Below are 230,686 nucleotides of genomic sequence, written 5' to 3'. Positions count from 1 at the left end.
TATCTAGCGTTTCATCTTTTCGGTCTAGATTCTCTTCTTTTTGCAATAAACGATTTTCTTGTTTTTGCAGTTCATTCCTACGTTCACGAATTTCACGTTCCGCCTCTGTGCGAAGCTTATGATTCTCATCCTTCGCTTCAAGTAATGCCTCTTTCTTTAGAGCTTCTGCTTCACGTTTTGCATCTTCTAATATTTGATCAGCAGCTCCTCGGGCACCAGCGATTTTTGCTTCCGTAACGGATTTTCGAAAGAAATAGCCAACAAAAGCAGCAACGATTAGGCCAAGCAAAATGGAGATGATATAACCTAGTTCCATCATTTCACCTCCTCTTGCTATAAACTTTTTTGTTACGTTTTTAAAGTGTTGGCATGTATACCGTTTTAACAATATACTGCACTTAAGCTTTTCAACGCTTTCATTCTTCTTATTGTTTGCAAATAATACAGTTATTTGGAAGCATTCTCCATTTGCAACAGAGATATCTTCTGAAAAGGTAATTTCTACCTTCCCTTAACAAATATGCAAATTAACATATAAAAAATGTAAATTATACAGTTTTAATTGTAAAGCCGCAGAATTTCATTGTCAAGTACTTGAAGGTAGAGTATAAGTCCACAATGCCTGTTATTATGTATAATCACGAGCCCAAGAAGATGACGATTTTCACTGCATGATTTTTCTATACAAAAAGAGATATTCAACTATATATATAAGTTGTGAATATCTCTTTTCGAAGTAACAAGAGCAACAGTAGTCTGTACTCTGCTTTCTCTCTATTAATCGATGAGTTCGAATTCCTCTTGTTCATCATCGCTGTTAGAAGATTTATCTACGTCTAAACCATAGTACTCGCGGATTTTCTCTTGAATTTGCAAACGAATTTCCGTATTCTCTTTAAGGAATTGCTTTGCATTTTCTCTTCCTTGACCTAAACGTTCATCATTATAGGAGTACCAAGAACCACTTTTTTGTACAATATCAATCTCTGATCCGAGATCAATAATTTCCCCTTCTTTTGATACACCTTCACCATACATGATATCAACTTCCGCTACTCTAAAAGGCGGAGCTACTTTATTTTTTACAATTTTAATTTTGGTTTTATTACCGACAATCTCATTGCCTTGCTTTAAAGCTTCTGCTCTACGCACTTCTAAACGTACCGTTGAGTAGAATTTTAATGCACGACCGCCTGGTGTTGTTTCAGGGTTACCGAACATAACGCCTACTTTTTCACGAATTTGGTTAATGAAGATCGCAATCGTTTTGGATTTATTAATCGCACCAGATAGTTTCCTTAGTGCCTGCGACATTAATCTTGCTTGAAGACCGACGTGAGAATCTCCCATTTCCCCTTCAATTTCTGCCTTTGGTACTAAAGCAGCTACAGAGTCAATAACTAAAATATCAACGGCACCACTTCGAACTAAAGCTTCAGCTATTTCAAGGGCTTGTTCCCCTGTATCTGGTTGTGATAAAAGAAGCTCATCAATATTTACCCCTAGGTTCTGAGCATATACAGGGTCAAGTGCATGCTCTGCATCGATAAATGCTGCTTGTCCACCTGCTGCTTGTACTTCAGCAATAGCGTGCAGAGCAACAGTTGTTTTACCCGAACTTTCAGGCCCGTAAATTTCGATGATACGTCCTCTCGGATATCCACCTACTCCTAAAGCGGTATCTAAAGCTAATGAACCACTTGGAATAGTGGATATTTTACGCTCTGCTTGTTCTCCTAACTTCATAATCGAGCCTTTACCAAACTGCTTTTCTATTTGTTTCAACGCCATATCTAAGGCTGCTTGACGATCACTCATGCTATTTCCTCCTTTAAATTTCGATTATCTATGATAAATTTATCATTAGGTCTTGCGATTTCATATTTATACTATAGCTTTTTTTTATGACTTTGTCGAGGAAAAAATCGAACATCCATTCGTTTTTTTTATCGGTTGGTTTTTTTGGAAAAATGATCGTTTTGCCAGATAGAAATCCAATAATCAAACCTCTTCCTCAGTATAACCTTCAAATTTCTTTTAATCTCCGACTATTCCTTTAGCTAAATTTGCCCCCTGGCCGATCATAACAAGCATCTATTGCTTCTTTAGAAGTGAGAAATCCGAACAACGTTAATCATTGTCCGGATTTCTTCGACTACTTACTTACTTTCTTCAGTATCTAAAACACCTCATTACGCCAAGGATTTCAATAGAAAATAGGCGCCATAAAGAGATGACCTCTTTCTGATTGATGTGCGAGACCCACCAAGGTTGAGCTTCTCAGCCCTTGCTTCACCATCGTGATAAATCCCTATATAAACGGTACCGACTGGGTTGCCTTCTAATTCATCAGGTCCGGCAACACCCGTAAAGCTTACACCAATGTCACTTTCCATTAATTTGGCGACATTTTCCGCAAGTTCCTTTGCACATGTAGCACTGACAACACCTTCATTTTTAATTGTCTCTTGCTTTACATTTAGTACTTTAGCTTTTACTTCATTTGTATAACAAACGACGCCACCATTTATGAGCCCACCAGCTCCAGGAATCGATGTAAATGTTTCTTGAAACATGCCCCCAGTTAAACTTTCCGCAGCAGACAGGGTTAATTTCTTTTCCTGCATTCTTTTTGAGAGCTCTTTAAATAGCGACGTATCATCATAACCGTAAAAATACTCTCCTACTACTGCCATAATTTCTTTCTCTTTCTCTTCCAAAAGTGTTATAGCCGTATCAAGATTATGATGTTTGGCTGTCAACCTCAATGTAACTTCATGATCTCCCGCTAACGGTGCAATCGTCGGGTTTGTTTGGTTATCAAGTATATCTTCTATTTCCGCCTCTAGCATTGCTTCACCAATGCCAAAGAATCTAAGGACACGCGACGAGATAACTGCTTCTTCTACTGCTTGTGATTTAATTGCGGAAAATCCGTATTTCAAAAACATCGGTTCCATTTCTTTTGGTGGCCCAGGTAAAAGCATATATTGCTTATTTTCCTTCTGATAAAACATACCAGGTGCCATACCGTAATCATTAGGAAGTACTTTCGCACCAGAAAGCACTAAGGCTTGCTTACGATTATTTTCAGTCATCGGTCGATTCGTCCGTTTAAAATATTCTTCAATAGACGCCAGTGCTATATCATCCATTACGAGATTTGTTTGCAAATGCTTAGCAATGGTTTCTTTTGTTAAATCGTCTTTTGTCGGACCAAGCCCACCAGTGAAAATAATGAGTTCCGCTCTATTTTCAGCAATTTTTATAGCAGACTCTAACCGCCCCGCATTGTCTCCGACGACCGTATGATAAAAAACATTCACACCAAGGTCAGCTAACTGCTGTGATAAAAATTTGGCGTTCGTATTGTTAATTTGTCCTAATAACAACTCAGAGCCAACGGCAATAATTTCAGCATTCATGATGACCACTCTCCTATTATTTTGAATTGGTAAAGGCATGTTTGTTTTTAATAAAATAATCAACGCCAGACCAAACAGTAAACACCATGCTCACCCATAGAGCAAATGTTGCAAAGTCAAATGAAATCAATGCGAAGATTGTATTATGCAACAACAACGCAGAAACAGCTATAATTTGCGTCCAAGTTTTAATCTTACCTAACATATTCGCTGCAACTACCTCACCACCACCTGCTAAAATCAGGCGAAGACCGGTTATTGCAAACTCCCTACTAATAATAATAATCACAATCCAAGCGGGAGCCATCCCTAATTCTACAAGGATGATTAATGCACTGGAAACTAATAACTTATCTGCTAAAGGGTCTAAAAATTTCCCTAAATTGGTTACTAATTGATATTTTCTCGCTACATATCCATCAATCCAATCTGTAACGGAAGCGAATATAAAAATAAGCGCGCCAACAAAATGGGCAATTGGGAGCGTCACACCGATAAAATTCATGTCTCCCCATGAGAAAGGGTTGTACATAATAATAATGAAAATCGGTATTAACAATATCCTTGAAATCGTTATCTTATTTGGTAAATTCATAAGTTCCCTCCGGTAATTATGTAATTCTTCCCTAGGTGGGATGATCATATTTTATCAAAAAAAAGTCATAAAGCCTAAATTTGCGATACAATGTTAGGATTTAACTATATTTCCCACCTCAGGGGGCTAAACACGAAAATAGTCATCAATGGTTGATGACTATTCGCCAAGCGATGTAAAACGGATTGTAATATTTTGGTTTACATACTCTGATGGTGAAACTTCATATTCGAGTTTCTCATCATTGATTTTAATTTCAGTAGCAGTTGTATTTCCAATGATTACTTGTACTTCTTTTTGATCTGTTAAATCTAACTCTTTTTCAACGCCTTCTTCCATTGTTTCTTCATAGAAGGTTTCATTGTCAGCACTAGCCACTCTTACCCAGCTTTTACCTTCTGCTAATAAAGATAGTGTAAACGTATCCGTATTTTTCAATTCATATACAGTGTTTTTACCAGCGGATTCTTGTACACTTAACTCTTGTACAGGTTTCTCCTCTTCTTCTGTATTTTCATCTGCTGCATCGTCTTTTTCTTCCTCAGAAGCAGTATCTTCATTTTGTTTCTCATCTTTAGGCATATTATTTTCAACAATGGCACCTGGGTTATTATTGTCTTCATTTGATTGCTTATCACTACTAGACACGTTATTTTCAACAAAATAATAAATGACGGCAAGAACACCAATGATAAAGACAATAATTAAAACTTTTGGTAAAAGATCTAAAAACTTCGAAGTTGAAGGAGAGATATTCTTACTTGTTTGCACACGTGAAAGTTTCTCTGGAATATCTTCATTGGTTGTTGCTGGAATTTCACTTTTATACTCATCTAACAACTCTTCATGATTTAAGCCTACTGCCTCTGCATATTGCTTAATGAAAGCACGCACATAAAATTTACCCGGCATTATACGGTAATTACCTTCTTCTATGCCGATTAAATATCTTTTCTGTATTTTTGTAACTGTCTGTAACTCATCAAGAGACATCCCTTTTTGTAAACGTGCTTCTTTCAAACGACTACCTAATTCTGTCAAAACTAACACCTTCCAACATTACTAAAAATCAAAACCTCCGAAGCCTGTATCGGAGAACATATTATGATTGTTACGTTCGACTACATCATAGACGATATCTTCATCATGGTCGTGACGAAGCTCGATAATATAATCAAAATCATCCAAAGTATATTCTGAATTTTGCACAAAAACATCAGGATGTTCAATTACTTTAATAGCTGGGAGTCTCATTATCTCTCTCACAAGTTGCCAATGACGTTCATTTGCTCTTTTTGTCGAGACGATCCCATCAATGATAAATAAATTATCATCGCTATACTCATCTTCAATTAATTGATTGCGAATCGTTTGTTTAAGCAACGTTGACGAAACAAACAGCCATCGTTTATTCGCACAAACACTTGATGCAACAATAGATTCTGTTTTCCCGACCCTAGGCATGCCACGAATACCAATTAATTTATGGCCTTCCTTCTTAAATAATTCTGCCATAAAGTCTACTAAAAGACCGAGCTCATCTCTGACAAATCGAAAAGTCTTCTTATCATCTGCGTCTCTCTGTATGTATCTCCCATGTCTCACAGCCAGCCGATCGCGAAGCTTTGGCTCTCTTAGTTTAATGAGCTTAATCGTATCCATCGTCTTTAATATTGATTCCAATCGAACGATTTGGTCATCATCTTTAGCAAGAATCAGCATTCCACGTCTACCTTGATCAACTCCATTAATGGTAATAATGTTGATGGAAAGCATCCCTAACAATGATGAAATATCTCCGAGTAATCCAGGTCTGTTTTTTTGGATTTCATATTCGAAATACCATTCTTTTTTCTCCACCTAAAACACTCCTTATTCGCCTACAGTTCCAGATATTCTTATTACACAATATTAATTTATTTTTAATTAAATCTAGGTTCTATAATATATGATTTTCCACTAATATGAAAGGAAAATCCTTTTCGTTTGTAAAAATATATGTAAAATAAGAAAAAAGCAATTAAAGGCATATACACCTTCATTGCTTTTCCCATACCTGCTAATTATTTTTGTACTAATTTCACAACTAAATTAGCAATCGCATGTTGTTCTTCCTCACTTGCGACAGACCAAAGATCAGCAAGAATTTTCTCTTGGTCGTTTTTTGGCTCTACTGATCCAGCAAGATAATCTCCAATTTGATAAGCAATTTCACTTACCGTAGATTGATTCATCCCTTGATCTTGACCTTGTTCTAAACGCTCACCTAAAAAATCTTTCCATTGTTGCCAATTATCTAGTACAGACATGGTATTTCCTCCTCGTTATAGACATTTGCCTCAACAGGTAGATGGTGCAAATGCAAAATATTAGAACGTACAATATTATCATGCAACGAGGAGAAATAAATTATTCATTCTTTATGTATACCAGCCACCATTGACACTTATGGTTTGGCCAGTTATATAAGAAGAGGCGTCAGATAATAAAAATGCACAAGCATGAGCTACTTCACTTGGATGACCGAACCGACCGATGGGAATATCATTCTTAATATCTTCCATTTCCATGTCGTTAAAGGAGGACATCATCTTTGACTCAATGGCACCTGGAGCAATTGCATTTACCCGTATACCGCTATAAGCGACTTCTTTACTCAATGCCTTCACAAAGCTAATCTGTGCTCCTTTTACAGCTGAATAGACCGTTTCACAGGCAGAGCCTGTTTGTCCCCATATCGAAGAAATAAACTGTATATTTCCTCGTTGTTTTGTTACAAGTTTTGGCATTAATGCTCTCGTTAATAAAATCGGGTTTAAGACGTGTACGTTCATTAAATGTTGGACATCAACATCTGTCATGTCAGTTAGTAGACCATAATAAGCATGACCGCTGCAATGAATGATCGCATCAAGTGAAAAAATGTTTCTAACAATTTTTTGATATCCTTCAGGTGAGGTTAAATCAGCAGAAATAGCGATATATTCACCGCCATAAGTATTCAAAGTAGCCATTAACTGATCAATACGAGATTGATTTTTGTTGTAATGCAAATAAAGGGAATAACCTTCTTTCGCTAATACCTGTGCAATTGCTTCGCCAATATCTCCACTAGCTCCCGTTATTAATACAAATTTCTTCATTTTTTTCCTCCAAAAAACAAATACATAAATCAAGCTAGCCCACCTAAAACGGGGCTAGCACATTTATTTTGGTAAAACTTGGCACACAGACATTCTTTCCTCAGAAATTAATTCTTTTGCCGCTTCATTAATATCATCCAACGTTAACTTTTCAAGAAAAGGAACAATTTGAAAGAGGTCCATATCATTGAATGAGTAACGAGTAAATTGATTGGCTATATATTCAGGAGAGTTAAGTGCCCTTAAAAACCCACCAATCTTCTTCTTGATTGAGCGTTGAAGTGCTGCTTCATCCCAATTTGCACCATTCGTAGACTGCAATAAAATCTCTTTTACTTTTTCAGCAAGTTTATTTGGGTCACTTGTATCTCCGCCAATCATAGCAAAGCCAAACCCAGATTCTTGGGAGTAATCGTAAGAGAAAGTATCATCGATTAAACCTTCACGATAGAGATCATTGTAATGTTGCCCACTTTTTCCAAATAACAAATCTAACATAACATTTAGGCTTAGTTCTTTTTTAAGCATCTCCGCCCCTTGCTGGCTGGCATCGTTTGTTTTAATGCCCACCATACATTTCGGGGTTTGCACATTCATTCTTAATGTACTTATCGTTTCAGCAACCGTTTGCGGCTCTTGATCAAAGATTCTATCAATTGCAGGCTGCTCGCTATAACTTTTACTAGCCTGATTTTCCCTTACTTGAGCAATTATAGCTTCTGGGTCAACTGGACCCACTACAAAAAGCAACATATTACTTGGGTGATAAAAAGTATGATAACATTCATACAGCATATCCTTTGTAATGTGAGAGATACTTTCAATCGTTCCCGCAATATCGATTTTCACAGGGTGATGATGATATAGGTTTGCTATTAGACCATAATATAGACGCCAGTCAGGATTATCATCATACATTGTAATCTCTTGTCCGATAATGCCTTTTTCTTTTTCTACCGTTTCCTTAGTAAAATAAGGGTCTTGGACAAAGTCAATCAATGTAGTTAAATTCTCTTGAACGTTTGAAGTACTTGAAAAAAGATAGGCCGTGCGAGTAAATGAAGTAAATGCATTGGCAGATGCACCTTGGCGACTAAATTGTTGAAACACATCTCCATCTTCTTTTTCAAACATTTTATGCTCTAAGAAATGGGCGATGCCGTCTGGTACTTTAACTGGTTCATTTTTATCAAGCGGGACAAAGTGATTATCGATCGATCCGTATTTTGTCGTAAATGTTGCAAAAGTCTTATTAAAACCATTTTTCGGTAGGACATAGACATCTAAACCATTGGCCATTTTTTCATAATAAAGTTTTTCTTGAAGCTGATCAAATGCGATTTGTTCCATTATTTTTGCACCTCTTTTCCATGAAGAAAGTAAATTGTATCAAGCTGAACTTTCTTAGCTACAGTTATAATGTCTTCCTTTGTCACTGCTTCCATTCCATTCATCCATTCAGTTAAGTCCATTTTTTGTTGAGAAACGATATTATGATAGAGCACTTCTGCGACACCTCTTGCTGTATCCATCGTTTCCAACATTTGGTTCTGAATGACCGCTTTTGTCTGCGTAATCTCCTCTTCTGTAAAGGCACCCTTCTGCATTTCCTCTAATTGTTCTTCAATAATAGAAGTTGCTTGCCCATAGCTGTTGTTGTCAATTCCAGACATCACCATCAATAAACCTTTGTGACTTTCTAAACGACTGGCGACATAATAGGCTAGAGAAGCTTTTTCTCTTACATTAATAAATAATTTTGAGTGTGAGAATCCGCCAAAAATTCCGTTAAATATTTGTAACGCACTATATTCAGGATCACCATAAGTGATACCCGTACGATAACCAATATTTAATTTAGCTTGTTTCACATCCTGCTCTTCCTTAATCGTTTCTGGCTCAATCAAATCGTTTGCTCTTGCCATTGAGGCTTCTTTAATAGGTCGAGTTTTTAAAGGTAATAATTCACGAACATATTGTTCAACTTCATTTGTATCAATATCACCAATCATATATAAATCAAGCTCATCTTCAGCTAGAGCCTTTTCGTAATAATGATAAAGAGACGATTCTGTAATTAATGGTAAATCATCTAATTCACCGTGTACATGGAGCGCATAGGCTTCATCTTTACACATTTCTTGTACAAGACGTAAATTGGCATATCTCATTTTATCATCATTAACTGCTTGTATCCGTTGCTTTAATGTTCTTTTCTCACTTTCAACCACCTCTCGGTCAAAAGCTCCATTATTAGATAATGGATGGAGTAAAAGCTCTGAAAGTAATTCAAAAGCTTTTCTAAGTAGTGGAGTCTGATCAGATAGAAATTTTTCATTTGCCATTTCAATAGTCATGGAAATAATGTGGTACTCCCCTTTTTTTGAGAGGTCCACATATAAGGAAGCGCCATAAAGCTCATCTAAGTATGCCCTCAGCTTAGCCGTGGTAGGATAAGCAGCGCTACTACTTTCTAACACATGCGGTAATAAAGCCCTTAGTGTAACAGTATCTTTACTTAAAGGCGCTTTCATTTTCCAAACAATCGTATTGGTTTTATATTTATCTGTTTTAATTTGATGGAGCTTAACACCATCAATTTCTTTAACTGTTTCTGTTGTAATATTCATTAATAAACCTCCTTATTCCTTTTTACCTTAAAACATCCTATTTGCATCTCTCTACTTCCTATTTTGTCATCTTTTTAGTATATGTATGAAAAGAAAACAATATTTTCTATTATATACGTTAATAACCATCCTATGCTAATCTTGCAGTCATCTATAGGAGAAAATAAGTAAAATAAAAGTCTCAGGGCTAATCTCCCGAGACTTTACTTATTATCTATTCCCTTTTACATACGGTACCCCAGATGCTTTTGGCGCATCTGCTCTACCTATAAATCCAGTGAGTGCTATAATCGTTAATACATATGGTGCAACAAGTAGATAGACATTTGGGATATTCTCTAATAGCGGTAAGCTAGAACCAATAATACTCAAACTTTGGGCAAAGCCAAAGAATATCGCTGCACCCATTGCTCCTAACGGATGCCATTTCCCAAATATCATTGCAGCTAATGCCATAAATCCTTGTCCACTAATTGTCGCATGACCAAAATCAGAAGAGATCGCTTGGGCATATACACCGCCACCTATACCACCTAGCGCTCCCGAAAGTAATACGCCATAATAGCGCATTTTTGTCACATTAATCCCCATTGTATCTGCGGCCATCGGATGTTCGCCAACGGACCGTAATCTGAGACCAAATTTTGTCTTATAAATGACATACCAAGCAACCACAGCGAAAATGATTGCTACAAACGAAGTGTAATACGTATTAGAAAAGAATATCGGGCCAATAAACGGGATATCACTTAAAAGCGGAATATCTATTTTACTGAAGCTCTCTTGAATGATATCTGTTTGCCCTTTATCATAAATAAATTTTACTAGAAATAAGGTAACCCCTACTGCTAACAGATTGATTGCGACACCAGAAACGGTTTGATCCGCTCTAAAAGTGATGGATGCGACCGCATGAATAGCTGAAAAAATAACTCCAGCAAGCATGGCTACTAATAGTGAAACCCAAGGGGTCCATGCCCCTAATACATCGGCAAACGATAAATTGAAGACAATTGCTGTAAAAGCACCAATTACCATTAATCCTTCTAATCCAATATTAATTACACCTGAACGTTCTGAGAAAGTTCCACCTAACGCGGTGAAAATAAGGGGTGCTGCCCAAAGTAAAGTAGTTGGCACAATAATCATTAATATTTCCATGATACCCACTTACTTCACCCCCTTCTTATTAATCTTTCTTATGAGTAAACGAATCATATAACTTGAAGCCACAAAGAAAACAATTAAAGCAATAATAATATCAACCAATTCGTTCGGAACGCCTGCTTCTAGTGGCATATTAAGGGCACCAACCTTCAAGCTCCCGAAAAGAATCGCCGCCAAAACAATACCTATCGGTGAATTAGCACCTAATAAAGCTACAGCGATACCATCAAATCCGACCCCAGTAAATCCACTTTTCACAGCGGCATATCCGAAAGTCCCAAGCCCTTCCATAGCACCAGCTAAACCAGCAAAAACTCCGGATATCACCATGGAAAGAATAATATTCTTTTTAACATTCATGCCTGCATAATTTGAAGCATGTTGATTTAAGCCAACAGCCTTCAACTCAAATCCTCTCGTTGTTTTCTCCAAAATAAACCACATAATAATAACAGCAATAATGGCAATAACAATTCCCCAGTGCATACGAGAGTAATCTGTTAAAGATTCTAATAAAGGTGAACGAAGACTTGCTGTTTCAGCAATTGGATCCGAACTATCACTACCTTCTGACAATTTTGTTCGAATAATATAGTTCGTAATATGAAGTGCTGTATAATTCAACATAATTGTGACAATAACTTCATGAACACGATATTGCGCCTTTAAGAACCCAGGTATAAATGCCCAAATCGCTCCCGCTAAAGCAGCAGCTAGCACAGCTAAAGGTAAATGAATGATCTTCGGTAGTTCAAAAGCTACACCTACCCAAACAGCAGCTAACCAACCTACAATTAATTGTCCTTCAACTCCGATGTTAAAAAGTCCTGTTTTAAAAGCAAATGCAACTGCAAGGCCAGCTAATATATAGGGGATGATTTGTCTAACGGTTTCACCGAAAAAATAAACATCACCAAATGCACCATTCCAAAGAGCTATAAATCCTGCAATAGCATCATAACCTGTTACAATCATTAAAATAGTCCCGACAATGATACCAAGTAGCACGGCAATGATCGGTATTAATATATTCTGCATACGGTTAGACATTTCCATCACCTACCTTTTTCTTCGTTGAACCGGCCATTAATAAGCCCAACTCTTGCTCTGTCGTTTCCTTGGGATCAACCATTGCAATGATTTTCCCTTCAAAAATAACAGCAATACGGTCACTCACATTCATGATTTCGTCCATTTCAAAAGAAACTAACAGCACGGCCTTACCTTGATCTCTTTGGTCAATTAACTTGCGATGGATGAATTCAATTGCACCCACGTCAAGCCCCCTTGTCGGTTGTGAGGCAATTAATAAATCTGGATTACGATCTACCTCTCTGCCGATAATCGCTTTTTGCTGATTACCTCCAGAAAGAGCGCGAGCTGGTGTATATTCACTTGGTGTTCGTACATCATATTCTTCTATTAATCTATTTGCTTGGTCATAAATCGCTTTCTTATTCATCAAACCTGTTTTCGAATAAGGCTGTTGGTAATAGGTTTGTAGTACCATATTTTCACCAATTGTAAAATCTAATACTAAGCCATGTTTATGGCGATCTTGCGGTATATGTCCAATACCTGATTCAGTTACTTTTCTTGTATTTAATTTAGTAATTTCTTTATTGTTTAACAGAATTGACCCTTCATCTACTTTTCTTAATCCTGCAATTGCTTCTACCAATTCTGTTTGTCCATTACCATCTACACCTGCAATACCGACAATTTCCCCTTTTCTGACTGTTAAGTTTAAATTGTCTACCACTGCGATATTGCGGGAATCTTTTACTGTAAGTGATTGTATTTCTAATGACGCTTCTTTCGGCTTAGCTTCTGTTTTTTCAGTTTTAAACGTGACTTCCCTACCAACCATTAAACTAGCTAATTCATCGGGATTTGTTTCAGATACATTTAACGTTCCGATTCCCTCACCTTTACGAATAACCGTTACTCGGTCACATACTTCCATAATTTCTTTTAGTTTATGAGTAATTAGAATGATAGATTTACCCTCTTTAATCAGCTTACCCATTATTTGAATAAGCTCTGCAATCTCCTGTGGTGTTAGCACTGCTGTAGGTTCATCGAATATTAGGATATCTGCTCCTCGATAAAGTGTTTTTAAAATTTCAACTCGCTGTTGCATTCCTACGGAAATATCTGCAATCTTTGCTTTTGGATCTACCGATAAACCATATTTTTTTGAAATTTCGCTAACTACTTTTTCCGCTTCTTTTAAATCAATTTTACCTTTTGAAGTGATCTCTTTGCCTAAAATAATATTTTCCGTTACTGTGAATTTATCAACTAACATGAAATGTTGATGAACCATCCCAATACCTAACTCATTGGCGACATTTGGATTCGTGATTTTTTCAATGTTTCCCCTGACTTTAATCTCCCCTTTTTCAGGTTGATAAAGACCAAATAAAACATTCATTAACGTTGATTTTCCTGCACCATTTTCTCCGAGGAGCGCATGAATTTCTCCTGGTTTAACTTGAAGTGTGATATTATTATTCGCTACAATACCCGGAAACTCTTTACGAATATTGAGCATTTCAATAACATATTCCACCCTCTCCACTCCTTACCCTTATGTAGTTAGAGGTCAGACCTCGCTTTTTATTTATGATTGATTGAACATCCATGAATGAAATTTTAGGCTTATTTTTAAAAACCTAATTGAAAAGGATAATTTGTGTACTTATTATTCTTTTCAATTAACCTTTTAAGTTAAAAAGGAATAAGAGATTTCAAGTCCCTTATTCCTTTCCTCATTACTCTGCTGTAAATGCCTTCGCTTCTTCTACTGATTGAGGAGGAGTAACTTCTCCACTCTTAATTTTTTCAATCCATTCGTTTACTTGTGTTTCAACTTCCGCTTTGCCAGCGAACTCTTCGTTAATTGGTGCCAAAGTCACACCATCTTCATTTAAACCGTAAACAGTAGTTTCGCCACCAGGGAAGTTCCCATCTTTTGCTTTAGTAGCGATATCTTGTACAGCAACGTCTACACGTTTCATAGCAGATGTAAGGATAATATTATGATCTCCGACTACCCCTTCTGCTGATTGGTCTGCGTCAACACCAATTGCCCAAAGTTCTCTCTCTGGATCTTTTCCTTTTAAGTCACGTGCTTCTTTGAATAATCCATTACCTGTTCCACCAGCCGCATGGAAGATGACATCAATGCCAGAAGCATACATCTTAGAGGCAATCGATTGACCAAGCTCTGCTTTGTCAAATGCACCTGAGTAATTGCTTTCTACTTTAATATCTGGATTTACAGCTCTAACACCTGCAATAAACCCTGCTTCAAAGCGTTCAATAACAGGGAGCTCCATCCCGCCGATAAAACCAACTGTATCCCCTTTTGTTGCATTTGCAGCAACGACACCAGCTAAGAAACCTGATTCTTGTTCTTTAAACATAATGCTAGCTACATTATCTGCCTCTACTTCTGAATCAATAATTGAAAATTGGCTATCTTTTTGTTGTTCGGCAATTTCAGCAATCGCATCATGCATCATCGCTCCAACACCAAACACTAAATTGAATTTTTGACGAGTTAAGTTATTTAAATTTGTTGCATAATCAGCATCAGATTGGGATTGAAGGTAAGTGTATCCACCTTTACCTTCTTCTAAGCCATTGTCTTCACCAAAAGCTTTAATCCCTTCCCATGCAGATTGGTTAAATGATTTATCATCTACGCCACCAACATCTGTTACCATTGCAACCGTGAATGACTCTTCTTTGTTGCCTTCTGAACTTGATCCTTTTTCGTTTTCTTCTGAAGAACCACATGCTCCTAAAATGGTACCTGCTGCTAGTGCAAAAGAAAGTACTAATCCAAGTTTACGTTTTTTCATTTTGCTCCCCCTTAAGGAATTGGTTTACATTAGTAGATGAGTATGATTGATTAGTTAATCCGTTTTCTAAGAACATGGAAGCTAAATTTGTCTGCTCTAAAATAGTTAACCGAGAGGAGTAATGGCTCGTCTTGTTCAGTGTAATGCATTTGCTTAAGAACAAGTAGAGCTGTCTCAGGACTACAGTCTAAAATAGGTGAGACCTTCTCGTGATAACCAATCGGTTCAATTTCAGAGACCGCATATGTAATTCTTCTGCCTGTTTTTTCTTCCAAATTTTCAAAAATAGATTCTTTTTCCCAAGAGATAGAGTCTGGAATATGCTTCGCCAACATTTTATCCAAGCAATGAACAACAGGTTCACCATTTGCCGTTCTTACCCGTTCTACTACTAAGATTTCTTCATCTGCTGAACAGGAAAAAAGTCTGATATCTTCCTCACTTGGACATTGCGTCTCTGAGCTAAGGAATATAGTCCCAGGTTGCATACCTGCTTGGGTAATCATATTAGTGATACTATTTAACTGTTCAATTCCTGATGTAAATAATGGCTTTGTATTTACAAACGTGCCGACACCGTGTCTACGAATAATGACATTTTCTTCTTCTAATATCCTTAATGCCTCTCTTAATGTCGCACGACTGACACCTAATTGTTTGGCAAGATCAAATTCTGAAGGTAATTTTTCTCTCTCTTTATAAATTCCTTTATCAATATCTTGCTTCAAACGATCAATTACTTGTAAATATAAATGGCGGCTATCTGACTTAATAGACATGCTGTGCTCCTCCAAATCCAAATCTCAAGACATCAGACCTCTGATGTTCAATCATCTCTACTAATCGAAAATACTATACCATTTTTCTAAATATAAAGAAACATATTTTTCAAAAAATGTCGAAAAAGATAGTGAAAAAAGTGAATATTTTTCACATTTGTTGACTCATAGTTGATGTCTTAAAGAGTTTTGTTTAATTATTTTCCCTTTCGTTATAGGCTTCTTATGATAAAAATCAAATGCTACTAAAATATTTTAGAAACCCTAAAAAAAGAATAGGTCATATTTATAATAAATATTAACCTATTCTTTGTACATACTTTCTTTCAATTGTTGATTAAAGCTGTGTTGCTAAAAAGCGTTAAATATATTTTTAAGAAGATGCCTCATCAACACTTTGGCTGACGAGTACTGTTCTTGGTTTACTTCCCTCATAAGGTCCAACGATTCCTCGCAGCTCCATTTCATCAATTAACCTCGCTGCTCGCGTATAACCGATACGGAACCTCCTTTGCAACATGGAAACAGAGGCTGTTTGCATTTCAATGACAAGCTCAACTGCTTCATCATATAATTTGTCATCAACTTCACTTGCTTGTGAATCTGGTAAATCATCGGGAATCATTTCTTCTTGATATTGCGCTTTTTGCTGACCGATGACAAAATCAACAATTTCTTCAACTTCATCATCCGATAAAAATGCGCCTTGCACCCGTATAGGTTTTGATGCGCCGACTGGCATAAATAACATATCGCCTCTTCCTAATAACTTCTCTGCTCCGCCCATGTCTAAAATCGTCCTTGAATCCGTCATAGAAGAAACAGCAAACGCAATTCTTGATGGAATATTTGCTTTAATCACACCGGTGATGACATCCACTGATGGACGTTGAGTGGCAATGATAAGATGAATACCAGCTGCCCTAGCCATTTGTGCTAATCTAGTGATCGCATCCTCAACATCCGATGAAGCAACCATCATTAAGTCCGCTAACTCATCAACAATAACAACGATGTAAGGAAGTAGTGGTTGCTTAGCTTCCTCTGTTTTATTTTGCCTTTTTATAAATTCATTATAACCTTCTATGTTTCTTGTGCCTGTATGGGAGAATAATTCATATCTTCTCTCCATTTCGCTTACAACCTTTTTCAGTGCTTGAGAAGCTTTTTTGGCATTTGTCACAACAGGGGCTAATAAATGTGGGACCCCATTATATACATTAAGCTCTACCATTTTTGGATCAATCATCATCAATTTCACTTCATGAGGTTTCGCCCTCATTAAAATACTAGTAATAATGCCATTAATACAAACACTCTTCCCACTTCCTGTCGCTCCAGCGACGAGCAAATGCGGCATTTTATTCAACTCTGCTGTGACAGCTTCGCCAGTAATATCTCTTCCTAAACCGATTAATAACTTTGAATCATTGCGATCTTTACCTTTAGGTTCAATGACCTCTCTTAAGGAAACCATCGCAACTTCTGAATTCGGTACCTCTATCCCGATAGCTGATTTTCCTGGAATTGGTGCCTCAATTCGGATATCTTTTGCTGCTAACGCAAGGGCTAAGTCATCACTTAAACTAACAATTTTACTTACTTTCACACCTACATCAGGATGTACTTCATATTTGGTTACTGCCGGTCCAAGATGAACTTGGGTTACTTTAGCTTTGACACCAAAGCTTTGGAAGGTTCTCTCAAGCTTTGCTGCATTATCATGAATAAGTTTATATTCACCGCTCTGGTCGGTGTGATTAGGTGCCTTTAATAATTTCATTGGTGGTAGTTTATAATCCTTATTTTCCACTTCTGTAAATGTAATCGGTGGTACAGTCTCATCTTGCTGCTCTTCGTCCTCCGGTTGACTCTCGCTTACCCCTTGTACCGGTAATGTACCATCTTGTTCTTGGTCATAAGCATTTTGAGAAAAACTAGAAATAATTGGTTCTTCTGGTGTACTGTCTTTATCCATTTCTTCTGAGCTGTTATGAATCGTTATTGCCGCCTCTTCTTGATTTTCTTTACTTCTTCTCGTACGAGGTTTAGCATTGCGCTTATTCTTTTTACTTACCCAACCTTTTACATCTTCAAGAAATGCTAGCCATTGTTTTTTTAGAAATTGAGCAAATGAAATGGTCATATCACCCATCGCAGGGCCAAAAGTTTTTCCTGTAATTAATATAATTCCTACGATAATCAAAAGAAATGCAATAATTTTTGAGCCTGCTTCATCAAATAAATAATAGAAAACAGCAAACATTAATGCTCCAATCATGCCCCCACCCAAATCTGAAGTGCTGGCTTGATTTGTCACCTCACCCCAGTAGAGACGCCATGTATTCATTATTACACTTGGGTCGGTAAATGCTCCCCCATTTGAAAGTAATTCAAATAACGTTACATGACTTAATAACAGAAGTGCACTAATGATGAAGTACATGCCCACTAATTTCATATGAAAGAGATCAGGTCTCTCCCTTTTCCACATTAGAAACCCTGCATAAATCACTAATCCAATTAAACAAAGCATGTACCATTCGCCGGTAAAAAACCTGAAAAAAAGTACGATTGCTCCACCTACTGCCCCTAATTTCGCTATCGCAATCACTGCTAATGCGAGCATCACTAGAGCAGTTAATTCATATTTTAAAGTTTGTCTCACTTGTTGCTTTTTTCGCGTTTTACGCTTCTTTTTTTTCGCCATTTTATCACCTGATTTATAAGTACTTGAATGATGCATGAAAGAAGAGAGCAGCCTTTTAGTGGCTGCTCTACGTTTGTTCATTTATTATAGCATAATTTCATCCATCTTTTGCTTAACTGAGGGTGATTTTTACTCCAGGTCCAATATTTTCATTCATGAAATCATTTGGGTCCGTACTCATTACTTGGATTACACGATATTCAGAACCACTAGTGAATTCCACTAGTAACGGGATACCTTCAAAGTTAACCACTTTTTGTTTCGCATATTCAGATGGTTCAGCTTGGTATATCCATTCACTTGGCATGGCTGTATATAATATCATTGTACAAGCCCCTCCTGCTGTTCATTGTTTTCAATTAACTCCTCAAGTTTTTTTAATGCTGGGCCAATACCACCTACTTCATTAATCAAACCAAACTCAACAGCATCAGCACCAATCACATTCGTTCCAATATCTCTTGTCAAATTTCCTTTAGCAAACATTAAGTCTTTAAACTTCTCTTCAGTAATCTGTGAGTGTTTTGTTACAAAGTTAATGACACGTTCTTGCATTTTATCTAAATACTCAAAAGTTTGTGGCACCCCAATCACTAAGCCAGTTAACCGAATGGGGTGAATGGTCATCGTTGCTGATTCAGCAATATAAGCATAATCACAAGATACGGCTATAGGTACACCTATTGAGTGTCCACCACCTAACACGATTGAAACTGTAGGCTTTGACAATGATGCCAACATTTCAGCAAGCGCTAACCCTGCTTCTACATCTCCCCCTACAGTATTTAATATTACTAACAAACCTTCTATTTTTGGATTTTGCTCAATGGCTACAATCTGAGGGATAAGATGTTCATATTTTGTTGTCTTATTTTGTGGCGGTAATTGTAAATGCCCTTCTATTTGTCCAACGATTGTCAAACAGTGAATTTTGGAATCTTGAGATAGTTGCGGTACATTTGTTTGACCTAATTGCTGTATCTTTTCCATTAAAGGCGATTGTTTATCTTCTTTAGGTTGTTGCTCTTGATCATTCCCATTCATTTCAAAATCCATAAGACTTCTCCCTTCAAACTTTTATATATTTAGTATGAACAGGGATGGGATTTTCATTCTATTAATGCTTTTGGAAACGAAGATATCTATTATCGAAATAAAAATATAAGCAGGCAATCACGAATACGTAATTGCCTGCTTTCTTAGGACTCCATAATTATCGGTAAGATCATCGGACGACGTTTTGTTTTATCAAATAAGAACTGATTGAGACCTTCTCTCATATCTTGTTTGATACCTGACCAGTCAAAAGCTTCTTTCGATAGTTTTGCTTCAACAATTTCTTTTACCAATTTGCTTGCTTCAGCTAGTAATTCTTCAGATTCTCTCACATAAACAAAGCCTCTTGTAATTAATTCTGGTCCTGCTGAAATGATTTTTTGTTTTTTGTTTAACGTAACAACCACAAGTAATATCCCATCTTGAGATAATAATTTACGATCTCTAAGGACAATATTACCAACATCACCAACACCACTGCCATCAATTAATACATGTCCGGTTGGGATTTTCCCCACATTCTTCATGGTTCCTTTTGCTATTTCATATAATTCTCCCTTTTCAGGAATAAAAATAGCATCACTTTCCATACCAGTCGACTCAGCTACTTTTGCATGTGCCTTTAACATCCTGTATTCTCCATGAACAGGAAAGAAATATCTCGGATTCATTAAATTAATCATGAATTTAAGCTCTTCTTTGCTACCATGACTAGATGTATTAAAACTCCCTTTGCCTGAAACCACATGTGCTCCGCCCCTGAACAATACATCAACTGTTTTTGATAAATAAACTTCCGAACCTCTCAAAGGAGAAGCAAAGAATATCACATAATCTCCAGCTTGAATATGCACTTGACGGTGAGAGTTTTTCGCCATCTTATGCAACGCATCAATGGGCTCTCCTTGCGTACCTGTCACTAAATAAATGATTTCTTCATCTGCCAAGTTTTTCACATCGTTCATAGACACCATTACGTCTTCATAAATATCCAAAAACCCTAATCTGATGGCAATATCATATATTTTTTGCAAACTTCTTCCTACTATTGCTACTTTTCGGTTAGTCTGTTTCGCAGCGTCAAATACTTGTTGAATCCTGATTAACTCAGACGCAAATGTAGCCACTACGACTCTCCCTTTTGCTTGATAAAAATGCTTCACTAAATCATCTAATACTTCAGCTTCAGATTTTGTGTACCCTGGCTTTTCTGCTTCTGTACTATCAGATAATAAGCACAAAACGCCATTTTCTCCGATTTTGGCCATTTTTCCAATTTCGGCTTTATAAAGTGGTCCAGCCGCTTGGTCAAATTTAAAATCCCCAGTGTAGACGATACTGCCTTGTGAGGTATGAATACATACCCCAACACTGTCTGGGATGCTATGATTTGTTTTAAAAAATGAAATTTCACAATGATCAAAGTGAAGTTCAGTATCACTATGTATTTCCACTAGTTTAGCTTTCCCTTTAAATCCTTGCTCTTTCATTTTTGCTTTTGCTAACGCAATTGTAAGCTTAGTTCCGTATACCGGTGCCTCAATTTGCCGAAGCAAATAAGATAAAGCTCCAATATGGTCTTCATGTCCGTGGGTTAAAAATACTCCTTGCACACGATCTTTTTGTTGAATAAGATAGGTGAAATCTGGAATAACCGTATCAATTCCAAGCATTTCGTTCTCTGGAAGCATTAAACCTGCATCGATTACGAATAAATCCTCATCAACTTCAATTATGTACATATTCTTTCCTAATTCACCAACTCCACCTAGTGCTGCTAACTTGATGCTTTCGTTCTGTCTTTTCACTTATGTATCCTCCTATAGTTCATTCACCCGATCAAAATCAGTTATTCCCATTATACTTTAACTAAGAAAATAATAACAACCAAATTTATGCATTTTTGCGGTTATTAAGCAATTTATCCAGTTAAATTAAGTATTTAAACACTTTAGTGATTAAAGAAGACGGCACAAAAAGGATCGTTTTACTTTAACAAATACTCTCTTTTAAAAGTGATACCTAAATATCAAGTTTATAATAATTCAGTTAGTCTTGCTTTTAAAAAAAGAGAACCTAAAAGACTCAAGAAATGTGTAAATTTCCTTCATCCAGATTGATGTATTGGGTTTGGATTTAACAAGGACTAAATAGTAGTAATCAAAGATTTAAGTATCTCTAGTTCAGCTAGTGAGCGAAAACTTCTTCAACCTGAGCTACTTATGTTTGCTCAATATGTTTTAGATTTGTGAGATATACGAAGAGCCCCCTTTTACTCCCCTATCCAGAGTATATATGTTATGGCATCACAAAAAAAAACCTGAACAATTCATACCCAAGGTGGGAATGATCGCTCAGATTTTTTGCTTACTTTTTAATAATGTCAATCAGTGAAGCTCTTTCTTGTTCAGAAAGTGGTACCATTGGTAAACGCACTGAACCGACATCAAGGCCTTTGACCTGCAAAGCGGTTTTAACTGGTACAGGACTTGGCGCTGCAAACATCGCTTCCATTATTGGTAATAAGGATTGGTGCAATTTTGCAGCCTCTTGATAGCGGCCATCTAAAAATGCTTGCACCATTTCTTGAATTTCAGAGCCGATTATATGTGAGGCCACTGATACAACACCTGCTCCACCAATGGATAAGACTGGTAAAGCGATACCATCGTCGCCACTATATAACAAGAAATCGTCATCTGTTTCAGCGATAATCTTCGTCATTGCATTAAGATCACCACTCGCTTCTTTCACAGAGACAATATTTTTAATCTTGGATAGTTCAATAATTGTTTCAGGTGCAATATTAACAGATGATCGACCTGGAATATTATATAACATAACAGGTAAATCTGTACTTGCTGCGATCGCTTTAAAATGCTCATATAAGCCTGCTTGGTTTGGCTTATTATAATAAGGAGCGACTAACATGATGGCATCTACACCAATTTCTGCTGCTTTTTTCGTTAATTCAATGGATGAGTAAGTATTATTGCTACCTGTACCGGCAATAACTGGCACGCGTCCATCCGTTACCTTCACTACATGTTTAAACAATGCGAGTTTTTCTTCTTTCGTTAACGTTGGTGATTCGCCTGTTGTTCCAGCAACAACAAGGGAATCTGTCCCATTCTCAATCAAATGATTAATCAACTGAGTTGTCTTTGCAAAATCAATATGCCCATTGATATCGAATGGCGTAACCATTGCTGTTGAAACTCTTCCGAATAAAACCATTTTTACACCTCTTTTTAATAATCACTTATATCATTTCTACTTGATCTTTTTCTAAATGAAAGGCATCATGGAGTGCATTGACTGCTTTCGGCAAATCTTCTTGTTCAACTAAAACCCAAATAGTCGTATGGCTATCTGCTGATTGCATAATTCTAATGCCTTGTTCCGAAAGTGCTGTTACAATTTTAGAGGCAACACCAGGTACACCTTGCATACCTGCACCGACAACTGAAACTTTCGCACAGCCTCTTTCCACTTTTGGTTCATGACCTAATCCATTTAAAATTTGTATCGCTTTATCGGTCATTTCCTCGGTCACTGTATAGGTTACTCCATGTGGATAAATATTAATGAAATCAACGCTAATGCCTTCTTTGGCCATTGCCTTAAAAACCTCTGATTGTAGGTCATACTGATTTTCTTTAGCAACCACTTTAATTTGCGTAATATTCGCTACATGTGCAATCCCGGTAACCGGTCTTTCTTTTATATCTGTTCCTCTACTTTGTTTCGTAACAGCCGTAACTAGCGTACCTAAACCGTCTGTATAAGTGGAACGGATACGAATGGGAATTTTTGATTGCATCGCGATTTCAACTGCTCGTGGATGAATAACCTTTGCACCTTGATAAGCCATATTGCAAACTTCCGTATAAGTTACAACATCCAAAGAACGTGCATTCTGTGCAATCCGCGGATCAGCTGTCATAATCCCTTCAACATCTGTGAATATATCAATCCACTCTGCATTAAGGGCAGAACCTAGCGCAGCTGCTGAAGTATCACTGCCGCCACGTCCAATCGTCGTTGTATCACCGTTTCTAGCTGATCCTTGAAAACCTGCAACGACAACAACATCATGTAATTCTAACTCGTTTTTTAAACGTTCACATTTCATATCAATAATTTTCGCATTCATATGATCATGATTTGTACGGAAACCAGCTTGCGCACCTGTTAATGCGGTCGCCGTTAGCTCATTTTCTATAAGCATATTCGTAAATACAACACTTGAAATCACTTCTCCACAAGATAGTAATAAGTCTGTTTCACGTTTATTGATTTTGGCAAGGGGCGCACCAACAAGTGATAATAACGTGTCTGTTGCATAAGGGTCTCCCTTTCTTCCCATTGCAGAAACAACAACTACCACTTTGAACCCTTCATGAACGGCATTTTTAATATGCCTTAATGCATGACTCCTGCCTTCTTCATTTTTTACCGATGTACCGCCAAATTTTTGAACGACGATTTTCATCTTAACACCTCGAGTAATTGCAATTTATTTCACTAACTTTAATTTAACAAGACTTTCTGCGATTTGTACAGAATTCCAGGCTGCACCTTTTAGTAGATTATCAGAAACGACCCACATATGGAACCCTTTTGGCTCATCTAAGTCATTGCGAATACGACCGACGAACACTTCTGATTTACCAACACAATCTGCTGGCATTGGATAAATTTGCTGTTCAGGGTCATCTTGTAGTTCTATACCTGGTGCGGTACTTAACAAAGCTTTTATATCCTTTGCGTTAATGCCTTCCTGATCAATCTCAAAATACACAGATTCAGAATGACCAGTTCCCACGGGTAGACGAACACAAGTCGCAGCTACTGGTAAAGAAGGCAGATGCATAATTTTTTTCGTTTCATTAATCATTTTCATTTCCTCAAATGTATAACCGTTATCAACAAATTTATCTATTTGAGGAATGGCGTTAAAAGCGATTTGATAATGCTTTTTATCACCCTTTACTGGCAATACTTCAGGCGTGTATGTTTGATTATCTAAAATCGCTCTTGTTTGCTCTTGCAATTCATCAATAGCTGCTTGCCCTGAGCCAGAGACTGCTTGATAAGTGGAGACAATCACTTTATTTAAACCAAATGCTTTTCTAATCGGTTCAAGCGCTACAACCATTTGAATGGTTGAACAATTGGGGTTGGCAATGATGCCGTTATGGTTATGCAAGTCTTCTTCATTTACTTCAGGTACGATAAGTGGAGTATTTTCATCCATACGGAATGCACTCGTATTATCAACCACAATTGCTCCTCTCTTTACCGCTTCTGGAGCTAATTGTTTGGATACACTTCCCCCTGCACTAAACAAAGCAATATCTACACCTTCAAAACTATCAGGTGTAGCTTCTTCTACAGTATATTCCTTGCCGTTATATTGAATCTTCTTCCCAGCTGAGCGAGACGAAGATAATACTTTCAATGTTGATATCGGAAAAGCACGCTCTTCCAATGTTTTTAACATTTGTTCACCTACTGCTCCTGTTGCTCCTACTACAGCTACATGGAAGTCTTTTTTCTCTGTCATAACCATTTCTCCTTCCGGCCAACATAATGATTGATATTTTTTAGTTTACCTTTCAGCTAACAAACAAGTGAGCGACTATCTTTCAGTCGTATTTCAGCTATGAGAGCGAGCTATAGATAGTATACTAAGATTATTTTATATTTTATCATATTCCCGCATTAAAAAATAAAATTTTATGAGAAAACATGGCTTATCGCCAAGTCTACTGGCGAAAGCCGTCGTCTGCAAACATTCATCACTTAACGAAGGGAACTATGATAAATCTCGAACTTAGTTACCATCTTTGTATCTTTCTACAATGACTGGCTGAATCTGTTCACCATTTATTGCTTTCACTATTGTATCAGATAATGCTGTCATACGGGCGACCATTGAGTTCGGTTTCTTCACTGGGTCATCTTGCCCAAATGGGATAAAATAAATATTTTTTGTAGACATTAAACGCATGAGATTTGTGCCGTTTAAGCCTAGTGCATCATTAGTCGATATACCTAGTACGACTGGTTTTTCGTTCCTTAATGTCGCTTTGGCAGCCATAAGCACTGGAGAATCTGTCATAGCATTTGCAAATTTACTCATGGAGTTTCCTGTTAATGGGGCAACAACCATGCAATCTAATGGGATTTTCGGGCCTAATGGTTCTGCTTTTACAATAGAATCAATAACTTTATTCCCAGTCACTTCTTCTATTCTTTTAATCCAATCTTCTCCATCGCCAAATCTTGTTACCGTATTTTGAACTGTAAAAGTCACGACTGGTATTACTTCAGCTCCTGCCCCGACTAACTTCTCTATTTCCGGAAAAACGGCATCATATGTGCAATGCGACCCCGTTAAACCGAATCCTATTTTTTTCCCTTTTAAATTCATGATTGTTTATCCTTCCTTTCATCAAAATTAGCCAAAATCAATTGTGAAAGAACATTAGCTAAAATACGTCCCGCTGTTTTTGGTGCAACGATTCCTGGTAGGCCAGGTGCTAATAGAGCTTTTACCCCGCGTTTCTCTGCGTATCTAAAGTCCGTACCACCTGGTTTAGAAGCTAAATCAATAATGAGGGTATGAACTGGCATTTTCGCTATTACTGATGCCACCACGACTTGTACGGGAATTGTATTAATGCATATATCTGCATCCACAACGGCTTCTTCAATATCACTCAAATGAAAAGGCGTAAGACCCATTTCAGTTATTCTTGCTATATGCTCGCTTTTTCTAGCTCCTACTTTCACTTTAGCTCCTAAAGCATGAAATGCACGGGCTATACTCATTCCTGTTCTTCCAAGTCCTAATACAGTCACATTTGATCCGTGAATTGTAAAATCAGTATGTTGAATGGCCATCATTAATGCACCTTCAACAGTGGGGATTGAATTGTATATTGCGACATCATCACGATTAAATAATTGAACAACTTCACGATCTGCTTTGGTTGAAATTTCTTGAAGATAAGGAGGATTAATACCAGAATAAATTTTACAATGTTGCGGTGTTTTCTTTAAGATTTCTTCATTTATCGTAATTTTTTCATTAGAGAAAATTGTATCAATCTGTCCATCTACCCCAGCCCCAGGCACTGGCAATATAATGGCGTCAATGCATGTAAAGTCAACTTCATCTAACTTCTCCTTCACTGCACCAGAAAAAGCGTGGTCAAGCTGTTCAAAACCAATTAAATATAATTTTGCATCCAATTCTGTCAGCTTACGAATGACCTCAAGCTGCCTTGCATCTCCACCGATCACTGCAATTTGTAATCCTGTCAGCATGCAACACTCACCTTCTTTTAAAGAACTTTTTATGTTCTTTTACTCAATTACTTCAACATCTTATGTAGAAATGACCTATTCGGTGAGTTCTCTAACAAAGAATAGACGCTAAGTTTGAACCTTTGTTTTGAAGAGAAGATTGATAAGGAGTGAAGGACGAAACTCCTACCATTAAAAAAACATTTTAAATAGGAAAAGTGATTAAATAGTGAGGTAGCGACTCATCTTTATTCACATACAATAAAATGCTAAGTGAGGAGGAAATGAAATGAAAAACATAACTGATTCAAGGTTTATTACAACTGACGATCCGAAATCTCAGCAGTTCGTCTTCCAGTTACCTAAGGAATGGGAAACAAGACCCTATGAGTATGAATGGGCAAAAAATTTTGCAGACAAAAATGAAATTGTTCTCGATGCAGCCTGTGGATTGGGGCATCCTTTAAAGTTTTATTTAAGTGAGATATGCAAACACACTTTTGCCTGTGATATCGATGAGAGATTATTAGACAGTAAAGCCATTTTTTTAGATATGAAGGAAACATATACACATGACGACATACAAGAAGAAAATGTACAACGTTTAATAAACAACGTATCTATGAATTGCTGTTCCTTAACTGATTTACCATACAGTGGGCAATTATTTGATAAAATCTTCTGTATTTCCGTTATTGAACATTTAAGTAGTGAGGATATATATAAAAGCCTTGTAGAGTTTAAACGTGTATTAAAAGAGGATGGACTCATTATTTTAACTTGTGACTATCCTACCATCGATTTAGACATGTTCAATCGTATGATTCACGAAGCTGGATTAACCTTTTTTGATCAAGTGACCTTCACCCGACCTTCTAATGTCCTCACATCAACCATATGGGGAGAATTAAATTGTTTTCGTGCGGTGTTAAAAAAGAAAAAAGGCTAAAGAAAATATATGTTTATAATAAAAAAGAACAATTTCCTATCTTTACAAATGGGAAATTGTTCTCTTTTATTTATAGCCCTTGAGGTAACTCACCATCTGGACTAATTAAGGCTAATGAATAGTCATCTGTAAAGATCTTTTTCGCCATTTCATTGACTTCATCCATTGATACTTCATCAATTTCTTCAATAATTTTATCTAATGTACGATGAGATCCAAGCAATAGCTCATTTTTGCCGTTACGGCTCATGCGACTATTTGTACTTTCTAAACTTAGCATTAAGCCACCTTTTAATTGCTCTTTACTATTGACTAATTCTTTTTCTGTTATTCCGTTTCTTTTTAAAACGTCTAATGTGTTCTGAATCGTTTCGAAAAGAACATTCATTTGTTTCGCACCGGTACCGCCATATATTGTAACCAAACCACTATCTTTAAAAGAAGAGTGATAAGAAAACACAGAGTATGCGAGACCTTTATCTTCCCTCACATCTTGGAATAAGCGACTACTCATGCTACCACCAAGAATATTATTTAGAACGATCAACTGATACATATCATCGTGACCAACGGGAAGTCCGTTAAACCCTAAACAAAGATGCGCTTGTTCTGTTTCTTTCTTTCTGGCGATCTTATTATTGTGAAAAGTAGGTACTGTTTCGTTTACTGCCGGACTACCACCTGTATATGTACCAAAATGGGACTCTACTTCTTGAATAAATGATTCAGGCACATTACCTGCAATGGAGATGACGACATTCTCAGGTATATAGTGATTATGCATATAGTCTCTTAATGTGTCCCCGTTAAACGTTTCTAGGGTTTCTTCCGTTCCGAGTATCGGGTACCCCAATGAATGACTTTCATATACACCCTTACTTAAAACATCATGGACAATATCATCCGGTGTATCTTCATACATTTTAATTTCTTCATAGACAACATTTTTCTCTTTTTTCAACTCTTCGTTATCGAAGGAAGAGTTGAAAAACATATCTGCTAGTACATCTAACGCAAATGAGGCGTGAGTATCCAGTACTTTTGCGTAATAGCATGTATATTCTTTTGATGTGAAAGCGTTCACTTGTCCACCAATACTATCAAAGGACTCCGCTATTTCTCTAGCTGTTTTTGACTCTGTACCTTTAAAAATCATATGTTCAAGAAAGTGGGAAATCCCATTATTCTCTTTATCTTCATTTCTTGATCCTGTTCCAATCCAAACGCCAATGGCAACAGAGCGGACAGTCGGAATATTTTCTAATACGATTCTTGTTCCATTTTTGCAAGTATATCTTTTAATCAAGCATGCTCCTCCTGTTCTGTTTGCAAGCTGTCTTTTTTCGAATGATACGAAATGCTTTTCAAAACAACTGTTTATCATTCATAAGAAAAAAAGACTCATGATGGTAGAATAACATAAGTGTATCTATAGTTGCTATTTTTTGCAAAATCTCGCTTGCTATTTTTTCTGCTTTTCGTGTGATCCGATTCTTTCCTCTGATAATAAGGATGTCACTGTCCCAATTTGTAAGTCTTTGTCTTTAATCCCTACAATCATTCTATCCAGTGCATTTGCTGTTGATTCTGTTGGATGCATTAAGACCATTGAACCATTTTCTACTTTATTGACTACACGATTAATAATCGTTTCAGGTGATGGTTTTTGCCAATCTATCGTATCGACAGTCCACATCACAGTAAGTAGTCCTTGCCCACTAGCAATGTCGACGGTTTTATTACGATAACTACCACTTGGGGGGGCAAACCATTTCACTTTTTGTTCAGTCGTCGCCTCTATGACTTCGTTAGTTTTCACAATTTCTTCTTTCGTTTTTTGATCAGAAGCAACTTTTAAATCAGGATGCGTATAAGAATGATTGCCAATTTCGTGCCCTGCGGCAACAATCATTTTTGCTAAATCAGGATTATTTTGCGTCCATCTTCCTTCTAAAAAAAACGTTGCTTTTACATTATGTTTCTTTAATGTTTCCAACATTTTAGGAAGATACTCATTTCCCCATGCTACATTAATTAATAAACTAACCATCGGCTTGTCTGGATGGCCCTTATAAATCGGTGAAGGTTCTAAATCTTCTAGATGGATTTTTGGTTTAACTTCGGTAAATACGAGTTTCTCTTTATCAAAGGATCCGTCCTTTTTCATCTTTTTATAAGATGCATTCACATCAACCTTTAGTCCATTTAATCCTGGAATCGCCTTCCATACTTTATCTATAACAGCATCCTTGGCAGGGACTTCAAACGTCTTCGCTTGCTCCTTTATTTCTATTAAAAGCGGATCATCTACTTTACTTACCGATATGCTTTCATTTAGTGCTAAAGACATATATTGATCTGTTAACGGGTTCGCAACGATTAAAAATCCACTAATGACTATTACCAGCGTGTATCCAATTTTTCTCATAACACCAGCCTCCCTCTTCATTAAAATATGTTAAAGGAGGACAAGGTAGAACAGTTTAACTATTCGATAAAGCGCTTACATAATAACAATCCCCTTCGACAAGTAAAAGAAACAAGCCGAGGGCTCACTTAAAATATACATCATCATTTTATATTCTAACAAAAAAAGAAAGAAAAAAATCAGGGGACAACCCTGACTTTCTTACAAATTTATTTATTCTCAGCTTTTTCTTTTTGTTCACGCTGCTCTTTTAATACAGCTTTACGAGAAAGGTTCACTCTACCTTGTTTATCGATTTCCGTCACTTTTACAAGGACTTCATCACCTATTGAAAGCACATCTTCGACTTTTCCTACGCGCTCTTCAGCTAGTTCAGAAATATGAACAAGTCCATCTTTCCCATTAAAGATCTCTACGAAAGCACCAAATTTCTCAATGCGCTTCACTTTACCCAAATACATTTGTCCAACTTCTACTTCACGAACGATATCTTCAATGATTTTCTTCGCTTTTTGGTTCATCGCTTCATCGATCGAAGAAATAAATACTGTACCATCTTGTTCGATATCAATTTTTACGCCCGTTTCTTCAATGATTTTATTGATTTGTTTTCCACTTGGCCCAATAACATCACGGATTTTATCTGGGTTAATTGACATCATTAAGATTTTCGGTGCATATTGTGAAAGCTCTTTATTAGGTTGAGCAATCGTTGCTAGCATGGAATCAAGAATCTGCATTCTACCGATTTTTGCTTGTTGTAATGCTTCTTCTAAAATTTCTCTAGAAAGACCATCGATTTTAATATCCATTTGTAGTGCTGTGACGCCTTTACTTGTACCTGCTACTTTAAAGTCCATATCACCTAAGTGATCTTCCATTCCTTGAATATCGGTTAGAATAGAGTAATAATCACCTGATTTGATAAGACCCATCGCAATACCAGCAACTGGCGCTTTAATTGGTACCCCAGCATCCATCATTGCTAAAGTACTTGCACAGATACTTGCTTGTGAAGTGGAACCATTAGATTCCAACACTTCAGAAACAAGTCGAATCGTATAAGGGAAATCCTTTTCTGATGGAATAATTGGCTCTAAAGCTCTTTCTCCTAAAGCACCGTGTCCGATTTCACGACGACCAGGTCCTCTCATCGGACCAGTTTCACCAACACTGAAATTCGGAAAATTATAATGGTGCATAAAACGTTTTTCTTCTTCAATGCCAAGACCATCTAGAATTTGTACATCACCAAGCGCACCTAATGTACAAATGCTCAACGCTTGTGTTTGACCACGTGTAAACAGTCCTGATCCATGTGTACGTGGAAGTAAGTCAATCTCAGATGATAGCGGACGAATTTCCTCTAGTCCACGCCCATCAGGTCTTACTTTATCTTCAGTAATTAAGCGGCGTACTTCTTGTTTAACAATTTTATCAAGTACTTGCTTTACTTGTTTAAGATAGTCATCATCGACTTCTTGCTCTTCAAAATGGGTAATCACTTTATCTTTGACAACTTTAATGGCCGCTTCTCTAGCATGTTTTTCTTGAACTTGAATAGCAGGAATCATATCCGCTTCACACATAGAGCGCACAGTTGCATTAATCTCTTCATCGACTTGATAAAGCGTAACTTCCATCTTGTCTTTACCAATTTCTTCAGCAATCTTCTCTTGGAAGGCAATTAATCGTTTAATCTCATCATGACCAAACATAATTGCTTCAAGCATCGTTTCTTCAGGAACTTCTTCTGCCCCTGCTTCTACCATGTTAATCGCATCTTTCGTACCAGCAACGACTAAATGAATATCACTTTTTTCTGTTTGTTCTACAGAAGGGTTAATGATAAATTCATTGTTTACTCTGCCAACAGTTACACCTGCAATTGGACCGGCAAACGGAATATCAGAAACACTTAATGCAAGAGATGACCCAAACATTGCCGCCATTTCCGAAGAACAATCTTGGTCGACACTCATAACCATACTGACAACTTGAACATCGTTACGGAAACCGTCCGGGAAAAGTGGTCGAATTGGTCTATCAATTAATCGGCTAGCTAGAATGGCTCTTTCACTTGGACGACCTTCACGTTTAATAAAGCCGCCAGGTATTTTACCGACTGCGTATAATCTTTCCTCATAGTTCACAGTAAGTGGAAAGAAATCTAAGTTCTTCGGTTCTTTTGATGCTGTTGCTGTACTTAGTACAGCTGTATCACCATAGCGAACCAAAACAGCACCGTTTGCTTGCTTTGCTAATTGTCCGATTTCAACAGACAACTTGCGTCCAGCCCAATCTATGCTGTAGGTATGCTTATCTTGTCCCATATTTGTACCCCTCTCTACCATTTCACTTACAAAATCATATATACTAAAGCAAAATGCCATGACATATTTTCATCATTAATACTATTATGCACACTTTTTCAAATATATAAAATAACAAAATTTTATGTAGAATAGCGTTTTTAGGCTAATAAAAAAGCGGGAAAAAATCCCGCTTCTTCAAATAAGAAGACAAGCTTCTTATTATCGACGTAAACCAAGCTTATTGATTAACTCACGGTAACGTTGTACATCTTTGTTACGAAGGTAAGTTAATAGGTTACGACGTTTACCTACCATTTTTAATAGACCACGACGAGAGTGGTGATCTTTCTTATGAGTACGTAAATGTTCGTTCAAATTGTTGATTTCTTCTGTAAGGACAGCGATTTGAACTTCTGGAGAACCAGTATCATTTTCATGAGTTTTGTACTCACTGATAAGTTCATTTTTACGATCTTTAGTGATAGCCATCCGATTCACCTCCTAAAATTTCAATCCCCTGTTACTGAGCAAGCGTCGGTGACTCGACTTGCCAAGCAAAGGTTCATCAATCAATACGTTTATAAGAATACAACTTTTTTAAACAAAATGCAAGAATTAACCGTTGTTTTTTGCAAAATAATCGAGTGTTGCTTGCTTATCCTTAGCAATTTGCTCAATTAATGCTTCAATTCCATTAAACTTCCGTTCATCTCTAATATGTTGATGCCACTCTACTTCAACCTCTTCACCATATATATCTTGATCGAAATCAAAAATATGGACTTCAATAGAAGGGGTCTTTAAGTCATCATGGAAAGTTGGCTTATAGCCTAAATTACAGACCCCTTTACGCCATTTTCCTTGAACAAAAATTCTTACAGCGTATACACCTGTAGGTGGGGTGATGAAATCTTCGCTAACAGCAACGTTTGCTGTTGGAAAACCTAATTGTCTCCCCCTTTGATCACCTTGCACGACCGGACCACTAACTGTATAGTATCTTCCCAAAAGCGGAGGGATTTTTTCAACGCTTCCCTCTTTTAAGTAAGTCCTAATGAGGGAGGAACTAATCTTGGCATTGTCTCTTTTTAACTGTGGAATCGTGGTTGTAGAGAAATACCCTTTAGCATGTGTCTTTATCGTATCCATAGTGCCTTTACCGAATTTACCATACGTATAATCGAATCCAGCAGATACATGAGAAACATTTAAATCAATAATATACTGATCGATAAAAGCTTCTGGATCTAGATTAGCAAATGCTTTAGAAAAGTGCACAATAAATAAATAATCAATGCCTAACTGTGCAACAATCTTGATTTTTTCATTTATCGGTGTGATGTATCTAATTTGTTCTTGTGGATCACCTAATACAGCTGATGGATGAGGATCAAATGTCATTACGGCACTTTTCAACCCTAGTTCAGCTGCCTTCTCCTTTGCATTTTGCATCACTTTCTGGTGACCAAGATGAACACCGTCAAAAAAGCCCAATGCCATTGAAAGAGGTGGCCAGCTATCTTTACTGTGGTTATGTGGATGTACTATTTTTATAACTTCCATGATCATTCACCTTTTTATATTGTTTAAACATGAAGATAGGCATAGAACGTCTACTTTATGTAAAAGAACGTTTACCTTTACCCTATTCACCTATGTATAGAACTTTAGTTGGCTTTATTATACCTGGTTTATCAGGATGATGGATATACAAGGCCAACGCTTGATTGTTCACAGTCTCCATTACAATAGGACCAGATACACTCTCAAGTTCTTCAGGAGTAGGAAGAACTGCGCCATTCTTCACTTTCATTGCTACTTTATCATTTATTTGATATTTCGGCAAATAGCTAATCCCCCATTCTAACGGTTTGAGCACATCAGCTATTCTTCCCTCGTTCATCACTTCCTCCACTTGTGGTAATGTCAAACAATCCTCAATGGTAAAGTCTGCAGACCGGATGCGAGTTAAATCAGACATATGGGCAGGATAACCAAGAAGTTCACCCATCATAACTGCTAAGGTTCTAATATATGTCCCTTTTCCACAAGCAACACGAAAACGAAAAGTAATCTGTTCCCCATTATATACTTCCTGCTCATTTAGCAATGTGATACGATCAATGCGCACTTTTCTACTTGGCCGCTCCACTTCTTGCCCTAGTCGTGCATATTCATAAAGTCTTTTACCATTCACTTTAACAGCAGAATACATTGGTGGTGTTTGGACAATCTCTCCAGTTAATTGCTGGAACACCGCGATAATCTCTTCTCGAGTAATCGGTTTATCTACCTTCTTCTCTTCAACCACTTCGCCTGAGGCATCTTCTGTCGTTGTCGAGAAACCTATTGTGACCTCTCCTTCATACTCTTTACCTGCATCCGTAATATATTCGGCAACCTTCGTAGCCCGTCCAATACAAATAGGTAATACGCCAGTGACTTCAGGGTCCAATGTTCCTGTGTGACCCACCTTTTTCGTTTTTAGAATCTTGCGTAACTTAAATACACAGTCATGAGAAGTCATTCCTTTTGGCTTTAATAAAGGTAATATTCCTTCCATTTTGTACGCCCCCTTTCACTAAAATTCAAATTAAGGTGAAATAAATACGGATAGACAAACGTCTATCCGCCAATCATTATTTATTCCTTATCTTTGGATTGACCGTCATCTTGAATTTGATGAAGGAGTGTTTCAATACGATTACCGTAATCGATTGATTCGTCAAACTCAAAAGTGATTTCAGGGGTTTTTCTCAAACGTATTCTCTGACCGATTTCTGAACGGATAAACCCTTTAGCTTTAGCCAATCCTCTCAATGTATCTTCTCTTTGTTCTTCATTACCGAGAACAGAAATATAGACAGTAGCTTGTTGTAAATCACCTGTCACATGAACATCTGTTACTGTTACAAATCCCACTCGTGGGTCTTTAATTTTTCGACCGATAATTTCTCCGAGCTCTTTTTTCATTTGCTCGCCAACTCTATTTGATCTTAGGCTCAATTGTTACACCTCTTTTTCAAAGCCATTCAATGTCTGTAATTGTCCGCTCAATCTCAGGAAAAGAATCAATTAATTTAAGCGCATTTGAAAGCTCCCACTCAACGGCCTGCTTACTTGAAGCTACAGCAGTTATGGCAATTTGTGTATGTTGCCATGTATCTTGAAACCCAACTTCTGCAACAGAAATGTTAAACTTCTGTTGCAGACGAGTGAGGATTCGCTGTAATACACTTCTCTTTTCCTTTAATGAACGAGCATCATATATCATACACTCACACGAAACCAAACCTACAATCATTTACGCTCAATTTCTTGCATAATATAAGCTTCAATGATGTCGCCTTCTTTGACATCATTGTAGTTCTTAATTGTAATACCACATTCGTAATTTGTTGCTACCTCTTTCGCGTCATCTTTGAAGCGTTTTAACGCATCAATTTCACCTTCGAAAATAACAACGCCGTCTCTAATTAGGCGGATACCAGAATCTCTTGTGATTTTACCTTCCGTAACATAAGAACCGGCAATTGTACCAATTTTTGATACTTTAAATGTTTGACGGACTTCTGCTTGACCAATAATTTTTTCTTCAAACTCTGGGTCTAGCATCCCTTTCATTGCTAATTCAATTTCTTCAATTACGTTATAAATGATACGGTGTAGACGAATATCAACATCTTCTGCTTCAGCCGCACGTTTTGCATTCGTATCAGGTCTTACGTTAAAGCCGATGACAATTGCGTTAAATGCAGCAGCAAGCGTAATATCTGATTCATTAATGGCACCCGCACCTGTATGAAGAATACGTACTTTTACGCCTTCTACATCGATCTTATTTAATGCGGAAGTTAGGGCTTCAGCTGAACCTTGAACATCAGCTTTTACAACGATGTTTATGTCCTTCATTTCCCCTTCTTTCATATGCTCAAATAAGTTATCAAGGCTAACACGAGATTTCTCAGATCTTTGTGCTTGTAGAGCTAATTGTGCACGTGCTTCCCCTACTTGGCGCGCAGATTTCTCGTCTTCTAGAACAGCAAACCTGTCACCTGCTTGAGGGACATCATTCAATCCTGTAATTTCTACAGGAGTAGATGGTCCTGCAGTCTTTACTCGACGCCCAAGGTCATTAACCATCGCACGTACGCGACCAAATGTATTACCGACAACAATCGGATCACCAACCTTCAATGTTCCGTTTTGTACAAGTAAAGTGGCTACTGATCCTCTACCTTTATCAAGCTGTGCTTCAATAACTGTTCCGACAGCATTGCGATTAGGGTTCGCCTTATATTCTTCTACTTCACCAACAAGGAGAATCATTTCTAACAACTCATCGATACCGTCACCTTTAATGGCTGAAATCGGTACAAAGATTGTATCTCCGCCCCATGCTTCAGGAACTAATCCATGTTCTGTTAGCTCTTGCATTACACGGTCAGGATTTGCCGCTTCTTTATCCATTTTATTAACAGCAACAATAATAGGTACCTCAGCAGCTTTAGCGTGGTTAATTGCTTCAATTGTCTGCGGCATCACACCATCATCCGCTGCAACAACTAAAATTGTAATATCAGTTATTTTCGCTCCACGGGCACGCATTGTTGTAAATGCCGCGTGACCAGGTGTATCTAGAAAAGTAATCTTCTTACCTTTATCTTCTACTTGATAGGCACCAATATGCTGTGTAATTCCACCAGCTTCGCCAGCAGTTACCTTTGTGTGACGAATGGAATCAAGTAATGTCGTTTTACCATGGTCAACGTGACCCATAATCGTTACAACAGATGGACGTTCCTTAAGATTAGTCTCTTCATCTTCAGTGAAATATGCTTCTAAATCTGTCACATCTACTAATACTTCTTCTTCTACATCAACACCATATTCGCCTGCAATTAACTCAATGGAATCTTTATCTAGTTCTTGGTTAATTGTTGCCATCACACCAAGCATAAATAGCTTTTTAATGATTTCTGAAGGCTCTCTATGGAGCTTCTTAGCAAGCTCACCAACTGTTAGTGATTCAGTAAAAGTGATTTTCTCTGGTAATTCTTTTACTTTTTTAGGTGCTGGTGGTTGAGGTGGCTTCTGCCCTTTATTCTTTGGTTTATTTTTTTGATTATTATTGCGATTAGGTTTTTGATTCTTATTATTATTATTATTATTATTATTATTTGGCTTATTTCTATTGCCTTTTGGTGCACCTGCTGGTTTATTTTTCTGATTGTTTGCAGGTTGTGCTTGCGCTGATTGTTGTTTTTGTGGTTGTTTCTCTTCTTGCTTATTGTAAATACCGTCTAATTTTGTTACTTCACCTGGTTCTAATGTTGTCATATGATTCGAAACCTCTATATTCATTTCCTTTAATTTCGTAATTACATCTTTACTAGATAGATTATGTTTTTTAGCATATTCGTAAACGCGAATTTTACTCATGCTTTCACCCCCGCTAGAATTAATCGAGCAACGTTAATAGCTTTTTGGCGAATCCAGCGTCTAAAACAGCCACCACTACTCTTGCTTCCTTGCCAATTGCTTGCCCTAACAATTCTCTGTCTGGGACAATCTTATAAGGAACAGCATAAGATTTACATTTGTCTGTTACTTTTTTTGTCGTATTAGCAGAAGCATCTGCAGACAACAAAACCAGCTTCGCTTTCCCTTTTCTAATATCGCTTATAGAAAGCTCTTCACCTGAAGTGATTTTACGCGCTCGATTGGCCAAGCCAAGTAATGACATCCATTTTCTCTCATTCATTTTGGACGGTCATTTCTCCTTTTCAATAAGATCTAAAAGTTCGTTATATATGTCCTCATCCACTTGTACATCTAGATGACTAGCTAAAATATCTTTCTTTTTTGCAAGTAAGATGGCTTCCTTACTTTTTGTAAGATACGCTCCGCGACCGGATTTCTTACCTGTAACATCAACCGAAACTTCGCCTTCTTTTGAGCGAACAATGCGTACGAGTGATTTCTTCGGCATCATTTCCCCCGTCGCTATACATTTTCTCATCGGAATTTTTCTGCTTTTGTTCACCAGCCATTCACCTCTTATTCCTTGTCTTCAGGGAATGTAAAATCTTCATCTTCATCATCTTGATGATAGCTTAAAAGAGCTTCATCTCTTGGATATGTGCCGGCTTCTCTTGCTTCTGTCTCTGATTTAATATCAATTTTCCAACCAGTAAGCTTCGCCGCAAGTCTTGCATTTTGTCCACGTTTCCCAATAGCTAGCGATAGTTGATAATCTGGAACAACAACCGTTGTCGCTTTGTCCTCTTCATTTACTACAACATCTAACACTTTAGAAGGACTTAATGCATTGGCTACAAAGACAACTGGATCACTAGACCACTTCACAATGTCAATTTTTTCACCTTTTAACTCATTAACAACGGCTTGCACACGTGTACCTTTAGGTCCAACACATGAACCAACTGGATCTACCTCTGGATTATCAGAATGTACAGAGATTTTTGAGCGATCTCCCGCTTCACGCGCAACAGATTTTAATTCAACAGTACCGTCATAAATTTCTGGTACTTCAATTTCAAAAAGACGTTTTAAAAGTCCTGGATGTGTTCTAGAAACATAAATTTGTGGACCTTTTGTTGTTTTTTCGACTTTTGTAATAAACACTTTAATACGATCATGTGGGCGATACTGTTCACTAGGCATCTGTTCACTTACAGGTAAAATCGCTTCAATCTTACCAAGACTAACGTAAATAAATTTTGCGTCTTGTCTTTGGACAATGCCTGTCATGATATCTTCTTCTCGATCAATGAATTCAGAATAAATAATGCCTCTTTCTGCTTCACGAACACGTTGAGTAACGACTTGTTTGGCTGTTTGTGCAGCAATTCTACCAAAATCTTTTGGCGTTACTTCCATTTCTACAATATCTTCAACCGTATAGTTAGGATTAATCTTGCGTGCATCTTCGATAGAAATCTCTAATCTTGGATCAAACACTTCATCAACGACTTCTTTGCGGGCAAATACTTTCATAGTGCCACTACCCAAATTTAAATCAATACGGACATTTTGTGCTTGATTAAAGTTTCTACGATAAGCAGACACTAACGCGGCTTCCATTGCATCAATAATGACATCTCGTGAAATTCCTTTTTCCTTTTCAAGCAAAATAAGAGCATCTAATAATTCACTGCTCATGTGATTCATATCCCCCTTTAAATAAGTTGCGTTACGCCAATTGCTTTATGAGAAGACAATAGCTAAGCGAGCTTTTGCGATTTTTTCATACGGTAATTCTACCGTTTTCTTTCTTGTTTTAACTTTCATTTCAACTTTTACGATATGGCCATCGAAGTCTGTTAGTACACCTTCAAATGTTTTCTCTCCATCTATTGGTTCATACGTTTTTATAAATACGTTTTTACCAATTGCTTTCATGAAATCTTGTTCTTTTTTTAGAGGGCGTTCCGCTCCTGGTGAAGAGACCTCAAGGAAATAGTTATAAGGAATTGGGTCAATTTCATCTAATTTCTCACTTAAGCGTTCACTAACTACTCCACACTCTTCTATATCAACGCCTGTCTCTTTATCAATAAAGACACGAAGAAACCAGTCTTTTCCTTCCTTCACATATTCGATCTCAACTAATTCCAACTGAAGATCGCTCAAAATAGGAGTGACTAATTGTTCAACTTCTTCAGTCACTTTACTCATCTTTATCCCTCCTTCTAGCAAGATGCCTATTCATTATAAATGTAGCAGCAAACACTAGAGTTGCTGCTAATCGAGATATACCGGATCATCTTAGTAACCGATGAAAATTTTGGTTAATAACAAGACGAAAGAGTGGGTTGCCCCACTCTTGTTTGCGAAGATATCCGTTAGTATTTCCAATAAAACTATACCATAACCATAATTTTTATGCAAATGGAATAGCTGTAAAAGCGACTTAGAACAAACTTAACTGATTTTGGTCTGGTAATTCTTCTAAACAACCATGATTATTTAAGTACTCGATAATTGTTTTAGATACCTTACCTCTTTGCTGAAGATCTTCCTTCGATAGGAAGTCCCCTTCTCCTCTTGCTTTTACAATATTCAGTGCTGCATTCGTACCTAATCCTGGTATAGAGTTGAACGGCGGAATCAGTGTATTACCTTCAATAATAAAGTCACTTGCACTGGATTTATACAAATCAACTTTTTGGAAACTATATCCTCTTTCATTCATTTCAAGCGCTAACTCCATTACAGTCAGCAAGTTTTTTTCTTTTGTAGAAGCATCTAAGCCTTTCGCATTGATTTCTTCAATTTTTGCTCGGATCGCCTGTGAGCCTTTTACCATCGCATCTATATCAAAATCTTCTGCACGAACGGTAAAATAAGCTGCATAATATAAAAGCGCATGATGAACTTTAAAGTAGGCAATACGTACCGCCATTAAGACATAGGCAGCGGCATGGGCTTTAGGGAACATATATTTTATCTTTAAGCAAGAGTCAATATACCACTCAGGTACTTCATTCTTCCTCATTTCCGCTTCCATCTCTTCTGTCAGCCCTTTTCCTTTTCGGACTGATTCCATGATTTTAAAAGCGAAAGCCGGTTCTAAGCCTTGATAAATTAAATACACCATAATATCATCACGACATCCAATAACTTCACTTAATGTGCATGTATTGTTATGAATTAACTCTTGGGCATTGCCGAGCCATACGTCAGTTCCATGTGAAAGACCTGAAATTTGAACAAGCTCAGAAAATGTCGTTGGTTTCGTATCTTCTAGCATTTGCCGAACAAACCTTGTTCCAAACTCTGGAATACCAAATGTCCCCGTTTTACACATAATTTGCTCTTCTGAAACGCCTAACGATTCCGTTCCACTGAAAATCTTCATTACTTCTGGATCATCGGTTGGAATGGTCTTCGGATCAATCCCACTTAAATCTTGCAACATCCTAATAACAGTGGGATCATCATGACCAAGTATATCTAGCTTCAACACATTATCATGAATGGAATGGAAGTCAAAATGAGTTGTTTTCCATTCTGAATTACGATCATCAGCCGGAAACTGGATAGGTGAAAAATCATAAATATCCATATAATCAGGAACAACAATAATGCCGCCTGGATGTTGCCCAGTTGTTCGCTTAACACCGGTACAACCAGAAGCTAAGCGATCAATTTCTGCGCCTCTAATTTGAAGATTATTATCATTTTGATACGCTTTAACATAGCCGAATGCCGTTTTATCTGCTACAGTACCGATCGTACCTGCCCGATACACATATTCTTCACCAAAAAGAACTTTTGTATAGTTATGGGCTCTAGGCTGATATTCTCCGGAGAAGTTCAAGTCAATATCTGGTACTTTATCCCCTTTAAAGCCTAAGAAAGTTTCAAATGGAATATCATGGCCATCTTTACGATAATGCTGAGAACAGTTTGGACAATCCTTATCTGGTAAATCAAACCCTGAACCTACTGAACCATCATCAAAAAACTCAGAGTGTTTACAATTAGGGCAGACGTAATGAGGAGGCAGTGGATTAACTTCTGTTATTTCCGTCATTGTCGCAACAAATGAGGAACCTACCGAACCCCTTGATCCTACTAAGTAGCCATCATTTAATGACTTTTTAACAAGTTTATGGGAGATCAAGTAAATAACGGCAAAGCCATGTCCGATAATACTTTTTAATTCTTTCTCCAAACGAGCTTCTACGATTTCAGGTAGTTCTTCTCCGTAAATACTTCTCGCCATGCTATAGCTCATTTCACGCATTTCTTCGTCTGCGCCTTCTATTTTTGGCGTATAGAGATCATCTTTTATTGGTTTAATTTCATCAATCATATCAGCAACTTTATTCGTATTATCTACTACGATTTTTTTTGCTATATCTTTTCCTAAAAATGCAAAGCATTCAAGCATTTCATTGGTCGTGCGAAAATGCACATCAGGCAGTTCATGACGGTTGAGCGGATTTGCCCCACCTTGAGAATTCACTAAAATCTTACGATAAATCTTATCATTCGGATTTAAGTAATGAACATTCCCTGTGGCCACAACTGGGATATTTAATTTTTCACCAAGTTGTACAACGTTCGTAATGATTTCTTCGAGCGCCTTTTCATCACGAACTAACTCTAATTCTAATAAATGAGCATAGACCTCTTTAGGGTGAACCTCTAGATAATCATAAAACTCAGCTATCTCTTCCACTTCATCAGGCGATTTTTGCATCATCCCTTCAAAAACTTCACCTTTGTCACATCCAGAACCAACAATAATACCTTCTCTATATTTCTGTAATACCGAACGAGGAATACGTGGCACACGATAAAAATAATTAATATGAGCAATCGAGACTAATTTAAAAAGATTCTTCAATCCTTCACTCGTTTGCGCTATCAAAGTACAATGGGACGGTCTAGCCCTTTGATAAGCATTTCCTTTACCCATATTGTCATTAAATTGATCATGGTATTCAATGCCTTTAGCCATCGCATCCTTCAGCATTTTTATTAATATATAGCCTGTCGCTTCCGCATCGTATATTGCCCGGTGATGTTGGGTTAGTTCAACATCAAACTTCTTTGCCAATGTGTTGAGGCGGTGATTTTTCATTTCAGGGTGTAAAAATCGCGCTAATTCAAGTGTATCTACTACGGGATTTGTTGCTTTTCCAAGACCTATTTTCTTATACCCTACATTTAAAAAACCCATATCAAATGAAGCGTTATGTGCCACAAGCACACTATCGCCAGTCCATTCGTAAAAATCTTTTAAAACGTCAGCTACTTCCGGGGCATTCTCTACTAAATCATCCGTTATGCCCGTTAAATTAATAGTCGTAGCAGATAAAGGATGATGTGGATTAGCAAAAGATTCAAAACGATCAATAATCTCGCCGTCGTGAATTTTCACGGCTGCAAGTTCTATAATGGTGTCATAAACAGCAGATAATCCAGTCGTTTCAACGTCAAACACAACATAAGTATCTTCAGCTACTCGTCTATGAGCATCATTATAAGCAATTGGTACACCGTCATCGATTAAGTTCGCTTCAACACCATACAGTATTTTGATACCATTTTTCTTACCAGCATTAAATGCTTCTGGAAAGGATTGAGCACCAGCATGGTCTGTAATCGCAATCGCTTTATGTCCCCACTTCTTCGCTTGTGAAACAAGCGCACTAACCGAACTAACGGCATCCATTTGGCTCATTGGTGTATGAAGATGAAGTTCAACCCGCTTTTCCTCTTCCTTAGCTGTATCTTTTCTTTCAATTGGTTTTATTTCATTTAAATCATTACCAATCATGACTAGGTCACGTACGAAGGTATCATTTTGAATACTACCGCGAACTTTCAGCCACATACCTTTTTGTACCATTTGAAAAAGTGCAGCATCTTCTTTATCTCGGGAAAACATTTTTACAAGTATCGAGCTTGTATAATCTGTAATTTTGAAAGTTAATAATGTCCGACCACTTCTGAGTTCTTTTGTTTCTGCATGAAAGACGTAACCTTCCACAGCAATTCTTCTTTCTTCATCAACTATATCAATTAGTTTGCGGAAGTCAGCATCATCTTTAATTGTCAAGCCAACTGTCAATGGCCCTTGTGGTATCGGTGTATCTGATTCTTGCTCTAATGCTTTCTTCTCCATTTCAATTGCTGCTTGCATGCCGCGTTCTTGATCTTCTTTTCTCTTTGCTTCTAAGAAACGCTCATATGCTTCATTGCTCTCTTCGGTTGACAATTCTGTTTCAATTTGAAATGGTGGAAATCCAAATGATTGAAAGCTATCAAGAATAAGTGGCGCATACTTATTTTTAATGGACTGACTTTCCATATCATTACTAACGGTAACGATTACCTTATTTCCCTTTATTTTCGGCACTTGCTCATGAAGAAGCTTGAGCATCGGTGGTGAGATGCCTTCAATTTCTTTCATACAAAATGTCCAATAATCTTGAATTAAACTCTCATCATATTGTTGATTCGTAACAGTAATAGAAAAAGAGGTACGTGCAATATGAGAAAACTTGTGGTGCAATTGAGCTGCAAATCTTTGAAGAACAGTTGCCGGTAAGATTTGTTCTAGGCTAAAGGAAAAATGCCATCTTTTTTCCTTTTTTTGAATATATACTTTCATGATTTCGGCTTGTTCAAAATAATGAACAAAAGCATCTTCTGTTAATTCTAATTGTTGTAACAGGAGCTGAAAACGTTCTTTGTTTCCTTTTACATCGCTCATTTCAGCCCTCCCCCTTCATTAACGTTCTATTTTTTTCAATCGGTCACTATTATATCATAATTAAATACTAGATTTGATAAAGTAAAAATCACGCTAATTGTCAACTATTTTGTGGTAATGGATATTATTTCCCCGAGGAATGATCGGGTTATTTAAAACTTCAAAAATGAATGAAGCGCAGGCATTCAACATAAATATCGAGCTATAATTCGGACAGTGACGCAATTTTTTAATAGGACTACAAACTTCTTCTATCGATGATAAAATAAAAAACCGATCCCATTCTCATCTTAGCATTTGACGACTAATGGGGTCGGATCATTTTTATATAGGAATGTTTAGGTTGTTTATGCTAACTGATGATGAATGAATTGTGGTAATTCATCCACTGATACTTCAAATTGCTCGCCTGTACTTCTTAATTTCACTTCTACGATGCCTTCATTTGCCTTTTTACCAACAGTAATTCGTAAAGGTAAACCGATTAAATCACTATCAGCAAATTTTACGCCAGCTCGTTCAGCGCGATCATCCCATAAAATACGATACCCTAAATCTTTCAAAGAATCGTATACTCTTTCACTTAATTGCACTTGGTCTTCTTTTTTCATATTTAATGAAACAAGGTGAAGTTGATAAGGTGCGATATTCTCCGGCCAAACAAGTCCATTTTCATCACTATGTTGTTCCGCAATAGCTGCCATTACACGAGAAACCCCGATGCCATAACAACCCATAATCATTGGTTGTGAACGGCCATTTTCATCGAGAATAGTCGCATCCATTGCTTCACTATATCTCGTACCAAGCTTGAATATATGACCAACTTCAATTCCTTTTGCAAAAAGAATACTACCTTCTCCATCAGGTGATGGGTCTCCTTCTTGAATAAAGCGAACATCTGCATATTGTTCTACGGTAAAGTCGCGATCCACATTTACATTGACATAGTGGTATCCAGCTTCATTTGCACCGCAGACACCATTAACAATTGCACTGACAGCATGGTCGGCAATGATCCGCACATTTGCATGAACGGGACCGATGGAACCAATTTCACAGCCAATAACTGATTTTGTCTCCTCAGCATCAGCTAATTCCACATCATTGGCAGCAAGCAGATTCTTTACTTTAATATCATTCACTTCATGATCACCACGAACAAGTAGCAATACATAATCTTCATCTACTTTAAATAGTAATGATTTTATGCATTTATCTGCTGAGACATTTAAATAATCCACAATTTCAGCAATGCTTTTTTGATTCGTAGTACTAACTTTTTCAAGTTCTCTTAACTCTTCATTAGATTTTTCATATGTTGAAACTACCTCTGCCATTTCAATATTTGCTGCATATTGAGAGGTATCAGAATAAGCAATCGTATCTTCTCCAATTTCGGACAGAACCATAAATTCATGAGTATCTTTACCACCCATTGCTCCAGAATCCGCAATAACAGCTCTAAAATTCAAACCTGCGCGAGAAAAAATATTGGAATAAGCTTGATAAAAAAGATCGTACATCTCATCTAAACTTTCTTGGCTTGAATGGAAGGAATAACCATCTTTCATAATAAATTCTCGACCTCTTAGCACACCAAAACGCGGACGCTTTTCATCGCGAAATTTCGTTTGAATCTGATACAGAGCAAGAGGTAGCCTTTTATATGATTTCACTTCATCACGGACAAGACTCGTCACAACCTCTTCATGTGTTGGTCCAAGAGCAAATTCACGCTCATGACGGTCTTTCATTCTCATTAATTCTGAACCATATGTATACCAGCGACCAGACTCTTGCCACAGCTCTGCTTGCTGAAGTGCAGGCATAAGCATCTCTACGGCATTAATGGCTTCAAGCTCTTCTCTAATAATCGTTTCAATATTTTGTAACACTTTTCTTGCCATTGGTAAATAACTATAAATACCACTAGCATTTTGACGAATAAATCCTGCTCTTAATAAAAGTTGATGACTTTTAATTTCTGCATCAGCAGGGTTTTCCCTTAAAGTTGGAATTAATACCTGACTTTGTTTCATCTTAATTTATACACCTCTATTATTTATTTTCATTATCAAGGCTCAGAAACCATTTAGTTAAAACGGATCTCTGAGCCTCAGGTTTCATCTTCTTATAAAAAGAATCGCTGAATGTCATTCCATGTTACAACTAACATAAGCAGCATTAATAGCGCAAAGCCTACAAAGTGAACCATACCTTCTTTTTGTTTGTCTATCGGTTTTCCTCTAACTCCCTCAATAGCAAAGAACATTAATCTTCCACCATCGAGAGCAGGGATAGGCAATAGGTTCATGATACCTAAATTGATGCTTAAGACACCTGCCCACTTCATTAAATAAAATATACCTGATTGAGCAACTGTGTCAACTGAAACATAGATACCAACAGGACCTGAAAGGGCATCAATTGTAAATTCCCCAGAGATTAACTTCCCTAAAATAACAAAAATTTCTTTTGTCCATAATAAGGTCTCCTCAGCACCGTATACGACTGATTTTAATGGATTTTTTTCCATCGGACTATATACACCGATCACACCGATTGTCGGACCATCTTCTATTTCTTGCGACTTAGGTGTAACCGGGATCGTCATTTCTTCCCCACCGCGATCAATTTGAAATTCAAGCTCATTATTAGGGTTTTTCTGAATGATTTCTACAACATCTTGCCAGCTCGAAATTTCTGCACCATCGACTGAATGAACAATGTCACCTTGTTTGAATCCTGCATCAATCGCTGCACCATCTTCTGTTAATTCCCCAAGCATCGGCGCATTTGATGGCATCCCCTGTAATAAAGCGATGATGACAAAAATAACAAAAGCTAAAACAAAGTTCATCATCGGTCCAGCGAAAATAGCCATTGTTCTTTGTCCTAAAGTTTTAGAAGAAAATTGGCGATCATAAGGAGCAATCAGTGTTTCTGTTCCATCTTCCACCAATACTGCTCGTCGATTTACCTTAAACGTTTCTAATTTCTCTTCTTCCTCGCCTTCGACATACCCTTTTAATATCAATTCATGTTCAATATCTGCATGTTCGATTTCGAGAATCCTTGCATCCGGATATTTATCTTTGTTATTTAAAATAATCTTCTGAACTTCATTTTGGTCGTTGAAGACTAATCCTACTCGGTAACCTGCTTTCAATTCGACCATTTCAACATCTTCACCAGCCATCCGCACATAGCCACCTATCGGTAACAACCGGATCGTATAAAGTGTATCATTTTTTGTAAATGAAAAAACCTTTGGTCCCATACCAATCGCGAACTCACGACATAGGATACCTGCTCGCTTCGCAAAGATTAAATGTCCAAGTTCATGGAAAAATACTAGTGCCCCAAAAATGATAATAAAGGCTATGACTGTACTCAATTTTTAACCACCTTTTTTTCTGAATCAAAAACGAATCAGCTTGATAAAAGCGAATAGATATAGGCTCTTGTTTCCTCATCTACTTCTTGTATTTCTGATAATGTCGGTGCTTTTATACAGGAATGTCTTGTTAAAGCTTGTTCAATTAATTCTTCAATCTTTAAAAAGCTTATTTTTCCTTCTAAAAATGCTGCAACCGCTGCTTCATTTGCTGCATTTAAAACCGCAGGCATCGATCCACCTTCTTTACCTGCTTGGTAGGCAAGCGCTAAACAACGAAAGCGATCATAATCCATTTCTTTAAAATGGAGCTGGCCAATTTTGGCTAGATCTAATCGTTTATTCTTTAATGGTAAACGATCCGGGTAAGAAAGAGCGTACTGGATAGGAACCCTCATATCCGGTGTACCTAATTGTGCGATGACACTACTATCATGGAATTCAACCATAGAATGAATGATACTTTCATTATGAAGAAGACAGTCAATCTTATCGTATGGTAATGAGAATAACCAATGAGCTTCGATTACCTCTAAGCCCTTATTCATCATTGTTGCCGAGTCAATTGTGATTTTAGCTCCCATTGACCAGTTAGGATGATTTAACGCTTGTTCTACTGTTACTGCTTCTAAATCCGCTCTGCTATAATCACGAAAAGATCCTCCAGAAGCGGTTAAAATCAATCGATCGATATTCTTCGCATTCTCTCCTTGTAATGCTTGAAAAATCGCTGAATGCTCACTATCAACAGGTAAAAGGTCAACACCATAGTTTTTTGCTGATTCCATGACTAAATGCCCCGCTGTTACCAATGTTTCCTTATTTGCAATAGCAATCGTTTTTCTTTCTTCAATTGCTTGTAATGTTGGTTCTAGTCCTACACGACCTAAAACAGCATTTACCAATATATTTGCTTTATTATATACAGCCACTTCTGTTAAACCGAGTTGTCCATATGTAAATGATATGCTTGGAAACTCAGCTTTAAGCATCTCCATCGAACTTTTTTCTAAGACGGAAACAAGCTCTGGATGGAATTCGTTGATTACTTGACGGGCAAAATGAATATTTTTACCTACTGAAAAAGCGACTAATTGGAATTCATCAGGATGCTGTCTAATGATATCTAACGTTTGTGTACCGATAGAACCTGAAGCACCCATTAAACTAATTTTTTTCATTTCTAAAACATCTCCTATTAAGAAAAGCGTCTACTGAGCCACATATCATAAGGTATGATTACACTTTTCTCCGCTAAAAACAGCGTCTCTATATAATCGTTTCTCTACTCTGTCTTTTATTACATGATAGATAAAATAATATACATAAATGGCCAAACAAATAACAAGCTGTCGAAACGGTCAAGTATCCCACCATGACCAGGTAATATTCTACCCGAATCTTTTACTCCGTAATGTCTTTTAAATGCTGATTCTGCCAAGTCACCAACTTGTCCAAAGACAGCTAATAGACAGGTCATAAGAATAATGAGAATTGCGGGTTCACTAATATCTGTAAAAATCAAAAACAAACAAGCAACGACAACAGATGAAATAACGCCGCCAATACTACCCTCTATTGTTTTATTAGGACTAATATCTGGCCATAGCTTTCTTTTTCCAAATGCCTTTCCAAAGAAATACGCACCTGAATCAGAAGCCCATATAATAAATAGGCTAAAAAAGATCCAAATAAGTCCATTCTCCATCGCTCTCGTTTCTAGAAAGTAATGAAAACCAAAACCTATATAGATAGTAGAAATGAGCATAAAGGCAATATCATCATATGTAACACGATTCTTTGTTAATACTGTATATGTAAGCAAAAGAAGTACACCAAGTACTAAAATATCTGTCTTTCCAACTCCTGCTCGTATCAACCAAGCAAAATAAAATTCTGTAGGAATCATGATCATCCATAATATAAACGTAGATATGAGTCCTGGAAGGGAAAATAGATTAAACCCTTTCATTCTTAATAGCTCGTATAAGCCTACTGTTGCAAAAAAATAGGCAAGGAGCATCAATGGCCACCCACCAATAAATACTAGTGGCAAGAGAACTGCTCCAAAAATGATTGCTGTGATTACTCTTTCTTTCATTCATTTCAACACCTTTATTAAACTCCTCCAAAACGCCTTTGACGCTTTTGGAATACTTCAACTGCTTCAACAAAATGTTCTTCCCCAAAGTCTGGCCATAAAACATCTGTAAACCAAAACTCAGCATAAGCTAGTTGCCATAGCATAAAATTACTTAAACGAATTTCCCCACTCGTTCGTATCAGTAGGTCTGGATCGGCCAACTCATTTGTCATTAAATATGATGAAAAAACTTCTTCTGTTAACTTTTCTTCATCTATTATACCACTTTGCGCATCAATTAAGACGTTTTTAACTGCCTCAATAATTTCCGCTCGACTCCCGTAGTTCATAGCGAAATTTAACACTAACCCATCATTATGAGCAGTAGATTGGATCGCTTCGTCAATTGCTTTTAATGTCGCTGCCGGTAAAATAGATTTATTTCCGATCATTTTCACTTGAACATTCTCTTCAATTAATTCGGGTAAAAACGTTTGCAGAAATTCAGATGGCAACTTCATAAGGAAATCGACTTCCATTTTTGGCCTTTTCCAATTCTCAGTAGAGAAGGCGTATAATGTTAACGTTTTAACACCCAGTTGATTGGCGAATCGTGTGATTTTTCTAACGACTTTTGCCCCTTCATGATGACCTGCAACACGCGGCAACGTTCTTTTTTTAGCCCAGCGACCATTACCATCCATGATGATTGCTACATGCTCTGGAATTGGCTGTGCTTTAATATTATCTATTCTTTCTTGAAGATCTATTGAGTCATTATTATTTTTCCAAAGTTTCATTTTATCGAACATTTGAATACTCCTTTTAATCGGCTGATTTACCATTAAATAAGTAATGCCATGTATTTAATGGATAAGCACCCTTTTCCGTTCATACTACTTCGATGATTAAACGAGTGACGCTTTTGCCATTTCAGATATATTCATTATAGGCAGAATAAGTAAGCACATCAATAACTTTCCTCCAATTGTGCTCCTCATTTTAAAGATTACCACAAAACGATGCAATAAGATATTTTTTTAAGATATTAATTATAAATTAAGAGTTCGATTTCAAAGATTGTCGTTTTGGTTTATCTGCCAACAAATTCTATCAGTAAAGAAAATAGTTCAATTTTCTTCTACGCTACTGCCTTTTTCACTTCATTCATAAAACACGAAGTTTTAGAATCGGTCCATTATAGAAAAAGCCCCCTATTTATCATAGAGGGCTTCGCCTACAATCGAAAAAGTATGTCCTATATAATGTAAATAAGATTATACTTCTAAAATTTCTTTTTCTTTATCTTTTGTAAGCTCATCAATTTTCTTAATGAACTCATCTGTTGCTTTTTGGATATCATCTGAGTAACCACGTTGATCATCCTCAGTGATTTCTCCATTTTTTTCTAGTTTTTTCAGATCATCATTACCGTCTCTTCTAATATTACGGATGCCTACTTTTGCTTCTTCCGCCTCTTTTTTCACAACTTTTACAAGTTCCTTACGGCGCTCTTCAGTTAGTTGCGGAATGGATAAACGAATAAGGTTTCCATCGCTTGTTGGAGTAAGTCCTAAATCTGATTTCAAGATTGCCTTTTCAATGTCACCTAATATAGATTTATCATAGGGTTGAATGACTAATAAACGTGCTTCTGGTACAGAAACACCAGCTAATTGGTTAATAGGTGTTGGTGCACCATAGTAATCTACTGTTATTCTATCTAATATAGAAGAGTTAGCTTTCCCAGCTCGAATACCGGCTAATTCGCGTGAGTAAGATTGTGTTGCTTTTGTCATACGATCTTTTACATTAGCTATGATATTTTTTGGCATTTAGTTTTTCCCCCTTACGATTGTACCGATTGGCTCGCCTAATACAGCGCGATTGATATTTCCTTTTTCCATAATAGAAAAGACAATCAGTGGAATATTATTATCCATGCAAAGTGATGATGCCGTTGAATCCATGACTGCTAATCCTTCTTTAATGACATCTAAATAGGATAATTCATCGTATTTTTTTGCATTTTTATCGATTCTTGGATCAGCAGAGTATACACCGTCAACATTATTTTTTGCCATTAAGATAACTTCAGCATCAATTTCTGCCGCTCTTAGTGCAGCTGTTGTATCTGTTGAGAAATAAGGGTTTCCTGTGCCTGCAGCGAAAATAACGACCCTTTTCTTTTCCAAGTGACGAATGGCTTTTCTACGGATATATGGCTCAGCAACTTGTCTCATTTCAATTGAAGTTTGTACTCTTGTTTCAATCCCAAGTTGTTCTAAACTATCTTGAAGTGCTAAGGAGTTCATTACCGTTGCAAGCATTCCCATATAATCTGCATTAGCACGTTCCATACCCATCTCTTCACCAATCTTACCACGCCAAATATTTCCGCCACCAACAACGACAGCTACTTCAACATCTAGCTCAGCTAAGTCTTTCACTTGCTGTGCGACTGACTTAATTACTGATGGATTAATGCCGAAACCTTGTTCTCCAGCCAATGCTTCACCACTTAATTTTAAAACAACTCTTTTATATTTAGGGTCGCTCATAAGAACCTCCATAATGAATAGTAAGCAAAAAAAGCTTTTGCTTAAAATTTCAAACTACATTTATTCTAACAAACAGGGAACACACAGTGTTCCCCACAAATTCATCTACTATGGTAGATTTATTATTTTTTCACTTGGCTCATTACTTCTTCTGCAAAGTTATCTTCGCGTTTTTCGATACCTTCTCCTACTTCATAACGTACGAATTCGCTAATTTTCCCGCCTTTAGAAGCAACAAATTTCCCAACTTTTTCATCTGGGTTTTTAACAAATGATTGGTCGTTTACACAAACTTCTTCGAAATATTTACCTAAGCGACCTTCAACCATTTTCTCAACGATTTTTTCTGGTTTACCTTCGTTAAGCGCTTGTTGAGTAAGAACTTGACGCTCATGTTCAACTTCTTCTTGTGAAACTTCATCACGAGAGATATATTTAGGGTTTAATGCTGCAATATGCATAGATACATCTTTTGCTGCTTCTTCATCAGTCGTACCTTCAAGAACTGTAAGTACACCAATACGTCCACCCATGTGTAGGTATGCGCCAAAAGCATCGTTATCTGTTTTTGTTTTAACTTCAAAACGGCGTAATGATAGTTTTTCTCCAATTTTAGAAATAGCTGTATTGATATGAGACTCAACTGTGTTACCATTTGTCATAGATCCTTGAAGTGCTTCTTCAACTGACGCAGGCTTTACACTTAACAAGTGCCCTCCTAATTCTTTTACAAGTGTTTGGAAACCTTCGTTTTTAGCAACGAAGTCTGTTTCAGCATTTACTTCAAGAATAACAGCTTCATTTCCTTCTACTTTAATAGAAGTTAAGCCTTCAGCAGCGATACGATCGCCTTTCTTCGCAGCTTTTGCAATACCTTTCTCACGAAGAAAGTCAATTGCTTTTTCCATATCTCCGTCTACTTCTTGAAGTGCTTTTTTACAATCCATCATTCCAGCACCTGTTTTTTCACGTAATTCTTTTACCATTTGTGCAGTGATTGCCATTATGGAATCCTCCTTATTAAATATGTAAATGTCGTATATGAACATTCAGCATGATTTTTTTATTATTACATTATCTTTTCCAAATATTGCGTGTGCCAATCGTTCTTTTGATTTGCAGGCAACAAATACGTCATTCTTTTTAAAAAAAGGTGATAAAGGGTGCTCCCTATTATCACCTTTTCAAAAATAACGCATTTCATAGCAATTATGCAGTCGTTACTTCTTCACCTTGTTTAGCTTCTAAAATTGCATCCGCCATTTTACCAGTTAAAAGTTTAACGGCACGAATTGCATCGTCGTTTGCAGGGATTACTACATCGATTTCATCTGGATCACAGTTTGTATCAACAATACCAACGATCGGAATGTTTAATTTATGCGCTTCTGCAACTGCAATGCGCTCTTTACGAGGATCAATGATGAATAAAGCATCAGGAAGAGCTTTCATATCTTTGATTCCGCCTAAGAATTTTTCTAAACGTTCTTGCTCTTTTCTTAATTGAACAACTTCTTTTTTAGGAAGTACTTCAAAAGTGCCATCTTCAGACATTCTTTCGATATCTTTAAGACGTGCAATACGCTTTTGGATTGTTTCAAAGTTTGTTAATGTACCACCTAACCAACGTTGGTTTACATAGTACATACCAGAACGAATTGCTTCTTCTTTAACAGAATCTTGCGCTTGTTTTTTAGTACCAACGAAAAGAACTGTTCCGCCTTCACCAGCTAGTTCTTTAACGAAATTATAAGCTTCTTCTACCTTCTTAACTGTTTTTTGAAGGTCGATAATGTAGATGCCGTTACGCTCAGTGAAAATGTATTTTTTCATTTTTGGGTTCCAACGGCGAGTTTGGTGTCCGAAATGTACACCAGCTTCAAGCAATTGCTTCATAGAAATTACTGACATGGATGTTTCCTCCTAATGGTTTTTATTTTCCTCCGCTCATTTCATCTTTAACTAGAAACTGTATTGACAGCACCAACTAGTTAAATCAATAAGCGTGTGTATTAACACCGTTTTATAATATAGCATAACTCCAGTAAGTAAGCAAGACTTATCATCATTCCTTAGAAAATTTCAATAAAAGTTCTACCTCTTTTTTTCCTTTATTCATGCGTTTTGCAATTTCATCAACGGAGTGCCCTTGATGATAAAGGTCCTGAATAGAAGAATGGGTAGTGGCTTCATTCTTTTCTTTTTGACGGTCAATATGAGTATCCTTATTGGCTTGATTAGCTTGATAAATAGATGCAGCCTTCTTTTTAGCTGTTGTTGCTGGATAGCGCTTATTCAACTCTTGTGGATTTGGCTCATTTTGTACGTTAGATTCGTCATTTACTGGAGATAATATATTTCTTTGCTGGACTTGCTTCAAAAAGGCTTCGTTCTCTTCACGTATTTCCGTTATGTATATCGCTAATAATTGATCCATTTGTTCTATATTATTTTTTTGTTCTTTTTCTAAAGAAACAAAACGATTTTGCCGTAAATAAAGGAGAAGAATCGCAGTGATTGCGAGTATATTCAATATGAGACTAATGATAAGGAAGAAAACAATCATTATTTATCCCTTCTTTTTTGTCAACTATTAGTGACTCTCTACTTTTTAGTTTTCAATAGGTAATACAATAAATTCTGATTTATCAAAATGAATGGTAATATGCGCATTCGGCTTTTTAAATAGCTTGGCGTACTTACCTTTTTTAATCTTTGTTTGAGGGTATAGCTCTCCAAGAATTTTGATAGCTAGCTTATCCTTTTGAAAAGCGTGGTGACTTTCTATCTCTTGTTTCTTTTTCGTTAGATTTAAAATTTCTTGCTCGATATGTTTCTTAGTCTTTTTATGTTTTAATGCCAACGGATGTCCCTGTTGATCCTCCTGCAATTTAGACTCAATAGAAACTAGCTTTTGTTTTACAATATTTAAATCAGCAAGTTTGTTCGAGATTTCTCCTAACTTATCTTGAAGTGAATAATCCTCATCTTTTAATTCAATTTCAGTATATGTAAAATGGTGATTGCCAATATCTTTGACAATCATTCCACCATATGTTGATAAATGTCCCCCGATGACAGATGCTTTATTTGCATAAATATGTTCCTTGGCAAATACTACACTATGAAGGATTGAACGCTCTATATATATATTACTTTCAGATTCTACTACTGCTTGATTTAAAAAATGGGCTCTTATACTACCTTGAGCCTGAATTTTACCATATTGGCTTCCAAGGACTCCACCTTCAATATAAATATAGCCTTGTGCCTCTAATTTTGCGTTTTCAACTGTTCCTTCTACCCTTATATTACCTGTTGCCACTATATGGCTTCCTGTTAAAACATTCCCTTTCACAACCACATTGCCATCAAATTTCATTATACCTTTTCCTGGAAGATAATCACCATCTATCAGTTGTATCGGTAACACAGACAAGGTGTTTTTTGAGAGTAAGACTTCACCATTAATTAAAGAATAATATTGCTCATGATGTAAGATCACATTTTCCCCTGGAGTGATGTGTAATTCTTTCCCATTCATGCTGTTAACCCTTTGTCCATGAACATCGATTCCGTCCGAACCAGGTGTAGCTGGAAAAATGGTTGCGATCACCTCTCCATTTGCTACTGTCACCATATGCTCATGTATGTCATTAAGCTTCTCTCGCTTCTCACTATGCATATTTAATTTTTCCTTTACTAAATAAGCATCTCTTCCAGCGACTGGTTTCTCGCCTTTTGCAATTTCGATTGGGTAAGTGTAGGCTAGAGGGTCTTCAACGATTTTCGCGATTAGCGCATGGTCAAGTCCGTATGTAATATTCGCTTTACGAATACTTTTTTCTATTACTTGTTTAATATTATCATCTTGTATCTCATTTGCTTGTAGATGTAACATAGCAGTTAACCTATCAGGTGATACAGAAATGATATGCCCTCCTACCATAGAAAAACCCTCCTTCAAAGAACATTAGACGATTTTTTCTAATGTTTTCTTTAACTTTTGAATTGCCTTTGAATGAATTTGTGAAATCCTAGATGTAGAAAGTTGTAAAACTTCACCAATTTCGGTTAATGTCAGTTCTTCTTTATAAAATAAACTAACCACTAATTGTTCCTTTTCGTTTAATTGCTTAATTTGGGACGTTAATTCTTCAATTAATTCATTTTTAACAAGCTGTTTTTCTGGTAAAATCGCTCTCTCATCTTGTAGAACAAATGAATAATCATCATAATCATAGTCACTCGGTTTTTCATCAATAGATAATAAGTTGGCCATGTATTGTTCATTTAGAGTAGCATATACTTCCTTAGTTGATAATTGTACCTCAAGAGCAATTTCTTCAACTGTGGCATTACGCATATAGGCCTGCTCTAATCTTTCAATCGCCGCTTCCACTTTTTTTGTTCTTTCTCGCGTGCTTCTAGATAGCCAGTCTTCTTTTCTTAAACCATCTAAGATGGCGCCCCTTACTCTAAAGGATGCATACGTATCAAATTTAAGGTCACGATTGGGGTCGTATTTTTCTAGTGCATCAAATAAACCCATCATGCCTAAACTTTTTAATTCATCCCTTGACACGCTTTTAGGGAGACCTGCTGCAATCCTTTGAACATGATAACTTACAAGTGGCATATATCTTTTAACGAGAAAATTACCGGCATCTTGATTCCGTGAACATACCCACTCATCCCAAGCTTTCTCTTCTGAAACTTGTAGCATTCATTAAATCTGGTTAAATACATGATTTAAACCAGATACTCACCTCCTCTAACAAATATTTATATATATGTCACTCCTTGATTAACCGTCTTAACCATCATCTTTCCATTCTCTGGATTGAACTCTATCGTTCGTCCACAATGACCGCCTACATCCTTACCTGTCACTTCAACTTGCAAGTTTTTTAGTATTCGTTCTGTAGTCGCTATATTTCTTTCACCAATACGGATCACATCTTGACCGGATGAAAATTTAAACATATGTGCCCCACCTGCATACTTAGCCATGATGGAAATACGATGCGCACCACTTTTAATTAACTCATCATACAAATGCTTAATTCCTGAATCAGCAAACTTAGCGGGGTTAAATACCTTTGATTTTGCTAAGGACGAGTCAGGGAGCATTATATGAACCAATCCTGCTATTTTCTTTTTTTGATCATAAAGGACGACACCTACGCAAGAACCTAAACCTGACGTCCTAATTAACTGAGGTGCCTGAACAATATGACAGTCAGCTATCCCAACTTTCACGACTTCACTTGTATTCATTATATTTATCCGTCACATCTCTTTAAGATTTCAGATAACGAGTGATTATCGAGGAAGATCAATAAGTGACAAAGCTCTTCTTTCGATTCTTCAACAATCTCCATACTCGTTTGAATAACTAATAACTCATCATAGTCGTATGATTGTGTAATACAAGCATCACTGATTAGTGCAGCTGACATATCGATACTTATAGCAGGAAGTGAGCAAAAGAGTGGTTCTTCAAAAAAATCCCCAAGTGCTGAAGCGTAGGCGCCTGTTAACATATTCATTAATTCCGCTAATGCTGATTGTTCCATGTGATCGTATAGACTACTAAACATTTCATTTTGGCTTTGTAGCAAGTCTGCTATCCACCGTTCTACATTTTGATAAGACAGTAATAATAATAGTTGGCTTGAAAGAGAGCCTGAGACTTGCGATAGACCCCCAACCGTTACATTCTCGTCATTACCGTTCGCCTCGACTACCTCTTGATAGGTATATATGTGAACCGAGGGAACATGCATATTTACTTTTTTATCCAATAAAGAAGAAAGTGCTGTTGCTGCATTACCTGCACCAATATTTGCTACCTCTTTTAACATATCAATAAATTTTGGGAGATGGTGTCGATCATTAATAGAATAAGAATCAGCCATTAAACTTCTACATTCTCCTCTATATTTAATACTTTAGCTAAGTCAATCAAAATAAGAATTTGTTGATTCATTTTGGCGACAGCTTTTATATAATCAAATGACTCTGTTCCCACCACTTCAGGCGGGGGCTCTAATTGTGATGTTGCCACATCTATCACATCATTAGCTGCATCGACAATTAACCCCACTTCCTTTTCACCTTTTTTCGTAATAATAATTCTAGTATGTTCGGAATACGGGTGTTCGGGTAAATTAAATCTTGTGCGTAAATCGACAATTGGCAGTATAACACCACGAAGATTAATGACGCCTTTAATATACTTCTCTGTTCCTGGCACTCTCGTAATATGTTCTATTTTTTCTATTGAGAGTACATCTGCAACAGGTACCCCATATTCTTTATCACCAAGCTGAAATACAATTAATTGAACAGTATGTTGTTTATTTTCCACAGTCCAATCACCATCTTCCTATTATTTTATCAACTCATTACAATCAATAATTAGCGCTACTTGTCCATCGCCTAATATTGTCGCACCCGATATGGCAAAAACATTCGTTAAATAATCACCTAATGATTTCAGTACAATCTCTTGTTGCCCGATAAAAGAACTCACGATTAATGCAGCCAGCTTTTCTCCTTTTCGAACAATAACAACTGAAAGCGTCTCTGGTATTTCTTCACTTTCATCATTCACTTCAAAAATAGATTGTAAAGAAACGAGCGGAACGACTTTACCTCTAAAATCGATTACTTGCTGATTATGTGTTTTCATAATGTCAGCTTTTTTTATAATTGCTGTTTCAATAATTGACGATAAAGGAATAGCATACTTTTCATTTTCTACTTCTACTAACATAGCGGAAATAATTGAAAGGGTTAAAGGTAATTGAATAGAAAAGGTTGAGCCGTTTCCTTCATTAGACTGAATCGTAACATATCCACCTAATGATTCAATTGTACTTTTCACAACATCTAAACCGACGCCTCTGCCCGAAACATCGGAAATTTCCTTAGCTGTAGAAAAACCTGATGAAAAAATAAGCTGATAAATATCTTGATCTTCCATAGAAGCGATCTCTTCTTCTTTAATAATCCCTTTAGAAATGGCTTTTCGACACACATTGTCTTTATTTATTCCTGCCCCATCATCCGTTATTTCTATGAAAATATGATTTCCACTATGGTAAGCCTTCAAGATAATTGTTCCTTGTTGTGACTTACCTTTTGCTATACGCTCTTCGGGCTTTTCAATTCCATGATCCATTGCATTTCTAATCAAATGAACGAGTGGATCACCAATTTCATCAATGACTGTTCGATCTAATTCCGTTTGGGCACCAATAATCTCTAGGTTGACAGACTTATGCAAATCTTTCGCCAGTTGTCTAACCATTTTAGGAAAACGATTGAAGACTGTATCAATTGGAACCATCCTCATATTGAGAATTATATTTTGCAAATCTCCGGAAATACGAGACATATGTTCAACTGTTTCTTGTAACCCTTGATGGTCTAAATCTTGTGAAATTTGTAGTAGACGTCCTCTATCTATCACCAATTCCTCAAATAAATTCATTAAGATATCTAGTCGTTCAATGTTTACCCTAATCGTTTTCGTTGCATGTTTGCTCTGCTGTTTGAATGATGAAGTCTGTTGCTGTGTTACTTCAACCTCTTTTTCTGTAGGCAATACCACTTGTTCTACAGCTACCGCCGCTTCTTCACTTGCCTGAGACAAATCTATCGCTATGATTTCGACAGCGTCGATTTCAGATATTTTCAACAGTTCCATTTCAATCTCTTCTTTTGTATTAGAAGAGAGAATAGTTACTGTAAACTCAAAGTCAAATTGTTCCTCTTCAAGAGCAGTTGCCTGAGGGTGCGATTTAATGATTTCTCCATTTTTCTCTAGTGTTTCAAAAACCATAAACACTCGAACTGCTTTTAATAAACAATCTTTATGTAATTGCACCGTCACTTCAAAGGGGTGATAATCGGTATCTTTTGATTGACTTAATACAGTCCATTCATAATCATCGTAGGTCAGCTTCCCAAATTGCACAGTTTCCGGTGCATTTACATTCTCAAGCTGTTCTTTGCCATCCAAGCTTTGCAATTGTTTCACTACAGTCTCTACATTCAATTGTCCATTGCCTCCACTGGCAATAGATTCTACCATTTCTTCTAAGTAATCAGCTGCTAAAAATAATATATCAAGTACTTGTGAAGATACAGCTAATTTCTCATTACGAATAAGATCTAACACGTTCTCCATTTGATGAGTTAATTGGGCTAGATCATTAAACTCCATCGTAGCTGACATGCCTTTTAAAGTATGAGCAGAGCGAAAAATTTCATTAACAATGAATAAATCCTCTGGACTTTGCTCTAATTTAAGCAGCAAATCATTACAATTTTGTAGATGTTCTTTACTTTCTTCAATAAAAAGATCTAAATATTGGTTCATTTCCATCTAAGGACACCTCCATTAAACATACTTCAAGATTGTAGATGAGACATTTTGTAACTCTACCACTTCATCAGCTAATCCATTATCAACTATCGCTTTTGGCATCCCGTAAACGATGGCTGTTTCTTTCGATTCGGCAATAATTGTTGTTTTCGTTTTCTCTTTTAACTTTTGTGCTCCCTTTTTTCCATCTACGCCCATTCCGGTCAATACGACAGCTACCTGTCTATAGCCCTGCAATTCACTAAATGAAGCAAATAGCATATCGGCAGATGGACAATGCCCCACTTTTTTCTCCGGTGGTAATAAATGAGCGAAAAGAAAACTGCCTTTTTGATTTATAGTAAAATGTAAGCCGCCTTTAGCAATATAAGCCACACCTTTCTCCAACTTTTCTCCATCTTCTACTTCTTTCACCGTAATATGAGTCATTTGATTCAATCGGTTTGCTAATGAATGGGTGAAATACGGTGGCATATGTTGAACAATCAGTATTGTTGCATTTATATCTTGCGGAAAACTTTGTAAAATAGATTGAATGGCTCTTGGCCCTCCTGTTGATGCAGCAATTGTAACGAGTAAAGGTTTTTTCTCTCTTAATACTAAATGCTCACCCTTTAGTTCTATATTACTATAAACAGCAGATGTTTTTATGTTTTTATGGGGTTGATTTATAGGACTAATTAACGATTTCATGTTTGTTTGTCGGGCTATTTTCACTTTTTCTATTAAATCATGCTTGATTTTATATAAATCTAAGGAAATTGGACCCGATGGCTTTTCTATAAAATCAAATGCGCCATATTTAAATGCTAGTATCGTATGATCTGTACTTACTTTCGCGGCACTAGATAACATGATAACTGGTAGAGGTTTATTTGCCATTATTTTTTGCAGCGCCTCAAGTCCATTCATAATAGGCATTTCAATATCTAGTGTAACGACATCAGGCTGTTTTTGAATCACTTCACGGACGCCCTCTTCCCCATTCCTCGCTACACCTATTACTTCTATTAGTGGATCTCCAGATAAAAAATCGGTAATTAGCTTTCTCATAAATGCTGAGTCATCAATTACAACTACCTTTATCTTACTCACACCCATCACCTCCTACTTAAAAGCAAATGTTTTAAACGCTGGATAAAAGAAGTACTGCTTCCTTGTTCCACTCCTTCTATTTCATTTAATAATTGAGAAGTAATGAGTGCTAATTGTTTAGCAGCTTGTCCTTGTCGATCCAATTGGACAAAAGGGACTTGGTGTTGAACGGCTTTTTTCACTTTTTTATCTTCAAACACACATCCTAAATATACAATTTCCAATTGTAAGAACTTCTTGACTACTGCCGAAATACGTTCGTATGCTTCACCAGCTTGCTGTATTTCATCAACGCGATTCATAATCATTGAAAATTGAACATCCGACTGATTTCGGGCAATTTGTTTTATCGCACCGTAAGCATCCATTATAGCTGGAGGCTCTGGTGTTGTAACAACGATCACTTCTTTAGAAGATGAAATAAATGAAACAGCTTCCAAACTCATCCCTGCTCCCATATCTAAAATGATGAAATCATATGTCCTTAAAACGACACTTAAATCATCAAGGAAGTTTTCCACCTTTTGTTTATCCAGTTGCAATATATTTGAGAGTCCTGAACCACCGGCAATCATATCAATACCTAATGGCCCCTTTTCTATTAACTCATAGAATGAGCGCTTTTCATGAAAATAATCAGCTAAAGTAAACGGAAAAGAACGACCGATTAGAATATCTTGATTCCCCATACCTATATCCATGTCAATTAACAAGACTTTCTTCTGTTGCTCTTTCAATAAAATGGATAGATTCAAGGATATATTTGACTTCCCCACGCCCCCTTTACCACTAATCACAGAGATGACACGACCTTCTTGATTGATAAAGGGTTGATTATTCCTTAAATGATCACGTAGTTTAGCTGCTTGATCATACATAAGCCGAATCCTTTTTGAGAACGATATTCAAAAATTTCTCCTTTGTCATCTCTTGCAAGTCTTCGGGTACTTCTTGTCCATTTGTCATATAAGCAATCCCTTTTTGAAAACGAAATACCATTTCTCCTAGTGCATTTAGGTTGCTTGTTTCATCTATTTTAGTAAATAGGAAACGGTCAATGTCCATTTTGGTAAATTGCTCATAGATCTCTTTCATATCTTCTACTTTTGCAGTAAGTGACAGCACTAGGAACGTCTCAGTCGGAGAATCAGTGGCTTTTGTTACAGAGGAAAGCTCCTTTATATTTTCCTCGAGACGATAATTCCTTCCTGCTGTATCTATAAATATCACATCGTAATGAGCAAACTTCTCTACTGCATGTTGATAATCTTCAGCAGAATAGCAAACCTCTAGAGGTGCATGGAAAATATCGGCATATGTTCTTAATTGCTCAATAGCAGCAATACGATACGTATCAGTTGTAATAAATGCTACCTGTTTCTTATGCTTTAATACCGCTTCAGCAGCCAGTTTAGCAATGGTAGTTGTTTTCCCAACCCCTGTTGGACCTACCAGTTTAATTAATTTATTATTAAAAGTAATACCGCCAAATGAAATACCTTCTAGTTTACTAGTCAGATATTCTTCTATCCATTCTGTCACCTTGCTATCACGTAATTGCTCTGATTCTTTATACCATCTCGATAATAGATGGTCTGTCATCTCACTTATAAGAAATGCTGGCAATTCCAAATGGTGTAATCGTTCAATCATTGTTTTAACATCTGTTGGCACGATTTCAGTTTGCCTATGTAAATTGTCTGACTTTTCTTTCATTAGCCCTTTTACTTCATTCAACTGCGTAATTATTTGTTGCATATTCTCTAACTCACTTGAAGAAGTCTGCGTATGAAAGGCTGGTGGTTGATCAGATTTATGCTGCTTTGCCTCAGGGTCGACACCTGCCATAATCTCTAGTTGCTCCTTTTTAAAGAGACCGAGAAATCCCGTTGCTTTTTTAGTTTTTTTCGTCTGTAAGATCATGGCATCTGGTCCTAAATCTTTACGTATTCTCTCTAATCCTTCTGCCATTGTATTAACAGTAAATTTTTTCACTTTCATTATAGATTCACCACTCCAACGCTTTGTACTTCTGCATTAGCTTCAATCTCATTGTAAGAGAGAATAGGCACTTGAGGAAAATACCTTTCCGTCAATTGTCTTACATATAAACGAACAGCAGGTGAACATAAGACCACTGGTGTATGATTCAACATAGAGCTTTGTTCGATTTGGTTTGCGAGAGACTCTAAAATCGTTTGTGTTTGTGTCGGATCTACCGATAAAAAACGCCCCTGTTCTGTTTGCTGAATCCCATCAGCAATAATCTTTTCTACTTTTCCAGATAAAGTAATCACTTTTAACGATTCACCTTCATCATGAAATTGATCGGTGATTTGCCTAGCAAGTGCTTGGCGAACATACTCCGTTAATAAATCTGTATCAGTTGTCGATCTAACAGTATCTGCTAAACTTTCAAATATCACTGGTAGATTCTTAATAGAGATGTTTTCTCTAAGTAATTTCGCCAGCACTTTTTGAATATCTCCCGTTGTTAAAGGCGTCGGTGTGACTTCTTCCACCAATATAGGATAACTTGATTGTAAATGATCGATTAATTGCTTCGTTTCTTGACGACCTATTAACTCATGAGCATTATTTTTAATCACTTCAGTTAAATGAGTGGACACAACTGAGGGGGGATCAACAACGGTATAACCGTAAATTTCAGCTTGCTCTTTCGTGTCTTCATTAATCCATTTAGCTGGTAAGCCAAATGAGGGTTCGATTGTGTCAATTCCTTCAATAGAATCTTCCTCTACACCTGGACTCATGGCTAGATAATGATCTAACAAAAGCTCCCCTTTGGCCATGACATTCCCTTTTATTTTGAGTCGATACTCATTAGGTTGTAATTGAATATTATCTCTAATGCGAACGACAGGGATGATAATTCCTAACTCTATGGCTAATTGCCTTCTAATCATAACGATTCGATCAAGTAAATCGCCACCTTGATTCCCATCTGCTAGTGGGATAAGCCCATAGCCAAATTCAAATTCTATCGGATCAACATTTAATAGATTAATCACACTCTCAGGGCTTTTCATTTCATCTGTTTGCACTTCTTCTTCAATTTCTTGTAATTGTTCTTTGTCAGGTGCTGGTGTTTTAGAAATAAAATACCCACCTGCTATTAACAAGCCTGCGATAGGAAGTGTTAATAACAATCCAATCGGTGTAAACACACCTAAGAAAAGAATAGTCGCGCCGGCAATATAGAGCATTTTAGGATATGAAAATAATTGCCCAGTTATATCTGATCCAATATTCCCCTCTGAAGCTGACCTAGTGACAACTAAACCAGTAGCAGTAGACATTAGAAGAGCTGGTATTTGGCTCACTAATCCATCACCAATTGTTAACATAGAAAAATGAGTGGCAGCCTCTCCTATTGGTAAACCTAATTGCGTGACACCAATGATAATTCCAACGATTAAATTTATTAATGTTATAATAATTGACGCAATGGCATCGCCTTTTACAAATTTACTTGCACCATCCATCGCTCCATAGAAATCTGCTTCCCGCCCGATTTTTTCACGACGATTTCTAGCATCTTGTTCAGAGATCATCCCAGCATTTAAATCTGCATCAATACTCATTTGCTTTCCAGGCATTGCATCCAAAGTAAATCTTGCTGCAACCTCAGAAACCCGCTCAGTCCCTTTTGTAATAACAATAAACTGAACGATAACGAGAATGATGAACACAACTAAACCGACGATTACGTTACCTCCAGTAACAAAGGAACCAAATGTTTCAACCACTTTTCCCGCATCACCTTCGGAAAGGATGGCACGCATCGTAGAGACATTCAACCCGATGCGAAATAAAGTCATTAAAAGAACAAGCGATGGAAATATAGAAAATTCCAGTGCTTCCTTCATACTCATGGCCATGAGTAAAACCATAAGTGCGAGCGCCATATTAATGATAATTAAAATACTTAATAGCCAATGGGGAAAAGGAATGATGAGCATAGCAACAATTAGAATAACGCTCAACAACACCGATAAATCTTTTACAGCCATCTGATTCTCTCCTAACGATATATAAAACAATCTATCTCTCCATCTTTTGATAGATGGTTATTTTTAATAGTTATCATTTCTCCAATTGGTTTTTCACTTTATATACATAAGCTAAAACTTCAGCAACCGCTTTAAAAAACTCTTCAGGTATACTCTCGCCAATATCAACTTGATCATAAAGGCCTCTAGCAAGCGGTCTATTCTCTACCATGATTACTTTATGTTCATTAGCGATTAATTTTATTTTCTGTGCGACATGGTCGACCCCTTTAGCTGTAAGAATAGGTGCGTCTGCTTTCGACTCATCATATTTCAAACAGATAGCATAGTGAGTGGGATTGGTAATGATGACATCTGCTTTTGGCACTTCTTGCATCATTCTTCTTGTCGCCATCTCCCTCTGCCTTTGCTTAATTTTAGATTTAATTAAAGGGTCTCCCTCCGAACTTTTATGTTCATCTTTTATATCTTGCTTTGACATTCGTAAATTCTTTTCATAATCATATTTTTGGTATAAATAATCTAATATTGCTAGAACCAATAACGCTAAGGAAGCAAATATCCCCATTTGGATGGTTAAATCAATGACTGTTTTCATTGCAGCCCCTATTGTTTTTTGTGAAAGAATGAGAATCTCGTCAATTCTTAACCACAAAATCGAAAAAACAACGACGCCAATGATACTAATTTTAAGAATCGATTTTAACAATTCAACGATGGCTCGGAGAGAAAAAATCCTCTTAAAGCCTTTAATCGGATCTAACTTCTCAAGCTTCGGTTCAACTGGTTTTGTCGTAAATAACACGCCAACTTGTATATAATTTGCAATGATTCCTGCGATAAGGGCCACTATCATAATTGGGCCGACAATCATAATTAGTTCTTTTAAGATGTCCAATAAAATCTTAAAAACAGATGCTTCCGTTACATCAAGTAATAAATATTCATTAAAAGAATGCTCAAGCATTGTGATGATGGAAGTTTGCAGAAAATCTGCGGCAAAGAAAAAGAACATAAAAACAGCTAGTAACATAATAGCGGTATTTACATCTTGGCTTTTTGCAACTTGCCCCTTCTTACGATTATCTTGTTTCTTTTTCGGTGTTGCTTTCTCTGTCTTTTCTCCAGCAAAAAGCTGTAAATCGAGTGTGAGAAACATTTTTTATGCCCCTCCCATCAAGTTCATCAAGCCTCGTAAGAAATACAACATTTCTTCAAACAGTTTTGATACAACTAACATCATCACACCCATCACAATAAATAAGATGATGAAGCTTACACCAATTTTCAACGGTAACCCGACAACAAAAACGTTTAGCTGAGGGAAAGTTCGAGCGAGAATCCCTAATGCCACATCAACAAGAAATAAACAGCTGACAACGGGAATAGCCATTTGAAAGGCAATAACAAACATTCTACTAAAAGCTTTCACCATATATTCAGCCATATTAGCATTTCCAAACGCAATCCACGGTTGATCTAGTGGCACATATTGATAACTATAGAAGATTCCGTCTAATAATAAATGATGACCATTGACCGATAATAGAAATAGAAGTGAGATAATGTATAAAAATTGACCCGTTAGCGGACTTTGTGCACCAGTTTGTGGATCAATGACATTCGCTAGCGCAAAACCCATTTGAAAGTCGATAAAGCCACCTGCTGTTTGAATCGCCGATAATAATAAATAAGCAAGAAAGCCGATAAACAAACCAACCAATGCTTCTTTAAGAATGAGAAAAATATACATATTGTCTATTTCAAGTAATGGTAAATCGAGTGTAAATACCATAATCCATGCAATAAAAAAGCCAAGCCCTATTTTCATTGTATTAGGAACATTCCTATATGAAAAAATCGGCATCATCACAAAAAATGAAGTAATTCTTACAAATACTAATAGGAAACTTGGAAAATAGTTGAATAATTCTTGCATAATAACTTTAACCTATATACCTTGTTAAATTAGAAAGAATATCACTCGTATAGCTAACCATATAATTTAACATCCATGGTCCAAAGACGACTATACCAACTAACACAGCGACAATCTTTGGCACAAATGCTAGCGTCTGTTCTTGAATTTGTGTTGTTGCTTGAAAGATACTCACAATTAAGCCGACCACTAAGGCTAGTAATAATAATGGTCCGCATACAATTAGTACTGCCATTATCCCCTGCTCGGCGATTGAAATTACGGTTTCCGAAGTCATTTCTCTAACATTCCCTTACTTAAAAACTTTGTAGTAGTGATTTCACTACTAAATACCAACCGTCAACTAACACGAACAATAAAATCTTAAAAGGTAATGAGATCATTACAGGTGGAAGCATCATCATTCCCATCGACATTAATACACTGGCTACGACCATATCAATGACTAGAAAAGGAATAAAAATCATAAAACCAATCTGGAAGGCTGTTTTAATTTCACTAATAGCAAATGCTGGCACTAGTGCTGTTAATGGAATCTCCTCGATAGAAGAAGGCTTTTCAGCTCCTGAATAATCTAGAAATAGCTGTAGATCCTTTTCTCTCGTATGAGCACTCATAAACTCTTTTAAGGGAAGGGAAGCTCTATCATATGCTTCCTCTAGATCAATTTCTTCATTGAATAGGGGTGATAATGCTTGTTCGTTAACCTCATGAAAAGTAGGCGCCATCACAAAAAAAGTTAAAAATAAGGCAAGTCCAATTATCACTTGATTGGGAGGCATAGATTGAGTAGCTAATGCCGTCCTAACGAAAGAGAGAACAATCACGATACGCGTAAAGCATGTCATTAATATTAAAATACTTGGCGCTAAAGAAAGTACCGTTAACATTAGTAACAGTTTAATAGATGTTGAAATATTATCGGGTGAACTGTTATTAAATATCTCCATTACTTCATTCATGTTCGTGATTACCTTTCTTCAAGTTTTCAAGTTGGTCGGAACGTTTTTTTTTCATATCTGCCAGTTGTTTACTAAGAATATCTTGAAACGATTGGTTCTTAACTTGTTCACTTTTCGACTTCTTCATTATCTTGAAAGGTTGAGTAAGAAACTGTTTTGCTGGCAATGACTGGTCGCCTTGTTCTTCATAATTTTTTAATAAAGTATCCCGCTCTTCTTTATCAGCGACCTCACTGATGAGTTGTACATTTTCACCAACGCCTAGTATATACACTTTTTCACCTATTTTGACGACTTGCACCGAGCGATTTTGACCTAAGGCAGTCCCACCAAGGTGATTAACGACATTGGTTGATTTATAAGAGCGGCTCTTTTTATTAACAAACTTTAACAATCCATATAACAATCCAACAACAAACACTGTAGCAAAAATCATCTGAATAAAATCCCAAGCGTTTAACCCGACTTCCGCAGTGTCTGCTGTTATTTCTTCTGAGTGTATATTTGGTTCAACCTCATTTTTCTCTGCGGATTTTTCCTCATCCTTCACCATTTCCTCAACACTTCTAGATTCAGCTGACGCAGTCACATGAAGTAACTGCGTCAAAAATAAGCAGGAAATGGTTAGTAGACATATTCTTCCTATTACTTGTTTATACATGTTCATTACATCTCACTTCTTACGGCTTATTGATTCAATGTTTTTGAAATCGCCTCGATAACCCTATCTGCTTGAAATGGTTTAACAATAAAATCTTTTGCACCTGCTTGAATGGCATCGATCACCATCGCCTGCTGTCCCATAGCAGAACACATAATAATCTTAGCTTGACTATTAATCTTTTTGATTTCCTTTAATGCTGTGATTCCGTCCATTTCCGGCATGGTAATATCCATTGTAACTAAATCAGGCATTGTTTCTTTGTACTTTTCAACGGCTTGTAAACCATCTGCTGCCTCACCTACAACCTCAAAACCATTTTTCACCAATATATCTTTAATCATCATTCTCATAAAAGCTGCGTCATCGACAATTAATATTTTTTGAGACATTTTCTATTCCTCCTTGGTTACCTTAACTTTTTAAGACGATCTTGTTGACTGATTATTGAAGTGACCCTTACACCGAAGTTTTCATCTATTACAACCACTTCACCTTTTGCTATTAATCTACTATTTATTAAAATATCTACTGGTTCGCCTGCCAATTTATCTAATTCAATAATTGACCCTTGCGTCATATCTAAAATTTCTCTTACAGATCTTTTGGTACGTCCTAATTCGACTGTTAGCTGCAAAGGTATGTCTAAGAGCATATCCAAATTATTCGTTTGCTTTTCAGCTGGTTGTTGCGAACCAAACTCTAAAAAGTTGGCCGGCTGAATCTGCGCCTGTGCCACTTGTTTTTGCATTGGCTCAGTTGGTTGTTGATAATCATTAGGCTGACTATATGTATCACCATTCTCAGTAGAGCTATGAGACATATCACTCATTGTTAAAGATGAGCTTGTCTCTTTCATCTGTGCAATCTCTTGCGGTTGAACAACATTTGCTTTTTGTTGTTCCATTTCCTTGTCACTTTGTTCTTCAGCTGTTGTTTGTAATAACTCCTTCACTAAGCTTTTGGCAAAGTGATAAGGTAATACTTGCATAATATGAGAATCAATTAATTGACCAATGATGATGCGAAAAGAGATTTTCACTAGAGGATCTTCCCTAGGAATCGTTTCTGCCCCTTCACCTGTCGTTAAATTAAGTATATCAATTGTCGGAGGTGATATATCCACCCTTTTCCCAAAAATAGTGGACATTGAAGTAGCAGCTGAGCCCATCATTTGATTCATTGCTTCTTGCACCGCACTTAAATGAATATCTCCCATATCTGGCGATGGTTGACTTCCATCACCACCAAGCATCAAATCGGCAATGATTGATGCATCATGTTGATTAATAACAAGAATATTCGTTCCCTTGAACCCTTCTGTATAATTCACCTTAATGGCAACATAAGGATGGGGGAATTCTTCGATTAATTTATCATATTCAATAACAGAAACAGAAGGAGTCGTTATTTCTACCTTCTGATTTAATAACGTAGACAAAGCTGTCGTCGAACTACCAAATGAAATATTACCTATTTCTCCAAGAGCATCTTGTTCAATAAGCGTTAGTTCTTGCCCTTTGTCTTGCTCTTCTGGAGCAGAACGAAAAAATGTTTCGTTCTCGTCTCCCGTTCCTTTTAACAATGCATCAATTTCATCTTGTGAAAGCATATCATTACTCATTTTCTTCTTCTCCTTTCACAAAATCCAAAATTTGTACAGCCATTTTTTTATGGACTTTCCCAGGTTGTCCTGTGAATTTTTGAATTTCGCCAACTTTAATCTGCATCGGTTCGTTAATGCCCTGATCCAACTCAATCACATCACCAATTGTTAAATCTAAGAAATCTTCAATATTAATATCCGTCGATCCTAATTCACAGACAACGGGAATACTGGCCATCTCAATATTCTTTGTTAATCGTTCTATCTCTTCAGGCTCTCTGTTCTTTACATCTGATTCAATCCAATATCTTACTGATAACTTTGGCATAATGGCTTCTAATGCCACATGCGGGATACAAATGTTAATCATTCCACTCGCCTCGCCTATTGTGGCAGTGAGAGATATTACGACAACTGTTTCATTAGGTGAGACCATCTGCAAGAATTGAGGATTGACTTCAAAATCTGCATAACTTGGCTCGATGTCTATTACATTACTCCAAGCCTCTTTCAAGAGAAGAAAAGCTTTCGAAAACGTATTAGACATAATTTTTGTTTCTATCTCTGTTAGGTTTTCTACTTTATTTAAGCTAGATCCTTTGCCACCCATCATGCGATCCATTAATGCGTATGCGATATTGGGATTTACTTCGATCAATATTTTCCCATCAAGTGGTGGCACATCGAAAACATTAAGGATTGTCATTTTTGGAACAGAACTAATAAACTCTTCATATGGAATTTGATCAGTAGACGTCACTGAAATTTGCGCATAAGTTCTTAATTGTGCAGAAAAGTACGTTGTTAATAACCGAGCAAAATTTTCATGAATCCTTGTTATGCTTCTAATTTGATCTTTAGAGAACCTAAGAGCACGTTTAAAATCATATGTTTTAATTTTGCGCTCACTCTGTTCCTTTTTCAGTTGATCAGCGTCCATCTCTCCAGTTGAAAGGGCTGATAGAAGCGCATCTATTTCACTTTGCGATAAAACTTCTCCTGGCAAAAAAGTCACCTCCATATCTTTGAATTAAACTCTTATTTTTAAAAGATGAGTAATCTGTCAGCAATTATGTTATTGGAGGATTGATTCAGTTATATAGATTTTTTCAATTTTGCCCGATTCCATCAGGTCATTTATTTTTTTTGTTAAATTTTTCTGTAATAATAGTTGACCATCTTTACCTCTTAAATCATCTGCTTGCATTTCTGATAACTCTTGGATCATTAAGTTCTTCACTTGGAAATCTCTTTTCTCTAACTCTTCTTTCGCCTTTTTACTCTCCACTTGGATAGTAAAAGATATCCGTATATAATCGTCACTTGCTAGATTTGTCGTAATCTGGTCAATAGAGACAGTGCGTTCAAGAATATCATCAATAGAAGACTCATTTGCATCCTTTGCAAATACATCCGTAAAGTAAAATAACGAACCACTAATAACTAGTAACAATGACAGAATTCCAACGATGAGCCATTTTTTATTCATCTTCACCGTTCTCCTCCCACATAGAATGAGCTTTAATCATACCAACAGCCTGGTAGAACTGCTGAATCCTTTCCACTACTTCTAATTCATTTTCCTTCACAACATACTTTTTACCATTGGTAAGTGTGATTGTTGTATCAGGAAATGATTCGACTGTTTCGATATAAAACGCATTTAACCTAAACGATTGACCATTTAATCTCGATAATTTTATCAATTTATTGTAATAGGCAAACCTAAGCTTGCCTAAACCTCCCTTTTTAACGTTTCAAGTTAACTAGTTCTTGAAGGATCTCATCAGACGTCGTAATAATTCTTGTATTTGCTTGGAAGCCTCTTTGGGCAGTAATCATTTCAGTAAATTCTTCTGATAAATCAACATTAGACATTTCAAGTGATCCTGCTGCTAAGCTCCCTCTTCCGTCACCTGCCATACCAATATTAGCCACACCTGAGTTGGCAGAAGCTTGATAAAGGTTATTACCAGCTTTTGTTAACCCTGAGCTATTGCTAAATTTGGCTAAAGCGATCGTTCCAAGAATATCGATAAGACCATTTGAATAGACACCATTAATTTCACCAGATGCACCAATGTTAAAGCTTTCCAGTTTCCCTTCCGTATAACCATCAGGGAATACATTGGCATTCGATGCTCCTTCTACTTGTGTAAGTGCAGAAAAATCAAGATTAACTAATAATTGACTTTCATCTTCAGCCGTTGCCATATTATCTGTTACACCTGAAGGAACTGGTATTCTAATGCCTTCTTTTAACGCATCAGCACCTACGATTTGTCCATTGGCATCAAAGCTTAATGTAAGATTATCCTCAGGTTGGGTGGGTGCCGTAACATTAAACGTCCAAGTACCATTTTCTTTCACATTTGATACATCAATTTGTAAGCCATGGGCAGATAAGACGCCATTCTCCACTGCAGAAGCATCTACAGTTACCTCACCATCAGGTGTTGAAATCGTATATACATCATTATTTAACTCAACTTCCCATTCTCCTGTTTGTGTCCCCTTGTAACCTTCTGGATTTTTCACACTAATATTTCCAGCGTCTTCATTTGAACTTGTGATTGTACCAACAGAAGATGGTTTTGGCTCTTCATCAAAAAAGACACCCCAGCTATTTTCGCCCACCTTTTTAAAGTACACAGTTGACGCATGGGCATTGCCATTACTGTCAATTGTTTTTATTTGTTGATTGAATACCGTTCCAACATTCGCATCTTTTGCTAGATTTCCTTGGATAGTGATTGATTCTGTTGTTACTGAAGGAAGGGTGGCATTCACATTTACAACCACATCACCTAATACACCGTTGCTATTATATGCCTGTACTTTTAAACCCTCACTATTCACTAGACTGCCATCATCATCCAAATAAAAATTACCTGCGCGCGTATAATACTGGGCGCCGCCTTGCTGAACGATAAAGTAACCATCTCCTTCAATGCCTAAATCCAATGCTCTACCGGTCGTTTGCATACTCGATCCAGAGTGAATAACATCGATAGTAGCCAAAGTAGACCCTAGGCCAACTTGTGTTGCATTTCGCCCCCCACGTAATTCTGTCGGCGAGGATGGACCAGCCACCATTTGATTCATTGCATCTTTAAATGTCACTCTACTCTTCTTAAAACCGGCAGTATTAACATTGGCGATATTATTACCAATTACATCTAATTTTGTTTGAAAATTCTTCATTCCACTGATCCCTGAATACATTGAGCGTAACATTGCATTTCCTCCTTTAAATCATCAAATATATCATTTCGCTTTTATTCAATTTTCATAATTTGCTGAGGGGTAATTAATTTTTCAGAACCTGAAATATGAAAATATGTTTGTCCATCTTTAAAGGACACTGACTCCACTTTAGCTATTTGATTTTCCCCTTGATCATCCTGATAAGTAATTTCTTTTCCGATTAATAAACTAGATTGAACTAATGTATTCTCATCAATCGTTGGCTGATTTAGTTCAGAAATATTACTTGGTGATAACTCGGTTCCATCTTCAAGAATAAATGTGACAGTAGAATCTTTGAACTGTATGGAAGCAACTTTTCCAGTTCCTTGATCAACTTCCACATTAGCCTCATTAGTATTTAATTTATGCCAAGTAATCTCTTTACCTACAAAATGAGAATAAGATAGTAATTGGTTCTGCTCTTGAATGTTGATCATTTCTTCCATACTTGTTGTCAGATTAGTCATTTGTTCTAAAGAAGAAAACTGAGCCATTTGTGAAATGAATTCTTTATCATCCATCGGGCTTGTTGGGTCTTGATTTTGAAGTTGAACCATTAATAGTTTTAAAAAGTCATCTTTACCTAATGTATTGCTATTACTGGTATTGGCTGCTTGTGATTGTGATAGCAATAAAGAAGAATCAATACTGTTTGTCATATAACGTACCACCTAAACCTTTAGATTTAATAATTCTGCTTCTAATTCATCGAAGAAAGAGGTTGCTTTAGTCTCTTGTTCATCTCTGCCGTTATGACCATCACCATCTTGATTTGGTTGATTCTTCTCTCTTTGATTGAACGATTCCTCTGCATGCTTTTGTTCTAATGAGGTTTGATAAATTTCGATCTTATCGACATTGATATTTTGTGTATGAAATGCTTGTCTGAGAGTTTGTGCGCTAGATTCAAATGCATCTTTGGCTGCCTGTGTACTTGCAATAATTCTAGCAATCATCACTTGATCTTTTTGGACAATTTCTATCTTCAATGTGCCTAAATGTTCTGGTGTGAGTTGTATGCTCAGTTTTTGTATTCCATTAACCGTCGTAAATTTGGCACGAGATAAGGTATTCTCAAACTGTTTTACTAATTGTTCTGCCGGAATTGGTTTTCCATTTTGTGGAATATGCAACTGTAAAGTATCGTTCTTAGAGATTGCAACCGGATTTGTAGGAACTTGCACAGTCTTAATGTCCAGATTTTGATCCTCTATTCCTTTACTAATTGTTGCTCGTATTTCCACTTCTGTTTCCATTTGCTTCTGCTCACTATTTATTAACGTCATGCTTAGTGGTGAATGATTGACCAACTGTTGTGTTCGAAGTTGTGCCTCTTGGGCTTTTAAAGAAATGGATTGAGGTATCGGTACTACTGCTTCGTTTTCTAGTATTTTCACGATGTCTTTTACGAGACCAGCTAATTGTTGTTGATTAAATGGTGATGGTTCTGTTTGTTGATTCATCATTTGTACAAGCTTTATTGTTTGGAAGACGGCTTTGTTCTGAGTGATAAGGTCAGTTGTTTGCGTTTGCGCACGTCCACCTTCCACTGCTGAAACTAACTTTGAAAGAAAATTCTCTCGAGCTTCTGTCGTTTGAAGATCTGTAGAAATATTAGCTTGATTTGTCAACAATGACTGGATATGAGTAAAAATCAATTCCATCTCTTCTTCTTCAATGTTTAATAACTGACTAGCCTGTTCTACAACAAGCGGTTCATCACGTAAGTCGATATACATAAACGGTTGCCATTCTTCCGGCAAATCTTCCCACTCTAATACCCCGAGAAGAGATAGCAAATCATCTTGCTCTGTAACTGTATCTTTCGTGACGTCGCTATTCGGACTGACCGTTTCCACATTTGACAGAACACTCCCTAAAAATTGAGCGAAATCGCCTTTACCCATCTTCTCATTAGCTGATATTTCTTTAGTAGATTGATGGTTATTACTTATAGGTAACAGTGACATGAGTTCCATGAAACATCTCCCTCTTTATTCAGCGGCTTTCTCATCGTCATCTGTGGTAGAAGTATTTTCTACAGACGCTGTTACCAGGCTTGTAAATGAAGCAGCTTTTGTTGGTTCCATTTTTGCCAGTATATCAGCAAGTACTTCAGGTTTTACCTCTGCCAGGATTCGCACCGCTTCTTCTTCATTCATATTAGATAAAATAGGCGCAGCTTTTTTAGCAGCCATTTCTTCATAAGTTTTAATAATGTCACTAAATGCCCGCTTATTCTCTTCTTTCATTAAAACTAATTCGTCTACTCTATTCTCTAATCGTGTTTTTTCTTGGTTTGCTTTATTTAATTCATTATCTTTACTTTCTACTTGATTTTGCAGTTGCTCAATTCTTGCCTCACGGTCATTTACCTCTGCCTCTAGTTCGATCAGTCTATTTTCCATTGTTTGCATCATTTCTGTTTGATCTTCTTCAAAAAGGGTAGATAGAACAGGAACATTTTGACCATACTTTTTCGCCACATCAAAAATGTTATATCCACTTACAGTTAGGATTAATAATCCAATTGCGATAAGTCCAATTAAAGTGGTGGCAATGATCATAAATATCTTAATGACCGGTCTAGACTTTTTCTCTTTGTGACTTTCCATCTTATCACCTAAAGTTCTTTATGGATAAATTGCTGGATTGAAATATCATCCATTTCAATATTTTCTAATCTCTTCATTTCTGATACGTATTGCATCTTCTTCTTATCTTTAATGACTTCATATTTCTTGTACTCTGTCATTTTTTCTGCAAGCTTTTCTTGATAATAGTACATTTGAGTACGGGCATTCATTACTCTTTTTTGATAATGACTAATTGTCTTTTCTAAATTCGAAATAAACTGTTGCTGATAACGCATTTCCACTACTTGTAAACCACTAACTAGTCTTTCTGATTGCAATCTATCTAAATCTTCTTTTTTCTTTAGCAAATCATATAGTTTGGTCGCAGCTTCTTCAAAACGTCTCGTCGCTTGATTATAAATATCCAAAGCTTCATCTTTTTCACGTTCTTTTACATGCATAATTTTCTCGAACTTATATTTAAAAGACATTTGTTACTGTGCTCCTTCTCCAACTAGCGCAAATAGTTGTTCAATTCCATCATCAATCGTCACTTTTTCATCCGTTTGTTGTTTAAGAAAATTTAAAATTTGTGGATATAAAGCAATCGCTCGATCTATTTCTTGTGATGATCCTTTCTTATATGCACCGATATTAATTAAATCCTCTGATTGCCTATAAGTACTAAGTGATTCTCTTAAACTCTCAGCTGCTTTTATATGCCTCTTACTACTAATTTGATTCATTACACGACTGATACTTTTGAGTACATCTACAGCAGGATATTGTCCCTTATTAGCGAGCTCTCTATCTAACACATAATGACCATCCAATATACCTCTCACAGTATCAGCAATTGGTTCATTCATATCATCACCATCAACAAGCACTGTATAAAAGGCAGTGATGGACCCCTCTATGGAGGTGCCAGTTCTCTCTAACAGCTTAGGTAAAACAGAAAAAACTGATGGCGTATAGCCTTTTGTTGTCGGGGGTTCGCCAATTGCTAAACCTATTTCCCGTTGCGCCATTGCTACCCGAGTAACAGAATCCATTAGCATCATAACCTTCATACCTTTGCCACGAAAGTATTCTGCAATGGCTGTCGCAGTATAGGCCCCTTTTATTCTCATTAATGGCGGTTGATCAGAGGTAGCTACAATGACAATTGAACGTTTTAATCCTTCAGGACCAAGATCTCTCTCGATAAACTCACGGACTTCTCTTCCTCTTTCACCAATTAAAGCAATAACATTAATGTCTGCTTTTGTATTTCTGGCAATCATGCCGAGTAGGGTGCTTTTACCAACACCACTACCTGCAAAAATCCCCACTCTTTGGCCATTACCAACTGTTAGTAAACTATCAATCAACCTAACGCCTACTTCAATTGGTTCACTAATGGGTGGTCGCAATAGGGGATTTGGTGGCTCTTGTTCTGTTGGCACCTCTCTTAAACCTTTTGGAAGTAGAGACCCGTCTAATGGTTGTCCCAAGGAATCAAGGACATTCCCTACAAGAGAAGTCCCAACTTTAATTTCTAACGGTTTTCCTGTTGTTTCTACTAAACTCCCAGGCGATATATCAGTAACCGTTGTATACGGCATAAGAATAATATTCTCATCTTTAAATCCGACCACTTCTGCACGTATCTTCCTGCTCTTCTTACCTTGTACATGAATATAGCAAACATCACCAATGGAACTAACCGGCCCTTGAGATTCGATCATTAGGCCAACAACTCTCTTGACTCTCCCGTATTTTTTGAAACTATCTGTGACATGGATTTCCTCTAATAACTTATCCAAGTTCATGATGGGTCTCCAACCATTCTGATAGTCTTTCTTTGATCTCGTCTATTTGGCTTTTACACGTGGCATCAATTCGACCATTATCTGAATCAATCACACAATCTACTACAGAAAGTTCTTCATCGGGAAGGATATATAGGCCAGCTTCAACTGGTAACATTGCCTTTAGTTCATCCTTATAGCTTAATAACTCTAGATATTTATCAGGATGAACAATAAGTTTAATGTTTTTGTAATGCTTGGCTTCTTTTAATGCGTTTTTTACATAAGATTGATAGTGCTCCGTATGATGAGTTAATTCCGTTGCAATGATTTTCTCTGCTACATTCATACTAATTTTTAATATCGTTCGGTCCGCTGACTGAATAGTTTCTTCATAATCAGTTTTTGCTGCATTAATTATCTCTTTTACTTCTGCTAATCTAGATGAATATGAGTTAAATCCATCTTCTTTACCCTTACTCATCCCGGTGAGATAACCTTCTTCATATGCCTCTTTACGTACCAATTCTTGTTCTTCTTTTGCCTTTTCCTTTTCTTCTTGAACTGTTTGATATATGCGATCAGCATGCTGATTTGCTGATTGAATAATTTCCTCCGCTCTCTTCTCTGCTTCATTAATCACCTGGTCATAATAGGCAGACATCTGCTGTGATGGATGATCCTCTGATTGTTTAAACATCGGCCGAATAGAGATTGTTATTTGCTCCTCTTCACTTAAGTAATCGTGAGAAGAATGTTTAAATAACCTAGACAATAATATCATCCCCTCCGCCTCTGGCGACGATGATCTCCCCAGCTTCTTCCAGTCTGCGTACAATTGCGACAATTCTTGATTGTGCTTCTTCGACTTCTCGAAGTCGAACTGGTCCTAAAAATTCCATTTCCTCTTTAAATGTATCCACAGTACGCTGTGACATATTTTTATAAATAATCTCTTTTACTTCTTCACTAGACACTTTCAAAGAAAGCATAAGATCTTCACTTGCACAATCTCTTATCACTCGTTGAATCGCTTTATTATCAAGCGTAACAATATCCTCAAACACAAACATTCTTTTCTTTATTTCTTCAGCTAAATCTGGATCTTGAATTTCTAATGCATCAAGAATCGTACGTTCAGTTGAGCGATCCACTCCATTGAGCACTTCTACTACAGACTCAACTCCACCAGTTTGCGTATAATCTTGTGTAACAGTAGCGGACAGCTTTCTTTCTAAAATCTGTTCGACCTCATTAATAATTTCAGGAGAAGTGCCGTCCATTACTGCGATTCTTCTAGCAATATCTGCTTGCGTATTTTGAGGTAATTCCGACAGTATTTGACCAGCCTGCTGTGGTTCTAAATAAGAAAGAATTAACGCAATGGTTTGCGGATGTTCATTCTGAATAAAATTCAATATTTGTGTTGGGTCAGCTTTTCTGGCAAAATCGAATGGTCTCACTTGAAGCGACGAAGTTAAACGATTTATTATCGCTGTTGCTTGTTCGTTTCCTAATGCCTTTTCGAGCACAGTCTTCGCGTATCCGATCCCCCCTTGCGCAATGTAATCTTGAGCAAGAGCGATTTGATGAAATTCATCTAGCACATCTTCTTTTGCCTCAGTGTCTACTTTTCTTACACCGGATATTTCTAAAGTCAACTTTTCAATCTCTTCTTCACTTAAATGCTTATACACATTAGAAGCAATATCTGGACCTAAAGATATTAATAAAATGGCTGCTTTTTGCCGTCCTGAAAGATTTTTCTTCTCCCTTTTCACGCTTGACTGGCCTCCTAATCTTCCGTAATCCATGTTCTTAGGAGCTTGGCAAAGTCTTCCGGTTTCTCTTTAGCTAGCTTCTCTAATTGCTTGATTCGGATGCTTGCCTCTGTTTCCTTTTCCTGATGTACATCAGGTATAGAATCATTTAATTGCTCTTCCACTTCATACTCTACAATCTCTTCTTCTTTCTCTTTTTTATTACGTAAAAATAACCATAGTAATAATATAATTACTAATAATAGTAATCCGACAACCAAATATATCCACCAAGGAATCGTTGCTGCTTCTTCATTTGGAAACTCAACTTTTCCATTGAACTCTTGAACGGAGACAGCTATTTTATTTTGTAGCTCTTCATCAGTTAACGTTTCATCCAATGTATCTTTATCGATAGATGTACGGATAATGGTTGATAAGATTTGCGTAATATCATTAATTCGATCTTGTGGCAATGAATTTGGATTATTAGCATCAGGTGGTTCCACCATTACTTGAATGCCCAAATCCCTAACTTTATACGGGCTTTCAACAATTTCTTTTCTTATTCTGTTTACTTCATTATTAATTGTTTCTTCTATTTTTTCATAATCGCCGTTGCTATTTGAACCTTCAACATAAGAAGAGCCGAGTGCATCCGCACCATCTTCACTTTGCGGGATACCCCCTTCTGTATCTCCATTCCCTGTAAAGGTTTCTGTTAGCTTTTGTGCACTAATGGCTATTCCTTCCATATTCTCTTCATCTACTGGTTCGACAAGATTTTCTTCTCTATTCTCTTGTGTAAAATCGACATCTGCTGTAACAGACACCACTACTTTTTCTTGACCCATTAAGGTAGCTAGCATCGTTTGCACTTGACGTTGGATATCCTTTTCGATTTCTTTTTTTATTTCATGTTGTACGGCAAATTGATTGCCTGTCGAAAATTCTTCACTGTTTTTCAAGTCAAAGTACTCAAAGTTTTGATTAGTTATGACGATATTATCAGTAGGTAAATTAGGTACACTTTTAGACACTAAATGATAGAGTGCTTGGATTTGTTGATTTTCGAATTTATAACCTGGATCCGTGTTTAAAACGATAGACGCCGATGCTTGTTCCTCTGTTTCATTTAAAAACACACCAGATTCAGGCATGTTTATCATGACTTTAGCGTTGTTAATACCATCAATACCTTTCATTAACTCTGCTAATTCAGACTGCATCGCATCTAGTTTCATCACGTCAAATTCATTTTCCGTCATCCCGATCCCAGCATTTTGACTAAAAAATGAGTAATCAATATTACCGCTATCTGGGATACCTTCTGCAGCTAGCTCTACCATGAGGCTATCTACTTGTTCTTCTGGTACTTTAATAGCTGTACCACCTTCAACGATTTCTGACTTAATCCCCTTAGCATCTAAATTTTCTTTTATACTGCCTGTTTCTGAGGGTGTCAGGTTACTATATAGTGGGACTAAGGTGGTTCTGGTCGAAAGAAAAACAATGATACTAATACCAATGATTAATAATAACGGAGCACCGATTATTAGAGCCTTTTGCCCCTTTGTTTTCGCATCCCAGAACGTTCTCACCTTTGTACCATATGCTTGCAAAGAATCTTTCATCTAAAAATCCCCCGATGGTCCTTGGTTAGTCATCAGACGAGAATACATGTTTTACACTTGCATTCTCATCATCTCTTGATATGCTTCGACTGCCTTGTTACGTACTTCTAGTGTTAAAGACATGGATACACTCGCTTTTTGAGCGGTGATCATTACGTCGTGAAGATCAACATCCTGCCCCGTAGCAAGTTTTGTCGTCATTTCATCCGATGATATTTGCCTTTCATTTACACTATCAATTGCACTTTTCAAAGCCGAAGCAAAGCTATTATGTGCATCACTCGGTGTAATCTCTTTTACATTTTGAGCATTATCCGGACTATTTGTATGTACGACGGGAGAGAAGCTATTAATATTCATCTCTTAGTCTCCTTCTTATTTGCCTATTTCCAATGCCTTCAAGAGCATATTCTTATTCGCATTAAATACAGTGACGTTTGCTTCATATGAACGTGTTGCACTCATCAAATCTACCATTTCTCTTAATGGGTCCACATTTGGCATTTCTACATACCCTTCTGCGTTAGCATCAGCATGAGATGGATTATAGACGAGTTCAAAAGGCGTTTCATCCTCAACAATTCTCGTTACCTTTACACCATTACCCGTTTGGCCTTTTTCATTTATTGCTGTTTGTAAAAATGATGAAAAGCCGTTATCTTTCGCTTGAAGCACGACAGATTTTCTTCTATAAGGGTCTTCCCCAGTCACGCTGCGAGTAGAATCAGCATTGGCCATATTTGAAGAGATGACATCCATCCTTAACCTTTGCGCTGTCAGTGCGGAAGCTGTTGTATCTAAACTATGAAAGATAGTCATCGATTATCTACCTCCCTTAATTACGTTTTCGAGTCCATTAAATTTACTGCTCATGCGGTCAACCAATGCGTTATATTGAATTTGGTTTGCTGCAAGCTCTGACATTTCCTGATCCATATCTACACTGTTACCACTTTCGTTATAGGTTACATTTTTCTTCGTCAAGACGGTGGTATTTAAATTAGATGGCGTGAAATCAAAATGCCTTTCATCCGTTTTATATGTATTCATGTTAGATAATGCGGAATCAAAAGCAGATTTGAAGCTTACATCTTTCGCTTTATATCCTGGCGTGTCAACATTTGCGATATTTTGCGAGATCACCTTTTGTTTTGTCGATGTTTGTTGAATTGCGTTTTCGATAATCGACATGGATTGTGAGAAGACTTTCACAAACTTCACCTCATTTTTCCAAAATTCTCCCCAATTAGCACTTACTAATAATTTCATCTATCATCATTGTAAAGAATATGAAATAATAAGTCTATGACCTAGAAGGGTTTTTTGGTAATTCTTTTGTCCTATTTTCGACATTTTTCTTACTAGGTAAAAATACGCTTCATTTTTCCGTATTTTTTAAAAACACCAATCACTATCAGTTGAATCAACCGTTCGAACATATTTTTGAATAGGCATAAAGAACTATAAGAATTTTGTTTTTTAAAAATAGGTTCAAAGTTCTACTTTATTCGTTATTACTTTATTATTTCGTTCGTAATAAAGTTGTAATACAGAAAAATTTGACACCATAAAAATAACACGGTAACGCATCACTGCGTCTCCGTGTTATTTTAAAAGTTTTTTTATTTTACTTCTTAGTTAGATTTTAATTTTTCTAACTCGAAAAGGAATTTATCGTTTAATACTTTAATATAAGTACCTTTCATCCCTAATGATCTTGATTCAATTACGCCAGCACTTTCTAATTTTCTTAGTGCATTAACGATAACCGAACGTGTGATTCCAACTCTATCGGCAATCTTTGAAGCAACTAATAGACCTTCTTTTCCGTCTAACTCTTCAAAGATATGTTCAATTGCTTCTAACTCACTGTATGATAAAGAGCTAATCGCCATTTGTACAACTGCTTTACTTCTAGCTTCTTCTTCAATTTCTTCTGCTTTTTCACGAAGAATTTCCATACCTACTACTGTAGCACCATATTCAGCTAAAACTAAATCATCATCTTCAAAAGCATCTTCCACTCTTGCCAGAATGAGGGTACCTAAACGTTCTCCTCCACCGATAATAGGAACAATTGTCGTTAATCCAGCGCCAAATAACTCCTTATTTTCGATAGGGAATGCAGTATATTCACTATTCACATCTAAGTTAGATGATGTCTCTTGAATGTTAAATAAGTTTTTAGTGTACTCTTCTGGGAACTGACGATCTTCAAGCATTTTCTTCATTCGCTCATTTTCGATTTGTTGGTTCGCAGCATATCCTAATAGTTTACCTCTACGGCTTACTACATAGATATTTGCTTCGATAACAGCACTTAAAGTTTCTGCCATTTCTTTGAAGTTAACTGGCTTACCTGCAGCCTTTTGTAGCATTGCATTAATTGTTCTTGATTTTTTTAATAAATTCATTGATTTTTCCTCCTATAACTTTGGAACATTATTTCAATCCCTTGAATGTTTCGTTACTTATTTTTTTGCTAAGATTTGCTTGATTAGGAGTACAATGAAATTTCATCAAATAAGGATTATAATATAAATTGACTTAAATCTTTATTCTTAGAAATTTCCCCGAGCTTCTCTTCTACATATTGTGGCGTAATCACAATCTTCTCTAATGTTACCTCAGGCGCTTCAAACGAAAGGTCTTCAAGCATTTTTTCCATAATCGTTTGCAATCGTCTTGCTCCAATATTATCGGTATTTTGATTTACATCATAAGCAAATTCTGCAATCCTACGTATAGCATCGTCAGAAAATTCAATTTGTATACCTTCTGTTTCCAATAATGCTTGATATTGTTTGATTAAGGCATTATCAGGCTCAACTAATATTTTCACAAAATCATCCACAGTTAATTTTGTCAATTCGACTCTAATCGGGAAACGTCCTTGCAATTCAGGTATTAAATCAGACGGTTTAGCGGTATGGAATGCTCCAGCTGCAACGAATAAGACATGATCGGTTTTTACTGTACCATATTTCGTTACAACCGTTGATCCTTCAACGACAGGAAGAATATCTCTTTGCACACCCTCGCGAGAAACATCTGCTGAGGAGCCACCTGAGTTTTTACTTGCGATTTTATCAATTTCATCGATAAAGATCATACCAGATTGTTCTGCTCTATAGATGGCTTCAGAACCTACTTCATCCATATCAATAAGCTTTTGTGCTTCTTCGTTCGTTAAAACTTTTCTAGCTTCGCTTACTGTAAGTTTTCGCTTCTTCTTTTTCTTTGGCATTAATCCACCAAGTGCATCTTGCATATTCATCCCCATTTGTTCCATACCCGAACCTTGGAGCATATCAAACATAGACGGCTGCTGTTCTTCTATTTCAACAGTGATTATTTCATCTTCTAGCTCTAAATTTTCAAGCTTTGTTTTCACTACTTTACGCTTTTGCTGAATTGACTGATCATCTTGTTGCTCATGATCGCTCTCTTGTTGATCATTCCCACCACCAAAAAACATTTCTAAAGGGTTCTTATAATTGGCGGACTTTTTATTACTAGGTACGAGCAATTCGACAATTCGGCGATTAGCATTTTTCTCTGCTATTTCTTGCACACTTGCTACCTTTTCTTCTTTCACAAGTCGCACAGATGTCTCAACTAGATCTCTAACCATAGATTCTACATCTCTACCTACATAACCCACTTCAGTGAATTTCGTTGCCTCTACCTTAACAAATGGAGCACCAACTAATTTCGCAATCCTTCTTGCAATCTCAGTTTTACCAACTCCTGTTGGTCCAATCATCAAAATATTCTTAGGACTTACTTCATCACGAAGCTCTTCATGCAGTAGGCTTCTACGATATCTATTTCTTAATGCAACTGCTACAGCTTTCTTGGCATTTTTTTGACCGATTATGAACTGGTCTAGTCTTTCGACAATTTGACGGGGTGTTAAACTTGTCATTTTAACCATTTTAGCACTCCTTTGTTTTACAGTTCTTCCACAATAATATTGTGGTTAGTATATACACAAATTTCTGCAGCCATTTCAAGCGAAGCTTTTGCAATTTCCCGAGCTGTTAAATGTTCACCTGCAAATCTCTTTAAAGATCGACCTGCTGCTAATGCATAGTTACCACCTGAACCGATTGCTAGTACACCATCGTCAGGTTCAATGACTTCACCTGTTCCTGATACGAGCAATAAACCGTCTTTATTCATAACAATTAAAAGCGCTTCAAGTTTCCGAAGAACCTTATCGCTTCTCCACTCTTTAGCAAGCTCTACAGCCGCTCTCTGCAAGTTACCATTATATTCTTCAAGCTTTCCTTCGAACTTCTCGAATAAAGTAAATGCGTCGGCAACAGACCCTGCAAATCCGGCAATCACTTTGCCATTTGCAAGCTTTCTTACCTTTCTTGCAGTATGCTTCATGACAACCGATTCACCAAATGTAACCTGTCCATCTCCAGCCATTGCATATTCGCCATTGTGTTGTACTGCAAAAATTGTTGTTGCATGAAATTGTGACATGTTTATTCCTCCTTTTGGAGTATGTTAATAATCCACTATAGACTATATATGAGTATGACTATTCGTTTATCCATCATATAGTTAAACTTCTTTAAAATCTATGCTCTAGGATGATACTGATTATATGTCTTTTTCAAGTAATCAGGTGTAACATGTGTGTAAATTTGCGTTGATGAAAGAAAAGCATGACCTAAAAGCTCTTGAACTGTTCTCATATCAGCCCCATTTGACATTAAATGTGTAGCAAATGAATGCCTAATCTTATGGGGATGGATGCCACCTTCTAGAGACGACTTTTCAATCAATTTATTTAATATACCTCTTATACCGCGGTCAGTTAATGCGCCACCACGGTGGTTTAAAAATAAATGGTTGCTCTTCTCTTTTTGGAGTTTTAGACGTCCATCATGACAATATTTTAAAAGAGCATCGTGAGCAAAGCTTCCGAATGGTATGTATCGATCTTTTTTCCCTTTTCCATGAATAAGAATTACGGAAATATCCAAATCAATATCACTTAGCTGTATAGAAGCACATTCAGCTACCCTTATGCCTGTTGCATACATCACTTCTAAAATCGCCATATTCCTTTGGCCAAGTGCTGTATCTACCTCTACACTATTAAAGAGTTGTTCCATCTCTTCTTCATAAAAAAACTGCGGCAGTCTTTTATCACCTTTTGGGATGGATGTTAATTGGAAAGGATTATCATTAACCATACCTTCTCGTACCAATAACTTAAAAAAGCTTCTTAAGCAGGAAATTTTACGAGCAATTGTCTTTCGAGCTAAACCTTCTTGATAAAGCTTTGTTAGAAATAATCGAACATCCATATATTCGACATCATTTAACTTTTTCAAACCTTGTTCAGCCATGAACATAAAAAATCCTTTTATATCCGTCTGATAATGCTCAATTGTATATTGTGAATAATTCTTTTCGATTTGTAAATATTCGATAAATAACTTTAAAGAAATGTTCACATTTTCGCTCATTTTTTGTACTCACCTCACAAGGGCTTCATCATACTATCATATTTAAGGAACCCACGCAAGAAAATTTACATATTTTTCACAAAGTTCTGAATTGTCTCTAATGCTCGATTAGCATGTTGTTCATTTCTCTCCTGCTTACCTTTAATTCTTTTTTCTAACTCTGGGAATAAACCAAAATTGGCATTCATAGGCTGGAAATTCTTTGGATTGGCGTTAGCAATATATCTTGCCATACTCCCAATAGCAGTCTCAATCGGAAACTCTACTGTTTCTTGGCCCTTCACAAGACGGGCAGCATTAATCCCTGCAATTAACCCACTAGCAGCTGATTCAACATACCCTTCTACGCCAGTCATTTGCCCAGCAAAGAATAAAGATTCTCTATTCTTAAATTGATAAGTTGATTTAAGCACTTTAGGAGAATTAATAAAAGTATTTCTATGCATAACACCGTATCTTACAATTTCAGCATTTTCTAAGCCTGGTATTAAACGAAGTACCTCTTTTTGTGGCCCCCATTTTAGATGCGTTTGGAATCCAACAATATTGTATAGTGTACCTGCTGCATCATCTTGACGTAATTGGACAACAGCATATGGCCTCTTCCCTGTTTTAGGATCCTCTAAACCAACAGGTTTCATCGGTCCAAAGAGCATTGTTTTCTTCCCACGAGATGCCATAACTTCGATAGGCATACAACCTTCAAAAAAGATTTCTTTCTCAAATTCTTTTAGCGGCACAGTTTCAGCATTAATTAACGCTTCGTAAAAAACATTGAACTCTTCCTCGTTCATCGGACAATTTAAATAAGCTGCTTCCCCTTTATCATATCGAGATTTCAAATAGACTTTATCCATATTAATGGAATCTTTTTCGATAATTGGTGCCGCTGCATCATAAAAATAAAGATAATCTTCCCCAGACAGTTCACGTAGTTTCTCAGAAAGTAATTCACTTGTTAATGGGCCTGTCGCAATAACAGTAATCCCTTCAGGAATATCCGTTACTTCCTCATTTATTACTGTCACATTCGGATGATTCTTCACTGCTTCAGTTACCCTTGCAGCGAAGTCATGGCGGTCAACAGCTAAAGCACCACCTGCAGGAACCGCACTATCATCTGCTGAAGAAATAATTACAGAATCTAGTTGTCTCATTTCTTCTTTTAATACACCTACAGCATTCGTTAAATTGTTGGCTCTTAAAGAATTACTACAAACTAATTCAGCAAATTTATCTGTATGGTGAGCTGCTGTTTGTCTAACTGGTCTCATTTCATATAAGCGTACTTGAATGCCTCGTTTAGCAATTTGCCAAGCGGCTTCACTTCCAGCTAACCCAGCCCCAACTACGTTTACTACCTGTTCAGTCATTATTTAATTCTCCTTACTTATTGTAAAATAATTTATATCATTCATTTAATTGTTCGTTTTAACTAAATCATAAACGAGTGTAATCTTTTAATCCCAAATTGCATTGTACAATATTACAAAAAAATTTGAAAGCATAAAGTATTTTTTTAACCGTTGTCCATCTTAGAACATCATTTGTCCATCCACTGTGTGATTTTAATGTTTTTTCAAATAATACATGATGTTATTGCTTTCAGCCTCTTAACCATTTTTACCACTTCAATCGCATTTTTATCATCTCATTTGATAACATTTCATCTTTTACTATTCACAAAAACTTCAAATTGTTTTTTGATTCCATCATTCATCATTGCTGATATAGAACAGTTAAACGAGATTTAATAGTTAGTAATTTTATAAAATAGCAATGACGATTTTTTCTTTACTTTCACATTCACATCACTCCATTCAGTTAACTCCTATCCCCCCTAGAAAATACTCCTTCTAATCTTTTTTTGACAAAAAACGCCTTTAAATATAAAACAAAACGAACAATTAATGTAAATAATTAATAATTGTTCGTTTCTGTGTCTCTCTATACTTTTTTATTAGAAATGGGCAAACCGTTACTCACTTCAATTTATCCTTGTTTCTCTTCTTTATAGTCACATTCAACACACTGTACTTGTACACCCTTTTTCAGTTTTTTCTCAACAAGTAGTGATTCACATTTTGGACAGCTTCTTGCTATCGGCTTATCCCATGAAATAAACTCACACTCAGGGTAGCGGTCACAACCATAAAAGATACGGCGTTTTTTACTTTTTCTCTCAATGATATTACCTTCTTTACAAGTAGGGCATTTCACACCGATTTCCTTCACAATTGCCTTTGTATTGCGGCACTCTGGAAAGTTACTGCAAGCCATAAACTTGCCATACCGTCCCATTTTGTATACCATCGGGCTTCCACATTGTTCACAATCTTCACCCGCAGGTTCGTCTTTAATTTCTATTTCCTGCATTTCTTTCTCTGCTACTTCTAAACGTTTTTCAAAACCTTGATAAAACTCATCAATAATTTTAACCCAATTTTCTTTTCCCTCTTCAATATAATCCAGATCTTGTTCCATTTTTGCAGTAAATTCCACATCTAATATCTCAGGGAAAAACTCCATTAATAGTACGGAAACGACTTCTCCTAATTCAGTTGGCACAAAACGTTTATTATCTAATGTGACATAGCCGCGCTTCTGAATGGTATCTAGCGTCGGTGCAAAAGTTGAAGGTCTACCTATACCTAGTTCTTCAAGCGTTTTGACTAACCTTGCTTCTGTATATCTTGGAGGGGGTTGCGTAAAGTGTTGTTTCGGTTCGATATCCTTCTTAACGACTTTATCTCCCACTTTTAAATTAGGAAGCATATTAGATTTTTCTTCCGTCTGATCATCTGTTCCTTCGACATATACTTTCATAAACCCAGGGAATTTAATCTTTGAACCGTTTGCTCTAAAGGTCACTTGACCGTTGATTAAATCAACACTCATTGTATCCATTATGGCAGGAGCCATTTGACTAGCAGTAAAACGTTCCCAGATTAAACGATATAAACGAAGCTGATCTCTTGAAAGATGCTCTTTCAGCGAATTCGGTTCCCTTAATATACTGGTAGGTCGGATGGCTTCATGTGCATCTTGAGCATTAGCGTTTTTCTTTTCTTTTCTTTTTGATGCTGGCAAATACTCTTTGCCATAATGGTTTGTAATATAATCCACTGCTTCACTTTGAGCAACTTCAGATACTCTCGTAGAATCCGTTCTCATATAAGTAATTAATCCAATTGTACCTTCTTTTCCCAAATCAATACCTTCGTAAAGCTGCTGAGCAAGCATCATTGTTTTCTTTGCACGGAAATTTAATTTTCTTGCTGCTTCCTGTTGAAGAGAAGATGTAGTAAAAGGAACTGCAGGATTTCTCTTTCTCTCCTTTTTCGTTACATCTGTTACTTCAAACTCATTATTCTTTAACTCTTTTAAAACGGATTGCACATCTTCTTCAGATTTCAACTCAAACTTTTTACCATTTAGAGCAAAAAAGCTTGCATCAAACGTAGATTTACCTTTGACAAATTCTCCATCTATGCTCCAATATTCTTCTGGCTCGAATTTGTTAATTTCCTTTTCTCTATCAAGGATTAAACGAACGGCAATTGATTGTACACGACCGGCGCTAAGCCCCTTTTTAACCTTTTTCCATAGTAGTGGACTAATATTATAGCCCACTAACCTATCTAGCATTCTTCTTGCTTGCTGGGCATCAACTAAATCCATATTAATCGCTCTTGGATGTTTAAAAGATTCTTTAATGGCATCTTTTGTGATTTCATTAAATACAACACGGCATTTTGAATCAATATCCATATCTAAGCTATGCGCCAAATGCCATGCAATTGCTTCCCCTTCGCGATCGGGGTCAGCTGCGAGATAAATTTTCTTCGCTTTTTTTGCAGCTGTTTTTAACTCTTTTAGTACTGGTCCCTTACCTCGAATCGTTATATATTTTGGTTCATAATTATTTTCAACATCTACACCCGTCTGGCTCTTAGGTAAATCCCTTACATGCCCCATGGATGCTTTCACTTTATATTTTTTCCCCAAGTATCTTTCTATTGTTTTTGCTTTAGCTGGGGATTCTACGATTACTAGAAAATCTGACATCCAGTTGTCCTCCTCAAGAGGGAATAAATTTGCTAAACCCGCTGTTTCTTTCATTTTAGATAAATGTTTATTGTTATTTATTGACCATTTTCTACCTATTTAAATGCTCAATCATATTTGTTCTTCGAAATATCCACTATTATTAATCAATTTATTTAGCTTTGTCAAATCTAAACCGCTACTATCGCCTCTCCATTTGTTGTCATACAAACAAACTTCTGAAGCAAAATGTATAACAGTTTTTCAATAATTTCAACCTTTTTCATAAAAATTCCTGTAAAATTTATGATTTTTGCCCCTAATATACCAGCTCTTCTATAATATCTTCCGCTGAAAGTATTAATTTCGCACCATTTTGAATCAGTTCATTCGTTCCGGAGAAAAAAGGGGAAAGAATGCCTCCTGGTACCGCAAACACATCTCTACCTTCTTGAACAGCAAAGTTAGCAGTAATAAGAGAACCGCTTTTCCTTTTTGCCTCAATGACTAAAGTCGCACGGCTAATACCACTAATTATGCGATTTCTCATTGGAAAATGCCATCTTTCCGCTTTTGTATGCGGTGGGTACTCTGATAACACAAGATGATTACGAGACATTTGCTGAAATAAATGGCGGTTACTTGTTGGATACATATTAAAAAATCCACTTCCCAATACACCAATCGTATGCCCACTCAAGTGCATAGCTACCTTATGAGCATGGGCATCTACTCCTTTTGCTAAACCACTTGCGATAATAAATCCTCTTTTTATGAGTGTGGGAAAAATTTCTTCGATTACTCTCGCCCCGTATTCAGTCATATTTCGACTTCCGACAACAGAAAGAATTGGTTTCATATTTAGTAACGACAAGTCTCCTTTTGCATAGAGAAACCAAGGTGGCTGATACGTTTCCCTCAAAAGCTTAGGATAATTTTCATCCATAATAGAAATGATTTGTATGTCATTGTTCACATATTGTGAAAGTAGCTCTTCCATGTTTAAGGTAAGCATCTCATCATTAATTTTATTTCTCGTATTTGCAGTTAGGAAGTGAAAATAAGGGAGAGGTTTTGGTCGCTGAAAAGAGATGGAGGAAAGGGTGGGATCTGCTTTTACAATTTGATATAACGTTTTCCACGATACAGATTGACAATGATGGAGAGCGAGTAGTTTAGTTGTCATCAAATCATTCATAAGAACACACTCCTTTTTCTAAATTTTAAGAAAATTATTTTATTTAATAAAGTCCCCTTCTTTATAAAGGGGACTTCATCTATTAATTAATGCGTTTTACATTTATCATAAAGATCAGTTTCTTTTAACACTTTAATAAGTGTTTCACCCATTACTGAAGGTGTATCAGCTACTTGTATTCCGCATTCATTCATTACACGGATTTTTTCATCAGCTGTTCCTTTACCACCAGAAATAATCGCACCAGCATGGCCCATACGTTTTCCTGGAGGCGCTGTACGACCACCAATAAAGCCAACAACAGGCTTAGTCATGTTCGCTTTTACCCACTCAGCAGCTTCTTCTTCTGCAGTACCACCGATTTCACCAATCATGATAACTGCATAAGTTTCAGGGTCATTATTAAACTCTTTTAGTACATCGATGAAGTTTGTACCATTAACAGGATCTCCACCAATACCTACTGCAGTTGTTTGTCCAATTCCAGCTTCTGATAATTGGTGCACTGCTTCATAAGTTAATGTACCAGAACGTGAAACTACGCCCACATGACCTTTTTTATGAATGTATCCTGGCATAATACCAATTTTACATTCATCTGCTGTAATAACACCAGGACAGTTAGGTCCAACTAGACGCGTTTTCTTACCTTCCATGTAACGTTTCACTTTCACCATATCAAGTACTGGAATGTGTTCTGTGATACAGATAGCAAGATCTAATTCAGCATCAGTTGCTTCCATGATTGAATCTGCAGCAAAAGGTGCTGGAACATAGATAACAGATGCAGTCGCACCAGTTGCTTCAACAGCTTCTTTCACAGTATTAAAAACAGGTACACCTTCAACTTCCATGCCACCCTTACCAGGAGTCACACCGCCGACAATTTTAGTACCATATTCAAGCATTTGTTTTGTATGGAATAGCGCAGTTGAACCGGTAATTCCTTGTACAATCACTTTTGTATCTTTATTAATAAATACGCTCATGTTTTTTTCTCCTTCCTGATTTCCGTATCTCAAAAATAATAACTAAGGCACGATGCCCATTATCACTTTTTTTCGTCATCTACCTATAGGTCTTATCCTACAAGTGATACGATTTTTTGCGCTCCGTCAGCCATAGAGTCTGCTGCAACGATTTCAACATCAGATTCAGCAAGAATTTTCTTACCTAAGTCCACATTTGTACCTTCTAAACGTACAACTAGAGGAACTTCTAATCCAACTTGTTTAGCCGCTTCAACAACACCTGTAGCAATAACATCACATTTCATAATTCCGCCAAAGATATTAACGAAAATACCTTTAACATTTTCATCAGAAAGGATAATTTTGAATGCTTCAGTTACTTTCTCAGCAGTCGCACCGCCCCCAACATCAAGGAAGTTTGCCGGATCGCCGCCATAATGCTTGATAATGTCCATTGTAGACATAGCAAGGCCCGCACCGTTAACCATACAACCAATGTTACCATCAAGTGCGATATAGCTTAAGTCATATTTAGAAGCTTCAATTTCTTTTGTATCTTCTTCCTCTAAATCACGCATTTCTAAAATGTCTTTACGACGATATAATGCGTTGCTATCGAAGTTTAATTTTGCATCAAGGGCCATTACTTTACCGTCCCCTGTTACAACTAATGGGTTTATTTCAGCAATTGAACAATCTTTTTCTACATATGCTTGATAAAGACCCATCATAAATTTAACAGCTTGGTTTACAAGCTTTGTAGGGATATTAATATTAAAAGCAATACGACGTGCTTGGAACGCTGTTAATCCAACAACTGGATCAATTTCTTCTTTAAAGATTTTCTCTGGAGTAGCTTCTGCTACTTCTTCAATTTCTGTTCCGCCTTCTTCAGAAGCCATTAGCGTTACACGAGAAGTTGCACGGTCTAAAACTAGTCCAACATAATATTCTTTTTGAATGTCGCAACCTTCTTCAATAAGCAAACGTTTTACTTCTTTTCCTTCTGGTCCTGTTTGGTGAGTAACAAGCGTTTTACCTAGAATTTCTTCAGCATATGTACGCACTTCTTCCAAGTTTTTAGCTACTTTTACTCCGCCAGCTTTTCCACGTCCACCTGCATGGATTTGCGCCTTTACAACACAAACGTCAGTACCTAATTCTTTTGCGGCTTCTACTGCTTCTTCAACAGTGAATGCTACTTTACCATTTGGTACTGCAACCCCGTATTGTCTGAGGACTTCTTTTCCTTGATACTCATGTATATTCATTTCCCATCCTCCTAACTAACTCTTCAAAAAATTAGACTGCGTTTACATTTTATATAATGTGACAAAAGTTGTCTACTGTATTAGCTGAAATATTCAATCAGCTGATTCAATACTTATTCAAAAAAAGTGCTTTAAGCCTTTATCTCATCGCATTTTTTCTATTTCAAAAAAATATTATTGTTTCAACTACTTCGCCTTTTCAAAAAGATGATTAATTACAATTCTCTTTACTTGAATGGGTCAAAAAGTATTATTGTTGATTCAGTGAACGGACGCCATTATTTCGCACTTCTCCGTCTTTCGCCTTTTTGTCTACTTGATAAATAAACGCGAAAACTTCCGCGACTACTTGATACAGCTCTTCAGGTATCTTTTCATTCATATTTAATTTTCCTAGTAACTCCACTAAAGAAGGGTCTTCTTGGATCGGTAATTCATGCTGTTGTGCAACAGTTATTATATTTTCTGCAATAAGCCCTTTTCCCTTTGCAGAAACGACCGGTGCATCCATCTTTTCTGAGTAAGTTAAGGCAACTGCTTGTTTAGCGTTTTGTCCATTCATATTCGCATATCCACACCTGTAATTTGTAATATATTCGCCTTATCCTTCTTATCCTCTTCCACTTTACTTGTTATTTCGGAAAAATTAATTTGTGTTAATTGATAATTCGTTTCGTTTAATTTACGTTTAATCAGCTCCTCATAAGGCTGCGTATCTGGGAGCAGTTCTTTGTTTTCAGTTGAAATATTCATCGTAATTACTCTGTTTTGAATCTGCAACTTTATATAAGTCTCACCCAATGTTTCCATATTTAAATGAAATAGCACCCGACAGAAACTTGGATCAATTTCTCCATTCTTTTTCCTTTTACTTGACCACTGCATTGAAAGGAGTTTACTGAATGGGCTTAGTGGAAATGGCAACTGCAGGGCAAAGTGTGAGAGTCCATTTGTATCATGTGAAAGTAACTGCATCCCAGTGATTTTATTTAATAACTCTTTAGCAGCTTCGGTGAGTGCAGGTTGCTGAATTTCTTTGATCAACTGTAAAATGAGTGGTTTAATCGCCTGAATGTTAATTGGCTGTCTTTCATTAAGTTGCTGTTCATAAGTTAAACCGAATATAGCTAATATGTGCTTAAGTTCACTCTTTATCATCACTGGGTTATGTAATTGTTGCCTGTTTTCTTCTGCAATATTATACAAAAGTTGTTGCGCTTTTGAAAAAGCGTTTTTATTTGTGTTTTCTAGCACTTGAAGTTGTTCTTGCATACGTGAATAAACATCTACAAGTGCTAATGAGGTTTGCTTCATGGGGGTGGACGGATGGTCATATAATTTCGCCAGACCATCCTTTATTAAACTTGTTAGCTGGTTAGCATTTAAAGGCAATGTAATTTCTCCACTTTTTATGCTAGCCTGTAAATTAGTCCCACTCTCCCATGTATATGAAAAAGCATGATTTAATTTTGTTAATGTGAGCAAAAAAGGGGCCGTTTGTTTTTGTAATCCCCCGCTTTGTATATTTTGTAAAAGAGTTAATATTGCTTTATTTTTTTCACCTGAACTGGTATATAACAGTTGCTGAATGATTTGTGCTTCACTGCTTTTCGACGAAAATACACCTAACTTTTGTAGCAAGGAGAAACTTTCTTTTGCTTGAACGCTATTTTTCAGCCAGCCATCCATTAAACTTGTTAACATTTTATCATTGAAAAGATGGTTAAATTTATTTAAAAGGTTATCAAGTGTTTGAGCTGTTTCGTTATTGAGATAGGGCGTAAGCTTATGTTGAAGATTGTTTATTGCGAACGTGATTGTTGGCTCATTTTTCATGCTATGTACGGCGTTGAAAACTTCTTTAGTTAATGGTAATCGTCTATCTAGAAGTGTTTTAAACACAGCGATATCTTGTTTTGTATCCCCTGTCATCCAATGAATAAATGATTTTACAAGTGATTGAGTAAGTGGGATCTCTCGACTTTGAAACCATTTAAGGAGCTCAACCTTTTCTTGTGTAGCATTTATACCCATCGTTTGTAGAATCGCTTGGGGCGATATGCCTTTTAAAAGTTGATTTTCATCGATAATTTGTAAGTTAACTCCCTCACCATTCTTTTGCACCACAAACCAAATATCACTATTGTTAATAAGATTGATTGAGGTTTTCGCATAAATCTTCTGAGCCCCTATTTGAATTTCAGCCATGTTTTCCTCGTTCACCTTTACAACTTTGCCCTTTAACAATTGTCCCGGCCGTAACATGAGTGGCTGGTTTTTTATTTGATCTTTGGAAACCTGCGTTAATTCATTCACTTTCACCAACCTTATCACCTTCTATTGTCAATTAGAAAATCTTTAACTGGAGCAAAGCTACGGCGATGAATGGGCGATATTCCTTTTTCTTCAATTGCACGTAAATGTTCCTTTGTACCGTAGCCCATATTTTTCGCAAATCCATAGTCAGGATATTGTTGATCATAATCTTTCATCAACCTGTCACGTTCTACTTTTGCTACAACCGATGCAGCAGCAATACTAATACTTTTGCTATCACCCTTTATAATTGATTCACTCGGGTAGGGTGTGGGTAGTTTAACGGCATCAATAAGCAAAAAATCAGGTTGAGTATGCAAACTATTTACCGCATGTATCATCGCTTTTTTCGATGCCTCTAAAATATTCATTGTATCAATCTCATGATGATCAATCATACATGTTGAAACAGCAGTTGCTTCCTCCATAATTCTTTCATAATAATACAAACGTCTCTCTTCAGAGAGTTTTTTTGAATCATCAATACCTAGAAGCTGAATGTTCTCAGGTAAAATAACGGCGGCGGCTACAACTGGTCCAGCTAACGGTCCTCGCCCTACCTCATCTATACCGGCGATCAACCGATAACCTTCCCTATTAAATAGCTTTTCATATTTTTGCATAAGCTCGTACTTCTCTAGTAAGGCTTCTCGTTTTTCTATTTGCTTTTCCCATCGTCCTAATGCTTTTTGCACACCTTTTCTTTCATCTAATCTTAATGTTTTTATGTAGTCATCTTCTCTATCACTATTTTTTAATAATTGCTCTATTTCTTTAATCGATTTCATATCTGCACTCTCCTATTTCATCGACAGATTGGTCAAATTCTTAAACATTTGCGTTTATGGACGAAAAAATAAAGGCCTATGATTAAGACCTTTATAATCGGATAATGTACTTACTATATTCTTCTTTCCGTTCATGAACACATTACTCTTCTTCTATTATATCTTTCGGACTTTCTAATGTTAAGCGACCAAATTTTTCTGAGCGGAACTCTCTAATGATTAACTCTGTCACCTTATCATAATCAACTGTACCACCGCTCACTAAGCAGCCTCTTTTTTGGCCAATTTCATCAAATAGTTCTACGATTTCTTCAGGAAGCTCATTTAATTGATACCTTTCAACTAACTTCTCTGGGTAGTGTTCTGTCATAAATCTCAGAGCATAAACAGCAATATCTTGTAGATTTAAGATCGTATCTTTAATCGCACCAGTTAATGCAAGCTTTAAACCAATTTCTTGATCTTCGAATTTCGGCCATAAAATCCCTGGCGTGTCAAGTAGCTCCATCTCTTTTCCAACTTTAATCCAACTTTGTGCCTTCGTGACACCAGGCTTATTACCTGTTTTAGCGATATTCTTCTTCGCCAGGCGGTTAATTAAGGTTGACTTACCTGCATTAGGTATGCCAACTATCATTGCTCGAATGGCTCGCGGCCTTATTCCCTTTGCTTTTTGCTTGTCGAATTTCTCTTGAAGTAATTGTTTGGCTGCTAGAGTAATATCCTTCATACCCTGACCATCTTGTGAATTAATACTAATTGCGGTTAATCCTTTGCTTTTAAAATATTCAATCCACTGTTTCGTTAGGATAGGATCGGCCATATCTGCTTTATTAAGCAATACTAATCTAGGCTTTTGTTGAATTATCTGTTCAATCATTGGATTGCGTGAAGATAGAGGAATCCTTGCATCAACCAATTCAAAAATAATATCGACTAATTTTAACTTCTCTGTTACTTCTCGTCTAGCTTTCGCCATATGTCCTGGAAACCATTGTATTGTCATTACGTATCATCACCTTTAAATTCACATTTCAAACTTACGCTTTATTAAACATTTAAATTACCTACTACGTACTAAAAAAACACAATCATGGCGCTTGTTTAAGGAAAAGGATAAACTCATCCTTTAAGTTAAGAGAAATCATGCAATCACCTTAAGCGCCATATTGTGTTTTAGATGTTATCATTCATTCAAATCTACTTAATTAATCTAATATCCTCAATCGGCCAATAAATAATTCCAGCAGTTCCTAATACATCTTCCATAGGAACTGGGCCAATATGACGGCTATCTTTACTAAAGCGGCGATTATCACCCATCACAAACAAATGGCCCTCAGGCACTGTTTCTTGGCCGATTTTCTCCTCTAGCGTAAATGGCTCTGTTAATGGACCATCAGCTACTTGTTGCTTATACTCGTCAAGATATGGCTCCTCATAAGGTTCCCCATTTACGTATAATGTATCATCCTTATATTCAATTTTGTCTCCAGGTAAACCAATGACCCTTTTAATATAATCTTTATTTTCTGGTGCATGAAAAACAATGATATCGAACCGATCAGGCTCTCCAATTTTATAACTGAATTTATTAACAATCATTCGGTCTTGATCATGCAGTGTCGGCATCATCGATAATCCGTCTACCACTATCGGTGCAAAAAGAAAATATCTAATAATTGCTGCTAGCAAGACGGCGACAACTAATGCCTTTGTCCATTCCCATAATTCACTTTTCTTCTTAGCCATCGTTTCCCCACCATTCTTTCTCTTTTAAAAGCATAGCCACTTATACAGTTGCGTTTTATTCTCTCGATTATTGACATACTCTTATTTTATACATAAAAGAAGTAGACGATGCAACTATACAATGAACTATTGTTTGATTTAGTAGAATCAAACTGCTTCTTCACCCTACCAATGCTGAAAAAACAGCCTATAAGTATGTTATTATCATATCAGAAATGAGAAATATGTATAGAAAAAGAGCTTGTAAAAATACAAGCTCTCCTTTCTTCATTTTAACTAAGGTAACATAAGTTGAACTTACATCCCTTTTGTTAAACCGATTATCGAATTTCTTTAATACGAGCTTTTTTACCACGTAGGTTACGTAGGTAGTAAAGTTTCGCACGACGGACTTTACCGCGACGAATTACTTCAAGCTTCGCAATTTTAGGTGTGTGTACAGGGAATGTACGCTCTACGCCTACACCGTAAGAAATCTTACGAACTGTGAAAGTTTCGCTAATTCCACCACCACGACGCTTAATCACAACTCCTTCGTATACTTGGATACGCTCACGAGTTCCCTCTACGATACTAACGTGTACACGTACAGTATCCCCAGGACGGAATTCAGGTAGATCCGAACGAAGTTGTTCTTGAGTGATTTCTTGAATTAATTTATGCATCGTTTTCAACTCCTCCCAAGACGCTCATGCAAACCATTTGTGTTACAGCGGAACATCGTTATCAGACAAAAGACTTTTAACAAGCCCAAGTCACAAAGATTATAATACCATATCAGCCGCAGAACATCAATGTTAAATCTGTTCTTTTTTTATTTCTTCTAACCAATTTCTTTCTTCATCAGTCAAATCTATTTGTTCAAGTAAATCAGGACGTCGTTGATACGTTCTCTTTAACGTTTCCCTCTGTCGCCATTGTTCAATATGAAGATGGTTTCCTGAGGTTAATACGTCCGGGACTTTCAATCCTCGAAAATCAGCTGGTCTCGTATAATGAGGGTGTTCAAGCATCCCAGTACTAAAAGAATCTTTCATATGTGACTCTTGATTTCCTAAAACATTAGGCAATAATCTCACAACACTGTCAATGACAACCATTGCTCCTAATTCTCCACCTGTTAATACATAATCACCAATGGAAATTTCATCAGTTACAATATGTTCACGGATCCGTTCATCATAACCTTCATAATGTCCACATATAAAAATTAGATGCTCACTTTCGGCAAGCTCTTCAGCCTTTTTCTGTGTAAACCTTTCCCCTTGAGGACATAGAAGAATAACACGAGGATTTGCATCACTTTTACTCTTTATATCACTGACAGCATCAAAAATCGGCTGTGGTTTTAACACCATACCCGCTCCGCCACCATAGGGATAGTCATCGACTGTTTGATGTTTATTATCCGCATATTCCCTAAAGTTCACTACATTATAGGATGCAGCTCCTGCTTCACTTGCTTTTTTTAAGATAGAGTGACCGAATACACCTGCAAACATTTCTGGAAATAGAGATAGTACATCTATTTTCATTATAATAGCCCTTCTAACAAATCGACCATAATCTTCTTATCAGCGATATTTACTTCCTTTACGACATCAGCGATATAAGGAATGAGGATTTCTTTTTTCTGCTTACCTTTAATCACCCAAACATCATTCGCACCTGGTGAAAGAATTTCTTTAATTTCACCAAGCTCTTCACCATCCATCGTATAGACTTTACACCCAATGATTTCGTGATAATAAAACTCATCTTCTTCTAATGCACTCAATTGCGATTCATTTACTTTTAAAATGCCACCTTTAAGCTTTTCAGCTTCCTGCATACCGACAACCTCTTCAAAAGTAAGTAAATCAAAAGACTTATGTGTGCGGTGGGATAAAACTGTTAATTCTCTCCCTTGTTTATTATCAGGCATAAATAAGGTCAATTTATTTCCTGGTGAATAGCGTTCTTCTGTAAAATCTGTTCGAGAAATAACGCGAACTTCACCACGAACACCATGGGTATTTACAATTTTACCAACATTAAACCATGTTTCCATTTCATACTCACCTCTAGCGGATATCGTCAACCAATCCATCTTTAATGATAATCGTTTTTCCTTTTTCGATCTCTTCCCAATTATCTCCCTTTTCGATGGTTATTAACGATTGAACTTCTTTTTCTTTTAATTCACTTCCAAGTGGAAGCATATGTAACTGCTCTATTTGAAAATCAAGTAATTTCATTTTTTCATTTCTTGATTCTATTTCTTTATCAAAAAAGGAGCGAAGATGGCCATTTTGGGCCTTTTGATTCTTCTCCCACTTTCTCATTTCAAACTTAAATTGATCACATTCTTTTTGTAGTTGCTGTTTTTTCCATTCATAGTTATTTAATAATTCCTGTTTACTCGTTTCAGTTAAAACTTGTTTCACAGTAACCGTTTGAATAATTTGCAAGATCAACCAGCCTCCATTCAATAATAGAATGTGAAAATTTTGTTTAATGGTGAAAAAAGGAGGGTCTCCCCTCCTTTCTCATGTTTGTTTATTCAGCTATATCGATAGAATCGATTATTTAATTTCTAAGAAAATCTTTTTTTCTTGAGAAGTACCTGCTGCATAAACAACAGTTCTTATCGCTTTTGCAATGCGCCCTTGCTTACCAATTACCTTCCCCATGTCATTCTTGTTGACAGAAAGCAAATAGGTCACCGCTCGGTTTTCTTCACGAATACTCACTTGAATATCTTCAGGAAAATCAACCAGGGGCTTCACAATTGTCTCGATAAGGTCCTTGATCATAAGTTAATCACTTATTTTGCATGCTTTGCATTATGGAATTTTTCCATAATACCAGCATTTGAGAATAAGTTACGAACCGTATCAGAAGGTTTAGCACCATCTTGTAACCATTTAAGCGCTAGTTCTTCATTGATATCAACACTTGCTGGTTGAGCAACTGGGTTATAAGTTCCTACAGTTTCAATGAAACGTCCATCACGTGGTGAACGAGAATCAGCTACTACAATACGATAGAAAGGAGATTTTTTAGCTCCCATACGTTTTAAACGAATTTTTACTGCCATTTTTAAAGCACCTCCGAATAGTTTCACACAAGATAGTATATTATCAGATACTACCCTGGTTTGTAAAGGTTTTTTTCTTTACATAGTATTTTTTTATTAAAAAGGGTTAAAAGGAAGCTTTAAACCGCCCTTTTTCTTCCCTTTTTGTTGCATTCCTGACATCTGTTTCATCATTTTTTTCATTTCTTCAAACTGCTTCAGTAAGCGATTGACCTCAGGGACCGTTCGTCCACTACCTCTTGCAATTCGTTTTCTTCTACCTGCATTAATAATCTCAGGCTGATTTTTTTCTTCATGTGTCATTGATTGAATAATGGCTTCAACATGGGCAATTTGTTTATCATCAATTTTTAAGTTATTCAGCCCTTTTACCTTGTTTGCACCAGGCATCATTTTTAATAATTCATCGAGCGGTCCCATGGTCTTCACTTGACCAAGTTGCTCTAGAAAATCATCAAGTGTGAACGAAGCCGTACGCATTTTCTTTTCTAGCTCTTTCGCTTTTTCCTCATCTACATTGGCTTGCGCCTTTTCAATAAGTGAAAGCACGTCACCCATACCTAAAATTCTTTGAGCCATTCTCTCTGGATGAAAAGCTTCAATTGCATCTAACTTCTCACCAAGTCCAATAAATTTAATCGGTGTTTCGGTGACTGAGCGAATAGATAGCGCTGCTCCACCACGGGTATCACCATCTAATTTAGTTAATACCACACCAGTGAGCCCGAGCTGTTCGTTAAAACTAGACGCTACATTAACAGCATCTTGTCCCGTCATTGCATCGACTACAAGGAAGATTTCGTCTGGATTTGTCAAGTCCTTTACATCTTTAAGCTCAGTCATCAGGGTTTCATCCACATGTAAACGACCAGCTGTATCGATTAGCACATAATCATGATGGTCTTCCTTCGCTTTAGCAATGGCTTGTTTGGCAATTTCAACAGGACTTACTTGATCTCCTAAGGAAAACACAGGCATATTAATTTGCTTGCCCAATGTCTCCAATTGCTTAATAGCCGCTGGTCGATAAATATCAGCTGCCACTAACATCGGATTACGGTTATATTTCTTCCTTAATAAGTTTGCAAGCTTTCCTGTTGTTGTCGTCTTACCTGCCCCTTGTAACCCAACCATCATAATAACAGTTGGTGGACGATTGCTAACAGCGATTTTACTTTGTTCGCCGCCCATAAGCTCTGTTAATTCTTCTTTAACAATTTTGATGACTTGTTGTCCTGGAGTCAGACTTTTCATTACATCTTGTCCGACAGCACGTTCGCTTACCTTTTTGACGAATTGTTTAACTACTTTAAAGTTAACATCAGCTTCAAGTAATGCTAAGCGAACTTCACGCATCATTTCCTTTACATCCGCTTCACTTACTTTTCCTTTTCCACGGATTTTTTGAATTGTATTCTGCAGTCGGTCGGCTAAACCTTCAAATGCCATGCACGCCGCCTCCTAATCTAATTTCTCAAGCTCTTCCAGCAAGGCTTCATATTGTTCTTTTAAGCTTTCTGGTTGAAAATTACTCTTTAATTTTGCAATAATTTTAGCGCGCTCTTGAAATTTATGAAACAATAATAACTTCTCTTCGTATTCCTCAAGCATCGCTTCCGTACGCTTTATGTTATCATAAACTGCCTGACGGCTCACGTGATACTCTTCTGCAATTTCACCTAAGGAGTAGTCATCAAGATAATAAAGGGACATATAGCTGCTTTGTTTTGGTGTTAACAACGATTGATAGAAATCATACAAATAATTCATTCTCGTTGTTTTTTCAAGCATCTCTAAACCCCCTTGTTAAGTGAAAAGCCTTTACAATGTAAAGTTTACCTATCACACACTGAATTGTCAAGCATAGACTGACTTTTATAGTGTATCAACTTATATATAAGCTATATTTGTCAGCCAAGCTTCTGTCATTTTAAAATAACCGATTACATTAAGTAAAGCTCATTGCATTCTTCAGCAATGAGCTTTGTTCTTATTCTTATTCTTCTGCTTCAACCATTTCAGCAAATAATCCATACACATATTGTTCTGCATTGAATGTTTGTAAATCATCCATTTTCTCACCTAAACCAACTAATTTCACTGGGATTTCCAACTCATTTCGAATGGCCAAGACGATGCCACCTTTAGCTGTTCCGTCTAATTTCGTTAAAACAATACCTGTTACATTTGTCGCTTCTTTAAACGTTTTCGCTTGAACCATTGCGTTTTGCCCAGTTGTCGCATCTAAAGCTAACAGAACTTCATGAGGTGCACCTGGTACTTCCCGTTCAATGACACGTTTTACTTTTTCAAGTTCTTTCATTAAATTCACTTTGTTTTGCAGCCGACCGGCTGTATCACAAATAAGAACATCTGCTTTTCTTGACTTTGCTGCCTGTACAGCATCAAACATCACTGCAGCAGGGTCAGAACCTGCCCCTTGTTTAATTACTTCAACCCCGACTCTTTCGCCCCATACTTCAAGCTGTTCAATCGCCCCAGCACGGAACGTATCTCCTGCGGCTAACATGACCTTTTTCCCTTCCCCTTTTAGCTTATGAGCAAGTTTTCCTATTGTCGTTGTTTTCCCCACACCATTGACGCCGACGAACAACATAACCGTTAGACCCTCGTCTTGAATATTTAAATCTGCAGAAGATTCGCCTGCTCTTTCATAAATATCAATTAATTTTTCAGAAATAACTGCATGGACCTCTTTCGGATCTTGAATATTTTTTCTTTTCACTTCCATCTTTAATTCTTCTACTAATGTCATGACAGTATCAAAACCAACATCTGCTTGGATAAGAATTTCTTCTAATTCTTCAAAGAAATCTTCATCCACTTTGCGATATCTTGCAACTAAATCATTAACTTTACCAGAGAAATTATCTCTTGTCTTTGATAACCCGTCTTTAAATTTCTCTGTAACAGTATCCGTTTGTGAAGTGATTTTTTCTTTCAACTTCTTAAAAAAACTCATTTTCATAACTCCAATCTGCTAATAATTACTTTTATTATGTATGAGGATAAGCCCCACTAACTAATTACTAATGGGACTTATCATTAGGTTAGCTCATCGCCATCTCTTTTGTTTCTTCAAGCCTTACAGATACCATTTTTGAAACGCCGGATTCTTGCATCGTAACACCATACAATACATCCGCTTCCTCCATTGTTCCTTTTCTGTGAGTAATCACAATGAACTGTGTTTCATGGCTATAATTTCTTAAATACTTCGCATAGCGGTGCACATTTGCTTCATCTAAGGCTGCCTCTACTTCATCTAATATACAAAATGGGACAGGGCGGACTTTTAATATAGAAAATAATAACGCAATCGCAGTTAAAGCTCTTTCTCCACCAGATAGTAGCCCTAAATTTTGCAGCTTTTTACCAGGTGGTTGCGCGACAATATCAATACCGGTATTTAATAAGTCCTCAGGATTTGTAAACTTAAGATCTGCACGTCCCCCACCAAATAATGATTGAAAAACAGATTCAAAGTGGAAACGGATTCCTTCAAATGTTTCTTGAAATCTCCTTTTCATTTCCACATCCATCTCATCTATGACTTGGAAAAGCGTGTCTTTGGCAGCTAGTAAATCGTTCTGTTGTTCTAATAAAAACTCGTAACGTTCTGAAACACGTTCATATTCATCAATGGCACCTAAATTAACCGTGCCAAGTTCATCTATTGCTAATTTGATTAACTTTACCTTTTTGCGTGCATCTTCCACATCAATACTTAGTGGGAATGCCTCTTTCGCTGCTTCATAAGAGAGCATATATTCTTCACGCAAATGCGTTAAACGGGTCTCTAACTCTACGTCTAATCGATTAATTTTCACTTCGAGATCTTTTAATCCTTCTACTCTTCCTTTATGAAGACGTTTTAACTCTTTTAACTCCACTTCGATATCTTCAAGTATTGTTTGCAATGAAAATCTTTCTTCTCTTCGTTTAGCGATTAGTTCAATTGTTTGATTCTTATCTTCACGCTTTCTCATTGCTTCTTCTTCGAGATGCTGTTCTCCTGAGGAATTATTGGTCATTTCTGATGATAATAAATGCAAGTCATCTATAACGAGTTGTAATTTCTCTTCTGTGTCTGCTTTTTCTGAGACGATTGAACGCAAACGATCTTGTGCAGATTTTAGTTGCTCACTTTTAGAAGCAAATTGCACCTTTAATTCGTTTATCTCTACTTGTAAACTTTCTTTTGACGTTTGTTGTACATTCTTTAATTGCGTTAATTCTTTAATTTGGTTATCTAATGAGATAATTTCTTCAGCATAATTTCGTAGGATTTCTGTTAATTCGTTTTCTCGATTCACGAAGCGGTTTTTCTCTTCAACAAATTGTGCCTTATCCAGGTCATACAAAGAAAGGCGATCATTTACTCTCTTCTCTTCATACTCCATATCTTTAAGGAGACCAAGACGGCTTTGCTCTTCTTCGCGTAATTGTTCTCCCTTTTGCTTAAGCGTTTCTAATATATGCTCAGCATCTTGGAACTGGTGCTTCATTTTCTTCACACGTGCCTCAAGTTCTTTTGTTTGCTGATCCATATGTGTGATCTTATCTTTCAAATCATCCAGCTCATTTTTTCTACTTAATATCGATGATTTATTTTGTTTAACCGCTCCGCCTGTCATTGAGCCACCAGGATTAACGATATCACCATCGAGTGTGACTATTCGCACGCGATACCCTAATAGCTTTGCTAGCGTATTAGCTCCTTTTAAATCACTGGCTATTATTACGTTGCCTAGTAAGCTTTCAATAGCAGGAGCATATTTAGCATCATATTGTAGTAAGGAAGCAGCCGACCCTATGTACGCTTCGTGTTCTTTCACAATTTTTAATTGCGCTTCATTTAATGTTTTCTTTTTTAACACATCAAGTGGCAAGAAAGTCGCTCTACCATAGGATTGGCTCTTTAAATATTGAATTGCCTTTCGCCCCTCAGATTCCGTCTGCACAACAATATGCTGCATTGCCGCGCCTAACGCAACTTCCATTGCAGTTTGATATTCTTTAGGAACCTCAATTAACTCCGCCACTGCTCCTTCAATACCACTAAGGCGATTGTTTCTTTCTTTCAGTACTTCCTTCACACCTTGGAAAAAACCGGAATAATCTTCTTTCAACTCTTCCAACATTTCTTTTCTAGACTGTGCTTGTTGTAGAAATTGGATGGCTTGATAGTATTTCTTTTCATCCTTTTCATAGGTTTGTTGCAACATTTCATATTCTTTTTGCTTTTGTCTATATTGGTGTATATGGTTGTCTAATTGTTCTTTAACTGCCTCATGATCATGCCATAACGCCGCTTTACGCTCGAGCAATACTTCTCTTTCCTCAATATATCGACTATTATCCCCAATCAACTTTTCTTCACGCGTTGCTTGTTGCGTAAGTTGTTTTTGCAACATCTGCTGTTCATTCTTTGCTGCTGCTTCAGTATTTAAAAGGTCAATATACTCACTTTTTAAGTTCTCAATTTGTTCATCAATATCAACGCTATATAACTTCAACTGTTCTAACTTCTCGGAAAGTTGTTTTTCATAAGTAGAGGCCTCAGACTTTAAAGCATGCGTTTTTTGATCTTGTTCTTGTCTTAACTTTTTAAGTTCCTCTACACGTATGGTCAATACTTCTTTGCTTTTTTGTAACTGTTCTTTGTTTTGTGAAGCATTTTTCTTTCTTTCCTTGAGCACTTCTTTACGACCTTCAAGTTTTTCTAATGCTTCACTCGCATGTAGGAGTACTTCTTGTAATTCATTAACTGATTCATCCAATGCGACTGTGCGGTCTCGTACTTCAGCAATTTTCGCTTCTTTCGTTTGTACCTCTGCTGAAAGGGCTATTTCTTGCTGTTGCTGTTGATCAAAATCATTCGAGTGCTGTTCCCATTTTTTATGCAAATCCTCTATTTCATAAACTGTTAAACCGACTTCAAACTGTTCAAGCTCCTCTTTTTGCTGTAAATAATCTTTGGCAATAGAAGCTTGCATCTTCAACGGTTCAACTTGGGTTTCTAATTCGTGAAGAATATCATTTACCCTGTTTAGATTATCTTTTGTTTCACTTAGTTTGACTTCCGCCTTCTTTTTACGCGTTTTATATTTTAAAACACCTGCAGCCTCTTCAAAAATCGTTCTTCTTTCTTCCGGCTTACTATTAAGAATTTCCTCTACTCTTCCTTGGCTTATAATCGAAAATGCTTCTCTCCCTAGCCCCGAATCCATAAATAAATCAACAATATCCTTTAATCTACAAGGTTGTTTATTAATTAAATATTCACTATCTCCCGAACGAAAAACCCTTCTTGTTACACTAACTTCACTGTAGTCAAGTGGTAAAAATTGATCATGATTATCTAGCGTTAATGTAACTTCTGCATAGTTTAATGGTTTGCGTGAATCACTACCTGCAAAAATAACATCACCCATTTTCACGCCACGTAACGATTTAGCTGATTGTTCACCTAATACCCAACGGATGGCATCCGTAATATTACTTTTACCACTTCCATTAGGGCCAACAACTGCAGTTACACCAGTAACGAAATCAACTGTTACTCGTTCAGCAAAAGATTTAAAACCGACGATATCGAGTTGCTTTAAAAACAAAATCCTGCTCCTCCCTTACTAAATCTTTTTCACCTTTATAAAGAGTTAGTTCACATGGTTTTTAAGTACTTCTAATGCCATTTGCGCTGCATGTTGTTCTGCTTGTTTTTTTGAACGACCTGTACCCGTTCCAAGTTCTTCACCGTTTAGATAAACAGTCGACTCAAACTCACGATTATGAGCCGGTCCCTTTTCCTGTAGAATCTTATATTCAATCATTCCCGCTGAATCTCTCTGCACTAATTCTTGTAATTGGCTTTTAAAATCCATTACATGAGAAAATGCGCCAGAGTCTATCTTAGGGAAAACATATTTTTCTAAGAAGCAAACAACAACATCAATCCCTTGGTCTAAATATAGTGCTCCTATAAAGGCTTCAAATACATCAGCTAATAGTGCCGGACGCATTCTCCCCCCAGTCATTTCTTCTCCTTTTCCTAGTAAAACGTATTTGCCAAAATCTCTTTCATTAGCAAATTCAACTAAGGAAGGTTCACACACGACCGCTGCTCTTAATTTTGTTAATTCACCTTCACTCATCATCGGATATTTAATATAGAGAAATTTGGAAACTGTTAATTCCAATACCGCATCTCCTAAAAATTCGAGTCTTTCATTATCTTCATGAGGCTTTCTTCGATGCTCATTCACATATGAAGAATGAGTAAAAGCTTGTCTTAATAATTTTTCGTTTTTAAATTCAATAGATAATACCTGCTGTAATTCTTTAAACTTCTTTTCATCCGCACGTTTTCTTTTCTCTTTTTCTTTGTAATTACGCATTTTAACAGCCACCTTGTACCTTAAATGAAATTTATCCTAAATGGTGAAAACCACACATATTGACTACGTTATTAGAATTGGTTTATTACTGATGACAAATCTTATCTTTTTATATACATCATTCTCTCTTAGTTTAAGCAATTTTACATAAAAACACAAAGAAACTTGGCAGAAAGAATTCTTAACCAAGTTTAAAGCGCTAATGAGGATAAATCTGGATGTACTTACTGTCCGTCACTACCTGATTAACTCAAGTCACGGCGGACAATAAGCACAAAAGTGACATCTGGCTCATTAACTGCTATTTATATAGAAAGATTGAGTGAGGGATACCCCTCACTCATACTTATCTAACGATTAGTTTTTTGCTTTTATGTAATTTACAGCGTCAGCCACTGTTACAATTTTTTCAGCATCATCGTCAGAGATTTCCATATCAAACTCATCTTCTAATTCCATTACTAGTTCAACTACATCTAGGGAATCAGCACCAAGATCATCTTTGAAAGACGCTTCTTCTTTTACTTCTGCTTCATCAACACCAAGACGATCAACAACGATTTTTGTTACGCGTTCTAATACTTCTGCCATGCTTGTTCACCTCCCCTCAAGATATTATAGATGAAAGTTAATAAATACGAAAGATGTTTTTAGTAAATGCAACAATCACGTAATCTTAAATCTTTCATTTATATGTAAACCCTTTAAAAAAGGACTTACTGTTTACATATACATACCACCATCAACATGCAAAGTTTGACCAGTCATATACTTACTGTCCTCTGAAGCAAGGAAGTTAACTACTTTTGCAATATCTTTTGGCTCTCCGAATGTTGCCAGTGGAATATTAGCAAGCATTTGCTCTTTAATTTCTGCATTTAATTCATCGGTCATTTCTGTCGTAATAAACCCAGGTGCAATCGCATTAACCGTAATGCCTCTCGATGCTAATTCTTTGGCTGTTGTTTTAGTTAAGCCGATGACACCAGATTTAGCAGCAACGTAATTTGCTTGGCCTGGATTTCCTGTTGTTCCAACAATAGAGGAAATATTAATAATGCGTCCGCTCCGCTGTTTCATCATTTGTCTAGTTACAGCCTTCGTGCACAGAAATACTCCTTTAAGATTGGTATTGATGACAGCGTCCCATTCATCTTCCTTCATTCTCATCAATAGGTTATCCTTTGTAATACCTGCATTATTCACTAGAATATCAATACGGCCAAAATGTTCGATGACCGTTTTAATCATATTTGTAACTGATTCACTATTAGAAACATCACATTGAATAGCAAATGCTTCTGACCCTAATGATTTAATTTCATCAACTACTTCATTGGCTTTCGCCTCACTACCTGCATAATTAACAGCTACTTTTGCCCCTTCTCTGGCAAGCTCTAAAGCTATTTCCCTACCAATCCCTCTAGAAGCACCGGTTACAATTGCAATTTTACTTGATAACTTCATTTTGCAGCCTCCTTTATGGCTTCGATAGTTGACTCAATGGACTTACTATCAGAGATAGCAAAAAGTTGAACATTACGGTCTACCTTTTTGATAAGGCCTGATAAAACCTTTCCAGGTCCAATTTCAATAAAGGTATCAACACCTAAATCAAGTAGCTTCCTTACAGTATCCTCCCAAAGAACAGGTGAATATAATTGTTGCAATAGCTTTTCTTTAATTTCTCCAGACGCGGTGATTGGCGTTGCTGAAACATTCGCAATCACTGGCACACTTGCATCCTGTAATTGGATTTCATCTAATACGCTTAATAGACGATCAGCTGCTGGTCTCATTAGTTGCGAATGGAATGGACCACTTACTTCTAATGGTAATACTCTTTTCGCACCTGCCGTTTTCGCTTCTACGCCAGCTAGTTCTACACCTTGTTTTGTACCGGAAATGACAATTTGTCCAGGTGAATTCAAATTGGCTAATTGTACAGAATGACCTGATTCAGTAACCTTATCGGTAATAGCTTGCAGTGCTTCTCTTTCCATACCAAGAACTGCAGCCATTGTCCCTTCGCCATTAGGAACAGCCTCTTCCATAAATTCACCACGTTTATGAACAGCATAAGCACCGTCAGTAAAAGAAATAGCTCCTGCTGCAACAAGTGCTGAATATTCTCCTAAACTATGACCAGCAACATAATCTGCTGTGATGCCAGATTGTTTGAATGCTTCCAAAACCGCCATACTTGTTGTTAACAATGCCGGTTGAGCATTCATCGTTTGCGTCAACTGTTCTTGTGGGCCTTCGAAAATAAGTTGTGAAAGAGAGTATCCTAACCGTTCATCAGCTTGTTTAAATAATTTTAAAACGTTCTCATTCTCATCAGCTAGTGATTTCCCCATTCCAACAGTTTGTGAACCTTGTCCTGGAAAAACAAATGCAATTTTCCCCATATTATCTGCCTCCCATTATGATTGAATTTCAAGCGCCGCTTTCACTTTTTCAGCTACTTCATGCTCTACCATAATTCTTGTCTGCTTTACAGCACTGTACAAAGCATTGCGATCAGACGATCCATGTGCTTTAATAACTGGTGCCTTTAGTCCAAATAATGCTGCTCCACCATATTCAGAGTAGTCCATTTTCCCTTTCAACTCTTTCAGATCAGGCTTTAATACTGCTGCAGCTAGTTTTGATTTCAGATTACTTGTCATTGCCGTTTTCAACATCTTAAACAGACTCATCGCTGTCCCTTCAATGGTCTTTAATACCATATTGCCAGTAAAACCATCGGTCACTACCACATCTGCTACACCATTTAGTAAATCACGCGCTTCAACATTTCCAATAAAATTGATATCTGCTTGTTGCAAATTAGTAAAAGTACCCTTTGTTAGTTCGCTACCTTTTTTCTCTTCTGTACCAATATTCAACAAACCAACTCTAGGGTTCTTAACTCCTCTTACCTTCTCTGCATAAATCGCCCCCATCAAGGCATACTGAGTTAAATGCTCAGGTTTAGCATCGACATTTGCTCCTACATCTAAAAGTAAGAAACCTTCTCCTCCTATGGTTGGCAAGGTAGGGGCGAGCGCTGGTCTTTCAATCCCTTCAATTCTTCCAACTACAAATAATCCAGCAGCCATTAAGGCTCCAGTATTACCTGCAGATATACAAGCATCAGCCTTACCATCTGCAACAAGTTGTGCAGCTAACACCATTGATGCTTGTTTTTTTCTTCTTACAGCGCGAACAGGTTCATCAGTGCCCAAAATCATTTCGTTCGTATGAAGCACTTGAATTCTGTCATCATTTGATGTCAAATATTTTCTAATCTCATCTTCATTACCTACTAAAGTAATTTCAATATTATTGAAGTCTAACGCAGCCTTCATAGCACCATGAACAATTTCCTCTGGTGCATTGTCACCACCCATTGCATCTATGGCAATTTTCACATCTATTCATCCTTTAGTTTCATTTAATATTTTTATTGATGCGAGCGATACATATCAAACTCACCTTTAAAAACACATTCATTATGTACGGTACTTATAACCTCTATCTTTGTCCGATCGTTATCGATACTTATCACTTTCGCTTTACATACTACTCGTTCCCCTTGCTTTACCGAGCGAGTAAAGTGAATATTTGCTTTCGCTGTTAAGGCAAGGTCATCATTAATAACCGCGACCGCTAAAGAGTTTGCTTGAGCAAATAAGTGATGTCCGCGTGCAATTTGATTTCGTTTAAAAACGTGCTCCTCTTTGACATCGAATATAGAAATGGCTACATTATCTAACTCAATATCAATGATTTCCCCTATTACTTCCTCAATAGGCAGCGCGACAACCTCGTCCTCAAATTTTTTTTCAGCGACTGTTTTTATTCTTTCTCTCAATTCAGGTATTGAGAGCTCTAACCGATCAAGCCTAATCGTCTGCACACTGACAGAAAACTTATCGGCTAAATCTTCATCCGTGATGAATGGGTTCTCTTTTATCGTTTCTACTAACAATGATTGTCGTTGCTTTTTATTTCTTTTCATTTTTTATACACCGTCCAAGAAAATTAAGACTAGGTACTAATAGTAGTATATAATTATAGCTATTATATTGCAAGAAGTAATTATTGCTACTATTGACCTTTTAAAGTCTTAAGCATACTAGCGAGTATCTAGGCAATGTTTACCTCAAACTATTTATTCAAATAGCTAGCTGCATCTAGTCCGCATATCTCCTTTCATTCCCTTTTTATTAATCTAACTTCTCACCTTCAAGCACACCATTATCCCTTAAGTAATCCCTCAACATTTGATATTTTTTTTCATACCAAAAGCTATCTGTCTGAATTAATTGAGTAGCATCATTTCTTGCCACTTCAAGTGCACGGTAATCATGCACCATGTCAGCTACCTTGAATTCAGGAAGCCCACTTTGCTTACGACCAAAAAAATCACCTGGACCACGTAGCTCTAAATCCTTCTCACTTAAAACAAACCCATCATTCGTTTCTGTCATAATTCGCATTCTTTCTTTGCCAACTTCTGACTTAGGATCAGCTAGTAATATACAATAGGACTGTTTATCTCCTCTACCAACTCTTCCTCTTAATTGATGAAGTGTAGCTAACCCAAAACGATCAGCATCGTAGATGAGCATCATTGTGGCATTCGGTACATTGACACCTACCTCAACCACAGTTGTAGATACTAGTACTTGCGTCTGATTGTCACTAAACTTCTTCATCACATCTTCTTTCTCATCAGGATGTAGACGCCCGTGCATTAAACCAACTTTATATCTATCCTGAAAATATTGCATAAGAATAGTGTGGACATCAATTGCATTTTGGACATCAAGTTTCTCTGATTCTTCAATGAGTGGGCAAATCACATAAGCTTGCTGTCCTCCACGCAATTCTTTCTCCATAAAGCCTAATACCCTTTCTAACATATCTAGTTTTGCCCAATACGTTTCTATTACTTTCCTACCTGCAGGCATTTCATCAATTATGGATACATCCATTTCACCAAATGCAGTTATGGCCAAAGTTCTCGGTATTGGCGTCGCGGTCATAAATAACACGTTAGGGTTTTCACCCTTTTGCCTTAATACACGACGCTGTTCAACACCAAAGCGATGTTGTTCATCTGTAATAACAAGTCCTAATTTTTTAAAAACAACTTCCGTTTGAATAAGCGCATGTGTACCAATAACAATATCAATGTTACCTGCCTCTAATTCTGCAAGTAGTTCTCTTCTCTTTTTCCCCTTCACTGAACTTGTTAATCTTTCAATCCGTATTGGATCATTCGCAAACATCATAGCCAGTGATTCTGCATGTTGTTCAGCTAAAATCTCTGTTGGTACCATTAATGCACCTTGATAACCCGCACTATTAGCAGCGAATAGCATAATAGCAGCAACTGCTGTTTTACCTGATCCAACATCACCTTGAAGCAATCGATTCATACGATAGTTAGATTTCATATCATAGAGAATTTCATTAACAACTCTTTTTTGTGCACCCGTCAGTTCAAATGGAAGTGTATCTATAAATGACTTTAAGCGTTGCAAATCATAATCAATGTTCACACCTGCACTACTTTCTCTTTCTATTTTTCGTAATGCTTGGATTTTCAATTGGAAATAAAAGAACTCTTCATATACTAACCTTCTTCTTGCTTGCTTTAGCATTTCGGGGGTATCAGGATAATGTAATGTACGGATCGCTTTTTCACGCGCCATCAATCGATAAGCCTCAATATATTCAGAAGGGAGTGTTTCTACTATATCGTGTCCGAATTGATCAAGTGCGTGCTTAATATAGCGACGTAAAGACTTCACTGTGACTTTGCCTTTAACAGCATAAACAGGTTCAAATGCATTCGTTTGCGTAACCTCACCTTTGCTGAGTTTACCTAGTGTAATCGTTTGGCGATGTTGGTCCCACTTTCCCGTAATAGTAACTGTATCATTTAATTCTATTTGCTTTTTTAAATATGGTTGATTAAACGCAATGACTTGTATGAGGTAGCGATCGACTAATACTCTAATTGTTAAGCGCGAACGTTTACGGCCATAAAAGCTAAGTGCGGGCTGTGAATGGACTTTCCCCTCAACTGTAATTCTTTCTTCATGTTTGATTTCACTTAAATCTTTTAGACGATAGTCTTCATAACGAAAAGGCAAGTATTCAATCAAGTCGCCTACAGTGGTAATTCCCATATCTTTCAGATTATCTGCAGCAGATTGACCCAACCCTTTTATATGATCTACTTTGTCACTTAACATACTTGACCCTCCTTTTCAAAACAGCCCTTCTTTACGGGAAATAAAGAAAACTCGCCCTTTTGGCGAGCACTAAGGCGAAGACAGAGGCATAGTTTCATAAACTAAATGATTAAATAACTAACCTCTAATTACCCTCCTACCATCGATATCAAATTCCAATTGCAGTAAGCAGGAGAAGGCAGTGAGTCATTTGATGAAAAAAGACCACGGGAGCAGTGTAAAAGAAGCTACCCATGGCCATTCTCTTCTATTTATTCTACCGAGAAGATAAATGCATATAATGGTTGTTTGCCGTCGTGCACTTCTACTTCGACATCATCATACTTCTCTTCTATATAGTTAAGAATTACTTCTACATCTTCTTTCGAGGCATCTTCACCTTGAATAATTGTGACAATTTCCGAATCTTCATCTATCATCTGGTCAATTAAACTTTTAGCAGATTGAAGTTTATCCTTATCTTTAACGATAATTTTGCCTTCTTCAATCCCCATAAAGTCGCCTTTTTCAATTTCAAGACCATCGATACTCGTATCGCGGACTGCGAAAGTGATCTGACCTGTTTTCACATGCGATAACGCTTCAGACATATAATCCTTATTCTCTGATAGCTCCGCGGATGGATTAAAGGCAAGGAGCGCACTCATTCCTTGAGGAACAGTTTTGGAAGGAACAACGATGGCATCGGTTTCTGATACTTCACACGCCTGTTCAGCAGCCATAATAATATTTTTATTATTTGGTAAGATAATTACTTTCTCTGCGTTCACTTCTTCAATCGCCTTTACAATATCCTCTGTGCTTGGATTCATTGTTTGGCCGCCTTCAATTACTACATGCGCCCCAATACTACGGAAAACCTCAGCAATTCCGCTTCCCATTGAAACAGTGATTACTCCGTATTCACGTTTTTCTTGGGGAACTTTAGTATCATTTTGTGATGCGGAAGCCTTTTCATCTTCGTCAAGAATGTTTGTGTGTTGCAAACGCATATTCTCGATCTTCATATTAATAAGATTTCCGTACTTTTGTCCATAGGATAAGCAATCACCTGGTTGTTCAGAATGAATATGAACCTTCACGAGGTTTTCATCAGCAATCACAAGTAGGGAATCACCATATTGACTTAAGTCTTGACGGAATTTTTCTTCAGAGAATGGATTCGTAGCTAACTTCTCAGATTCAAATCTAACCATAAATTCTGTACAGTATCCGAATACAATATCTTCTGTATTCATATGGCTCTGTACACTTTTATGATGTTCTGCACTTACAAGCTCCTCCATTTTCGGAAGAGATGCACTGGAGTCAGGTAATGCTTCTCCTTTTAATTCTGCTAGAAAGCCTTCATATACAAAAAGTAAACCTTGTCCACCACTATCAACTACCCCTACTTCTTTTAACACTGGTAGTAGCTCTGGTGTACGCTCAAGAGAAGCCTTAGCTTCATTAACGATTGCTTGCATAATTTGAACAATATCATCTTCTGTTTTCGCTACTTGTACTGCCTTGTTTCCAGCATCTTTCGCAACAGTTAATATTGTTCCTTCAACAGGTTTCATCACCGCTTTATAAGCCGTTTCTACACCCGCTTCAAATGCAGATGCAAATTCAAGTCCATTTACACTTTCTTTCTGCTCAATATGCTTTGCGAACCCACGAAAAAGCTGAGAGAGAATTACACCAGAGTTACCACGAGCGCCCATTAATAGACCCTTTGAAAGAGCAACCCCAACTTTACCAATATGATTGGTTGTTATATTTTTAACTTCCTTTGCACCAGAAGTCATTGACAAGTTCATATTTGTCCCAGTATCACCATCTGGAACAGGGAAAACATTCAATGCATCTACATAATTCGCATTTGTAGATAAATGATTAGCTCCTTGGACAATCATTTTCGCAAATTGTTTTCCTTCTAAAACTTTAATTGACACGAAATTTTCCTCCTCATTACGGGTTCGTTACACGAACACCTTGAACAAAAATATTAACAGACTCAGTACTTAGACCGACTGTTTGATCTAAAGTGTATTTAACTTTGGATTGCACATTATGAGCAACTTCAGAAATCTTCGTTCCGTAGCTAACAATAATATACATGTCGATATGTACTTCATCTTCTTCCTGACGCACGATGACACCTTTAGTAAAGTTTTCTTTACGCAGGATTTCAGATAAGCCGTCTTTTATTTGATGTTTAGAGGCCATGCCAACAATACCATAGCAGTCGACTGCTGCTCCTCCTGCAATTGTCGCAATTACGTCATTTGAGATATCAATTTGCCCGTAGTTATTCTTTAGTTCGATGGACATTTTATTGTTCCCCCTTCTGGTAAATTACTGCTTCTTCTAAGCTAGTCTTCGTTTTCATTGTGAATATCTAATGAATGACAATCATTGTATGATGAAGCCATGGAACGAATAGACGCATGTACTACACTTTTCATAAAGAATATTTTACTATACATGTAAGCATTTTAAAAGTCATACTTACCTCTTTCATATTATAACGTATTTCCACAGCATATATGTCAAGGTTTTTTTCTTGATAGAATAGAGGCAAACTATTGCATTGTAGGTGTTTGTATGATAAATTATTAAAGTATCTTTTTAGTATGAAATTGGTGCGAGCTACTTTCATATTAAGTTAGATGTAACTGACAATTGTGATCGAAACATGAAAATAATGATGTCATGTTTTAGTAAGGAGGGAATATAGATGCCACGCCAATGTGTAATTACTGGAAAGAAAACAAAAACAGGTAATGCTCGTTCTCATGCTATGAATGCTAACAAACGTACTTGGGGTGCTAACCTACAAAAAGTACGCATTCTTGTAGACGGTAAACCTAAACGTGTATGGGTTTCTGCAAGAGCTTTGAAATCAGGTAAAGTTGAACGCGTATAATGAATGAGAGGGTACCAGTATTGGTACCCTCTTTTTTTATACAATATTCGCACTAAAGACGTTAGAGTATTACTCCTTTTTAAATGTCCCTAGCATCGCCCTCACAATGCCTCCCAAAAATTTAGGCAGCTTGATTGTATAAAATCTCATTTAAGTCCCTCCTCAAAGTCTCACACCTTAAGTAATAAACGTACGCACTACTTCTTTTTATTCATATTAGAACAAAGGAATCAATATTAGTTATTTTTCATCCTTACTTCTTATCACCATTAATATGCCTTTATCAAAAGAAAAAGTACCATTATCATCAATAAGTTCATTACTAATACAAAGAGTTGACCCTAAAGGTACGAAGTGATTAGTTAATGGGTACTTGAATCCCGTTAATGTCAAGTTCCTCACGTTTTCTGTTACCGGAATAAAAGATATATATGGGTAAGATGATTCCTTAGCAATTTGATAATGGCCGCTCTTTTTAACCATAATTTGATTTTGTTTATCAACTAAACAAATAGGTACTAGAATGTCATTTAGAAGTGGTTGAATTAACAGTTGAGTATTAGCAAAAAAATGATCTAATCTCCCACCTGTGGCTCCAAATACCGTAATTTCTTCTGGCTTTTGCTCGATCGCCCATAAAAGTGCTAGTTCCATATCCGTTTCATCCTTTTCAGGTTTTACCCTTTGAAGATGAGGAACATGCTGCTTAATCATACTGTACTGACTTTCATCAACTGAATCAAAATCTCCAAATGCATAATCAATTGCGATTCCCTTTTTTATTAATGTATAAGCGCCACGATCAACACCTATCCATAATACTTCATCAAAACAATAGTCATTGAGATTGGGTAGATACTGTTGTGGTCCCCCTGCTAATATATTGATTTTCATCTCTACGCCCTCCACTTTTCCTATCCTTTTAGGTTATGAACTATTTATTCTTTTAAATTGCTAACTACTGTAAAATACAAGAAACATAAGAAAAGCTGACTCTAAGTATAATCTTAAAATCAGCTTTTTCAGGTCAATTCCGCAGTCTAGCGATTGCTTCTTTGCGGTCTTGTTTATTATAAACGGCAGAGCCTGCTACTAAAACATTCGCTCCTGCAGCAATGCATTTTTTTGCAGTCTCCTCATTTACCCCACCATCCACTTCGATTTCGAGAGAGGGATTAGATGTTTTACTCCATTCTTTTACTTCAGCAATTTTAGGTAAAACATTTTCAATAAATGATTGTCCACCAAAGCCAGGGTTCACCGTCATCAATAACACCATATCAACATCAGTTATTACATGCTTAATCGCTTCGACAGGTGTTGCTGGGTTAATCACAACGCCTGCTTTCACACCCAAGGACTTAATGAGATGTATTGTACGATGAAGGTGTTTACATGCCTCAGCATGAACAGTAATAATATCTGCTCCTGCTGAGGCGAAGCTTGGAATATATTGATCAGGATTTTCTATCATAAGATGAACATCTAATGGTAGGTTCGTTATCGGTCTAATGGCTTCAACAATTAACGGACCAATCGTAATGTTAGGAACAAAGTGACCATCCATCACATCTACATGAATATAATCCGCTCCCCCACGTTCGACATCAAGAATTTCTTCTCCTAATTTAGAAAAATCTGCAGATAAAATCGATGGTGCAATTTTTACCATGCGTTAATACCTCGGCTTTCTGTCTCTTATTTCGTCTATAAAAGTAATATAATGCTCATAGCGATAACGTGGCAAATCTCCGGCATCTATAGCTTGTTTAACTGCACATTTAGGTTCCTTTAAATGCATGCAACCTCTGAATTTACATGAGCTGCTTAATTCTTGGATGTCAGGAAAATAATTTTGTAAGTCCTCTTGCTCAATTTCTGTAAACTCTAAAGAGCTAAAACCCGGTGTATCAGCGACAAGTCCACCATTAATCTCAATGAGCTCCACATGTCTTGTTGTATGTTTTCCTCTCCCTAAATGAGAGGATATATCGTCTGTTTTTAATTGCAAATCAGGACGTAATACATTCAAAAGTGAAGATTTACCAACACCTGATTGACCAGCAAATACGGATATTTCTCCCGTTATGAAAGGATAAAGATCTTCAATCCCTTCCGCCGTTTCGGACGAAGTCAAAACAACTTTATAGCCTGCTTTTCGATAGTTATCAGCATATACAGCTAGTGTATCTTGTTCCTCTTTACTTGCCAAATCCATTTTAGTGATACAAATAATAGGCGTAATATGATTCGATTCTACCAGTACAAGAAAACGATCTAATAACGCTGTACTAAAAGTAGGTTCAACACTTGAGAAAATGAGAAAAGCTTGATCTACATTCGCTATAGGTGGGCGAATAAGTTCATTTTTACGCTTTCTCACTTCTAAAATATACCCTTCTTTATCATTTTCTGCTTGATAGTGTACTTCATCTCCGACTAATGGAGTTATTTTATTTTTACGAAAGACACCGCGTCCACGACATTGGATGATTTCTTTATCCTTGTTCAAAACATAATAAAAGCCACTTAAAGCTTTTATGATTTTGCCTTCTGGCATAGTAGTCCTCCTACATCACTGTTCATACGGAACATTTTCTTGAATAATCATTTGTCCATCCCTCATAATTTGGTAAGAAGCGGTTTCTCCTGGTTGTATTTGCAGTGAAAAGGAAATAACTCGATCTTCAGTAATATGAATCGTATTAAATGGCTCATCAATATTGTTGTCCATATCTTCTATAAAGATTTGTACTTCTTGAGGTTGTCCGACATTATCAGGATTTGGCTTATACGGTACATTCACTTCTCTTTTCACTTCAACAGGAACTTGTTCCGGCCCACTTGATAGATAAACTTTTACTGTGTCCCCGTCATTTAAAGATGCTCCAGCTTCAGGTTCCTGCCGAATGACCTCGCCTTGAGCAATCTCAGCATGATGCTCTTCTCCAGCTACTTCAATTGTTAATCCACTAGATGCTTCGTATTCTGCTAGAGCCTTATCATTATAACCGGTTAAATCTTTTAATTCTATCGGTTCCTCCCCTTTGCTGACGACGAAGATGAGCTCTTCTTCTTGGGGAATCACTTCTTCTCCGGGATCAATATTCTGTTCGAGAATTGTTCCCTTGGCTTCCTCACTAAATTCTTCTTCTGATTGGATAGATTGGAAACCCTCTTCTTTTAGTAACTCTTCTATATCACTATAAGGGCGACCAGTAAAATCCTCCATAGAAAAGCGCTCTTTACCGATACTTTCATAAATATTTACTGCTGTTCCTTCTTTCTGTGTCCTACCTGCTCTCGGTTCGGTTCTTATAACTTCTCCTGCTTTCACTTCATCATTGTTTTGTTCGATTTCTTCACCAATCGTAAATCCTTCTTCTTGTAACAATGTTTTCGCTTCATCCACGCTCATATTTGATACATCTGGTACAGTAACATCATCAGGTGAGAGCACCTCAGGTAAAACAGTGATGGTAAGAACAAATAGCACAACTAATAGAACAAAAGTAGATATAAGAATCATTGGACCTTTTTTTCGTTTTTTCTTCTTTTTCGTATCTTCTTTTTCTTTTTTGGGACTTTCCTTTTTTACAATAGGTACAGGACTATCTTCATTTTTTTCTTCAATTTTATGAATAATCGTTTCGTCAGTAGGGTGGTACATTTTATCTGCAGTAATAATCGGAATTGCTTTTGTAGCATCATCGTCATCAGGTACAGTAAACTTTCTTTCATTCATCCTCTCTTCGTTCAAAGATGTAGAGAGGTCTTCTTCCATTTCATCGGCACTATTATAGCGATGGAAAGGGTCCTTTGCTGTTGCCTTCAATACGATATTTTCAACACTTTGTGGTATATCTGGGTTCCATCTTCTTAAGGAAGGCGTTTCTGATTGCAAATGTTTCAATGCAATAGAAACAGCTGATTCTCCTGAAAACGGTAATCTTCCAGTTAAAAGCTCAAACATGACAATCCCTAATGAATAAATATCTGATTTACGGTTTGCCATACCGCCTCTGGCTTGTTCTGGTGATAAATAATGAACCGACCCTAATACGGAATTCGTCTGGGTAATGCTCGTTGCACTTAGAGCCATCGCAATTCCGAAGTCAGTAATTTTTATCTTACCTTCATGATCAATTAAGATATTATGTGGTTTAATATCACGATGAATAATCTGGTTTTGATGGGCGTGAGAAATAGCTGAGGTCAGCTGTTTCATAATATCAATCGCTGTTTCCAAAGGAACAGGTCCGTTTTTTTGTATGTATTGTTTTAATGTTTGACCGTCAACATATTCCATGACGATGTAATATAGGGTATCTTCTTCTCCTACATCATAAATCGTCACAATATTTTGGTGAGTTAAGCTTGTAGCTGATTGAGCTTCACGGTGAAATCGTTTAATAAACTCATCATCTTCAGCGAAGTCTAGTCTCAACATCTTTAGTGCCACGTTTCGATCTAGAATCATATCATGAGCTAAATAAACGTTGGCCATGCCGCCTCCACCGACCATTTCCAAAATTTTATAACGGCCGTTTATACGCTTACCAATCATCAACGTTTATCACCCTCTCTCACAATCATCTGCATACTCGATGATTACGAGGGTAATATTATCTTCCCCTCCATTTTCATTTGCTCTTTTAATTAACTCAGTAGCTTTCTCCTCTAATGAGTCATTTCCATTTATAATCGATTCCATCTCTTGTTCTGAAACTTTGTTTGACAAACCATCAGAGCATAGCAATAGTCTATCGTCTTCCTCAAAAATAATTGTTTTAATATCTTGGTTTACATCTTCTTCCGTACCGAGCACACGTAACACTAAATTCTTCATCGGATGATTTTCAGCATCCTCTTTTGTAATTTGCCCAGACCGAAGCAGTTCATTAACAAGGGAATGGTCGTCAGTTAGCTGCTGAAAACCCGCTTCATTTCTAATATAACAACGGCTATCACCTACGTTTACAATCGTAGCAAATCGACTAGTACAAATAGCAGCAACAACGGTCGTACCCATACCTTCACATTCAGTTACTTCTTTACTGTGAGCATATATAGCTTTATTGGTTTCATTAATATGGTCATGCAACCACTTTTCTGCTTGATCCGCGGTTTCAATCTTTGGGGCAAGCAGCCACATAGATTTTAGCTTTTCTTTGGCCATTTCACTAGCTACATCACCAGCTCGGTGACCGCCCATACCATCAGCTACAATAGCTAAGCGATCACCACTGGCGTTTGTAAAAATGCCACCATTATCTTCATTTCGCTGACGAAGTTTCCCTACATCAGTCATAAAAACAGCCTTCATACTGTCACCTCGTTTCTTCTTTTCTCTCCTTTGCACGAAGTTGTCCACATGCTGCATCAATATCATGACCTTGTTCTCTACGGATGGTCACATTAACCCCACGATTTTTCAATGCCTTTTCAAATTGAAAAATCTGCTCTCTAGGAGTTCTTACATAGTCTCTCTCAGGTACGTAATTGACTGGAATTAAGTTTATATGACACTTCAATCCTTTAACGAGATCAGCAAGCTCTTCTGCATGCTCTACTTGATCATTGACTCCTCCAAATAAACCATATTCAAAACTTACACGTCTTCCTGTCTTGTTCACATAATAATGAATAGCTTCCATTAAATCGGGCAATTTATAAGCGCGGTTGATCGGCATTAATCTTCCTCTTATATCATTATTAGGGGCATGCAAGCTGACAGCAAAATTGATTTGCATATTTTCATCAGCAAATTTATAGATTTTCGGGATAATTCCGCTTGTAGATACAGTGATATGTCTAGCACCAATATTCAAGCCATCATCATGATTAATAATTTTCAAGAAAGACATCATTTGATCATAATTATCAAACGGTTCCCCAATACCCATAATGACAACAGAGCTTACTCTTTCATCTGTTTCATCTAATGCTTGTTGTACTTTTACGACTTGAGCAACGATTTCTCCTGCTTCTAAATGACGTTTTAATCCCCCTAAAGTCGAGGCACAAAATGTACAACCAATACGACACCCTACCTGTGTTGTAACACAAACAGAATTACCGTATTCATGACGCATTAAAACCGTCTCAATTGAATAGCCATCGTGTAACTCAAATAAAAATTTAATCGTGCCATCAGTAGATTGTTGCTGAATAATCGTTTTTAATGTTGTTAAAGTAAATGTAGCAGCGAGCTTTTCTCGCAAACTTTTTGATAAATTTGTCATATCATCGAAGTTTGTTACTCTTTTTGTATATAACCAATCAAAAATTTGACTTGCGCGGAATACTTTTTCATTATTTTCTTTTAACCAGTCCTTTAGTTCGTCTAATTGTAATGAATAAATGGATGGTTGATGATTCGTTTCTGTATTTTTCTTTGTTGCACTTCTTTCCATGTGATTACACCTTCTTTCTCAGACAAGCGATATAAAACCCGTCTGAACCAATATATTGCGGTAATACTTGTATTTCAAAATCATCCACAAACGTTTGTAATGCTTGTGGTAGCCTTGCCTTAAGTGTTGAGTCTCCAACAAATTCTTTATGGTCACTTAAAAAACGTGAAATGACTTGGTGGTTTTCAGATTCATCAACAGTGCATGTACTATACACTAGCATACCACCTTTTTTTAATAATGGGGTGATGGCATTTAATAAATCCAATTGAATGGACTGCAGGCGTGATAAATCATCTTCTTTTTTTGTGTATTTCATATCAGGTTTTCTACGCATCACACCTAAACCTGAGCACGGTGCGTCTAACAAAATACGATCAAACGACTCTTGCGGGAAATGATCTTGAACTTGTCTACTATCGAGAGCAAGAGTACCAATATTCTCTAATCCTAATCTATCTGCTGTTTGTGCAATAAGCTTCACTTTATGCTCATGGAGATCTATCGCTATAACCTCTCCACTCCCCGACATCGCTTCAGCAATATGAGACGTTTTCCCACCTGGAGCTGCACAAGCATCAAGGATTCTTTCATTTTTTTGAGGATTCAGGGCCAAGCAAGCTAACATTGAACTTTCATCTTGTATTGTGATAAGTCCATTTTTGAATGCTGTAGACTTGGCAAGATTTCCTCGAAGAGCATGAATGGCTTCTGATACCCATTCACTCCGTTTCACGGCATATCCTTCCTCTTCTAATAATGTAATCACTTCTTCTGTCGTAGCTTTCGTACTATTTACACGCGCTGTTTGAGTCGGAGCTTGTAAATTAAGCTTACACATTTCTTCCGTTGCTTCTAGCCCAAATTGATCCACCCATCTAGCAACGAGCCATTCTGGGTGACTTGTTGCTATCGAGATTCTTTGAATAGGATCTTTAATTTCTTCCACTTGTCTAATCCCAGTTCTTTGTACATTTCGTAATATCCCATTCACAAATGAAGCAATGCCTTTATGGCCTTTATTTTTTGCTATTTCTACCGCTTCATTTAATGCCGCATGATCAGGAATTTTATTTAAGTGAACCATTTGGTAAACCGTAATCCTTAATAATTGCTTTACCCAAGACTCCACTTTATTTGGTTTTTTTATATAGGGCTGTAAATAATAATCTAACGTCATTTTACGTTGTAGCGTCCCATAAACCAGTTCTGTCAGCAAACCAATATCTTTTTGTTCTAAATGATTTTGATTAATAGCATGGTTTAACAGGAGGTTACTATACGATTGGTTCTTTTCAATTGCATCTAACAAATCCATCGCAACTTCTCTTACATTTTTTTTTCTTTGTTTTTTCATTGATTGTCCCCTAACTTCATGCCAACTTGAAGATGGGCACCTGCGCCGCGCAGGTAATCTTTCGCTTTCATGCGTTTTTTACCTGATGGCTGAATCTCTGTTAGCTTCAATATCTGACCATCGCCGGTGGAGACATTGATGCCATCCTCTTCTAATCCAACAATTGTTCCAGGCACTTGATTTGATTTTGATTCAATGATCACAGAAGCCCACACTTTCATAACTGCATCAGACAAAGTCGTATAAGCAACTGGCCAAGGATTCATCCCTCTAATATGGTTATAAATTTCTATTGCTGGTTTACTCCACTGAATTTTTTCTTCTTCACGCTTAATATTGTATGCAAATGTTGCTAAATTTTCATCTTGTTGTTTCGGAAGCAAATCACCCTTTAATAATGGTGGTAATGTTTCTAACAATAGTTTGCTACCAGCTTCACTTAATTTATCATGTAAGCTACCAACAGTATCGTCCTTAGCGATTTCGACTTCTACCTGTGTTAAAATATCACCTGCATCCAACTTTTCAGCCATATACATAATCGTAATACCAGTCTTTTCTTTCCCTTGGATGATGCTGTAATGAATTGGTGCTCCACCTCTTAATTCTGGCAATAATGAAGCATGTACGTTAATGCAACCATATTTAGGTGCATCTAACAATGGCTTAGGGAGAATTTGCCCGAATGCAGCCGTGATAATAAGTTCAGGCTCTAGATTTAAAACAGCTTGCAAGTCCTCTTTATTTTTAACTTTCTCAGGCTGTAGCACTGGAATACCGTGTTTTTGTGCTTCCACTTTTACTGGTGGTGGAGTTAACACCTTTTTCCTTCCCACTGGCCGGTCAGGTTGTGTAACAACTGCAATGACTTCATAACCTGCTTGAATAACACTTCGTAATACCGGAACTGAAAAATCCGGTGTACCCATAAATACAATTTTTGTCATTCTTCATCCAACCTCTCTAACTCTTCTGCCTCTATATATCTGCTAACTTTAGTGGTGAATAGGATTCCATCCAAATGATCAATCTCATGTAAAATGGCTCTAGCAAGAAAACCTTCTGCTGCGAACTCATATGGCTTACCCTTTCGATTGAAGGCTTTTATTTTCACAAATGACGGTCGTGTGACATCACCATAAATACCGGGAAAGCTCAAACAGCCTTCTGGATCTGTTTGTTCACCTGATGTTTCGATTACTTCGGGATTTATCATCTCAATCGTGCCATGTTCATCTTCAATATCTACAATCGCTATTCTTTTATTGAGACCTATTTGAGGAGCAGCTAGTCCTACACCATCAAATTCAATCATTGTATCATACATATCATTTAATAGCCTTACTAATTTTTTATCAAAAACCGTTACCGGTGTACATTTTTCTTCTAAAATTGTATTAGGGTACATCACTATTTGTTTAACACTCAAAATATAAATCCTCCATAACATCTTCTCATTCAACAGACAGCCATAGCTAGACTAAAATTATTACCATTCTCGACGATTTTCTCTATCTATAACCTTTTTTAGTTATTTTTCTTTACATCAGAATAAATGGATTAACATCCACAGATATTTTCAAGGAAGTTGAAGTCACTTCTTGCTGATACTGATCTAATATCTTTTTTAATGATTGATTTAACTCTGGCTCCCGTTTGTATTTTATCAAACATTGGTAGCGATATCTATTGTTGATTCGTGGAATAGGTGATGCAACCGGACCAAGACAGATGGCGCTTTTAGTTAAGCGACTAGTCAGAAATGTGGTAATTTTTTCTGTGACATCTAACGCTTTCATCAATTGCTCGTGACTGACCGTAATAAGCGTAATAAAATAAAAAGGTGGGTACTTTAAGCCTTTTCTAATCATCATTTCGCGCTCGTAAAACTGGTCGTAATTTTGTTCAGCTGCTAACTCAATACTATAATGTTCAGGACTGTATGTTTGAATGACCACTTCTCCTGGTAATTGATGACGCCCTGCTCTTCCACTCACTTGCGTCAATAACTGAAACGTTTTTTCTGATGAACGAAAATCTGGCAAATGAAGCATTGTATCAGCTGATAATACACCGACAAGCGTTATATTTGGAAAATCAAGTCCCTTGGCAATCATTTGGGTCCCTAGCAGAATATCTGCATGGCCTTTTTGGAACTCATTAAGCAGTCGCTCATGAGAGCCTTTTTTACTCGTTGTATCCACATCCATACGAATAACTCTCGCTTCAGGCAATACTTTATGGAGTTCTTCTTCTACCTTTTGTGTCCCTGTGCCAAAATAACGAATATGATCACTCTGGCATTCTGGACAAACAGAGGGGACATGATCCTCATATCCACAATAATGACATTTCATTTGCTGCTGGTGGCGATGATAAGTTAATGAAATATCACAGTTCGGACAATTAACAACATAACCACAATCACGACACATGACAAAAGAAGAGTATCCACGTTTATTTAAGAAAAGGACTGTCTGCTCTTTTTTTTCTAGACGTAATTGGAGCTTTTCTAATAAGGAGGAAGAAAACATCGAGCGATTTCCACTTCTTAGCTCTTCACGCATATCTACAATATCCACCTGTGGTAAATCTTGATTATTCATCCTCTTCGGCAAACTTAACAAAGTGTATACACCTTTTTTAGCACGAGCAAATGATTCGAGTGAAGGTGTAGCGCTACCTAAAATAACGGGGAAACTACCTTGCTTCCCTCGTTTTATTGCTACATCTTTTGCATGATATTTTGGGTTTTCCTCTTGTTTATAACTTGTCTCATGTTCCTCATCTATAATGATGAGACCGAGGTTTTCAAAGGGAGCAAATACAGCTGACCGCGCTCCAACAACGACTTTCACTTCTCCACGCTGTACTTTTCGCCATTCATCATACTTCTCACCAGCAGATAATCCACTATGCATCACAGCTACTTGATTCCCAAATCTTCCTTTAAAACGATGAACCATTTGTGGGGTAAGTGAAATCTCTGGCACTAAACAAATTGCTTCTTGGCCTCTCCCTAGTACTTTCTGTATCGACTGTAAGTAAACTTCTGTTTTCCCACTCCCTGTTACGCCATACAATAAAAACACTTCATGAAGGGATTTTGCAATGCGATCATGGATTGGATCGATGGCTTCTTGTTGCTCATTTGTTAACAGCAATGGTTCTGTTCGTGCAAAATAACGATTTTCATAAGGATCACGATAAATTTCACGTTCGCTCTCCTCTAATACTTCTTTTTTCACTAGTTCTTTTACGACGGCATTCGATATTTGTAGAGTTGCCGTTAAGTCAGTTAAGAATATCCAATCATTATTTGCGATAAAGTATGTGATCACGTCATGTTGTTTTTGTGCTCTTGGTGTAAGAGAAGATTGATAAGTCTTTAATTCCTCTGTTGAAAGGGCGCTTCTAATAGCGAGGCGTTTTTTCTTTTTTATTTTATCTTTCACTTCATAAATAATTAGAATATGACCTTTCGTTACTTCTTGCTGTAACAATGATAAATAGCCTGTTTCTTTCGCTTCTTCCCACAGGATGCTATCTTGGTTAGTAAATAAGTCTTGTAAGGTTTGGGGTAACAAATGTTTGCTTTCAGTTGAAACTTGTAATTTTTTTTGATATTTTGCTTTAAGTGCTGCTGGTAACATCGCTTGATAAGCAGAGATCCGATAACTTAAAGTTTCTTCTGATAGCCAATTTCCTAATGAAATGAGCGACTCAGATAATACAGGTGTTAAATCTAACGGCTCAATGATATTTTTTAATTTATTAAGCGTGGACTGAGGTTTGATCCCAATGACAAAACCTTGAATTCTCCTTGGCCCAAATGGGACAACGACGCGCATCCCAATTTGAATGACCGTCTCAAGTGATTGCGGAATAACATAATCAAAAGGTCGATCTGTTTGCTTAGCCGGTACGTCAACAATGACCTCAGCAATCATTTTCCCTCATCCTCGTGTATATGAAGTGCTTCTTTTAGAATGCTTACTGCTACGTCATGTTTTGACATTAACGGGAGATCAGTTTTAGTTCCATCCCGTTTATAGAGAGTAACAACATTCGTATCTGTTCCAAATCCGGCACCCGCACTTGTTACATCATTGGCTACTATCATATCAGCATTTTTCTTTTCCAGCTTTCCTCTCGCATATACATCCACATTATTTGTTTCTGCCGCAAAACCCACCAACACTTGATTTTTCTTTCTTTTACCAAGTGCCATTAAAATATCTTTAGTTCTTTCTAATTCCAACTGTTGATCACCATCATTCTTTTTCACTTTCTGATCATAAGTATATTTAGGCCGATAATCTGCTACAGCAGCCGTTTTTATTACAATATGAGCATCAGCAAAGCGAGTAATCATTTCTTCATACATTTCTTCCGCACTTTCAACATTGATTACTTTTACACCATGAGGTGAAGAAATATGGACAGGACCTGATACTAATGTCACATCTGCACCAAGTTTCGCTGCGACTTCTGCAATCGCATAGCCCATTTTACCACTCGAATGATTGGTTAAATAACGAACAGGATCAATTTTTTCTCTTGTCGGCCCTGCTGAGATCAATAACTTTTTCCCTTTTAACAACGGTTCCTTTTGATTGAAAAAATGATTCATATGCTCAACAATCTTTTCCGGTTCTTCTAATCTACCTTTTCCAACATAACCACATGCGAGATAGCCTTCACTCGGTTCAATAAATTGATAACCAAACTGATGAAGAGTATCAATATTTTTTATCACTGCAGGATGATTGTACATATTGACATTCATCGCCGGTGCAATCCATACAGGCGATGTGTGTGCTAACAATGTTGTAGAAATCATATCATCTGCTAGGCCATTTGCAAGCTTACCAATAATATTCGCAGTTGCTGGTGCAATCAATATCAAATCTGCCCAGTCCGCTAAATCAATATGAGCAATCTTACTAGCGTCCTTTTCATCGAAGGTATCAAAATATACATCATTACGTGACATCACTTGAAAAGTTAATGGTGACACAAATTGTCTAGCTGACTCGCTCATCATTACTTTCACACAAGCTCCAGCTTGCGTTAACTTACTTGTTAAAGCTACAGCTTTATAAACAGCAATACCGCCGGTTACACACAACAGGATTTTTTTACCATTCAACATCTATACAAACCCCCAATATTCAAAAGGTTATTTTTCTTTTATTATGAATAATTTCGCTCACTTTTTCATCTATCTCTTCTTGTTTTTAACAAAAATTACGGCTATGAACAAAAATAACAACCTCCATACAGGTTGTTATTTTTTCATATATGTGTATTTTACCTTTTTTCCCCTTCATGCGTTGTATCACCTAAGCGATAAAATAGTTCGTTTGCATTAATCTCTTCTAACGCTTTACCCACATTTTTATGTGATACATATTTTTCTAAACGATATTGCTCTTCATTATTTTGTAATTTCCGTGCTCTTTTAGCAGCCACAGACACAAGAGAGTATTTTGAATCAATTTTTGTCATCAATGAATCAATTGATGGATTTAACATATTATTCAGCCTCCAACATTTTCAAATATCTAGGTTCAACGCGCGTGCGACGGCAATGTTCTGCTACTACAATCGCATTAATTCTGTCACAAGCGTTTTCCACTTGATCATTTTCTACAACATAATCATATAATTTCATCATTTCAATTTCTTCTTTAGCTGCACTTAAACGATTATTAATTATATCTTCTGTTTCTGTGCCTCGTGTAACAATACGATTTTTTAATTCAGATAAACTAGGTGGAACAAGGAAGATAAACAAGCCATCAGGAAACTTCTCACGCACTTGCTTTGCACCTTGTACTTCTATTTCTAAAAATACATCCTTGCCCTCGTTTAACGTTTGCTTCACATAATCAACAGGGGTTCCATAATAGTTGCCAACAAACTCAGCATACTCCAATAATTTATCTTGTTCTATTAATGTTTCAAATTCTTCACGAGATTTAAAGAAATAATCTACTCCATCCACTTCACCTTGTCTCGGCTTTCTTGTTGTCATAGAAATAGAGTATTCAAATGCCGTATCAGGCTGTGAGAAAATCTCTTTTCTCACTGTACCTTTCCCTACACCAGATGGACCTGAGAGTACTATTAATAAACCTTTTTCCTTCATTAGAAAATCCTACCCTTCATCGATAACATCATCGCGGTCATTCAGTCGTGCAGCTACTGTTTCCGGCTGAACAGCAGATAAAATGACATGATCACTATCCATGACAATGACTGCTCTCGTTCTACGGCCATATGTTGCATCTATCAGTACACCACGGTCTCTTGCATCCTGAATAATTCTCTTAATTGGTGCCGATTCCGGACTCACTATTGATATGATTCTATTGGCAGAAACAATGTTTCCGAAGCCAATATTAATTAATTTTATTGACATATGCGTCCCCCCGTCATCAGTTAACTATTTTGACCTTTATCACGCGTTTCTAAACCGCTTTATTCAATATTTTGTACTTGTTCTTTCATCTTTTCTAATAGACCTTTCATTTCAACCACTTCTCCAGCAATGGTAGAATCATTCGCTTTAGAACCGATTGTATTAACTTCTCGATTCATCTCTTGAATCATGAAATCAAGCTTTCTGCCAATTGCATCTTCCAAGGAAAGGGTCAATTGAAATTGATTACGATGTGATGCGAGTCGTGTCAATTCTTCATTGATATCGGCCTTGTCTGCAAAAATTGCCACCTCTGTAATAATTCTTGATTCATCAATATGACCATCAGCATATTCCTCCATTCGCTTTCGCAAACGGTCTTCGTATTGCTTTACCACGTTAGGGGCTAAGTCATATAAGCGGTTAAGACATTCAGTTAGTAAACCGAGCTGTTTAAAAAGATCCTTCTCTAGCTCCTTACCTTCAGCTAACCGCATCATTTGCAGCTCTTTACCAGCTTCATTTGTCGCTTCAAGAATCAACTCATCTAACCATTCGTCTTCTTCATCCACTTCCACAATAGCAAATACATCTTCATTAAGTAAATCTTTTAACCCAGGCTCACTGCTTAACTTATATTTTTCTTTCACTTCTGTCATTGAACGATAAAATTCGTCTAACAAATCCCAATCCACACGTATCTTCTTTTGTTTCGATCCCGTTTGTTCTATGGTTGCATAGACTTCTATTCTACCACGCTTAATATATTGATTAAGCGTTTTTTTTATTTTATCTTCCAGCTTGAGAAATTGCTTTGGAATGCGCAGGAAATATTCTGTAAAACGATGATTAACCGTTTTTACTTCAATCGTGATAGAGAAGGTGTCAGTTTGCCTTTTACCCTGTCCATACCCTGTCATGCTCGCTACCATCGTTTAACCACACTTCCTTTCGCCGTTTGCGGGAAGTACCTACAACTTTCTTATACAAATTTGGCACTAACCATACCTTTTCTTACACTCATATATTATGTAGTTTTCTTTAAAAAACCAAAAGGTAATAGAGTTTCACTCTACTACCTAAAGGATTATACCATATTTCACTTCGATTTTCTTGCCAAATATGTGAAGCCAAGCAAAAATGTTGGGACAGCTGATAAGCCAACAATCATTAACCAATCACGACCAGCGATTGGTACTGTGTGGAAAATTTGTTGTAATGGCGGCCAATATAAAACGACTAGCATAAGTAAAACCGAAGAAATAACCGCCCAGACAAGATACATATTACCGAATGGGTTTCGAGCAAAAACTGATTTTTCACTTCGACAATCAAACACATGAATTAATTGAGCAAGGACTAATGTCGCAAATGCAACGGTTTGCGCATACGCGAGCTCATTAGGATCGCCTTTATATGTGAGCATAAACGCAAGTAAGGTTACTCCACCAATTAAAAATCCTCTTGAAATAACTTTCCAGCCAAGTCCTCTTGAAAAGATGCCCTCTTTAGGATTACGCGGTTCTCGCTTCATGACATTACCTTCTGGTCGGTCTAAACCTAACGCCATCGCCGGCAGCCCATCTGTTACTAAATTCACCCAAAGAATTTGTATAGGTACTAGCGGCAGAGGTAGTGCTAGTATCATTGCAAATAGCATAACCAGTATTTCGCCAACATTAGATGCAAGTAAATACCTTACAAACTTTCTAATATTATCGTAAATATTTCGCCCTTCTTTTATTGCTGATTTAATGGTTGCAAAGTTGTCATCAAGTAAAATAAGAGAAGATGCTTCTTTTGCTACATCCGTACCGGTAATGCCCATGGCAATGCCAATATCAGCAGCTTTGATAGCTGGTGCATCATTGATTCCGTCCCCTGTCATGGCTACAATATGACCACGATTTTGCAGAGCTTTAACGATCTTTAATTTATGCTCCGGTGATACGCGCGCAAACACCGATACATCATCCACTACATCTTCTAACTCTTCTGTACTCAATGTAGCTAATGTTTTTCCTTCCATTACTTTTGTTGACTTATTAAGAATACCTAATTGTTTAGCAATTGCTTGAGCAGTTGTAATATGATCGCCTGTAATCATCACTGTCTTAATTCCTGCTTCTTTACATTCTTTAACCGCAGCTCGTACCTCGGTCCTTGGCGGATCAATCATTCCCTGTAAACCTATAAACGTCAATCGATTTTCTGCCTCTTTTTCTGATTTTATTCTGCCCTCATTAGTCAATTCTTTATATCCTATTGCAATTGTTCTTAGGGCTTGGGAGGCTAAACCGTGAATGGCCTCATTCACTGACCTATGCATCTCTTGGGTCATTGCTTGCTTACGGTTATCCCACAGGATACTCTCACAGTTCTGTGCCAACACATCCGGTGCTCCTTTACAGACAACAAATCTTCTGCCACTAGCATCTTTTAACACGATACTCATCATTTTTCTAGTTGAATCAAAAGGAAATTCTTCGAGAATTTCATATTGATTTAATAAAGAGGGGCGACTATATCCTGCTTTCATCCCAGCGACTAACAATGCACCTTCTGTTGGATCACCGTCAATGACAAATTCTTTATTTTTCTTATGAATTTCAGCATGATTACAAAGCATACCAAACATCAATAATTGTTGTAATGTTTTTTCATTTTTTGGATCTACACGTTTTTCACTGCGATAAAAATCTCCTTTAGGTGTATAGCCAATGCCATCTACTTGCCAAGTGTTACCACCACTCCATAAATGGGTGACAGTCATTTTGTTCTGAGTCAAGGTTCCCGTTTTATCGGAGCATATGACAGAAGCACACCCTAATGTTTCTACTGCTGGGAGCTTTCTGACAATCGCCTTTTGTTTAATCATGCGTTGGACTCCAAGCGATAAGGCCACGGTGACTATCGCCGGTAATCCCTCTGGTATTGCTGCTACAGCTAACGATACCCCTGTTAAGAACATCGTATATAATTCTTGTCCTTGAAGCACACCGATACCTACGACAAGAACCGTTAAGAATAGTGCGACAACAATGAGGATTTTTCCTAATTGTTCCAACCTTCTTTGCAGCGGTGTTGTCATCGTTTCCGCACTTTGGATCATATCAGCGATTTGTCCCATCGCTGTTTTCATTCCTGTGCCAATGACAACCCCCACTCCGCTACCCTTCGTTACGATCGTACCCATAAAGCCCATATTTTCCATATCGCCGATTCCGGGGTTATCTTGCTTAATTGCTGCGACTGTTTTTTGCACTGGTAATGATTCACCTGTTAAGGCCGACTCTTCTATTTCTAAGTTATTGCACTCGATTAAGCGGATATCCGCCCCAATTCTATCACCGGAGGAGAACTTCAATAAGTCACCAACAACGACTTCTTTTGAGGGGATTTTCTTCCATTCTCCATCACGTAATACTGTTACATGAGGTGTGGATAATTCTTTTAGCGCACTTAATGACTTCTCTGCTTTTCGTTCCTGAAAAAAACCTAATACTCCGTTGATAAGTACAATCGCAATAATGGCGATTGCATCAATATATTCACCCAGTAGCCCAGATATCAATGTGGCTACTAATAGAATTAAAGTCATAAAGTCTTTGAATTGACTAAAAAATAAGAGTAAAGCAGATTGCTTTTCTCCCTCTACTAATTCATTATATCCAAATTGCTCTAATCTTTTTTGCGCATCTTCTTCAGACATGCCTTCATGCCTATTCGTGTTTAACGTGTCTTCAACCTCTCTCGCTTCCATCTCATGGTATTTCATCCGGACATCACACTTCCTCCTTTTCATTTTAAGAGAATTCGCATCTACTACATGCGAACCGTCCTGCTTCCCCTACTATCTCGATGGAGAGCTGTCCTATTTTTAAGGCTCTCATGAAAGCTTATTCAGTCTCGTCCTAAAAAATGCTATGCTATTATGAGAAAGAATGTTTTTACATAAACAGAAAGCTTTTAAAAACCATTTGTTTATGGGAAAATAGCTTCCATAAAGTAAAGAGACGCACAGCGCTGAATCTCGTGCGTAGAAAAGGATGTTTTCAATGTCATTTGATGGATTATTTACAAAAGCGATGGTAGAGGAGTTACAATCCACTCTTAAAGGTGGTCGAATTAATAAAGTTCACCAACCTTATAAAAATGAAATGATATTAGTGATTAGAGCAAACGGAAAAAATCATAAATTACTCTTATCTGCTCACCCAAGTTATGCTCGGGTACAATTAACAAATGAAGCCTATGACAACCCGAGCATACCACCGATGTTTTGCATGCTATTAAGAAAACATTTAGAAGGATATATATTAGAAGATATTAAACAAATGGATTTAGATCGCATTATTATCTTTGACATTAAAGGCCGCAATGAGATTGGGGACGTTTCCTATAAAAGACTGATTGTAGAAATAATGGGACGACATAGTAATATTACGCTTATCGATCAAGAACGAAATATGATTCTCGATTGTATTAAACATGTATCTTATGCCGTAAATAGTTATCGTGCCTTACTTCCAGGTCAAACATATGTGACTCCCCCGGCTCAAAATAAAGCCAACCCAATAGAAGCTGATGAGACGGATGTATTACGAAGAATGGACTTTAATAGTGGGAAGTTAGATAGACAACTTGTACAACATTACAGCGGGTTTTCTCCCCTACTTGCAAAAGAAATTGTTTACCAATCAGGATTAGCCAACCGTACAACATTACCTGCTGCCTTTATTAAGACAATAGATAAAATAAAAAACAAAGAAGTTCAACCGACCATTACGATAAATGAGCATAAAGAGACTTTTTATTTCCTCCAGTTAGATCATATTCAGGGAGAGCAGCGTCATTTTGAGAGCTTAAGTCTAATGCTTGACCGCTATTATTTCGGCAAAGCAGAAAGAGATCGTGTCAAACAACAAGGTAATGACTTGGAAAAATTCATTAGCAATGAAAAAGAAAAAAACACAAAAAAAATAGAGAAATTAAAACTAACCATGCAAGATGCAAAAAATGCCGAGCAATTTCAATTGTACGGTGAATTAATTACAGCTCATATGTATGCCATTCATAGAGGGATGGATGAGATTGAAGTGAGCAATTATTATGATGAAAATAACAGTAATGTCCTTATCCCTCTAGATACACAAAAAACACCTTCGCAAAATGCACAGATATACTTTAAGAAATATCAAAAAGCTAAACATGCCAAACAAGTTGTACAAGAACAAATAGATCAAGCCTATGAAGAAGTTAACTACTTCGATCATCTTTTACAACAAATACAAGCCGCATCACCGAAAGATATTGAAGAAATACGGGAGGAACTTATTGAAGGCGGTTACTTACGGGAAAGACAAAAAAAACAGAAAAAGCCGGTCAATGCCAAACCAATCCTTGATTATTTTGTCGCTAGCGATGGGACAGAAATCATTGTTGGTAAGAACAATAAACAAAATGATTATTTGACGAATAAATTAGCTGCAAAAGACGACATATGGCTCCATACAAAAGATATCCCTGGGTCCCATGTGGTCATTAGAGATAAAGCGCCAAGTAATGAAGTTATTCAAGAAGCTGCTTGTTTAGCTGCTTATTTTAGTAAAGCGCGTAACTCAAGTAGTGTACCCGTCGATTACACAAAGGTACGTAATGTGAAAAAGCCGAGTGGTGCTAAGCCCGGGTTTGTCATTTATGATCAACAACAAACAATCTTTGTCACCCCTGATGAAGAAAAAGTCATTTCACTTAGTAAAAAGAAATAACAAAACCCAATTGAGATGAACGCCTTACTCTACCAGGCGATCCATCCAATTGGGTTTTTTATTAGTTAAACAGTTACTGTGCTGTATAACCACCATCTACTAATAAGGTTGTACCATTTACAAAGCTCGCATCATCACTTGATAAGAATAAAACAGCTTTAGCAATTTCTTCTGGTTTTCCAAGTCTACCTTGTGGATGAAGGGAGGCAAGGTGATTCTTCACATCTGATTCTAATTCTGATAATAAAGGCGTATCAATGTATCCCGGACAAACCGCATTTACACGGATATTTTCTTTCGCATATGCCGTACATAGGTTTTGTGTTAACAGTTTCACGCCACCTTTTGCAGAGGAGTATGCTGGGATATTAGGCAGTGAGACAAAGCTATGAATAGATCCTGCATTCACTATTACACCGCCGCTTCCTTGTTTTTGGAATTGTTCGATTGCGTATTTATCTGATAGAAACACACCAGAAAGATTAATATCAATCGTTTTTTTCCATTTATCATAATCTAATTCAGCTGCTGGCCCATCGCTGGCAATACCCGCATTGGCATACATGATATCCAATTTTCCAAACCGACTAATTGTTTGTGCAACGACATTTTTCACATCTTCTTCGTTTGATACATCTGTTTTAACAAATAAAGTCTCATATCCTTCTTTATTCAAAGTATCAGAAAGAGCTTGTCCCTTGTCAGAGAAATCAGCTATGACAACCTTTGCACCTTCTTTTACATATTCTTTGACAACTGCTTCACCAATACCACTTGCTCCACCTGTTACGATTGCTACTTTATCTTGTAATTTCATTTTAATCTCCTCTTTCTTTTCATTATCTTGCTGTCGCTCCACCATCAATGACAAACTCTGCCCCTGTAGTGTATGCTGAATCGTCTGAAGCTAAAAAGAGCACTGTATTAGCTACATCTTTTACTTTACCTAAATAACCGAGTGGAAATAGGTTCTTTCCTAAAGCATCTTTTGACTGACCAGTCTGTTCTGAAGCATAATCAGCCATGCCAGTATCAATATACCCTGGATGAATGGAATTTACTCTAACACCCATTGGAGCATATTCAATGGCAGCGTCCTTAGTCATGACACGTACAGCACCTTTACTTGCACCATATAAAACATGGCCGGGAGAGCCCACTAAGCCTGCAATAGAAGAAGCGTTAATCACAGAACCTTTCTGCCGCTCAGCCATTAATGGCATAATATGCTTCATTCCTAAAAACACACCCCCTACATTAATAGCCATTAATTTATTCCATTCCTCTAGCTCAATTTCAGCTAGTGGTTTAATAAGATAAATCCCTGCATTATTGAAGAGAATATCTACTTGGTTATAAGCTTTTATCGCCTCATTAGCGACCTTACGCCAATCATTTTCATTACTTACATCATGGCGAACAAATATTGCTTCCCCACCATTTGCTTTGATTTCTTCGACGGTACCTTGACCAGACGTTTCATGAATATCTGTCAGAATAACTTTTGCTCCTTCTTGTGCAAAAAGAAGTGCTGTCTCTTTCCCAATCCCAGTGCCACCACCAGTAATAACAGCCACTTTTTCATTTAATCTCATAATCCTTACCCCTTCTCTGCTGTCATATTTACATGAATATCCTTACTTATCAACAATTCATTCATTGTTCACCCCACATCTACAATGATACAAACTTTAACTTTTTAGCGCTATCCTATAAGATACTGTTTATGAGTAGCTATTTTACAGTCATATATAGGGGGAATTTCATGGCTCAATCTCATGATCGTTTTGAAGAAGTTACATTGCGGGAATTTATATTCTTTATGAAAACATATAGGCAAAACTTAGAAGAAAATATCCGGATATACCTTAATGTCGAGGGGATTTCTGACGAAGAGCATTTTGAGGCGGTTACACTGCTACTCCGTTCCTTTACAGAATGGTTTCACCATATACACATGGGAGAAATGGAGGAAGACATTCATAATCAGTTAATAGATTGGCTTTATGCGCAAATATCCATTCTATCCACTGAACGATTATATTTGTTTTCATTGATTCTACAAAAAGCGGTAACAACCTTATTAAAGAAAGAAAAAATTCATAAGAACGATGGGTTTATCATGTTTTTATTTAACTTACAATCAGATTTACTGAAAACATATCAGCAAATAGCAAAAAAAGAGAAGCAAATACCTCATAGAGCACCCTTAACTAAATTAAGTCAATTATTAATTCGTTCATCGAAGACGGAACTCCCCGATATCCTAAAAAAATGTGAAGATTGGTTTGGGTTTAAACGTTGTGTCTTTTATGGTTATATTCCGTGGTCCAATGAATTTTATGGTGCAGTCGGAACAGAAGTTATCAAAGTGCAGAGTATGAAAGGTCAGTTAGGAGAGAATTTCTCAGTCTTCTCTACAAAGAAACCAATTTTCCTAAAAGACCCTAAGCAATTAATTAGACAAGAACATATCGAATTATTCGGCTTATCTTCAATTATCTTTCTTCCCATTTTATGTGAAGAACAATTATATGGCTGGTTAACTTTTGACCAAAAGGGAGAGGCGTTTGAATATAGTAAAGAAGAGTTAGATTATATCAATGAAGTAGGTATATTATTGGGTTTATTCTTTTCTCGAAAAAGTGGAAATGATATGATCCAATCCTCCATTCATCTTACCCAAAGGGAGCATTCTATTCTCATCCTACTAGCTGATGGTCATGATAATAAAACCATCGCCTCCATGCTCTATTTAAGCGAGCATACGGTGAGAGATTATGTCAGTCAATTAATGACTAAACTAAAAGCAAAAAATCGCACACAAGTTGTGGCGATTGCTTTTCAATCGGGATTATTACATTAATTCCTCTTTACTGATAAAACTGTATACTGTTAGATAGGCTAAGCGAAAAGTTTGCTATTGCTAACTTTTCGCCGCACTTATTTATGCAAATGCTTTCCCCCATGCTTGCGGGTCTTTTCTCCATTCAGTTAATACTGCAAAATCGGATGCCTCGATTGTCCCTTGATTCTTTGCAACTTCTTTTAATGATTCAAAATCGGAAAGTGTGTGAACGGAAACATTTGCTGCCTGAAGTAATTCTTCGCCTTTTGCTAATTGATAAGTAAAAATAGCGACCACCCCTAGAACTTCACAACCTGCCTCTCTTAGTGCTTCGACAGCGTTGATCACACTGCCACCTGTCGAAATTAAATCCTCGACGACGACAACTTTTTGCCCGTTCTCCGCTTTCCCTTCAATTTGTTTGCCTTTACCGTGAGCTTTCGCCTTTGACCGAACATAGCACATCGGTAAATTCATCCGATCACTTACCCATGCAGCATGTGGAATGCCTGCAGTCGCTGTCCCAGCAATCACCTCAGCGTCTGCATAATGTTCCTCAATAAGTGCTTGTAGCCCTTGCGCAATTTCATTTCTTACTTTAGGATAAGCTAATGTTAAGCGATTATCACAGTAGATTGGTGATTTAAGACCAGATGACCACGTAAAAGGATCTTTAGGATTTAGTGCGACTGCTTTAATAGTTAATAAACTTTCTGCTATTTGTTTTTTCATACGGAAATACCCTCCCAAAGATTCTTGATTTGATAATAGGCAGCAAGGGAATTAGATGCTCTAGTAATGGATCGCCCTACGACGATTGCTGAAACACCTTCAGAGCTGGCAAAATCAGGTGTTGCCACTCTTTTTTGATCTTGCTTGTCGTCAGTCTCCATTCTTATTCCTGGTGTCACGGTCAAAAAATCAGCGCCCACCTTCTCGGCAATTTGTTTGGCTTCAAAAGGCGAACAAACCACACCATCTAAGCCTGCTTGCTTTGTTATTTGGCTATAATGCAACACAGATTCATTTAAAGAAACAGGGATTAACTGTTCACTATTCATTTGCTGCCTAGATGTGCTCGTTAATTGCGTAACAGCAATAAGCTTTGCCCGTTCCTTTCCTTGCACTTTCCCTTCCTCAAGTCCTTCAACAGCTGCCCGCATCATCTCTATACCACCAGCTGCATGGACATTCACGAGATCACAACCGAGACGAGCAAGTCCTTTCATGGCACTTTTGACTGTATTCGGAATATCATGCAGTTTCAAATCAAGGAAAACTTGGTGGCCTTCAGATTTTAATCGTTCAACAATTTGTGGACCTTCTTGATAATATAACTCCATTCCAACCTTTAAGAATAATTGCTCATTTGTGAAAGGTTTGAGGAAATCTTCCACTTGTTGACGGTTAGCAAAATCAAGCGCGATGATGAGTGAGTTTTTCAACTGTTTTCCAGCTCCTTCCGGTACATTCAGAAATATGATCAAATCCTAAAGAATGAATAAGTTCTGGCAACTCTGCTATGATTTTTGGACAGATAAATGGATCAACAAAGTTCATCGTTCCCACTGCGACGGCGCTCGCCCCGGCATAAAAATATTCAATCACATCTTCAGCTGATTCCACGCCCCCCATACCGATGATTGGAATCGCTACTTGTTGGCTTACCTCATGAATCATGCGAATGGCAACTGGTTTAATGGCCGGCCCAGAAAGACCACCGGTTTTGTTGGCGATTACCGGTTTACCGGTCTTTATATCAATTCTCATACCAACGAGCGTATTGATCATTGTTAATCCGTCAGCACCACCTTGTTCAACAGCCTTTGCCATTTCAACAATATTTGTGACATTCGGCGAGAGTTTCACATATACAGGAACAGCTGATACTTCCTTTACCTTCTTCGTTAATGATTGCGCAATTTCCGGTACGGTTCCAAAAGCAATACCACCTGTTTTCACATTGGGACATGAAATATTTAATTCAAGTGCATGAACATTCGGCGCTTGCGAAATTTCTTTTGCCACCTCGATATAATCTTCTTCCATTGAACCGGCGACATTAGCTATGATTGGTACATCAAATTGCGAAAGCCACGGTAATTCTTCCTCTACGACTTTCGTCAATCCTGGATTTTGCAGCCCGATCGCATTCAGCATTCCGGCAGATGTCTCCGCTACCCTTGGTGTAGGATTACCGAATCTCGCATCTTTCGTTGTTGCCTTAATCATGATCGCACCGAGCTGACTCAAATCATACAAGTCACTGTATTCTCTACCGAAACCGAAGCAACCAGATGCCGGCATTATTGGGTTTTTCAACTCAAGCCCTGGTAAACTAATATTCAAAGCGCTCATATGACAACCTCCCCTGCCTTAAAGACTGGCCCATCGCTACAAACCTTTTTATAAGACACGCCTGTGGGATCTTCTGCTGTATGACATACACAGGCAAAACAAGCACCGATTCCACAACCCATTCTCTCTTCTAATGATAAAAATACTTTTTTATGTCTATATTCTTGTTCAAGTGCGCGGAGCATGGGCGTTGGCCCACAAGTATACAGAACATCGAACGTTATATTTTCATTCTTTATAATATCTGTCACAAATCCTGAATAAGCGTAACTACCATCAGCAGTCGCAATAAAAGTCGGACCTAATTGTTTAAACTCTTCTTCATAAAAAACAGCATTCTTTGTTTGATGCCCGAGGACATGAATGACTTTTACACCATTGGCAGTTAGTCTTTGCGAAAGTTCATATAGCGGGGGGACTCCAATACCGCCACCGACAAGCAATGCCGTATCACAAGCCTCCGTCTCCTCTACAGGAAATCCGTGACCAAGCGGACCTAATACATCAAGAAGGTCGCCTTGTTGTAACGTTGCTAACAAGCGTGTACCTTTTCCTTCTGCACGATAGATCATCGTGAAAGTCTCTTCGTCTTGATTGATATTTGCAATCGAGATTGGTCTTCTTAAAAGCGGTGAAATTCCGTTATTCACTTTCAAATGAACAAATTGTCCTGGCTCTTTCATTTCATGAACAAGCTCACCTTTTACGGTGAGCTCATAAATATTTGTTGCGATTTCTGTTTGATCAATCACTTGACATAATTCTTGTTTGATCATAAGAAAACCGCCTCCTGTACTGCTTTTTCTTCTAAATTATTCATTGCATCAGCAGAGAAAGTCATCGATTCAATTACTTGGAGAATGGCATCTGCTGTATCTAAGGATGTTAAACATGGGACCCCATTTTCAACCGATTCTCTACGAATTCTAAAACCATCTCTTGCTGGCTGCTTCCCTTTTGTTAAGGTGTTTATAACAATTTGCGCTTGACCGTTTCGGATGACATCAAGTAAATTTGGTTCATCTGTGCCAATTTTATTCGTAATATCAACCGGTATACCCGCACTTTGAAGATATTCTGCCGTTCCACTGGTCGCCATCAATCTATAACCGATAGAGGCAAAGCGTTTCGCTAGACTCAAAGCTTCTTCCTTATCTTTATCTGCTACAGTCATTAAAACCGTGCCATATGGATAAATTTTCATTCCTGAAGCAACTAATCCTTTATATAACGCTTTTTCAAGGGTTTGATCTTTGCCCATCACTTCACCAGTGGATTTCATTTCTGGTCCAAGCGTAATGTCAACTCTCCTTAGTTTCGCGAAAGAGAATACCGGTACTTTAACGTATACGCCGGCTTTCTCCGACACTAAACCATTTTCATACCCTTGACTTTGTAATGTTTCTCCTAAAATGACCTTTGTTGCAATTTTTGCCATTGGTACATTTGTAATTTTACTTAAGAAAGGTACCGTTCTACTTGAGCGAGGGTTCACTTCTAACACATAGACTTCACCTTTTGAGATGACATATTGGATATTTAACAATCCGATAATGCCAAGCCCTTTTGCCAATCTCTCGGTATAATCAACCAGCTTCGCCTGAATGCTTTGGCTAATACTTTGCGGAGGATAGACAGCAATCGAATCACCTGAGTGTACGCCAGCTCGTTCGATATGTTCCATAATCCCAGGAATCACTACCGTTTCTCCATCACTAATCGCATCGACTTCGATTTCTTTACCGGTTAAGTAACGGTCGATTAATACCGGATGTTCAGGATTTACTTTTACAGCATTCTTCATGTACAGCAGGAGCTCTTCTTCTTTGTAGACGATTTCCATCGCGCGACCACCTAGTACATAAGATGGTCTGACAAGAACTGGATAGCCGATATCAGTCGCGATCTCCACTGCTTCTTCAACCGATAATGCTGTTTTTCCTTCTGGCATTGGAATGTCTAATTTTTGCAATGCATGTTCAAACTTGTCGCGGTCTTCTGCACGATCAAGATTTTCAAGTGAGGTTCCTAAGATTTTCACTCCTCGTTCAACAAGTCCTGCCGCTAAATTGATCGCCGTTTGGCCACCGAACTGAACGACAACCCCTTCAGGACGTTCTAGGTCGATGATATGCATGACATCTTCTATTGTTAAAGGTTCGAAGTAGAGCTTATCCGAAATACTGAAGTCAGTTGACACGGTTTCTGGATTGTTGTTAATGATGATCGCTTCATATCCTGCCTCTTTAATTGCCCAAACGGCATGGACAGTGGAATAATCGAATTCTACCCCTTGACCAATTCTAATCGGACCAGATCCTAATACGAGCACGCTTTTTCTATCTGTTACAACAGATTCGTTCTCATCTTCATATGCTCCGTAATAATAAGGTGTTTCTGACTCAAATTCAGCTGCACAAGTATCGACCATTTTATAAACCGGTGTAATGCCCGCATTTTTTCTCTTTTCATAAACTTCTCTTTCTTGCATCGACCATATTTGTGCAATTGTCGTATCAGCAAACCCTAGTTTTTTTGCTGCCTGCAAGATTTCTAGATCACCAATATTCGCCGCTAATTGATCCTCCAGCTTAACAATTTTATTGAATTTGTATAAGAAAAACAAATCAATTTGGCTCCATTCATGAATGGTTTCAATGGTGACACCGCGCCTTAATGCTTCTCCGATATAGAATAATCGTTCGTCGCCAGCTTTACGAATCCGCTTTTGTAAAAGGGCATCATCTATTTCATCTCCATTTTGTAATGCGAGATGATGAACATTTGCTTCTAGTGATCGGACAGCTTTTAAAATCGACTCTTCAAAGTTTCGACCAATCGCCATGACTTCCCCAGTTGCTTTCATTTGTGTCCCTAATGAACGGTTAGCCGATTCAAATTTATCAAAGGGCCAGCGTGGAATTTTGGTAACGATATAGTCCAATGCTGGTTCAAAGCTTGCATAAGTTTTCCCTGTTACCGGGTTCATCATTTCATCCAAAGTTAATCCGACAGCGATTTTCGCTGCCAACTTCGCGATCGGGTAGCCAGTTGCTTTAGAGGCTAAGGCAGAAGAACGGCTAACCCTCGGGTTTACTTCAATAATGTAGTAATGGAAACTGTAAGGGTCAAGGGCTAATTGTACGTTACAGCCCCCTTCAATACCGAGTGCTCTAATAATTTTGAGCGAAGCGTTTCTTAACATTTGATATTCACGATCACTTAACGTTTGGCTCGGCGCGACGACAATACTGTCACCAGTATGGACGCCGACAGGATCAATATTCTCCATGTTACAAACAACAATGGCATTGTCATTTGAATCTCTCATAACCTCGTATTCTATTTCTTTAAAACCAGCAATACTTTTCTCTAACAAACATTGCGTCACCGGGCTGTTTTTCAAACCGCTTAAAACAATTTCATTTAGTTCTTCTTCGTCGTGGCAAATGCCTCCACCTGTTCCACCTAGTGTGAAAGCAGGTCTGACGATGACTGGGTAACCAACAATATCAACAAATTGTTTGGCCTCTTCTAGCGTGTGAATAATTTCACTATCTGGTACCGGTTCACCGAGCTCATTCATTAATGTACGGAATAAGTCGCGATCTTCTGCTTGTTCAATAGCCGAAAGTTTCGTACCCAATATCTCGACATTACATTCTTCTAACACGCCTGATTTGGCCAATTCAACGGCCAAGTTTAAACCTGTCTGACCACCTAATGTTGGCACGAGCGCATCTGGACGTTCTTTCCTAATAATTTTACTTACAAACTCAAGTGTTAAAGGTTCGATATAGACTGCATCAGCAATCTCTGTATCTGTCATGATCGTTGCTGGATTCGAATTAACGAGAATGACTCGATACCCTTCTTCTTTTAGTGCGATACAAGCTTGTGTACCCGCGTAGTCAAATTCTGCTGCTTGCCCAATGACAATCGGTCCTGATCCAATTACGAGTATGCTTTTTATGTCTGTACGCTTTGTCATTGATAAACACCTTCCTGTCTGTTCATTTCAATTAGTGTTAAAAACTGTTCAAAAAGTCCGTTGGCATCTTCAGGTCCTGGTGAAGCTTCTGGATGATACTGTACAGTGAAAGCAGGGTGCACTTTATGCTTTAACCCTTCAACTGTGCCATCATTTAAAGCAATATGTGTTATTTCAAGGTCTGTTTGTGTAATTGATGCTTCATCTACGGAGTAGCCATGGTTTTGTGAAGTGATCGCAACCTTACCTGTAGCCAATTCCTTTACAGGATGGTTCGATCCACGATGACCAAATTTCATCTTTTCCGTATTGGCCCCGCAAGCGAGCGCAAAGATTTGATGTCCAAGACAAATGCCGAACAGTGGAACTTTCCCAAGAATCTCTCTAACCATCTCAATTGCTTGTGGCACATCTTTTGGATCCCCAGGGCCATTTGATAACATGATGCCATCAGGACTTAAATTTAAGATTTCTTGTGCAGTCGTGTTGTATGGAACAACAATGACGTCACAATCTCTTTTATTTAATTCTCTTAAAATCCCGTGTTTCATACCAAAATCAACTAATACTACTCTTCTGCCACGCCCTGGTGATGGGTAAGGCGTTTTTGTTGATACTTGCTTTACTTGATCGACTCGCAGTTTAGTTGCTTTCATTTTTTCTAATATCTCGGCAACATTTTCTTCCATGCTACAAATCGTTCCTTTTAAAGTTCCTGCTTTACGGATGATTCTTGTTAATTTTCTCGTATCAATCCCAGCGATGCCTGGAATGTCTTTCATAGAAAAGTACTCAGCAAGCGATTGTTGATGACGAAAATTTGAAGGATATTCCGCTGCTTCTTTCACAATGAAGCCACTGATAGCTGGATGAATGGATTCAAAGTCATCACGGTTAATACCATAATTACCTATTAACGGGTAAGTTAAAGTAACGATTTGACCACAATACGAAGGGTCAGATAACACTTCTTGGTATCCCGTCATGCCTGTATTAAACACGACTTCACCCATCGTTTGTTTACCACTACCAAAGCCTTCACCAATAAATACTGTGCCATCTTCTAAAATTAATTGTCTTTTCATGCTGTTACACTCCCCTTTTTAAAGACTACCTTTCCAGCGACAATTGTCGTTGTTGGCCAACCTTTACACTTCCAACCAGCAAACGGTGTATTTTTACCTTTTGATAAGAAGGTATTAGGATCAATTGCTTCTTCCTTTTCCAAATCAAGCAATACAATATCCGCCCTGCTTCCTTTTTGTAATAGCCCTCTATTTAAAGAGAAAGATTCAGCTGGTTTTCTTGTTAAGAAATCGATGAGTTGCTTTAGTGTGAATATACCTTTCTTTACAAAGTTCGTATAAAGAAGTGGAAAAGCTGTCTCCAATCCTACAATACCGAACGGTGATAAGGTCATCCCTTCAGCCTTCTCTTCTGCTGCATGCGGGGCATGGTCAGTAGCGATAAAATCGATTGTCCCATCTAGTAGACCCTCTAACAGCGCTTCTTGATCGTCTTTGCCTCTAAGTGGAGGGTTCATCTTATAGTTTGTATCAAGACCAGGGATATCTTCTTCTGATAATAATAAGTGGTGTGGCGTCACTTCTGCCGTTACTTTAATTCCTGCCCTCTTGGCATCTCTTACCACACGAACCGATTCTTTTGTGCTAATATGACAAACATGATAATGGCAATTGGCTGCCTCTGCTAATAACACGTCTCTTGCAATATGCACAGATTCACATACTGAAGGGATACCATTTATACCTTGTGCTTTTGAAAACTTCCCTTCATGAACAGCACCTTTATGAATTAGTGTATTCTCTTCGCAATGAGCGACAATTGCCATATCTACTTCAGCTGCCTTCTTCATCGCTGAGTACATCATATCAGCTGACTGTACGCCAACCCCGTCATCAGTAAAAGCGAAGGCCCCTGCTTCTTTAAGTGCTGCAAAATCTGTTAGTTCGGCTCCAGCTTCTCTTATAGTGATGGATGCATATGGTAATACTTCCACTACGCCTGTTTCAGTGATTCTTTTATGTAATGCTTCCATTTGTTCCTTACTATCTGGTACAGGTCTTGTATTTGGCATTGCAGCAATTGTAGTGAATCCGCCTCGTGCCGCTGCCTGTGTACCAGTTGCAATTGTTTCTTTATGTTCACCACCCGGCTCGCGTAAATGGACATGAAGGTCGACAAATCCTGCTGTTACAAGTTGACCTGTTGCATCAATGACCTCATGCTCATTTACTGCGATGGATTGACCGATTTCTTCAATCTTCCCATCATTAATTAACACATCCTGTTGAAGTAATTCCCCTTCATTAGTAAGCAATTGACCATTTTTGATGATGATTCCCATTACGCTCTCCCCTTTCAAATTGTTCAATTATTCTTTTTAATACCGCCATTCTAATAAATACACCATTTTGCATTTGTTTGAAAATTCTTGACCGTTCACACTCAACTAAACTGTCTGCAATCTCTACGCCGCGGTTAACTGGTGCAGGGTGCATAATAATGCTGTCCTTTTTCATCATTTTTTCCCGTTCAAGTGTTAACCCAAATGCCTTATGGTACTTTTCAGCGTCCCATATACCACCTTCATGACGTTCATGCTGTACCCTTAGCAGCATGATGACATCGGCTTCTTTGACCGCTTTATCGATAGACACATATTGTCCATGTTGGGCCATGTCTTGATCGAACCATATTTCTGGTCCTGAGAAAATTACGTTCGCACCTAACCGATTTAAGCTCTCTGCATTTGACCTGGCAACACGGCTATGACGTAAGTCACCAACGATGGCTACCTTTAATCCTTTAAAGCTACCGAATTCTTGTTTGATCGTCAGTAGGTCAAGCAAAGACTGTGTTGGATGATGACCACTTCCATCGCCTGCATTAATAATCGCACTATTGGTCTTCCCAATCAGTTGATCAAAATAACAATTCTCATTATGCCTGATGACAGCTAGTTGAACCCCAATCGCTTCAAGCGTCTTTACTGTATCATAGAGCGTTTCACCCTTTGCCACACTAGAAGTACTCACTTCAAATGGAATAATATCTAAGCCCAACCTTCTTTCGGCTACTTCAAAGCTACACTTTGTTCTTGTACTGTTTTCAAAAAAGAGATTAGCGATAAAAACTTTGTTTTTAGGTTTCCACATTTCACCCTTAATAAAATGCTCTGCATCGGCTAAGATCCCTTGAATTTCGTCTATTGTTAGATCAGTTGTAGTGAGACAATGTTCCATAAAAGACAACCTCCTTTTTTTATTGAAACGTAAAGGTTGATTACCCTTAACTTCTTTGCTTTGCTATTAAAAAACACCTTGACAAAAACAAGTCAAGGTGTCGAATAAACATGAGTGTACAAAGGTGGGATTTTTCTTCCCACTTTGAACTGAGCTCTTCAACACCCTTAGGAACCTCTCTGGATTCCTTTTAAAAGGCGTAATTAGTTTTCAAACATATTCTCATCTACTTCCGGTTTACCCGGTAAGACTAAGTTGAGTATAACCCCAGCAATTGCAGCAATCGCCATTCCCTCTAAGTTGAATACCCAAAGTTGTAAATGCGCACCGCCAATTCCTAATACTAAGATAACAGAGGCGATAGCTAAGTTACGGTTATTACCAAAGTCTACTTTATTATCTACAAGCATCCTTAATCCTGAAGAAGCTATGATACCGAATAGAAGGATTGAAACACCGCCCATAACAGGTGTCGGTATTGAACTTATTAAAGCTGTTACTTTTCCGACAAAACCGAAGACGATGGCAATCACTGCTGCACCTGCAATTACATAAACACTGTAAATTTTGGTGATCGCAAGTACACCGATATTTTCTCCATAGGTTGTTTTCGGTGGCCCTCCTATTAGTGCTGATAACATTGTTCCCATCCCATCACCTAAGATTGAGCGATGTAAGCCTGGGTCTTTAATATAGTCTTTGCCAACGACTTTTCCGAGTACAAGTTGATGACCGATATGTTCAGAAAGAGTGACAACAGCTACCGGGATCATCAATAGAGCAAGATCAAGAGTAATTCTGATATCATAATCCATCACAGGAAAGATAAATTCAGGCATTTCAAACCATGCAGCTTTTGCAACCACTGAGAAGTCAACAATACCAATCATGAGTGAGTATACATAACCGATAATTATACCAGCAAGAATCGGAATCATTCCAAACATCCCTTTTCCATATACTGAGATAACTACTGTAGCAGCAAGTGTAATTAAAGCTGCCGAGAAGTGAAGCATGCTATATTCTCCTGTTACGGGGTTGTTCATTGCCATGTCTATCGCTGTTCCTGATAACGCAAGTCCGATAACGATAATAACAGGTCCTGTAACAATTGGTGGTAATAATTTTAAAATCCAACGATAACCTGCTTGCTTAATAATAAGAGCGACAATCCCATAAACGAGACCTGCCATAAAGCTTCCTATCATAGCAGCACCAGGTCCACCTTCGAGCTGAGCCGTCTGTATAGGAATAATAAATGCGAAAGACGAACCTAGGTAAGCTGGTACTTTCCATTTTGTAATCATTAGGAAGGCAAGTGTTCCGATACCACTTGAGATTAGTGCAATAGCCGGACTTAATCCTACTAAGTATGGTACTAAGATGGTCGCACCAAACATGGCGAATAAATGCTGTAAGCTAAGGGTGAGCCAATGTACTGGCGTTGGTTTATCATGTATGTCTAATACTGGTTTATTCATGGTGGTATTTCTCCCCTTTAATATAAAACCCTCTTTGCCTGCGGACAAAGAGGGTTGGTAAGCATAGACAGGAGCAGTCTATTACTTCCCCCTTTGTCAGCCTCTCTGGACTGCATTTAAAAAGGGCTCATTTATTTTTCAAAAATACTAACTTGATCTGTTTGATCAATTTCATTTAGTTCGACAACTATTTTTTCCGAACTTGAAGTTGGAATATTTTTCCCCACATAATCGGCTCTAATCGGTAATTCTCTATGACCACGATCGACAAGCACACCTAATTGGATAGCTGAAGGTCTACCTATATCAATTAAAGCATCTAATGCTGCTCTTACCGTTCTTCCAGTATAAAGGACATCATCAATAACAATCACTTTCTTATCGTTAATATCAATCGGGATATTTGAACCCTTAACGAGTGGTTCTTGATTATCTGTCTTCTTTGATAAGTCATCTCTATATAGCGTAATGTCAATTTCACCAACCGAAACTTTGGCACCTTCAATTTCTTCTATTCGCTTTGCTAAGCGATTAGCAATATAAATTCCTCTTGTCTTTATTCCAATAAGTACACAATCCTCTATGCCCTTATTCTTTTCAATCATTTCATGAGCTATTCTTGTTAGTGCTCTTCTTATCGCTTGTTCGTCCAGTACAATGGCTTTTTGTGACATCTTTTTCACCTCATTTTATACTAAAAAACCCTCTCACCTAAGGACGAGAGGGTAAACGATTGTACTTTATTTGAACATACAACAACCGTATGTTCATACCGTTTCCTTCCCAGCCTCACGGGACTGTTCTTAAAGGACTTATTTAACTGAATTCATCTTATAACACTTCAACTTATGTGTCAACTATTATTTTTCCAACATAGCAATTAGCTGTTTAAAATCCGTTGGCAATGGTGCAGTAAATTCAAGGTACTCACCTGTTCTTGGATGATTAAACCCTAACACACCTGCATGAAGCACTTGTCCGCCGAATTCAACCGTTTTTCGCGGCCCATATTTCGGATCGCCAGCTAATGGAAAGCCAATATATTTCATATGAACACGTATTTGATGCGTTCTTCCCGTTTCGAGTTGACATTCTATCAAAGTAAAATCTTTAAAACGGTCGATAACATTAAAATGCGTTACAGCATGTTTACCACTATCAACCACCGTCATACTTTGACGATCTTTCGTATCTCTCCCAATTGGGGCATCAATTGTGCCATGATCATGATTGACAACGCCGTGAACAATCGCTTTATATTTTCTCGTCACCGTCTTATTAACAAGTTGATCTACTAACTTCTCATGGGCAAGATCATTTTTAGCAACCATCAGAAGGCCGGAAGTGTCCTTATCAATGCGATGGACAATACCTGGTCTCATAACCCCATTTATACCTGATAAGTCTTTACAATGTGCTAATAAACCGTTTACCAAAGTACCTGTTCCATGCCCAGCCGCAGGGTGTACAACCATTCCCCTCGGTTTATTGACAACTAAAACATCACTATCTTCATAATAAATATCCAAGTCCATATCCTCAGCAACTACATCTAATGGCTCTGGATCAGGAATAATAATATCAAGATGGTCTTCATTTACTACTTTATAATTTGTTTTCACTTTATTACCATTGACAAGCACATGTCCTGCTTTTATCCATTCTTGTACTTGTGTTCTTGACCATTCTGCATTCAGATTAGCCAGCACCTTATCAATTCGATCACCCGCTTGATTATCGGTGACATTATGTTCCACTTTGCTCATTTGCTTTCTCCTTTTTCACTTCTCTTTCCTCTCGTATCATCTGTATTAATAACAACACGACACCTACACATAGAGAGGAGTCCGCAACATTAAATATCGGGAAGTTATATCCGAACGGGAAAGTATGAATAAAATCAACCACTTCTTTTCGCCAAAGACGATCAATAAAGTTTCCAATTGCACCACCTAATATAAGTGCTAATGAGAGCTGAAGAAGCCATTTTCCCTTCGCATGTGTTTGCATATAATAAATGATTCCGATGATGACAATAACAGTAATCAAATAAAAGAACCACATTTGACCTTCTAATATTCCCCAGGCTGCACCTGTGTTCCGATGGGAAGTAATATACAGAAAATCTTCAATGACAGTAATACTTTCACCAAGCGTAAAATTCTTGACAATTAACCATTTAGTCCATTGATCAAAAGCAATAATCAATAAAGCGATTATGTAGAAAAACACAAAGGCAACCTCCAATATTCATTTGTATACCTTTGCATTTTAGCATAAACCCATAAAAAACGGTAGCTTTGCTCTTTAAGCGATCGTTTTAATCATAAAGGGCTTTACGATAGAACCTTTTAAGAGACTGACAATCGTCCATTGTTTTTAACGTAGGGATTAATGTTAATAAATCTTCTGGCAAAAACTCACCAGAAATTTCACATGTGCCGAATTGGCCATTTTCATACTTCTCAATCGCCTTTTCAACATCATATAATTCATCTAATATCATTTCATTTATAAAGGGGTGAAGATTACTTTGCATTAACCTCTCAAGTAACTCTTGTCTCGTATTACGAAGCTCTTCAATTAGTGGAATAACATGTGGTTGATTGTTCAAAAAAATCCCCCTTCATCCTACAAGATTGTTCATAAAGTTATTATGAGCAACTGGCTAATTTTGAACGCCTCTAAAGATTTTACAAGGTGAACAAGTTTTGCAGGTTGAGGAAAATTTTATTAGTTTTTACTCATAATCAAGAAGGATTAAAGAAATGGAAAGTGTGAAAAGCCGAGACATAATAAAAATGATGCACTAAAATATTGGCTAACATTTTCTTCATCTGATGCATTTTGTTACAGTCGCTTTTATTATAAATAAGGCAAAAGTCATTTAGCTTTACTTCATTTTCTATCTTCATTCATTCTTCTTATATAATTAGAAAAAGACCCGAACGGTTCGTCCGGGCCAAAATTAGGGTAGTTCTTTTTAACCTAGTACCACTTAGCTCAAATGGCTATAGTTTTCTTTCACGACAGTAGCACAACGTGGGCAGAGTGTTGAAAATTCATCTACTTCCCCAACTTCTGGTGTGACAGTCCAACAACGTTCACATGTTTCGCCTTCAGCTTTGGAAACTAGGATTGCTACATTGTCAAATTTATGTGCTTCATTTGGTGCTTGTTCTAAGCTGCCTGCCACTTCAAATGCAGAAACGATAAAGAGTTGTGGTAGGCTCTCTGAAATAGAATCAAGTAATGAATTGGTTTCGTTATCGACATACAACGTTACTTTTGCTGTCAATGATTTACCGATTACTTTTTCATTTCGTGCTTCTTCTAGAGCTTTTAGGACATGATTTCTTAGTTTCATGAATGCTGTCCATTTTGCCGTTAATTCTTCCGCATTGGCAAAAGTTTCTACTGACGGCATATCTGTCAATTGAACACTCATCTCTTCCACGCTTGGAATGTGACGCCACACTTCATCAGCTGTATGAGAAAGAATCGGTGATACAAGCTTAGTAAGGGCAACTAAGCTATCATAAAGCACTGTTTGAATCGCACGACGATCATGTTGATCTTGCGCTTCAATGTACAACACATCTTTCGCAAAGTCTAAATAGAACGAACTTAAGTCTAATGTGCAGAAATTATTCACAGCATGGTAAATACCTGCAAATTCATAGTTCTCATATGATTGAAGCGATGTTTCGATTAGTTTATTTAACTTCACTAACATAAACTGATCGACTTCACGTAAATCATCATAAGAAACGCGATGTACTGCTGGATCAAAATCAGCTAAGTTTCCTAATAAGAAGCGGAAAGTGTTTCTAATTTTACGGTAAACTTCTGCTACTTGTTTTAAGATTGGATCAGATACTCTTACATCTGCTTGGTAATCAACTGATGCAACCCATAGTCTTAAAATATCTGCACCTAATTGGTTCATCACTTTTGAAGGTACAATGACATTACCAATTGACTTACTCATTTTTCTCCCTTCACCATCTAAAACAAAGCCGTGACTTAAGATGCCTTTATATGGCGCCTTACCAGTTACAGCGACACCTGTTGATAATGATGAGTTAAACCAACCTCTATATTGGTCAGACCCTTCTAGATAAAGATCTGCTGGTCTTTGTAAATCTTCACGCTCTAGCAATACTGCTTGATGCGAAGAACCTGAATCAAACCACACATCCATAATATCAGTTTCTTTTGTAAATACACCATTTGGGCTACCTGGATGAGTAAATCCTTCAGGCAATAATTCCTTTGCCTCTTTTTCAAACCACACATTAGAACCGTGCTCTCTAAATAGGTTGGATACATGATTAATGGTTTCGTCTGTAATAATCTCTTCTCCATTTTCTGCATAGAAGACAGGAATTGGCACACCCCATGCGCGCTGTCTAGAAATACACCAATCGCCACGATCACGAACCATATTATAAAGCCTTGTTTCGCCCCATGCTGGTGTAAATGTTGTATCATTAATTGCTTGCAATAATTCCTGTCTAAAATCTTTAATTGAAGCAAACCATTGAGCCGTTGCACGGAAAATAACTGGTTTTTTTGTACGCCAATCATGTGGATAAGAATGCTTGATAAAAGAAAGCTTCAATAACGCGCCGACTTCTTCTAATTTTTCAGTGATTGGTTTATTCGCCTTATCATAGAAAAGACCTTCAAAGCCAGGTGCTTCTTCTGTCATTACACCTTTATCATCTACTGGACATAATACATCTAAGCCATATTTACTTCCGATGTAAAAGTCGTCTTCACCATGTCCTGGAGCCGTATGAACACAACCAGTACCAGCGTCTGTAGTTACATGGTCACCAAGCATAACAAGTGAATCACGGCCATATAATGGATGTTCAGCAGTCACATATTCTAAGTCACTACCTTGAATGGTTTGAACGACCTTAGGATTTTCCCAGCCAATCTCTTCTGACACTGTCGCTAGCAGGTCTTCAGCTACTAAATATTTTTCGTTATCCACTTCAACGACAACATATTTTAGTTTCGGGTGGACAGAAATACCTAAGTTAGCTGGCATTGTCCAAGGAGTGGTTGTCCAAATAATAATACGTACGTCATCAGTTAAAACATCTTTGCCATCTTTCACTTTGAATCCTACATAAATGGAAGCGGATTGCTTATCTTTATATTCAATCTCAGCTTCAGCTAATGCAGACTCAGATGATGGTGACCAGTAAACAGGTTTCTTCCCTTTATAGATATAACCTTTCTTCGCCATCTCACCAAAAACTTTAATTTGTTGGGCCTCATAGGCAGGTTTTAATGTAATATAGGGATTTTCCCAATCTCCACGAACACCTAATCGCATGAATTGTTCACGTTGATTTTCGATTTGACCGTACGCATATTCTTCACAAAGCTTACGGAATTCTGCTACCGTCATTTCTTTACGTTTTACACCTTTATTCGTTAATGCTTGTTCAATGGGTAATCCATGCGTATCCCAACCAGGAACATATGGTGCATGGTAACCACTCATTGATTTATAGCGGTTGATAAAGTCTTTTAAAATTTTATTTAATGCATGTCCGATATGAAGATCGCCATTCGCATAAGGAGGTCCGTCATGCAGAACAAACAAAGGTTGATTTTTTGTGCGCTCAAGCACTTTTGCATAAATATCTTGTTCATTCCATTCTGTTTGCATTTCAGGTTCTCTTTTTGGCAAATTTCCTCTCATTGGGAAATCTGTTTTAGGCATTAATAAAGTATCTTTGTAATCCATAGCTCATTTCCTCCTCAACATACTACATAACATTATGACCAAAGTAGCGTTCATACATAAGGTACGCGGAAAAAACACAAAAAACCCCTCATCCCAAAAAAGGGACGAGAGGTTATATATTCCCGCGGTACCACCCTTGTAGATAGAGAAATTCCTATCCGCTCAAAAATCAATTCGTAACGTGAACGTCTACGCCTTACTCTAACTTTTTAGCTCAAGTAAGGAACTCAAGGGTGATGTTCAAATTCTTCTTCTTAATATCAGGCTTTCACCTACCCTGAATCGCTGAAGTGGAAATCCACTCTTTTAAGTAAGATAGAATGCTACTATCCCTGTCATCGTTTTATCATGTTTTTTCTAGATTATATGCGATAGGATACAACTTCGTCAAGTCGTCGTTTATCTTAAAAGATAAAAGTATCTTATACTCTAGATTCTTCTTCTTTTGTAGACTTTAATTCTGTTGTATCTAGCTCATACTCCATTAAGTGGTCCCAGTCATCATTCTGCAGCATATCTAATTGGGCTTCAATTAACATTTTAAAACGATTTCTAAATACTTTCGATTGCTTTTTCAAATCTTCTATATCTAGCGCAATCTTCCTTGCTTTAGATAATGATTCATTCACAATCCTATCGGCGTTTTTCTCCGCTTCCCGAATAATTAACTTTGCCTCTTTCTGTGCGTTTCGCTTCACTTCTTCCCCAGCTTCTTGCGCAACAACAATCGACTTATTTAACGTCTCTTCGATCGTATTAAAATGTCCGACTCTTTCATTTAAGTCGTTTAAACGCTCTTCTAATTCCTTCTTCTCACGAATAATGATTTCATAGTCTTTAATCACTTGATCTAAAAACTCATTTACTTCATCTTCATCATATCCACGAAAACCTTTGCTGAACTCTTTGTTATGAATATCTAATGGTGTTAATGGCATAAGGCCACCTCCTAGATCAGTTGGTCAAATTATGTACATTTGTTAACATGTAATTCGACAGTTTCTTGCAGATTCCTGCATAAAATTCGATACACTTTCAATTTTATATCGGTAACACACTATAATCATTATAGCTAAAAAAGATTATTTTTGTATACCGACAACTACTTTCCATTTTTCTTTCTTCGTTTTTCCCTCAATCGCAATAACCTTACAGCGCCCATAGCCTCTTACTGAAATTGTATCACTCTCACGGCAATCGAATGCTACATTTTCTTTCATTGCCCAATTTACTTTTACTTTTTTTGCAGAAATGAGTTGTTGCGCCTTTTGTCTAGAAAAATTATAAATCGATGCAATCAGCGTATCAAGTCTTAAGGATGACATTGTAAAAACTTTTTCTTGCCACTGCTCTTTTGCATCGATAACAGATGCAAATGGCTTTTCTTCAAGTTGAACAGAAGCTTTCCCAACAGATTCTAATTGCATAGAAATATAAGAGGATACTTCCTTAGAGACAATTACTTGTATCGTATGACCTTCAAACAAAATATCTCCAAATTTACTTCTTTTCAATCCGAGTGACATCAGGCTTCCAAGTACTTGAGGATGCTCGATTAATACGAATTTATGCGGATAATTTACTTGGTATAATTCTAAGCGAAAATCGTCCATTTCCGGTATAAAATAATCTGGAAAAATAAGCGCGCGTTTTCTTTCAGCGTTTCTATGTCCACCGTCAAATTGTACGCGCACATCACTTTGAGAACCAATGATGGTGTGTAAAATATCTTGTTCCCTTGGATCGAGAAAATCTGTAAGCTTAGGCGCATACGTTTGTTCAACCGTTTGTCGCCAACTTAACACTTGATCAATAAACTCTCTCTCTTCCGTACGAAAATGTTGATATAGATTTGACATTTGCTTACTCCTTTAAAACTGGTTAGGCAAGAAAAGCCTAACTATGTTTAACAATTGTATAATAGTATAACATTTATTTTTTATTTGTTTTACAATTGTCTTAGAATCCCGATGAATAGTCATTGAAAAAACAAAATACGAGCTAAGCATTAGCTCGTATTTTCTACATCATCCAAAAAAATATTTGTCTAATTCCGGATGTAGCTAAATTTAATACTAATATGGCTACAATCGGCGAAATATCTAACATCCCACCAATTGGCGGAATGACACGTCTAAATGGTTCAAGAAAGGGTTCACAAATTTTTGTTAAAATTTGCCCAATACTAGATTCTCTTGCATTCGGAAACCATGACATGAGTATGTATATAATCAATGCCCATGAATAAATCTCCACGGCTGTTATAATAATCGAAAATAAAGTTGCCATATTTAATTTACCACCTCGAGTTTTCTTCTTCCTGTTCCTGAATTATTTGTGAAATATTACCAGATACTTCGACATTTTCAGGTGTACATAAAAAGATGTCCATTCCAATTTTTTGTATATCTCCACCAATGGCATACACAGTTCCACTTAAAAAATCAACAATGCGCTTTGCCTGGCTTTTATCAATTCTTTGAAGATTAACCACAACAGCTTTTCTATTCTTCAATTGATCAGCAATTTCTTGAGCTTCAGCATAGACGCGCGGCTCCACAAGGACAACTTTTGATGATTTTTGCTGACCGCCTTGTCCTTGGACGGATTGTAAACTTACGACATTTTGTTTTGTTGCAGCATGCTGCCTTTGAGAAGCCCGCACAGAGGTTGTTTCTTGCTCTTCTTTACGATCCCTACTGTTAGCGTAATCATCTTCTCTTGTCTCATAGTTGTCTTCTTCGTCTTCTAAAAAGAAATATGATTTAAACTTTGATTTTATACTCATCTGCACCTAGCCTCCTTACTTTTCTTTTCCAACTAAAGCCGTTCCTATACGGACCATTGTTGTCCCTTCTTCAATAGCAATTTGATAATCATTGGACATCCCCATTGATAATTCTTTACACGGTGCATGAGATAATTGAAGGGATAATACTTCTTGCTGAAGTAACTTCAAATTTCGAAAACAATTTCTTAATACTGTCTCATCACTTGTAAGTGGTGCCATTGTCATTAGACCAACTACTTCTATTTGTTTAAAATCTGACAGTGCTTTAACAAAAGGAATGATTTCTTCTTTGGATAACCCTTGCTTCGAATCTTCTCCAGACACATTAACTTGTATAAAGCATTTAATTGGTTTATTCGCTCGCTTTTCAATCTCTTTTGCCAGAGACATACGATCTAATGAATGGATATAATCCACCTTATTGATGATATTTTTTACTTTTCTAGATTGTAAGCTTCCGATATAATGCCAAACAGCCCCATTTTTAATGACAGCTTGTTTTTCTAATAGGCCTTCATCACGATTTTCTCCAAGGTTATTAACCCCCGCGGCAATTGCCTCCTGCGCTCTTTCTGTTGATACATATTTTGTCACAGCGATAATTTTCACTTCATCACTAGAACGATTAACTTTCTCACAAACAGCTTGTATATTTTCCTGTATATTCTCTAGGTTTGTTTGTACATTCAAGATGCTATTCCTCCTCACGCAAACCAATAAAGCTCATCATTCTACCCGTTTTTCCGTCATCTCTTCGGTGTGAAAAAAACAAGGAGTCATGACAGCTTGTACAATATTCAGTAGTATGAATATTATCTTGTAAAACACCATATTTCTGCAATAAGAGCTGATTACATCGTTTTAAATCTAATTGATATTGACCTTTAGCTATTTCATTATAAACACTAGGAGCTATTTCTCCTAGGCAATCGTTCACCTTGTTAATAACATGATTATCTACAATATAACAAGAGCGACATATGCCCGGGCCTATAACAACTTCGACCTCTTGTGGATGAATTCCTTTTTCACGGAAGGCAGCAATCGCATTTTTAGCGATTTCAAAGACCGTCCCTTTCCATCCTGCATGAGCAACAGCCATATGCTGACTCTTTGGATGAAAGAAATATAGTGGAATACAGTCAGCGTAACACATGGTTAATAATAAATCTTTTTCATCTGTAAACAAGGCGTCTGTAGCAGCAAATGCTGTATCATACTCTTTTGCGCCTTTACCTCTATCTTTAGTTTGAACATATTCAATATGAACACCATGAGTTTGTTCTGCTCCCACCCAATTCTCTAATGGAAATTGTAATTCTTGTGCTAATGCTATTCGATTTTGTATAACATGCACTTGTTGGTCACCTACATGAAAGCCAAAGTTTTGCGATGTGTAAACTTTGTCACTATACCCATCATTTTTAGTTGTAAACCCGCAGGTAAGTCCATATTTTTCAAACCAATGTTTTATGATCAAATATTTTTCATTCGTTAATTGAAATGGCTCCATACACTTTCCCCATTTTTTTCTTTAGTTTACCATATTGCGATTAAGGTTTACAGCTATAACTATCGATTGCTATATTCTTCTTTTGGTTCATTTAATTGATATTGATGAGGAAAACGGACAAGGATCACGTCCTCCCCAATCTTTAAGATATCGCCCCATTCAATCACAATATCCTCCAGCTTATTAAAAAAAGGAAGCATCTTGTTTTGTTGACTAATGAAAATACAGTCTATTTTCCCAGTTTCTACATCGATATCAATATCACTAATAAATCCTAACTTCTTACCATCTGCAACATTAATAACATCTTTCATTTGAAAACTTGAGATCCTCATCATCTAAAACGCCTCCTTTTATTACAATATATGTTGAGAAAGATTAAAAATACCGAGTTCAAATTTGGTGTGATTTGAGACTAAGTAGATCTCAAGATGTTTACTTATAATATTTGTCAAGCAAGCATGTATTGTAGGTGTATCCTACTTTTTTGCGAAGTAGTTCTTCTGCTTTTGTCCGTTAATGCAAATCAAATATTGTATCCAGTTTTACCTATTTGTATATATTTTCTATGAGATTTCTTACATTTTCCCTTATGTTATGCAAGCTCTCACGGAAGCATCTTTTTTGGAATAGCACTCACATCCATACAAATAAAAAAGAGCTTAACACATTTGTGTCAAACTCTCCTGGCATATTAGCTTTGAATATTTTTATTCATTTGTTTAATAGCTGCTTTTTCTAAGCGTGAGACCTGTGCCTGAGAAATACCAATTTCTTCAGCAACTTCCATTTGTGTTTTTCCTTGAAAAAACCTTTTGCGTAATATCATTTTTTCTCGATCATTCAGGCGTCTCATGCCTTCTTTCAGTGCAAGCTCTTCTACCCATTGAATATCCTTATTCTTTTCATCACTGAGTTGATCCATTACAAAGATTGGGTCGCCGCCATCATTATAAATAGGCTCAAAAAGTGATACAGGATCTTGTATTGCATCAAGGGCGAAAACAATTTCTTCATGCGGAATATCCAATTCTTTCGCAATCTCTTCAGCTGTTGGTTCTTTTGAAGTTTTACTCATTAGGCGTTCTCTTACCTGCAAGGCTTTATAGGCGATATCACGTAAGGAACGAGATACCCTTATTGGATTATTATCGCGTAAATATCTACGGATTTCTCCAATAATCATAGGAACAGCATAAGTGGAGAATTTTACATTTTGGCTTAAATCAAAATTATCAATAGATTTCATAAGACCGATACAGCCAACTTGAAATAAGTCATCAACAAATTCACCCCTATTATTAAACCGTTGAATGACACTTAAAACGAGTCGGAGGTTCCCATTTACTAGGCTCTCCCTTGCTGATATATCTCCATTATGCATTTGCTTGAAGAGTGCTCTCATTTCTTCGTTCTTTAGTACTGGAAGCTTTGATGTATCTACTCCGCAAATTTCTACTTTATTTCGAGTCAATCCCATTCCCTCCTCACAGGAGCTGCTGTACAAAAATCAGTATCTCCGCGAGAAGGAAAAATATGCACAAGAAAAATGCGCATAAATTGCAAAAAAAAGAAATATCCTTTATTTAACAGATATTTCAACGACGAAAAAAATTTTTTTACACCATTTTATTGAATTCTTTTTTCAAACGTTTAATGATTCTTTTTTCTAATCTTGAAATATAGGATTGAGAAATCCCAAGCATATCGGCAACATCTTTTTGTGTTTTTTCCTCATCCTCACCAAGTCCAAAACGCAATTCCATGATTTGTTTTTCTCTATCAGATAATTGATGAAGTGCTTTGATTAAAAGCTTTTTATCGACATTTGCTTCTAAATCCTTAGTGATTATATCTTCCTCTGTGCCAAGAACGTCTGATAATAATAATTCATTCCCATCCCAATCAATATTAAGTGGTTCATCAAACGAGACTTCCGAGCGAATTTTGTTATTTCTACGTAAATACATTAATATCTCATTTTCAATACATCGTGAGGCATATGTAGCCAGTTTGATTTTTTTCTCCGGATTAAAAGTATTTACTGCCTTTATTAAGCCAATAGTTCCTATACTAATGAGATCTTCAATATTAATGCCTGTATTCTCAAACTTGCGTGCAATATACACTACTAAACGCAAATTCCGTTCAATTAAAATTGACCTTGCTGCTTGGTCTCCTTTAGGAAGCTTGTTTAACAATATTGCTTCTTCTTCTTTACTAAGTGGCGGGGGAAGAGCTTCGCTACCACCTATATAATATATTTCATCTGTCTTTAAACCTAATTTCATTAAAAGCTTATACCAATAATATGATAAGCGAAATTTAAGTTTACGCACTCTTTCTCCTCCCTATAATGGTTTATTTCTCATGCAATTTAACTAACCTTCTTTGCACCTGTTAACATTTTTGGATGTACGATGCATTGAAAGCGATTCTCTGGGGACAATTTTTGCATAGTAAATGAAATTAGTCCTTTATCCACTGCAATGACTTCATTATCTTTAACCAAAGTAATTTTCTCTGGTTTGAGGGCAAGTCGCATTTGATTATCGTTACCGACCACCTTTGCAGGAATCACGCGGACAACTGACATCCAATCGTTCGGGATTTCCCACCTGCCTTCTATCGCACCATCTGGATCTTTTGCCATTGTCGTAATCGCTTCTGGAAAAGACTCTTTATACTGGTCAATCGAAACAATCATCACAGGTACTCTTGTTAATGGATCGTAAAGCTGATTACCACTATCTATTAGACCTTGGAACTCATAAGTTTCGCCTTTTAGTTGAATTTGGACATTCACATTTGACTCATAATTGATCTTGGTCATTTCAATAGAATCATAATTTTTCTTTGAAAAATGCCAGGCAATAGGGAAACCTAATAATACGAACAGCCAGCTAATAGGATCACCAAAGCCCTTTACGGATGCAAGCATCACGGTTGATGTTAGATCTAAATCAAATTGAATAAAATAATGAACAGCAATTAAACTACCACCGATTAAAAAGGTTACTGCATAAAATGTACTTAACGCTTTAATAAAAAATGTTAATCTTCTAAAACCAAATACAATAAAAACCATGAAAATAGAAAATAACCACTTACCTATTGGATGACTGGAGTATGCATGAATCGGTGTAATGGATAATAAGATTATTATTGAGCCTACCAAACCTCCTGTGGCTATTCTCCATAATTTAACTTCGATTTTCAGAAGAATAGACGTTAAATATAGGAGAAGACTATCAAACAACAAATTTAATGCCCAAATAATATCTAAATAAATGGCCAATCTGCCTTCTTCCCCCCTAAAACTAACAATGTATATTCTTATGGGTGGCTGTCTTATTGATGTGCTAAAAAAAGTATAGCCTATTCATCAAGATAAAGATGTCACTTTCTGTTGGTAAAACAGCAGAAATTTTCACTATTCTTTTCTTTTTTTGTCAGTTTTTTGCGGTCTGTCTCAACTGGGGGGAATGGCGAAAATGGGGCAGTTTTTAATATGACTAACTTTTTAGAGAGTTCTTATCTTTGATTAACATTAATATAAAAAAGTATTTTACTAATCGTACATCTATTTGTGGGGCATTCTTTTTTTAAAACAAAAAAAAGCCAATGTCCTTAAATTAGGACATTAGCTTTCTTACACAAATTGAATTATCTTCTGCGGTTACGGTTTCTTAAAAACGTTGGGATATCTAATGTATCTTCTGGATGTTCCTTTGCTGTATTCCTTGTTGGCTGCTCATGTGTTGCAGCTTCTTCCCGCTCGCGTTCACGATACGTTTCACGCTTTTGCACCTGTGATCCTACACCAACGTTCCCTTTATTCTGGCCGAATGCCGGCTTTGAAGGCTTTGTTTGAATAACTTCTTCATTGAAGCCAGTCGCGATAACTGTTACAACAATCTCATCCTTCAAATCCTCATTGATAACAGAACCAAAGATCATATTAACATCTTGATCTGATGCTGATGCAACAATATCTGCTGCTTCTTGTACTTCATACAAGCTTAAGTTTGATCCGCCTGTAATATTCATCAGAACCCCTTGCGCACCATCAATAGACTTTTCTAATAATGGAGAAGAGATGGCCTTCTTGGCAGCTTCTGCTGCTCGATTTTCTCCTGCAGCTAATCCGATTCCCATAAGTGCAGAACCTTTATTGGACATAATTGTTTTTACATCAGCGAAGTCCAAGTTAATCAAACCAGGTGTGGCAATCAAATCTGAAATACCTTGAACCCCTTGGCGAAGAACATTATCTGCTTCACGGAATGCTTCAAGCATCGGTGTACTTTTATCTACAATTTCTAATAAACGATCATTAGGGATGACAATCAATGTATCCACAGCATCTTTCATAGAAGCTATTCCACCAGCTGCTTGAGTAGAACGTTTACGACCTTCAAATGTAAAAGGCCTTGTCACAACACCCACTGTTAAAGCGCCTAAATCACGTGCGATTTGAGCTATTACAGGAGCAGCACCAGTACCTGTTCCTCCACCCATTCCAGCAGTAACAAATACCATATCTGCACCTTTTAATGCTTCTTCAACTTGCTCTTTACTTTCTTCAGCTGCCTTTTTTCCTACTTCTGGATTGGCACCTGCACCAAGCCCTCTTGTCAATTTACCACCAATTTGCATCTTTACTTCGGCTTTGGATAGGTTTAGTGCTTGAGCATCTGTATTCACTGCAATAAATTCAACACCTTGTACACCATGCTCAATCATACGGTTAACGGCGTTATTTCCTCCGCCACCAACTCCAATTACTTTTATCGTTGCTAATGAATCTAAATTCGTATCAAATTCCAACATGACAAATCCTCCTAATTCGTCGATATTCCTAAGAACACCTTTTTTTCGATTCGCTCATTTATCTTGATGATTAACTGTTTAATAGCTAACTAACATCTACTGTAAATTTACAATCTGCCTTGCTATTAATCTATTACAATACAATGTTTTGTTTTTGCTACTCGAAAAAGTATCCAAGGAACTTTTTAACTCTTGATGTCACTTTTTGTTCCGGCTCTTTTTCTGTGCTTTTCTTCGGCTGCGTTTGCTTTTGTGTTCTCTTTTCATTTGCTTCAGGCTGATCGACAATTGCCTCCATGTTCTTTCCTTGAATCTTTGCATTTTTATATGCAAACTGTATTAAGCCAACTGCTGTACAATATTGTGGTTCTCTAACCCCAATATAATCAGGTACGGCTATTCTCACTCTATTCTGGAAGACTACTTGAGCAAGTTCTAATACCCCTTGCGTATTTGCAACCCCTCCACATAAGACATAACCACCTGGAAGGTCTGATGCCCCTAGCCTTCTTATCTCATGTTGAATAAGATCAAAGGTTTCTTCCATTCTTGCTTCAATAATATCTGCTATTTCTAGCTGATTAAATTGCTGATGTTGATCACTGCCGATAATTGGTACACTAAATACCTCTTCCTCTGAAGCGTGATCATAAAAAGCATACCCATGTTTTATCTTAATTTTTTCAGCATCTTCAGTTGAAGTTCGTAAACCAATCGATAAGTCTTTAGTGATATGTTCCCCTCCAACAGGCAATACACTTGTATCCTTTAGTACACCATTTTCAAAAATAGCAATCGTTGTTGAACCACCACCTATATCAACGAGTGCCACACCTAAGTTTTTCTCATCTTTAGATAAGGCGAAAGCACCTGCTGCTAACGGCTGAAGGGTTATATCCATAATTTCTAGGCCTGCGCGTTCAACGCATCTAAGCGTATTATGTAATAAAGTTTTAGATCCGGTTATGATGGTACCTTCCATTTCTAATCTTACACCAATCATACCTCTTGGATCATTGATTTCATCTAATCCATCTACAATAAATTGCCTTGGGATAACATCAATAATTTCTCTCTCAGGTGGCACTGATACCACTTGGGCAGCATCCATTACACGCGCTACATCATCATCTGAGATTTCCTTATTTTCACTTGACACGGCGACTACACCGTGAGAAGGCTGAAGCATAACATGGTTACCTGTGATACCTACTATCACTCTTCTAATCTCCATGCCAATCATTCTTTCAGCTTGTTCAATTGCTCTTCTAATAGAATGAACGGTTTCATCTATATCAACAATGGAGCCCTTTCTTAATCCTTCGGAAGCTACATTGCCAACACCAATAATGTTTAAAGAATCATTGACCATCTCACCAATGATTACCTTTACACTGGATGTACCGATGTCAAGGCTGACATATATTTCATTGCTGTTCATTCTGTGGCACCTCCCTTTTTGCGAGTCTACTTTTTTTAGTTACTTACTCTTGCAGTTTTCATTATAAAACCTTTATATATTAAACTGATAAACCAAATTTGATATTAATAAAATTATTCGTCAAAACTAAACTATTCCCTTTTTTAAAATCAATTTTTTTCTAAATTTTCATTCTTACTTGTCCACCTGGCTAATAAAATCCTTCGAATAACAGCGATGTTTTGAAATAACCTCACACCGAAGGCAAATACAGCTGCTAAATATAAGTCTACACCAAGATGAACCCCTAGAAAAGCAAGACCTGCTGCAAGCATAATATTAAAGAAAAATCCGGATACAAAGATTTTTTCACTATATACATCTTGTAAATGGGCTCTAATACCACCAAAAAGTGTATCAAGTGCAGCAAGAATAGCGATTGATAAGTAATTGGCATATTCATCGGGAATTTGAAAATCTGTCATAAACCCGATAAACAACCCGATAAATAAACCTAAGATGGGTAGCCACATTATGAATGTCCTCCTTCGCTCTTCTTGCCCGCCTCCTTCATATCAGTCATGTGAATTGGTTCATTGTAGGCTGGTACAGTAATCTCATTTTCCGCTAGTTCTATATCGAGTGTTAAATTCTCTATAAAAAAGTCTTCTATAGATTTAGAAACTTGCATTCTTTTATACATTTGTTCCGCATCATGCTCATTCTCTACAATAACCCTCAATTCTAACGGTAAGGTCTGAATAGAGTAACCATCTATTTTCGTTATATTATTAATATCTCTTATCACAGTAGAGTTGATTACCCGATGACCACCGATTGCTACTTCTTTCGCACCATAACGGTTGAGTTCATTTAATAACCTCTTCAATAAATCGGGTGTGACCTTCCCCACTTGTGAGCCGATAGTCAATTCCTCAGCAATAGGTTGTATCGTTAATATCAAACCTGGACCTGATTTTTCTGTCAACCCTACTTCTGTTTTGAGCTCATCCAATGTTGTTCTCAGAATCTCTTCCTTATTAGCAGCTATATTATTTTCATATTGCGCTATTTTTTCTTCTTGTGATCTGATTTCCTTTAGCAACTCAAGCCGTAATGCTTCCTCATTTTGCAGATCTTCCCGCAATTGCCATGTATCTCTTGTATCTCTTACATCTGTATTCTTGACCGTTTTAAACTGAATGGCTAGCATGACACCAATTAAGACTGTAATTATTGTAAAACCCCATTGCTTTTTGTTCATCGTTTCACCTATCTTCTTTTTCCATCAATTATTACACCTATCATGATAGAAAAAGCACTAACTACCAATTATCGGGTCCATTATGATTTCTGATTTACTTTCTAATGAAAACTGAATATTTTCATTGACAAGTAAGTCTTTAACGCCGCCAGCAATATTTAGTGCCGATGTGAGAACATCCGCATCTCCAATCGCAGATATAACAAATGGGGCTGGGTGTTGCTTCCCGTCCACTTCAATGACTGGTCCGTTACAGACAATATAAGAGGAATGCGTTAAACGCTGACCATTAATGGCGACAGCTGAAGCACCGGCAATGTATAACTCATTAATAACTTGAAACACATGATGTTCATGTACGATGTAATTATTCGCTGAATCGGCTTGAGGATTGTATTCCCCGTCCAAGAGAGTGACATTTACACCAGGGCCACTCACTTTGACTTTTCCTAAATACATTCGATATTTATCGGCATCCTCGGCAAGATTACTATATACTTGCTCATCTTGAGAGAATTCCTTTTCTATTTCTTGCAGAGCATCTTGAGTCTTGTACAATTCTTGTTGAAGGCTAAGATTTTTTTCTTCCAAATCAATCAATTCACTTCTTAATTGCTGATCCCTCTCCCACTGGTTACTCGTTATACTACTGTCACCTTTTGTATCTTTCGCCAATTGAAAGGAATAAGCAATCAGAAAACCTAATCCAATGAAAACAAGTGAAAAGATAACCTGATTATTCTTCAACTTCCTCTTCTTGTTTTTTTTCATTCTCATTAGCTCCCCCTTCGCCATAAGGCTTAAAGTAAGAGCCCACTTCCAAATCAATAATTCCTTTTACATCGGGATCAAGTTGAGCGACAATTGCCGGGTAATGAGACATTTTATCGACAAAGGTTGCTAATGTAGCGATTACTTCATATCCATCATTCATATATAGCGTAATTGCCTCTTTATCTGTTTCTTTAGGTGTCGCGTGTATTTCTGAAATTGAATTACGAACTTCTTCTGGTAATTGACCAAGAGACGCAATCATCTTCTCTAACACATTTCCTTCAGAAAATTGAAATAAAATAGGCGCACTGGCTGGGAACTCACTTTCACCTTTTACTGAGAGAGTTTTACCGTTTTCAAGAACGGGTATATAATCCTCACCTTCCATAATATAAGCTACTCGTTTATGTTCTTTCACCGAAATAACGACTGTATTTGGAAACTCAGTTGCTACTTTTACCTCTTTCATTTCTGGTAGTTTTAAAAGCACTTGCTCAATCTCAGCTTCATCAACTTTCCATATATTCATATCTTCAGTTAATCCACTTTGTTCTACAATCGTTTCATTGCTGAAGACAGTGTTACCTGATACTTTAATTGCTTTTATATTGCTCAACGGTGACTGGAAATAAACTACTAAGGCAATCAGAAATAAAAAGAAAATAAGTAGGAAAATGAGTCTACGGTTCGCTTTCTTTTTTCTCTGCTGTTTTAATTTAGGAATTCTATCTTCAATGGATACTATTTTTCCTTGTTCCAGCATCATCACCTCGTACATCGTTACTCACAGCATATATCCTTATTTTCGGTTAATTAAACTAATATATTAACATAATGAGATAATATACCTAAATCTTTATTCACTTATCATCATTCTATTGAATGATTATATCACAATAATTGGAATGGAAGTTGGTCTTTTTCGCTACTCGCGCCCAATTATTTCAACTTCAGTTTGCAATGCTATGCCCTTCTCTGCTAATACCGTATCCTTCACATGTTGAATCAGACCCAAAACATCTTCAGCAGTTGCCTGATTACTATTCACGATAAAATTCCCGTGCATGGGCGAGATTTGGGCACCTCCAAGTGAATGCCCCTTTAAACCAACTGCTTCAATCAGCTGACCAGCATGATGTGGTAGTGGATTTCTAAAAATACTCCCTGCACAAGGGGCATCCCATGGTTGTGTTTCTTTTCGATAAGCCTTATTACGTAACATCCTACCAGTAATCGCTTCTTTCTCTCCTTGCACTAAGCGAAAAATCGCTTCAACAACAATGCCAGGTCGTTCTTTTTGTAAAATAGACGTTCGATACGAAAATTTCATTTCTTCGCTTGTTAACCAGTGCATTTCACCATTCGGAAAAAGGATATTCGCTTTCTCAAGGATAGCTGCGATATCTGATTGATGTGCACCTGCGTTCATAAAGACTGCTCCACCAACAGAACCAGGAATTCCACTTGCAAATTCTAGCCCTGCATACCCTTGTTTACTCACTTTGGTAGCTAATGCTACAAGGGGATATCCTGCACCGACCCTCAGGAGTTCCTGTTCTAGTTCGAGGTGGGTAAAGCCTTTACCGAATTTAATAACTACTCCCTCAATGCCATCATCAGCTACTAGTAAATTAGAGCCTCTTCCTATGACAGTCCATTTCATTTTATGCGAGACAATAACATCCATCGCTTTACGCAAATCTTCTATTGTCTTAGGTTCAATAAAAATATCGGCCGGTCCACCTATTTTCATCGTTGTATGATAAGCAAGCGGTTCTTTTTCTTTCACCGTTCCATTTATAACGTTTTTCAACTCACTAAATACGCTCTGCATAACATCCGCCCTCTCTGTATCGTCATTCTATATTATGCTAATACCATCAAGAATGGGCTACATTACTACTTATCTTTCATTAATTTTTTCATGACATTATATAACCGATCGGCTGCATCTGGGACGCCTATCTTCTTTGCAGCAGATTTCATTGCGACAATTTTGTCCTCATCTAATAAAATCCGGTCAATCGATTCAATTAATTTATTCGCACTCAAATCTCCTTCTAGGAGTAATTCTGCTGCGCCATGGTCGCTTAATGCTCTCGCGTTCTTTTCTTGATGATTATTCGTTACATATGGGCTTGGTATTAATATACTTGGGATGCCTAATGATGTTAATTCAGCAAGGGTTGTTGCACCCGCTCTCGTTACAGCAAGGTCCGTTCCCGCTAATACTTCTGGCATATTATGAATAAAAGGTTTGATTTTGATATTATCGGGATTTCCAGCCAATTCAGCCTCTTTCTTTACACTTTCATAATGGACCTCACCGGTGATATATAATACTTCATACGGCCTAGATGCTAACTGGGTAAATGTTTTTAACACGGCATCATTAATCGGCCTTGCTCCCCTACTACCACCGAAAATCAGCACAGATGGTTTAGCTGGATCTAGACCGACAGATAATTTACCATTAATGGCATTTTGTCCAAGCACTTCTGTTGCTCTAGGATTCCCCGTCATAACTACCTTTCCTTTAGGAAAGCTTGCCACAGCTTCATCAAAGCATACAGCCACTTTATCAACATATTTACTAAGGAACTTATTAGTTAAACCAGGTACACTATTTTGTTCATGAATGATTGTTGGAATTCCCAACTTGGCACCAGCGTATACAACTGGCCCACATACATAACCACCTGTACCAATTACGACATCTGGCTGAAATTCCTTCAACATTTTTTTACTATCTTGAACACCTTTTAAGAAGCGCCAAATCGTTTTCACATTATCTAAAGATAAGCTTCTTTTAAATCCTGAAATTTCAATTGACTGAAAAGGTATATTTGCACGAGGAACAATTGATGCCTCTAGCCCATTTTTAGTACCTATGTATAAGAATTCTGTGTTTTTATCTTGCTTTTGAATTTCTCGTATTAAGGCAAGCGCAGGGTAAATATGTCCACCTGTGCCACCACCACTTAATGCAATTTTCATGCTTTCACCTCAAACAAAGCTGTTAGTTTCCTTACTGTTTACTAGTCTTACTTTATCCTATTCTACTATATTTGCACTGAAAGGAAGAAATGATAACCTACAATGTCATGCAAATGTAATGAATTTGGAAAAACTCTTTCCCTTTTGAAATAAATGAATGTTCTACACTAACAAATTAACCCAAGTAATACCACTTAATTGAAGCTTTAACTATATATTCTTTTTTAATTTGCGATTCTCCTATCAGCAAAAAAAGAAACCCTAAAATGGGTTTCATTAATAACGAGAATACCGACTAATATTAAGCAGCACACCAATAGCCATTAACATAAGGGTCAATGAAGATCCTCCATAACTTAAGAATGGTAAAGTGATACCAGTTACTGGCATTAAACCTGTGACTACACCAATATTAATCATTACTTGTATGGCAACCATGGCGATAATCCCTACTGCCAAAAAACTACCATATAAATCTGGTGCACCAAGCGCTACTCTAATTCCTCTCCATAAAAGAAGAGCGAAGAGTAAAATCACGAATGTGCCCCCTATAAAACCTAATTCCTCAGATAATATGGCAAAAATAAAATCTGTTTGTGGTTCTGGTAAATAGAAGAATTTCTGTCTGCTTTCTCCTAAACCTAAACCGAATAACCCACCTGGACCAATTGCATAAAGAGATTGTATAATTTGAAATCCGCTTCCTAAAGGGTCCTCCCAAGGATCTAAGAAGGAAGTAATTCTTTTGATTCGATAAGGTGCAGAGAGTACTAAAGCAACAAAGCCTCCTATACCGATCAAACCTAAAAATGCAAAATGTTTAATTCTTGCACCTGACACGAATATCATTACTATACAAGTCCCTACCATTACAGTTCCCGTGCCTAAATCAGGCTGTAACATGATTAAGCCGAAAGCAAGAAATACTAGGCCTAATGAAGGTACTAAGCCTTTCTTAAATGAGGTAATGAGTTTCTGCTTTTCGGAAAGAAACTTAGCGAGAAAAGCAATCATCGCTAGTTTCATAAACTCGGAAGGTTGAATAGAGAATGCACCAACCCCTATCCAACTTCTTGACCCATTTCTAACATTTCCTATACCAGGTATTAATACTAATAATAGCAACACAAAACAAACAATGATGATGACTTTTGCCCATGTTCTCCATGTCCAATAATCAACATTCATAAGAAAGAACATGGCTACTAAACCCACAACTGCAAATAGTAACTGCCTTTTTGCGAAGAAAAAAGCGTCATCAAACTTGTAATCTGCCCAAATGGCACTGGCACTATAAACCATCGTTAATCCAACAGCTAAGAGCATGAGCGTAACAATAATTAATATCATATCTGGAGTGGCTTTTTTAGTTGGCAAAGTCAACACACCTCTAAATGCAAGTTTTAGGGCTGTTTGCAGTTTCCTCTACCGAACAAAATCAATCTTAGCTCAAGGAATAGGATCATTTGAACCGGCAGACAAGCCCTTTACTTAAGCTTATGCACCGCTTCTATAAAAATGTCTCCTCTTACTTCAAAAGTTTTATATTGATCCCAACTTGCACACGCGGGCGAAAGTAAGATAATATCTCCTTCTTTTGAAAGGTCAAAAGCCAGTGGCACAGCATCTTCCACATTATTGGCATGTAGAATGCTTTTTATCCCTGCATGAGCGGCAGCAGCGTCAATTTTTTCAGCCGTCTCACCGAAAGTTACGACAGCTTTCACATTTGTAAGTGCTGGTATAAGCTCATCAAAGGCATTACCACGATCAAGACCGCCAGCTAGAAGAACAATAGGCTGATCAAAGGCAGCTAAAGCTTTCGTTGTCGCTAAAATATTTGTTGCCTTTGAATCATTATAAAAACGTCTTTTATCCTTTTCGCCAACGAACTGTAGACGGTGGGCTACTCCTTGAAAAGTCGTTAAAACTTGATAGATGGCTTCATTATCAATACCGGACAATTTGGCAGCAATGATACTAGATAGTATGTTTTCTAAGTTATGTGCCCCTGGGAGAACAATATCAGCAATAGATATAATTGCTTCCTCATTAAAGTAAATAATGCCGTCCTTGACATATCCACCTTTTTCCAACTCATTAGTGGTAGAAAACGGGATAATTGTCGCTTTCGAATGGGCAGCTACTTCCATCACTGCCTCTTGATCAGCATTTACAATGAAGTAATCTTCCTTCGTTTGGTTTTTTGTGATATTCGCTTTTGCACTGATATATTCTTTCATTGTGCCATGATAATCAATATGTGCTTCATAAAGATTGGTTAAAATAGCAATTTTCGGGCGAAATGCTTCAATTCCCATTAATTGAAAAGAAGACAACTCAATAATAATTGTATCCTCCTTCTTCGCGTTTTCCGCAACGATAGAAGATACCTTTCCGATATTACCAGCAATAAGCGAAGACTTATTAGCAGCCTGAAAGATTTCATTAATGAGCGTTGTCGTTGTTGTCTTGCCATTTGTACCAGTAATAGCAACAAATGGAGCTTGGGAGATTTGATAAGCAAGTTCTACTTCCGTAATAACCGGCAACCCTCTATCAATCGCCCCTTGGACAATAGGGTTGCTATATGGAATGCCAGGGTTTTTTACCACATATTCAAACCCTTCATCAAGCAAGTCGACTGGATGGCTTCCACAAATCACGGTAATACCTTGCTGTAATAAGCTTTGTGCCTCCGGATTTTCATCTAAAGGTTTATAGTCATTTACCGTTACAAAAGCACCTAACTTATGTAGTAGAGATGCCGCACCGACACCACTTTTAGCAAGTCCTAACACGAGTATTTTTTTATGATGATAATGATTCACTGTTTTCATTACATCCACACCTCTACATAGATTCCGAGAATGGCACAAAGAAGACCTACTGTCCAAAATGTCACAACAACGCGCCACTCTGACCACCCTACAAGCTCGTAGTGATGATGTAATGGGCTCATTTTAAATACACGTTTACCTGTTGTCTTGAAAGAAGCTACTTGAATAATCACTGATAATGTTTCAATAACAAATACGAAGCCTATGATTAGTAAGATCAGTTCAAACTTTGTCATGATGGCAATCGCCGCAATTGCTCCACCCAAAGCAAGAGATCCTGTATCACCCATAAAAACTTTGGCTGGATGTGCATTGAATACAAGAAATCCAAGAAGTGCACCAACAACTGCTACTGAAAACACGGATACTTCAAATAATGATTGACTCCAAGCAAGGACGGCAAATGCACCAAATGCGATTGCTGCTGTCCCACTTACCAATCCATCTAACCCGTCTGTTAAGTTCACAGCATTTGAAAACCCAACGAGCCAAAAAATAATAAATAAGGCATAGCCCCATCCTAAATCAATGGAAAAATCAGTTAAAGGAATCGCTACTTCTGTACTAAAACCGGTTTGCTTTAATACAAAGAAGAATATTATTGAAATAATAATCTGTCCGATTAGTTTTTGCAATGAAGTTAAACCTAAGTTTCTTTTCATCACTACCTTAATAAAATCATCTAAGAATCCTAATAAACCAAAACCTAAAGTAACGAGAAGCAGCAAATATGTGGTACTTGTCGGTCCTTGGAATTTAGCAGTCATAATGAGCGTACTTAATGTAATTGAAAACAGAATCATTAAGCCACCCATTGTAGGCGTCCCGGTTTTCTTCTGGTGGGATTTTGGTCCTTCTTCTCTTATGCTTTGACCGAATTTAAGTCTCCTTAAAAAAGGTATGAACAAAGGAGAAATGAGTACGGTAATTAAAAAACCTAGAATAATTGTAAATAATATCACTTGCTCCATCATCATTGTTCACAACCTTTAACGGGTATTGAGAATTGTTTTACTTGTTTTTTTCTTAATCGTTTTATCATATATTCTAAACCTTTCAATCAATCATTCATGATCGTGTTATTTTTTTAGTCATTTACTACTTGTTTTCTTTTTTTTCAATGGCTTCCTTCGCTACTAATCGATCATCAAAATCAAAATGCTCATGACCAATTATTTGATATGTTTCATGACCTTTACCTGCTATTAATATACAATCCCCAGGTTCTGCCTGATTCACTGCATATTGTATAGCCTCTTTTCGATCAATAATTGAAACATAAGATTCGTTTTTCACACCAGCTTCCATGTCTTTTAAAATACTTTCAGGGTCCTCGGTACGGGGATTATCAGATGTAAATATAGCATCAGTACTATGTTTACAAGTAATTTGAGCCATTAAAGGCCTTTTCGTACGATCTCTATCTCCTCCACAACCGACAACTGTAAAGATTCGTTTCTTTGCTAATTGTTGCACTGTCTTTAATGCATTCTCTAAACTATCTGGCGTATGAGAGTAATCTACAATAACGGTGAAATCTTGATGAGCATCTACCGTTTCGAATCTCCCTGCAACGCCAGCTACACTTTCAACAGACTGGATAATTTGCTCCATAGAAATATTAGAAGCAAAAGCTGCAGCAATACTTGCCAATACATTATATACACTAAATTTTCCTATTAACTGAATATGAAGAGAATAGTTTCCGATTGGACTGTCTAATTCAAATGTGGTCCCAGAAGCATTCATTTCTATATTTCTTGCCCGAAAGTCCGCATCTCGATCAATTCCATACGTTAGTATATATGCGGAAGTTGATTTTTCATAATCATATGACGCTGGATCATCTACATTCAAAACAGCATATTTCGGTCGATCATAATGATAGGCATTCCCCAGTTGTGCGAACAGAAGACCTTTAGCACGACGATATTCATCCATTGTATGGTGGTAATCTAGGTGGTCTTGCGTTAAATTTGTAAATACAGCTACATCAAAATCACAACCATGTACTCTACCTTCATCTAATGAATGAGATGACACTTCCATCACTGCTGATGTGACGCCAGTATCTTTCATTTTTTTAAATGTTCTCTGTAAAGTAAGACTCTCAGGCGTTGTGTTTTTAATTTCATATTTTTGCTGACCAATTTTAGTATACATTGTGCCCATCAGACCCGTTTTTTGACCAGCATCTGATAAAATTTTATCAATGATATGTGTTGTCGTTGTTTTCCCATTTGTACCTGTCACACCTATTAAGTGTAACTGTTGACTTGGCTGCCCGTAAAAGGCATCTGAAAGTAAAGATAGTGCTCTTCTTGTACTCTTCACAACAATCACGGGTACCTTTAAGGAGAGCTCCTTCTCAGAAATAACGGCTACTGCTCCTTTTTCGACAGCTGAAGCAGCAAAGTCATGACCATCAACTGTGTAGCCTTTTATACAAACAAATAAGCTACCTTCTTCTACTTTACGGTTATCATTTTCAATTGATTGAATTTCAATATTGTCTACATCATTATATTGAAGATAAGGTTGCAACTTTTGTAGCAACGTATGTAATTTCATAAAAATCCATTCCTCTCATACAAACTTCTCATAAAACATTTTACGATCATTTTGTCTAACCTATGCGTTAAAGGTGATAGGCGTATAATATTTTACATGATTCAGCGATAATTTTCTATGAGTTTCTTATAAATGCCTCGTTTAAACGGTTTTTTCTATAAAAATAATAGCACTTGATCCACCAAAAGCCTTCTTTTCATCCATTATACGCCATTTAAACCTTACTAATAATTGGACTCAATCTCTAGCTCCTTTGTTACATATGATGATTGATTATAATCATAAACTTAGAAAAAGGCGGCTTTTAATCGCCGCCTTCCTCAGTGTCATCATGCTGTTCATCGTTGAAATAGAGGCGTATGGTGGAACCTTCTTTGATTTTTGTACCAGGAAGAGGCGATTGTTTTACAACTGTATCTCCTTGTCCACTAGCTTCAATTTGAAGGTTAATCATCATCTCACCTAACTCCAATTTTGTTATACCTACTAAATCAGGTACTTCTAAAAGCGGTGTATCTGGCCAAGCATACTCTTTTTCTACTTGATCTTTCCTAGGTTCAACTCCCATAGCTCGTAAGCTATCACCAATAATGTTACCAACAATCGGAGCCGCTACAACACCACCAAATTGGACCGTCCCTTTCGGATTATCAACAGCTGTATAAACGACAATCTCAGGGTCGTCAGCTGGTGCAAAGCCAATAAAGGAAACAATATGGTTGTTTTCCAGATATTTACCACCTTGAGCTTTCTGGGCTGTTCCTGTCTTACCACCTACTCTATACCCTTCAACAAATGCATTCTTACCTGACCCTTGAGCAACTACGGTTTCTAATGCTCTGCGAATCTCGGTTGATGTCTCTTTTGATATTACCTCTCGTTTCGCTTCAGGTGTGACTTGTTTTATGACATCGCCTGTTTTAGAATCAACGATTTCTTTAGCAATATATGGTGTATACAATGTTCCCCCGTTTATGGCGGCAGAAATGGCGGCAACTTGCTGAATGGGTGTGACTGATACCCCTTGACCAAATGCCGTTGTCGCTTGCTCTACTGGCCCTACTTTATCTAAGTTAAATAGTATTCCTGTAGATTCTCCTTGCAAGTCAATCCCCGTTTTTTCTCCAAAACCAAAATCATGAATATATTTAAATAAGGTTTCTTTTCCTAACCGTTCACCAAGATTAACGAAACCTGGGTTACAAGAATTTTGTACCACTTCTAAATAGGTTTGTGAACCATGTCCACCTTTTTTCCAACAGCGAAGCTTAGCTCCGCCTACTTCTACATAACCTGGATCGTGAAAATGGTCATGATCTAGATCAACTTTCCCCTCTTCTAATGCGGCTGCCAATGTAATAATTTTAAAAGTTGATCCTGGTTCGTAGGAGCTCCAAATAGGTAAATTACGATTATACACATCTGCAGGTACATTACGAAAATTTGCAGGATCAAATGTCGGTCTACTAGACATTCCAAGAATTTCTCCTGTATTTGGATCCATCGCAATCGCTATTAACCCATCAGGATTATACTTAGCCTCGGCATTGTCAAGTTCTCTCTCAATAATTGTTTGTACTTTTGTATCAACAGTTAACTTTAATGTATTACCGTCAACAGGTGCTTGATAATCGTCAGCCATATCATTCATTCTTTGTCCTTTGGCATTAGCATAAAACTTGACCGATCCTTTTTCTCCACTTAGTTCTTTATCGTAGTATAATTCGAGACCCATCAGCCCTTGATTATCAACGCCAGCAAAACCGAGGACATGGGATAGATAATCGCCAAATGGATAATGCCTTTTAGAATCCTCACCGATATATACACCATCTATATTTAATGATCTTACTTCTTTTGCTTTTTCATGGGTGATTTTTCTGCCACCAGTAATTCTTACACTCGACTTTTTCTCTGTAATTTCTTCAAATACTTTCTCTTTAGATAAATGAAGTGTAGCGGCTAACTTTTCAGCAGCATCGTCAGGCTCGGTAATTTGTCGCGGGACGACGTAAACCGTTGGTGCACTTACATTGGTTGCTAAAGCGACTCCGTTCCGATCAACAATTTCTCCTCTTTCAGGCTCAAAAGGGATATTTCTACTCCATAATTCTTTGGCCCCATCTGTGAGAACATTTCCTATAAAAAATTGGACATAGCCCAAGCGAACATCAATAATTAAAAACACAAATAACCCAATAAATAATGCAGCAATTAATCTTTTTCGAACGGTTACATTAGATACACGCATAAATGGAACGAACCCTCCTTTTTTATCTGGCTCGTTCCATTTTATGCTTGTACATTATTTTTAGAACAGAAGCTCGTCTTTAACTTCTACTGTTCGCTCGCACTTTTATCATCCTTCAGTTCTTCTCCCTCATTAGAAGAGGATTTTTTTCCACTTTGTTGAAAATCAACGATTAAATATTCATCTTCTTTTATAGCGCTTCCTGGAGCTAGATTTTGCTTGACAGCAAAACCGTTGCCCACACTGTTAAGCTTAAGATTAGATAGCTTAACAAACTTCATCACATCTCTCATCGACCAACCAGTTAAGTCTGGGACAGTAAGCTTCCCATCCGTTTTAAGAATAACCTTTTCACCTTCTAACACACTTTCTGTAGCACCTGGTGATTGTTCTACAACCTTTTTACCATCACCGATAACAATTGGCTGCATTCCATTTTTCTCCAATGACTTTTTCGCTTGTTCAACAGATTTTCCTTCAAAATTCAATCCTTTACTCACTTGAAGTTTATCGTAGTCAGTAGGTTCAATACTTAAATAACTTAAGCTATTCTTCATAACCGGTTTAAAAATTTCTGAAACAGGATCGCTGCCTGTTTCTGTATTTTCAAGCTCTGGTTGCTGAACAGCCACATATACTAGTAATTCAGGGTCTTCAGCAGGTGCCATTCCTAAGAAGGAGAACACATAATTTTCTCGCCCTGTAATATAGCCACCACCCTCTTTAGGTATTTGTGCGGTTCCTGTTTTACCAGCTACTTTGTAGCCATCAATTTGATAATGATTATGGCCTGTCCCATTCTCAGAAGAGACAACCGTTTCTAATACCTTTCTCACTTCCTTGGCTGTATTCTCAGAAATCGGTTGACCCTTAATCTCTTCTTTTGCTTCTTTTACCACTTTATCATTGTTTGGGTTAATTATTTCACTTATTACATGAGGCTGCTTCATAGATCCATCACTAGCAATAGCAGTCGCCGCTTGTATTTGTTGAATGGGTGTAATAGCGGTTCCTTGACCATAAGCCGTTGTTACTTTTTCAAATGGCCATTCGTAAACAATTTTCCCTCCAGCTTCATTAGGTAAATCAATACCGGTTGGTTCTTCAAAACCAAATTTCGTCAAGTATTCTCGATATGTTTCATAGCCTAGTTGATCTTTTACCATTTTCGCTATTGCTACATTAGAGGAACGTTGAATGCCTTCTAAATACGTAATTGAACCCCATCCTTGTCCATTATTATGGTCTCTTACTGGTGGAGATTTTTCCGTAACTTTATACGTACCAGATTCGAAGGTTGCATTAGGTGTAAACACCCCTTCCTCAATTGCCGCTGCTAACGTAAAAGCTTTCATTGTTGAACCTGGTTCAAACGAATCCTCAATAGCGAGATTACGCCATGTTTGATCAATACCTTCCCGTGTTTCTGGATTAAATGTAGGTCGTTGGCTCATCGCAAGAATTTCGCCCGTTTTCGGGTCAGCGACAACGGCGACCATCTTTTCTGGGTCATACTTTTCACTTACTTTGCTCATTGCTTCTTCTAAAAATATTTGAATTTTATTATCGATTGTTAAATATACATCATTTCCGTCTTCTGCTTTTTCTACAACTTCTTCACCATTTGGTAATAAGTATCCCCAAATATCTTTTTCATAAGAAAACTTGCCATCTTCCCCTAACATTAAATCATTTAAGCTCTTCTCTAAGCCCATAATTCCTTTGTCTTCGAGTTTTCCATCTTCACCTTCTACGGAATCAACATACCCGATAAGGTGCGAAGCAAAAGTTCCATTAGGGTAAAAACGAATGGTCTGCGGTTGAAAAACAATACCTGGCAACTCTAACTCTTCTATTTTCTTCTTTTGACTAACTGTTAATTTTTGACCAGCTCGTCCAAATTCAACCTGGAACAACTGTTCATCCTTACCTCGCCTCTCATTGATCGTTAATCTTTCGTAGATTTCGGACTCTTCCATATCAATGACTTCAGCTAATTGCTTTGCCGTCTCATCTGGTTCAACCACATGTTTGGGATTATCTTTATTCTTGGTCATTTTTTCGGATAAGACAGCAACTAAAGTGTAAGCTGTACTATCTTCAGCAATCACATTGCCATTACGATCGTAAATTGTCCCACGTTTAGATTCAATAGTTGTTGAACCTTGGTACAACTGTTCAGCTTGTGCAGCAATGACTTTACCACCCGCTTCACCAGACACTTGAATAGAGATAAACCGGAAAAGCAAGACAAAAAAGAGCAGACTGAATATCATAAACAATATCGCTGCTCCAACATTCATATTTCTTTGCTTCTTATACATTACTCACCACCAACAACCTTAGGAGATTCATTCATTTCAAAGCCAGATTTTTCAGCTGCTTGTTTTACACGATCTGGACGACTTAATTCCTCGATTTGCATTTTTAAATCACTATTCACACTCTGTTGTTCAGTGATTGCTTTTTGCGTGTCTTGAATTTCCGCATTTACTTCATATAAACCTGCTTGATTTGAAATAATTGTTGTGGCGCCAAAGAAAACTGCACCCGCAAATACGATACCCATTATTTTTTCTCCAGGCGAGAGCAATGATTTACGATCTTTGATTTTCTTTTTTGGCGCTTGAGCCGGCTGGTTAGATACATGTTGTTCTTGCTGTAGTTTACGAGCTACATTCTCCATATTTCCCCTCCTGAGTGTGTATCTTTTATTTTATATTTTTTCTATAATCCTGAGTTTAGCTGAACGAGATCGATTATTATGGGATAACTCCTCTTCCGATGGAATAATAGGTTTTCTGTTCACTAATTTCATCTTAGGTTGATATTCATCAGGAATAACTGGCAGTCCCGGTGGTAGATCTGGTGTTGAACTGGCCTCTTTAAAAGCCGCTTTACAAATACGATCCTCTAACGAGTGGAACGTAATAACGCTCACTCTCCCACCACTTTTTAGCAAGCCCATCGCTTGCTCTAATGACTGCTCGAACACCCCTAATTCATCATTAACAGCAATGCGTATCGCTTGGAAAATTCGCTTAGCTGGATGACCCCCTTTTCTTCTAGCTGGGGCAGGTATGCCTTCCTTGATCAAATCTACTAATTCACCCGTTGTTTTTATCGGCGCTTTTTCTCTTGCTAACTCAATTTTTCTTGCAATTTGTTTAGAAAATTTTTCTTCACCATATTTAAAAAAGATTTTCACAAGTTCGTTATATGACCAATGGTTGACAACATCATAGGCTGAAACCTCCGCTTGCTTATCCATTCTCATATCGAGCGGAGCGTCATGATGATAACTAAAACCTCTTTCCGGTGTATCTAATTGAGGAGATGAAACACCTAGGTCATACAAAATACCATCCACTTCAGAAATCCCTCTTGCATTCAATTCTTCCTTTAAATGACTAAAATTACTTTTTACCAGTGTCACTTGCCCACTGTACTTAGCAAGTTTCTCCTTCGCATTGTCAATTGCCGTTTCATCTTGGTCAAAAGAGAATAATCTTCCTTCACTTGAGAGCTGTGATAATAAATATTCACTATGCCCAGCTCCACCTAAAGTACAATCCACGTATATCCCATTTTCTTTCACATTTAGTCCATCTACTGTCTCTTTTAAAAGTACTGTTGTATGATTAAACATTGTTGCTCATCCTTCCCAACCTGTAATTGTGTGTAAAAGTCCCCTTATGTATTCATTCGGGTTAGGCCTTGTTTAAATATCAAAGCCAATCATATTTTCTGCAATTTCAGCAAAAGATTCTTCTGACTCTGCAAAATATTCTTCCCAAAGGCTTCTACTCCAAATCTCAATTCGGTTGGAAACACCTAATACGACACATTCTTTATCTAATTTTGCATATTGCATTAGTGGGGAAGCGATATTTACTCGTCCTTGTTTGTCAATTTCACATTCTGTTGCACCCGAGAAGAAAAATCGGGTAAAAGCGCGGGCGTCCTTTTTTGTCATGGGTAAAGCTTTAAGTTTCTCTTCAAGCTCTTTCCATTCTGTTAAGGGATATCCAAATAAACATTGATCCAAACCTCGTGTTAATACAAATGTCTCTCCTAAGTTCTCACGAAATTTAGCGGGTACGATTAAGCGGCCCTTCGTATCAACATTATGATGGTATTCTCCCATAAACATACCCGCTTCACCCACTTTCTAACACAAATGTACCACATTCCCCCACTTTCCTCCACTATTTTAAATGATTCGCTTACGTCCAATAAATTCCTGCTGTTTTTTTATTTTTCAAACATTTTTCTTTCGCTATCTTTTTACAAAAATATTTGCTTTTTTTACCTTATCTATTTCATTTTGAATAAAGCTGAAAGAGAATTGTCAAAAGAAGAAGATTCGTTAGTCACACTTTTTAAAAATCGACAAGGCATATCCATTACGGATAACTTTAAAATCATTTTCTTGTCGTTCGGCTAGCCTAAACCTCTCCCAGCTTTTATGTGCCTATTATTTTTCTTTGTGCACAAAAAAAAGACTTAAATTCTCCTCTAATATTGAGAAGGATTTAAGTCTTTTTCTTTATACCTTAATCACTTTATGCGTACCATCAAAAGGTAGTTCATGATCGAGAATCCGGGAGAAGAATGATAAACCGTACTTATTGATAAAATAAAGTCCATTCCAAACCCTTTCTTGTGGAATACCGTCTGGTTTTACGGAAGATTGAATACGATCAAATTTCGTGAGTATATTTATATATTTTTGCTCAGTCGATTGTTTAAATTTTGTTTGTATAAATGCAATTTGCTTTTGCACAAGTGCTTGATTTTTTTCTACGAGTGGGTACATACCCTTTTCTTTCTCTGAAGTATAAGCTAACAACTGTTTGTAAGATTCTTCAAATTTCGCTTGTAATTCGCTTAAGATTTCATCTCGTTCTTTACTTTGGACTGATTGAAGAAATTGATTCTTTCGTTCTTCAGTGCCATTCTTTAATACGTCTTCTAATTGTAATTCAAGCTCTTTCATTTCCGATTCAATTGCTCTCTCTAAAATCGTGAAATTCAAGCGCGGAACAAGTGGCGGCATTTTTAAAGAGAACTGCTCAAACACTTTTTGCAGTTCAGCCCAGTACGCGATTTCCCCTGGTCCAGCAATAAACGCTAATGTGGGGAAAAGTAATTCCTGTGTTAAAGGTCTTGTAACAACATTATTACTCAGTTTCTCGGGTGTTGTTTCTGCCATCGTTAACATTTCTTCTAATGTGAAGCTTATTTTAGCATCTGTATTCACAAAACATTGGGTTTGATGATTGTAATCAAGTAGAATTCTCTCTTTAAAAACTTCATCATAATAGAAGAGATTAGCAGCATTTTCACTGATTTCTAGCATATTTGCATAACCATCAGCTTGTAATCTCTGTTGATTTTCAAGCACAGCTGTTGTCATTTTTGTCGCAGCTTTGATTTGCTCAGCTAATATGCCTTTTTCCAATTGTCTTAATTGCGCATTACCTGAATCAACCAATAAAAGACCATGTTCTTTAAACATCCCCATAATTAAATGAGCAAATACGTCTACATATGTTTTTGATTGTTCTATAGCCTTATGAATGAATGTCATAATATCTTTTGTAAATGCGGTTTCACCAAATGACTCAATGATGTCGTCAACCCACTTGATACAAACATCTGAATCAATAGCGATATTTGATATCATCTTTTTATCATTCGGTGATTCTGGATAAACCTGCTTTTTCATTTGGTTGTTTTCGCTACAATAAATATGGTTTACCTCTTGATAATCATGATCCTCACCAGCAATCCAAAAAACAGGTACAACAGGAGTATTTAATTCCCGCTCTTTTTCCTTAGCAAAGGCAATGATAGAAATGACTTTATGTATGGAATAAAGAGGTCCAGTCATTATACCTGCCTGCTGCCCTCCAATAACAACTACACTTTTATCATCATTTAGCTTTTTAAGAGATTCTTGTACTTTCTCAGATGTTGGAAAGCCATTCATGAAATCACTTATATGACTTACTAGCTTATCTCGTGAAAAATTTCTCTGACCAAGTTCTTCTATACGTCTCTTTAAATCACTAATATGATTATAACGGTAGTGGAAGTATGGCTGAATTTTCTCATCTTGAGCAGTATACTCTGTTGCAAACCGATTAGTGGCCGGTATTGTGAGATGCAAAATCTCCATCTATGAACTTCCTTTCTAAACACATTTTCCAAGTATCTTTATGAGTATAGCATTGTCAGAAAAGAAAAGAAAAAAACTTTGCTTATGATAGGCTAGATTTTAAATTCTTTTGATTTCATCATTCATAATGATAATATATTTCCTTAGCCAACTAAAGAGTCTTTTTTAAAACATCAAATAACTAATTTTGTTAAAAATACCAATTGCTATCAAAACACAGTAAGCAGTAAGAAAAAACAAAAAATTAATGCGCCAATATCCTTTGAACAATTTACCGTAATCTATTTCTTGCTTAACCCGCCAATAATACAAAAGATAAAGTATAGCAGTACTAATAAGGAAAAGAAAAATCAACCAAATGTATGAACGATTCCAAATTGAAGCAATCATAAAATGGACAGAGAGAATGAGCAGCAATGTGCTAATATCAAGAGCTAGATGTACAGATTTCTTATGCTTTTTCGTCACTTGTTTACAAATGATAAAAACGAGTAAATACCCTAGAAATGGTATAGTAATAAATGTCGCAATCATCGAGGATAAAAATACACTCAATCCTTCTCCCCCTTTTTCTCCATCCCCTTGATCATAAAATAACAAGATGTTAATAATGGTACACTCTCTTGATTTTTCTTTGCTTGAGTAAGACAGTAACCAACAATTGCATCAACTTCTGTTTTCCTGCCTTCAACAATATCTTTGAACATTGATGATTGATTATGAGCAGTCTTCCTACAAATTGATACAACATATGCTTCGATCTCTTGACTCTCTTTAATTGAAAGCGCAGCTGTTACTTCTGTAAATAAGATTTTAAATACTTTAAAATAAGATGGATCTTCAATTAGTAAACCATTTCTTATCTTTAAAATGGCTGTCAAAGGGTTAATCACAGCATTTGCAACTAATTTTTTCAGCATGATTTCCTCATAGTTCTGATAAAGCATGAATGGAAAATCTTCGCTATTAGCCATTACATTTAAAAGTTGGATGGGTTCAGCATTTTCAGTTAAAGGAGCAAGCTTTGTTACTCCTAACCCCGTATGGTTCACTTCATTTTTATTTACCTTTAGTGCACCATGTTCAACTGTACCAATATAGACTTGTTGATTTTTTAACCGTTCGAGCTTTTCTAAATGACCCATACCATTTTGCAGAAAGATAAATAACGTTTTTGTATGTATGCTAAGAGTGGCAAGGAGTGAGTCAAGGTGATATTCTTTTACAGCAACAAAGGTAATCTCGTCTTGCCCTTTCCAATTATGTATATATTCAACATGAATACGTTCATTCCTCCGATTTTCTTTCGTATTTAAAAAGATACCTTCTAAGGAGATAATGTCCTTTTGCTCATCTGAACGCACATAAAGAGTAACCTCATGTTGTTTATTTAAATAGAAAGCATATAATAGTCCGATAGAACCCCCGCCAATAATCCCGATTTTCATCATTATCACTTCACTTACAATGTATTTAGTCTCATTTTAGCAAATTTAGCTATTGAAAGGTGAGACGATTCTTTTTTTCTTGAAAGTTTCATCTATTTTTCTTTTTTGTTTGACTAGCTATAACATAATTATTACTAAGAAATTCTACACCCAAATAAACCATATAGATCTAAACAGAGTACATTCGTATCACTTTTAAAAATAAATAATGATAGGAGCTAATAAGTAAATACTTGTAAATTTTTTAACATTTACGAAACCGATTAAACAAGAAAAGCGTATGCATAATAACGAAAGGAAATGATGATATGTATTTTCCATCAAAGAAAGATTTATGGTTGTCAATAACCTATTGGTTATGTGCATTGTTTTTTATTATTCCACCCATCTTCTTTCCAAACTTCGGTGTTTGGATAAGCCCATCGTTTCTAGATAAACCATGGATAAAAATCTTTACTTTATCGCTCATTGGATTATGTCTGCTGTGGATTTGGCTTAAGACAGGGTATACAATTAAAAGCGATGTTCTTACTATTCAATATGGCCCTTTTAGGTGGACAATCAAGATAGCTGAAATACACAGCGTTACGGAAACGAAAAACCCGTTTACAGCTCCTGCTTTGTCTATTGATAAACTTGAAATTAATTATGGGAAGTTCAAAACAATTGCCATTTCACCTAAAAACAAAACTGAGTTTATCAATCAACTGAGAAAGCAAAACTTAAATATTAGCACCGATAAGGTCAATGGGTAGGTTGTACATTTTCCAGATATTCAATCAATCAATATCTATAAAAGAAAAAACCCTGATTACTCTCCTAAGAAAGGTCAGGGTAGGGTCTTTAAACTGGATTTACTGGGTGTTTTCTCGAAACGATTGGTATATCTTTTGTTGCGTATAACTCAAAGCGGTTAATAAGGGCACTTCTAAGCTCGTCAGGAGCGATAATATCATCTATAATGAGTTCCGATGCCAATTTATAAATATCAATTGTTTCCTTATATTCTTTTTGTTTTTCTTGTACATACGCAATGCGCTCTTTCATATCTTCAATTTCATTAATCTTATTAGAATAAACAGCATTAACTGCAGCCTCAGGTCCCATAACGGCTATTTGAGCAGTTGGTAAGGCAATACAGCAATCCGGTTCAAAAGCAGGTCCCGCCATCGCATACAATCCCGCACCGTAAGCTTTCCTGACAATAACTGAAATCTTCGGTACTGTCGCGGAACTCATTGCAGCAATTAACTTCGCACCATGTCTAATAATACCTGCTCTTTCTACTTTTGTGCCAATCATAAACCCTGGAACATCCGCTAGAAATAACAATGGAATATGATAAGCATCGCATAGTGAGATAAACTTTGCTGCTTTGTCAGCCGAGTCAACGAAAAGAACGCCACCCTTAACCTTTGGCTGATTCGCTATAATTCCGACTGGCTTTCCATCTATTCTCGCTATTCCAGTAATAAGTTCAGCTGCGAATAATTTCTTCATTTCAAAAAAACTATTCTCATCAACGAGTTGTTCAATACATTCATACATATCAAATGGGGCATTTTGATTCACAGGAATGATCTCTTCTAAAGACTTACCAGCTTTAGGCGCCACAGATTCTTTAGTTGGAGGTAACTCTTGAAAATTCCCCGGAAAATAAGATAAATAGTTTTGTGCAACTGTAATCGCTTCTTCTTCACTGTATGCTAAGTAATCACCACAACCACTAACAGAACAATGCATTCTTGCACCGCCCATTTCTTCTAGGGAAACCTTTTCCCCAATCACTTTTTCCGCCATTCTTGGTGATCCTAAATACATAGAAGCATTCCCGTCTACCATAATGACAATATCACAAAAAGCGGGAATATACGCGCCGCCTGCTGCCGATGGTCCAAATAGTAAACAAACTTGTGGTACAACACCTGAAAGTTTTACTTGATTATGAAAAATTCTCCCAGCACCTCTACGGTTTGGAAACATATCTAATTGATCAGTTATTCTTGCACCGGCTGAATCTACTAAATAAAGCAAAGGAGCTTTAAGTTTTTCAGCTGTTTCTTGAATTCGAATAATCTTTTCAACTGTTCTAGCTCCCCATGATCCTGCTTTAATAGTAGAATCATTCGCCATCACACAAACTGTGCGCCCATTAATCTTTCCTACTGCTGTGATGACTCCATCAGCTGGCAATCCTTCCTCACTACAGTTAGCAAACTTACCATCTTCTTCGTAAAAACCATCATCCAATAATAGTTCCAAACGCTTTCGTGCAAATAATTTATTTTGGCCTTCCAGCTTTTCGTGGTATTTAGGTGCACCACCCGCTTCAATTTTCTTTCGTCTCTCTTTTAAATCGTCTGTTAATGTTTGTATCGTTGTCATGATTTATCTCTCCTTATTCTAAAACTAATAAAGAATCGCCTTCATTTACAAAATCACCGATATTAACTTTTAATTCAGCTACCTTACCGCCTTCATTGCTCTCAACAGGAATTTCCATTTTCATACTTTCTAAGACAAGCACTTCTTGCCCTGCAGTAATTTCATCACCATTTGCAACTAACACATTAAGAACTGTACCTGCCATATTTGCTACGATTTCTTTCATTTTCTTTTCCTCCTTGGGTTGTATTACTGTTTTTTTATTAAAGATTTATTTTTCAAAAAATCAGTTGTATATTTACCTTTACTAAAATCTTGATCATCTAAAATTTCTACAAACAACGGAGCATTCGTTTTAATACCGGAAATTTCTAGATCATTAAAAAATTGTGCTGCCTTTTGTAATGTTTCCTCTCGGTTCTCCCCGTTTATAATACATTTTGCTATCATTGGATCGTAAAATGGAGTTACTTTAGAACCTTCAACATAGCCATAATCAATACGGACACTATCAAGGTTTCCCCATTTTAGTTCACTAATCGTACCAGGTGAAGGCATAAATGTAACGGGATCTTCCGCATACAGGCGGAACTCCATCGCATGTCCAACTGATTTAATTTCACTTTGCTTAAGGGGAAGTTCATTCCCTTTAGCAATCTCAATTTGCCATTCCACGAGGTCTATCCCGGTGATTTGTTCTGTGACAGGATGCTCGACTTGGAGACGAGTATTCATTTCAAGAAAGTAGAAATTCTCATCCGCATCGACGATAAATTCAACGGTACCAGCATTTTTATAACCTACTGCCTCGCCTGCTTTAATAGCAGTCTCAAGCATCTTATCCCTCGTTTCCGTTGATAGAGAAGGGCTAGGCGATTCCTCAATGACTTTCTGATGCCTTCTTTGAATAGAACAATCTCTTTCAAATAAGCTAACAATTTGTCCCTTATCATCACCAAATATTTGTACCTCAATATGACGACTACCCTCTATACACTTTTCTACGAATACTTCATCACTGCCAAAGTATGCTTTCGCTCTTGATTTTGTCGAGGAGAAGGCATTTTTGAGCGCTTGCTCAGTTTCACAGCGCACCATACCGATTCCACCACCGCCCCCACTTGCCTTAAGCATAATAGGGTAACCATATGTTTCAGCTAAAGCAAGAGCAGCTTCGACTGTTACAACACCACTATTGCTACCGGGCACAATAGGTACACCCGCTTTTTCCATCGTTTGCCTGGAAATAATCTTATCTCCCATTTTTTCAATTGTGTCAGGGTTTGGACCGATAAAGATAATACCCGCTGCATGAATTCTCCTAGCAAATTCTGCATTCTCAGATAAGAAACCATAGCCTGGATGAATGGCATCAACTTTCTCTGCTAAAGCTATTTGAATGATTTTCTCAACATTTAAATAAGATTGATTGACCGGTGGTGGTCCAATGAGAAATGCTTGATCTGCCTCGATAACAAAAGGCAACCCTTCATCTGCCTCTGAGTATATTGCTACCGTTTCGATTCCCAGTGCTTTACAAGTTTTAATAATTCTTAAGGCAATTTCTCCTCTATTGGCAATTAATATTTTCTGCAATCATTTATTCTCCCTTCGTTCGTTGTTACAATAACCAAATGCAAATAAATATAATTTATCGCAATATTCCCTATTTCTACAAGGTTCGCTCTTTTTCCTTCTTTTTTATTGAAAACGCTTACGTTTATTTTTGAACAATACATTTTTATGTCTTGAATGATAAAAGAATGACAGTTTACTAAAGAAATTTTCTTAATATTGTTATATAATGATATAGAGTAAGCGCATTCAATAAATTACATAGGTGTTTTAGGGGGATGAATCATGAGCTATAAAGTTGAAAGACTAAAAGTAAATTACAGAACCTTAGAAGATTTTAAAAAGTTTAAAGAATATGGTCTTCAAGAATTATCAATGCTCGAGGATCTAGAAGGCAATATAATAGAAAACGGAAGCCAATCGCCTTTTTATGGCATTTACTTTGGGGACCTACTCGTTGCCCGCATGAGCCTTTATAAAGTAGAAGCTAAATTCGACCGTTACTTCCAACCTTCTCATGATTATTTAGAACTTTGGAAGCTTGAAGTATTGAAGGATTATCAATCAAAAGGTTATGGAACAGCACTTGTTAACTTCGCCAAGAGCTTTAACCTACCTATTAAGACAAACACGAGAATTAAGTCAAAGGAATTCTGGGAAAAGATGGGCTTCACTTCAGCCCAATATGATATGGATAGGGATTTAGGGGAAAATCCTGTTCTATGGTTTCCCGAAGGTATGGTAAAGGAATCTTTAAAAGAAGACGAATAAACATAAATAGGCACTCCATTAGGATGGAGTGCTCTTTTATGTTTATAATTTGAAATAAACTGTATAAGGAAATTTAAGTATAAATAGTATCATTAGTAATTGTTAGATAGAAACTAAACACGAACATTTTTTTCGCGATCGTCCGTTTTTAGTACAACCATTTTTCTTGCCTTCTCCATTATTTCTACAAGCGCCTTATAATCCTGCTCCAATGTTTGTATTTCTTTTAATAACCTTTCATTTTCAGCAGCTAAATAATAAGTTTGTTTTTCTAAAGAAATAATTTTGCCCTCATACTGAGATAATGAGTTTTTTTCAGCAGAATTGGCGTTTTCCGCTTGTTCATATACAGATTTAAGGCTCTCTACAATTTCATTAAAGCTTAATTGCTGGTGGCTTGAAACCTGTTTATCTTTTGCCGCCTCTTCAACAACCAATGATGTTAGTTCTGGGTCCTTTTTACGGTTCTTTAATTCTTTCCGTTGTTTCTTTGCTACATCTATCGCTTTCTTATATTGCTTTCTTACATAAGAGTTCCAACGAAACCCACATGCAGCGCCTGTTCTCGATAGCTTTTTACCCACTTCTTCAAATGCTTGAAGTTGTGTTCCTCCCCCTCTTATCTGGCGAAGAACGACTTCCGCTAGCAAAATATCTTCATCTTGTGACCACGCATCTTGACGAGTAGAAGACATCCCTAACCCCTCCTAGTAGTGTTTTTATTTCATCTTATGCTTATACTAGAAAAGATAGACTTAAACATGGGATATTCACTCGTTTTCTTTATTTACTTATTTTTTGTTAAAAATTTATTGACCGCTTGATGATGACTTTCCATACTCCAAAGGGTCGAGCAAGTGCGAACTTCTTCTTCCATTCTTTTTTCTAATTGTGTGACCTTCCACTTACGAACAAGGATCTCTTTATAGGCAGATAAAACATCTGTATGAATTCTATTAATGTTGGCAAAGAATTGTTGCACTACTTCCATACTCACTTGATCATAAATAGCATGAATAAAACCTTTTTTATACAAGTCTTCTGCCGGCAGTGGCCTAGCTTCCATCAGTAACTTTAAAGCGACTTCGCTCTCCAACTTCTCTAACAATAGGCTACCTCCGCCCCAACCTGTAGTAATGGCTAAAGTACCTTGAATAAAGCCCATTTTCGTTCCTTTTTTAGCGATGCGGAAATCACATGCTGTAGCTAGTTCACATCCACCACCTACTGCCGTTCCATTAATAAGGGCAATTGTCGGCTTGTTGAGTGTAGTGAGCTTATATAAAATCTTTGACATTTTAGATAGCATGTTATAGGCATCTTCTGCAGTGATCAAATTTTGAAAAGCAGATAAGTCACCACCAGAGCAAAAAGCACTCTCTCCTTCTCCAGTGATGACCAAGCCTTTTATGTTTGCTTCTTGTTTAGTCATTTCAATTACTTTAAGTAGGCCATCCATTACCTCATAATTAATGGCATTTCTCTTATGTTCTCTAGTAATCGTGAATACAAGCAAATTTTCTTCTTTATGTATTAGATAACTGCTCATTATCATCAAATCTCCTTTTAAAAAGTATAATATAACTAAGATAATTAGGAATCCGTTTTGCAAAGCATTTAGGTCTCCATTGTGCTTATACCTTGGATGATGCGTAATAGGTGATTACAAGTGCTCAAGAATACTTCACTACATATCTTATTTACTATGCCAGCTAAATTGACAATAGAAAAAACGCTGAAGCTTTTATTGCTCCAGCGTTTTGTCATATGAAAAATTAGTTGTTTACAACTTCTTTTCCTTTGTAAGTTCCACAAGCTTTACAAACGCGGTGTGAAAGTTTCATTTCACCACAATTTGGGCATTCTACCATACCAGGAACCTGTAATTTAAAATGGGTACGACGTTGTCTTTTTGCAGTTTTAGATGTTCTTCTAAAAGGTACAGCCATTATTCCCACCTCCTTATAGAGATTTAGAGTCGTTCAAACTTGAGGATTAACTTCTATTAATAAAATAGAGTAGAAAAGGCCTCTCTATATTTTGAACATACACTATGAAGAAAAAATTATTAAGACCAGTTTTCACTGTTTTCTTCCAGTTATGAGTCAGAAGAATCCTTTTGATTAAGTAGCTGAGCAAGTCCAGCAAGACGTGGATCAATCTTTTCCGTTTTCTCTTGCTCGGAAATGACCTCCCAATCTTTTCCTGATTGAGGAGCGCCCTCTTCACCGCTATCATCGCAGAATACTTGCATAGGGACCTCAAGCACAAGCAGTTCATGTATAATAGGCATCATGTCTATTACATCACCTTGCACTTGATGAACTTCCTCTTCAGTTTCATAATCACTAGCTTTCAAGAGGAATGTTTCAATTGTTTCCACATTAATTGGATATTTAACGTCAACTAATGTGCGAGAACAAGGGAGAATCAAATGACCTTCCATTTTAAAATGGACAATCACTTTCTCAGAATCAATATCTGCTCGACCAGTAATCCTCATTGGCGATGCATCTCTGATTTCAGCATCCATTTTGACTACTTCATCCACATTGACGATTTCATCAAAAGAGAAGTCCTTGCTTCGATATTTCTGTAACTGACTTAAAGTCCATTTCATATAAATCACCCCAAGGCAACAAAGGTAATTATAGCTTTCATATAATTATTTGTCAATATTTTTTCTTTACAGTCAGAAGGTTATTGAAAAGAGAATCATTTATCTCATTTTCTCTTAGTATTGTAACCAATTTTGTTCAATTTGCAAACCTTTATCGTCAATTTATGTAAGCATTAGTGAAATTTTATTTCTTCATTTATAATTAAGAAATAAGAAGGAGTGGTTAACAGATGAAAGCTGTTGGTATTGTCGTTGAATATAATCCTTTTCATAATGGGCATGCCTATCAAGTAGAGCAAGCAAAAAAAGAAACAGGTGCAGACGTGGTGATTTGTGTGATGAGTGGTAATTTCCTGCAAAGAGGAGAGCCGGCAATCGTATCAAAATGGGCACGGGCTGAAATGGCATTGGCTGGTGGTTGTGACCTTGTTTTTGAACTTCCTTTTTCATTTGCGACATCTCAAGCAGATATATTTGCAAATGGAGCCATTTCAATACTCGATGCCACTCTGTGTCAATATTTATCATTCGGTAGTGAGCAAGGTAGTATACAGCCATTTTTATCAACTTATCGTGAGTTACATCAACATGAAAAGGAGTATAACCAACTGATTAGAAATTATAGTAAAGAAGGCTATAGTTATCCTAAATCTGCATCTCTTGCTTTCCAACAATTGACCATCAATGAAGAAATAGTGGACCTAACAAAACCAAATAATATTCTTGGCTTCCAATACATAAAAGCTATAAAGCAACAAAATGCGAAAATAGAGCCAACAACCATCGCAAGAAAGAATGCCGAGTACCACGATGAAGACTTTAACTCATCAACCATAGCAAGTGCAACTAGCATAAGAAAAAAGATATTTTCTCAAGAAGCAAATATAGAAGAAACTTTTAAATATATGCCGAGAACCTCATATGAAGCCTTGCATTCGTATTATAAAAAATTTGGAGTTCTGCATCATTGGGAACTGTATTGGCCTATGCTACAATACCGCTTGCTCAGTTCGTCACCTGCTCAACTTAGAGAAATTTATGAGGTTGAAGAAGGAATCGAATTCCGTTTAATCGAAGCGAGCAAGACTTCAACATCTTTTCAAACATTTATGGAAGCAGTGAAAACAAAACGATATACTTGGACACGCATCCAGAGAATTTGTTTATATATTCTTATCCATGCAGGTAAACAAACTATGTCGCATTTAAAGCAAGCACCATACCTTCGCCTACTTGGTATGTCAAAAAAAGGAAGGGTTTACTTAAATAAATATAAAGGCGAGTTTAAGCTTCCTCTCATTTCTAAAGTCTCCGACAAAAATCGAGAGTCATTAGCACTGGATCTTAAAGCAACTAGAATATATGCGCTTGCAGCTAATTCTCCACAACAGCAGCAGCTTTTAAAACTTGACTTTAGCCAACCACCAATCATTTATGACAAATGATATAGACACGAGCCGATTGTTCGGTTTTGTTGGCTATTTACTGAGAAAATATGAGAGATGGTCGAATAAAACTACTTTTGCTCGGCTATCTCTCGTGTTTAATCTGGATGGACGCGTCATTCGATTGTTTCTGCTATCTTGGCTTTTTTTACTACGGATAGATACGCTTTTCCCCTTTGCTCAGCTATCTTTGCCTTTTTCACTCCGAATGCACGCGCAATCCACTTTTGCTCAGCTATCTTTGCCTTTTTCACTACGGACGGACGCGCAAATCGTTTTTGTCTGCTATCTCTTCCTATTTCACCCTAGATGGACGTGCAAGACCGTTTTGCTTATCTATCTTGAAGTTTCCCACTTTAGATGTACGTAAAAAATTCCTTTTGATTGGCTATTTCTAGTTGAACGAGCTAGGGCCTCCTCCTCTTCGTTCTTCACACTACTTGTACACCTAGGCAATAGAATTCGAAGAAAATTTACATGGATTGTATAATATAGTGTTACTTATAACAAAGCGAAAATAAATCACAAAAAAAATAACGGAGAAATTCTGATGATTTAGCAGAATCTCTCCGTTTATACATTACATGCCCCACACTTTATGGCCTTGAATCTATGATTTCTATGATTTATTTTCTAGCCCCTCTAAGTATTTCACTGCATCATCAAATGTGTCAATTGGGATGATTTTCATATCAGTATCAATATCTTTAGCTGTTTTAACAGCTTCTTTATAGTTTGACTTATTACTATTATTCTCATTCGGTGCAAAGAAAATGTCTGCGCCGGCATTATCTGCAGCCACAATTTTTTGATCTATTCCACCGATGCGCCCTACTGTACCATCTGGTGAGATTGTGCCAGTTCCGGCGATTTCATAACCTTTTGTTAAATCTCCCTCAACTAACTGATTATAAATTTCTAATGAAAACATAAAGCCAGCTGATGGACCTCCAATTTCACTTGTATCAATCGCCACTTCTGGATCAACTGAAATCTCTTTATCATCCACTAAAGTAATGCCTACACCAGCCTTTCCAGTCGCAGCAATTTTCTCTAGTTCGATATCGGTTTCTCTTTGTTCCCCATTTCTTTCAAACGTAAGGGATATGCTATCACCTTCCGATTTGGATGAAACCATATCAATGAATTGCTCCGAAGATTGAAAAGATTTTCCATCTACTTTCGTTACCATATCTGATGCTTCGAGTTTCCCTTCTGCTGGCATACCTTCCATAATATTAAGTACATACACACCTTGATAATTGTAATTTACATCTAATCCAGCATGTTGATATGCCACTTCTATGGCTGACTGCTTGGAGTTATCCATTAAGTATAATTGCCTTAACTGATATTCTCTATCTGTTTCATCATCTCTTCGGATATCCTCGATAGGATAAATATGTTGATATTTTTGCCATTTTGCCCATAAATAAGTATAAATATTAGCTTTGCCCATTCTTATAGTCGTAAGCATGAAACTTCCTGTAGCGCTGTCACCATTCTCAACTTCAATGATTGGTTCTAATTCTTTCGCCATTCCTGGCTTTGAGACATAATAAGGAAGTTGTATAAAGGAAGTAACAAGGACGAGTAATGCTAAGACGAAGAAGGAGCGAGCCCAAATTTTTCTTTTCATTCATTTGGCTCCTTCCAATTTTCGATGATTTCTTTTATTTTGTCGATATATTTGAGCGCTTCCTCTTCTCCTATCTTAATTATTTCATTTATATTTGTAAAAGCTTTTGAACTATACATCTCTACACTTGGTCGAATCATCACGTTGGATGCTATTTCACGGTTAATCACATTCTCCATTTGTAAAATATCTAGGCTCTGCATGATTACATCATAAATGGAGTGTATCTCGGTCTGAACATTTACTCTTGAGACATCAACAGCAATAATAATATCTGCTCCCATATCTTTTACAACTGAAACAGGCACACGGTCAATAACCCCTCCATCGACTAGTAACCGTCCTTCAACCTTTTCAGGTACGAAAATACCAGGAATAGATATACTTGCTCTAACAGCTTCTGCTATTGGCCCGTCTTGAAAAATAACCTTTTCTCCCTTCTGGATGTCAGTTGCGACAACAGAAACAGGAATATTTAAATCTTCTATTTTCTTGTCTTGTGTGAATACACGGATGAATTCCTTCACTCGATTACCAGCGACAAACCCCATTCTAGGGACCGTAAAATCCAAATAATACTTTCTTTTAAAAACAGTGGAAAATTTATATAATGTTTCAATATCTATGCCTGTAGCGTAAAAGCAGCCTACCATTGCCCCCATGCTGCTCCCTGCAATCATGTCAATTGGTATATCTTTATCCACAAGCGCTTTTATTACACCAAGATGTGCAAACCCACGCGCACCACCAGATCCGAGAGCAAGACCTATTTTTGGTCGAACCAAAATCTTTCCCTCCAATCCCTTTCATAAAATGATTGTCTTTCTTCTTTAATGTATTGATATCAAACAACAAAATGCTATTTATTATCTTATGTATAAATAGTTGCTTTAGTTAACAGACGAGTGATTTCATTTTCAAATATTTCCATGCTTTTTCTTAATGGGTATTAGTTCGAATCTATTTAAAATGAAGATTCACCAATAGTAAGTAAATGTCATTTTGAAATCAATGGTCTAATTTTTCATCTGTCGTCGTATATTCAATAGAAGAAGGACATGCTTACATTGTGTTCCAGCCGTATTACATAAGGGAGGCTCGTTCGTGTCACGTTCAAAGTTAAAAACAGTCATGCTTGCACTTTCGGCATCATTAATCGCCGTTTCACTTATATTATATCCACAAGAATCCGTTGATGCATCGAGAAGGGGCCTCGAAATGTGGTGGGAGATTGTTTTTCCTTCCCTATTACCATTTTTTATTATAGCCGAGGTTTTAATCGGTTTTGGTGTAGTAAAATTTATTGGTGTACTATTAGAACCTCTCATGCGACCACTATTCAGAGTACCAGGTGTTGGCGGGTTTGTATTAGCCATGGGAATGGCATCTGGTTATCCGGCTGGAGCAAAGTTCACTGTAAGATTAAGACAAGAGAAACAAATATCACGTCTGGAAGCAGAGCGACTTGTTTCCTTCTCTAACTGTTCCAATCCCTTGTTTATTTTTGGCGCGGTGTCTGTTGGTTTCTTTCATAATACAAAATTAGGGATTATCCTTGCTTTAGCCCATTATCTTGGTAATTTAACTGTAGGTTTTATCATGCGTTTTTACGGACGAAAGGAAGAAAAGAAGAACACTAAGATAGCGACGCCCCCCGCGCGGAAATTTTCATTTAAGGAAGCATTTAATGTCTTACACGAAACAAGATTACAAGAACAGCGTCCATTAGGAAAACTTGTTGGTGATGCTGTAATATCTTCTATCCATACTTTATTAATGATCGGTGGCTTTATTATTTTATTTTCGGTCATAAATAAATTATTATTCCACATCGGCATTACAGACTTTTTCGCTCATGGGCTCGGTTTTTTATTATCTATTTTCCAAATCTCCCCTGATTTTAGTAAAGCTTTATTTTCTGGCATTTTTGAACTGACTCAAGGAAATCAGATGACTGCTCAAGTCGATCATGTTCCGTTGTTACAACAAGTAATGATTGCAAGTGCAATCTTGGCCTTCTGTGGATTTAGTGTTCAATCACAAGTCGCAAGCATTATCGCTCAATCCGATATTCGTTTTAAGCCATTTTTCATCGCTCGTATTATTCATTCATTTATTGCAGCTTTTTACGCCTATCTTTTTTGGCATTTACTCTACGACCGCGTGTCATTTGAGCAACCATCTAACGCTATACCCGTTTTTCAAAGCGAAGCATTTACCATATATGATTACATGATAACACTTGGACCTCTCATTACTTTATTTTCTCTTATTTTATATATTTTCATCTACTACCGTAGGCATTTTCTTTCCCATTAGTACACAACCTTAAAACTAAAAAATCGTATAAAAAAAGGCAGACACTCTCAGAGTTGATCTGCCTCTTTATTTTACTTAGCGAATTTTTTATGTAACGCATCTTGTACCACAGCTGGAACGAGGTCAGAAATATCTCCTTGATATTTTGCCACTTCTTTTACGATACTTGAACTCAAAAAGGAATATTGATTATTCGTCATAACAAAGAATGTTTCAATCTCATCATTTAATACGCGATTCATCGATGTGATTTGCATCTCATATTCAAAATCAGATACTGCCCTTAAACCGCGAATGATTGCTTTTGCATTTACACTTTTTGCATAATCCACTAATAAACCTTGAAAAGTCCCAACCTTGACATTAGGAATGTCTTTCGTTACTTCTTCAATTAGATGAATTCTTTCTTCAACAGAAAAGAGTGGATTCTTAGAAGAATTATTTAATAGCACGACATGTATCTCGTCAAATACTTTTGCTCCCCTTTTGATAATATCTAAATGGCCAAAAGTAATTGGATCAAAACTTCCTGGGCATACGGCAATCCCGCTCATTTTTATTCCCCCTGCTTTCTAATTTATTCATTAGGTACAATATAACGATAAATGGAAACAGCAATGATACCATAGCTTTCATACTTTACTTGTTCTAAGTCCCCGCATAATGTGGGTAATTGTATATCCGAGCTATGTTCACACATTATAATGCCACTTTGCTTTAGTAACTTCTGTTGACTAATGATTTCTAACAATTTAACGAGTTGCTGCTTTTTGTAAGGTGGATCAAGGAAGATATAATCAAATTGCAACTCCCTTTTCATAATGGCTTTTAAAGCTCTTTCTGCGTCATTTCTATAAACTTCAACGCCTTTTTCGATTTTACAAATTCGTAAATTTTCATGTACTGTATGTATTGCCTTGCTATCACGATCAACGAAAATCGCTTTTTCTACACCTCTACTTAATGACTCAATCCCAAGGCCACCACTTCCAGCGAACAAATCAAGGGCAATGCCACCATCAAAATAGGGTCCTATCATATTAAAGATTGCTTCTTTTACTTTATCAGTTGTTGGTCTTGTTGATTTGCCAGGAACGGCTTTAAGTTGCAGTCCTTTATATTGACCAGATACTACCCGCATACTACTACTCACCACTTATTCTAAATTCAATTTTTCTTCATCATCCTACCATACTTTTTATAGGAAACAAACTCATATTCTCCTAAGTATTTCAAGAGATGCCGAATAAAAATGTATAACAATGTCTTATATGGAGATAATGAAATTAACAGCATCTAAACGATGTTGTTGCCAACCGCGGAGAAGACTTACGTTTCCCCATAAGTTCTTCCTCCGGTTTCTCCTCTCCCTTTACCTTCTGCCTATTAGATGGTTGGAAGGACCCTGTAGGTTTTTTGCTACAGGGATTTTTTATTTTTATCGACGGTGAACTCATTCAAATAGGAATGATTCTATAAATTCCACACATGCTTTCCTTTTACATGTCAAAATAAACTTTATTACCCTCTTCTCTCAAGTTTATCTGAAAGATAGACTGGAGCCATTTTTTTTCTAAATAATACTCTCCATTCATCTGTTTCAGTGGATGTTCTAGCAAGCCAAACACCTCTTCGTTTCTTATAAAAATCGACTGGTCTGAATATAAACGATAAACATCTTTGTCATTAAAGATTGCCCATTCCGTTTCAGATAAACGCTCTGTTTCAAACTCGAGGAATGACATTGTCTTTTGTAGAGGTACCCACTCTATTCCATCAATTTCAATTATTTTCACAGTTAATTTTTTATTATTCCAATGATAATCTTTCATTGTATATAATTCTAAAGAAACCGGTTGTTTATTCCTTACTAATTCAGCAAAGAAGTTCGTTTGTTTTCCCGTTATTTGATAAAGTATCTCATCCATATCTTCTGGTACGAAACTTTCATCCAAGTCGGAAATACTGGCAACAAGCTGCTCCAACTCACTTGAAGTTAGCTTTTCTTTTAGTTCATTAAAAGCATACATACTTAGATCAAACCGAGGATTTTCATCAATAATAAATGAGGTTAACAAATCCAAGAACCATTCTATTTCTTCACTTTCAATAGAATGGAAATAGAGAGCGTCTACTAATTCTCTTTCTAATAACTCCCCAATTGGTAGTATGAGAATGCCTCCAAATAGACCACTTTTTAACTGATTAGTTGTAATGATACTTAAAAAGTTTGCTTCTTTTACCTTTTCTTCATGTTTTTGTATCAGTTCTTTGATCTCAGGATAGTGATCACCATAGTACGAATAATACGTTTCGTTTCGCTCGGTGTTTATGTCTTCATTATACCAAAGCAGTGCCGGATTGTTGGTCTTACCAGAAAAGAAGTAATAATCTATTAGATCCTCTTTTACGAACCCAGATAATGGAATACCAGCCAGCCACTTTCCATTTCGATGGTGAGATTCAATGATTTTTAATTCCACATGATCTATAGTGACACCTTTTAATTGAAATAACCAATCACGAATCAAAGTGTTAGTCTTTTTATTCAGAGGCAAACTATAGGTAATATGTAACTGACTACCTTTAGTCTCTATAATGTTTTCAGCTCGCCAAACTCTTTTACACTCATCTTTATCATTATATGTACATGTCCAATTTGAAGCTTTCTCCGGTACGATTATTTCGTAAATGGATTTGTCAGATAAACTAGAAATTGTTTGAAAGACTTGGACAGATTTTTCATCTGAATGAATGGTAACTTTTGATTGTGCACTTTCTTGTGCATTGACAGTTTGCTCATCTGCTATGAATTGATCCCATTGATTAAAAAATATACAGAGAATAATGATAACAAAAAGAATAGAAATTACCTTTTTCATCTTGTGCTCCCTTACTACTCATTCAAGAAATAATTGTACCTAATTATATATAAACACCGAATATCCTTCTAATCAATAAAAAAAAATGATAAAGTAGGAAAGTGTTGATTAAACATAAAAGGAGAACAAATATGATTCAAAGATTTATTGAACTCGGAGAAGGGTTTTCTGACATTTATGAATTGATTGAGATAGCGAAAAGGAATGATGACCGCCTTAAACATATGATGGTTTTACATACAACCATAAATGACAAGGCCATGAGTTCACTGATCGTGATATTAAACCCACCTGCTGAAGGTAAATTCCAACCTATATATATATGCAGAGAAGGCGTGCCAAATCATACAATCAGACCTAATAAACGCTTTCAATTATTTGCGGATACAGCGAAAGAGTTAAATAAAGAACTCATCCAATTCAATGTGAAACCTTCGACACTTTTCTCTGAGAAAGACTTATATTTTCAACATTTAATCGCTATTTTCAGGTTAAATCACTATTTACCTGCACTAACTTAAACAAACCTAGGCACTATATTTACTATATGTGCCTAGGTTTGTTTAAGTTGTTAAATGCCCATCTTATAATCATACTCTTTTGCTTTATCTGGTTTTGCGTTTTCAAATTCAGTTTTTAAAAAAGGTTTGTATGAAGGTTCAACTTTTTTAACAAACGAATATGAACTAATCTTTTCAGTTAAGGCGTCGATATCCTCCAAGTTACAATAAACAACTACGTACTTTAACCGTTTCGATACAAAATGAACGTTCCCAAAGCGACGTAACATTTTCGCTTGCTTTAATGAATAAAGCCAAACAATTAAACCTTGCCTCTCTCCAAGCATAATACTTCCCCTTTTGTTCAAATGATTGTTATTAGTCTAGCATATATTTCATTATTTTTACAATGTGATTGATTTTTTCATTCTCTATCTTTTAAAAAAACAGTGCGGTCATGACCGCACTGTTAAGCAGAACAGCTACATGCTCCGCCTGATCCACAACCACCCGAACAAGCATTATCAAAAAATGGGTTACCTGTTGGGACTTTAATATGTTGAGACACAGAGTGACTTATAATGACGCTAATTTCGTCAAGCAAACTCTGTAACTCTGTTTCCGATTGTCTATACGCTGCAACATACGGATCCATATCCATTTCTCTCTTTAACTGACGTATAGACATCGTAACTCTTTTATAATCAGGATGATACTTACCAAATCGTTGTACATCCTCATAAAGATCTTTCATTTCAACAAATTGACGAATCTTTTCCTGAGTTTCAGGATTTGATTGCATCTCCTTGAGGCATTGCTTGTATTGAGTAGCTTCCTCAGACTTGACAATCATCGTGACAATCTCATCGGCTACGTCCAATATCTCTAATCTTTCTAAAGTAGCAAGCATCTGGAAGCTCACCTCCACTTTTCATCATATCATGGAATACCTAAAATCTAAAGTACTGAGAACAATTATTCCACTTGTATGATAAATTCCTTTGTCAAAAAGTAAAGCGCGGGATCACTACTCACTACTTCTAGTTTGATATGATGCTTCCCTTGTGACAACCCTTTTATTTTGAAAGCTGCGCGGTTGATTTCTTCTGTTTTCTCCCCATCAACATAAACAATAAACTTTCCCTTCACCCCTTGTCGATCTTCTCTAAATGTTATCCCATCAACAATACATTCAATAAATACATCGTTACCTTCCACTACATGCTTGACGAAAAAATCTTGTGGCCCTTTTGCCATGGCAGTTGTTACCGGAATAGATTCTCTAATTTCAAGCCCCTTAACAGGAGCTAGTATGCTATTTGTTTCTGGCTCTGGAATATCTTTGGTGCAAGCTACTAATAAGATGAATAAAATACAAAGCGAGAAGTATTGATATATTTTTTGCAAGCTCATCAACCCTTTTTATTATGTATTATTTGCTTTTACAAAAATAATTACTCATAAAAAATAGCCTTCTTCCTAAGCGAAGAAGACCATTTATGATTGACTGTTCATTGCTTGAAACATACTCATCATCATAGATGCCATCTGAACCCCATTAGAAAACTTTTCTACATGATGAGGAATTGTTTTTTTATGATAATGTAAAGACGCTACCTCTAATTTCTGTATTTCTGTTGGGTTTCGCGATAACGTTCGATACCACTGTGGCTGTTCTCTAACGAACTTTTTTAATTCTTCATTTTGTTGAATATACTCTCTTATATCTTTACGCAAAGATTTTCACCTTCTTTAATCTTTTTTAAATGCAAATGGATTTGGCTTTTGAGCAATTGAATTTGATTTAGTAGAGCTTTTAGAGGATGTAGCTCCTCCTTGAAATTGTGATAACACCCCTTGGATCGCTCCGAGAGCTTGGCTCATATTTGTAATATAACCTTGTACTTGATTAACGTCCATGTTTTTTACAGTTCCCATCACTTGATTGATCCAATCTTGTTTGTTTTCAGTAGTGGGTTCGGAAGAATCAGTCTTCTGATCACGCTCATCTTGCTCATCATCTTCCAATAGGTACCATTCTTCATACAATTGCTGCATCGACTTTTTACCGGACCTCACCTCTTTTAGTACTGATGGATTCTTTTTCACATAAGACTTAAACCGTTCCACAGTTGGGTGCAATTGTTTCTGTGCCACTATTATTCACCTCGTTTTCGTTACAAATGCCTACTTTATTGTATGAGTGCATCACCATAAAAGTGATAAATTTCTATATTTCTATTGCTTAGGTTTCTGTTACGATAAAGATAAGCATATATACAAAACTTCATTTTATTGGAATGAGGAAATGAAAATGATAATGCTTAAAGTTAATGATATAACAAGGAGTTTCACAAATTATGACAAAGAAAGATCTCTTACTTCAGAAGTTTTCACAAATTGTTGCTGAGACCAATGACAAAGATTTAGCGTTAATTAATAGGATTGTGGATAGTTTAGAAAGACAGCAAAATGGGGCTAATCGTTCATATATTGAAGCATTTATGAATGTAGAAGAACAGTTAGAAGATGATGCTGTTACAATTTCCATCCCTATTACACCTCTACTTTATAATCCGCTTGGTATTGTTCACGGAGGTATGATTGCTACACTCATTGATACCGCAATGGGTACTTTAAGCAATGAAGCAACTCCGTTAGATAAGGTGGCAGTGACTACACAATTAAACCTTCATTATTTAGCCGCAATTAAAGGCAACAACCTTACTTGTCATGCAACAATCACTCATAAAGGAAGTCGCATGATGGTCCTCTCTGCTGTCGTTGAAAGAGACGACGGTAAGAAGGTTGCAACTGCTTCCTCTACCTTTTTTGTTGTCGGAAAGTGAACAAAAAAAAGACGTGCACTCATCATACAAATGAGTAGGCCACGTCTTTATTCTTGTTCCCATTTTTCAATAAAGTTTTGTGTAAAGTGCTTCTTATGAACACCTACACCAATGTGAGTGAATTGTTCATTCAATAAAGTTTCACGATGCGCACTACTATTTAACCATCCCTCCATTACTGAAGGTGCATCTACATAATTAGCAGCGATATTTTCACCAGCAGATAGATAAGCAACCTCGCCAGCCTTTAGGCGGTCTGACAGTTCACCATATTCATCCGACGTATGCGAAAAGGCTTCACTTTCGTACATATCCACACTGTGGTTATAGGCTACTTCTTGGGTCTTCTCATCTAAGCTAAGTTCATTTACATTATATCTTTCTCTCATTACGTTTGTAATATCAATAATCTGCTGCTCCATCCCTCGATTGATAGCCGCTTCTTCCTCTTCTTCTATATCATTTACAACAAATAACTCGCCCCTATAAACTAATTCATAAGGCCTTAACATCACGAAAGACTCATCATTTAGAAAACGAACACTAGAAAGCGTACCTGTAAATTTATCTAAATAAAGTAATGCATAATAATCACCGATTCTAATAATTGGTCTCATATTCATGTCCGCTTCTGATAACTCAAAGCGATAAACACTACCTTCGAATTCAATTTCTATATTTGTTTCTGCATATAAAGAAGAATAAATTTCTCCAGATGGTTGTCCTATTTTAAAAGGGGTAACATCCACTTCTTCACCTGTGGCAAATATGGAAATTACTTTCCCTTCCCATATACCGACTTGTATATATTCATGATTGCCATTCGGATAAATCCACCATTCATAGCCTTGAAGTGTAGGATCAATCCGTTCCGGTTCACCAAACTGTTTCTTAATATCCGAAGCTTTTGACCCCATTAAAGTAAGCAATCCTTCTTCAGGCATCTCAGCAACCATTGACTCTTCATCATGTTGATTACCTATCGTCTCATCTTGAGCAACTTCTGTACCCTCATCACTCAACAGCAGTTGATCTTCACTACTAAAATCTAAGTATAACCATATAACGGTAAGAGCCAATATCAGTACAAATACGCGTAATACACTCTTCAGAGAACTTGCACCTCCCATGACTTCTTTTAAAACCCGGACACTTCTATTATATCCATGTCATATACATGAGTATCGTTAAGAATCACATAACTTCCAATCTTTTCAATACACGAAAAAGCATTTTTTATAACATATGTTTAAATATAGTATATCATCACATAGAAATGGATAATAGCAAGTTGTTTATGAATTAAGAAAACCTTTACAACAACTATAGGGTACACTTCAGTAAAGAAGCAGATTTAAATTGTATAAAAATCTCGATTTAAAGGTTTATACATCTTATTATACATGGAAATGAACTTTATATCATTAGCCTCTATATTTATCATTCTTTTCGCTAATTTTTCATTATACATATATAAAGGATGTTGGGAATACTAGTGTTAGGTGAATATAATGATACATTTGAAAAAGATTGCAACTTGTCCATTTTTCAACTATTATTAAATTTGAGATGATTCAATATTGGTTCTGTTTACCAATTGTTTTTTTCAGGAGGGATTGATTATTATGAAGCTTGAAAATACTGGTTTAGAAAACAAGCAAGTTGAACTAAAGCGACTAGATGACCTAATGGATTCTTATCAGTTAGTACGTGCAGGACAGTGGGATTATGAAAGAGTTACATACGATCGAAAATTTGAATTAAAAGAAGGAATCTACTATCTTCGTATATTTGGACATGCAGTAGAAGGTGACGTTGGCGCTAGAAAGGCTACGATTCAATTACTTACTCCTTTATTAGGCAAACATTATTATCCTCATGGAGTAGAATATGGGGATGGCGAACACTTTCCACAATCACTTGTTAAGCAATCTGAAAAGATCTTAACAGACATTAATAATGATTTAGAACAAATACTTAAGTAAGCAAAAAAAAACGTGAAGAACAAATCTTCACGTTTTTTCTATCGAATCGATAGAGCAATGCTCTATTTTCAAAACTACCTTACCAACGCGAAGTCCAGTCAATAATCGAATATCTTCAATTATTTGTTTTTGTAAAATCATCAAATCTGTTAATACTTCTTTATACGGTATAATACTTAATCTTACTTCAATTATCACCTGATCATCTAATCGCGTAATAATATCTTCACTACTTCTTCTAATTAACCTTACCTTTTCCTCCGCACCATCCATTTGAAGATAGCGTATATTGGATTCTACAATGGATGAAATGATAAATTTGCGTACTTTTTGTTTTTCCACATCTCGCTTTTCCAATTGCATCATCCATTCATTTCTGAATTCAACCTTCTTAAGTAAAGGATAGTATAGTTAATGCAGTTCGATCTCATTTTGTTCTGCTATGTCTACAAAAAGTACTCTTTAAACAGGTGCCCAAAATCTACTTTTTTCTTACTATTTGATGGGGTCACTTCCTTTATTCTCATTTATTCTTTCTCCATCTAAAGTTTTATGTATTACTATGTATTGACATGGAAATACAAGTAAAAAAAGTCCGAACATATTCGAATGATACTAGCACTCGAATAAACTCGGACTTGCATTATTTTGGACTTTTTAGAATCCGAATATCGCTTTGATTAATGAAGTTGTTTCTCCGCCATGATAAAAAACATATAGTAGTAAATAAACGGCTACCCCCGTAATGGCAGTAGCAAACCAAATAATACTTGTAAAGGGACCGATCTTTCTATGAAGCTTTAACTTATTCTTATATCCCGTATACAAGTTAATGATTCCAAGTACCGCTCCTGATGTCGCCAATGTAATATGAAAGACAAGAAAAAGGGTATAATAAATTTTTATATCATCAGGGCCACCAAATGATGTATTTCCGATAAAGATTGTTCGACTAGCATAAATAATAAAGAATATGATGGCAAAAATGCCAGCTAATGTCATCGATTTTTTATGTGCGTCAATTTTTCTCTTACTAATTTGAACCCAACCAATTGCCACCATAATGGCACTTAACACGATAAAGGTTGTACTGATTGTTGGTAAGACAGGCAATGAATGCTCCATGGTAACTTCCTTTCTCTTATCAAACTTCCTATATGTACTTTATCCTTCATGTAATTACATGAAGAAGCTATGCTCATTTTATAAAAGTATTCCTTCTTTTTCAATCATGATTGAATGGTTTTCGTAAAAGTTCTTTAATTGTTCAAAAATGGAGCCTACCTTAGTAGCTAGGTAGGCTCGAGATTTATTCCACTGTTCTTGGGTTCATGAGCTGATTTTCAGCTTCTTTCTCATCTGACTGTTCTTTGCGATACCATTCAAAAAATACAAGCGCCAAAACATAGCCATAAACAATTTCCTGTATAATTTTCATAATAACGCCGCCTAACTGCTGATCATGCAGTAGAGACATACTATTAAACATTTCTGGTCCACTTAAATTTAATCCTGCGAGGGTTCCTGTGGGAACACAGAGAGCTAATGCTTGTCCCCATGCATGTGGATCAGAATACGTTGCATACATCGGTGCGTCTGCAAATATGATCAGTGCACAAGCCGGTGTTAATAGAATACCATCTGCAAAAATATAACCGACTTTTTTTAGCCCACTTATTCTTTGCTGCTCAGGTAACGGTGTGATAAGTGGCCACCACATACATATAGCAAAGAGAAATAAGATAATTGTATAAACTGTATGCAAAGTCATATCTACTTTAATTACATCAAAAATTAACGGGATATGGTAAAAAGAAAATAAGCCATTAAAAAAGATTAAAGCAATTAATGGTTTTGTAAAAAAGCGAAACAATGGTTTTACGATTGGTAAGGCAATAAAAGAACGCCACATCCATTTAGGAATTCCGTAAATAAACAAGATTGGCACAACTAAATAGAGTACACCCATTTGAATCATATGTGCATAAAACATCAAATGTCCCATTAGATCAAGCGGAGAACCCTTAATCAAATATAAGACTAAGATTGCACTTGAGAAGAATAGCGCTTCTTTCTTATGTAATGGTTCACTATTTGCAAAACGGTGGCGAAACTTAACGGTCACTAAAAAATACAAAATTAACAACAAGACCAATGCTAGAAAAAAATACGGACTCCATAATGCTCTAAATCCAAAAATACTAAGTGGCATTCTTACGTCACCTCATTTTATGTAATACTACAGGCCATCATTATTGTTTCTGATATCAATGTCTATTATACGCTTGTCTTAAAGACCGTGGCAACCCACTTTATGGAATCGGTGTCAACATCTTACCTTGATTGTTGTAACTGTCATAAATTTTTAAGAATTGTAGCTCAATTTGGTTATTATCTATTACATGAATTACTCAGCAATTTATTTTGACCATTTTTAACACACAAAAAAACGACTGAAATTTATCAGTCGTTTTTCATTTTACCACCAAATAATTGTCATGAATGCCAGCAGAGTAATGAAAGCTACAAAGACACCTGAATACAGGAACAATGCAGGAGCTTCATGTCCTTTATGGCTCATATGCATGAAATAATATAGTTGGAAGCCTACTTGAACGATTGCTAGAACTAAGATAAACGGAATGGTAAACCATCCGGAAATATCATAGCCAACAGCAATGAAAGCCACAAATGTTAAAAAGATCATCATGGCAAATGAAACAACCTGATATCTCATTTCCTCTGCGCTTTTTCTGCGACGATATTCAATGTCAACTTTTGGGTTACCTGAGTTTAATTCTTCATTTGCCATCAGTTATCCCACCATTCCCATTAAATATACAACCGTAAAGATAAACACCCATACAACATCAATAAAGTGCCAGTATAAACTTGCAACATAAAACTTTGGTGCTGTATAAAGGTCTAATCCACGTTTTGCATTACGTACCATTAATGTAATGATCCATGCAAGACCAAATGCAACGTGACCACCATGGAAGCCAACAAGTGTGTAGAAAGCTGTACCAAATGCTGAACTTGTAAATGTATGATGGTATTCATGTACATAATGGTTGAATTCGTAAACTTCTAAACCAAGGAAAGCTAAACCGAGTAATACGGTAATGCCTAACCATAACTGCATTTTTTTGAAGTTGAAATTCTTCATATGGTACATTGCATAAACACTAGTTAGTGAGCTTGTTAATAACAACATTGTCATAACAAACACTAATGGTATTTCAAAAAGGTCTTTTGCTAAATAATGGTCACTGTTTGGTACACGATCCTTTAATGCTAAATAAGTTGCAAATAAAGTCGCAAATAAAACAGTTTCACCACCAAGGAATAGCCAGAAACCTAAAAATTTATTCTTTCCGTCGAGGGTTTGCTTTTCAGGCGCTGCAGGCCATGTTTCATATGTGAATTTTTCATCTGCCTTCATTATGCCTTACCCCCTTTATCATCATCCATTAATTCCTCTTTATGAATATGATATCCGTGGTCATCTTTCACTGATCTAAAGAACATAGAACCAAAGACAACCAACATGCCGATAATAAGTACTGGGATGCCCCATGAATGTTCATTATGGTACATTGCACCAAATGCAGCGATAAACAATCCTACGGAAATAACAAATGGAACGAATGAATTGTTAGGCATATGGATGTCTCCTATTGGCTCAGCCGGAGTCATCTCTTTATTACCTTCCATTTTCTCAATCCAGTAAGGATCTAAACCACGTACAAGTGGAAGCTGTTTAAAGTTATAAAACGGTGGTGGTGATGGTATTGCCCATTCAAGTGTACGTCCGTCACCCCATGGATCGCCACCAACTTTTTTATTCTTCGCAATGGTCATAACCACATTAATTAATAATACGATTGTTGCTACCGCCATAAAGAAGGCACCAACAGTACTTACCAAGTTCGCAGTTTCAAACCCTTGACCTTTGTTAAACGTAAAGATACGACGCGGCATCCCCATTAAACCTAAGAAATGTTGAATAAAGAAGGTTAAATGGAACCCAATTAAAAATAACCAGAATGTTACTTTTCCAAGGGCTTCATTCAACATTGTGCCAAACATCTTCGGCCAATATAGATGTAAACCGCCAAGTAATGCGAAGACAACTCCACCAACGATAACATAATGGAAGTGAGCAACAACAAAGTAACTATCATGGTACTGATAATCCTGTGCAGCTGACGCAAGCATAACACCTGTTACTCCACCCATTGTAAAGGTTGGTATAAACGCAATCGCATACAACATTGGGGTTGTAAATTTAATACTACCGCCCCACATTGTAAAGAGCCAGTTAAATATTTTAATCCCCGTCGGAACAGCGATTGCCATTGTCGCCACAGAGAAAATGGCATTAGCGATCGGACCTAATCCTGTTGTAAACATATGGTGAGCCCATACCATGAAACCTAAAAACCCGATTAACACGGTAGCGAAAACCATTGATGAATAACCAAATAATCTTTTTCTTGAGAAAATCGCAAAGATTTCCGAAAAGATACCAAAAGCTGGTAATACTAAGATATAAACTTCTGGGTGTCCAAAGATCCAGAATAAATGCTCCCAAATAATTGTGTTACCACCCATATCTGGGTTAAAGAAATTTCCTCCAAATAAACGATCAAAAAGCATTAAGAAAAGTGCCACAGTTAGTGGAGGGAATGCAAATAGTATTAATGCTGACGTTACAAACGTTGTCCATGTAAATAACGGCATACGCATATAAGTCATTCCTGGTGCACGCATATTAATAATCGTTACGAGGAAGTTAATCCCCCCTATTAATGTACCCGCACCTGAGATTTGTAATCCTAATACGTAAAAATCTATCCCGTGACCTTCTGACGCAAGTGAAAGGGACGCATAAGAAGTCCAACCAGCATCAGGAGCTCCTCCTAAAAACCACGAAAGGTTTAGGAATACACCACCAAAGAAAAACAACCAGAACCCTAGAGAGTTAAGGAAAGGGAATGCAACATCGCGTGCCCCAATTTGTAGTGGCATAACCGCATTCATAAATGCGAATATCAACGGCATCGCTGCCAAGAAAATCATTGTTGTACCGTGCATAGTGAGTATTTCATTGTATACTCCAGCACTTACAAAATCATTGCCTGGTACGGCTAGCTGGATACGGATAAACATTGCCTCTAGTCCACCGACTAGGAAGAAAAATCCACCAGCAATTAGATAAAGGATGGCAATTTTTTTATGGTCAACAGTTGTTAAGTAATCCCATAAAACGGCGCCAACACCTTTTTTCTGAGCATAGGTACTCACAATTTTACCTCCTTCTTAAACGCAAATCGCCTTATCAATCCTCAACTTTAAGGCCCATTAAGTAATCTGTTAATGCATCGATTTCTTCATCTGAAAGGTCACCATACTGACCTGTCATTTTATTTCCAGGCTTAAATTCTTCTGGATCTTTTATCCAAGCTTTCAGATTCTCTTCTGTATGCTCTAAGTATCCAGCTATATGCGTACGGTCACCAAAAGTTGTCAAGTTAGGACCAACAGCATTTGCTCCTGTAGGCGTAACTGCATGACACCCAATACAGCTTTGATTAAAGATTTCTTGCCCTTGTTCTGCAGACGCAGTTTCAGGTTGAGCTGCTTCTTCCATAGAAGCCAAGTCTTCAGCCCAAGCATCAAAATCATCTTTTGAAATAGCTTTTACTTTAAAGTCCATTAATGCATGTGATGGTCCGCAAAGCTCAGCACATTTCCCATAAAAAATATTACCTACTTCATCAGCTTTTTTACTATCAAATTCTAACCAAAACTTATTCGTATTTTCAGTATTGGTATCAAGCTTACCACCAGCAGCTGGAATCCAGAATGAGTGTTTCACATCTGTTGATAGTAGATTGAAATATACTTTTTCGTCAGTAGGAACCACTAGCTCCTGACTAGTTACGATACCTTGATTCGGATATTCGAACTCCCACCAATAAAGATTCGCTTTAACATTTACCACCGTTACATCTGTTTTCCCCTCTTCATTCTTATCTTCCATAGGAGAAACATCAGCTAAGTCAAACGTAGCTGCAACAGTCGGTACAGCTAAAACTAGAAGTAATAAAATTGGTATAACAGTCCAGATAATCTCTAATTTGTGACTTCCTTCAACTTGTTTAGGGATCTTATCGTCTTTACGACGAAACTTAAACAGTACGATAAGGAAAATGACTGTCACGACAATAATGACACCAACCATAATGAATGTACTCAATAGCATAAGGTCATATTGTGTTTGCGCAACTTCACCCGCTGGTTGTAGTGCCGATATAAATGGCTCACCACAGCCGGCTAGAAATAACGTCGTTACAGCTAACATAAATAGCAGACGCCCTTTTGCAAGCCTTTTCATAGCTTATTCATACCCCTCTTTCGTGAAAATTTCTTTGAGTGCTAAAACTTAATATGGATAAATCTCTCAACAAGAGAGAATCTCCCAACAAATGAAAAATGAGCTACTCCACCAGTAAAATTAAGTAAAGCCCAACACATACTTCTAATCATATTGTTACAAACTTTGGAAAAGGTATTCCTATCTTAGAAAACAACTTTCTTAAAAAGCTTGTCTTCCTTACTATTATGTTCACTTTTTAAATATGTAAGTAATCTCTTTGTGTTTGTTATGTATTTATGAGTAAACATAATATCCAGATTATTAAAAAAATCTTAGACAGATTTCAAGCTATTTTTTCGTTTTCATCCTATTTCCTTTTAGTATGTGATACTGGAAAGCATTTAATGACAGATTAAAAGTTAAGCACTATCTCCACTATAAAGCAAATTAGTTTACATTACCATATTTGTCATTAAATTCACTAAAGCAGTTAAAATTAATTCCAAATCATTGACAATTCCACACAAAACAAGTGTGATGCATTCACTGTATATTAAATCACATTTTTTAGTTATTTTGTGAAATTTTCTAGAATTAATTATGACTAATTTGTGTCAGAAGTTTGTTTTTCATTATATATTCATCACTTTTCTGAGATAATTAAGTTAATAATTTTTTCATTAAATGATAAATTAAGGTAATCACACAACTTAAGCTTTTTAGAAATATTTACATGACAACTATATTTCTAGCAGACAAAACTTATGTTTTCAAGGGAAATAAGGATGAATACGGAAGAATTTTTATAAGTATTGTAATATTTTGATGAATCCTGTAGTATCAAAAAAGTGAGTATACATAGACGTATTTTTTTCACATTTAGTTCAATTACAACTTATCCGATTTAAACGAAGTAAATAAACATAAATGAACACAATTATTTGGTTATACATTATGACAAATATCAGCATTTAAATGGTATCTATAAGTATAATCACGCGTGGCGTAAAACCTTATATTCTTATAGCCATCGCGCTCATACATACCTATACATTCAGAAGAAGGTGAAAGATTTGCAACGATCATTAAAATGGTTTGCTGTCCTAACAACAATAGGCATGCTACTCATTCTATTAGGCGGGGCATTAGTTACAAAGACAGATTCGGGAGACGGCTGCGGGGCATCATGGCCATTATGTCACGGTGAATTTATCCCAAGCAATATATCACCCGAATTAATTATTGAGCTCGCGCATAGACTTGTTTCAGGTTCTGTCGGATTTATGGTTCTAATTTTAGCCATTTGGTCATGGAAAAAGATTGGTCATGTAAGAGAAACTAAATTTCTAGCCATTTCATCTGTCATCTTTCTAGTATTGCAAGCACTCATCGGTGCAGCTGCAGTCATGTGGGGACAATCTGATTTTGTGATGGCACTCCATTTCGGTATTTCATTAATATCATTTGCCGCTGTTCTATTACTTACTTTGTTAATTTTCGAAGTGGATAAGAAGTTCCAAGCAGAAAAACTTGTTCTCGATCAACGAATGAAGCGCCACATTATCGGGGTTACACTCTACAGTTATATCGTTGTTTATACAGGTGCGCTTGTAAGACATGTAAATGCTAGTCTCGTTTGTATCGATTGGCCATTCTGTAGAAATGACGCCATCGGTCTTCCGCTAAATATGTATGAATGGATTCAGATGGGACATCGTGCAGCAGCTGGTTTCATATTTATTTGGATTACCTATATCATGATACTGGCACTGAAACATTATAAGCATCAGCCAGTTATTTATATCGGCTGGATAATCTCGTTTATTTTAGTCAGTTTACAAGTCATTGCTGGCGCACTAGTTGTAATTACCCAATTAAACTTGTACATTGCGCTCGCCCATGCATTTTTTATTTCTTGCTTGTTTGGGGTGTTAAGCTACTTTATCCTTCTCACAACACGAAGCAAAGCGAATGAATTGACTCAATCAAAGAAAACGGACAATAAAAAAGACAAAAACGTTCCATTATCATAAGTTTTTATTTGATTGAAAGTAAGCAAAAAAACTTTTCCTCTATTTAAGAGGAAAAGTTTTTTTATTATGATCGCGCTAATTCAATTAAAAGATCACCAGTAGCAATCGATTCACCATCAGCTGCATAAATTTCTTTTACCGTACCTGTAAATGGAGCTTGTACAGTTGTTTCCATTTTCATCGCCTCAGTAATCATCAAGTGATCACCTTGATTAACGATGTCCCCCTTGTTTACTACTGCCTTAATAACTGTTCCAGGCATTGTCGCAGCAATATGTGTTTCATTGTGAGGGTCTGCTTTTACTTTCGTTGCAACGGAAGATTTAATACTTTCATCTTTTATCACCACTTCACGAGGTTGTCCATTTAGTTCGAAATAAATCACTCTCGTTCCATCTGCCCGCGCCTGACCAATTGACACTAATTTAACAATAAGCGTTTTTCCTTTTTCAATTTCCACTTCAATTTCTTCACCTAAGTTCATACCGTATAAGAATGTAGGGGTATCAAGAACAGAAACATCACCAAATTGCGTATATGTTTTGTGGTAGTCCATAAATACCTTAGGATAAAGTGCATAGGCAATTGCATCAAAGCTTGTCACTTCTCTACCTAACTCTTTATATAATGTCGCTTTTATTTCTTCAAAATCAACATGTTCTAGCAGCTCTCCAGGTCTAACAGTGATGGCTTCTCTATTTTTCAATATCGCCTTTTGTAAATCTTTAGGGAATCCTTGATACGGTTGTCCTAAATAACCTTCAAACAGCTCGACAACAGAATCAGGGAAGTCTAGTGAAGCACCTTTTTGAATGACCGCTTCTTCATCTAATTGATTTTGTACCATGTATAGAGCCATATCTCCTACAACTTTTGATGACGGTGTAACTTTGACAATATCACCAAACATTTGATTGACGCGGGAATACATCCCTTTTACATCATCCCATTTCTCCCCTAATCCAACTGCTTTTGCCTGTTGTTGTAGGTTACTATATTGCCCTCCAGGCATTTCATGTTGATAAATTTCTGTATGAGGTGCTTTCATACCACTTTCAAATTCTTGATAATATTTACGTACATCTTCCCAATAATAGGATAGTTGTTCTAATGCATCCACACTCATCTCAGGTTGTCTTTCTGACCCTTCTAACGCGTAGTATAATGTATTTGCACTAGGTTGTGATGTTAATCCAGCCATCGTACTTAAGGCAACATCAACAATATCAACGCCCGCCTCGATTGCTTTTGCATAAGTGAAAATTCCGTTGCCACTAGTATCATGCGTATGCAAATGAATAGGAATATCTACCGTTTCTTTCAATTCTGAAATGAGCTCATAGGCTGATTGAGGCTTCAATAATCCAGCCATATCCTTAATCCCTAAAATATGAGCACCTTGATGTTCGAGTTCTTTAGCCAACTCTTTATAATACGCTAGATCATATTTCTTTCTTGTTTTATCAGAAATATCACCTGTATAACAAATGGCTGCCTCAGCGATTTTGCCTGTTTGTCTAACAGCATCAATTGCTACCTCCATACCTTTTACCCAGTTTAAACTATCGAAAATTCGGAAGACATCGATACCTGCATGTGCTGACTTTTCTACAAACTCTTGAATAACATTGTCCGCATAGTTTTTATAACCAACAGCATTAGAAGCCCTTAACAACATTTGTAAGAGAATATTTGGCATCTTCTGACGTAATGTTAATAATCTTTCCCAAGGATCTTCTTTCAAAAAGCGATAAGCCACATCAAAAGTCGCACCGCCCCACATCTCTGAAGAAAACATTTGCGGTAGTAGTTTTGCCGTCGGTTCAGCAATATTTTGTAAATCCTTTGTTCGAACTCTTGTCGCTAGTAAGGATTGATGAGCATCTCTAAACGTCGTATCTGTTAATAGAACATTCTTTTGTTCCTTAATCCATGACACAAGCCCTTCTGCACCACGTTCTTCAAGTACTTGCTTTGTACCAGACTGATACTCATTAGGTAAAATAATTTTAGGCATTCTTGGTTGATCAAATGCTGGCTTCTTCTGCTTTTCGATTCCAGGGAAACCATTAACAGTTACATTACCGATGTATGATAGCATTTTTGTTCCACGGTCTTTTCTTTTTGGGAAAATAAACAGTTCCGGTGTACGATCAATAAAAGATGTATCATATTCACCTGTCAAAAAGTTTTTATGTTTAACAACATTCTCTAAAAACGGAATATTGGTTTTTATCCCTCTGATTCTAAATTCTTGTAAATTTCTTACCATTTTTGATGCAGCTTGTTCAAAGGTAATTGCATGAGTTGAAAGTTTCACCAATAAAGAATCATAATGTGGTGTGATTACTGCACCTTGGTAAGCATTACCTGCATCTTGACGAACACCAAACCCTCCACCACTACGATAAGCCATTAGTCTTCCTGTATCAGGCATAAAATTGTTCAAAGGATCTTCTGTCGTTACACGAGATTGAATCGCATATCCCATTGTTTTGATATCTGCTTGATCTGGTATACCAATTTTTTCACTGTGTAATCCATATCCTTCAGCAACTAAAATTTGTGTTTGCACGATATCAATACCAGTTATCATTTCAGTGATTGTATGTTCAACTTGGACACGAGGATTTACTTCAATGAAATAAAACTCTTCTCCTGAAACAAGGAACTCAACTGTTCCAGCATTAATATAATCGACGTTCTTCATTAATTGTACGGCTGCCTCGCAAATACGTCCTCTTAATTCCTCATCTAACGATACACATGGTGCGACTTCGACAACTTTTTGGTGACGTCTTTGTACAGAACAATCCCTTTCAAACAGGTGAATAATATTACCATGTTGGTCCCCAATGATTTGCACTTCTATATGTTTCGGATTTTGCACGAATTTTTCGACATACACTTCATCATTACCGAACGCCGCTTTCGCTTCAGATTTCGCGCGATTATAGGCTTCTCTCACTTCCTCGCCACTGTTAACTATCCTCATTCCACGACCGCCACCACCAAGCGAGGCTTTAATAATAATTGGGTAGCCGTAATCTCTTCCGAATTGTTCTACTTCTTCAACAGCTTGCACAGGACCATCAGAACCAGGAATAACCGGAATATTCGCACTTTGGGCTTGTGACCGCGCCTTTACTTTATCTCCAAACATATTCAAATGTTTAGATTCAGGCCCAATAAACTTAATACCTTCCTCTTCACATCTTCTAGCAAACTGAATATTTTCTGATAAGAAGCCATAACCAGGATGAATCGCGTCAACTCCGCTATCTTTTGCGATTTTAAGGATACCCTCGATATCGAGGTAAGCATCAATCGGCTTCTTACCTTCACCAACAAGGTATGCTTCATCTGCTTTGTATCTATGATACGACCCTGAGTCTTCCTTTGAATAGATCGCAACTGTACGGATATTTAATTCCGTACAGGCACGAAAAACACGAATGGCAATTTCTCCTCGATTGGCGACTAATACCTTACTAATCTTTTGACCCATAATAACACCCCGTATATTTTTATCGTCTATTATATGTAAAACGACCACCCATACTTGCTGTTGTATTTACTGGTTTGTCAGTCGTTACATCTTGTTCTTCTTTTTCTTTATATTTCTTTTCATAGTTTACAAACATTGATACATTCACTAAAATGCCCATTGAAACCATAAGTACTAATAAGGATGATCCACCATAGCTTATAAAAGGCAAAGGCACCCCAGTTAAAGGAATGACTCCTGATATACCGCCAAGGTTAATAAATGCTTGAATGCCAATCATACTAGAAACACCTATAGCTAATAAACTTCCAAATGCATCTTTACACTTGAGTGCGACGAATATGCCTTTTAGTACGATGAAGCCTAAAGCAAAAAGCACAAACATCACACCAAAAACACCCAGTTCTTCAACGATAACAGCCATAATAAAATCTGTATGAGCTTCTGGTAAGTAGCCCATTTTTTGAATACTTTGTCCTAATCCTAAACCGGTTAATCCACCATTACCAAGGGCGATAAATGCGTTGGACAATTGATATCCCCCTTCAGCTTCAAACGGATGTAGGAAATCGAATCTTGCTAGCCTAGTATCTGTAAAGATTTTATCTCTTAAAATAAGCATGATTGGAACTAAAAAAATAGCACCAATACCAGCTAATTTTAAAAGGTTTTTCATATTCATACCAGAAGATAAAATAATCGCTAGACCAATTAAAAAGATAATTCCTGCCGTTCCATAATCTGGTTCCATCGCAATCAGGCCACAAACGAGAATCAAATAAACAAGCGGTGGTACAACACCCTTATTAAATTCATTAATATACGATTGTTTCTTTGCATAAACAGCAGACAAATAAACAATAACAATAACCTTTACAAACTCCGATGGTTGAATAGAACGGGTACCTAAATCAATCCAGCTTTGTGCGTTATTAACCGCGTTCCCGATAATCGATACAAGTAACAAACCAAAAAATGAAAAGAAGACGATTGGAATGAGAAACTTGTTACTTTTATAAGCTTTATATGGGAATAGGGCAGCAACAATAAACGCAATCGTACCAAGAATTAAATGTGTTCTTTGTTTATCATAAAAGTAGTCACTAGCAACTCCATTATGTTGGACAGCAGTCACCATGCTTGAACTATAGACCATAACCAGTCCAAATATACATAGCAGACCTAATACAACGATCAATGAATAATCATAAGATTTTAGAATTTTTTTAAACATATGCCTCTTCCTTTATTCTCTTAAGTAGTATATTTATTCTACTATAGCATTGATTTTCCTGCCAAAATAAAGATAAAAAGGAATGTAATTAAAACGTAACGCGTTAAATGATTAGATCATTGTTCTGTATGATTCTATCTAATGTGACATACTAATTAATATATTTATACATCATAATTATCTTTTTGTCTACTATATATGCTTAATTCGTAGAATCAATTGTATAGATTAGCATAATATTGACTATTAATTTTAAAGCAGCATAACATATATTTTTTCTATTTTTTCTCTATTCTTCTCTTAACCAATTTTTAACAAACAAAAAAACTCAAGCTAATATTCTTAGCTTGAGTTTTTAATATGTTTTATTTTTTTACTGATGCTTCATGTAGAATGGATAATTCTCTCTCAAGTTTATCAAGAATTTCTTTTCCATCTTTATCAGCAATTAATCCAAGTCTCACAGCAAAATCAATTTCACGAGATAAGCCAAACATCTGCGTATCAAGTACTTCTTCGTATAATGGACATTGAGGCATAGTCAAATTATCCATTTGGACTTTGATTAATTTTAATATTTTTTCAGCATCTGCTTGTAATAGAGCATTAGCTCTTTCTTTATGATCAATAACCATTTCAGAAGCCAACTTTCAATCCCCCCGTTTCCGAGCGATTATCCTATCTATAAATTTTAAACTTAAGTGAAAAAAAAAGCAAGGATAATCAGGGATATCCGCTGATTAAAAAATACTAAAATGATATTCCTCTGCCATAATCTTCAAAATTTCTGCACCGGCAATACTATTCCCTCTCTCATCTAGTGCAGGAGAGAAAATGCCTATTCCTAACTTCCCTGGCACAACTGCCATTATACCACCCGATACACCACTTTTCGCAGGAATTCCCACTTTGATTGCAAACTCACCTGAAGCATTATACATACCGCAAGTTACCATGAATGTTTTGCATATTCTTGCAATTTCCTCCTCAATTAATATGTTTCCTGATTGCGGATCACGGCCATTATTGGCAAATACTGCTGCTATTCTTGACAAATCTAAACAATTCATTTCAATCGCGCATTGTTTCGTATAAATATCAATTAACTCATCAACATCTCCATCAATCACTCCATGTTGTTTCATAAAATAACATAATGAACGATTTAAGTCTGTTGTCTTATATTCCGAATCTGCCACCTCTTTATTGTAACCAATGGCTTTACCCCCTAATAAGCATTGGACAAAGTGGAGAATACGGTGCCATCTCTCATCGGGAGAATTTCCATTTACCATGCTTGTAACCGCCAAAGCTCCTGCATTAATCATTGGGTTCAGAGGTTTAGAGTGTGAGCTCGTCTCAAGCTTAATCATTGAATTATAAGGATCCCCAGTTGGTTCCATACCTACTTTTTGAAATACATTTGTGTATCCTTGATCAATTAATGCTAGTGCTAGAACAAGCACTTTTGAAATACTTTGTAATGTGAACTTTTGTTCAATATCTCCAGCTGAAACACAAACATCACTACCTCGAGTAATATGAAAGACAGCTGCTGAAACATTTGACTGATCAGCAGCCTTCAAAGCCGGGATATAATCTGCTACTTTACCTTTAGCCACAAGCGGTTTCACTCGTTCAATTATTCCTAACAATTCTTGATCAGTCTGACAACCCATAACTCCCCTACTCTCCTTCAATATTTCCTTATAGTTTAATACATTTAGTAACATTCCATGCGAGTTGAAATGACATTTGCAGTTAAAAGCGTTATACTTTATAAGGAACATTAGATATTAGTGACACAAGCAGGGGGTATGACAAATGAAGGATATCATCCATATTACAGGTAACGTCAAATATACAATTACACTCGATCCAAGTGTATGGATTTTTGATGACCGAAAAATTGACCTTGATACATATTTTGAGAATCAAGAAGAATTACCGAATGAAAAGGAGGAATATACGAAAGCAGCCTCTAAACATTGGGATCGTGAAATAATGGAAGGTGCCGTTTACCCACCAACACTTAAAACAGAAAAGAAATTTGAAAAGGTTCGTGTCTTAACCGGTACTTTTGGGATTCCCTTCTTGCCTTTTCTTACAAATGCTGAGCCAAATAGTGGATCGAGGACAATAGAAGTACATTGTGAGAATGAAACAGTCAGTATCCCTATGACAGAGGCAGAAAACCTCATTCTCGCCTTTTCTTTAAAGGGTAAACCATTGAAAGAAGATGGTCCAGTGCATATTTATTATAAAGATGGAAGCAATCGCCTACAGCCGATTAAAAACGTACAAGATTTCCATATTATATAAAAAAAAGACTGAATCGAGAGCAACTATGCTCGTTCAGTCTTTTTTTATAGAAGTATTTAAGAGTATCCTTATAAGATATCAGCAGCGAGTTGAGCTAGCCCTGACCTTTCACCTTTAATCAATTTGGAATGGCCGGCAATCTTCTGATCTTTAAACTTTTCGACAACGTAAGTAAGACCATTATTATAGGCATCTAAATATGGATGGTCAATTTGTTCAGGATCCCCCATTAAGACAATCTTACTACCCTCACCAACTCTTGTTAAAATCGTTTTTACTTCATGCTTTGTTAAATTTTGTGCCTCGTCAATAATAATAAACTGGTCAGGTATACTTCTCCCTCTTATATAAGAAAGAGCCTCAACCTCAATTGAACCCATTCCTGCCAAAATGGCATCTAATTCCCCTGGCTTCTTAACATTAAATAAATATTCAAGATTATCATGAATCGGTTGCATCCATGGCCGTAATTTCTCTTCTTTTTCTCCTGGCAAGAACCCTAAATCCTTACCAACTGGAACAATTGGTCTAGCGACAAGTAACTTTTTGAAATCTCCTAAATCCTCAGTCTGCATTAGGCCTGCAGCTAGCGCGAGTAACGTCTTTCCAGTTCCTGCTTTACCAATTAAAGTAACAAGAGGCAAGTCCCTGCGTAAAAGCAGTTCTAATGCCATCGTTTGTTGTACATTTCTTGGTTTAATACCCCAAATATGATCATAATCAAAAATAAGTTTTTTCAATTTCCCTTTCGTTTGATCAACAATGCCAAGTGCAGAAGCTGATGAACCAAGCGCATCTTTTAGAATGACAAATTGATTAGGATAGAATGAATGGTTTCCTACTTTATTTAGTGATAATTCTCCTTGACTGTAAAATTCATTCACCATATCTAAATGGAGATATACTTCAAGAAAACCTGTATATATATGATCATTTTCAATCACGCGATCGCTTAAAAAATCTTCGCTTAGTAAACCAATAGCATCTGCCTTTACTCTTACAAGCGCATCTTTACTCACAAGAATAACTGGTCTACCACCTTCTTTTGTCTCTTCTTCTAATGAGAGGTTCTTAGCGACAGCCAAAATCCGATTATCGTTCGTTTTCTCAACAAAAATTTCTTGTAGCTGGTGAAAAGAACGATGGTTTAGTTCAATGCGTAAGCTTCCACCATTTTCAAGAAGGATTTGCTCATGCAATTTCCCGGACTGTCTCATACTGTCAATCATTCTTGATACTTGCCTTGCATTCCTCCCAATTTCATCCATATACCTTTTTTTCGAATCTACCTCTTCTAACACCACAGCTGGAATAACGACTTCATTATCCTCAAAAGAATAAATGGAATTTGGATCCTGCAATAAGACATTTGTATCTAACACGTATATTTTACTCAACCCGATGCCTCCCGCCATTAGAAATACATTAGTGCATAAATAGTTCATTGCTTGTTAGTTTCAACATTTTCAATATCAACATGGACAAATCTAACTTTGCTAAAATATATGATTTATCGCATAAAGATAGAAGAACTTTCGCACACTAGTTGTAAACATTTACTTTTTTTAAAGTTTAATCTTGATGGAGGTAGTATAATGAAGTACTTTCACGTTCTACTATCATTATTTATCGTACTCAACTTAACGGGGTGTGGTGCACAAAATAACGCACAATCTTCACAAAATGAGAAAGGTACACCTCATACAGTTAATGTAAAAAATAGTACCATATCTGAACAAGAAGTATTGACTGGACAAGAGACTTCTAAGCACTTAGCCACATTAGCTTCTGATAATCGTCGTGTGAACGATGCAACTGCTGTCGTATTAGGTGACTATTGCATCGTAGGTATTGATATTGATGAAGATGTTGAGCGGTCTGAGGTTGGCTCGATAAAATATGCAGTTGCTGAAAGCTTAAAGCATGACCCCTACGGTGCGAATGCTGTAATTATTGCCGATCCTGATTTATATGCCAGACTTAAGGAAGTAAAAGAGGATGTGGAAAATGGCCATCCGATAAAAGGGATTTTAAATGAGTTAGCTGATATTTCTGGTCGAATGATGCCAGAAGTACCTGGTGATATCATTGAACCGAATAAATCAGAGGAAACGGAAGAATCAAAAGAACAGCTTAATGAAACAGAATCAAAAAAATTAAATAAACATCAAGAGGAACAATCGAATTATCATAAGTAATTCACGACAGCATCCTTTCATTTCAAAAACAGCTAGTTTATAATAAGGAAAATGCTTGTTTATTAGAAAAGGATGTATATAAATGAAAGTACAATGCGTTATTTGTGATAAAATTGAATCAATTGATAATGAATCTTATGAAGCAAAACGATTAAGAAACCGACCTATTCACACATATATGTGTGTTGAATGCAATGACAGAATAACTACGAAGACGAATGAAAGAGCAGCTACAGGCAACTTTAAATTGTATAGAAGTAAACAAGAAGAAGAAGAATGGTAATTTAAAATCCCTCCGTTAAAGATAAAACGGAGGGATTTCATATTAGTTAACAAAATGCCATCTTTTTTTCCAACCTTTTGAAATAACCCTGCTTTGAAATAATTGCATTCTCTTCCTCGAAGCTGAAAAAAACGGAGTCGGCTTGATACGAAAATGAATAAGGTCTTCTATGCCCCATGGTGCCGTTATGACTAATTGATTTTCGCTATCTAACTTTACGCCAATAGCGGTGGCCGTCTCCGGAAATTTTGCAATAGCGTCCTCTGAGGATTGATAAGGCGGCAGGCCATTAACAGAATGCATTCTCGCTTCATTCTTAACTGACCAAGGAATATGCGGTAGTATCTTGTGTAATTTTTCTTCATAGTATTTTTCAATGGTTTCACTCAATTGCTGATTATCATAATAGATGACATCAACATCAGGCAATGGCGTCTTTTCTTGAAAATGATGAAGGGTATCCCATACTTTTGATCGAACAAAACCAGCACAAATCCACCAATCAGGTAATTGAAGTTGTTTAGCGGCTTTTAATATGGCCATCATTTCTTTATCATCTCTAATTAACTGTAAAATATCTCCTTCATTTCGAATCATCTATTTCCTCCCCCTAAGCTTTCTTCAATCCCTTCAATAATCCACTCACCACAACACGCCAAACCATAGCAAGTTCCATGAAATTGCCTAGCACAATCAATGGGATCATTTTTGAAGTATACTATATCAAATCCAATCAACTTACATATACTTTCGGGTAGTAAGGCTACACCTAGCCCTTTAGCAACTAATTTAAACCCCATTGCTCACTCTTAAAAGGAAGCCTTTGGTGAACTGCAGAACGGATACAATCGACAATAACCTTTTCGATGTAATATAAAGCTTTCAATCGCTAACTCTTGCAGTCGCACTGTTTAGTCCCTTTATTTTAACGATAAAGAAGAGAGATGTACATAATTGTACAAAATGCACTATCATTGTCCAGTATCCATATTTCAAAGTGTTTTCCGAAACTATCTCCGAAATATGTTCATGAACGAAATACTCTTCAATCCGGTAGAGCCGTTTTGAACAAATAAAAATGAACCCCTTTCCTCACGTCTCATCTAGATTCGAGCCTGTCACTAACAGAGCTCTATTCTTTCTCTAATTCTGAGGCGTTTGAATCTTCTCCTCATCGACCAATCTTTTAAGGCGCACTGTTGCTCTTTGTACTACTATAATATAATAAAAAAACTGCACCTCCATTGTTAGTTGTGTGTCTAACAATTTGGGTGCAGTTCAAATCGGGT

The 230,686-nt window shown here is 36.9% G+C and carries 224 protein-coding genes and 1 other annotated feature (1 of these 225 cut by a window edge); of the genes, 15 read left to right on the top strand and 209 right to left on the bottom strand.

Annotated features, from left to right (window positions below; translation table 11 throughout):
* The 24 genes from rny to dpaA form a co-directional block, all read right to left on the bottom strand.
* A protein-coding gene (rny, locus tag LG276_RS10590) for a ribonuclease Y (RefSeq protein ID WP_095369460.1) crosses the window boundary here: on the bottom strand, positions 1-316 show its beginning. 1,244 nt of this gene lie to the left of the window's left edge; the window shows 316 of its 1,560 coding nt (coding positions 1-316); it begins with the start codon at positions 314-316; its stop codon lies beyond the left edge, outside the window.
* A 461-nt stretch (positions 317-777) separates the two neighbouring features.
* Complete coding sequence (gene recA / locus LG276_RS10585; RefSeq protein WP_095369461.1) at positions 778-1,818, bottom strand: recombinase RecA; 1,041 nt, start codon at positions 1,816-1,818, stop codon at positions 778-780.
* A 374-nt stretch (positions 1,819-2,192) separates the two neighbouring features.
* Positions 2,193-3,425 carry a competence/damage-inducible protein A gene (locus LG276_RS10580; protein ID WP_251161481.1) on the bottom strand — a complete coding sequence of 411 codons (1,233 nt, stop codon included), beginning with the start codon at positions 3,423-3,425 and terminating at the stop codon, positions 2,193-2,195.
* Positions 3,426-3,441: 16 nt separating this feature from the next.
* Positions 3,442-4,020, bottom strand: coding sequence for a CDP-diacylglycerol--glycerol-3-phosphate 3-phosphatidyltransferase (gene pgsA, locus LG276_RS10575; RefSeq protein WP_191812097.1), 579 nt, complete (start codon positions 4,018-4,020; stop codon positions 3,442-3,444).
* Positions 4,021-4,179: 159 nt separating this feature from the next.
* The gene (locus tag LG276_RS10570) at positions 4,180-5,070 is read right to left on the bottom strand and encodes a RodZ domain-containing protein (protein WP_251161480.1); all 891 of its coding nucleotides are present in this window, start codon (positions 5,068-5,070) and stop codon (positions 4,180-4,182) included.
* A gap of 12 nt (positions 5,071-5,082) precedes the next feature.
* A complete protein-coding gene (locus LG276_RS10565) occupies positions 5,083-5,880 on the bottom strand; it encodes a DUF3388 domain-containing protein (protein WP_095369465.1) in 798 nt (265 codons plus the stop codon).
* A gap of 203 nt (positions 5,881-6,083) precedes the next feature.
* Positions 6,084-6,329, bottom strand: coding sequence for a DUF3243 domain-containing protein (locus tag LG276_RS10560; protein WP_095369466.1), 246 nt, complete (start codon positions 6,327-6,329; stop codon positions 6,084-6,086).
* A gap of 111 nt (positions 6,330-6,440) precedes the next feature.
* Positions 6,441-7,163 (bottom strand): elongation factor P 5-aminopentanone reductase, encoded by a 723-nt coding sequence (gene ymfI / locus LG276_RS10555; protein WP_251161479.1) that lies wholly within the window; start codon positions 7,161-7,163, stop codon positions 6,441-6,443.
* 63 nt (positions 7,164-7,226) lie between these two features.
* Positions 7,227-8,513 (bottom strand): EF-P 5-aminopentanol modification-associated protein YfmH, encoded by a 1,287-nt coding sequence (yfmH, locus tag LG276_RS10550; RefSeq protein WP_224938647.1) that lies wholly within the window; start codon positions 8,511-8,513, stop codon positions 7,227-7,229.
* Positions 8,513-9,793: an EF-P 5-aminopentanol modification-associated protein YfmF gene (gene yfmF / locus LG276_RS10545; protein ID WP_251161478.1), complete on the bottom strand. Its 1,281-nt coding sequence runs from the start codon at positions 9,791-9,793 to the stop codon at positions 8,513-8,515. The genes yfmH and yfmF overlap by 1 nt, the downstream gene beginning before the upstream one ends.
* 210 nt (positions 9,794-10,003) lie before the next feature.
* Positions 10,004-10,963, bottom strand: coding sequence for an ABC transporter permease (locus tag LG276_RS10540; protein WP_251161477.1), 960 nt, complete (start codon positions 10,961-10,963; stop codon positions 10,004-10,006).
* Positions 10,964-12,010, bottom strand: coding sequence for an ABC transporter permease (locus tag LG276_RS10535; RefSeq protein WP_095369470.1), 1,047 nt, complete (start codon positions 12,008-12,010; stop codon positions 10,964-10,966).
* Positions 12,003-13,535 (bottom strand): ABC transporter ATP-binding protein, encoded by a 1,533-nt coding sequence (locus LG276_RS10530; protein ID WP_251161476.1) that lies wholly within the window; start codon positions 13,533-13,535, stop codon positions 12,003-12,005. The genes LG276_RS10535 and LG276_RS10530 overlap by 8 nt, the downstream gene beginning before the upstream one ends.
* Before the next feature lie 202 nt (positions 13,536-13,737).
* Entirely contained in the window at positions 13,738-14,832 is a 1,095-nt protein-coding gene (locus tag LG276_RS10525; protein ID WP_224938643.1) for a BMP family protein, read from the bottom strand.
* A gap of 50 nt (positions 14,833-14,882) precedes the next feature.
* On the bottom strand, positions 14,883-15,611 hold the full coding sequence (locus LG276_RS10520) for a GntR family transcriptional regulator (RefSeq protein WP_095369473.1): 729 nt from the start codon (positions 15,609-15,611) through the stop codon (positions 14,883-14,885).
* Between the two features lie 373 nt (positions 15,612-15,984).
* A complete protein-coding gene (locus tag LG276_RS10515) occupies positions 15,985-18,321 on the bottom strand; it encodes a DNA translocase FtsK (RefSeq protein ID WP_251161475.1) in 2,337 nt (778 codons plus the stop codon).
* 112 nt (positions 18,322-18,433) lie between these two features.
* A complete protein-coding gene (locus tag LG276_RS10510; protein ID WP_224938641.1) occupies positions 18,434-18,646 on the bottom strand; it encodes a YlzJ-like family protein in 213 nt (70 codons plus the stop codon).
* Positions 18,643-19,365 carry a ClpP family protease gene (locus LG276_RS10505; protein WP_224938654.1) on the bottom strand — a complete coding sequence of 241 codons (723 nt, stop codon included), beginning with the start codon at positions 19,363-19,365 and terminating at the stop codon, positions 18,643-18,645. Before LG276_RS10505 ends, LG276_RS10510 begins: the two co-directional genes overlap by 4 nt.
* A 155-nt stretch (positions 19,366-19,520) precedes the next feature.
* Positions 19,521-21,185 (bottom strand): ribonuclease J, encoded by a 1,665-nt coding sequence (locus LG276_RS10500; RefSeq protein WP_251161474.1) that lies wholly within the window; start codon positions 21,183-21,185, stop codon positions 19,521-19,523.
* Between the two features lie 559 nt (positions 21,186-21,744).
* Positions 21,745-22,614 carry a 4-hydroxy-tetrahydrodipicolinate synthase gene (gene dapA / locus LG276_RS10495; protein WP_224938639.1) on the bottom strand — a complete coding sequence of 290 codons (870 nt, stop codon included), beginning with the start codon at positions 22,612-22,614 and terminating at the stop codon, positions 21,745-21,747.
* A 25-nt stretch (positions 22,615-22,639) separates the two neighbouring features.
* A complete protein-coding gene (dapG, locus tag LG276_RS10490; protein ID WP_224938638.1) occupies positions 22,640-23,872 on the bottom strand; it encodes an aspartate kinase in 1,233 nt (410 codons plus the stop codon).
* A 24-nt stretch (positions 23,873-23,896) separates the two neighbouring features.
* Entirely contained in the window at positions 23,897-24,946 is a 1,050-nt protein-coding gene (asd, locus tag LG276_RS10485) for an aspartate-semialdehyde dehydrogenase (RefSeq protein ID WP_224938637.1), read from the bottom strand.
* 270 nt (positions 24,947-25,216) lie between these two features.
* Entirely contained in the window at positions 25,217-25,816 is a 600-nt protein-coding gene (dpaB, locus tag LG276_RS10480) for a dipicolinate synthase subunit B (protein WP_095369480.1), read from the bottom strand.
* Positions 25,813-26,715 (bottom strand): dipicolinic acid synthetase subunit A, encoded by a 903-nt coding sequence (gene dpaA, locus LG276_RS10475; RefSeq protein WP_251161473.1) that lies wholly within the window; start codon positions 26,713-26,715, stop codon positions 25,813-25,815. Before dpaA ends, dpaB begins: the two co-directional genes overlap by 4 nt.
* Before the next feature lie 268 nt (positions 26,716-26,983).
* Here dpaA and LG276_RS10470 point away from each other — a divergent pair, with 268 nt between their 5' ends.
* Positions 26,984-27,643 carry a class I SAM-dependent methyltransferase gene (locus LG276_RS10470; RefSeq protein WP_224938635.1) on the top strand — a complete coding sequence of 220 codons (660 nt, stop codon included), beginning with the start codon at positions 26,984-26,986 and terminating at the stop codon, positions 27,641-27,643.
* A 70-nt stretch (positions 27,644-27,713) separates the two neighbouring features.
* Here LG276_RS10470 and LG276_RS10465 read toward each other — a convergent pair whose 3' ends face one another.
* The 89 genes from LG276_RS10465 to LG276_RS10025 form a co-directional block, all read right to left on the bottom strand.
* A complete protein-coding gene (locus LG276_RS10465; RefSeq protein ID WP_224938634.1) occupies positions 27,714-28,949 on the bottom strand; it encodes a pitrilysin family protein in 1,236 nt (411 codons plus the stop codon).
* A 156-nt stretch (positions 28,950-29,105) separates the two neighbouring features.
* Positions 29,106-30,071 carry a polysaccharide deacetylase family protein gene (locus LG276_RS10460; protein WP_251161472.1) on the bottom strand — a complete coding sequence of 322 codons (966 nt, stop codon included), beginning with the start codon at positions 30,069-30,071 and terminating at the stop codon, positions 29,106-29,108.
* A gap of 209 nt (positions 30,072-30,280) precedes the next feature.
* Complete coding sequence (pnp, locus tag LG276_RS10455; RefSeq protein ID WP_224938632.1) at positions 30,281-32,404, bottom strand: polyribonucleotide nucleotidyltransferase; 2,124 nt, start codon at positions 32,402-32,404, stop codon at positions 30,281-30,283.
* Positions 32,405-32,605: 201 nt separating this feature from the next.
* Positions 32,606-32,875: a 30S ribosomal protein S15 gene (rpsO, locus tag LG276_RS10450; protein WP_251161471.1), complete on the bottom strand. Its 270-nt coding sequence runs from the start codon at positions 32,873-32,875 to the stop codon at positions 32,606-32,608.
* Between the two features lie 126 nt (positions 32,876-33,001).
* On the bottom strand, positions 33,002-33,949 hold the full coding sequence (gene ribF / locus LG276_RS10445; protein ID WP_224938630.1) for a bifunctional riboflavin kinase/FAD synthetase: 948 nt from the start codon (positions 33,947-33,949) through the stop codon (positions 33,002-33,004).
* An 82-nt stretch (positions 33,950-34,031) separates the two neighbouring features.
* On the bottom strand, positions 34,032-34,949 hold the full coding sequence (truB, locus tag LG276_RS10440; RefSeq protein WP_224938629.1) for a tRNA pseudouridine(55) synthase TruB: 918 nt from the start codon (positions 34,947-34,949) through the stop codon (positions 34,032-34,034).
* Between the two features lie 80 nt (positions 34,950-35,029).
* Positions 35,030-35,392: a 30S ribosome-binding factor RbfA gene (gene rbfA / locus LG276_RS10435; protein ID WP_095369489.1), complete on the bottom strand. Its 363-nt coding sequence runs from the start codon at positions 35,390-35,392 to the stop codon at positions 35,030-35,032.
* A 16-nt stretch (positions 35,393-35,408) separates the two neighbouring features.
* Positions 35,409-35,690, bottom strand: a complete 282-nt coding sequence (locus tag LG276_RS10430) for a DUF503 domain-containing protein (protein ID WP_095369490.1) — start codon at positions 35,688-35,690, stop codon at positions 35,409-35,411.
* Positions 35,687-37,828: a translation initiation factor IF-2 gene (gene infB, locus LG276_RS10425; protein WP_251161470.1), complete on the bottom strand. Its 2,142-nt coding sequence runs from the start codon at positions 37,826-37,828 to the stop codon at positions 35,687-35,689. Before infB ends, LG276_RS10430 begins: the two co-directional genes overlap by 4 nt.
* A gap of 19 nt (positions 37,829-37,847) precedes the next feature.
* Positions 37,848-38,150, bottom strand: a complete 303-nt coding sequence (locus tag LG276_RS10420) for a YlxQ family RNA-binding protein (RefSeq protein WP_095369492.1) — start codon at positions 38,148-38,150, stop codon at positions 37,848-37,850.
* Between the two features lie 9 nt (positions 38,151-38,159).
* Entirely contained in the window at positions 38,160-38,432 is a 273-nt protein-coding gene (gene rnpM, locus LG276_RS10415) for an RNase P modulator RnpM (protein ID WP_251161469.1), read from the bottom strand.
* A gap of 14 nt (positions 38,433-38,446) precedes the next feature.
* Positions 38,447-39,571 (bottom strand): transcription termination factor NusA, encoded by a 1,125-nt coding sequence (nusA, locus tag LG276_RS10410; protein ID WP_191812158.1) that lies wholly within the window; start codon positions 39,569-39,571, stop codon positions 38,447-38,449.
* A gap of 45 nt (positions 39,572-39,616) precedes the next feature.
* Positions 39,617-40,087, bottom strand: a complete 471-nt coding sequence (gene rimP, locus LG276_RS10405) for a ribosome maturation factor RimP (RefSeq protein ID WP_095369494.1) — start codon at positions 40,085-40,087, stop codon at positions 39,617-39,619.
* Positions 40,088-40,322: 235 nt separating this feature from the next.
* On the bottom strand, positions 40,323-44,642 hold the full coding sequence (locus tag LG276_RS10400) for a PolC-type DNA polymerase III (RefSeq protein ID WP_224938627.1): 4,320 nt from the start codon (positions 44,640-44,642) through the stop codon (positions 40,323-40,325).
* Positions 44,643-44,989: 347 nt separating this feature from the next.
* The gene (locus LG276_RS10395) at positions 44,990-46,684 is read right to left on the bottom strand and encodes a proline--tRNA ligase (RefSeq protein ID WP_224938626.1); all 1,695 of its coding nucleotides are present in this window, start codon (positions 46,682-46,684) and stop codon (positions 44,990-44,992) included.
* 92 nt (positions 46,685-46,776) lie between these two features.
* Positions 46,777-48,042 carry an RIP metalloprotease RseP gene (gene rseP / locus LG276_RS10390; protein WP_095369497.1) on the bottom strand — a complete coding sequence of 422 codons (1,266 nt, stop codon included), beginning with the start codon at positions 48,040-48,042 and terminating at the stop codon, positions 46,777-46,779.
* 35 nt (positions 48,043-48,077) lie between these two features.
* The gene (gene dxr, locus LG276_RS10385) at positions 48,078-49,223 is read right to left on the bottom strand and encodes a 1-deoxy-D-xylulose-5-phosphate reductoisomerase (RefSeq protein ID WP_224938625.1); all 1,146 of its coding nucleotides are present in this window, start codon (positions 49,221-49,223) and stop codon (positions 48,078-48,080) included.
* Between the two features lie 119 nt (positions 49,224-49,342).
* Positions 49,343-50,143 (bottom strand): phosphatidate cytidylyltransferase, encoded by an 801-nt coding sequence (locus LG276_RS10380; protein ID WP_224938624.1) that lies wholly within the window; start codon positions 50,141-50,143, stop codon positions 49,343-49,345.
* 17 nt (positions 50,144-50,160) lie between these two features.
* Positions 50,161-50,937, bottom strand: a complete 777-nt coding sequence (locus LG276_RS10375; protein ID WP_224938623.1) for an isoprenyl transferase — start codon at positions 50,935-50,937, stop codon at positions 50,161-50,163.
* A 465-nt stretch (positions 50,938-51,402) separates the two neighbouring features.
* A complete protein-coding gene (gene frr, locus LG276_RS10370) occupies positions 51,403-51,960 on the bottom strand; it encodes a ribosome recycling factor (protein WP_224938622.1) in 558 nt (185 codons plus the stop codon).
* Positions 51,961-52,686: a UMP kinase gene (pyrH, locus tag LG276_RS10365; RefSeq protein WP_095369502.1), complete on the bottom strand. Its 726-nt coding sequence runs from the start codon at positions 52,684-52,686 to the stop codon at positions 51,961-51,963.
* Positions 52,687-52,808: 122 nt separating this feature from the next.
* Positions 52,809-53,690, bottom strand: a complete 882-nt coding sequence (tsf, locus tag LG276_RS10360; protein WP_404294259.1) for a translation elongation factor Ts — start codon at positions 53,688-53,690, stop codon at positions 52,809-52,811.
* Positions 53,691-53,895: 205 nt separating this feature from the next.
* Entirely contained in the window at positions 53,896-54,597 is a 702-nt protein-coding gene (gene rpsB / locus LG276_RS10355; RefSeq protein ID WP_095369504.1) for a 30S ribosomal protein S2, read from the bottom strand.
* A 154-nt stretch (positions 54,598-54,751) separates the two neighbouring features.
* A complete protein-coding gene (locus LG276_RS10350; protein WP_251161467.1) occupies positions 54,752-55,252 on the bottom strand; it encodes a hypothetical protein in 501 nt (166 codons plus the stop codon).
* A gap of 45 nt (positions 55,253-55,297) precedes the next feature.
* Entirely contained in the window at positions 55,298-56,635 is a 1,338-nt protein-coding gene (locus LG276_RS10345) for a DUF342 domain-containing protein (RefSeq protein WP_251161466.1), read from the bottom strand.
* Between the two features lie 24 nt (positions 56,636-56,659).
* Positions 56,660-57,412: a FliA/WhiG family RNA polymerase sigma factor gene (locus LG276_RS10340; RefSeq protein WP_224938619.1), complete on the bottom strand. Its 753-nt coding sequence runs from the start codon at positions 57,410-57,412 to the stop codon at positions 56,660-56,662.
* A 59-nt stretch (positions 57,413-57,471) separates the two neighbouring features.
* Complete coding sequence (locus tag LG276_RS10335) at positions 57,472-57,966, bottom strand: chemotaxis protein CheD (RefSeq protein WP_180316976.1); 495 nt, start codon at positions 57,964-57,966, stop codon at positions 57,472-57,474.
* A gap of 5 nt (positions 57,967-57,971) precedes the next feature.
* Positions 57,972-58,607 carry a chemotaxis protein CheC gene (locus LG276_RS10330; RefSeq protein ID WP_224938618.1) on the bottom strand — a complete coding sequence of 212 codons (636 nt, stop codon included), beginning with the start codon at positions 58,605-58,607 and terminating at the stop codon, positions 57,972-57,974.
* Positions 58,607-59,059: a chemotaxis protein CheW gene (locus LG276_RS10325; RefSeq protein ID WP_224938617.1), complete on the bottom strand. Its 453-nt coding sequence runs from the start codon at positions 59,057-59,059 to the stop codon at positions 58,607-58,609. Before LG276_RS10325 ends, LG276_RS10330 begins: the two co-directional genes overlap by 1 nt.
* Before the next feature lie 21 nt (positions 59,060-59,080).
* On the bottom strand, positions 59,081-61,084 hold the full coding sequence (locus LG276_RS10320; protein WP_224938616.1) for a chemotaxis protein CheA: 2,004 nt from the start codon (positions 61,082-61,084) through the stop codon (positions 59,081-59,083).
* A 15-nt stretch (positions 61,085-61,099) separates the two neighbouring features.
* The gene (locus tag LG276_RS10315; protein WP_263624372.1) at positions 61,100-62,185 is read right to left on the bottom strand and encodes a chemotaxis response regulator protein-glutamate methylesterase; all 1,086 of its coding nucleotides are present in this window, start codon (positions 62,183-62,185) and stop codon (positions 61,100-61,102) included.
* Entirely contained in the window at positions 62,185-63,057 is an 873-nt protein-coding gene (locus LG276_RS10310; protein WP_224938614.1) for a MinD/ParA family protein, read from the bottom strand. Before LG276_RS10310 ends, LG276_RS10315 begins: the two co-directional genes overlap by 1 nt.
* Positions 63,050-64,180: a flagellar biosynthesis protein FlhF gene (gene flhF, locus LG276_RS10305; RefSeq protein ID WP_224938613.1), complete on the bottom strand. Its 1,131-nt coding sequence runs from the start codon at positions 64,178-64,180 to the stop codon at positions 63,050-63,052. Before flhF ends, LG276_RS10310 begins: the two co-directional genes overlap by 8 nt.
* A complete protein-coding gene (gene flhA / locus LG276_RS10300) occupies positions 64,180-66,213 on the bottom strand; it encodes a flagellar biosynthesis protein FlhA (RefSeq protein ID WP_095369514.1) in 2,034 nt (677 codons plus the stop codon). The genes flhF and flhA overlap by 1 nt, the downstream gene beginning before the upstream one ends.
* 73 nt (positions 66,214-66,286) lie before the next feature.
* On the bottom strand, positions 66,287-67,372 hold the full coding sequence (gene flhB, locus LG276_RS10295; RefSeq protein WP_224938611.1) for a flagellar biosynthesis protein FlhB: 1,086 nt from the start codon (positions 67,370-67,372) through the stop codon (positions 66,287-66,289).
* 3 nt (positions 67,373-67,375) lie between these two features.
* Entirely contained in the window at positions 67,376-68,152 is a 777-nt protein-coding gene (fliR, locus tag LG276_RS10290; RefSeq protein ID WP_224938610.1) for a flagellar biosynthetic protein FliR, read from the bottom strand.
* 7 nt (positions 68,153-68,159) lie between these two features.
* Entirely contained in the window at positions 68,160-68,429 is a 270-nt protein-coding gene (gene fliQ, locus LG276_RS10285) for a flagellar biosynthesis protein FliQ (RefSeq protein ID WP_095369517.1), read from the bottom strand.
* A 19-nt stretch (positions 68,430-68,448) separates the two neighbouring features.
* Positions 68,449-69,114 carry a flagellar type III secretion system pore protein FliP gene (gene fliP / locus LG276_RS10280; RefSeq protein WP_224938609.1) on the bottom strand — a complete coding sequence of 222 codons (666 nt, stop codon included), beginning with the start codon at positions 69,112-69,114 and terminating at the stop codon, positions 68,449-68,451.
* A complete protein-coding gene (locus LG276_RS10275; RefSeq protein WP_224938608.1) occupies positions 69,107-69,781 on the bottom strand; it encodes a flagellar biosynthetic protein FliO in 675 nt (224 codons plus the stop codon). Before LG276_RS10275 ends, fliP begins: the two co-directional genes overlap by 8 nt.
* 20 nt (positions 69,782-69,801) lie before the next feature.
* Positions 69,802-70,167, bottom strand: coding sequence for a response regulator (locus LG276_RS10270; RefSeq protein WP_095369520.1), 366 nt, complete (start codon positions 70,165-70,167; stop codon positions 69,802-69,804).
* Positions 70,168-70,184: 17 nt separating this feature from the next.
* Positions 70,185-71,399 carry a flagellar motor switch phosphatase FliY gene (gene fliY, locus LG276_RS10265; RefSeq protein WP_224938607.1) on the bottom strand — a complete coding sequence of 405 codons (1,215 nt, stop codon included), beginning with the start codon at positions 71,397-71,399 and terminating at the stop codon, positions 70,185-70,187.
* Entirely contained in the window at positions 71,392-72,387 is a 996-nt protein-coding gene (gene fliM / locus LG276_RS10260) for a flagellar motor switch protein FliM (RefSeq protein ID WP_224938606.1), read from the bottom strand. The genes fliY and fliM overlap by 8 nt, the downstream gene beginning before the upstream one ends.
* 69 nt (positions 72,388-72,456) lie before the next feature.
* Positions 72,457-72,870, bottom strand: coding sequence for a flagellar basal body-associated protein FliL (gene fliL / locus LG276_RS10255; RefSeq protein WP_095369523.1), 414 nt, complete (start codon positions 72,868-72,870; stop codon positions 72,457-72,459).
* On the bottom strand, positions 72,863-73,087 hold the full coding sequence (locus LG276_RS10250) for a flagellar FlbD family protein (RefSeq protein ID WP_224938605.1): 225 nt from the start codon (positions 73,085-73,087) through the stop codon (positions 72,863-72,865). Before LG276_RS10250 ends, fliL begins: the two co-directional genes overlap by 8 nt.
* A 43-nt stretch (positions 73,088-73,130) precedes the next feature.
* Complete coding sequence (locus LG276_RS10245) at positions 73,131-74,618, bottom strand: flagellar hook protein FlgE (protein WP_349773837.1); 1,488 nt, start codon at positions 74,616-74,618, stop codon at positions 73,131-73,133.
* Between the two features lie 41 nt (positions 74,619-74,659).
* Entirely contained in the window at positions 74,660-75,289 is a 630-nt protein-coding gene (gene flgD, locus LG276_RS10240; protein ID WP_224938604.1) for a flagellar hook assembly protein FlgD, read from the bottom strand.
* Between the two features lie 12 nt (positions 75,290-75,301).
* Entirely contained in the window at positions 75,302-76,609 is a 1,308-nt protein-coding gene (locus tag LG276_RS10235) for a flagellar hook-length control protein FliK (protein ID WP_224938603.1), read from the bottom strand.
* Between the two features lie 15 nt (positions 76,610-76,624).
* The gene (locus tag LG276_RS10230; RefSeq protein WP_224938602.1) at positions 76,625-77,245 is read right to left on the bottom strand and encodes a MotE family protein; all 621 of its coding nucleotides are present in this window, start codon (positions 77,243-77,245) and stop codon (positions 76,625-76,627) included.
* A gap of 8 nt (positions 77,246-77,253) precedes the next feature.
* Entirely contained in the window at positions 77,254-77,697 is a 444-nt protein-coding gene (fliJ, locus tag LG276_RS10225) for a flagellar export protein FliJ (protein ID WP_224938601.1), read from the bottom strand.
* A gap of 3 nt (positions 77,698-77,700) precedes the next feature.
* Positions 77,701-79,020, bottom strand: a complete 1,320-nt coding sequence (gene fliI / locus LG276_RS10220) for a flagellar protein export ATPase FliI (protein WP_224938600.1) — start codon at positions 79,018-79,020, stop codon at positions 77,701-77,703.
* A complete protein-coding gene (fliH, locus tag LG276_RS10215) occupies positions 79,007-79,774 on the bottom strand; it encodes a flagellar assembly protein FliH (protein WP_224938599.1) in 768 nt (255 codons plus the stop codon). Before fliH ends, fliI begins: the two co-directional genes overlap by 14 nt.
* Positions 79,767-80,813 carry a flagellar motor switch protein FliG gene (fliG, locus tag LG276_RS10210; RefSeq protein WP_224938598.1) on the bottom strand — a complete coding sequence of 349 codons (1,047 nt, stop codon included), beginning with the start codon at positions 80,811-80,813 and terminating at the stop codon, positions 79,767-79,769. Before fliG ends, fliH begins: the two co-directional genes overlap by 8 nt.
* Entirely contained in the window at positions 80,795-82,393 is a 1,599-nt protein-coding gene (gene fliF, locus LG276_RS10205) for a flagellar basal-body MS-ring/collar protein FliF (RefSeq protein ID WP_224938597.1), read from the bottom strand. The genes fliG and fliF overlap by 19 nt, the downstream gene beginning before the upstream one ends.
* Positions 82,394-82,444: 51 nt before the next feature.
* On the bottom strand, positions 82,445-82,753 hold the full coding sequence (gene fliE / locus LG276_RS10200; protein ID WP_224938596.1) for a flagellar hook-basal body complex protein FliE: 309 nt from the start codon (positions 82,751-82,753) through the stop codon (positions 82,445-82,447).
* A 15-nt stretch (positions 82,754-82,768) separates the two neighbouring features.
* Positions 82,769-83,212 carry a flagellar basal body rod protein FlgC gene (gene flgC, locus LG276_RS10195; protein ID WP_224938595.1) on the bottom strand — a complete coding sequence of 148 codons (444 nt, stop codon included), beginning with the start codon at positions 83,210-83,212 and terminating at the stop codon, positions 82,769-82,771.
* A 3-nt stretch (positions 83,213-83,215) separates the two neighbouring features.
* On the bottom strand, positions 83,216-83,605 hold the full coding sequence (flgB, locus tag LG276_RS10190; protein ID WP_224938652.1) for a flagellar basal body rod protein FlgB: 390 nt from the start codon (positions 83,603-83,605) through the stop codon (positions 83,216-83,218).
* Between the two features lie 422 nt (positions 83,606-84,027).
* Positions 84,028-84,807: a GTP-sensing pleiotropic transcriptional regulator CodY gene (gene codY / locus LG276_RS10185; protein ID WP_224938594.1), complete on the bottom strand. Its 780-nt coding sequence runs from the start codon at positions 84,805-84,807 to the stop codon at positions 84,028-84,030.
* Between the two features lie 116 nt (positions 84,808-84,923).
* Positions 84,924-86,321, bottom strand: coding sequence for an HslU--HslV peptidase ATPase subunit (hslU, locus tag LG276_RS10180; RefSeq protein ID WP_373370913.1), 1,398 nt, complete (start codon positions 86,319-86,321; stop codon positions 84,924-84,926).
* A 26-nt stretch (positions 86,322-86,347) separates the two neighbouring features.
* The gene (gene hslV / locus LG276_RS10175) at positions 86,348-86,890 is read right to left on the bottom strand and encodes an ATP-dependent protease subunit HslV (protein ID WP_095369538.1); all 543 of its coding nucleotides are present in this window, start codon (positions 86,888-86,890) and stop codon (positions 86,348-86,350) included.
* Between the two features lie 98 nt (positions 86,891-86,988).
* Positions 86,989-87,885, bottom strand: coding sequence for a tyrosine recombinase XerC (gene xerC / locus LG276_RS10170; protein ID WP_095369539.1), 897 nt, complete (start codon positions 87,883-87,885; stop codon positions 86,989-86,991).
* A gap of 65 nt (positions 87,886-87,950) precedes the next feature.
* A complete protein-coding gene (trmFO, locus tag LG276_RS10165) occupies positions 87,951-89,258 on the bottom strand; it encodes an FADH(2)-oxidizing methylenetetrahydrofolate--tRNA-(uracil(54)-C(5))-methyltransferase TrmFO (protein WP_224938593.1) in 1,308 nt (435 codons plus the stop codon).
* A gap of 619 nt (positions 89,259-89,877) precedes the next feature.
* A complete protein-coding gene (gene topA, locus LG276_RS10160; protein WP_224938592.1) occupies positions 89,878-91,953 on the bottom strand; it encodes a type I DNA topoisomerase in 2,076 nt (691 codons plus the stop codon).
* Between the two features lie 298 nt (positions 91,954-92,251).
* Positions 92,252-93,130 (bottom strand): DNA-processing protein DprA, encoded by an 879-nt coding sequence (dprA, locus tag LG276_RS10155; RefSeq protein WP_224938591.1) that lies wholly within the window; start codon positions 93,128-93,130, stop codon positions 92,252-92,254.
* An 86-nt stretch (positions 93,131-93,216) separates the two neighbouring features.
* Positions 93,217-94,119 (bottom strand): succinate--CoA ligase subunit alpha, encoded by a 903-nt coding sequence (sucD, locus tag LG276_RS10150; protein WP_095369542.1) that lies wholly within the window; start codon positions 94,117-94,119, stop codon positions 93,217-93,219.
* 92 nt (positions 94,120-94,211) lie between these two features.
* On the bottom strand, positions 94,212-95,372 hold the full coding sequence (gene sucC, locus LG276_RS10145) for an ADP-forming succinate--CoA ligase subunit beta (RefSeq protein ID WP_095369543.1): 1,161 nt from the start codon (positions 95,370-95,372) through the stop codon (positions 94,212-94,214).
* 250 nt (positions 95,373-95,622) lie between these two features.
* Complete coding sequence (locus LG276_RS10140; RefSeq protein WP_224938590.1) at positions 95,623-95,934, bottom strand: EscU/YscU/HrcU family type III secretion system export apparatus switch protein; 312 nt, start codon at positions 95,932-95,934, stop codon at positions 95,623-95,625.
* Complete coding sequence (locus LG276_RS10135) at positions 95,931-97,694, bottom strand: hypothetical protein (RefSeq protein ID WP_251161465.1); 1,764 nt, start codon at positions 97,692-97,694, stop codon at positions 95,931-95,933. The genes LG276_RS10140 and LG276_RS10135 overlap by 4 nt, the downstream gene beginning before the upstream one ends.
* 8 nt (positions 97,695-97,702) lie before the next feature.
* The gene (locus tag LG276_RS10130) at positions 97,703-98,476 is read right to left on the bottom strand and encodes a ribonuclease HII (protein ID WP_224938588.1); all 774 of its coding nucleotides are present in this window, start codon (positions 98,474-98,476) and stop codon (positions 97,703-97,705) included.
* Between the two features lie 142 nt (positions 98,477-98,618).
* The gene (ylqF, locus tag LG276_RS10125; protein ID WP_251161464.1) at positions 98,619-99,482 is read right to left on the bottom strand and encodes a ribosome biogenesis GTPase YlqF; all 864 of its coding nucleotides are present in this window, start codon (positions 99,480-99,482) and stop codon (positions 98,619-98,621) included.
* Positions 99,483-99,676: 194 nt separating this feature from the next.
* Complete coding sequence (gene lepB / locus LG276_RS10120; RefSeq protein ID WP_095369548.1) at positions 99,677-100,228, bottom strand: signal peptidase I; 552 nt, start codon at positions 100,226-100,228, stop codon at positions 99,677-99,679.
* Positions 100,229-100,548: 320 nt separating this feature from the next.
* Positions 100,549-100,893 carry a 50S ribosomal protein L19 gene (rplS, locus tag LG276_RS10115; RefSeq protein WP_095369549.1) on the bottom strand — a complete coding sequence of 115 codons (345 nt, stop codon included), beginning with the start codon at positions 100,891-100,893 and terminating at the stop codon, positions 100,549-100,551.
* Positions 100,894-101,025: 132 nt separating this feature from the next.
* A complete protein-coding gene (trmD, locus tag LG276_RS10110) occupies positions 101,026-101,763 on the bottom strand; it encodes a tRNA (guanosine(37)-N1)-methyltransferase TrmD (protein WP_224938586.1) in 738 nt (245 codons plus the stop codon).
* The gene (rimM, locus tag LG276_RS10105) at positions 101,763-102,278 is read right to left on the bottom strand and encodes a ribosome maturation factor RimM (RefSeq protein ID WP_224938585.1); all 516 of its coding nucleotides are present in this window, start codon (positions 102,276-102,278) and stop codon (positions 101,763-101,765) included. The genes trmD and rimM overlap by 1 nt, the downstream gene beginning before the upstream one ends.
* A gap of 13 nt (positions 102,279-102,291) precedes the next feature.
* Entirely contained in the window at positions 102,292-102,678 is a 387-nt protein-coding gene (locus LG276_RS10100; RefSeq protein WP_095369552.1) for a YlqD family protein, read from the bottom strand.
* Positions 102,679-102,792: 114 nt separating this feature from the next.
* Positions 102,793-103,020 (bottom strand): KH domain-containing protein, encoded by a 228-nt coding sequence (locus tag LG276_RS10095; protein ID WP_095373476.1) that lies wholly within the window; start codon positions 103,018-103,020, stop codon positions 102,793-102,795.
* Between the two features lie 14 nt (positions 103,021-103,034).
* A complete protein-coding gene (gene rpsP, locus LG276_RS10090) occupies positions 103,035-103,307 on the bottom strand; it encodes a 30S ribosomal protein S16 (RefSeq protein ID WP_095369553.1) in 273 nt (90 codons plus the stop codon).
* Positions 103,308-103,403: 96 nt separating this feature from the next.
* A complete protein-coding gene (ffh, locus tag LG276_RS10085; RefSeq protein WP_224938584.1) occupies positions 103,404-104,756 on the bottom strand; it encodes a signal recognition particle protein in 1,353 nt (450 codons plus the stop codon).
* Between the two features lie 12 nt (positions 104,757-104,768).
* Positions 104,769-105,098, bottom strand: a complete 330-nt coding sequence (locus LG276_RS10080) for a putative DNA-binding protein (protein ID WP_095369555.1) — start codon at positions 105,096-105,098, stop codon at positions 104,769-104,771.
* A gap of 205 nt (positions 105,099-105,303) precedes the next feature.
* Entirely contained in the window at positions 105,304-106,290 is a 987-nt protein-coding gene (gene ftsY, locus LG276_RS10075; protein WP_251161463.1) for a signal recognition particle-docking protein FtsY, read from the bottom strand.
* Between the two features lie 88 nt (positions 106,291-106,378).
* On the bottom strand, positions 106,379-109,945 hold the full coding sequence (gene smc / locus LG276_RS10070; RefSeq protein ID WP_404294247.1) for a chromosome segregation protein SMC: 3,567 nt from the start codon (positions 109,943-109,945) through the stop codon (positions 106,379-106,381).
* 45 nt (positions 109,946-109,990) lie between these two features.
* Entirely contained in the window at positions 109,991-110,728 is a 738-nt protein-coding gene (rnc, locus tag LG276_RS10065; protein WP_224938581.1) for a ribonuclease III, read from the bottom strand.
* A gap of 357 nt (positions 110,729-111,085) precedes the next feature.
* Positions 111,086-111,319 carry an acyl carrier protein gene (locus LG276_RS10060; protein WP_404294244.1) on the bottom strand — a complete coding sequence of 78 codons (234 nt, stop codon included), beginning with the start codon at positions 111,317-111,319 and terminating at the stop codon, positions 111,086-111,088.
* 132 nt (positions 111,320-111,451) lie between these two features.
* Positions 111,452-112,195, bottom strand: coding sequence for a 3-oxoacyl-[acyl-carrier-protein] reductase (gene fabG, locus LG276_RS10055; RefSeq protein ID WP_224938580.1), 744 nt, complete (start codon positions 112,193-112,195; stop codon positions 111,452-111,454).
* A complete protein-coding gene (fabD, locus tag LG276_RS10050; protein ID WP_251161461.1) occupies positions 112,192-113,139 on the bottom strand; it encodes an ACP S-malonyltransferase in 948 nt (315 codons plus the stop codon). The genes fabG and fabD overlap by 4 nt, the downstream gene beginning before the upstream one ends.
* Positions 113,140-113,154: 15 nt before the next feature.
* On the bottom strand, positions 113,155-114,144 hold the full coding sequence (gene plsX / locus LG276_RS10045; RefSeq protein ID WP_251161460.1) for a phosphate acyltransferase PlsX: 990 nt from the start codon (positions 114,142-114,144) through the stop codon (positions 113,155-113,157).
* Positions 114,145-114,176: 32 nt separating this feature from the next.
* Positions 114,177-114,734 (bottom strand): transcription factor FapR, encoded by a 558-nt coding sequence (gene fapR, locus LG276_RS10040; RefSeq protein WP_251161459.1) that lies wholly within the window; start codon positions 114,732-114,734, stop codon positions 114,177-114,179.
* Positions 114,735-114,942: 208 nt separating this feature from the next.
* A complete protein-coding gene (gene recG, locus LG276_RS10035; RefSeq protein ID WP_224938577.1) occupies positions 114,943-116,982 on the bottom strand; it encodes an ATP-dependent DNA helicase RecG in 2,040 nt (679 codons plus the stop codon).
* Positions 116,983-117,233: 251 nt separating this feature from the next.
* Positions 117,234-118,919 (bottom strand): DAK2 domain-containing protein, encoded by a 1,686-nt coding sequence (locus LG276_RS10030; RefSeq protein WP_224938576.1) that lies wholly within the window; start codon positions 118,917-118,919, stop codon positions 117,234-117,236.
* A 16-nt stretch (positions 118,920-118,935) separates the two neighbouring features.
* A complete protein-coding gene (locus LG276_RS10025) occupies positions 118,936-119,298 on the bottom strand; it encodes an Asp23/Gls24 family envelope stress response protein (RefSeq protein ID WP_095369566.1) in 363 nt (120 codons plus the stop codon).
* Positions 119,299-119,704: 406 nt separating this feature from the next.
* On the opposite strand from LG276_RS10025, the gene rpmB reads away from it, so the two are divergent.
* Complete coding sequence (gene rpmB, locus LG276_RS10020) at positions 119,705-119,893, top strand: 50S ribosomal protein L28 (protein WP_095369567.1); 189 nt, start codon at positions 119,705-119,707, stop codon at positions 119,891-119,893.
* A gap of 69 nt (positions 119,894-119,962) precedes the next feature.
* Here the strand turns inward: rpmB and spoVM are convergent, their stop codons facing one another.
* The 17 genes from spoVM to LG276_RS09935 form a co-directional block, all read right to left on the bottom strand.
* Positions 119,963-120,043 carry a stage V sporulation protein SpoVM gene (gene spoVM, locus LG276_RS10015; RefSeq protein ID WP_095369568.1) on the bottom strand — a complete coding sequence of 27 codons (81 nt, stop codon included), beginning with the start codon at positions 120,041-120,043 and terminating at the stop codon, positions 119,963-119,965.
* A 90-nt stretch (positions 120,044-120,133) separates the two neighbouring features.
* A complete protein-coding gene (locus LG276_RS10010) occupies positions 120,134-120,787 on the bottom strand; it encodes a thiamine diphosphokinase (protein ID WP_224938575.1) in 654 nt (217 codons plus the stop codon).
* A 133-nt stretch (positions 120,788-120,920) separates the two neighbouring features.
* Positions 120,921-121,565 carry a ribulose-phosphate 3-epimerase gene (rpe, locus tag LG276_RS10005; RefSeq protein WP_224938574.1) on the bottom strand — a complete coding sequence of 215 codons (645 nt, stop codon included), beginning with the start codon at positions 121,563-121,565 and terminating at the stop codon, positions 120,921-120,923.
* A 3-nt stretch (positions 121,566-121,568) separates the two neighbouring features.
* On the bottom strand, positions 121,569-122,453 hold the full coding sequence (rsgA, locus tag LG276_RS10000; RefSeq protein WP_224938573.1) for a ribosome small subunit-dependent GTPase A: 885 nt from the start codon (positions 122,451-122,453) through the stop codon (positions 121,569-121,571).
* 15 nt (positions 122,454-122,468) lie between these two features.
* Positions 122,469-124,460: a Stk1 family PASTA domain-containing Ser/Thr kinase gene (gene pknB / locus LG276_RS09995; RefSeq protein ID WP_281202427.1), complete on the bottom strand. Its 1,992-nt coding sequence runs from the start codon at positions 124,458-124,460 to the stop codon at positions 122,469-122,471.
* 9 nt (positions 124,461-124,469) lie between these two features.
* On the bottom strand, positions 124,470-125,219 hold the full coding sequence (locus LG276_RS09990) for a Stp1/IreP family PP2C-type Ser/Thr phosphatase (RefSeq protein WP_095369572.1): 750 nt from the start codon (positions 125,217-125,219) through the stop codon (positions 124,470-124,472).
* 4 nt (positions 125,220-125,223) lie between these two features.
* Positions 125,224-126,309: a 23S rRNA (adenine(2503)-C(2))-methyltransferase RlmN gene (gene rlmN, locus LG276_RS09985; protein ID WP_224938571.1), complete on the bottom strand. Its 1,086-nt coding sequence runs from the start codon at positions 126,307-126,309 to the stop codon at positions 125,224-125,226.
* A 4-nt stretch (positions 126,310-126,313) separates the two neighbouring features.
* Complete coding sequence (rsmB, locus tag LG276_RS09980) at positions 126,314-127,666, bottom strand: 16S rRNA (cytosine(967)-C(5))-methyltransferase RsmB (protein ID WP_224938570.1); 1,353 nt, start codon at positions 127,664-127,666, stop codon at positions 126,314-126,316.
* On the bottom strand, positions 127,663-128,613 hold the full coding sequence (gene fmt, locus LG276_RS09975) for a methionyl-tRNA formyltransferase (protein WP_224938569.1): 951 nt from the start codon (positions 128,611-128,613) through the stop codon (positions 127,663-127,665). The genes rsmB and fmt overlap by 4 nt, the downstream gene beginning before the upstream one ends.
* Complete coding sequence (def, locus tag LG276_RS09970) at positions 128,610-129,095, bottom strand: peptide deformylase (protein WP_095369576.1); 486 nt, start codon at positions 129,093-129,095, stop codon at positions 128,610-128,612. The genes fmt and def overlap by 4 nt, the downstream gene beginning before the upstream one ends.
* Positions 129,096-129,207: 112 nt before the next feature.
* Positions 129,208-131,616 carry a primosomal protein N' gene (gene priA, locus LG276_RS09965; RefSeq protein WP_224938568.1) on the bottom strand — a complete coding sequence of 803 codons (2,409 nt, stop codon included), beginning with the start codon at positions 131,614-131,616 and terminating at the stop codon, positions 129,208-129,210.
* Positions 131,613-132,821 carry a bifunctional phosphopantothenoylcysteine decarboxylase/phosphopantothenate--cysteine ligase CoaBC gene (coaBC, locus tag LG276_RS09960; protein WP_224938567.1) on the bottom strand — a complete coding sequence of 403 codons (1,209 nt, stop codon included), beginning with the start codon at positions 132,819-132,821 and terminating at the stop codon, positions 131,613-131,615. The genes priA and coaBC overlap by 4 nt, the downstream gene beginning before the upstream one ends.
* A 158-nt stretch (positions 132,822-132,979) precedes the next feature.
* Positions 132,980-133,204, bottom strand: coding sequence for a DNA-directed RNA polymerase subunit omega (gene rpoZ / locus LG276_RS09955; protein ID WP_095369579.1), 225 nt, complete (start codon positions 133,202-133,204; stop codon positions 132,980-132,982).
* 1 nt (position 133,205) lies between these two features.
* The gene (gmk, locus tag LG276_RS09950; RefSeq protein ID WP_095369580.1) at positions 133,206-133,820 is read right to left on the bottom strand and encodes a guanylate kinase; all 615 of its coding nucleotides are present in this window, start codon (positions 133,818-133,820) and stop codon (positions 133,206-133,208) included.
* 9 nt (positions 133,821-133,829) lie between these two features.
* Positions 133,830-134,093: an extracellular matrix/biofilm regulator RemA gene (gene remA, locus LG276_RS09945; protein ID WP_095369581.1), complete on the bottom strand. Its 264-nt coding sequence runs from the start codon at positions 134,091-134,093 to the stop codon at positions 133,830-133,832.
* Positions 134,094-134,152: 59 nt separating this feature from the next.
* Positions 134,153-135,025 carry a YicC/YloC family endoribonuclease gene (locus LG276_RS09940; RefSeq protein ID WP_224938566.1) on the bottom strand — a complete coding sequence of 291 codons (873 nt, stop codon included), beginning with the start codon at positions 135,023-135,025 and terminating at the stop codon, positions 134,153-134,155.
* A 167-nt stretch (positions 135,026-135,192) separates the two neighbouring features.
* A complete protein-coding gene (locus LG276_RS09935; RefSeq protein WP_224938565.1) occupies positions 135,193-137,871 on the bottom strand; it encodes a cation-translocating P-type ATPase in 2,679 nt (892 codons plus the stop codon).
* A 280-nt stretch (positions 137,872-138,151) separates the two neighbouring features.
* Here LG276_RS09935 and LG276_RS09930 point away from each other — a divergent pair, with 280 nt between their 5' ends.
* Positions 138,152-139,864: an NFACT RNA binding domain-containing protein gene (locus tag LG276_RS09930; RefSeq protein ID WP_224938564.1), complete on the top strand. Its 1,713-nt coding sequence runs from the start codon at positions 138,152-138,154 to the stop codon at positions 139,862-139,864.
* Between the two features lie 73 nt (positions 139,865-139,937).
* Here LG276_RS09930 and LG276_RS09925 read toward each other — a convergent pair whose 3' ends face one another.
* Positions 139,938-140,681, bottom strand: coding sequence for an SDR family NAD(P)-dependent oxidoreductase (locus tag LG276_RS09925; protein ID WP_224938563.1), 744 nt, complete (start codon positions 140,679-140,681; stop codon positions 139,938-139,940).
* Between the two features lie 22 nt (positions 140,682-140,703).
* A complete protein-coding gene (locus tag LG276_RS09920; protein WP_224938562.1) occupies positions 140,704-141,459 on the bottom strand; it encodes an SDR family NAD(P)-dependent oxidoreductase in 756 nt (251 codons plus the stop codon).
* 170 nt (positions 141,460-141,629) lie between these two features.
* On the opposite strand from LG276_RS09920, the gene LG276_RS09915 reads away from it, so the two are divergent.
* Positions 141,630-142,730: a LuxR C-terminal-related transcriptional regulator gene (locus LG276_RS09915; RefSeq protein ID WP_224938561.1), complete on the top strand. Its 1,101-nt coding sequence runs from the start codon at positions 141,630-141,632 to the stop codon at positions 142,728-142,730.
* Positions 142,731-142,811: 81 nt separating this feature from the next.
* On the opposite strand, the gene pyrE is transcribed toward LG276_RS09915, so the two are convergent.
* The 44 genes from pyrE to LG276_RS09695 form a co-directional block, all read right to left on the bottom strand.
* On the bottom strand, positions 142,812-143,444 hold the full coding sequence (pyrE, locus tag LG276_RS09910) for an orotate phosphoribosyltransferase (RefSeq protein WP_224938560.1): 633 nt from the start codon (positions 143,442-143,444) through the stop codon (positions 142,812-142,814).
* Positions 143,441-144,157 (bottom strand): orotidine-5'-phosphate decarboxylase, encoded by a 717-nt coding sequence (gene pyrF, locus LG276_RS09905; RefSeq protein ID WP_251161457.1) that lies wholly within the window; start codon positions 144,155-144,157, stop codon positions 143,441-143,443. The genes pyrE and pyrF overlap by 4 nt, the downstream gene beginning before the upstream one ends.
* Complete coding sequence (locus LG276_RS09900) at positions 144,129-145,070, bottom strand: dihydroorotate dehydrogenase (RefSeq protein ID WP_224938558.1); 942 nt, start codon at positions 145,068-145,070, stop codon at positions 144,129-144,131. Before LG276_RS09900 ends, pyrF begins: the two co-directional genes overlap by 29 nt.
* Positions 145,067-145,846 (bottom strand): dihydroorotate dehydrogenase electron transfer subunit, encoded by a 780-nt coding sequence (locus LG276_RS09895; protein ID WP_224938557.1) that lies wholly within the window; start codon positions 145,844-145,846, stop codon positions 145,067-145,069. The genes LG276_RS09900 and LG276_RS09895 overlap by 4 nt, the downstream gene beginning before the upstream one ends.
* Positions 145,843-149,061 carry a carbamoyl-phosphate synthase large subunit gene (gene carB / locus LG276_RS09890; protein ID WP_224938556.1) on the bottom strand — a complete coding sequence of 1,073 codons (3,219 nt, stop codon included), beginning with the start codon at positions 149,059-149,061 and terminating at the stop codon, positions 145,843-145,845. The genes LG276_RS09895 and carB overlap by 4 nt, the downstream gene beginning before the upstream one ends.
* Positions 149,058-150,146 (bottom strand): carbamoyl phosphate synthase small subunit, encoded by a 1,089-nt coding sequence (locus LG276_RS09885; protein ID WP_251161456.1) that lies wholly within the window; start codon positions 150,144-150,146, stop codon positions 149,058-149,060. The genes carB and LG276_RS09885 overlap by 4 nt, the downstream gene beginning before the upstream one ends.
* On the bottom strand, positions 150,143-151,429 hold the full coding sequence (locus LG276_RS09880; RefSeq protein ID WP_224938554.1) for a dihydroorotase: 1,287 nt from the start codon (positions 151,427-151,429) through the stop codon (positions 150,143-150,145). Before LG276_RS09880 ends, LG276_RS09885 begins: the two co-directional genes overlap by 4 nt.
* On the bottom strand, positions 151,392-152,327 hold the full coding sequence (locus LG276_RS09875) for an aspartate carbamoyltransferase catalytic subunit (protein ID WP_224938553.1): 936 nt from the start codon (positions 152,325-152,327) through the stop codon (positions 151,392-151,394). The genes LG276_RS09880 and LG276_RS09875 overlap by 38 nt, the downstream gene beginning before the upstream one ends.
* Before the next feature lie 203 nt (positions 152,328-152,530).
* Positions 152,531-153,808 carry a uracil-xanthine permease family protein gene (locus tag LG276_RS09870; RefSeq protein WP_224938552.1) on the bottom strand — a complete coding sequence of 426 codons (1,278 nt, stop codon included), beginning with the start codon at positions 153,806-153,808 and terminating at the stop codon, positions 152,531-152,533.
* A 131-nt stretch (positions 153,809-153,939) separates the two neighbouring features.
* A complete protein-coding gene (gene pyrR, locus LG276_RS09865; RefSeq protein WP_224938551.1) occupies positions 153,940-154,482 on the bottom strand; it encodes a bifunctional pyr operon transcriptional regulator/uracil phosphoribosyltransferase PyrR in 543 nt (180 codons plus the stop codon).
* A 186-nt stretch (positions 154,483-154,668) separates the two neighbouring features.
* Positions 154,669-155,574, bottom strand: a complete 906-nt coding sequence (locus LG276_RS09860; RefSeq protein ID WP_224938550.1) for an RluA family pseudouridine synthase — start codon at positions 155,572-155,574, stop codon at positions 154,669-154,671.
* A complete protein-coding gene (gene lspA, locus LG276_RS09855; protein ID WP_095369597.1) occupies positions 155,555-156,040 on the bottom strand; it encodes a signal peptidase II in 486 nt (161 codons plus the stop codon). The genes LG276_RS09860 and lspA overlap by 20 nt, the downstream gene beginning before the upstream one ends.
* 88 nt (positions 156,041-156,128) lie before the next feature.
* Complete coding sequence (locus LG276_RS09850; RefSeq protein ID WP_224938549.1) at positions 156,129-156,422, bottom strand: hypothetical protein; 294 nt, start codon at positions 156,420-156,422, stop codon at positions 156,129-156,131.
* 384 nt (positions 156,423-156,806) lie between these two features.
* Positions 156,807-159,578: an isoleucine--tRNA ligase gene (ileS, locus tag LG276_RS09845; RefSeq protein WP_224938548.1), complete on the bottom strand. Its 2,772-nt coding sequence runs from the start codon at positions 159,576-159,578 to the stop codon at positions 156,807-156,809.
* A gap of 97 nt (positions 159,579-159,675) precedes the next feature.
* Positions 159,676-159,926: a binding site (T-box leader), on the bottom strand.
* Positions 159,927-160,000: 74 nt separating this feature from the next.
* Entirely contained in the window at positions 160,001-160,516 is a 516-nt protein-coding gene (locus tag LG276_RS09840) for a DivIVA domain-containing protein (protein WP_095369599.1), read from the bottom strand.
* 144 nt (positions 160,517-160,660) lie between these two features.
* A complete protein-coding gene (locus tag LG276_RS09835) occupies positions 160,661-161,437 on the bottom strand; it encodes an RNA-binding protein (RefSeq protein ID WP_224938547.1) in 777 nt (258 codons plus the stop codon).
* A gap of 163 nt (positions 161,438-161,600) precedes the next feature.
* A complete protein-coding gene (locus tag LG276_RS09830) occupies positions 161,601-161,867 on the bottom strand; it encodes a YggT family protein (RefSeq protein WP_224938546.1) in 267 nt (88 codons plus the stop codon).
* A gap of 7 nt (positions 161,868-161,874) precedes the next feature.
* Complete coding sequence (locus tag LG276_RS09825) at positions 161,875-162,366, bottom strand: cell division protein SepF (RefSeq protein ID WP_404294229.1); 492 nt, start codon at positions 162,364-162,366, stop codon at positions 161,875-161,877.
* Between the two features lie 15 nt (positions 162,367-162,381).
* Positions 162,382-163,059, bottom strand: coding sequence for a YggS family pyridoxal phosphate-dependent enzyme (locus tag LG276_RS09820; RefSeq protein ID WP_224938544.1), 678 nt, complete (start codon positions 163,057-163,059; stop codon positions 162,382-162,384).
* Positions 163,060-163,063: 4 nt separating this feature from the next.
* Positions 163,064-163,882 carry a peptidoglycan editing factor PgeF gene (pgeF, locus tag LG276_RS09815; protein ID WP_224938543.1) on the bottom strand — a complete coding sequence of 273 codons (819 nt, stop codon included), beginning with the start codon at positions 163,880-163,882 and terminating at the stop codon, positions 163,064-163,066.
* Between the two features lie 59 nt (positions 163,883-163,941).
* Positions 163,942-164,220 carry a YlmC/YmxH family sporulation protein gene (locus LG276_RS09810; protein ID WP_224938542.1) on the bottom strand — a complete coding sequence of 93 codons (279 nt, stop codon included), beginning with the start codon at positions 164,218-164,220 and terminating at the stop codon, positions 163,942-163,944.
* A 356-nt stretch (positions 164,221-164,576) separates the two neighbouring features.
* Complete coding sequence (sigG, locus tag LG276_RS09805) at positions 164,577-165,356, bottom strand: RNA polymerase sporulation sigma factor SigG (protein ID WP_191812371.1); 780 nt, start codon at positions 165,354-165,356, stop codon at positions 164,577-164,579.
* 145 nt (positions 165,357-165,501) lie between these two features.
* Positions 165,502-166,221, bottom strand: coding sequence for an RNA polymerase sporulation sigma factor SigE (sigE, locus tag LG276_RS09800; RefSeq protein WP_095369607.1), 720 nt, complete (start codon positions 166,219-166,221; stop codon positions 165,502-165,504).
* 38 nt (positions 166,222-166,259) lie between these two features.
* The gene (gene spoIIGA / locus LG276_RS09795) at positions 166,260-167,180 is read right to left on the bottom strand and encodes a sigma-E processing peptidase SpoIIGA (protein WP_224938541.1); all 921 of its coding nucleotides are present in this window, start codon (positions 167,178-167,180) and stop codon (positions 166,260-166,262) included.
* A 368-nt stretch (positions 167,181-167,548) separates the two neighbouring features.
* On the bottom strand, positions 167,549-168,715 hold the full coding sequence (ftsZ, locus tag LG276_RS09790; protein ID WP_224938540.1) for a cell division protein FtsZ: 1,167 nt from the start codon (positions 168,713-168,715) through the stop codon (positions 167,549-167,551).
* Positions 168,716-168,872: 157 nt separating this feature from the next.
* Positions 168,873-170,156, bottom strand: a complete 1,284-nt coding sequence (ftsA, locus tag LG276_RS09785; protein WP_095369610.1) for a cell division protein FtsA — start codon at positions 170,154-170,156, stop codon at positions 168,873-168,875.
* 149 nt (positions 170,157-170,305) lie between these two features.
* Positions 170,306-170,668: a small basic family protein gene (locus tag LG276_RS09780; protein ID WP_095369611.1), complete on the bottom strand. Its 363-nt coding sequence runs from the start codon at positions 170,666-170,668 to the stop codon at positions 170,306-170,308.
* The gene (locus LG276_RS09775) at positions 170,668-171,399 is read right to left on the bottom strand and encodes a DUF881 domain-containing protein (RefSeq protein ID WP_224938539.1); all 732 of its coding nucleotides are present in this window, start codon (positions 171,397-171,399) and stop codon (positions 170,668-170,670) included. Before LG276_RS09775 ends, LG276_RS09780 begins: the two co-directional genes overlap by 1 nt.
* Before the next feature lie 57 nt (positions 171,400-171,456).
* Entirely contained in the window at positions 171,457-172,170 is a 714-nt protein-coding gene (locus LG276_RS09770; RefSeq protein WP_289433484.1) for a DUF881 domain-containing protein, read from the bottom strand.
* Positions 172,136-172,936, bottom strand: a complete 801-nt coding sequence (locus LG276_RS09765; RefSeq protein ID WP_318247544.1) for a cell division protein FtsQ/DivIB — start codon at positions 172,934-172,936, stop codon at positions 172,136-172,138. The genes LG276_RS09770 and LG276_RS09765 overlap by 35 nt, the downstream gene beginning before the upstream one ends.
* Before the next feature lie 162 nt (positions 172,937-173,098).
* Positions 173,099-174,007 carry a UDP-N-acetylmuramate dehydrogenase gene (gene murB, locus LG276_RS09760; RefSeq protein ID WP_224938537.1) on the bottom strand — a complete coding sequence of 303 codons (909 nt, stop codon included), beginning with the start codon at positions 174,005-174,007 and terminating at the stop codon, positions 173,099-173,101.
* A gap of 65 nt (positions 174,008-174,072) precedes the next feature.
* Positions 174,073-175,170 (bottom strand): undecaprenyldiphospho-muramoylpentapeptide beta-N-acetylglucosaminyltransferase, encoded by a 1,098-nt coding sequence (gene murG, locus LG276_RS09755; protein ID WP_224938536.1) that lies wholly within the window; start codon positions 175,168-175,170, stop codon positions 174,073-174,075.
* Positions 175,171-175,446: 276 nt separating this feature from the next.
* Positions 175,447-176,547 (bottom strand): stage V sporulation protein E, encoded by a 1,101-nt coding sequence (gene spoVE / locus LG276_RS09750; RefSeq protein WP_224938535.1) that lies wholly within the window; start codon positions 176,545-176,547, stop codon positions 175,447-175,449.
* A 110-nt stretch (positions 176,548-176,657) separates the two neighbouring features.
* Positions 176,658-178,010, bottom strand: coding sequence for a UDP-N-acetylmuramoyl-L-alanine--D-glutamate ligase (gene murD, locus LG276_RS09745; RefSeq protein ID WP_224938534.1), 1,353 nt, complete (start codon positions 178,008-178,010; stop codon positions 176,658-176,660).
* Positions 178,010-178,984 carry a phospho-N-acetylmuramoyl-pentapeptide-transferase gene (gene mraY / locus LG276_RS09740; protein ID WP_095369616.1) on the bottom strand — a complete coding sequence of 325 codons (975 nt, stop codon included), beginning with the start codon at positions 178,982-178,984 and terminating at the stop codon, positions 178,010-178,012. The genes murD and mraY overlap by 1 nt, the downstream gene beginning before the upstream one ends.
* A 124-nt stretch (positions 178,985-179,108) precedes the next feature.
* A complete protein-coding gene (locus tag LG276_RS09735; protein ID WP_224938533.1) occupies positions 179,109-180,581 on the bottom strand; it encodes a UDP-N-acetylmuramoyl-L-alanyl-D-glutamate--2,6-diaminopimelate ligase in 1,473 nt (490 codons plus the stop codon).
* Between the two features lie 304 nt (positions 180,582-180,885).
* The gene (locus LG276_RS09730) at positions 180,886-182,832 is read right to left on the bottom strand and encodes a stage V sporulation protein D (protein ID WP_224938532.1); all 1,947 of its coding nucleotides are present in this window, start codon (positions 182,830-182,832) and stop codon (positions 180,886-180,888) included.
* An 86-nt stretch (positions 182,833-182,918) separates the two neighbouring features.
* Positions 182,919-185,156, bottom strand: coding sequence for a penicillin-binding protein (locus LG276_RS09725; protein ID WP_224938531.1), 2,238 nt, complete (start codon positions 185,154-185,156; stop codon positions 182,919-182,921).
* On the bottom strand, positions 185,156-185,518 hold the full coding sequence (gene ftsL, locus LG276_RS09720; protein WP_095369620.1) for a cell division protein FtsL: 363 nt from the start codon (positions 185,516-185,518) through the stop codon (positions 185,156-185,158). Before ftsL ends, LG276_RS09725 begins: the two co-directional genes overlap by 1 nt.
* A 30-nt stretch (positions 185,519-185,548) precedes the next feature.
* Entirely contained in the window at positions 185,549-186,481 is a 933-nt protein-coding gene (rsmH, locus tag LG276_RS09715; RefSeq protein ID WP_289433473.1) for a 16S rRNA (cytosine(1402)-N(4))-methyltransferase RsmH, read from the bottom strand.
* Positions 186,482-186,553: 72 nt separating this feature from the next.
* Positions 186,554-186,985 carry a division/cell wall cluster transcriptional repressor MraZ gene (gene mraZ / locus LG276_RS09710; RefSeq protein ID WP_095373480.1) on the bottom strand — a complete coding sequence of 144 codons (432 nt, stop codon included), beginning with the start codon at positions 186,983-186,985 and terminating at the stop codon, positions 186,554-186,556.
* 396 nt (positions 186,986-187,381) lie between these two features.
* On the bottom strand, positions 187,382-189,016 hold the full coding sequence (gene bshC / locus LG276_RS09705) for a bacillithiol biosynthesis cysteine-adding enzyme BshC (RefSeq protein ID WP_404294220.1): 1,635 nt from the start codon (positions 189,014-189,016) through the stop codon (positions 187,382-187,384).
* 165 nt (positions 189,017-189,181) lie between these two features.
* Positions 189,182-189,571, bottom strand: coding sequence for a DUF3397 domain-containing protein (locus LG276_RS09700; RefSeq protein WP_251161441.1), 390 nt, complete (start codon positions 189,569-189,571; stop codon positions 189,182-189,184).
* Positions 189,568-190,467: a 2-dehydropantoate 2-reductase gene (locus tag LG276_RS09695; RefSeq protein ID WP_224938528.1), complete on the bottom strand. Its 900-nt coding sequence runs from the start codon at positions 190,465-190,467 to the stop codon at positions 189,568-189,570. The genes LG276_RS09700 and LG276_RS09695 overlap by 4 nt, the downstream gene beginning before the upstream one ends.
* A 305-nt stretch (positions 190,468-190,772) precedes the next feature.
* Here LG276_RS09695 and LG276_RS09690 point away from each other — a divergent pair, with 305 nt between their 5' ends.
* On the top strand, positions 190,773-191,219 hold the full coding sequence (locus LG276_RS09690) for a PH domain-containing protein (RefSeq protein ID WP_404294217.1): 447 nt from the start codon (positions 190,773-190,775) through the stop codon (positions 191,217-191,219).
* Between the two features lie 88 nt (positions 191,220-191,307).
* Here the strand turns inward: LG276_RS09690 and LG276_RS09685 are convergent, their stop codons facing one another.
* Genes LG276_RS09685 through LG276_RS09675 form a run of 3 tightly spaced genes read right to left on the bottom strand, consistent with a single transcriptional unit; the run spans position 191,308 to position 194,445 of the window.
* Entirely contained in the window at positions 191,308-192,849 is a 1,542-nt protein-coding gene (locus tag LG276_RS09685; RefSeq protein WP_224938526.1) for an acyl-CoA carboxylase subunit beta, read from the bottom strand.
* Positions 192,850-192,862: 13 nt separating this feature from the next.
* Positions 192,863-193,075: a biotin/lipoyl-binding carrier protein gene (locus tag LG276_RS09680; protein WP_095369626.1), complete on the bottom strand. Its 213-nt coding sequence runs from the start codon at positions 193,073-193,075 to the stop codon at positions 192,863-192,865.
* Between the two features lie 23 nt (positions 193,076-193,098).
* A complete protein-coding gene (locus LG276_RS09675; protein WP_404294215.1) occupies positions 193,099-194,445 on the bottom strand; it encodes an acetyl/propionyl/methylcrotonyl-CoA carboxylase subunit alpha in 1,347 nt (448 codons plus the stop codon).
* A 264-nt stretch (positions 194,446-194,709) separates the two neighbouring features.
* Here LG276_RS09675 and LG276_RS09670 point away from each other — a divergent pair, with 264 nt between their 5' ends.
* The gene (locus LG276_RS09670; RefSeq protein WP_095369628.1) at positions 194,710-195,195 is read left to right on the top strand and encodes an N-acetyltransferase; all 486 of its coding nucleotides are present in this window, start codon (positions 194,710-194,712) and stop codon (positions 195,193-195,195) included.
* 113 nt (positions 195,196-195,308) lie between these two features.
* On the opposite strand, the gene LG276_RS09665 is transcribed toward LG276_RS09670, so the two are convergent.
* From LG276_RS09665 to LG276_RS09650, 4 genes are all read right to left on the bottom strand, one after another.
* Positions 195,309-195,890, bottom strand: a complete 582-nt coding sequence (locus LG276_RS09665) for an RsfA family transcriptional regulator (RefSeq protein WP_224938524.1) — start codon at positions 195,888-195,890, stop codon at positions 195,309-195,311.
* A 92-nt stretch (positions 195,891-195,982) separates the two neighbouring features.
* Complete coding sequence (locus LG276_RS09660; protein WP_281202420.1) at positions 195,983-196,744, bottom strand: enoyl-CoA hydratase/isomerase family protein; 762 nt, start codon at positions 196,742-196,744, stop codon at positions 195,983-195,985.
* A 226-nt stretch (positions 196,745-196,970) separates the two neighbouring features.
* A complete protein-coding gene (rpmF, locus tag LG276_RS09655; RefSeq protein WP_095369631.1) occupies positions 196,971-197,144 on the bottom strand; it encodes a 50S ribosomal protein L32 in 174 nt (57 codons plus the stop codon).
* 149 nt (positions 197,145-197,293) lie between these two features.
* The gene (locus LG276_RS09650; protein WP_404294212.1) at positions 197,294-197,815 is read right to left on the bottom strand and encodes a YceD family protein; all 522 of its coding nucleotides are present in this window, start codon (positions 197,813-197,815) and stop codon (positions 197,294-197,296) included.
* Between the two features lie 230 nt (positions 197,816-198,045).
* Between LG276_RS09650 and LG276_RS09645 the strand changes: the two genes are divergently transcribed.
* On the top strand, positions 198,046-199,260 hold the full coding sequence (locus LG276_RS09645) for a nucleotidyltransferase (protein ID WP_251161437.1): 1,215 nt from the start codon (positions 198,046-198,048) through the stop codon (positions 199,258-199,260).
* 116 nt (positions 199,261-199,376) lie between these two features.
* On the opposite strand, the gene LG276_RS09640 is transcribed toward LG276_RS09645, so the two are convergent.
* From LG276_RS09640 to LG276_RS09630, 3 genes are all read right to left on the bottom strand, one after another.
* The gene (locus LG276_RS09640; RefSeq protein ID WP_404409913.1) at positions 199,377-199,514 is read right to left on the bottom strand and encodes a hypothetical protein; all 138 of its coding nucleotides are present in this window, start codon (positions 199,512-199,514) and stop codon (positions 199,377-199,379) included.
* A 365-nt stretch (positions 199,515-199,879) separates the two neighbouring features.
* Complete coding sequence (locus LG276_RS09635; protein ID WP_224937891.1) at positions 199,880-200,899, bottom strand: SepM family pheromone-processing serine protease; 1,020 nt, start codon at positions 200,897-200,899, stop codon at positions 199,880-199,882.
* The gene (locus LG276_RS09630; protein ID WP_251161436.1) at positions 200,896-201,684 is read right to left on the bottom strand and encodes a patatin-like phospholipase family protein; all 789 of its coding nucleotides are present in this window, start codon (positions 201,682-201,684) and stop codon (positions 200,896-200,898) included. Before LG276_RS09630 ends, LG276_RS09635 begins: the two co-directional genes overlap by 4 nt.
* 319 nt (positions 201,685-202,003) lie before the next feature.
* Between LG276_RS09630 and ylbJ the strand changes: the two genes are divergently transcribed.
* Positions 202,004-203,218 carry a sporulation integral membrane protein YlbJ gene (gene ylbJ, locus LG276_RS09625; RefSeq protein ID WP_224937889.1) on the top strand — a complete coding sequence of 405 codons (1,215 nt, stop codon included), beginning with the start codon at positions 202,004-202,006 and terminating at the stop codon, positions 203,216-203,218.
* A gap of 71 nt (positions 203,219-203,289) precedes the next feature.
* Here the strand turns inward: ylbJ and coaD are convergent, their stop codons facing one another.
* From coaD to LG276_RS09610, 3 genes are all read right to left on the bottom strand, one after another.
* Positions 203,290-203,772: a pantetheine-phosphate adenylyltransferase gene (gene coaD / locus LG276_RS09620; RefSeq protein ID WP_095369637.1), complete on the bottom strand. Its 483-nt coding sequence runs from the start codon at positions 203,770-203,772 to the stop codon at positions 203,290-203,292.
* Between the two features lie 23 nt (positions 203,773-203,795).
* Positions 203,796-204,359: a 16S rRNA (guanine(966)-N(2))-methyltransferase RsmD gene (gene rsmD / locus LG276_RS09615; RefSeq protein WP_224937888.1), complete on the bottom strand. Its 564-nt coding sequence runs from the start codon at positions 204,357-204,359 to the stop codon at positions 203,796-203,798.
* Between the two features lie 358 nt (positions 204,360-204,717).
* Positions 204,718-206,100, bottom strand: a complete 1,383-nt coding sequence (locus tag LG276_RS09610; RefSeq protein WP_224937887.1) for a hypothetical protein — start codon at positions 206,098-206,100, stop codon at positions 204,718-204,720.
* Positions 206,101-206,231: 131 nt separating this feature from the next.
* Between LG276_RS09610 and LG276_RS09605 the strand changes: the two genes are divergently transcribed.
* Entirely contained in the window at positions 206,232-206,621 is a 390-nt protein-coding gene (locus tag LG276_RS09605) for a methylthioribose kinase (protein ID WP_224937886.1), read from the top strand.
* Positions 206,622-206,671: 50 nt separating this feature from the next.
* Here the strand turns inward: LG276_RS09605 and LG276_RS09600 are convergent, their stop codons facing one another.
* From LG276_RS09600 to LG276_RS09580, 5 genes are all read right to left on the bottom strand, one after another.
* Positions 206,672-206,947 carry a YlbG family protein gene (locus tag LG276_RS09600; protein ID WP_224937885.1) on the bottom strand — a complete coding sequence of 92 codons (276 nt, stop codon included), beginning with the start codon at positions 206,945-206,947 and terminating at the stop codon, positions 206,672-206,674.
* A gap of 122 nt (positions 206,948-207,069) precedes the next feature.
* Positions 207,070-207,510: a YlbF family regulator gene (locus LG276_RS09595; RefSeq protein ID WP_095369642.1), complete on the bottom strand. Its 441-nt coding sequence runs from the start codon at positions 207,508-207,510 to the stop codon at positions 207,070-207,072.
* A gap of 65 nt (positions 207,511-207,575) precedes the next feature.
* Positions 207,576-208,007 carry a hypothetical protein gene (locus tag LG276_RS09590; protein ID WP_224937884.1) on the bottom strand — a complete coding sequence of 144 codons (432 nt, stop codon included), beginning with the start codon at positions 208,005-208,007 and terminating at the stop codon, positions 207,576-207,578.
* A 90-nt stretch (positions 208,008-208,097) separates the two neighbouring features.
* Positions 208,098-208,337, bottom strand: coding sequence for a YlbE-like family protein (locus LG276_RS09585; protein ID WP_191812444.1), 240 nt, complete (start codon positions 208,335-208,337; stop codon positions 208,098-208,100).
* Between the two features lie 15 nt (positions 208,338-208,352).
* Positions 208,353-208,757 carry a YlbD family protein gene (locus LG276_RS09580; RefSeq protein WP_224937883.1) on the bottom strand — a complete coding sequence of 135 codons (405 nt, stop codon included), beginning with the start codon at positions 208,755-208,757 and terminating at the stop codon, positions 208,353-208,355.
* 203 nt (positions 208,758-208,960) lie between these two features.
* On the opposite strand from LG276_RS09580, the gene LG276_RS09575 reads away from it, so the two are divergent.
* Positions 208,961-209,449 (top strand): PaaI family thioesterase, encoded by a 489-nt coding sequence (locus tag LG276_RS09575; protein WP_224937882.1) that lies wholly within the window; start codon positions 208,961-208,963, stop codon positions 209,447-209,449.
* 47 nt (positions 209,450-209,496) lie between these two features.
* On the opposite strand, the gene LG276_RS09570 is transcribed toward LG276_RS09575, so the two are convergent.
* Positions 209,497-210,579 (bottom strand): CAP domain-containing protein, encoded by a 1,083-nt coding sequence (locus LG276_RS09570; protein ID WP_224937881.1) that lies wholly within the window; start codon positions 210,577-210,579, stop codon positions 209,497-209,499.
* A gap of 495 nt (positions 210,580-211,074) precedes the next feature.
* On the opposite strand from LG276_RS09570, the gene LG276_RS09565 reads away from it, so the two are divergent.
* Positions 211,075-211,434 carry a YugN family protein gene (locus LG276_RS09565; RefSeq protein ID WP_224937880.1) on the top strand — a complete coding sequence of 120 codons (360 nt, stop codon included), beginning with the start codon at positions 211,075-211,077 and terminating at the stop codon, positions 211,432-211,434.
* Positions 211,435-211,461: 27 nt separating this feature from the next.
* Here the strand turns inward: LG276_RS09565 and LG276_RS09560 are convergent, their stop codons facing one another.
* The 7 genes from LG276_RS09560 to coxB all read right to left on the bottom strand — a co-directional run bounded on the left by LG276_RS09560 (position 211,462) and on the right by coxB (position 217,837).
* Positions 211,462-211,791 (bottom strand): hypothetical protein, encoded by a 330-nt coding sequence (locus LG276_RS09560; RefSeq protein WP_224937879.1) that lies wholly within the window; start codon positions 211,789-211,791, stop codon positions 211,462-211,464.
* Between the two features lie 300 nt (positions 211,792-212,091).
* On the bottom strand, positions 212,092-212,559 hold the full coding sequence (locus LG276_RS09555) for a DUF420 domain-containing protein (protein ID WP_095369649.1): 468 nt from the start codon (positions 212,557-212,559) through the stop codon (positions 212,092-212,094).
* A 184-nt stretch (positions 212,560-212,743) separates the two neighbouring features.
* On the bottom strand, positions 212,744-213,646 hold the full coding sequence (gene ctaG / locus LG276_RS09550) for a cytochrome c oxidase assembly factor CtaG (protein WP_224937878.1): 903 nt from the start codon (positions 213,644-213,646) through the stop codon (positions 212,744-212,746).
* A 267-nt stretch (positions 213,647-213,913) separates the two neighbouring features.
* Entirely contained in the window at positions 213,914-214,246 is a 333-nt protein-coding gene (ctaF, locus tag LG276_RS09545) for a cytochrome c oxidase subunit IVB (protein WP_095369651.1), read from the bottom strand.
* Positions 214,247-214,249: 3 nt separating this feature from the next.
* A complete protein-coding gene (locus tag LG276_RS09540) occupies positions 214,250-214,879 on the bottom strand; it encodes a cytochrome (ubi)quinol oxidase subunit III (protein WP_095369652.1) in 630 nt (209 codons plus the stop codon).
* Positions 214,879-216,744: a cytochrome c oxidase subunit I gene (ctaD, locus tag LG276_RS09535; RefSeq protein WP_251161430.1), complete on the bottom strand. Its 1,866-nt coding sequence runs from the start codon at positions 216,742-216,744 to the stop codon at positions 214,879-214,881. The genes LG276_RS09540 and ctaD overlap by 1 nt, the downstream gene beginning before the upstream one ends.
* A 34-nt stretch (positions 216,745-216,778) precedes the next feature.
* Positions 216,779-217,837, bottom strand: a complete 1,059-nt coding sequence (coxB, locus tag LG276_RS09530; protein WP_095369654.1) for a cytochrome c oxidase subunit II — start codon at positions 217,835-217,837, stop codon at positions 216,779-216,781.
* 1,055 nt (positions 217,838-218,892) lie between these two features.
* On the opposite strand from coxB, the gene LG276_RS09525 reads away from it, so the two are divergent.
* Complete coding sequence (locus tag LG276_RS09525; RefSeq protein WP_095369655.1) at positions 218,893-219,852, top strand: heme A synthase; 960 nt, start codon at positions 218,893-218,895, stop codon at positions 219,850-219,852.
* A gap of 64 nt (positions 219,853-219,916) precedes the next feature.
* On the opposite strand, the gene pyc is transcribed toward LG276_RS09525, so the two are convergent.
* From pyc to glsA, 4 genes are all read right to left on the bottom strand, one after another.
* On the bottom strand, positions 219,917-223,360 hold the full coding sequence (pyc, locus tag LG276_RS09520; RefSeq protein ID WP_224937876.1) for a pyruvate carboxylase: 3,444 nt from the start codon (positions 223,358-223,360) through the stop codon (positions 219,917-219,919).
* Between the two features lie 19 nt (positions 223,361-223,379).
* Positions 223,380-224,594, bottom strand: a complete 1,215-nt coding sequence (locus LG276_RS09515; protein WP_224937875.1) for an FtsW/RodA/SpoVE family cell cycle protein — start codon at positions 224,592-224,594, stop codon at positions 223,380-223,382.
* A gap of 365 nt (positions 224,595-224,959) precedes the next feature.
* Positions 224,960-225,241, bottom strand: a complete 282-nt coding sequence (locus LG276_RS09510) for a YlaN family protein (RefSeq protein WP_095369658.1) — start codon at positions 225,239-225,241, stop codon at positions 224,960-224,962.
* A 93-nt stretch (positions 225,242-225,334) separates the two neighbouring features.
* Entirely contained in the window at positions 225,335-226,273 is a 939-nt protein-coding gene (gene glsA, locus LG276_RS09505) for a glutaminase A (RefSeq protein ID WP_224937874.1), read from the bottom strand.
* Positions 226,274-226,418: 145 nt separating this feature from the next.
* Between glsA and LG276_RS09500 the strand changes: the two genes are divergently transcribed.
* On the top strand, positions 226,419-226,916 hold the full coding sequence (locus tag LG276_RS09500; RefSeq protein WP_224937873.1) for a peptidyl-prolyl cis-trans isomerase: 498 nt from the start codon (positions 226,419-226,421) through the stop codon (positions 226,914-226,916).
* Positions 226,917-226,984: 68 nt separating this feature from the next.
* Here the strand turns inward: LG276_RS09500 and LG276_RS09495 are convergent, their stop codons facing one another.
* Positions 226,985-228,331 carry a PhoH family protein gene (locus LG276_RS09495; RefSeq protein ID WP_263624283.1) on the bottom strand — a complete coding sequence of 449 codons (1,347 nt, stop codon included), beginning with the start codon at positions 228,329-228,331 and terminating at the stop codon, positions 226,985-226,987.
* A gap of 180 nt (positions 228,332-228,511) precedes the next feature.
* On the opposite strand from LG276_RS09495, the gene LG276_RS09490 reads away from it, so the two are divergent.
* Positions 228,512-229,114, top strand: coding sequence for a YhcN/YlaJ family sporulation lipoprotein (locus tag LG276_RS09490; RefSeq protein ID WP_095369662.1), 603 nt, complete (start codon positions 228,512-228,514; stop codon positions 229,112-229,114).
* An 82-nt stretch (positions 229,115-229,196) separates the two neighbouring features.
* Positions 229,197-229,397 carry a YlaI family protein gene (locus LG276_RS09485; protein WP_095369663.1) on the top strand — a complete coding sequence of 67 codons (201 nt, stop codon included), beginning with the start codon at positions 229,197-229,199 and terminating at the stop codon, positions 229,395-229,397.
* Positions 229,398-229,439: 42 nt separating this feature from the next.
* Here the strand turns inward: LG276_RS09485 and LG276_RS09480 are convergent, their stop codons facing one another.
* The gene (locus tag LG276_RS09480) at positions 229,440-229,994 is read right to left on the bottom strand and encodes a nucleotidyltransferase family protein (protein ID WP_224937871.1); all 555 of its coding nucleotides are present in this window, start codon (positions 229,992-229,994) and stop codon (positions 229,440-229,442) included.
* On the bottom strand, positions 229,991-230,197 hold the full coding sequence (locus LG276_RS09475; protein ID WP_224937870.1) for a hypothetical protein: 207 nt from the start codon (positions 230,195-230,197) through the stop codon (positions 229,991-229,993). The genes LG276_RS09480 and LG276_RS09475 overlap by 4 nt, the downstream gene beginning before the upstream one ends.
* Positions 230,198-230,686 lie beyond the last annotated feature (489 nt).

The sequence above is a fragment of the Cytobacillus kochii genome, assembly GCF_044790165.1.
GTDB lineage: Bacteria > Bacillota > Bacilli > Bacillales > Cytobacillaceae > Cytobacillus > Cytobacillus kochii.
This window is presented reverse-complemented; position numbering and strand designations above follow the sequence as displayed.

Excerpts from the sequence above, each read along its gene's own strand:
- ffh (WP_224938584.1), bottom strand. The coding sequence starts at position 104,756 with ATGGCATTTGAAGGTTTAGCCGACCGACTGCAGAATACAATTCAAAAA.
- LG276_RS10330 (WP_224938618.1), bottom strand. The coding sequence starts at position 58,607 with ATGGCTGATTCTTATTCTATTAATGATCGACACCATCTCCCAAAATTT.
- LG276_RS09765 (WP_318247544.1), bottom strand. The coding sequence starts at position 172,936 with ATGCTGGAACAAGGAAAAATAGTATCCATTGAAGATAGAATTCCTAAA.
- LG276_RS09730 (WP_224938532.1), bottom strand. The coding sequence starts at position 182,832 with ATGCGTGTATCTAATGTAACCGTTCGAAAAAGATTAATTGCTGCATTA.
- infB (WP_251161470.1), bottom strand. The coding sequence starts at position 37,828 with ATGAGTAAAATTCGCGTTTACGAATATGCTAAAAAACATAATCTATCT.
- ftsZ (WP_224938540.1), bottom strand. The coding sequence starts at position 168,715 with ATGTTGGAATTTGATACGAATTTAGATTCATTAGCAACGATAAAAGTA.
- rsmH (WP_289433473.1), bottom strand. The coding sequence starts at position 186,481 with ATGTTTAATCATACAACAGTACTTTTAAAAGAGACAGTAGATGGACTA.
- ylqF (WP_251161464.1), bottom strand. The coding sequence starts at position 99,482 with ATGACAATACAATGGTTTCCAGGACATATGGCGAAAGCTAGACGAGAA.
- truB (WP_224938629.1), bottom strand. The coding sequence starts at position 34,949 with ATGGAAGGAATATTACCTTTATTAAAGCCAAAAGGAATGACTTCTCAT.
- rsgA (WP_224938573.1), bottom strand. The coding sequence starts at position 122,453 with ATGCCAGAAGGCAAAATCATAAAAGCTTTAAGTGGCTTTTATTATGTT.
- LG276_RS09650 (WP_404294212.1), bottom strand. The coding sequence starts at position 197,815 with ATGAAATGGACTTTAAGTCAGTTACAGAAATATCGAAGCAAGGACTTC.
- LG276_RS10340 (WP_224938619.1), bottom strand. The coding sequence starts at position 57,412 with ATGCTACAAGTTTCAGAAGAGAAAGCTTGGGATGAGTGGGTATGTTCA.
- ftsL (WP_095369620.1), bottom strand. The coding sequence starts at position 185,518 with ATGGAGAATGTAGCTCGTAAACTACAGCAAGAACAACATGTATCTAAC.
- dapA (WP_224938639.1), bottom strand. The coding sequence starts at position 22,614 with ATGGTTTTATTCGGAAGAGTTTCAACAGCAATGGTTACGCCATTCGAT.
- rsmD (WP_224937888.1), bottom strand. The coding sequence starts at position 204,359 with ATGCGGGTAGTATCTGGTCAATATAAAGGACTGCAACTTAAAGCCGTT.
- LG276_RS10315 (WP_263624372.1), bottom strand. The coding sequence starts at position 62,185 with ATGGGTGTGAGTAAGATAAAGGTAGTTGTAATTGATGACTCAGCATTT.
- flhB (WP_224938611.1), bottom strand. The coding sequence starts at position 67,372 with ATGTTTCTCACACTCGATTTACAGCTTTTTGCTGGAGAAAAGACAGAG.
- ctaG (WP_224937878.1), bottom strand. The coding sequence starts at position 213,646 with ATGCCACTTAGTATTTTTGGATTTAGAGCATTATGGAGTCCGTATTTT.
- LG276_RS09565 (WP_224937880.1), top strand. The coding sequence starts at position 211,075 with ATGAAGCTTGAAAATACTGGTTTAGAAAACAAGCAAGTTGAACTAAAG.
- dapG (WP_224938638.1), bottom strand. The coding sequence starts at position 23,872 with ATGAAAATCGTCGTTCAAAAATTTGGCGGTACATCGGTAAAAAATGAA.
- LG276_RS10010 (WP_224938575.1), bottom strand. The coding sequence starts at position 120,787 with ATGAAAATCAATATATTAGCAGGGGGACCACAACAGTATCTACCCAAT.
- LG276_RS10400 (WP_224938627.1), bottom strand. The coding sequence starts at position 44,642 with ATGAGCGATGTAAAAGGAAACAAAGAACGTTTTCAGCTCCTGTTACAA.
- LG276_RS10080 (WP_095369555.1), bottom strand. The coding sequence starts at position 105,098 with ATGCTTGAAAAAACAACGAGAATGAATTATTTGTATGATTTCTATCAA.
- LG276_RS09680 (WP_095369626.1), bottom strand. The coding sequence starts at position 193,075 with ATGAAAGAAATCGTAGCAAATATGGCAGGTACAGTTCTTAATGTGTTA.
- LG276_RS09515 (WP_224937875.1), bottom strand. The coding sequence starts at position 224,594 with ATGTTTAAAAAAATTCTAAAATCTTATGATTATTCATTGATCGTTGTA.
- LG276_RS09860 (WP_224938550.1), bottom strand. The coding sequence starts at position 155,574 with ATGAGCAAAGTGGAACATAATGTCACCGATAATCAAGCGGGTGATCGA.
- mraZ (WP_095373480.1), bottom strand. The coding sequence starts at position 186,985 with ATGTTTATGGGAGAATACCATCATAATGTTGATACGAAGGGCCGCTTA.
- rpsB (WP_095369504.1), bottom strand. The coding sequence starts at position 54,597 with ATGTCAGTAATTTCTATGAAGCAATTGCTTGAAGCTGGTGTACATTTC.
- ymfI (WP_251161479.1), bottom strand. The coding sequence starts at position 7,163 with ATGAAGAAATTTGTATTAATAACGGGAGCTAGTGGAGATATTGGCGAA.
- LG276_RS09840 (WP_095369599.1), bottom strand. The coding sequence starts at position 160,516 with ATGCCATTAACACCATTAGATATTCATAACAAAGAGTTCAGCAAAGGT.
- ileS (WP_224938548.1), bottom strand. The coding sequence starts at position 159,578 with ATGGATTACAAAGATACTTTATTAATGCCTAAAACAGATTTCCCAATG.
- LG276_RS09915 (WP_224938561.1), top strand. The coding sequence starts at position 141,630 with ATGGCTCAATCTCATGATCGTTTTGAAGAAGTTACATTGCGGGAATTT.
- trmD (WP_224938586.1), bottom strand. The coding sequence starts at position 101,763 with ATGAAAATAGATGTACTATCTCTATTTCCAGAAATGTTTGCAGGTGTA.
- LG276_RS10515 (WP_251161475.1), bottom strand. The coding sequence starts at position 18,321 with ATGGCGAAAAAAAAGAAGCGTAAAACGCGAAAAAAGCAACAAGTGAGA.
- rpoZ (WP_095369579.1), bottom strand. The coding sequence starts at position 133,204 with ATGTTAAATCCATCAATTGATTCATTGATGACAAAAATTGATTCAAAA.
- fmt (WP_224938569.1), bottom strand. The coding sequence starts at position 128,613 with ATGACAAAAATTGTATTTATGGGTACACCGGATTTTTCAGTTCCGGTA.
- yfmH (WP_224938647.1), bottom strand. The coding sequence starts at position 8,513 with ATGGAACAAATCGCATTTGATCAGCTTCAAGAAAAACTTTATTATGAA.
- LG276_RS10270 (WP_095369520.1), bottom strand. The coding sequence starts at position 70,167 with ATGTCTCAAAAAATATTAATTGTCGATGACGCAGCTTTTATGAGAATG.
- LG276_RS09685 (WP_224938526.1), bottom strand. The coding sequence starts at position 192,849 with ATGACAACGATACAAACATTAACAGACGATTTAAAAGAGAGACGAAAG.
- ribF (WP_224938630.1), bottom strand. The coding sequence starts at position 33,949 with ATGGAAGTTATAAAAATAGTACATCCACATAACCACAGTAAAGATAGC.
- LG276_RS09885 (WP_251161456.1), bottom strand. The coding sequence starts at position 150,146 with ATGAAAAGACAATTAATTTTAGAAGATGGCACAGTATTTATTGGTGAA.
- nusA (WP_191812158.1), bottom strand. The coding sequence starts at position 39,571 with ATGAGCAGTGAATTATTAGATGCTCTTATTTTGCTTGAAAAGGAAAAA.
- pgeF (WP_224938543.1), bottom strand. The coding sequence starts at position 163,882 with ATGGAGCCATTTCAATTAACGAATGAAAAATATTTGATCATAAAACAT.
- LG276_RS09475 (WP_224937870.1), bottom strand. The coding sequence starts at position 230,197 with ATGGGGTTTAAATTAGTTGCTAAAGGGCTAGGTGTAGCCTTACTACCC.
- rplS (WP_095369549.1), bottom strand. The coding sequence starts at position 100,893 with ATGCATAAATTAATTCAAGAAATCACTCAAGAACAACTTCGTTCGGAT.
- dxr (WP_224938625.1), bottom strand. The coding sequence starts at position 49,223 with ATGAAAAAAATTAGTTTAATGGGTGCTTCAGGTTCTATCGGTACACAA.
- LG276_RS09555 (WP_095369649.1), bottom strand. The coding sequence starts at position 212,559 with ATGGAGCATTCATTGCCTGTCTTACCAACAATCAGTACAACCTTTATC.
- LG276_RS09935 (WP_224938565.1), bottom strand. The coding sequence starts at position 137,871 with ATGAAATACCATGAGATGGAAGCGAGAGAGGTTGAAGACACGTTAAAC.
- frr (WP_224938622.1), bottom strand. The coding sequence starts at position 51,960 with ATGCCAAAAAATATCATAGCTAATGTAAAAGATCGTATGACAAAAGCA.
- LG276_RS09635 (WP_224937891.1), bottom strand. The coding sequence starts at position 200,899 with ATGAAAAGAAAAATTTGGGCTCGCTCCTTCTTCGTCTTAGCATTACTC.
- LG276_RS10060 (WP_404294244.1), bottom strand. The coding sequence starts at position 111,319 with ATGGCAGAAGTATTAGAACGCGTAACAAAAATCGTTGTTGATCGTCTT.
- LG276_RS09610 (WP_224937887.1), bottom strand. The coding sequence starts at position 206,100 with ATGAAAAAGGTAATTTCTATTCTTTTTGTTATCATTATTCTCTGTATA.
- dpaB (WP_095369480.1), bottom strand. The coding sequence starts at position 25,816 with ATGAATTTAAAAGGGAAAAAAATAGGATTCGGTTTAACGGGGTCGCAT.
- LG276_RS09925 (WP_224938563.1), bottom strand. The coding sequence starts at position 140,681 with ATGAAATTACAAGATAAAGTAGCAATCGTAACAGGTGGAGCAAGTGGT.
- rimP (WP_095369494.1), bottom strand. The coding sequence starts at position 40,087 with ATGAGTAAAGTGACTGAAGAAGTTGAACAATTAGTCACTCCTATTTTG.
- LG276_RS09725 (WP_224938531.1), bottom strand. The coding sequence starts at position 185,156 with ATGTATAAGAAGCAAAGAAATATGAATGTTGGAGCAGCGATATTGTTT.
- spoVM (WP_095369568.1), bottom strand. The coding sequence starts at position 120,043 with ATGAGATTTTATACAATCAAGCTGCCTAAATTTTTGGGAGGCATTGTG.
- LG276_RS10580 (WP_251161481.1), bottom strand. The coding sequence starts at position 3,425 with ATGAATGCTGAAATTATTGCCGTTGGCTCTGAGTTGTTATTAGGACAA.
- LG276_RS09775 (WP_224938539.1), bottom strand. The coding sequence starts at position 171,399 with ATGAACAAAAAGCAATGGGGTTTTACAATAATTACAGTCTTAATTGGT.
- LG276_RS10505 (WP_224938654.1), bottom strand. The coding sequence starts at position 19,365 with ATGAATGGGAATGATCAAGAGCAACAACCTAAAGAAGATAAACAATCG.
- LG276_RS10230 (WP_224938602.1), bottom strand. The coding sequence starts at position 77,245 with ATGGAAAGTCACAAAGAGAAAAAGTCTAGACCGGTCATTAAGATATTT.
- LG276_RS09540 (WP_095369652.1), bottom strand. The coding sequence starts at position 214,879 with ATGAAGGCAGATGAAAAATTCACATATGAAACATGGCCTGCAGCGCCT.
- lepB (WP_095369548.1), bottom strand. The coding sequence starts at position 100,228 with ATGGCTAAGAAGAAAAGTGAATTATGGGAATGGACAAAGGCATTAGTT.
- sucC (WP_095369543.1), bottom strand. The coding sequence starts at position 95,372 with ATGAATATACATGAGTATCAAGGAAAAGAAGTCCTCAGACAATACGGG.
- flgC (WP_224938595.1), bottom strand. The coding sequence starts at position 83,212 with ATGACTATCTTTCATAGTTTAGATACAACAGCTTCCGCACTGACAGCG.
- LG276_RS10025 (WP_095369566.1), bottom strand. The coding sequence starts at position 119,298 with ATGTCCATCGAACTAAAGAATAACTACGGGCAAATTGATATCTCAAAT.
- rpsP (WP_095369553.1), bottom strand. The coding sequence starts at position 103,307 with ATGGCAGTAAAAATTCGTTTAAAACGTATGGGAGCTAAAAAATCTCCT.
- fabG (WP_224938580.1), bottom strand. The coding sequence starts at position 112,195 with ATGAAGTTATCAAGTAAAATTGCAATTGTAACCGGTGCTTCTAGAGGG.
- tsf (WP_404294259.1), bottom strand. The coding sequence starts at position 53,690 with ATGGCAATCACTGCACAAATGGTAAAAGAATTACGTGAAAAAACAGGT.
- recA (WP_095369461.1), bottom strand. The coding sequence starts at position 1,818 with ATGAGTGATCGTCAAGCAGCCTTAGATATGGCGTTGAAACAAATAGAA.
- LG276_RS10510 (WP_224938641.1), bottom strand. The coding sequence starts at position 18,646 with ATGATATTATATACAGCCATGCCAAGTGAATGGATATACCAAGCTGAA.
- yfmF (WP_251161478.1), bottom strand. The coding sequence starts at position 9,793 with ATGAATATTACAACAGAAACAGTTAAAGAAATTGATGGTGTTAAGCTC.
- LG276_RS09835 (WP_224938547.1), bottom strand. The coding sequence starts at position 161,437 with ATGTCAAATCTATATCAACATTTTCGTACGGAAGAGAGAGAGTTTATT.
- fapR (WP_251161459.1), bottom strand. The coding sequence starts at position 114,734 with ATGAAAAGAAATAAAAAGCAACGACAATCATTGTTAGTAGAAACGATA.
- fliF (WP_224938597.1), bottom strand. The coding sequence starts at position 82,393 with ATGAAAGATTCTTTGCAAGCATATGGTACAAAGGTGAGAACGTTCTGG.
- LG276_RS10430 (WP_095369490.1), bottom strand. The coding sequence starts at position 35,690 with ATGATTGTAGGTTTGGTTTCGTGTGAGTGTATGATATATGATGCTCGT.
- LG276_RS10245 (WP_349773837.1), bottom strand. The coding sequence starts at position 74,618 with ATGTTACGCTCAATGTATTCAGGGATCAGTGGAATGAAGAATTTTCAA.
- LG276_RS09645 (WP_251161437.1), top strand. The coding sequence starts at position 198,046 with ATGAAAGCTGTTGGTATTGTCGTTGAATATAATCCTTTTCATAATGGG.
- LG276_RS09940 (WP_224938566.1), bottom strand. The coding sequence starts at position 135,025 with ATGGTAGCGAGCATGACAGGGTATGGACAGGGTAAAAGGCAAACTGAC.
- coxB (WP_095369654.1), bottom strand. The coding sequence starts at position 217,837 with ATGAAAAGGCTTGCAAAAGGGCGTCTGCTATTTATGTTAGCTGTAACG.
- mraY (WP_095369616.1), bottom strand. The coding sequence starts at position 178,984 with ATGATGGAGCAAGTGATATTATTTACAATTATTCTAGGTTTTTTAATT.
- pyc (WP_224937876.1), bottom strand. The coding sequence starts at position 223,360 with ATGGGTCAAAAGATTAGTAAGGTATTAGTCGCCAATCGAGGAGAAATT.
- pknB (WP_281202427.1), bottom strand. The coding sequence starts at position 124,460 with ATGATTGGTAAGCGTATAAACGGCCGTTATAAAATTTTGGAAATGGTC.
- priA (WP_224938568.1), bottom strand. The coding sequence starts at position 131,616 with ATGATTGCTGAGGTCATTGTTGACGTACCGGCTAAGCAAACAGATCGA.
- dpaA (WP_251161473.1), bottom strand. The coding sequence starts at position 26,715 with ATGCTGACAGGATTACAAATTGCAGTGATCGGTGGAGATGCAAGGCAG.
- LG276_RS09990 (WP_095369572.1), bottom strand. The coding sequence starts at position 125,219 with ATGAAGGCTGTTTTTATGACTGATGTAGGGAAACTTCGTCAGCGAAAT.
- LG276_RS09595 (WP_095369642.1), bottom strand. The coding sequence starts at position 207,510 with ATGCTTGCTACTTTAGAAAGATTAGAGATATTGGACGTAGCCGATGAG.
- LG276_RS09895 (WP_224938557.1), bottom strand. The coding sequence starts at position 145,846 with ATGATCAAACAAGAATTATGTCAAGTGATTGATCAAACAGAAATCGCA.
- glsA (WP_224937874.1), bottom strand. The coding sequence starts at position 226,273 with ATGGGTTGTCAGACTGATCAAGAATTGTTAGGAATAATTGAACGAGTG.
- LG276_RS10520 (WP_095369473.1), bottom strand. The coding sequence starts at position 15,611 with ATGTCTATTAAGTCAGATAGCCGCCATTTATATTTACAAGTAATTGAT.
- LG276_RS09930 (WP_224938564.1), top strand. The coding sequence starts at position 138,152 with ATGTCATTTGATGGATTATTTACAAAAGCGATGGTAGAGGAGTTACAA.
- LG276_RS10350 (WP_251161467.1), bottom strand. The coding sequence starts at position 55,252 with ATGATTGTTTTCTTCCTTATCATTAGTCTCATATTGAATATACTCGCA.
- rnc (WP_224938581.1), bottom strand. The coding sequence starts at position 110,728 with ATGCGTAATTACAAAGAAAAAGAGAAAAGAAAACGTGCGGATGAAAAG.
- LG276_RS10395 (WP_224938626.1), bottom strand. The coding sequence starts at position 46,684 with ATGAAACAAAGTCAGGTATTAATTCCAACTTTAAGGGAAAACCCTGCT.
- LG276_RS10345 (WP_251161466.1), bottom strand. The coding sequence starts at position 56,635 with ATGGTAGGAGGGCATATCATTTCTGTATCACCTGATAGGTTAACTGCT.
- rpmF (WP_095369631.1), bottom strand. The coding sequence starts at position 197,144 with ATGGCTGTACCTTTTAGAAGAACATCTAAAACTGCAAAAAGACAACGT.
- LG276_RS10375 (WP_224938623.1), bottom strand. The coding sequence starts at position 50,937 with ATGTTCGATAAAATGAAACTTTGGAAAAATAATAATGACTCAATAGAT.
- rpsO (WP_251161471.1), bottom strand. The coding sequence starts at position 32,875 with ATGGCTATCACTAAAGATCGTAAAAATGAACTTATCAGTGAGTACAAA.
- codY (WP_224938594.1), bottom strand. The coding sequence starts at position 84,807 with ATGAATTTATTAAAAAAATCAAGAACAATTAATGCAATGCTACAAAAG.
- ctaF (WP_095369651.1), bottom strand. The coding sequence starts at position 214,246 with ATGGCAAATGAAGAATTAAACTCAGGTAACCCAAAAGTTGACATTGAA.
- LG276_RS09480 (WP_224937871.1), bottom strand. The coding sequence starts at position 229,994 with ATGATTCGAAATGAAGGAGATATTTTACAGTTAATTAGAGATGATAAA.
- gmk (WP_095369580.1), bottom strand. The coding sequence starts at position 133,820 with ATGAAGGAAAAAGGTTTATTAATAGTACTCTCAGGTCCATCTGGTGTA.
- LG276_RS10470 (WP_224938635.1), top strand. The coding sequence starts at position 26,984 with ATGAAAAACATAACTGATTCAAGGTTTATTACAACTGACGATCCGAAA.
- LG276_RS09600 (WP_224937885.1), bottom strand. The coding sequence starts at position 206,947 with ATGCTTGGAGAGAGGCAAGGTTTAATTGTTTGGCTTTATTCATTAAAG.
- xerC (WP_095369539.1), bottom strand. The coding sequence starts at position 87,885 with ATGAGCGAAAATGTGAACATTTCTTTAAAGTTATTTATCGAATATTTA.
- rimM (WP_224938585.1), bottom strand. The coding sequence starts at position 102,278 with ATGGAAACATGGTTTAATGTTGGTAAAATTGTAAATACCCATGGTGTT.
- LG276_RS09735 (WP_224938533.1), bottom strand. The coding sequence starts at position 180,581 with ATGAAATTACATACGTTGCTACAAAAGTTGCAACCTTATCTTCAATAT.
- LG276_RS10525 (WP_224938643.1), bottom strand. The coding sequence starts at position 14,832 with ATGAAAAAACGTAAACTTGGATTAGTACTTTCTTTTGCACTAGCAGCA.
- pyrE (WP_224938560.1), bottom strand. The coding sequence starts at position 143,444 with ATGAAAAAACAAATAGCAGAAAGTTTATTAACTATTAAAGCAGTCGCA.
- murD (WP_224938534.1), bottom strand. The coding sequence starts at position 178,010 with ATGAAAACAGTGAATCATTATCATCATAAAAAAATACTCGTGTTAGGA.
- fliR (WP_224938610.1), bottom strand. The coding sequence starts at position 68,152 with ATGCAAGAATTATTCAACTATTTTCCAAGTTTCCTATTAGTATTTGTA.
- remA (WP_095369581.1), bottom strand. The coding sequence starts at position 134,093 with ATGTCAATAAAATTAATTAATATTGGCTTCGGAAACATTGTTTCTGCC.
- LG276_RS10560 (WP_095369466.1), bottom strand. The coding sequence starts at position 6,329 with ATGTCTGTACTAGATAATTGGCAACAATGGAAAGATTTTTTAGGTGAG.
- ftsY (WP_251161463.1), bottom strand. The coding sequence starts at position 106,290 with ATGAGTTTTTTTAAGAAGTTGAAAGAAAAAATCACTTCACAAACGGAT.
- murG (WP_224938536.1), bottom strand. The coding sequence starts at position 175,170 with ATGAAAATTGCATTAAGTGGTGGTGGCACAGGTGGACATATTTACCCT.
- LG276_RS09875 (WP_224938553.1), bottom strand. The coding sequence starts at position 152,327 with ATGGAACATTGTCTCACTACAACTGATCTAACAATAGACGAAATTCAA.
- pgsA (WP_191812097.1), bottom strand. The coding sequence starts at position 4,020 with ATGAATTTACCAAATAAGATAACGATTTCAAGGATATTGTTAATACCG.
- flhA (WP_095369514.1), bottom strand. The coding sequence starts at position 66,213 with ATGGCTGTAAAAGATTTATCGGTGTTGTTGAGCGTTATTCTAATTGTT.
- sucD (WP_095369542.1), bottom strand. The coding sequence starts at position 94,119 with ATGAGCGTATTTATTAATAAAGATACAAAAGTGATTGTACAAGGAATT.
- fliE (WP_224938596.1), bottom strand. The coding sequence starts at position 82,753 with ATGAATATTAATAGCTTCTCTCCCGTCGTACATACAAATAGTCCGGAT.
- fabD (WP_251161461.1), bottom strand. The coding sequence starts at position 113,139 with ATGGGGAAAATTGCATTTGTTTTTCCAGGACAAGGTTCACAAACTGTT.
- LG276_RS09485 (WP_095369663.1), top strand. The coding sequence starts at position 229,197 with ATGAAAGTACAATGCGTTATTTGTGATAAAATTGAATCAATTGATAAT.
- topA (WP_224938592.1), bottom strand. The coding sequence starts at position 91,953 with ATGTCAGATTTTCTAGTAATCGTAGAATCCCCAGCTAAAGCAAAAACA.
- LG276_RS09570 (WP_224937881.1), bottom strand. The coding sequence starts at position 210,579 with ATGGGAGGTGCAAGTTCTCTGAAGAGTGTATTACGCGTATTTGTACTG.
- rsmB (WP_224938570.1), bottom strand. The coding sequence starts at position 127,666 with ATGAAAAAACAAAGAAAAAAAAATGTAAGAGAAGTTGCGATGGATTTG.
- LG276_RS10235 (WP_224938603.1), bottom strand. The coding sequence starts at position 76,609 with ATGGAACTCATGTCACTGTTACCTATAAGTAATAACCATCAATCTACT.
- hslU (WP_373370913.1), bottom strand. The coding sequence starts at position 86,321 with ATGACAAGTTTAACACCCCGTCAAATTGTCGAAAGACTAGACCAGTTC.
- rpe (WP_224938574.1), bottom strand. The coding sequence starts at position 121,565 with ATGGTAAAAATTGCACCATCGATTTTATCTGCAGATTTTTCTAAATTA.
- fliY (WP_224938607.1), bottom strand. The coding sequence starts at position 71,399 with ATGAGTAATGATATGCTTTCACAAGATGAAATTGATGCATTGTTAAAA.
- LG276_RS09810 (WP_224938542.1), bottom strand. The coding sequence starts at position 164,220 with ATGATGAGGATCTCAAGTTTTCAAATGAAAGATGTTATTAATGTTGCA.
- fliL (WP_095369523.1), bottom strand. The coding sequence starts at position 72,870 with ATGAATAAAAAATGGCTCATCGTTGGAATTCTGTCATTGTTACTAGTT.
- carB (WP_224938556.1), bottom strand. The coding sequence starts at position 149,061 with ATGACAAAGCGTACAGACATAAAAAGCATACTCGTAATTGGATCAGGA.
- pyrR (WP_224938551.1), bottom strand. The coding sequence starts at position 154,482 with ATGTCACAAAAAGCCATTGTACTGGACGAACAAGCGATAAGAAGAGCA.
- trmFO (WP_224938593.1), bottom strand. The coding sequence starts at position 89,258 with ATGACTGAACAGGTAGTAAACGTAGTTGGGGCTGGGTTAGCTGGAAGT.
- LG276_RS09920 (WP_224938562.1), bottom strand. The coding sequence starts at position 141,459 with ATGAGATTAAATGAAAAAGTGGCTGTTATTACTGGTGGTGGCACTGGG.
- LG276_RS09695 (WP_224938528.1), bottom strand. The coding sequence starts at position 190,467 with ATGATGAAAATCGGGATTATTGGCGGGGGTTCTATCGGACTATTATAT.
- dprA (WP_224938591.1), bottom strand. The coding sequence starts at position 93,130 with ATGAATGATTTGATGACAACTAAACTACTCGCTCTCCATCATTGTCAA.
- recG (WP_224938577.1), bottom strand. The coding sequence starts at position 116,982 with ATGTTAAGTGACAAAGTAGATCATATAAAAGGGTTGGGTCAATCTGCT.
- rlmN (WP_224938571.1), bottom strand. The coding sequence starts at position 126,309 with ATGGAAAGAAGTGCAACAAAGAAAAATACAGAAACGAATCATCAACCA.
- LG276_RS10380 (WP_224938624.1), bottom strand. The coding sequence starts at position 50,143 with ATGAAAGAAAGAGTAATCACAGCAATCATTTTTGGAGCAGTTCTCTTG.
- LG276_RS09665 (WP_224938524.1), bottom strand. The coding sequence starts at position 195,890 with ATGTCTTCTACTCGTCAAGATGCGTGGTCACAAGATGAAGATATTTTG.
- LG276_RS09500 (WP_224937873.1), top strand. The coding sequence starts at position 226,419 with ATGAAGGATATCATCCATATTACAGGTAACGTCAAATATACAATTACA.
- fliG (WP_224938598.1), bottom strand. The coding sequence starts at position 80,813 with ATGGATTACGGAAGATTAGGAGGCCAGTCAAGCGTGAAAAGGGAGAAG.
- LG276_RS09605 (WP_224937886.1), top strand. The coding sequence starts at position 206,232 with ATGATTCAAAGATTTATTGAACTCGGAGAAGGGTTTTCTGACATTTAT.
- LG276_RS09870 (WP_224938552.1), bottom strand. The coding sequence starts at position 153,808 with ATGAATAAACCAGTATTAGACATACATGATAAACCAACGCCAGTACAT.
- LG276_RS09880 (WP_224938554.1), bottom strand. The coding sequence starts at position 151,429 with ATGGGAATCATCATCAAAAATGGTCAATTGCTTACTAATGAAGGGGAA.
- LG276_RS10420 (WP_095369492.1), bottom strand. The coding sequence starts at position 38,150 with ATGAATGAGAGAAAATGGATGTCATTACTTGGCTTGGCCAATCGAGCG.
- murB (WP_224938537.1), bottom strand. The coding sequence starts at position 174,007 with ATGCAGAGCGTATTTAGTGAGTTGAAAAACGTTATAAATGGAACGGTG.
- LG276_RS09660 (WP_281202420.1), bottom strand. The coding sequence starts at position 196,744 with ATGAGCAGTTATCTAATACATAAAGAAGAAAATTTGCTTGTATTCACG.
- LG276_RS09670 (WP_095369628.1), top strand. The coding sequence starts at position 194,710 with ATGAGCTATAAAGTTGAAAGACTAAAAGTAAATTACAGAACCTTAGAA.
- LG276_RS09490 (WP_095369662.1), top strand. The coding sequence starts at position 228,512 with ATGAAGTACTTTCACGTTCTACTATCATTATTTATCGTACTCAACTTA.
- coaBC (WP_224938567.1), bottom strand. The coding sequence starts at position 132,821 with ATGTTGAATGGTAAAAAAATCCTGTTGTGTGTAACCGGCGGTATTGCT.
- LG276_RS09770 (WP_289433484.1), bottom strand. The coding sequence starts at position 172,170 with ATGAAAAAAAACAAGAAGAGGAAGTTGAAGAATAATCAGGTTATCTTT.
- fliQ (WP_095369517.1), bottom strand. The coding sequence starts at position 68,429 with ATGACTTCGGAAACCGTAATTTCAATCGCCGAGCAGGGGATAATGGCA.
- LG276_RS09900 (WP_224938558.1), bottom strand. The coding sequence starts at position 145,070 with ATGAGCGCTTTGAATATTAGTTTACCAGGGCTTGAGTTGAAAAACCCA.
- LG276_RS09830 (WP_224938546.1), bottom strand. The coding sequence starts at position 161,867 with ATGGCAACTTTATTTTCGATTATTATAACAGCCGTGGAGATTTATTCA.
- flhF (WP_224938613.1), bottom strand. The coding sequence starts at position 64,180 with ATGAAAGTGAAAAAATTTACTGTTAATACAATGGCAGAAGGATTAGAG.
- LG276_RS09825 (WP_404294229.1), bottom strand. The coding sequence starts at position 162,366 with ATGAGTATAAAATCAAAGTTTAAATCATATTTCTTTTTAGAAGACGAA.
- LG276_RS10275 (WP_224938608.1), bottom strand. The coding sequence starts at position 69,781 with ATGAACATGTATAAACAAGTAATAGGAAGAATATGTCTACTAACCATT.
- LG276_RS10335 (WP_180316976.1), bottom strand. The coding sequence starts at position 57,966 with ATGAATACAAGTGAAGTCGTGAAAGTTGGGATAGCTGACTGTCATATT.
- LG276_RS09575 (WP_224937882.1), top strand. The coding sequence starts at position 208,961 with ATGACAAAGAAAGATCTCTTACTTCAGAAGTTTTCACAAATTGTTGCT.
- coaD (WP_095369637.1), bottom strand. The coding sequence starts at position 203,772 with ATGAGCGGGATTGCCGTATGCCCAGGAAGTTTTGATCCAATTACTTTT.
- ftsA (WP_095369610.1), bottom strand. The coding sequence starts at position 170,156 with ATGAACAGCAATGAAATATATGTCAGCCTTGACATCGGTACATCCAGT.
- pyrH (WP_095369502.1), bottom strand. The coding sequence starts at position 52,686 with ATGAGCGACCCTAAATATAAAAGAGTTGTTTTAAAATTAAGTGGTGAA.
- LG276_RS10140 (WP_224938590.1), bottom strand. The coding sequence starts at position 95,934 with ATGAATGGACAAAACGCTAAACAAGCAGTTGCCTTAACTTACTCAGAA.
- hslV (WP_095369538.1), bottom strand. The coding sequence starts at position 86,890 with ATGTCACAATTTCATGCAACAACAATTTTTGCAGTACAACACAATGGC.
- LG276_RS10130 (WP_224938588.1), bottom strand. The coding sequence starts at position 98,476 with ATGAAATCGATTAAAGAAATAGAGCAATTATTAAAAAATAGTGATAGA.
- LG276_RS10460 (WP_251161472.1), bottom strand. The coding sequence starts at position 30,071 with ATGAGAAAAATTGGATACACGCTGGTAATAGTCATTAGTGGATTTTTA.
- fliI (WP_224938600.1), bottom strand. The coding sequence starts at position 79,020 with ATGAACTTGGATAAGTTATTAGAGGAAATCCATGTCACAGATAGTTTC.
- fliJ (WP_224938601.1), bottom strand. The coding sequence starts at position 77,697 with ATGTCTTTTAAATATAAGTTCGAGAAAATTATGCATGTAAAAGAACGT.
- LG276_RS10535 (WP_095369470.1), bottom strand. The coding sequence starts at position 12,010 with ATGTCTAACCGTATGCAGAATATATTAATACCGATCATTGCCGTGCTA.
- bshC (WP_404294220.1), bottom strand. The coding sequence starts at position 189,016 with ATGGAGATTTTGCATCTCACAATACCGGCCACTAATCGGTTTGCAACA.
- LG276_RS10320 (WP_224938616.1), bottom strand. The coding sequence starts at position 61,084 with ATGGAAATGAACCAATATTTAGATCTTTTTATTGAAGAAAGTAAAGAA.
- rpmB (WP_095369567.1), top strand. The coding sequence starts at position 119,705 with ATGCCACGCCAATGTGTAATTACTGGAAAGAAAACAAAAACAGGTAAT.
- LG276_RS09690 (WP_404294217.1), top strand. The coding sequence starts at position 190,773 with ATGTATTTTCCATCAAAGAAAGATTTATGGTTGTCAATAACCTATTGG.
- LG276_RS09780 (WP_095369611.1), bottom strand. The coding sequence starts at position 170,668 with ATGTGGCTACCCATCTTAGGTTTATTTATCGGGTTGTTTATCGGGTTT.
- LG276_RS10310 (WP_224938614.1), bottom strand. The coding sequence starts at position 63,057 with ATGTATGATCAAGCAGCTAAACTACGTGATCATTTAAGGAATAATCAA.
- asd (WP_224938637.1), bottom strand. The coding sequence starts at position 24,946 with ATGACAGAGAAAAAAGACTTCCATGTAGCTGTAGTAGGAGCAACAGGA.
- pnp (WP_224938632.1), bottom strand. The coding sequence starts at position 32,404 with ATGGGACAAGATAAGCATACCTACAGCATAGATTGGGCTGGACGCAAG.
- LG276_RS09495 (WP_263624283.1), bottom strand. The coding sequence starts at position 228,331 with ATGGCGGGAGGCATCGGGTTGAGTAAAATATACGTGTTAGATACAAAT.
- fliP (WP_224938609.1), bottom strand. The coding sequence starts at position 69,114 with ATGAATGAAGTAATGGAGATATTTAATAACAGTTCACCCGATAATATT.
- flgD (WP_224938604.1), bottom strand. The coding sequence starts at position 75,289 with ATGACAAACAGTATTGATTCTTCTTTATTGCTATCACAATCACAAGCA.